The following is a 230,686-nucleotide window of genomic DNA, read 5'->3' on the forward strand; positions in this document are numbered from 1 at the left end:
CAGCGGTGGTTGGCCGACGCCTGGCAGCGGTCCCGGGTGCTGGTGGTGGACGTGGCGAACGGCGGCCGGACCCTGGTCGGGGCCGTCGGCGACAAGCCGGAGCTGATCCTGCTCGGTCCGGACGCGGCCCGGGACAGCGAGCCGGCCGCCCGGCTCTTCCTCGGCGTCGAGCCGGACGGCGTGGCGGTCTTCGCGGTCGACGCGCCACTGCCGGAGATCGCCGGTACCCGGCCGGCGAACCTGCGCGAGGTCGGGCACCTGCTCGGTGACCGGGACGCCGGACTGTTCACCACCGCCGTCGCGCTGGCGAACTGGCACGCCCGGCACCTGTACTCGTCGCTGACCGGTCTGTCCACCGTGGTCGGGGACGCCGGCTGGTCCCGGCGGGACGAGGCCGGCAACCAGCTCTGGCCGCGTACCGATCCGGCGATGATCGTGCTGGTGCACGACGACGTCGCCGGCCCGGACGGGCGGTGCCTGCTGGGCAACAACGCGGCCTGGCGCGGCGAACGAGGCGTGCGCCGGTACTCCTGCCTCGCCGGCTACGTCGAGCCGGGCGAGTCGGCCGAGGACGCGGTGGTCCGGGAGGTCACCGAGGAGGTCGGCCTGGTCCCGCACCACATCGGGTACGTCGCCAGCCAGTCGTGGCCGTTCCCCGGCTCGCTGATGTTGGGCTTCTTCGCCCGCGCCGACCCGGCCCGGCCGGTCAAGCTGGACCCGGCGGAGATCGCGTACGCGGGCTGGTTCAGCCGGCGGCAGATCGCCTCGGTGCTGGCCGGGGCGGCGGTGGAGGTCGAGGACGGGGTACGGCTGGCGTTGCCGCCGCCGTCGTCGATCGCGCTGTTCCTGATCCGCCGGTGGCTGGACGGCGCCGCGTAGGCCGGCTCGGCTGTCAGGCACCGGCCGGCTCGGCCGTCAGGCACCAGCCGGCTCGGCTGTCGGGCACGGGCCGGGCGGCTGTCGGGCGCATCGGCTTGGGCGGCTGGCCTGCCGGATGTTCCGCGACGACACGGGCATGGCCGGGGGCGGCACAAATCTTGGCCCGCGACCGTCGTTGCCGCGACGATCACGGGCCAAGATCATAGGCCGTCGTTTGCCGGGTCTGGCATGGTGCGTGGCGGGGGACGCCACCCCGGCCACCGACGGTCGTCTAACCGAACCTCGACTGTGGGCCGAGGTTCCGGGGGTGCGGGTTGCCGACGGTCGGCGGGCCGAACTCGGCGGGGGCCGGCGCGTGCGGGCTGAGCGGCAGGGCCGGCTCGTGGAGTTCGGGTGACCGGGCCTGGTCGCCGGGCCGGTCCCGCTGCGGATCGTTGCGGAGCCGACGGTCGGGCTCGCCCACCGGCAGCACCTTGACCCGCTGTCGTCCGGATCGGACGGCGCCCACGCTGGACAGCGCCCGGGCGAGCAGTAGTGCGGCGTCCCGGTCGTCGGCCCGGACGGTCTGGCGGCGCTGCTCCGGTGAGGTCTGCTCGTCGCGGAGGCGCTCCCCGTGCGCCCAGGCGGCGGCCAACTCGTCATCGGCGGCAGCACGGATGTCCGTGCGAACGATTAGAAACCGCATGGGTGTCTCCGAAGGCCGGTGACGGACGATGATCCTGTGATTACCTAACGAAGTCATCACGTGGAACTTCCACGTCCCCCTTGGGGATTATGTTCACCCATCCCGGCCCGGCGGGCAAGTGAAACGCGCCGATTGGAGTAGTTGCTCGTCCGATCAGGTGACGCAGGGTCAGCACGCTCCAGCCCGAGCCGAGGATCGGCGTACGACGAAGCCGCCGGCTCCCGGGACGGGAACCGGCGGCTGTGGACGCCTGGTCGGGTACGGTGGCGGACGCCTGCGGGCTGGTGGTCGGCCTCGTCGGCCCCGGTCTACTGTTCGGTCAGTCGGCCGGAACGGCGACTGCGCTGGGACGGCGGCATCCCCGGATCACGGCTGGCCGGCTTGCGGGGCGGGCCCGACGAGCGCTGTCCCGCCATGTCGGTCAGCCAGACGACCGTCTCCTCCGGACTGTAGGCGGCGTCCCGGAGCCAGTCGAAGACCATCGAGTAGGTGTTGATCTCCTTCTGATCCGTCACCATCAGGTTGGTGGCCAGCCCCTCGATCGCCAGGGTCTCCGGATCCTGCGGCTCGGCGAACCGGTAGAGCGAGAACCCGGTGTGCGGCAGGTACCAGTCCGCGATGGTCTGGTCGGCCGGCAGCACCTGGATGGTCACGTTGGGCAGCGCGGCGAGCTTGCGCAACTGGACGAGCTGGGCGCGGAGCGCCTCGCGCGGGCCGGCCCGACCACCGAGCGCCGCCTCCTCGATCACCGCCGAGTAGTGGGGCGGTTCGACCTCTCGGGTCAGCAGCGACTGCCGGGCGATCCGGGCGGCAATCTCGTTCTCGGGGTCGGTGTCGTCCTGGTCGGGATCGTCGACGAGCTGCCGCGAGGAGAGGATGCGCAGCTTGACGTACGCCCTGGTCTGCAACAGGCCGGGGACGATCACCGGGCTGTACTCGCGGATCTCGGCGCAGCCGGCCTCCAGTTCGGCGAAGACGCGCTGCCGCGGCGTCATCGTCGCGTACGAGCGCAGCCAGGCCCGCATGTCGCCGGCCTCGTTGGTGATCGCGGTCAGCTCTTCGCGCAGCGGTCCGGTGACCTTGTAGAGGTCCAGCAGGTCGAGGACGTCCCGCAGGTCGGGCCGGCTGCGGCCGTTCTCCAGTCGGGAGAGTTTGGACGCGGAGGCCCAGCCCACCGCCTCGATGACCTGGTCGCCGGTGAGCTTGGCGGACTCCCGCAGTTTGCGCAGTTCCGTGCCGAGCCTGCGGCGCCGCAGGATCGGGCTGGGTTGAGCAGGAGGCACTGGATCCTCGCTCTCGATCGAGTCGAGCCCGTAACCGGGCAGGTGCGGACCGTCCCAGTTCCGCTCCCGGCGGTCCAGTATGCCGCTCCTTCTTCACGGCGTGCCGTCGAATGGTAACGGCGTGTCTAAATGGAGGGGGCCTTCCGGAGGTGTTCCGGCCGTCGCCGTCGGATAGCCGATCGAGCTCCGACCCCGACCGACGACCGCGACACCATCGATTGCGACAACTTTCCCCCGCAGGTTCCCCCGCACCACGACCGCGCCGTACGCCACCCCCGACCGCCCCCCAACCAGTACGGCGAACAGCCGCCGCGGGCGACCCGGCGCCCGCGATCCCTCCCGTCGGCGGTGATCACGGTGAGTTCCGGGTGCCCAGGTCCCCGCCCGGCTCGCCGCCACCCTCGAAAGGGACCCCTCGCATGCGAACCATCCTGCGTCGCCCCGACTTCCGGCTGCTCTTCGCCGGTCTGCTGTTCAGCATGACGGCAGAGTCGATCATGTTGTTGGCGCTGGCCGTCTGGGTGAAGGACCTGACCGACTCGGACGGCATGGCCGGCGCCACCATCTTCGCGATGGTCGCGCCGATGGCCCTCGCCCCGATCATCGGCTGGGTGGTGGACCGGTTCCCCCGCCGCCCGTTCTTCATCGTCGCCAACCTGGCCACGGCGGTGGTACTCACCCCGCTGTTCCTGGTCCGGGACCGGACCGACGTCTGGGTGATCTACGTGGTGGGTGCCCTGTACGGGCTCTCCTACGTCGCGCTCACCGCGACGCTCAACGGGCTGATCAAGGAGATCGTGCCGGAGGACCTGATGGCCCAGGCGAACGGCGTGCTACAGACCGTCAAGCAGGGGCTCCGGCTGATCGGCCCGCTGGCCGGCGCGGCCCTCTACACCGGGGCCGGCGGCTGGACCCTGCCGACCGTCGGCATGATCGGCTTCAGCGCCGCCGCCTGCGCGGTCTCCGCGCTGCGGATCGCCGAGCGGGTGCCCGGAGCGGCCCGGCCGCGCTGGGCGACCGAGGTCGGGGCGGGACTGCGGCACATGGTCGGCGAGCCCGCCCTGCGCCGGGCAGTCGTCGGCGCCGCGCTGGCCGTACTGGTGATGGGGTTCAGCGAGTCGCTGATCTTCGCGTACGTCGACCAGGGGCTGGGCCGGGAACCCGGCTTCGTCGGAGTACTGGTCACCGTGCAGGGCATCGGCGGGGTGCTCGGCGGCCTCTCCTCACCGGTCGTGGTACGCCGGTTCGGCGAACTGGCCGCCCTGGCCGTCGGGGTGGCGCTCTTCGCGCCCGGGGCGCTGCTGCTGGCGTACCCGACGATCGGGTTGGCCTTCGTCGCCCTGGTGCTGCTCGGCTTCGGCCTGCCGATCGCGTTCGTCGGGCTGAACACGCTGCTCCAGCGGCGTACCCCGGCGCCGTTGCTCGGCCGGGTCACCGCCGCCTCCGAGGCGCTGATCAGCGGGCCGCAGGCGGTCTCCATCGGCACCGGGGCGCTGCTGGTCGGCGTCGTCGACTACCGGCTGCTCTTCGTGGTGATCGCGGTGGTGATGACGGTGGCGGCCGGGTACCTCTGGGCGGGCCGGGCCCTCTCCGCGCCGCCCGCCCCCGTCCCCACGACACCGGTACCCGTCCCGACGACACCCGTACCCGACGCGCCGTCGGCCGTGCCGACGCCCGACGTGATCCTGCCGGAGCTGGTCCCGCCAGCTGACCTGGTGTTGCCGGCCGCGGACGGTGCCTCGGACGAGTCGCGGGCCGCCGCCGAGGCGTCGCGGGCCTCCGGATCCCGTCGCCGGTAGCGGCACCGGAACCGGCCGGGGTGGGCCCGCACCGGGCCCACCCCGCACAGGTCAGTGCTCCGCGAGCGCGGCCAGGTGCTTCTTGACGTCGACGATGGAGGGGTTGGTCAGCGCCGAGCCGTCGTCGAACTTCACCGTCGGCACGGTCTGGTTGCCGCCGTTGACGCTCATCACGAACTCGGCGGCGGCCGGGTCCTGCTCGATGTCGACGACCGTGTAGCCGATGCCCTCCCGGTCCAACTGTGACTTGAGCCGGTGGCAGTAGCCGCACCAGGACGTGGAATACATCGTCAACATCGTCGAGACCTCCGCGGTGCTCAGTCGTTCCCCAGCCAGGGCCCGACCGGCTCTCCCCGGTCGGACGTCGGATCGGACGGGTTGTCGATCACACAGGCTAAAGGTGCAACGTCGGAAGAGGCTGCCATGATTCCTAGCTGTGGCGGTTGACTCAGGCGCGGAACGGATCCTGGCCGGACTCGACCCGGAGCAGCGCACCGCGGTGACCGCTCCGGCGGGGCCGGTCTGCATCCTGGCCGGCGCGGGCACCGGCAAGACCCGGGCGATCACGCACCGGATCGCGTACCGGGTGACGGCCGGCGAGATCGCCGCCCGGCACGTACTCGCGGTCACCTTCACCGCCCGGGCCGCCGCCGAGCTGCGGGCCCGGCTCGGCGCGCTCGGCGTACCGGGGGTGCAGGCCCGGACGTTCCACGGCGCCGCGCTGCGTCAGGTCCGGTACTTCTCGTCCCGGCTGCTCGCCGGCCGGGAGATGCCGGAACTGCTGGACAGCAAGGTCCGGCTGGTCACCCTGGCCGCCGCCCGGGTCGGGCTGCGCACCGACCGGGCCGCCGCCCGGGACCTGGCCGGCGAGATCGAGTGGGCCAAGTCGTCCCTGGTCGAGCCGGGGGAGTACGTCGTCGCGGCGGCCAAGGCGCTGCGCGAGACACCGCACGACCCGGCGAAGGTGGCCGAGGTCTTCGCCGGCTACGAGAAGGTGAAACGCGCCAACGGTGTGATCGACTTCGAGGACATGCTCCGGGCGGCGGTCTGGGGGATCGAGGAGCACCCGGACGTCGGCGAGCAGATCCGGGCACAATACCGGCACCTCGTCGTCGACGAGTACCAGGACGTGAACCCGCTCCAGCAGCGGTTGCTGGACGCTTGGCTGGGCGGCCGGGACGACCTGACCGTGGTCGGCGACGCCAGCCAGACGATCTACTCGTTCACCGGGGCCACCTCGGCGTACCTGATCGACTTTCCCCGGCTGCGCCGGGACGCGGTGGTGGTCCGGCTGGTCCGGGACTACCGCTCCACGCCACAGGTGGTCGGGCTGGCCAACGCCGTGATCCGGCAGGCCCGGGGTGCCGAGGCGCGACTGCGGCTGGAACTGCACGGACAGCGTCCGCCGGGTGCCGAGCCGGACCTGCGGATCTTCGCCGACGAACCGGCTGAGGCCGCCGCCGTGGCGGTGCGCTGCCGTGACCTGATCGCCGCCGGTACGCCGGCCCGGGAGATCGCCGTACTGTTCCGGACGAACGCGCAGTCCGAGGCGTACGAGAAGGCGCTGGCCGAGGCGGAGGTGCCGTACCAGGTCCAGGGCGCCGAGCGCTTCTTCGAGCGGCCCGAGATCCGGCAGGCGCTGGTGGCGCTGCGCGCGGCGACCCGGTCGACTCCGGGAGACATGCCACTGGTCCCGGCCGTGGTCGAGGCGCTGGCCGCAGTCGGCTGGGCACCTGACGCGGCCCCGCCCGGCGGCGCGGCCCGGGAAAGCTGGGAGGCGCTCGCCGCCTTGGTCCAGCTCGCCGAGGAGTACGCGGCGACCCCGGTGCTGCTGCCGATCGGCGAGGCTGCCTCGGTCGAGCGGCCGGTGTCGCTTACCGACTTCTGTGCCGAGTTGGGCCGACGGGCCGCCGCGCAGCACGTACCGACGGTCGAGGGCGTGACGCTGGCCTCGCTGCACTCGGCGAAGGGGCTGGAGTGGGACGCGGTGTTCCTGGTCGGGCTCTCCGACGGCACGCTGCCGACCAGCTACGCGAAGACTCCCGAGCAGGTGGAGGAGGAACGGCGGCTGCTCTACGTCGGGGTGACCCGGGCCCGGGAGTGGCTCTGGCTGTCGTACGCCTCGGCGCGCTCGCCCGGTGGCCGGGCCCGCCGGCCATGCCGCTTCCTGCCCCAGTTCGACCGTTCGAGCGGTGGGCGCACCGTCGAGGCGCCGGGCGGCAGTCGGAAACCCGACCGTCGGCGTACCCAGATCGTCTCCTGCCGGGTCTGCGGGGCGACCCTGCTGGCCGGCGCGGACCGCAAACTCGGCCGCTGCGCCACCTGCCCGTCCGACCTCGACGAGGAGTTGCTGGACCGGCTGCGTGACTGGCGGGCCCGGGTGGCCGGTGCGCAGAAGGTCCCCGCGTACGTGGTCTTCACCGACGCGACCCTGGTCGCGCTGGCCGAACGCCGCCCCGCCCGTCCGACGGAACTGCTGGCCATCGCCGGCATCGGCCCCCGCAAGGTCGCCCTGTACGGCGACGCCGTGCTCGCCCTGATCGAGGGTCTCGGCGTCGACGACGTTCTGCTCACGGCGGAGCCGACCGAGTCGTAGCCGGGCAGGTCGCGGGCCCGCCGAGCAGTGTCGGAAGAAAGTTCCGCAATCTCGCCGTAATTCGTTTGCCTCCCCGCCCGGAGGAGGCATAGCCTCATGGCACACCTCGCGAGCGGCGGCTTTCAGGCTGTTCAAGAGGGGTGAGAGTCCGATGTTGGCGACGAGTGAGAGTCAGGAGGTGGCCCCGATGGGGACGACCTATGTCACCCAGCGACCGTGGGCGCTACCTGCTGCCCTCGCTCCGGTGTCAGAGGTCGGCTGCATGCTGATCACTGATTCCCCACGGCGTTCGCAGGTGCACCAGGTTCTGACCCAGGCCGAGCTGGTTCAGGCCCACGCGTCCGCGGAACTCCGGGGGACCAATGGATTCACGGGCAATGGCATCCCTGTCGGCGTCAAGCGGATGGATGTCAGCGGGGTTCCACCTCGAGGGAGACCGGTCTAACACAGACCAGCCGGCTCACCTCGAGGCCGCGGACCCCGTACACCGGGATCCGCGGCCTTAGTCATTTCCGCACTGCCGCACGTAAGTCGGAACAGCGATCTACGAGATCGAAACGAGAGAGAGGTGACCGGGCGATGAGTCTGGCGTTGGCCCCCCTCGACGCGAACGTCGAGCTGGAGGCGAACCTGCCCTGCCGGAAGTTCGACCCCGACCTGTGGTTCGCCGACTCGCCTGCCGAGCTGGAGCTGGCCAAGTCGCTCTGCGGGGACTGCCCGCTGCGCGTCGAGTGCCTCGCCGGTGCGGTGGAGCGGGAGGAGCCGTGGGGCGTCTGGGGCGGCGAGATCTTCGAGCGTGGCGCGGTGGTTCCGCGCAAGCGGCCCCGTGGCCGTCCGCGCAAGGAGGACGTCGCCCGGGACGCGGCGCTGCGGGTCGAGGCCCAGGCGCGGCTGGCGGCCAGTGGTCTGGCCGAGTCGCGCAGCGCGGTCCGGTTGGCGGCCTGACATGAACCCGATCCGTACGAACGCCGGTCTGGTATCGGCGCCGAACACCGCGATGGCCGCGGTGTGGAAGACCCTCAATGCCATGCCCATCCGAGACGGAGCCACCAAGATGCATCTCATCCACGAAGCGTTGTCACGGGCTCGAATGCGCCTGCCTCAGGCCGGTCGCAGCACCACGAGCACTGAGGCAACCCGATCCGCCCGCACGATCGCGGTGGAGGCCCGTCGTCGGGCCGCCCGCGAACTGGGCAGCATGTGAACCCTTCGGCTGACGCCGTCGGGACGTAACCGAATCTGATCCGGAACAGCCGGGCCGGTCGCGGTGGGGGAGGAACCCCGCCCCGACCGGCCCGGCGTCGTCTCTGGCTGGTCGACCCGGTCAGGCCACCGGGGCGAAACCGGGCAACCAGCGCTCCACGATGCCCCGGTACGGCGCCTTCGCCTCAAGCTGGCAGAGCACACCGATCGAGCCCAGCGTCACCCGGTGGATCAGCAGGTACGACGGCGGCAGGTTGAGCTGCCGGGACAACTGGTACGCCGGGGAGCGCGGGTTGGCGAGCCGGCCCGCCTCGACCCGCAGCCAGGCCCGGGTGAACCGGAACTCCTCCACCGAGAGCGGTTGCAGGATCGGCATCAGGAAGTCGAGTACCGCCTGCGCGTCGATCGGCGAGTCGGCCCGGATGAAGCCCTCCTCGCGCAGCCCGGCGACCACGGCGTCGGCGTCGCCGGCCAGGGCCAGCCGGACCAGTCGACCGATCGGCTCCGGGTGCCCACCAGGAAGTCGGGCCACCGCACCGAAGTCGATGACGCCCAGCCGCCCGTCCGGCAGCAGCCGGAAGTTGCCGGGGTGCGGGTCGGCGTGCAGCAGCCCGGCGCGCATCGGCGCGGAGAAGTGCAGGGTGGCCATCAGCCGGCCGGCCTGGTCGCGCTCGCTCTCCGAGCCGGAGTCGATGATCGCCGACAGCGGGGTGCCCTCGACCCAGTCGGTGACCAGCACCCGGGGCGCCGCCGCGACCACACCGGGTACGAAGATCTCCGGGTCGTCGGCGTACGCGGCGGCGAAGATCCGCTGCGACTCCGCCTCCAGTTCGTAGTCCAGCTCCTCGCTGATCCGTTCGCGCAACTCGCTGAGCAGCGGTTTGATGTCCAGGCCGGGCTGGATCGCCCGGAACATGGTGCCGAGCCGGGAGAGCTGCTTCAGGTCGGAGAGCAGCGCCGGTCCGGCGCCCGGGTACTGCACCTTGACCGCCACCGGGCGGCCGGCCGGAGTCGCCGTACCGGCCTTGGCCACCGCCTTCGTGCCGCGCCGCCGGCCGGACGGGGTGGTCTCGGGCTCGACCTTCCAGATCGCCCGGTGCACCTGTCCGATACTGGCGGCGGCGGCCGGCTTGTCGTCGAACTCCACGAACAGCGACCGCCAGTCCGGCCCGAGCTGCTCGGCGAGCACCTTGTGCACGCTGGCCGCCGGCAGTGGCGGAGCGGCCTCCTGAAGCTTGGTCAACGCCTGCCGGTACGGCGCGGCGATCTCCTCGGGCAGCGCCGCCTCGAACACCGACAGCGCCTGCCCGAACTTCATCGCACCGCCCTTGAGCTGGCCCAGCACGCTGAAGAGCTGCTCGGCGGTGCGCTGCTGGATCTCGTTCGAGATCACCTCGGAGGCGAGGCCGGTCACCCGCTTGCCGACGCCGAGGACGGTCCGGCCAGCGAAGCCGAGCGGCAGAGCGGCGAGCTTGGCGGTCCGGGAGACGGCCCGGCGCGGGATGTCGGTCACCAGATCATTGTTACCGACTCGACGAGATCCGGTCCGCCGTCAGCGGGTGGCTCAGGCCACGTCCCCGGCCCGGCTGACCCGGCCACCCCCGAATCGGCGCGGCGGAAACGACCCGACCGTGCCGCCCCGTACCCCATCGGGCGCCGAATCCACCGGACACCGTTCGCCCTGCCGAGGCCGGTTACCGCACTTTCCGGCCGCACCTGACCGGTTTCTGGGCTGCGGGTGCCCGACTCGGAGCCTGTCGAGCTGCCCCGCATGTGCTCCCGGGCCCGGATGCTGGAAACCTCGGCCCCGGGACCCGCCGGGGAGCCAGATGCGCGCCGGCCGCACGCCACCATCGCCTGGCCAGGACGCGAGTGCCTGGCCGCATGACACGAGAGACGTGACCTGGACACCAGAGGCGTTACCGAGGGGTCGTAACGCCTCTGGTGTCCAGGTCACCGATCCGGGCGCGGGCTGGGCCGGGTGGGGACGGGGCACGTCCGGGAGCGGACGGGATTGCGCCCGGCGGCCGGCGGGTTTCCGCCCGGCGCGGTCGCAAGGCCAGCCGTGACCGGGCTGGCTATGCAGCGGCGGGGGACCAGCTGTGGCCGGGCTGGCTATGCAGCGGCGGGGGACCAGCTGTGGCCGGGCTGGCTACGCGCCGGCCGGGGACCAGCCGCGGCCGGGCCGGCTACGCGCCGGCCGGGGTCAGCTGTGACCGGGCCGGCTACGCACCGGCCGGGGTCAGCCGACGGAGCCGGGGTCGGGGGAGTCGGTGGCGGCTTCCGAGGGATCCGGGGTGCGGCGGGGCGGGGTACCGCGCCGTCGTGAGGTGCAGTCGCAGGCCGGATGCGGCGGCCAGGTGCGGCGGCGCAGCCGACCGGCGCCGGTCACCTCGACGGCACCGCCGACGGTGTCCGGGGTACCGCCGTCGAGGAAGGCGAGCACCTCGCTCACGGCGTAGCCGACCGCCGCCACGAGGGTCGAGGTGAGGCAGGGTTCCTGCCCGCCTCCGGCGGCCAACTGGGCGGCCAGGCCGGGCCAGCCGGGGTCACGGTCCCGCCGGTGCAGGTCGAGACAGTTGAGGCAGGGCGAGCCGGTGGCCCGGACGAACGGGCCGACGACCGGTACGCCGTCGCGCAGGGTGAGCAGCAGATGCGCCTGCCGGTGCTGGGCGTAGCCGGCGGCGAGCAGCCCGGCGGGGCGGTCCGCGCCGACCTGCACCACCAGGTCGGCGCGACCGCGCCGGACGGGCCGGGTGTCGGTGCCGGGAGCGGACCGGGCGATCGCGTCCACGACGGCGGCGGCGCTCTGCCGGCGTACGTCGGTGGCCAGCAGGTTGCCGCCGATGGTGTCCGGCGGTCCGACCCGGCCCCGCAGGTCGGGGTGCACCTGTCCGACGCCGGCCTGGGCCAGGGTCACCGCCACCGGGGCGGCGAGCCGGCCCTGACCGGTCACCACGACCCGGGCGGCGGCCCGGCGCCGGAGGAGTTGGGCGGGGGTGCCCGGTGAGTCCCGGCCGTGCAGGGCGAGCGCGGCGGCCTCGGCGGAGAGTCGCTGCCGGGCCGGCTCGGGCAGGTCGGTGGGGAGCAGGGTGTGCGCGGCCACCACCAGCCCGGCGGCCCGCAGGGTGTCGATCAGGGTACGGGCGTCGTCGCGGGCCACGTCGATGGTGGCCGCATGGTCGAGGACGGCCCGCTCGCTGCGGCTGCCGTCGAGCAGGTCGAGCAGCCGGGCGGCGGCCGGATTGGCCACTTCGAGCAGGACCGCGCGACGCGGATCGAGGCCGAGTTGCAGGGTGTGCCGGTCACGCCAGAGTCGGGCGAGGCCGGGGATCAGGGTGGGGCGGGGCAGCACGGTTCGGGTCATGGGGCAACACGCTGTCACCGCTCGGCTGCGGGTCGACGGTCGTTGTCCACAGCGTCGGGGCGCTGTGCACTGCTCTATCCACAGGATCTGGGGTGTTATCCACAACCCCTGGGTAACTTCTGTCGCCGCGCGGACATCACGCCGGGTGTCCGCAGCGCGACAGTGAAAGCGGGAAGGGGTGGCGCTCGGCCACCCCTTCCCGCAGTTCCGCGTGCCCCTCGATGATCAGACCTTGGCCTTGCCGAGGATCCGGTTGACGGTCGTACCGCAGACCGGGCACTTGCCCTTGGCCATGTTCATGCCCGTCTTGGAAACCTCGACGTTGCCCTCGAAGTCACGCTTTTCCTTGCACTTGACGCAGTACCCGTTGTAGGTCTGGGCCTTCTCGGCCACGGTGCCCTCCTCGTTTCTTCCACCGGACTCTCACGAGCCCGACGTGCGCCCGGCGGCGGGCGGCCAGTTAGGCGCCAGCGCTGGGATTTCTCCGCGGTCACCGCTGTGACCGCCGGTCCGCGGACCCTACCCAGATCTGGGCAGTTCCATGTCAGCGATCTGTCGACACTGTGAGGAAGCCGACGCCCAGAGTGTGCATGCCGGAATAGGTCGGATAAGTCAGTTTCGCAGGGACACGCCGGATGAACCGCGTCAGATCGCTGATCTGGGGGTGCCTGGCGGGCTCGACGGATGATCGTTTACCGTTGCCTGCGGCGCACCCCGCCGTACGCCGGCCGTACACCCGGTGGCTGCCGATCATGCCGGGCGCAAGCCGGATCATGGGTTCGTAGACGATCACCGCAATGAATTTTTTCCGGACGGGTCACCGCTAACTGGTATTTTTCCGGCGGCTATCTGTGGACTGACTCTTGCGGTGACCTGGTCAGTACGCATTAGTTTTCCATCGTGAACGAAACCCGGGGCTGCGCGGGCCGCTAATGGCGGGGTTGCGAAAGCCGGTCGTGGAGGTACGGCGCAGTCAGCGCCGGCGCCGGACGGTGTCCGCCTACCGGGACGGCGAGCGGGTCGTGGTGCTCATCCCCGACCAGTTCTCCCGCGCCGAGGAGAGCGAGTGGGTCGACCGGATGCTCGCCCGGCTCGCGGCCCGGGAGGAGCGGCTCGAACGCTCCGACGAGGAACTGCTGATCCGGTCCCGACGCCTGATCGACCGCTATCTGAGCGAGCACGGCAGGGTGGCCGTGCCGGCCAGCGTCCGGTGGGTGACGAACCAGAACGGCCGTTGGGGCTCCTGCACCCCGGCCGACCGGACCATCCGCATCTCGCACCGAATCCAGGAGATGCCGGAATGGGTGATCGACTACGTGCTGCTGCACGAGTTGACCCATCTCGTCGTGCCCAGTCACAACGCCCGGTTCTGGGCGCTCGTCGGGCGCTACCCGAAGACCGAACGGGCCCGGGGCTACCTGGAGGGCGTCGCGGCGACCGCCGGAATCGTCCTGCCCGACTGAGCCGTCCCGCCGGCCTGAGCCGTTCTGCCGGCCTGAGCCGTTCTGCCGGACTGAGCCGTCCTGCCGGACTGAGCCGTCCCGCCGGACTGAGCGGGTCTGCTGGATTCGGCGGGGGCCGTCGGACTGGGCGGGATCGGCCGGGCTGACGGGAGTCTGCCGCCGGACCGGGCGGGGGCTGCTGGACTGACCGGGGCGGCCTCGCCGCGCGTACCCGGGCGGTCGGTAAGGTCGGCGGGTGACCCGCCGTGTGATCGTGGTGATGCTCGGGCCCGTCGGCTGGGCGCCGCCGGGGACGGACCCGGCCCGCTGGCGGTCCGCACTGGCCGAGGACGTCGTCGACCTGGTCGCCACGCTAGCCGAGGTGGAACCGGCGATCGCCGCGACGGCGGCCGACCGCCCGCTGGCCGAGGCGGTCGCCTGGCCGGGTATGCCGGTGTACGACCTGCCGGCCCGCCGGGTCGGCGCCGCGCTGGACGCCGCGACCAGGGACGGGTACGACCAGGCGGCGGTGCTGGTCGCCGACGCGCCCGACGTACCCGGGCTGATCCTCGGCAAGCTGCTCCGCCCGCTGACCAGCCGGCCCGTCGCGGTCGCCGCCGCGACCAACCCCGGACCCGGGCTGCTCGGGCTGGCCACCCGGCTACCCGCGCCGGACTGGCTGCCGGAACTGGACCTGGACACCGCCGACGTCGACCTGGTACGCGCCGCCGCGCCGCGCCCGGCCGAGGTGGCGGTCGCCCCGGGCTGGCGTCGGCTGCGCGGGCCGGCCGACCTCGCGACCCTCGACCCGGCCGTCGAGGGCTGGGACACCACCCGGGTACTGCTCGGCGGCTGACCGGTCGCCACGGGCCGCGCCCTGTCCTTGCCGGATCCTGCACGGCCTCCAGCCTGGCCGTACCCGGGCCGCTCCCCGGTTCCGGCCGGAGCCTGGACGTTCCTCAGCCTGGTCGGAGCCCGCCGCTCTCCGGATCGCCGAAGCGTGGACGTGCTTCAGCCCCGTCGGAGCCTGGGCGCTGTCCAGCCCGGCCGGAGGCTGTCGGGCGTGATCCTGGTCCGGGGCCGGGCCGCCGCTCGCGGCCCGGTGCGGCCGGTCACTCCGGGTCGCGCCGCTCGGTGCCCGGCTCGGGTCCGTCGGATCCGGAGTCGTCGGATCCGGGCTCCCCGGGGGCGGGCCCGCCGAAGTCGAAGTCGTCCAGGTCGCCGAGGTCGAGCTGGGACCGGGCGAAGGCGTCCGGATCGGCGAAGTCCTCCTCGGCGGGGAGCAGGTCCGGGTGTCCCCACAGCGCGTCCCGGCCGGCGATGCCCCGGTGCTCGGTGAGCGCCGCCCAGAGCGCGGCGGCCTCGCGCAGCCGGCGGGGCCGCAGCTCCAGCCCGACCAGCGCCGCGAAGGTCTGCTCGGCCGGACCCCCGGCGGCCCGACGGCGTCGGAACGCCTCGCCGAGCCGGTTCACGTTCGGCAGCCGTTCGGCGGCGGCGCTGTCCACCACGTGGCACACCCAACCCTCGACCAGGGCCAGCGTGGTCTCCAGCCGGGCCAGCGACGCCTTCTGCGCCGGAGTGTCCTCCGGCGTGAAGATGCCCTCCACGGCCAGCGCCTGCATCGACTCCGGGTTCATCGGGTCGAACCGGCCCAACGCCTCCTCGATCGCCTCCCGGTTCACCGTGATGCCGGTGGCGTACATCTCCACGGTGGTCAGGACGTGACCGCGCAGCCACGGTACGTGCTGGAAGAGTCGCTGGTGGGCGGCCTCGCGCAGGGCGACGTAGAGGCGTACCTCGTCCTCGGGCAGTTCGAGGCCCTCGCCGTACGCCCGGATGTTGGCCGGCAGCAGCGCGGCCGTGCCGGCCGGACCGAGCGGCAGGCCGATGTCGCCGGCCGAGAGCACCTCGGCGGCAAGCGAGCCGAGCGCCTGGCCGAGCTGGCCGCCGAAGAGGGCGCCGCCCAGCGTGGTCAGCATGGACTGCATCGGGCCGAGCTGTGACCGGGCCTCCGGCGGCACCAGGTCGCCCATCGCGGCCACCATCCGGCCGGCCACCGGGTCGCAGAGCTTCTTCCAGACGTCAAGCGTCCGGTAGATCCACTCGTTCCGGTTCCACGCCACCGAGCTGCGGATCCCGGAGGGGTGTGCCGAGGTCGGGTCGAGCCACAGGTCGGCCAGCCGGAGCGCCTCCTCGACGGCGTTGCGCTCGTACGGCGTCACGGCCGGGTCGCCGGCCGAGGAGAGCTGGCTCGCCGCGACCTGGCGGGCCAGGTCCCAGTTGACCGGGCCGCTGCCCGGCGCGGCGAGCAACTGCTGCAGCTGAGCCATGAACTGCTGCATCTGCTGCGGGTCGTTGGGGTCGGGCGGCTGGCCACCCGGCAGGGCGAAGCCGAACGGAATATCAGGCACCCGTCCACGGTACGCGCGCCGGGGGGTCCGTTGCCCGCCCAGGTGTCACGCCGAGGGCGAACCTCCGGGCTCGGCGGCCGGCCCGGAGGGGGCGGCTCGGTACGCTTCCGGACATGAGACGTCGCGGTGTCACGGTTTTGCTCGGCGCGGTGATCACCGCCCTGCTCAGCATCGGTGTGCTCGCCGCACCCATTCCGTACGTCGTGCTCGGTCCCGGGCCGACCGTGGACACCCTCGGCCGGCAGGACGACAAAGAGGTGATCCAGATTTCCGGCCAGGAGACCTCGACGTCGGCCGGGCAACTGCGGCTGACCACGGTCGGGGTGCAGCCCGACGTGAAGCTGCTCTCCGCGATCGCCGGCTGGTTCTCCTCGGACGAGGCCGTGGTGCCGTACGAGCTGATCTATCCGCCGGGGCAGACCCAGCAGCAGGTGGAGGAGCGCAACGCGGAGGATTTCGCCGCCTCGCAGACCAGCGCCGAGACGGCCGCGCTGCGTGAACTCGGCTATCCGGTGGAGGTCGTGGTCAAGAACGTGACCGCGGGCGGCCCGTCGGAGGGAACTCTCAAGGTCGGCGACGTGATCACCTCGGTCGACGACAAGCCGGTGCCGGTCGCGAACACCCTTACCGACCTGATCCGCGCTCGTCCGGCCGGCACCTCGTTGAAGATCGGCTACACCCGGGATCGCACGCCGGCCACCGCGACCATCGTCAGCGCCGCCACCGACAACAACCCGCCTCGGATCGGTGTGGAGATCGAGCAGCGACAGCCGCACCCGTTCGAGTTGAAGATCGACCTCGGCGACATCGGTGGACCGAGTGCCGGGCTGATGTTCGCGCTCGGCATCATCGACAAGGTCCGGAGTGAGGACCTGACCGGCGGGAAGATCATCGCCGGTACCGGCACCATCAACGACCTGGGCGAGGTCGGTCCGATCGGCGGCATCCCGCAGAAACTCGTCGGGGCGAAGAACGCGGGCGCGAAGTATTTCCTGGTACCGGCCGGCAACTGCGAGGAGGCCGTCCGCAACGCCCAGCCGGGGCTGCCGATGGCCCGGGTCGGCACCCTCGACGAGGCGCTGGCCGCGCTGGACACCATCCGGGCCGGAGGCCAGCCGACGAAGTGCTGAACCGCTGCGCAGAGTTGGCGCCGGGTCACTCTCCGGCGTCGACCTGACTGGTTCCGTGGCCATTTTCGTGGCCGATTTCGCGGGAGTGTCGGGCCGATCCGGCCGCCTGTCGGTGACCGCGTGTCCGCTCCGGCTGACCGGCCGTTTCCGGCCGGCCCGAAGGGGGACCGATCGGACTCAGGAATACCCCGTAGTCTAGGTGCTCTGATCAGAGCCGGTCACTTCCGAACGTGCGGAGCCAACAGTGGTCATGCGTAGCAGCCCCCTACCAAGAATGAGTCGACGCGGTCGCGTCACGGTCGGCGTACTCCTCGGGGTGTTCCTGCTCCTCACCCTGCTGGGCTGGGGCGTTCAGGCGTGGACCGACTGGCTCTGGTTCGACGAGGTGAACTACACTCGGGTCTTCAGCGGGGTGCTGGTCACCCGGATCCTGCTCTTCGTGGTGATCGGCCTGGCCATGGCGCTGCTGGTCGGCGGCAACATGTGGCTGGCCTACCGGCTGCGGCCGGTGCTCCGGCCGAACTCGCCGGAGCAGGTGACGCTGGAGCGCTACCGCTCGGTGCTGGCGCCCCGGATCGGCGCCTGGCTGGTCGCGATCGGAGTGATCGTCGGACTCTTCGCCGGGCTCTCCGCGCAGACCCGGTGGAGTCAGTGGATGCTCTTCCGGAACTCGCAGAGCTTCGGCATCGAGGACCCGGAATTCAAGATCGATATCGGGTTCTACGTCTTCCAGTTCCCGTTCCTGCGCTATCTGCTCGGGGTCGGCTTCACCGCGGTGGTGCTGGCCGTGATCGGCTCGCTTGCGATGCACTACGTCTTCGGCGGGGTGCGGCTACAGGGCATCGGCGACCGGATGACCAACGCCGCCCGGGCGCACCTGACCACGCTGGTCGCGGTCTTCGTCCTGCTCAAGGCGCTGGCGTACGTGCTCGACCGGCGGGCGATGCTGCTGGAGTTCAACGAGGGCGTCGACCTGTACGGCGCCGGCTACGCCGACATCAACGCGCTGCTGCCGGCCAAGGAGATCCTGGCCTACATCTCGGTGGTGGTCGCGCTGGCGATCATCCTGTTCTCCAACGCCTTCATCCGGAACCTGGTCTGGCCCGGCATCTCGCTGGCCCTGCTCGGCATCTCGGCGGTGGCGATCGGCGGCATCTACCCGTGGGCGGTGCAGACCTTCGAGGTCAAGCCGAGCGTCAAGGACAAGGAAGCCGCGTACATCGAGCGCAGCATCACCGCCACCCGGGACGCCTTCGGGATCGCCAACACGGTGCAGGCGCCGTACAGTGCGGCGAACCTCAAGCCGCCGGAGTCGCTGGCCACCGACACCTCGGTGGTGCCGAACATCCGGCTGCTGGACCCGCAACTGGTCTCCGAGACCTACACCCAGCTCCAGCAGGTGCGTGGCTTCTACGACTTCGGCCCGAAGCTCGACATCGACCGCTACCAGGTGAACGGCGAGACCCAGGACTACGTCGTCGGGATGCGGGAGATCAACTACCTGGAGCTGACCGACCAGCAGAGCAACTGGATCAACCGGCACACCGTCTTCACCCACGGGTACGGCCTGGTCGGCGCCCCGGCCAACCAGGTGGTCTGCGGCGGGCAGCCGTACTTCGTCTCCGGCTTCCTCGGCGAGCGTGCCGAGGAGGCGTGCTCGTCGGCGACCGAGACGATCCCGGCCACCCAGCCGCGGATCTACTACGGCGAGCAGATGGACGGGAGCGACTACGCGATCGTCGGGCAGACCGAGGGGAAGAACCCGGTCGAGTTCGACCGGCCGACCGGCCGGGAGGGTGGCGAGCAGTACTACACCTACACCGGGTCGGGCGGGGTGGAGATCGGCTCCTTCGGCCGCCGGCTGCTCTACTCGATCAAGGAGCAGGAGCCGAACTTCGTACTCTCCGGCGCGATCAACGACGCCTCCAAGCTGCTCTACGTGCGTAACCCCCGGGACCGGGTGGAGAAGGTGGCGCCGTTCCTCACCCTGGACGGCGACCCGTACCCGGCGGTGGTCGGCGGGCGGATCCAGTGGATCGTCGACGGCTACACCACGGCGGCCACCTACCCGTACGCCGAGCGGGTGAACCTCCAGCAGGAGACCGCCGACGAGCTGACCGGGCTGGGCACCTTCGAACTCGCCCGGGAGGACGTCAACTACATCCGGAACTCGGTCAAGGCGACCGTCGACGCGTACGACGGCACGGTGACGCTCTACCAGTTCGACGACACCGACCCGGTGCTGAAGGCCTGGAACAAGGCGTTCGGCGGCGACCTGGTGAAACCGAAGTCGGAGATCCCGGCCGACCTGGCGGCACACTTCCGCTACCCGGCCGACCTGTTCAAGGTGCAGCGCAACCTGCTGGCGAAGTTCCACGTCACGGACCCGTCCGAGTTCTTCTCCGGGCAGGACTTCTGGGAGGTGCCGAACGTCCCGGACGCGCCGGACACCGGCGAGAAGCAGCCGCCGTACTACCTCTACACCCAGTTCCCGGGTCAGGAGGCGGCGCGGTTCCAGCTCACCTCGGCGGTCACTCCGCTCGGCCGGCAGAACCTCGCCGCGCTGATCAGCGGGTCCTACCTGAACGGCCAGCCCCGGCTGGAGGTGCTGGAACTGCCCGACCAGACGGCGGTCTCCGGGCCGGTTCAGGTACACCAGAAGATGACCAACAACGCCAACATCCGGCAGGAACTCAACCTGCTCACCTCGAACCAGGCCCAGGTGCAGTACGGCAACCTGCTCTCGCTGCCCTTCGGCGACGGCATGCTCTACGTCGAACCGGTGTACGTGAAGAGCAACCAGCAGAACGCCTATCCGCTGCTGCAACGGGTGCTGATCTCGTACGGCGACGGCGGCCAGTACGTGGTGTTGGCGAACAGCCTCGAAGAGGGCATCAAACAGCTCGTCGAACAGGGCAAGAAGGCGGGTGCGGAAACACCGACGACGCCACCGCCGCCGACCGACGGGAGCCCGAATCCGACGCCCACACCGACGGCACCGCCGCCGACCAGCACTCCGCAGTTCACTCCGGAACTGGCCGCCGCGGCGGCCAAGGTGCAGACCGCGATCGGCGAGGTCAAGGCGGCCCAGACGTCCGGCGACTTCGAGCGGTACGGCCGGGCACTGAAGGCGCTCGACGACGCGATGACGGAGTTCCAGAACGCGCAGCGGGCGGCGGGCAACCGGGCGCCGACCGCAGGAGGAACAGCGGCACCGGCCGGCTCCACCGGGCCGAGCGGCGGTACGCCCAGCCCGCCAGCGGCGTCGCCGAGCGGCTGACCCGGATCGGCTCCGAACTCCCGGCGGCGGCGATATGGCCGCCGCCGGGTAGTTCGCCCCCCGTTTTGCGGGGCGTGGGCGGTGTGCGCTAGTGTTAACGAGCCGACGCGGGGTGGAGCAGCTCGGTAGCTCGCTGGGCTCATAACCCAGAGGTCGCAGGTTCAAATCCTGTCCCCGCTACCACAGAACCATTCAGTTAGAACCCGGTTTCCCGATTACGGGGCCGGGTTCTTGCTTTTCCTGTCTCTGGCGCCCTTTCCCGCCCGTGGGCACTCTTTCCCGTGGATCGCGCTTGAACTCGTGGCGCTTGAACTCGTGGCGCTTCGACCGGAGTGCGTGAACTCGTGGCGCATCGACTCATGGTGCTTCGACCCGAGGGCTTGAACTCGGGGCGCTTGGAGGTGTGGCGCCGATCGACAGTATTCAAGTTGGACTTGGGCGCGCGTTGGGCTAGGGTTCATCCAGCGACGCGGGGTGGAGCAGCTCGGTAGCTCGCTGGGCTCATAACCCAGAGGCCGCAGGTTCAAATCCTGTCCCCGCTACCAGCACGAGAACGGCCCCTCGGAAATCCTCCGAGGGGCCGTTCTGCTGCTTACGGATGTGGCCAGAGCAGGTGTGGCGGCCACCCACCCACGGGTACGGAAGGTCAGCCGGTCTGTCCGACCCTGTCCACGACGGCGAGGGCCAGCACCGCCGACGATTCCGAGACGCCGAGGAAGGCGTAGCTCTTCGGGTCGAAGACGAGGACGACCTCACCCGAACGTCCCGTCGACGGCCAGGCGATTCCGATGCCCGAACGGCCCGCGCCGTCCGTGACGTTCTCGACCGCGCGTAGCCCCGGCACCGCTGCCGCCGCCTCGTAGAGCGCGGCCCGGGACTGCGGTCGCAGGTAGCCGCTGGCGAAGTAGTAGACGTCCTTGCCGGCGGAGTTCACCGAATCGACCTTGCCGTTGCGGTGCTCGGTGAGATAGGCCCCCATCGCCGCCGCGTCGGTGGGCATGTCGGCGCGATAGCCGGGTGCCGGGGTGCACGGCTCGGTCCGGCCCGGAAGCACGTTGTTGCCCTTCACCACGGCGGCCCGCCCGTTCCGGCAGCCCGGGATGACGGCCTCCTTACCCCCGCCGCCGCCGGAGGCGGTCCTCACCAGGCCGTTCCTGGTCCCGTCCACGGACAGCCAACTCTCCCGCAGCTCCCGGCCCTGCTGGCTCCGGGTGTAGATGAACTGGTCGGGCCGGGGGGTGGTGTCGGGCAGCCGGAGCGCTGCGGCCGCCGCGTTCCGCAGCACCTGGCTGGCCTCGGCCCTGGCGGCCGGCACGTCACCGCCGACCTGATCGGGGGCGAGTACGAGTACCGAGACGATCGCCGCCGCGACACCCGCCGCCGCCACACCGCCGAACACGAACCGCCAACCCCGGCGAGCGTCGCGTCGGATCGTGGTGGGCGCGGGGGGCGTGGCGGTCAGCACAGCCAGCAACCGGTCACGGGCCGGCGCCAACTGGTCAGGGGTTGCCAGCGGGATCTCCTGACCCACCTGCTGGAGCAGTCGCAGATCATCCATTGCTCAGTGCCTCCTCGATCGTGCCGGTGAATTCGCCGCCCAGCTCCGCGCGGAGCAACCTGCGGACACGGTTGAGTCGTGAACGCACGGTGCCGACCGGTATGTCCAGCGCTGCGGCCACCTCGTCGTAGGTCAACTCCTCCCACGCGACCAGCAGCAGCACGTCCCGGTCGCCGTTGGAGAGCCCGGCCAGGGCACCGAACAACACCTGGCGCAGCGACTGCGCGGTCACCGCCGTGGCGACCCGGTCGGCGTACGGCGCCTCGCTCGTCGCCGGGAGGTGCGCTTGGCGCAGCCGGTACTCGCGTTCCTCCTCGCGCCGGTGCTGCCCGACGACGTTGGTGGCGATCCCGTACAGCCATGGCCGGGCGTCGGGATGGGCGGTGTCGAAACGTTCCCGACGACGGAACGCCGCAAGGAACGTCTCGGCGACCATGTCGTCCGCCACCTCGGCACCGAGCCGACGCCGCAGGTAACGGTGGATGGACGGCGCGTGCCGGTCGAAGATCACCGCAAAGCTCTCGGGATCCCGGACGGACCGCTCGATGACGGCCGCGTCCGTCAGCGTACTGACGTCGACAGCCTTGACCCGTCTTAGACGATTCATGCACGACCTTTCGCGGAGCAGGGCATCATCGCCTGTTATCCGCAGGCCGCAGGAAAACAGTTCACGAAGGACTGCCGACGCGGGGGGTGCTCACCCGGCCACCGTCTGGGACCGGATCGGTCAACTCGGCCACCTCCGGGCAGCGAGCGACGGCGGGGCCACGGTGGGGCCACGGGCGATGACCGCGACATGAAAGAGCCGTGTGTTCTGCTTCCCCGGACGGAGTGACCGGCCGGGGAGGGTCCGATGATGGTGCCGCTGCCGGAGTTACCGGCACGACAGACGGGAGGCAGGCAATTGTTGACCGGGGCCGTACTGGTCGCCGCCGCGATGACCACCGGGCTGGTGGCCGGCGTGTTCCTGCTGTACGCGCACACGATCATGCCCGGCCTGGGGCGCACCGACGACCGTACTTTCGTGGGCGCGTTCCAGGCGATCGACCGGGCGATCATCAATCCGTTTTTCATGGCGTGCTTCTTCGGCGCGCTGGTCCTCACCGGGGTCGCCGCCGCGCTGCACCTGCGGGCGGGGCACCGTGGCGTACTGCCGTGGCTCGTCGTCGCGTTCGGGCTCTACCTGGTGGTGGTCGTGATCACCCTGGCGGTGAACGTACCGGTCAACGACGCCATCAAGGCGGCCGGCGAGCCGGACCGGATAACCGACCTCGCCCGGGTACGCCGGGACTTCGGCGAGGCGAGGTGGCGGGCCTGGAACCTGGTCCGGGTCGTGCTGAGCTCGACGGCGTTCGGCTGTCTGCTCGTCACGCTCGTCCTGCACGGCCGCCGGGGCTGAACCCGGAGCGGGGCGTCGGGTCGGGTACGCGGAGGCGTCGCGTCGGACAAGGCGCATCGGGCACGCGGTGCCGGCGTACCCGATGCGCCTTGGGTCCGGGCCCCGGTCAGCCGGGCGTGCCGGGCCGCTCGGGGCGGTCGGCCCGCGGGGCGATCAGCGAGGCGACCGCCCCGACCACCGCCATCGCGATGGCCAGCCAGAACACGATCGTCAGCCCGTCGTGGAACGGTGCGGAGATCAGGTTCGGGAAGAACGACCGCCCGACCAGGGTCTCCGCGTTGGCGGCCGGCAGCGCGTCGAGGATCTGCGGCCCGAGCAGTTGCTGGATCGGGTTGTAGCCGAGGAACGCGGCGAAGAGCGTGCCGACCGGTGGCAGCTCGGCGATCGAGTGCGCGGCCGATTCGGGTACGCCCTGCGCGGTCAGCCCGGTCTCCAGGGTCTGCGGCAGCGACCTGGCCAGCCCGGCGACCATCAGCGAGAAGAAGACCCCGATCGAGAGCACCATGCCGGCGTTCTGGAAGGTGGCCCGCATCCCGGAGGCCGCGCCGCGCAGCTTCGCCGGCACACTCGACATGATCATCGCGGTGTTCGGGGCTGCGAAGAGGCCGCCGCCGAGCCCGTTGAGGAAGACCAGCGCCGCGAAGACCCAGTAGTCGAAGTCGCTCGGCACGAGCAGCAGCCCGGCGAAGGAGGCGGCCATCACCAGCAGCCCACCGGCGGCGAAGAGCCGCTCGCCGAACCGGTCGGAGAGGGCACCGGCGAGCGGGCCGGCGGCGAGGAACCCGATGGTGAGCGGCAGCAGGTAGATGCCGGCCCAGAGCGGGGTGCGTTCGTAGTCGTAGCCGTGCAGCGGCAGCCAGATTCCCTGCAACCAGATGATCAGCATGAACTGGAGGCCGCCCCGGGCGATCGAGCCGAGCAGGCTGGCCGCGTTGCCGCCGGCGAAGGCGGTGATCCGGAACAGCCGCAGCGGGAACATCGGCTCGGCCACCCTGCTCTCGATCAGGCAGAACGCCGCGAGTACGGCGACACCGCCGAGCAGCCCGGCCAGTACCCACGGGTTGGTCCAGCCCATGGTGTGCCCGCCGTACGGCTGGATCCCGTACGTGATGCCGGCCAGCAGTGCGGTCAGTCCCACCGCGAAGGTGAGGTTCCCCCACCAGTCGATCCGGCCCTCGACCCGGCTCCGGGTCTCCCGCAGCGACCGGTACGCCCAGACGGTGCCGACCAGTCCGATCGGCACGTTCACCCAGAAGATCGATCGCCAGTTCCACTCCGCCAGCAGGCCGCCGAGGACCAGGCCGAGGAACGAGCCGGCGATACCGGCGACGATGTTGATCCCGAGGGCTGTGCCGCGCTGCTTCGCGGGGAACACGTCGGTGATGATGGCTGCCGAGTTCGCCATCAGCATCGACCCGCCGACGGCCTGCAACACCCGCCAGCCGATCAGCCAGAGCGCTCCGCCGCCCCCGTCGAACGGGTCCAGGGAGAGCACGACCGAGGTGACGGTGAAGAGCGCGAAGCCGGCGTTGTAGATGCGTACCCGGCCGTACATGTCGCCGAGCCGGCCGAGGGTGACCACCAGAACCGCGGTGACCAGCATGTACCCCATCAGCATCCAGAGCAGGTAGCTGACGTTGCCGGGTTCGAGCGGGTTCAGGTGTACCCCGTTGAAGATCGCCGGTAGCGAGATCAGCACGATCGACGAGTTGATCGTGGCGAGCAGCATCCCCAGGGTGGTGTTGGAGAGGGCGATCCACTTGTAGCGGGGATGCTCCGCGCCGACGGCCATGCCGCGCCGCGAGGCTCCGGAGCCGGTCGTCGTGGTCGTCATCACGTTCCCCGCCCCGGATCGGCGGCAGGGTCGGTGCCGGGCTCGGTCGTGGTCGGGGTCGGCACCGGTACGGCGGCCGGCGGCGAGGCGGCGGCGAGACGTTCGAGTACCCGCAGCGACAGTTCGATGGCGGCCCGCTCCTCGGCCGAGACGTCGCCGAGCAGTTCGGACAGCTTCGCGGCACGGGCCCGGCGGCGGTGGCGTACCAGCTCACGCCCGGCCGGGGTGATCGCGACCGCGACCACCCGGCGGTCGGCCGGGTCGCTCCGCCGTTCGGCCAGCCCGTCCCGTTCCAGCCGGCTGACGAGCTGGGTCATCCCCGGCTGGGTCACCCCCTCGGCGACCGCCAGGTCGGAGACCCGGTGCGCGCCGAACTCCTCCAGCCGGTAGAGCGTCGATGCCGCGGTGAGGCTCAGCCCGTCCGGGGTACTGAGCCGGCGGAGCAGCCCGAGCAGTCGGTCGAAGCTGGTCACGGTACGGAGCAGAGCCGCCTCGCCCGCCTCCGGCCCGGCCTCGGGAGGTCGTGTCGTCACCGGGACAGTTTTACATCACCTGCTTATAGAAGTGTCTTATGATTCGGCGCACAGCCGGCTCGCGGCATCGACCTCGCTCGCTGCCCGGCCGGCTTTCCGAGGGTTACGGTGCGGTACTCGGCCGCGTTGCCGGCGGGACTTGCCCGCAGACCCGAGGATGTAGCCATGGAGATTTTCCGGAACTGGTGGGTCCGCCTGACCGCAGTGCTTGGTACGGCGGCGTTGACAGTGTTCGTACCGGCCGTGGCCTGGGCCTCGACCGGACCCGGCGAGATGGTGGTGGAGGCGGCCCGCCGCCGCACCCGGGGCAGCTTCGGGCTCTGGGGGCTGATCTGCTGCCTGATCGTGGTCGGCGTGATCGTGGCGGTTCTGGTCCTCGTCATGCGGAACCGCAGGTCGGGCAAGCGCTGAGCGGTTTCGCGCGTTCGGTGGCCCCTGGCCATGGGGACGTCCGCGCCGGACATCGGGAAAGGACCCCTCCGCCGGCCGGTGACGGCGAGGGGTCCCTTCCCGGCGAACTGACTAGCTGGTCAGCGCGGCATTCGCCTGGCTGATGAAGGCGGCTGCCGCCGCCCGGGGGGTGGCCTTGCCGAACTGCACGCTCTCCGCCGCCTGGATCAGCAGTTGCTTGATCGTGGCGTGGCCCTTCGGCGGCGGCACCGGAGCCGCCCCGAACTTCTCCGTCATGGTGGTCTCGAAGGCGACCGACTGCTTCATGCTCTCGTCGGTCAGCGACGCCTCCACGGCCCGCCGGACGTCCAGGTTGGCGCTGAGGCCCCGCTCGGTGCCGAGGATCTCGCCGGCCACGGCGTCGTTGACCAGGAAGTCGATGACGTGCACCGCCGTCTCCGGGTGGCGGGTCCCCCGGAAGGCCGCCCAGTAGAGCGAGGCCCGGGCCCACTGCGCGGCCGGGTTGCCGGGATAGCTGACCACCTCGAGCCTGTCCTTGGTGAGCTTCTGCAACTCCGAAAGCTGGTTCGACCAGACGAACGAGGTCGCCGCCGTACCAGTGCTCACCAGTTGCTTGGTGACGTCACCGCCGTTCGCGGGCTGGGTCACCCGGCCGGGCGGGGCGGCCTCGCGTTCCCGGGCCCCCGCCCACAGCTCGAACCAGCGGGTCAGGTCGCTCTCGGTGAAGCCCATCTGCCGGCCCCGGTAGAGCTCCTTTTCCTGGGACCGCAGCCAGACCCAGAGGGCCTTGTAGTCGGCCGAGGGGTCCATGGTGCCGTAGACCTTGCCGTCGCTGCGTTCGGTGATCCGCGCGGCCCAGTCGAGATAGTCCTCGTAGGACATCCCGATGGTCGGCTCGGGCAGGTCGAGCCGGTCGAGCAGGCTCTTGTTGTAGATCAGGCCGGGCGTGTTCTCCGCCGCCGCTGCGGCGACCGTACGGCCGGTGACCTGACTGGACTGGGCCAGGCCGGCCGGCAACTTCCGCAGGTCGAGTACGTCGGACCGGACGTAGTCGGTCAGGTCCAGCAGGATCTCGCGCTGCGCGTACTCGGTCAGGTAGTTGTCGTCGATCTGGAAGATGTCCGGGGCGTTGCCGGCGGCGGCCTCGGTCGAGAGCTTGTCGAAGTAGCCGGCGTTGCCCTGGTGGGTGAACTTGAAGGTGACGTCCGGATAGCGCTCGGTGTAGACGTCCAGCGCCTTCTTGGTCAGCTCGGCACGCCGGTCACCGCCCCACCAGAAGACGGAGAGTTCGACCTTGCTGTTCTTCGGTGCGGCATCCTCGGCGGTGCAACCGGAGGCGAGCGCGGTGACGACGACGAGCAACGCGGCACCCAGCCGCCGGCCGAGTCGGCCGGCCGGAGGTCTGCCTGCCACCGGGGGTCTGCTTGCCGTGGGGGAGGGGAGGGGAAGAGGCACGACAACTCCTGACGAGCACGTCGGGTCAGCTGTGACGGGCAACCGGATCATTTACACAGCCGACCTCGGCGGGTGTCAACGCCCGTACGGGCAAGATCGTCCCAACCGCTGCCCCGAACGGCCCGGGTGTCCGCCTCGGGCCGTCGATCCGGCCGGCCGTCGGGCCGCACCGGGTCGGGCCCGGCCACCGTGATGTACTTGGGCACGTGGAACTGCTGCATTCGGGCAAGGTCAGGGACGTCTACGCCGACGGCGACGACCTGATCCTGGTCGCCTCCGACCGGGTCTCCGTCTACGACGTGGCGCTGCCGACGCCGATCCCGGACAAGGGCAAACTGCTCACCGCGCTGTCGCTCTGGTGGTTCGAGCAGCTCGCCGACCTGGTGCCGAACCACGTCGTCTCGGCCACCGACGTGCCGGCCGAGTGGGCCGGGCGGGCGATCCGGGTACGGCGGCTGGAGATGATCCCGGTCGAGTGCATCGCGCGCGGCTACCTCACCGGTTCCGGCATCAAGGAGTACGCGAAGACCGGCGCCGTCTGCGGCGTACCGCTGCCGCCCGGCCTGGTGGAGGCGTCGATCCTGCCCGAGCCGATCTTCACGCCGACCACCAAGGCGCCGCAGGGCGAGCACGACGAGGCGATCACCTTCGCCGACGTGGTGGCCAAGGTCGGCTCCGAGACCGCCGAGCGGCTCCGCGACGTCACCCTGGCCGTCTACCGGCGTGGCGCCGAACTCGCCGCCGACCGGGGCATCCTGGTCGCCGACACCAAACTCGAACTCGGCTGGGCACCGGACGGCACGATGGTGCTCGGCGACGAGGTGCTGACCTCGGACTCGTCCCGGTTCTGGCCGGCCGACGCATACCAGCCCGGCCGCGACCAGCTCTCGCTGAGCAAACAGTTCGTCCGGGACTGGGCGGTCGGCACCGGCTGGGACAAGACCGGACCGGCCCCCGAGATGCCGCCGGAGGTCGTCGAAGCCGCCCGAACCCGTTACGTCGAGGTCTACGAACGGCTCACCGGCCGCCGCTGGTAGTCGACGTCTTCGAGTCTGCGGGCGCCTCACCGGCCGCCGCTGGTAGTCGACGCCTTCGGGCCTAGGAACGGCTTACCGGCCGCCGCTGGTGGTCGACACCTCCGACCCGTCGGTTGTCGGGGGCACGTCGTCGCCGGTGAGCCGGAACGCGTCGCCGCCCTGGCTGGCGTGCACGACCGGCAACCCGGCGCCGGACAACGGCAGGTCGTGTGCGGCGAGGAAGCCGGCCACCGCCGCCGACCAGGGAAAGCGCTCGGCCTGCCGGCGGGCCGCCGCCCGGCGTTCCGGAGCCGGCCGGCCGGCCAACTCCAGCACGGCGTCGGCGTACGCCGGTCCGTCGCCGGGCGCGGCCAGCCCGGCCGGACCGACCACCTCCGGCAGCGCGCTCTCCGCGCTCGCCACCACCGGGGTACCGCTGGCCAGCGCCTCCAGGGCGGCCAGGCCGAACGTCTCCACCGGCCCGGGCGCCAGCACCACGTCGGCGGTGCCGAGCAGTCGGGCCAGCAGGTCCCGGTCGGCGACGTACCGCAGGAACCGGACCGGCAGGCCGTCCCGGGCGGCGGTCGCCCGCAGCCGCTCCCGGCGCGGCCCGTCGCCGACCACCACCAACACCGCCGGTACGCCCCGGGCCCGCAACCCGGCCAGCGCGGCGAGGGAACGCTCGGGACGCTTCTCCGGGGAGAGTCGCCCGCAGTGCAGCAGGAGCAGCTCGTCGGGTTCGGCGTAGACGGCACGCAGCAGCGGGTCGTACCGGTCCGGGTGGAAGTGGTCGAGGTCGACCCCGAGCGGCACCTGACGCAGGTTGCCGGCGCCGATCCGTCGGAACTCCGCCGCCGCCCACGAGGTGGTGCAGACGATCTGGTCGTGCAGGGCGACGGTACGCAGGTTGAGCCGGTCGGCCACCCGACGGAGCTGACCACCGGGCAGCAGCCGGAGGAGCCCGTCCAGGCTCTCGTGCGACACCATCATGCTCCGTACGCCGTGCCGGCGGGCCCAGGCGCCGGTCCAGCGCAGCGTCGTCCGGTCGGAGATCTCCAGCCGGTCGGGACGCAGCTCGCGCAGCAGCCGGGCGAGCCGGACCCGGTCGACGATCACCCGGTAGCCGCCCATCCAGGGCACGGCCGGGCTGGCCAGGGTGATCACCCGACCCTGCTCGGTCAGCTCGTCGGTGTCGCGTCGGCCGGGCATCACCAGCACCGGCTCGTGCCCGGCGGCGGCGTACCCGGTGCCGAGCTGGCGCAGCGCGGTACGCAGCCCGCCCGAACTCTCGGTGATGAAGTTGGCCAGCCGCACGATCCTCATGCCGCCTCCTCGTTCCGTTCGTCGGCGGCATGAGTTTCCGCACTGGGTTGATCGATCCTCGGGTGGTTCCTGCTCGGATGGTCGGTACTGGGTTGATCGATGCTCGGGTGGTTCCTGCTCGGATGGTCGGTGTCGAGGTGGTCGAGGTGGTCGAGCCCGTGGTGTCGCCCGGTCACGCGGCCGCCTGCCGGAGCCGGAACAGCCGGCCCGGCCGGGAACCGCCGACCGCCGGAGCCTCCGCGAGCACCGCCGTGTAGTGCCCGATCAGCTCGTCACCGATCGCCGCCCAGGTACGCCCGCGAACCGCCGCCCGCCCCGCCCCGCCGTACGCCGCCCGGCGCTCCAGGTCGGCGACGAGTCGGGCGATCGCGGCGGTGAACCCGTCGGCGTCGTCCGGCGGAACCAGGTAACCGGTCCGGCCGTCCTGCACCAGGTCGAGCGGTCCACCGGCGGCCGGTGCCACCACGGGCAGGCCGCTGGCCATCGCCTCCTGCACCGTCTGGCCGAACGTCTCGTACGGCCCGGTGTGCGCGAACACGTCGAGGCTGGCGTAGATCCGGGCCAACTGCCGGCCGTGCCGGGGGCCGACGAAGAGCGCGTGCGGCAGTGCTCGGCGCAGTGCGGGCGCGGCCGGCCCGTCACCGACCACCACCACCCGTACCCCGGGCAGCGTGCTCGCCCCGGCCAGCAGGTCCACCCGCTTCTCCACCGCCAGCCGGCCCACGTAGCCGACCAGTACCTCGCCGCCGGGGGCGAGGGCGCGGCGCAACGCGTTGCTCCGGTTGTCCGGCCGGAACCGCTCGCTGTCCACCCCGCGCTGCCACAGCCAGATCCGCTCGATGCCGTGCTCGTCCAGGGCGGTGGCGGTGGCGGTGGACGGGGCGAGGGTACGGTTCGCCGCGTTGTGCACCCGGCGCAGCCAGCGCCAGGCCACCTCCTCGGTCAGCCGGACCCGGTACGCCCGCGCGTACGCCGCGACGTCGGTCTGGTAGACGGCCACCGACGGCAGCCCCATCGCCCTGGCGACCGCGACACCCCGGGCGCCGAGCACGAACGGGCTGGCCAGGTGCACCACTTCGGTGTCGTGCCCGCGCAGCGCCGCCGCCAACTCCCGCCCCGGCAGGCCGAGCCGGAACTGCGGGTAGCCGGGTGTCGGCACCGACGGCAGGCGTACCACCGGATAGGGCAGCGCGTGGGCGGCGTCCCGTACGCCGGGCGCCGGTTGTGGTGCGATCACCAGCGGTCGGTGACCACGCCGGACCAGATGCTCGGCGACCCGGACGACCGAATGGGCCACCCCGTTGACGTCCGGCGGAAAGGATTCCGTGACGATCGCGATCCGCATGGGCTCACCGTCGTGCAGGTCGTCGCCGTCCAGGTCACGGCATCATGACCTGCCGGCGAACTGTCAGCGACGAAGCGAGGAGCGCGGTGACGTGTCGATGGCTCTGCCCGGTTCGCTGCCGATCGGCCCCTGGTCACGGAGTCCAGGACCACCGTTCCGGCCCAGTGGCTGATCCTCGGGGTCGGGCGGTGAGCGGGACTGTTCCTCGGTGCCGGCTCATCGTCGGGCGGTGAGTGGAACTGGTCCTCCGCGTTGGCTCAGGGTTGGGCGGTGAGTGGATCTGGTCCTCCGCGTTGGCTCAGGGTTGGGCGGTGAGTGGATCTGGTCCTCGGCGTTGGCTCAGGGCTGGGCGGTGACTGGTACGACGCCGGGGAGCGGCTGTCCGGCGGGCGTCGGTGGTTGGCCCGCATGCGGAACGGTCAGCGGCGCGATCAGCCCGCCGGCCGTCAGGGCCAGCAACGCCGCGCCGGGCAGCACCGCCAGGCCGTCCGCCGGATAACTCGTGCCGGCCAGCGCGAAGAGCGACGGCGCGGCGAATATCGAGACGAACAGGGAGAGGAAGAGCACCAGCACACCGACCGGCAGGCTGGCGACGGCGACTGCGGTCCAGAGCGCCAGGTCGCGGCCCCGACGCCCGGGCGGGCGGCGACGGAGCAGAGCCAGCACGGCGACCAGCAGGGGCCCGGCGAGCAGCACGCCGAACGAGGTGCTCTCCTGTGCCATCCCGGCGCCGGTGCCGGTGCCCAAGGCGGCGAGCAGCAACGCCGGTAGCGCGGCACCGGCCAGCAGGACGCGCGGGCGCGGCGTCCGCCCTCGGGCCGCGCCGACGGCGAAGGCGGCCAGTACGACGAAGAGCACCGGCAGTACGGCGGTGACCCCGGGCAGCCCGACCGGCAGGAAGGGGTGGTTTACCACCGGGGTCCCCTGGAGCAGCGGCAGCGGGGCGCAGCAGGCGGCGGCGACCGCGACGATCGCGAGCCGGCGCCCGACGACGTGCGACGGGATCTCGACGCTCGGCGGCCGGGCGAGCCAGCCGGCCGCCGCCAGCACGACGGCGGCGACGCCAAGGGTGAACGCCAGGCCGGTGCTTCCGCCGACACCGTTCCGCTCCACGATCCCGTCCACCCCGAGCAGCAACGCGGTGGTGGCCGTCGCCAGGACCAGCCCGGTCGGGCGGTGCGCGAGCACGGTCAGCAGGCCGAGCCCGGCCAGTAGGATGGCCGCCCAGCGCAGTTCGGCGACCCAGAGGAAGATCTCGCCGTCGCCGCCGGGCATCGGCGCGGTCCGCGCCACCACCGGCATCCGGGGCGTGAGCACCGCCACGGTGTACGCCCAGCAGCAGAGCGCGCCGGCCAGCCCGACCAGCCCGGCGACCCGGGTCGCGACCATCGACGCCGTGATCCCCAGGGTCTCCGGGGTCTCCGGGGTCTCCGGGGTCTCCGGGGTCTCCGGGGTCTCCGGGGTCTCCGGGGCGGACGGTGCCGGAGCGGGCGCGGCGGCTGGCTGCTCGGAGGTCATGGCGACAGCGTAGTTGTGGTCGACCGCCGCTGCGGTCCGTCGATCCGCCGTCCGCTCCGCCAAGGTCTACAGTGGCTCGTCCCCGGTCGCTCAGCTCTGGTCGCTCATCCCCGGTCATTCAGCTCTCGTTGCTCGGCCCCGGTCGATCGTCCCTGGTTGGTCGGCTCTGGCCGCTCGCCCCCGGTCGCTCGTCTCCAGTCGGTCGGCTCCAGTCCGTCAGCTCCGGTCGGTCAGCTCCGGTCGGGACGGTTGCCGTCGAGCAGGAAGGTACGCCGCTCCTCCGGGCTGAACGGTCTGGTGGCTCGGCTGTCGACGGTGTGCAGGAGTTGTTGGAGGGAGCCGCAGACGTCACAGCTCCAGATCCGTACCGAGCCGTCGGAGTGCACGGTGGCGAGCCGTTCGCCGTCCGGGGCGAACGCGAAGCCGAGCGGCCCGGGGCCGAGCGTACGCAGGGTCACCGGTTCGGTGGCTCCCGAGGCGGACCAGAGCTGGACCCCGACGAGTTCCTCGCCGCCGCCGAGGATGGCGAGGTGCCGCCCGTCCGGCGTGTACGCCAGCCGGGTGGTGGCGGCACCCTGACCGGCGGCGGAGAGCACCACCCGGGCCCCGCCACCGCTCGCCGGCCAGATCCGGATGGTGCTGTCCCGGCTCAGCGCCGCCACCGAACCGCCGTCGGGGCTGAACGACACCGAGCTGACCGGTTCGGCGCCGCCGTCCAGGGTGGCGACCGGCTTCCCGGCGACGGTCCAGACGCGTACGCCGCCGTCCCCGGTACCGGTCGCCACCCGGGCACCGTCCGGGCTGAACGCCGCCGCCGCTGAGCCGGTCGGCGCCAGGTCGACGGCGATCGGGCGGTCGTCGAGCCGGTCCCAGAGCCGGATGCCGCCGCTGCCGCTGGTCAGCAGCCGTCGGCCGTCCGGCCCGAAGACGACCCGGGTCGCCCGCACGGCGTCGAAGGCAGCCAGTTGCCGCTTGGCCGCCCAGTCCCAGAGTCGGACCGTCCCGGTCGCGTCGAGGCTGGCCAGCCGCCGTCCGTCCGGGGCGAAGGCGACGTCCATGGTCATGCCGGCGTGCCCGGACAGTACGACCGGGGCGGCGGTGCTGACCGCGATCGTCGTACCGGCCGTCGATGGGGTTGGTCGGGCAGGTGACGAAGTGCGGGCGGGCGGTACGGGCCAGACCCGGACCGTACCGTCGAAGATGCCGGCGCTGGCCAGGTGGGTGCCGTCCGGGCTGAACCGGGCGGCGTGCACCAGACCGGCGTGCGGCTGTGCGATCGTCGGGTCGAACGGGCCGCCGATGTCCCAGCGCCGGACGGTGCCGTCCTGACCGACGCTGACCAGCCGGCCGTCCGAGGTCAGCGCGACCGCGCAGACCGTGCCGGCGTGTCCGCGCAGTGGCAGCGGGTCGAACGCACCGGTCGGGTCCCAGATCGTGATCACGCCGTACGCGTTCTTGGTGACCAGCCGGCGCCCGTCCGGGCTGAACACGGCGGGAAAGGCGCTGCGCAGCCGGCCGAGTACCGTCGGCGGGCCGCCGTCGGTCGGCCAGCTCCGCAGCACGCCGCCGTCCTCGGTGGTGGCGTTGTCGGCGGCGACGATCCGGGTGCCGTCCGGGCTGAACAGCAGGCCGTCGGCGGTGGCGGTGGAGTCGGGCAGCGACGTCGGCGCCCGGTCCAGCACCGGCGACCCGACCTGCCAGATCCGGGTCGGGTCGCCGGTGCTGGCCACGGCGAGCCGCCGCCCGTCCGGCGACCAGGCCAGCGAGAAGACGCTGCCCCGCGCGGCCGGTAGCGGGCGGGCCCGGGGCGTGCCGGTCAGTTCCCAGATCCGGACCACGCCGGCCGAGTCCCCGGTGGCCAGCCGGCGGCCGTCCGGACTGAACGCGACGTCCCGGACCGGACCACGGTGACCGGGCAGCGACACCGGGGGCCGGCCGGGGTCGGCGGTGTCCCAGAGCCGCACCGAGGGGGACTCGCCCGCGCTGGCGACCCGCCGGCCGTCCGGGCTGATCGCCAGCGCGGTCAGCAGTTCCGGGCCCGGCTCGGCCAGCGTGACCGGTGGCAGGTCGGGTGCGGCCGGCTGCCAGACCTGTACGGACTTGTGCTCCCCGGCGGCCACGGCGTACCGGCCGTCCGGGGTCAGCTCGGCCTGCTTGATCGGCGCGGCGAAGACCTGCCGCCCCTCGATCCCGCGCCAGCTCAGCGTCGCCTGCCGCAACACCGCTTCGGCCTCGGCGTCCGGCCGCAGCTCGAAGGCCCGCCGGGCCAGCAGGAAGGCGAGCTGTGGATCGCGGGACATCTGGGCCCGCGCCCCGGCGACCAACTGCCGGTGTACGGCGAGATCCCGCTGCCCCCGCGCCTGCCGGGCCTGCACCACCGCCACCGAGGCCAGCACGGTCACCACCGAGACGACGACCGCCAGCGCGGCACCGAGCAGGCGTCGCCGCCGCCGCCGACGGGCGGTCGAGCGGTCCTCGGCCCGCCGGCTGACGTCCAGGTACTCCCGTTCCGTGCTGGTCAGGCTCTCCGGGTGCGCGTCCGCCCACGCCCGGGCCCGGGACAGTGCCAGCCCCCGGTAGAGCCCGCCCGGGTCGTGGTCGAGCGACCGCCACACCGCCGCCGCCTGGGTGAGCTGCCGGTGCACGCGTACGCCGTCGAGGTCCTCCTCCAGCCAGCGGCGCAGCCGGGGCCAGGCGTCGAGCAGCGCCTCGTGGGCCAGCCGTACCGAACGGTCGTCCAGGGTGACCAGTCGGGCGGCGGCGAGTCGTTCCAGTACGCCCGAGGTCAGCGCGTCCGTCTCGGCCAGTTCGGCCCGGTCCACCCGGCGGGCGGTCGGCACCCCGGCCCGGTCCAGCGGCGCCGTCGGCTCGTCCCCGGTGCCGATCTCCACCATCCGCAGCAGTACGTGCCGGGCCGCCCGCCGCTGGCCGGGGTCGAACTCCTGCCAGATCCGTTCGGCGGTCTGCGCCACCGCGCCGTCGATCCCGCCGGCCGCCTGGTAGCCGGTGAGGGTCACCGCGCTGCCCCGGCGCCGCCGCCACGCCTCCAGCAGCACGTGCGAGGCGACCGGCAGCGCCCCGGCCCGGCCCGCCACCTGGGCCACGATGGTGGAGACCAGGGCGCCCTCGACCATCGCCCCGGCGCGCTCGGCGGGACGTACCACGGCGTCCCGGACCTGGGCGGCGGTCATCGGCCCGACCAGCACCTGGGCGTCGGACAGCGCCGCCACCAGGTCAGGCAGCTCGGCACAGTGCCCGTAGAAGTCGGCCCGTACCCCGAGCACCACCCGCAGCCGGCTGTCCGGCGCGGCGACGGCGGCGAGCAGCGCGGCCACGAACCCGGTCCGGGCGTCGGCGTCCCGGCAGAGCGTGAAGACCTCCTCGAACTGGTCGACCACCAGCCACAGCTCCGCCTCGGCGGGAGCGTCGGCGAGCAGTTGCCGGACGGTCAGGTGCAACCGGGCCGGGTCGACGGCCAGGTCCGCGCGGAGCGCACCGGCCGGGATCCGGAGCAGCCGGGCGAGCTGTACCGCCAGTTCGCCGAGCGGATCCGGCCCGGGGGTCAGCACCAGCACCGGCGGCCGTTCCGGTCGGCTCGTGACGGCAGGCACCAGCCCGGCCCGGAGTACCGACGACTTGCCGCTGCCGGAGGCGCCGAACAGGGCCACGAACCGGCGGCCGGTCAGCCGCTGCCGCAGGTCGTCGACGACGTCCTCCCGGCCGAAGAACCACTCGGCCCGCTCCGGCCCGTACGCCAGCAGGCCCTGGTAGGGGCTGTCGTCGGGGAGCGGACCGGCCGGAGCGGGGACCTCGTCGCGGGCGAGTTGGCGCCAGCGGGCCTCCCACTCGGCCGGGTCGCCGCCGCACGCGGTCACGTACGCCAGGGTGACGGCCAGGGTCGGCAGCCGCCGCCCGCCGGCCGCCTCGGACAGGGTGGTGGCGGAGAAGTGTGCCCGTCGGGCCAGTTCCCGGTAGCCGGGGGAGCCGGCCTTCTCCCGCAGCAGGCGGAGTCCGGCGGCGAACTCCCGCACCTCCGGAGTTCCCGGCCCCAGCGCGCCCTCTGGTCGCGGCACTGTTCTACCCCGCTCGCTCGCCTGTCGCTCGTCGTCGTCCGGCTCGCCGAGGCTCGCGCGGCGTCTTCCCTGCTCGCTCGCGTGTCGCTCGGCGTGGTCGTCCGTCGACTGTCCGGAGTTGATTGTCCGGGTCGGCGGCCCGAAGCCGGACAACGAGTCGGCGACTAGACATCGATACAGCCGGGGTGCGCCAGGCGCCCCACCAGTCAGATCACGAGGTACCAGTAATGCGATCCACTCTCCTCCGCAGCCCGCTCCGCCAGCTCTTCGTGCGGTCCCCGGGTGCGACAGTTCCTCGGGCGTCCGGTCGGTCCGGCCGGCGGCTCGGAGCGACGGCGGCGATCCTGCTCGGCCTGACCGTGGCCCTGCTCGCCGGAACCGCGTCACCGGCCAGTGCCGCGATCATCACCGTGCAGGACGGTTTCGAGGGCAACCAGGCGGCGAACTGGAGCTTCACCCACGTCGGTGACGGCACCGGCGGGATCAGTTCGTTGCAGACCCACAACGGGGTCAAGGACGGCTTCCTCTCGATGCGCAGCGCCGGCTTCTCCTCGGTCGGCCGGCGGGTCGCCCTGCCGACGACCACGAACTGCACGGCCGGCATCTGGGTGAATCCGGTCGGGGCCACGCAGCAGATCAACTTCGAGATCATCGAGCCGGTCAGTTTCACGTACGTGGCGCTGCAGACGGTGGTGTTGAGCGGGGACGCCCCGTACACCTTCGTCTCCACCTCGTGGAACCACGGCCCGACGGACATCCTGGTCCGGGTCTCGCTGATCGGCGCCAACGGCGTGCAGCTCGGCACCTGGGTCGACGACCTGGGCATCCTCTGCATCACCTGAGTCGGCGACGTTCGACGAAACGCGGGTGCCGTCCCCTCCGGGGGGCGGCACCCCTCGCGCGGTTCGGGACCAGGATCTCCCGGCGGTACGAGTCAGACCACAGGCAGCGGCGCCGTCACTCGTCCTCGACCCAGTCCAGGGTGCGGGCCACCGCCTTGCGCCAGTTGCGCAGCTCGCGGTCCCGGTGCGCTGGGTCCATCGCCGGCTCCCAGTCGGCGTCCTGGCGCCACTGCCCGCGCAGCGTCTCCAGGTCCGGCCAGAAACCGACCGCGAGCCCGGCCGCGTACGCGGCACCGAGGCAGGTCGTCTCGCTCACCCTCGGTCGGACCACCGGTACGTCGAGCACGTCGGCGAGGAACTGCATCAGCAGGTTGTTCGCGGTCATCCCGCCGTCCACCCGGAGCCGGCGCAGCGCCACGTCCGAGTCGGCGTTCATCGCGTCGACCACCTCGCGGGTCTGCCAGGCGCTCGCCTCCAGCACGGCCCGGGCCAGATGACCCCTGGTGACGTACCCGGTCAGCCCGGCGATCACCCCACGGGCGTCGCTGCGCCAGTGCGGGGCGAAGAGCCCGGAGAAGGCCGGTACGACGTAGCAGCCGCCGTTGTCCTCGACGGTCCGGGCCAACTCCTCGATCTCCGGTGCGCTGGAGATCAGCCCGAGGTTGTCCCGCAGCCACTGCACCAGCGACCCGGTGACCGCGATCGCCCCCTCCAGGGCGTACGTCGCCGGCTCGTCGCCGATCCGGTAGCCGACCGTGGTCAGCAGCCCGTGCCGGGACGCCACCGGACTCCGGCCGGTGTTGAGCAGCAGGAAGCTCCCGGTCCCGTAGGTGCACTTGGCCTCGCCGGGCTGGAAGCAGGTCTGCCCGAACAGCGCCGCCTGCTGGTCGCCGAGGGCGCTGGCCACCGGTACCCCGGCCAGCGGGCCGGCGCCCTCGCCCCCGGACAGGCCCTCCGCGGTGCCGTAGACCTCGGCCGAGGAGCGGATCTCCGGCAGCATCCCGGCCGGGATGTCCAGTACGTCGAGGATCTCCGGGTCCCAGTCGAGGGTCCGCAGGTCCATCAGCAGCGTACGGCTGGCGTTGGTCACGTCGGTGACGTGCCGCCCGGTCAGTTTCCAGATCAGCCAACTGTCCATGGTGCCAAACAGCACCTCGCCCCGGACGGCACGCTCGCGCAGCCCGCCGACGTTGTCGAGGAGCCAGCGCAGCTTCGGCCCGGCGAAGTAGGTCGCCAGCGGCAGCCCGGTGCGCTCCCGGAACCGCGCTTCGCCGTACTCGGCGTCGAGGCGGCGCAGCAGTGCGGCGGTGCGGGTGTCCTGCCAGACGATGGCGTGGTGCACCGGCCGGCCGGTGGCCCGGTCCCACACCACCGTGGTCTCGCGCTGGTTGGTGATGCCGATCGCGGCGAGCCGGCCGGCGCCGATCCCGGCCCCGGCGAGCGCCTCCGGCACCACCTGGGCGACCGCCGTCCAGATCTCCTCGGCGTCGTGCTCGACCCAGCCCGGTCGCGGGAAGATCTGCCGGTGCTCGCGCTGGGCCATCGACACGATGCTGCCGGCGGCGTCGAAGACGATGCACCGGGACGAGGTGGTGCCCTGATCGATCGCGGCGACGAACTGATCGGTCATTCGCAGCACCGTACCCGGCCCGGAGGTCCGCGTCACCCGGCTGCCCGGAGGCCCGCGTCATCCGCCTCGGCGGCCCGCGTCATTCGGCCCGCAGTCCCGCGTCATTCGGCTCGGCGGCCCGCGTCATCCGGCGCAAGGCCGGCCGTGACCCGCTCGGCGGTGTCGACTTCACCCGCTCGGCGGTGTCGGTTCCGGTCCACCACCCAGGCCGGCGCTGATCCGTACGGTGGTGCCCTCGGGACCGCTCTCCACCAGCATCTCGTCGCTGAGTTGCCGGGCCAGCCACAGCCCCCAGCCACCGGCGATCTCCGGCGCGGGGCGCCGCCGTTCGTCGAGCCGGGCGGTACCGATCCCGCCGCCGGTGTCGGAGACGAGGCAGTAGAGGGTCTGACCCGTACGCCAGAGCCGCAGCCAACCCCGCCCGCCGCCGTGCCGTACCGCGTTGGTGATCAACTCGTTGATGGCCAGTACGAAGTCGTCCAGCCTGGTGCCGTCGAGGCCGGCCGCCTCGGCGCACGCGGTGACGGTGTGCCGGATCTCGGTCACCCGGTCGGCGTCGAAGGTCTGGGCGAGCAGGGGCGGGGTCCCGTCGGGCGCGACAGCGGTGGGTGCGAGGGGATCTATGTCGCTCATGGCCCGTCCCGCCGCTGGTCGTCGATTCCTTTCGTGGCTTTCCCACCCTACGTCAGGGTATGTAGCTGCGCATCCGGGCCGACGGGCGGGTTGACCCGGGTGTACGGGGTCGTCCCCTTCGCCGCGCTGTGCGATGGTCGGTCCGTGCCGGACTCGTCGAGCGACGCGCCGGGCGGGCGCCGCCGCGACCCGCCGGGCAGTTCCCAGGCCCCGCTGTGGCGGTCCATCGCCGTCTACCGGTTCGCCGCCCTGGCGTACGTCGCCGTGCTGGCGGTACGGAACCTGAACGACTACGCCCATCCGGTGGCCGGTGCGGTGCTGCTGCTGGCGATGACCGGCTGGACGGTGTGCAGCGCGTACGCGTACGCCGATCCGACCTGGCGGCGCTGGCCGCTGCTGCTGGCCGACCTGGCCGTGGTGCTGGCGGTGGTGCTGGCCGCCCCCCGGGTGGTCGGCCGGGACGTCCTCAACGACGGCGTGCCACCGCCCAGCGTCGCCTGGCTGGCCGGGCCGGTGCTCGCCTGGGCGGTCTCCGGCGGACGGCGGCGCGGCGTGGTGGCCGCGCTGGTGATCGGCGGTACCGACCTGGTCGCCCGGGAGCGGTTCGTGCAGGGCTCGCTGACCGGCGCCGCCCTGATGCTGCTCGCCGGGATCGCCGTCGGGCACGTCGTCCGGCTCGCGGTGGTCGCCGAGGAGCGGTTGCAGCAGGCGGTCGAGTTGGAGGCGGCGACCCGGGAGCGGGAACGGCTGGCCCGAGGCATCCACGACTCCGTCCTCCAGGTGCTGGCCCTGGTCCAGCGTCGGGGCGCCCACCTGGACGGCGAGGCCGGTGAGCTGGCCCGGCTCGCTGGTGAGCAGGAGGCGGCGCTCCGGTCGCTGATCGCCAGCCGGGCGCCGACCGGGCTGGACCGGCAGGAGGTCGACCTGCGCTCACTGCTCGGCCGGTACGCCTCGGCCACCGTCTCGATCGCCGCCCCGGCGACGGCGGTGCCGCTGCCCGCCGGGGTCGCCGGTGAACTGGCGGCGGCGGTCGGCGCGGCGCTGGACAACGTGGCCCGGCACGGCGGCGGGCGGGGCTGGGTGCTGGTCGAGGACGATCCGGCGGCGGTCACCGTCTCGGTGCGCGACGACGGGCCGGGCTTCCCGCCGGGGCGGCTCGCCGAGGCGGCCGGCCAGGGGCGGCTCGGTGTGGCCCAGTCGATCGAGGGACGGATCGCCGACCTGGGCGGCACGGTCCGGATCAGCTCGGCGCCGGGCGAGGGTACCGAGGTCGAGCTGCGGGTGCCGCGCGGCCGTACCGTTCCGGAGCAGCGCGCGGACCGGTGACGCGTAGTCTGGTCGGCTCGCGGCGGACCGTCCACATCCCGACACCGGTTGCCGGGTACCACGACCGTCCACACGGGGATGCCGGCGACGCGCAGGTGGGCGCCGGTCGGCGGACGTACCGGAAGGGCCGGCTCGTCTAGGCTCGCCGGTGTGACCGACGAGGGTGTGCCGGCAGTCCGGGTGATGGTGGTCGACGACCATCCGATGTGGAGGGAAGGGGTGGCCCGGGACCTCACCGAGGCGGGCTACCACGTCGTCGCCACCACCGGCGAGGGGCGGCAGGCGGTCCGGGTCGCCCCGGCCACCCGGCCCGACGTCGTCGTACTCGACCTGCAACTGCCGGACGTCTCCGGAGTCGAGGTGCTCCGCGCGCTGCTGGCCGAGCTGCCCGGGGTGCGGGTGCTGATGCTCTCGGCCAGCGGCGAACAGCAGGACGTGCTCGACGCGGTGAAGGCCGGGGCGACCGGCTACCTGCTCAAGTCGGCCGGGCCGGCGGAGTTCCTGGACGCGGTAGGGCGTACCGCCGCCGGTGACGCGGTCTTCACGCCGGGACTGGCCGGGCTGGTGCTAGGGGAGTACCGGCGGATCGCCGCCGCGCCGGCACCGGCCGGCGACGACCTGCCCCGGCTCACCGAGCGGGAGACGGAGGTACTCCGGCTGGTCGCCAAGGGGATGTCCTACAAGCAGATCGCCGGCCGGCTCGGCCTGTCGCACCGTACGGTGCAGAACCACGTGCAGAACACGCTCGGCAAGCTGCAACTGCACAACCGGGTCGAACTGACCCGCTACGCCATCGAGCAGGGGCTGGACGACTGATCAGGCTCCACGACTGATCAGGCTCGACGGGGCGGGGGCCGGGTCACGGGGGCGGCTGGGTCTCGTTGATCGCCAGTTCCTCGGCGCTCGCGCCGCCGCCGGCCGCGCCCCGGTCGAAGGCGACGGAGTCGGTCTCGTCGTCGTCCCGGGCACCCTCGTCCGGCTCCACCAGCCGGCCGACCGGGCCACCGCCCGGCGCGTCGCCCAGGTTGCCGTGATCGTAGATCGACACCGGCGAGTTCGGGTCGGAGGTCGGCCCCGGATCCATCACGTCCGCGTCGAGCTGCGCCTCGGCGGCGGCCTCGTCGCTGTCCGCCTCGCCGGAGATCGCCTGGTCCACCGGGCCGGCCAGCGGGTCGTCGACCAGCAGCTCGGGGCGTTCCTGGCCGAGTTTGTAGTCCAGCGGCTCCCCGTCGGCCTGCTCCTCGGCGGTGTTGCCGTACCGGTCCACCGCCAGCGGCCGGTCGGCGGGCAGTGCGGCCGGATCCCAACCGTCCGCCTCCCGACCGGTGGCGACGTCGTCACCGGCCGACGAGTCGTCGTCGGCGGTGCCGGGCAGGCCCTCCGCCTCCGGGTCGGACACGGGCGTCGGAAACTCGTTACTGCGCATGACAGGTCACTACCCGCTGCCCGGCTAGCCGTAACCGGGCAAAGCCCGACCGCCCGGACCGCCCGGCGCGGATTAGCCGGCGGCGGAGCGGGAAGGACGGCGGTGGTGAGGTCGGTGACCGGCTCCCGCGACGCCGGCCGTCGGCGACGGAGGCCCGGCCGGTGGGGTCCGCGCACCGGTTTGCCAGGTTTCCGCTCGGCCCGTCGTGGTTAATGGGAGCCTCTGATCGAACGGCCCTGGCCCGTAGCCGTCGCTGGAGGTGACCCATGCGCGTTGGCCTCGTCTGTGCACACGCCGGCCCGCCGCAGTCCAGTCGCGGCCAGTTCGCCGGTACGCACCAGCACGTGGCCCGGGTGGCCGCCGAGCTGACCGGGCGAGGCCACGACGTACGGGTGTACGAGCGGCTCGACGATCCGGACGCGCCGCCGACCAGCGACATCGGCGGGTACCGGGTGGAGCGGGTGCCGGTCGGCCCGACCCGGCGTACCGCCACCGGCGAGCTGGTGCCGCACGTGCCCGAACTCGGCCGCTGGCTGACCGACCGCTGGGCGGCGGACTGGGCGCCCGAGGTGGTGCACGGGCACTTCTGGATCGGCGGACTGGCGGCGGCCAGCGCCGTCCGGGACACCGTCATTCCGGTCGTACAGACCTTCCACTCGCTCGGTGTCGAGCAACTCCGGCACCTCGGCGAGGCGTACCGGGGGCCGGGGCAACGGATCCCGCTGGAACTGGCGCTGACCCGGGCGGTCGACATGGCGGTGGCGCAGTGCACCGACGAGGTCGACGAACTGACCCGGATGGGGTTGCAGCGGGCCTCCGTCGTGGTGGTGCCGGCGGGGGTGGACACCGAGCTGTTCGCCCCGGAGGGCGAGGCGGTGTCCCGGGACCGGCGGCCCCGCATCCTGGCTGCCGGCGGACTTGACCCGGGACACGGGCAGGAGGACCTGATCCGGGCGTTGCGGCTGGTCGGGGACGTCGAGCTGGTTATCGCCGGTGGCCCGGCCGCCGACGGACTGAACGGCCACGCCGAGGCCCGCCGGCTGCGGGAGGTCGCCGAGCAGAGCGGCGTCGCCGACCAGATCCATCTGGTCGGCGCGGTGCCGCACGACCAGATGCCCGCGCTGTACCGCTCGGCCGACGTGGTCGCCTGCACACCCCGGTACGCCTCCGCCGGCCGGATCCCACTGGAGGCGATGGCCTGCGGGGTGCCGGTGGTCGGCTACTCGATGGGCGGCATCGTGGACACCGTGGTCGACGAGGTGACCGGCCGGCTCGTCCCACCCGGCGACGTACGCGGCCTCGGCGTCACACTGCGCCGGCTGCTCGCCGCCGACGCGGAGCGGTTCGCGTACGGGCACGCGGCGGTGGACCGGGTCCGGTGCAGCTACACCTGGGACCGTACGGCCGGTGCGCTGGAGCGCCTCTACGAGCGGGTGGTACTCCGCCGCCAGCCCGCGACGAGCTGACCGGCCGCCGCCAGCCCGGCGACGGGTCGACCGCTCGGCACGGTGGAACCCGACCGGACGGAACGGGCGAGGCTCAGCGGCGGGGGATCGGGGCGATCGAGGTCGACCGGCGGCGGTTCGGGGCGGGACGCCTCGGCACCCGCTCGGCGGGTCGGGCCGGCAGTGCCGCCCTGGACCGTGCGGGCAGTTCCCGGCCACGTTGGTCGGGCAACAGGGTGTGCGTGTGCTGCGGTTCGGCGTACCGGGTCAGGCCGAGCACCGCGACCAGGGTGACCAGGAAGCCGACCCCGGCCAGCCACTCCCGGCCGGGCCAGATCCGGTCGCCGAGCAGCAGCAGCCCGACGATCGCCGCCGGCACCGCCCCGGCGGCGTCCATCGCGGCCACCGCCGCCGTGGTCGAGCCGCGCTGCATCGCGAGGCCGAGCAGCAACTGGCCGACGACCGAGTGGGTGATCAGCAGATAGAGCAGGGGGTCACGGAGGAAGGCGTCGAACGAGTGCACCGAGGCCAGCGGCCGGGCGGCCACCGCAGCGGCCGAGAACGCCAGCCCGGCCAGCGAGCCGAGCGCCACCGAGCCCGGTGCGCCGTGCAGGCGTACCGCGAAGAAACCGAGCCCGCCGATCACGCCGAGCGCGACCACCAGCCCGGCCACCCCGGCGGTCCCGAGCTGCCTCGACGGCGCCGGTTTCGCGGCCAGCACCAGGGCGGTGATCCCGACCAGCAGCAGTACCAGCAGGAACACCTCGGCGGCCGGCAGCCGCCACTTGAGCACCAGCACCCCGAGCAGCGCGGTCACGCCCAGCCCGGCCGCCACGCTCGCCTGCACCAGGAAGAGCGGCAGGTCGCGCCGGGCCAGGAAGGCGAGCACGAAGCCGAGCATCTGGCAGGTCAGCCCGACCAGGTAGCTGCGGTGCCCGGCCAGCCGCAGCAGCAGCCCGGGGTCGAAGGTGTGGTGCAGGGTCGTTCGCGTCGCGGCCACCGACTGGAGCAGGTTGGCCACGCCATAGGCGGCGATCATGGCCGCGAGGAAGCACCAACCGGTGGACACCACCTGGCGAGGATAGAGGCTGATGCGCCGGTTCGCTCGGCCGGCTAGCCGAGCCGGTCGAGCAGATCCTGGTGCAGTTTGCCGTTGCTGGCGATCGCGCTGCCGCCACCCGGGCCGGGGCGTCCGGCCAGGTCGGTGAAGGTGCCGCCGGCCTCGGTCACGATCGGGATCAGCGCCGCCAGGTCCCACAGCGACAGCTCCGGCTCGACCATCGCGTCGACCGCGCCCTCGGCGACCAGCATGTAGCCGTAGAAGTCGCCGTACGCCCGGCTGCGCCACACGGCGCGGATGATGTCGAGCATCGGGTCGAGCCGGCCGGTCTCCTCCCAGCCGTGCAGCGAGGAGTAGCAGAAGCTGGCGTCGGCGAGCCGGCCGACCCCGGAGACCCGGATCGGGGTGGCCGCCGCCTGGTGCTTGCCCGCGTACGCGCCGAGGCCGGTCGCGGCCCACCAGCGGCGGCCCAGCGCGGGCGCGGAGACCAGCCCGACGACCGGCGTGTCGCCGTCCATCAGCGAGATCAGGGTGGCCCAGATCGGCACCCCCCGGACGAAGTTCTTGGTGCCGTCGATCGGGTCGATCACCCACTGCCGGGTGCCGGCTCCGGCGGGTGCGGCGGAGGCGCCGTACTCCTCGCCCAGCACGCCGTCCCGGGGACGGGTGCGGGCCAACGTGGCCCGGACGGCCTTCTCCACGGCGGTGTCCGCGTCGGTGACCGGTGTCAGGTCCGGCTTCGACTCCACGTGCAGGTCCAGGGCCCGGAACCGGGCCATCGAGATCGAGTCTGCGGTGTCGGCGAGCATGTGCGCCAGGGACAGGTCGTCCGCGTACCGGGCCATGGCGGGAAACCTACTCGATCCCGTCCAGTCGAGTGCGTTAGCATCCCGCGCCGTGGCCACCGAACCGATTTCCGACCTGTCCCCCGAACTCCTGATCGGTCTGCTCGCCGAACCCGACCGGCTGGCCACCTTCGCCGCCATGGTGCTCGGCGCGGGCGATCCGGCCGAGGTGGCGGAGCGGACCGGGCTGCCCGCCCGGACCGTGGTCGCCGCGCTGCGCCGGCTGGAGACCGGCGGCCTGGTCGAGACGGTGGACGGCCGGACGGTCGCCCTGGTCGGGGCGTTCAAGGAGGCGGTACGCGCACATCCGCCCGCCGCCGCCGAGCCGGACGTGGAGCTGGACCCGGACCGGGCCACCGCGACGGTACTCCGGGCCTTCGTCCGGGACGGCCGGATCAGTCAGATGCCGGCCGCCCAGGGCAAGCGTCGGCTGCTGCTGGAACACGTCGTGACCACCTTCGAGCCGGGGGTGCGGTACTCCGAGCGTGAGGTGAACGCCCTGCTCCGGGCCTGGTACGACGACTACGCCGCGCTGCGCCGCTACCTGGTCGACGAGGTGCTGCTGACCCGCCGGGACGGCGTCTACTGGCGCAGCGGCGGCCCGGTCGACCTCGACCCGGGTCCGGCCGCCACCGACCCCGACGGCATCGACCGTTAGCCCCCCGCCACTCGGCGTCCGGTAACTCCGCTACTCGTCGGTGCCGGCCCGGCACGTCAGCAGCCCCGACGGCGTCGACCGCTAGCCCCCGCTACTCGGCGTCTGATAACTCCGCTACTCGACGGCGCCGGCCCGGGACGCCAGCAGTCGGCGGAACGACGCCAGCCGGCGCGGGTCGGCGTTGCCGGCCGCCACCCAGGCGTCCAGGGCGCAGTCGGCCTCGTCCGGGGTGTGCTCGCAGTTGGGCGGGCACTCGACGGTCCCCTCGACCAGATCGGGGAAACCGTGCAGCAGGCTGTCGGCCGAGACGTGCGCCAGGCCGAAGCTGCGTACCCCGGGGGTGTCGACGATCCAGCCGGGATGGGTCCGCCGGTTGCCGGGCAGCGACGGCAGGCGCAGCGCCACCGCGCTGGTGGAGGTGTGCCGGCCCCGGCCGATCGCGCTGACCGTGCCGACCGCCCGGTCCGCCGCCGGGACAAGCCGGTTGACCAGCGTCGACTTGCCCACCCCGGAGTGCCCGACCATGACCGAGACGCGCTCGGCGAGCAGCCCGCGCAGCTCGTCGAGGTCCGAGCCGGGGCCGACGAGTACGTGCGGCAGGTCGAGTTCCGCGTAGTAGCCGAGCACCCCGTCCGGCGGCGCCAGATCCGACTTGGTCAGGCAGAGCAGCGGTTCGATGTCGGCGTCGTACGCCGCCACCAGGCAGCGGTCGATGAACCCGGTCCGGGGCGGTGGGTCGGCCAGCGAACTGACGATCACGAGCTGGTCGGCGTTGGCCACCACGACCCGTTCCAGCCGCCCCTCGGCGGTGGTCTCGTCGTCGTCGGCGGTACGCCGCAGCACCGAGGTCCGCTCGGCGATCCGGACGATCCGGGCCAGCGCCCCGGCCGCACCGGAGGTGTCGCCGACCAACGCGACCCGGTCGCCGACCACCACCGACTTGCGGCCCAGCTCGCGGGCGCGCATCGCGGTGACGGTCCCGTCGGCACCGCCCCGTTCGACCTGCCCGCCGGCCGGGTCGTCGCCGACCACGCAGGTGTAGCGGCCGCGGTCGACGGCGATCACGAACCCGTCGACGGCGTCGGAGTGCCGGGGCCTGGTCCGGGTACGCGGGCGCGACGAACGACCGGGTCGGACCCGTACGTCGTCCTCGTCGTACTCCCGCCGCTTGCCCGCCAGCTCCGCTCCCCGTTTTCTCGCGTTCGTCTCCGGGCGGCGGCGATCAGCGAGGGGACGGACCGGTCCCGGCTATCGGCGCCCGTCGCCGCCGGTCACCATCGTCGACCATAGTGCCGGGAACTCGGGCATGGTCTTGGAGGTACACGCCACGTCGTCCAATTCGATGCCGGGAACGGAGAGCCCGATCACCGCCGCCGCGTGTGCCATCCGGTGGTCGGCGTAGGTCCGGAAGGCGCCGCCGTGCAGTGGCCGGGGCCGGATCTCCAACCCGTCGGCGGTGTCGGTGACCTCGGCGCCGAGCCCGTTCAGCTCGCGGGCCAGCGCGGCCAGCCGGTCGGTCTCGTGGCCCCGGATGTGTGCCACGCCACGGAGCCGGGACGGCGAGTCGGCCAGTACGGCGAGCGCGGCCAGCACCGGGGTGAACTCGCTGACGTCGGAGAGGTCGGCGTCGAGCCCGTGGATCACTCCGGTGCCGCGTACGGTCAGGCCGTCGGTGCCCAGGGTCACCTCGCCGCCCATCCGGGACAGCAGCTCACGGAGCGTGTCGACCGGTTGCAGGCTGCTGCGCGGCCAGCCGAGCAGGGTCACCCCGCCCCCGGTGACCAGTGCGGCGGCGAAGAACGGCACGGCGCCGGAGAGGTCCGGCTCGATGTCCCAGCCGCGCCCGGAGAGCCGCCCCGGCTCCACCACCCAGACGTCCGGGGTGCTGTCGTCGACGGCGGCACCGGCGGCCCGGAGCATCTGCACGGTCATCCGCAGGTGTGGCGCGGACGGTACCGGTGGGCCGACGTGCCGGACCACGATCCCGCGGTCGAACCGGGCCCCGCCGAGCAGCAGCCCGGAGACGAACTGGCTGGACGCCGAGGCGTCGATCACCACCTCGCCGCCGAGCACCCGGCCGGAGCCCTGCACGGTCAGCGGCAGGCTGGCGCCCTCGGTGGTGTCGATGCGTACGCCGATGGAGCGGAGCGCCTCGACCAGCGGGCCGAGCGGGCGTTGCCGGGCGTGCGGGTCGCCGTCGAAGGTGACCGGCCCCTCGGCCAGCCCGGCGACTGGCGGGACGAACCGCATCACGGTGCCGGAGAGGCCGACGTCGACGTGCGCCGGGCCGTGCAGCGGGTTGGGCCGGACCAGCCACCGTTCGTCGTCCACAGTGGAGACGTGCGCGCCCATCCCGCGCAGGCCGCCGGCCATCAGCTCGGTGTCCCGGGCGCGGAGCGGGTGACGCAGCGTGGAAGGGCCGTCGGCGACCGCGCTGAGCACCAGCGCCCGGGCGGTCAGCGACTTGGAGCCGGGCAGCCGCAGCGTCGAGGCGACCGGGTCGGTCGCGGTCGGCGCGGTCCAGGGTTCGAGCGGGCGGACCGCCGTCAGGTTCGGCACCGGTACATTCTGCCTCGCCGGCCCGGGCCGGGCATCGGAGCCTCGGTCCCTCCCGCCTGACGGGACGGCCGGCCGGCGCCGTCCGGGCCCGCGCGGCACGGCCGACCGGCGTCTTCCGTGTCCGCGCGGGACGGCCGACCGGCGTCTTCCGGGCCCGCGCGGGACGGCAGGCCCGCGCCTCTTCGGGCCCGCGCGGGACGGCCGGCGGGCGCAGGAGGCGCTAGCGTGGATCACCATGTGCGGCAGGTACGCGACCACCCGTAGCGCGGCCGATCTGAGCGCCCTGTTCGAGGCGTTCGACGAGACCGGCGGTCGGTTGGCGGCCGACTACAACGTCGCGCCGACCGATCCGGTACCGATCGTGCGCGTCTCCGACCAGACGGGCGGTTCGGCGCTCTCCGTCGCCCGCTGGGGGCTGCTGCCGCACTGGGCGAAGGACACCCGGGGTGCCGCCCGCATGATCAACGCGCGGGCCGAGACCGTCGCCACCACCCGGGCGTACGCGCACCCGTTCGCCAAGCGCCGCTGCCTCGTCCCGGCCGACGGCTGGTACGAGTGGGTCCGGCGGGACGGCGGCAAGCAGGCGTACTTCATGACTCCCCGCAACGGTGAGGTGCTCGCCTTCGCCGGTCTCTGGTCGGTCTGGCACGGAGCCGGTGAACCGCTGCTGACCACCAGCGTCGTCACCACGGCCGCCCTCGGTGAGCTGGCCCTGGTGCACGACCGGATGCCGCTGCTGCTGCCCCGGCGGCGCTGGGCCGAGTGGCTCGACGGTGACGACGATCCGGCCGTGCTGCTCGCGCCGCCGGACGAGGAATCGCTGGCCGGGATCGAGATCCGGCCGGTCGGCAGGGGTGTCGGCGACGTCCGGAACGACGGGCCGGAACTGGTCGCCCGGGTACCCGCCGCGCCGCTGCGGGCGTTACCAGAAGAGCCGATCGCATCGACGCTGTTCTGACTTAAGAACCGCGTATTTGCCTGCACCGATTTGCCACCGTTCGGGGTGGATCGTCGCACAGAGTTTTCCCCACCTTTGCTGAGAGCCCTTGTCACGCATAGTGGTGGTGCGATAGAACACAGCGCCGGCAGTGGGTGTCGGCTCGCACAGGGCGAGCGGCACTCATCGATCTTCGTCGGTCCCACGGGGGAGGTGGGTGAATGACACGGGCGCGGATGCCACGCCCGCACGAGGTTGCCGCTGCGCGACGAGACCCGAGGTTGCTTCGGGCACTCAGCGAGCGGCGTCTGGACGATGCCTGGCGTACCCGGGGGGTGTGCCAGAGCGTGGACCCGGAAACATTCTTTCCGGCGCCCAGCGAGCCGGCCGATTCGGCCGTCGCGCTGTGCAGGACATGTGACGTGCAGGGACCCTGCCTCGCCTGGGCGCTTGAGGTGGGTGACTGCCACGGCGTGTGGGGGGCGACCACACCGCGTGAACGCCGGGCGATGCTGGTCGCCTGGCGGGACCAGGTCGAACATGACCCGGACGCGGTCGCCGATGCCGGGCCGCCGGTCCGGGATCGGCTGCTGACCCTCATCCCGCTGAGTACGAGTCGCCGCTGACCCGTCCGCCGCGCCGCTGACCGGGTCGTACCGGTCGTCGGCCGGTCAGGTCGTGTCCGTACCTTGGCCGGCACCGTCGGCCGGGTGCCGGTGGCAACACCGGATCACCTGGTCGGCGGTGCGACAACGCCTGCCGGTGGTGCGAAAGCACCTGACCGGCGTACGACAACGCCTGGTCGGCGGTGCCTTACGGTGCGGTGCCATACAGTGGCGCCGTGCGACGTACCGGCGAGATCGACACTCCACGGGGCCCGGCCCGGGTGGATGTCGACGTGCCGCGTACCGACCCGGCGACCCTGCTGGTGCTCGGACACGGCGCGGGCGGCAGCGTGGACGCGCCGGACCTGGTCGCGCTCCGGGACGCGGCGGTCGGGGCCGGCCTCGCGGTGGCCCGGGTCACCCAGCCGTACCGGGTCGCCGGTCGGCGGGCACCCGCGCCGGCCGGCCAGCTCGACGAGGCATGGGTGGCGGTCGTGACGGAGCTGCTGGCCGGCTTCCGCCCGACCCCCACCCTGGTCGTCGGCGGCCGGTCCAGCGGCGCCCGGGTCGCCTGCCGGACCGCCGGCACGCTGGGCGCGGCCGGGATCGTGGCGCTCGCGTTTCCGCTGCACCCGCCCGGCCGGCCCGAGCGGTCCCGGGCGGCGGAGCTGCGTACGGGGCTGCCGACCCTGGTGCTGAACGGCGATCGCGACCCGTTCGGGGTACCCGCCGGCGAGCCGGGCGTCCGGGTCGAGGTCCGACCGGGTGAACGGCACGACCTGCGGGTCGATCCGGCGGGTACGGCCGAACTGGTGCTCGACTGGCTGCGCGAACAGGGCTGGGCGGGCTGAGCCGACTGTCTCGTACGGCCGGGTGGCGGTGCCGCCTCCTACGGCCGGGTGGCGGTGCCGGCGGGGCTGGACGGGATCCGGCCGTTTCTGTCGTACCCGCGTGGTCGTTGCTCCTTCTGATGCCGGACACCGAGGCTGATTCTCCGAATCGGCCGCGGCGCCCGGTTTCATCCTCCCAGGCCCTTCCTGGTCCCAGTCGTGGGTAGTCGACCACGGCCGGGGCCAGGGATGGGCGGTGGACGGAATGCGCCGCCGGGTACGGCGGTTACAACTCCCGGAAGCCAGTGGAGCCACAAGGGGGTTTACCCGGTGTCTACCGAGACACGGAGCCTGGAGCACGACCGCGAGGTGCGGTTGCCCGACCGGCGGCGGAACGGCCCGCCCTCCCGGTCCTCGGGTGACCGGCCCGGGGTGGGTGCCGGCACCGCCCGAACCGAGTCGCCGGGCCGCGCTTTCCGCGTATCCTCGGCGGGACAGCCGAATAACGCTGCGGCGGTGGGGAAGAAGACTGCCGCGCCGGTTCGGTACCGAGGCGAGGGAGACGGCCGGTTGACAGCGGAGAAGACGGACGAGCGCAGAGCCCGGTTCGAACGTGACGCGCTGCCCTTCGTCGACCAGTTGTACGCCGCCGGCCTGCGCATGACCCGCAACCCGGCCGACGCGGAGGACCTGGTCCAGGAGACCTTCCTGAAGGCGTTCGCCGCGTTCCACCAGTTCGAAGAGGGCACGAACCTCAAGGCGTGGCTCTACCGGATCCTGACCAACACCTACATCAACTCCTACCGCCGTCGGCAGCGGCAGCCCGTGCAGGCGCCCACCGAGGAGATCACCGACTGGCAGCTAGCCGAGGCCGAGTCGCACACCTCCAGCGGGCTGCGCTCGGCCGAGACCGAGGCGCTGGACCGGCTGCCGGACAGTGACGTGAAGGAGGCGTTGCAGCAGCTCCCCGAGGAGTTCCGGCTCGCCGTCTACCTCACCGACGTCGAGGGGTTTTCCTACAAGGAGGTCGCCGACATCATGGGTACGCCGATCGGCACCGTGATGTCCCGGTTGCACCGTGGTCGGCGGAACCTACGGAAGCTGCTTGAGCGCTACGCTGCCGATCGGGGCTTCTCGTCCGCCCCGTCGACCAGGTCCGCCGCGGCTGGCCGGGAGGTGTGAGCGAATGAGTTGCGGTGAACCGCACGAGACGGACTGCCGTGAGGTCCTCACCGAGGTATACCTCTACCTCGACCTGGAGTGCGCGGACGAGCGGCGCAACCTGATCCGGGACCATCTCGACGAGTGCTCGCCGTGCCTGCGCGAGTACGGCATCGAGCAGGAGGTCAAGGCGCTGGTCGCCCGTTGCTGCGGCAACGAGACCGCGCCCGCCGAACTCCGCGAGCGGCTCCGGGTCCGCCTCGCCGAACTGGTCTTCGAGACCGACTCCCGGGAGTACCTGCCCGACTGACCCGCTGTCGACGGCGCCCGGTCGACCCGTCGACGGGCCGCTACTGACCGGTGTCGACCGGGCGCTTCTGACCCGTGGCGACCGAGCCGAACTGGCCCGGCGCTGACTGAGCCGCTACTGACCCGTGTCGACCGAGCCGAAACTGGCCCGGTGTCGGCCGGGGCGCTAATGACCGGCCGGGCCCCGTCCGACGGATCGCCGGGCGGGCCGGGGTGCCGCGAACGCGTGTACCGCGATCGCCGACGGATCCCGTGCCCCGCCCGGCCGCCCGGGCTCGGCCTGCGCCGGGCTCAGGAGTTGGGGCGCTTGCCGTGGTTGGCGGCGCTCTTCTTACGTGCCTTCTTCTTCCGCGACTTCTTCGCCATGCTGACCTCCGTCTGCCTATCGGTGGGCGGTGCCGGCCGTCATCGCCGGCCGCCCGTCTGTTGCTCGCGTGGTGCTCGCGCCCGGCAATCCTCCCATGCGCGGCTCGGCCGGCCCGCCGAGGCGGTGCGCCCGGCCCGCGCGACCGGCGGTTGGTCGCCGCGCCCGGCACGCCACCGGCGGTTGGTCGCCGCCGTGCCTACGCCGGCCACCGTCGCATGATTGGATACCGTTCGCAGGCAACAGCGACGACGAGGGGGAACCGATGGCCGAGGAAATCCGCGCCGAGATGGTGGCGAACGTCTGGAAGGTCGTGGCCGCGGCCGGCGACTCGGTGTCCGAGGGCGACACGCTGGTGATCCTCGAATCCATGAAGATGGAGATCCCGGTGGTCGCCGAGTCGGACGGGGTGCTCCGGGAGCTCGCCGTCAACGAGGGCGACGTCGTGCAGGACGGCGACCTGATCGCCGTCATCGAATGACCGGCGTGCTGGTTCGGGTCGCCGAGCCGGCCGACTTCGACGCGATAGCCCGGCTCACCGTGGCGGCGTACCGGGCGGACGGGCAGCTCGACAGCGAGCACGGGTACGAGCAGGCGCTCGCCGACGTACCGGCCCGGGCGGGTGCCGGCGAGCTGCTGGTGGCCGTCGACGAGGTGACCGGGGAACTGCTCGGGGCCGTGCTGTTCGTGCTGCCCGGCTCGGCGTACGCCGAGATGTGTGTCGCCGACGAGGCCGAGTTCCGGATGCTGGCGGTGGATCCCGGGGCGCAGGGCCGGGGCGCCGGGAAGGCGCTGGTCCGGGCCTGCGTGGACCGGGCGAGGTCGCTCGGCCGTACCCGGGTGGTCATCTGCGCCCGCAGCTTCTCCGCGCCCGCGCTGCGGCTCTACGCGGGATTCGGTTTCGTCCGTACGCCGGACCGGGACTGGTCGCCGGCAGCCGGCGTGGAACTGCACGCCCTGCGCCTCGATCTGGTCGACGGGTCGACCGCCGAGCCGGAGTCGCACCGGGCCGGCTGCGGCACCCGCTAGACCGGCCGGCCCGACTCCGCCCCGGAGTCGACGACCGGTCCGGCGGGGGTCTCGCCGATCCGGTCGAGCAGCTCGTTGGCGATCTCCAGCGCCAGTTCCTGCCGTTCCCTGGTGCTGATCTCCCCGCGCAGCGCGAACAGGCTGCCGTGTACGGCGAAGAGCGCCAGCGTCGCCCTGAGTTGTCCGGCCGGCGACGGGTCGGCCCGGGAGAGCAGTTCGGCGATCGAGAGCATCCGGTCCCGCATCATCTGCCCGGAGGACAGTTGGTGGACCACCGTCCGGTTCTGCTCGAAGAACTGCACCACGTTCCGACCGTCGTCGCCGAAGATCTCGTCGCAGTAGCGGCGCAGCGTGGCCCGGCGGCCGTCGGCGTCGCCGGGCTGTTCCCGGGCCCATTCGAGCAGCTTGTCCAGCCGGTCGATCCGGTCGGACACGATGCTGTCGACGATGTCGTCCTTGCTCTTGAAGTGGTAGTAGAGCGCGGCCTTGGTGACACCCAGTCGCTCGGCGATCTCCCGCAGCGAGGTCTTCTCGTAGCCCTGCTCGGTGAAGAGCTCCAGGGCCACGGTCTGGATCCGGGACCGCGTGTCGCCTGTGCTGCCGGTCACCCGGACCACCTTCCGTAATCGCTTGACGGGTACCCGGCGCCCAACTTACCGTACGGCAAGTAGAATCACTAGCCGGTCGGCAAGTAAGCACGTTGTAACTCAGGGGGAGAGCCTACCGATGACCACGATGGCGGAGGCGCCGGCAAGACCAGTCAACATCAGGGTCGTGCTCGGCGGCCTGATGATCGCGATGATGCTCGCGATGCTCGACAACATGATCGTCAGCACGGCGCTGCCGAGGATCGTGAGTGAGTTCGGCGGGCTCAACCACTTCACCTGGGTGGTCACCGCGTACGTGCTCGCCACGACCGTCTCCACCCCGATCTGGGGCAAGTTCGGCGACCTGTACGGCCGCAAGACCGTCTTCCTCAGCTCGATCGTGCTGTTCCTGTTCGGCTCGGCGCTCTGCGGGATGGCCGGCTCGGAGATGCTCGGCGGCCCCGGCGACGGGATGATGGAACTGATCGCGTTCCGCGCGGTGCAGGGCCTCGGCGCGGGCGGCCTGATGGTCGGCGTGATGGCGATCATCGGCGACCTGGTACCGCCCCGGGAGCGGGGACGCTACCAGGGCATGATCGCCGGCATCATGGCCATCGCCATGGTGGCCGGTCCGCTGGTCGGCGGCTTCATCACCGACCACCTCTCCTGGCGCTGGGCGTTCTACGTCAACCTGCCGCTCGGCGGCGTGGCGCTGATCCTGCTGGCCACCCGGATGCACCTGCCGAAGTACCGCACCGAGCACCGGATCGACTGGCTGGGCGCCGCCCTGCTCTCGATCGGCATCACCGCGATCGTGCTGGTCACCACCTGGGGCGGCAACGAGTACGACTGGACGTCCGGCCAGATCCTCGGGCTGGCCGCGCTCGCCGTACTCTCGCTGGCCGCCTTCGCGCTCGTCGAGCGGCGGGTGCCGGAGCCGATCCTGCCGCTGAGTCTCTTCGCCAACCGCAACTTCGCGGTGATCTCGGTGATCGGCTTCCTGCTCGGCTTCGCGATGTTCGGCGCGATGAACTTCCTGCCGCTGTTCCAGCAGACCGTGCAGGGCGCCTCAGCGACGAACAGCGGCCTGCTGCTGCTGCCGCTGATGTTCGGCATGCTGGTGGTGTCGATCGTGGTCGGCCGGGCGATCACCAAGACCGGCCGGTACCGGGCCTTCCCGATCGTCGGCGGGATCGTGATGACCGCCGGGATGGCGCTGCTGGCCATGCTCGACGTCGACACCGGCAAGCTGGAGTCCTCGCTCTACATGATCGTGCTCGGCGTCGGGATGGGCTTCCTGATGCAGACCTCGATGCTGATCGCGCAGAACAGCGTCGAGCAGAAGGACCTCGGCGCGGCGAGCGGCGCCGCCACCTTCTTCCGGTCGATCGGCGGCTCGTTCGGCATCTCGCTCTTCGGCGCGGTCTTCGCGAACCGGCTGGCCGACTCGCCCGCCGGCGCGATGATGGCCGGCGGCGGCGAGGGCGCCGGAGTGGACCCGGCCGCACTGCGCACACTGCCGCCGGAACAGCAGCACGCGGTGCTCGGCGGTCTCGCCGACGCGATCGGGGTGGTCTTCGTCTGGGCGGTGCCCTTCGCGCTGGTCGTCGCGGTACTGGCCTGGTTCGTCAAGGAGATCCCGCTGCGCGGCGGCCCCACCGACGCGGCCGACACCCCGGAGGAGCAGGCCGAGATCGCCCTGGCCAGCCCACCCGTACGCTGACCGCCGGCACCAGCCCGGCTCCCGACCTGACCTGTACACCAGAGGCGTAACACAGGCTCGATAGCGCCTCTGGTGTACAGGTCAGGAGGAAAGCCATCCGTCCGGTGCTGGTCAGGCGTGCCGGGTGAGGCGCCGCCACAGTCGGTCCAGCAGTCGGGTGAACCGGCGCTGCCGGGGTGCCACCGGACCGGCGCCGTCCCTGGCGAGCAGCAGCTTCGCGGTGTCCACCGCGGCCGGCTCGGCGGACGGGGTGGCCAGCACCAGGTGGGCCAGCGAGCGCAGTACGCCGACCGGCCGCCGCTGGGCCACCTCGACCGCGTCGCCCAGCCGCTCGGCGGCGACCCGGGCCACCTCGTCCCGCACCGACGGGTCCACCCAGGCGGCGGTGACCAGGGCGAACAGCGCCGCCTCGGTGACCCAGTCCTCGACGCCCCAGAGCAGGTCGAGCAGTACCCGGCGTCGGGTCGAGTCCGGCCACGGCTCGTCGGTGCGGTGGTGCAGCAGCCCGAGGCAGACCCAGACCTGGACGCAGCGCACCCACAGGGTCGGGTCGTGCCGGCTCAGGGTGCGGCCCAACTCGGTCGGCGGTGGGGCCGGCGGATGCGCCAGCAGGCCGAGCAGGTCGTCGAGTTCGAGCGTGGCGAGCCCGACCGCCGCGTCGTAGGCGGCCGGTGGGTGCGGCCAGGCGGGGTGCGCCAACTGCTGGATCCGGCGTACCGCCGGTTCGGCGGGGGCGGGCACGACCGGCAGGACGATGTCACCGGTGTACTCCCACAGCCGGTGCCCGACCGGCCGGCGGGGCTCGCGGGGATCCGGCTCGGGGATGGCGTCGACCGTGACGAACAGGTCGGGGGCGGCGTCGTGCAGGGCACGCTGTGCGCTGGGCGGCTCCGGCCCGCGCAGCGTCAGCCGGCTGCCGTCGGCCGGTTCGCCGGTGGCCAGCCGCTGCCGCAGCGTCACCGCCACCGTCTCGGTGGCCGGCGGTATCCGGCCCAGCCACGGCTGGCCCTGGCAGCACTCCGCGAGGTCGCTGTGCTCGTGCGAGTCGTCCGGATGGTCCCGCTGGAAGTCGGCCAGCGCCACCAGGTGGCCGAGGTCGCCGTCGCGGCGGTAGCGCAGCCGGTGACCGGTGTGCACCGCGCAGTCGAAGGCCGGGTCCCGGGCCAGCGCCCGGTCGATCCAGCCCAGCGCCTCGTCGAGCCGGCCGTGGTCGGCGAGGGTGCCGGCGATGTCGGCGTACACCGAGAGGTCGTCGGGGTCGTGGTCGACGGCCCGGCGCAGCGCGGCGAGTGCCTCGCCGGTCCGCCCGGCGCTGCGGTAGGCGTAGCCGAGCCAGACCTCGGAGAGTTTCGACGGCAGTTCCCGGGCACCCTGGCCGGCCCACTCGACGGCCTGGCCGACCGCGCCGACCCGGCGGGCCAGTGCGGAGGCCGCGCCGAGCAGCAGGCCGTGCCGGGGATGCGCCGCCACGGCGTGCCGGGCCAGCCGCAGATAGGGCCAGAGCGGTTCGCGGGCGGTCTCCGGCACCGGGTCGGAGATGCCGGCGCAGACCTGCATCAGCACCCGGGCGATCCGGTCCGGGTCGAGGTTGCCGGGCAGTTCGGGCGCGCTGACCCAGGGCACGCCGGCCCAGTCGGCCGACGGGACGTGGCCGGTGGCGGCGGCCAGCAGTTCCAGCCCGTCGCCGGGGCGGCCGGCGGCGGCGAGCAGGTGCGCGCGGGCCACCACGGTACCGATGAACGGGTGCTGGTCGAGCGGGAAGAGGTCCACCCCGCCGCCGGACCGGGCGGCGAGCTGGGCCAGCGCCTCGTGCACCTCGGGCATGGTCGGGGCGTACGCGATGGCTCCGGCCAGGTGGCCGGCGGCGTGCCGGAGATCGCCCTCGTCCAGCGCCAGCCGGGCCAGCGCGAGTTCCCCCTCGGCCGAGAGCCGGGGGTCGTCCGTTCCCTCGGGCACCGACTCGACCCTTCGCGTACGTGGAAATTCCCCTGGGTTGGGGAGCCTAGGGCATGGCGACGGCGGGTGGTGATCTACTGCGCAAAGCTGATCGTTAGATTGCTCAAACGCGTGCAATCGTGCAAAGCTGAGCATGGAACGCGCGGGAATCGCGCATGAGGAGGTCACCGTGGCACAACCGGGAGCCGGCATGGCGGCGGACATCGCCGAGCAGCCGGAAGGCTTCGCGCGACTGCTCGAACCGGCCTCGACGGCCGCGATCGCGCAGGTCGCGGCCGTGATCGCCGAACGCCGGCCGAAGCACGTGGTGTTCACCGCACGGGGCACCTCGGACCACGCCGCGCTGTACGCCGCGTACCTGACGGAGATCCGGCTCGGGCTGCCCGCCGGGCTCGCCTCGCCGAGCACCGTCACCGTGTTCGGCGCCCGCCCCGACCTCTCCCAGGCACTGGTCGTCGGAGTGAGCCAGAGCGGCGGGTCGCCGGACCTGACCGAGGTGCTCCGGGTCGCCCGGGAATCCGGCGCGTTGACCCTGGCGGTGACCAACGCGCCCGACTCCCCGCTGACCGCCGCCGCCGAACTCTCCGTCGACGTGGCGGCCGGGCACGAGCGGGCGGTCGCCGCGACCAAGACGTACACCGCCGAACTGCTCGCGCTGCTGCTGCTGGTCGAGGGGATCCGGGCCGGGGACGGGGTGCTCCCGGCCGAGGAGCGGGCCGGGCTGGCGGCACTGCCCGAGCTGGCCGCGCAGACCCTCGCCGACCCGACCCCGGGGCAACTCGCTCCCCGCTACCGCTTCGCGGACCGGATGGTCACCACCGGGCGCGGGTACGCGTACCCGACGGCCCGGGAGGCGGCGCTGAAGCTGATGGAGACCAGCTACCTGCCGGCGCTCGCCTTCTCCGGCGCCGACCTGCTGCACGGCCCGCTGGCGATGACAGACCCGGACGTACCGGTGCTGGCCGTCGTCGGCAATGGGCCGGGTGGAGCCGCGATGCGGGACGTGGTCGGCAAACTCGGCGAACGCGGCGCCGACCTGGTCGTCGTCGGCCCGGGTGGGGCTGCCGGAGCCGCCGCCCAGCTACCGGTGCCCGAGGTCGACGAGCGGTACGCGCCGCTGCTGGACATCCTGCCGGTGCAGCGGCTCGCCATGGCCCTCGCGCTGACCCGGGGCGAGGACCCCGACGCGCCACGGGGACTGAACAAGGTCACCGCCACGCTCTGAGACCACCGCCACGCTCTGATCCGGCCCTCGCCCGGTGCTGTGTGATACCCGTACCGGGCGTGGTCGTGGCAGGCTTGCCCCGTGTCCACGCTGCGCGATCTCGCCGAGGAGCACACCGGGCTGCGTCCGGTCGACGTCGACCACCTGCACCGGGTGGCCGGCGACTGGCAACTCCTCTCCGATCTCTCCTTCGCGGATCTGCTGCTCTGGGTGCCGGTCAGCGACACCGACGGCTTCGTCTGCGTCGCCCAGGTACGCCCGACGACCGCGCCGACGGCGTACCAGGACGACCAGGTGGGGCGGATCGTCGGCGGTCCCGAGGTGGCGCACCTGGCGATCGCGTACAGCCAGGGCCGGATCTGGCGGGAGGGCGACCCGGTCTGGTACGGCGACACCCCGGCCCGGCACGAGGCGATCCCGGTCCGGCTGCGTTCCGGCGACGGGGAGTCCGGTGAGGTGATCGCCGTGGTGGGCCGGGACACCAACCTCTCCACCGCGCGCACCCCGAGCCAGCTCGAACTGAACTACCTCACCACCGCCGACGACCTCGCCCAGATGCTCTCCGACGGCACGTTCCCACCGGTACGCCACCCGGGGGAGACCACCACCGCGCCCCGGGTCGGCGACGGGCTGGTCCGGCTGGACGCCAACGGCAAGGTCACCTACGCCAGCCCGAACGCGCAGTCGGCGTACCGGCGGCTGGGGTTCGCCTCGCACCTGGTCGGCGAGGACCTGGCGGCGCTGAACGGCCGGCTGGCCGCCGACCCGCTGGAGGGGACCGAGGCGGCCAACCGGGTACTGGCCGCGTTGCGCGGCGAGGCGCCGCCGCGCCGGGAGATCGAGGCGCGCGGCGCGACCGTGCTCACCCGGGCCCTGCCGCTGATGCCCGCCGGGGTGCCGATCGGCGCGCTGGTGCTGGTCCGGGACATGACCGAGGTACGTCGCCGGGACCGTGCCCTGATCACCAAGGACGCCACCATCCGGGAGATCCACCACCGGGTGAAGAACAACCTCCAGACCGTCGCCGCGCTGCTCCGCCTCCAGGCCCGCCGGGTCGGCATCCCCGCCGCCCGGGCCGCGCTGGAGGAGTCGGTACGCCGGGTCGCCTCGATCGCCCTGGTGCACGAGACCCTCTCGATGTCGAGCGACGAGGCGGTCGAGTTCGACGGCATCGTGGACCGGGTGGCGGCGGCTGCCGCCGAGGTGGCCGCGACCGAGGTCCCGGTGCGGGTACGCCGGCAGGGCAGCTTCGGGGTGCTGCCGGCGGAGATCGCCACCTCGCTGGTGATCGTGCTGAACGAGTTGCTGCTCAACGCCGTCGAACACGCCTTCCCGGAAGCGGGAGAGAACGCGGTCGAGCAGGCCCTCTCGGAGTCGGTGGAGAGCGACGTGATACCGCTGGCCACCGCCGTGGACGCGTCCGCCGCGACCGGTGTCCAGGACGGAGCCGCCGCGACCGAGCCGCAGCCGACGGCCGGCCCGGCGCAGGCGGAGCCGGCCGAGGTGGTCGTCTCGGCACACCGGTTCCGTAAGCAACTGCACGTCACGGTCGCGGACAACGGCCGGGGGCTGCCGGAGGACTTCGACGCCGACCAGGGCAGCCGACTCGGCCTCCAGATCGTCCGGGCGCTGGCCACCGGGGAGTTGCGCGGCACCATCGAACTCCGCAACCGCGCCGGCGCCGGCACCGAAGCGCTGCTGGTGGTCCCACTGGCCCGCTAGCCCATCCGGCTTCCCGACCGAAAGTCCCACGTCAAGATCGCGCTGTTCCCGGGAAGATGCGGCCTCAGCGGCAGACGGAGGGGACTCTTACCGGGAAAGAGCGGCCGGCCCCTGCTGGCGGCCCGGTTGCCCGGTTGTCAGCGGGCGGCCGGAGGGTGGGTGAGCAGGGCCACCGTGAGACCTGGCACCGTCCAGGTGGTGTCGAGGCGGTACCGGGTGCGTAGCGGGTCTGCTCGGGTTTCGGGCAGGTGGGCCAGCGGATCGGCGTGTGCTCCCCAGCGCAGCAGCCAGAGTCGATCAGCCGTGGCCAGGCAGCGCTCGGGTTCGGAGCACTCGGTGGCCCAGAAGTCGGCGCGACCTACCTGGTCCTGGACGAGGAGCACGTCCCGGGGGCGGTCGGTCCGTAGGTAGTACGCGGTGGCCAGGTCGAGGAAGGCCCAGCCGTTCCGGGGCACGTAGACGATGCCGTCGCCCGGGCGCTGGTGGGCGGCGATGATGCGTACCGCTGCCGGATAGTCGACCGGGGCGGTGCGCGGCCACTCGTGGGTGCGCCGTACCGCGGCCTGTTCGGGTACGCCGAGCAGGGCGGTGAGCAGCACGATCGCCAGGGCGGCGGCAAGCCGGAGCGGGGCGAGGGTGGCGGCGGCGAGCAGGCAGCCGAACGGGACGACGAAGAGCAGGTAGCGGGGTACGAAGAGCGGCGTGAACTGGCCGGCGGCGAAGAGCAGCAGTGCCGGCAGCAGCACGGTCAGGCCGACCAGCACACCCCGGCGTCCCCGGGTGGCGACCGCGACGGCGGCGAGCCCGACCAGCAGTCCGCCGACCACGCCGGCCTGCACCACGCTGCCGGGCAACCCGAGCAGGTCGCCGACCCCGGGCCGGCCCACCCAGTCGAGTTGCCGGCCCTGCTGGCTCCGGCCGAGCACCGCCAGTGGCGCCAGCACCAGTCCGGCCACGGCCACGGCGACCAGCCACGGCAGCCGTACCCGATCGCGGCGCGCGAGCAGGACGGCGAGTGCGTGCCCCACGACCAGGCTGACCGCGAACAGGTTGGCCAGGCCCAGCCCGGCGACCGCCGCCGCGTAGCCGGCCCAGCGCGGCGACGCCGGCCGGTCCACGGCCCGGCACAGCAGCAGCGTGGCCAGCACCGCGAGCAGGGTGACCAACGCGTACGGGCGGGCCTCCTGGCCGTACCGGGAGGTGCTCGGCAGCACCGCGAAGAGCAGCCCGGCGAGCAGCCCGGCCCGGCGGCCGAAGAGCCGCGCGCCGAGCAGGGTGGTAAGCGCGGCGGCTCCGGCCATGGCGAGTGCGGACGGCAGCCGCAGCGCGACGACGGAGTCCCCGGCGACCGCGATCCAGCCGTGCATCAGCAGGTAGTACGGTCCGCTGACCGCGTCGATGGTGCCGACCAGCCGGAACAGGTCGCCGAGCGGGCGGGAGGCGGCGCTCCAGGTCGCCAGCTCGTCGCGCCAGAGCGGGGCGTGGTCGAGTCGCACGGCGGTGACGAGGAGGGTGGCCAGGGCCGGCCAGAGCCAGCTCGCCCGGCGGAACCGATCCGGCAGGACGATCCGGCGGGCAGGTCGGGAGGAACCGTGTTCTATGCCGGATGAGGTGCTATCTGTCGCATTAGTTCCAATATCCGGAATCGTAGCGTGAAGCTGGCCACAGTGGGTCCGGCAGGCGGGATCGGATCGCGCGACTGTGGTTCGCCGGTTAACGGTGTGGCAACATGACGGGTATGACCGCCGCCGTGCGCCGCTTCGCGAGGCCGGGATTCACCTCCCGCCGCCACGTGGACTACGGCCGCGTACGCAGCGCGATCTGTCCGGCCCACTGACGCCACCCGGACCGTTCCGTCCCGGGCGTGCAGCGCGCCGGCCCCCTCCGACACCGTCTCGCCGACACCGTCGTGTCCGGCCCGCGAGGGCCGAGTGCCGTCGCCTGCGCGTCCACCGAGCCACACCGATCAACGGAGGACGCCGCCATGGCGGTCAGCGACACCCCCGCCCGACCCGACGCCACCAGCGCACCGGCGGGCACCGGCGCACGCGCGGCCCGACCGGCCCGTCGTCCGCGCGGCGAGGGGCAGTGGGCGCTCGGGCACCGGGAGCCGCTCAACCCCAACGAGCGGACCAAGAAGGACGACAACCCGCTGAACGTACGGGCCCGGATCGAGAACATCTACGCGCACCGGGGCTTCGCCTCGATCGACCCCGCCGACCTGCGCGGGCGGTTCCGCTGGTGGGGGCTCTACACCCAGCGCAAGGCCGGGATCGACGGCGGGCGTACCGCCGTGCTGGAGCCGGAGGAGCTGGAAGACGAGTACTTCATGCTCCGGGTCCGGATCGACGGCGGCCAGCTCAGCCTGGAGCAGCTCCGGACGATCGCCGACATCTCACAGCGGTACGCCCGGGACACCGCCGACATCACCGACCGGCAGAACATCCAACTGCACTGGATCCGGGTCGAGGACATGCCGGAGATCTGGCGCCGGCTGGAGGCGGTCGGCCTACAGACCACCGAGGCGTGCGGCGACTGCCCCCGGATCGTGCTCGGCAGCCCGGTCGCCGGAGTGGCCGAGGACGAGAGGCTCGACCCGACCCCGGCGATCGACGAGATCGTCCGCCGCTACGTCGGCGACCCGCAGTACTCCAACCTGCCGCGCAAGTTCAAGTCCTCGATCTCCTGGCTGGCCGACACGCCGTACGAGGTCAACGACATCTCCTTCCTCGGCGTCGAACACCCCGAGCACGGCCTCGGCTTCGACCTCTGGGTCGGCGGCGGCCTGAGCACCAACCCGATGCTGGCGCAGCGGCTCGGCGTCTGGGTGCCGCTGGACGAGGTACCGGACGTCTGGGCCGGCGTCGTCGGGATCTTCCGCGACTACGGCTACCGCCGGCTGCGGCACCGGGCCCGGCTCAAGTTCCTGGTCGCGGACTGGGGTGTGGCGAAGTTCCGCGAGGTGCTGGAGAAGGAATACCTGGGCCGGGGCCTGCTGGACGGGCCGGCGCCGGAGCTGCCGGCGAAGCCGATCGACCACATCGGAGTGCACCGGCAGCGGGACGGGCGCAACTACGTTGGCGCCGCCCCGGTGGTCGGCCGGGTCTCCGGCACCCAGCTCGCCGAACTGGCCGACGCCGCCGCCGAGCACGGCAGCGGCCGGGTGAGCCTCACGCCGTACCAGAAACTGCTGGTCCTGGACGTGCCGCCGGAGCGGACCGACTCGCTGGTTTCGGCACTGCGCCGGATCGGCCTGGAGGCGTTCCCGTCGGTCTGGCGGCGCGACACCATGGCCTGCACCGGCCTCGAATACTGCAAGCTCGCCATCGTCGAGACCAAGGCCCGGGGCCAGGAGCTGGTGGCCCGGCTGGAGGAGCGGCTCGCCGGAGCCGACCTCGGCGAGGGGCTCAGCATCCACATCAACGGCTGCCCGAACGCCTGCGCCCGGACCCAGACCGCCGACATCGGCCTCAAGGGCCAGCTCGTGGTCGGGCCGGACGGGCGCCAGGTCGAGGGCTTCCAGGTGCACCTCGGCGGCGGCCTGGGCATGGCCCAGGGCCAGTCCGCCGGCTTCGGCCGCAAGCTGCGCGGCCTCAAGACCACCGCCGCGGAGCTGCCCGAGTACGTCGAGCGGCTCACCCGCCGCTACCTGGACGGCCGCACCGAGGGCGAGAGTTTCGCGAACTGGGTGGTGCGGGTCGACGAGGAGCAGCTGCGATGAGCGGCGAGACCCGGGCCGCACCGCTCTACTGCCCGTACTGCGGCGAGGAGGACCTGCGACCCAACGAGGCGTCGCACGGTGCCTGGGAGTGCCGGGCCTGCGCCCGGGTCTTCACGGTGAAGTTCACCGGCCTGCTCGCCACCGCACTCCCGACCGAAGGAGAGCACTCATGAGCCCCGTCGTCGCAGCCAATCTCGGGTTGGTCAAGCTCGGTCCGCAGGTGCCGGCCGGCCCGTCCCGGCGGGACCCGGACGAGCTGCGGGCGCTGGCCGAGGAGGCGAACCGCGAGCTGGACGGCGCACCGGCCCAGGAGATCGTCCGCTGGGCGGCCGGCGAGTTCGGCGACCGGTTCTGCGTCACCAGCTCGATGGCGGACGCCGTACTCGCGCACGTGGTGTCCCGGGTCGTGCCCGGGGTGGACGTGGTCTTCCTCGACACCGGCCTGCACTTCCCGGAGACCCTCCGGGTACGCGACGCGGTCGCCCGTACCCTGCCGGTCAACGTACGGTCCATCCGTCCTCGGCAGACGGTCGGCCAGCAGGACGGCGAGTACGGCCCCCGGCTCTTCAACCGGGCGCCGGACGAGTGCTGCGCGCTGCGCAAGGTGGAGCCGCTGGAGCGGGCGCTGGCCGACTACGACGCCTGGGCGGCCGGACTGCGCCGGGACGAGTCGCCGACCCGGGCCAACACTCCGGTGGTCGGCTTCGACCCGCGACGGGGCAAGGTCAAGGTGAACCCGATCGCCGCCTGGACCCAGGCCGAGGTCGACGCGTACATCTCCCGCTGGAACGTGCCGGTCAACGAGCTGTTCCGGCAGGGCTACACCTCGATCGGCTGCTGGCCGTGCACCCGGCGCACCAAGGCCGGCGAGGACCCCCGGGCCGGCCGGTGGGCCATGTTCGAGAAGACCGAGTGCGGCCTGCACGTGTGACCGGGAAGGGCGCCGGGCGGCAGCCGCTGCTGGTGGCCGGGCCAACGGGCAACGTCGAGCCGGGCGCCGCAGCGTCGGCGGCCGGGCTGGTCCCGGCCCCGGTGGTGCTGGTGGCACACGGCAGCGGTGATCCACGGGCCGCCCGCACGACCGAGGCGCTGACCCGGGCCGTCGCGGCGGCCCGGCCGGGGCTGCTGGTCCGGGCCAGCTATCTCGACCACGGCCCGCCCCGCCCGGGCGCGGTACTGGCCGAGCTCGCGGCGGCGGGGCACCGGCAGGTCGTACTGGTGCCGCTGCTGCTCACCGCCGCGTACCACGGCCGGGTGGACATCCCCGGTGCCGTCGAGGCGGCCCGGGCGGCCGGGCTGCGCATTCCGGTACGGACCGCCGAGGTGCTCGGCCCGACGGCGGGAGGAGTCGACCCCCTGCTGCTGGCCGGGCTGCGGCGCCGGCTGGCCGAAGCGGTCGGTGCGGCGGCCCTGGACGGGGGAAGCGTGCCGGCTCCAGCCGTCGGTGGCGGCAGCGTGCCGGGTCCGGCGGTCGACGGCGGCGGACGTGTGCCGGGGTTGGCCGGCGGGATCGACGGGGTGGTGCTGGCCGCCGCCGGCACCCGGGACGCCGCCGCCCGGGAGACGGTCGTTCGGGCGGCTGAGGCGCTCGGTGCGGCCACGGGCCTGCCGACCCGGGTCGGGTACGCCTCTGCGGCCCCACCGACGGCCGGTACGGCAGTCCGCGCGCTCCGGGAGGCGGGTGCCCGACGGGTGGCGGTCGCCACGTACTTCCTGGCGCCGGGCCGGCTCTGCGAGTCGGCGCTGGCGTCGGCCCGGGAAGCCGGTGCGGTGGCTCTGGCGGCTCCGTTGGGCGATGCGCCGGAACTGGCCCGACTGGTGCTGGCCCGGGTGGACGCCGTACTCGCCGGTGACACGCCGTAGTCCTGACGGTGACACATGTCGATGACGCATGATGACCGAGCGTAGTTGCCGACTGCGGAGCGTCATCGTACGGCGATGAACTCCTTCGGCCTCGGTTTCGGCCGGTGTCCGATGCGTCTCCCCGAGTCGGGTAATCGAGGGTGGAATCGCGGTCGGTGGGTGCGAAATCACTTCGGGTTCGGTGTCGGGGAATTGATCAGCGGAATGTCGTCGATCCACTATCCATCGTCACCACAACAGCAGAACGCGTTCCCGGAACAACGGAACGTGTTAGCCCGGAACGGCAGAACGCCCCGGGGGTACGAGCCCCGGGGCGTCCGATGTGTCGTGTGGTCGGTCAGGCAGAGTGAGCGCGCAGGACCCGAAGGCCACCACGGCGCTTGACGGCGCGCCGTTCTTCTTCGCTCATTCCGCCCCAGACTCCGGCGTCCTGACCGGATTCGAGTGCCCACTGCAGGCACTCGTCGGTCACGGAGCAACGCCGGCAGACGGCCTTGGCCTGCTCGACCTGCAGGACTGCCGGCCCGGACGTTCCGATCGGAAAGAACAGCTCCGGGTCCTCGTCGCGGCAGGCAGCATGGTGGCGCCAGTCCATGGCGGCAACACTCCTCAATCTGGGTGGGCGGCAGTGCTTCGTGCGTTCGTGGATCTTTTCTATATGCGTCCGCGGTGCCGATCGCGACGGTGTGCAGCCCCGTCCGTTCGACAGCGCGAGAGCAGGCTTTGTGTTGTGGGACCCACGTGGCGTCGATCGTTGTCGAACGCGCTCACGCAATGTCCCGGTAACTCAAGTTCGCTTGTGAATACTTTCACGAACTCCCGCGATGTCAAGGGTAGCGCCCGGAAAAACTCTGGGCAGGTGAGACAGGTCACGGCCCATATGTCCGGATTTCCACTCTCGTCGACACCCGGTGCGCCACAGCCGAGAATCAATATAGTACAGTCCGGCCGACATTGCTGGCATTTCCGGCACCGCCCTCACGAGATGCTGTAGAGGTTCGCTACCGCTCGCTGTACCCCAGGCTCAGCAGATTACTCGCAGTGCGGCCGGGACGGACGTGAATCGGACTTTGTTCCGCTCACCCAGGTAGTCGCCGTCCAGTTGGAACGCCTGCGGCTGCTCGGCGACCAGGGTGAACTCGTCGAGGTCGTGTAACCGCAGGATCTGCCGGCCGCGGGGGTCCGGCCGCCGGGACAGACTCTGGCTGACCATCCTGGTGGTGCTCTGCACCCGTAGCCGGCGTAGCGCGAGTACGTCCAGACCCAGGTCGAACGAGGCGTCCGGGTTCGGGTTGACCTCGCGGTCCCCGACGTACGTCCACGGCGCGGTGTTCTGGATGACCACCGTGGCCAGCTCACCGTCGGTGGTCTCGCCCGGCCGCTCCAGACGGATCGCCGGATGCCGCCGCTCGGCGCCCACGAGGTACTGGCTGACGATCGACCGCAGGTACAGGCTCGGCGTGGAGACCCGGCCCCGGCGGCGGGCCCGCTCCACCCGATGGATCACCGCCGCGTCCATGCCCAGCCCGGCGCAGAAGGTGAAGTACCGGTCGTCGGCGAGCCCGAGGCCGATGGTGCGGGCCCGCCCCACCCGGAGCGCCTCGAGGATCATGCTGGTCGCCTCCGGCCACTCCCGGGGCAGACCCAGCGCCCGGGCGAACACGTTTGTCGACCCGCCCGGCACGGCCGCGAGCGCGGGCAGCCGTTCGGCCGGCGGTCGATCCCCGACGCCGCCCGACGGACCGGCGGTCATCAGCCCGTTGACCACCTCGTTGACGGTGCCGTCGCCGCCGAGGGTGACCACCAGGTCGACGCCCTGCCGGGCGGCCGTCCGAGCCAGCGCGACCGCGTGTCCCCGGCGCCGGGTGTACTCCACGGTGAGATCCACCTCGCTGCGGAGCGCGCGGAGGAGTACGTCCCGGCCCCGGCCCGTCGTGGTGGTGGCCTTGGGATTGACCACCAGGATGGCCCGCATGGGCGGCACTGTACCGCGAGCCACCGGGGTATCGTGGCGGCCGTGACAACGGACCCCGAACCGGCACCCGGCCCACTGCGCTGGGCGGTGTGGCTGCTCCGCGCCGAGGGGATCGGGCTGGCCCTGCTGACGCTCTTCCTGGTCTACGAACTGTTCACCGCGACCGCGACCGATCTGCTCTCCGCACTCCTGGTCACCGTCTTCGCGGCGGGCGGCGCGGTGCTGCTCTGGGCGATCGGCACCGCACTCGGCCGACGCCGCTCGGCGGCCCGTGCCCCGGCCATCGTGTTGCAGCTCATGCTGCTGCCGGTCGGCTACTACATGATCGTCGGCGGGCTGGCCTGGCTGGGCGGGCCGCTGATCGCACTCGGTCTGCTGGTCGTCGGCCTGCTGATCAGTACGGCGACCAACCGGGCGCTCGGCTTCGACACCGAACGGGCGGCCTGACGGCTGCCGGTGCGCGAGGCTGACCGGACGGCTGTAGCGCGCAAGCGGAATGGTGAGTGACGCGGCCGCCGGCCCGGAGGGTGCGCGTGGATGACCTGACGGCTGTAGCGGCCCACCGATCCGCGGGCTTCGACTGGTTCTGACGCGGGCCGGCGAGCGACAAGGCGACTCGACGGCGCCGGAGGCCACGGTCGGCTCGACGGCTGTCGGTTGGCTCGACGGCTGTCGCCGGAGGGTTCAGACCTCAGCGGCGCACCGGCGGCTCAGACCTCGGCGGCGCGCCGGGTGAGCAGGACGATGGTGGCCCGGTCGCCGGTGGCGGTCGCCGTGGCCGAGGTGGTCAGCGCGGTCAGCACCTTCCAGGCGAACGACGACTCGGCCGGCAGTCGTGCGCCCCGGGTGGTGGTGACGGAGACCTCGACGGTCAGCGCGTCGTCGGTAACCGCGAACCGGCAGTCCAGTTCGGCGTCCCGGGTCGCGATGGCCAGCAGCATGGCGCAGGCCTCGTCGACGGCGATCCGCAGATCCTCGATCTCGTCGAGGGCGAAGTGCAGGCGTGCGGCGAGGCCGGCGGTCGCCGTCCGCAGCACACCGAGGTAACCACCGTCGGCGGGCACGGTGAGCAGGACGACGTCGTCGCCGGTCGTCGGCGGTGTGGTCAGCGAAGTCACCAGTCCTGTCCCCCCGTCCCGGACTCTACCGGCCCGTCGCACCGACGTGCCGACCGGATCCGTGATCCGGCCGGCACGTCGGCGACAGCGTCCCTGCCGGACCGGGGCCGGCGGGGACGGGCAGGACTCATGCCTGCTTGGTCTCCCAGAAGATCTTCGCGATCTCGTCGATCTTCTGCAGCAGCTCGTCGGCCTTGGACCCGTCGGTGGTGGCCTTGGTGCCGCCACCGCCACCGGCGAGCTTGGTGGCCTCGTTGAAGAGCTGGTGGAGCTGCGGGTACTTCTCGAAGTGCGGGGGCTTGAAATAGTCGGTCCAGAGCACCCACAGGTGGTGCTTGACCAGCTCGGAACGCTGCTCCTTGATGATCAGCGCCCGGGTACGGAACTCGGGGTCGGTGTTCGCCGCGTACTTCTCGTCGATCGCCTTGATCGACTCAGCCTCGATGCGGGCCTGCGCGGGGTCGTAGACACCGCAGGGCAGGTCGCAGTGGGCGTACGCGAGGGTGCGTGGTGTAAGGATGCGTGGAAGTCGCATGGGATCCTCCAAGGCACGTCTGTGATGATCCAGGATGACAGTACTCCTGCGATATGTCCCCGAAGGGGCGGAGGTGAAACTCGGTGTCCAACGCCCCATCCGGCAGGGGTGGCCGACCCGGTGGACCCGTCTTCGCCGTACTCGTGGTCGGTCCGTCGATGGTGCCCACCCTGCGGCACGGCGACGCGTTGCTGGTCCGGCGCGGCGGTCGCGCCATCCGCGCCGGTGACCTGGTGGTCGGTCTCTTCCGGACCCGGCCGGACCTGCTCGTGGTCAAGCGCGCGGTACGCCCCGTCGACGGCGGCTGGGAACTGCACGGCGACAACGCGCTGGTGACCGACGACTCCCGGATGTACGGCGTGGCCGACGTCCTCGGTCGGGTCGTGGCCCGCTACTGGCCCCGCCCGAAGTGGTTCGACTACCGTTCGGTATGACCCTGCGGGGCAGTAACGATCCCCGTCGCCACTATGCTCTGTAGTCCATACCCGGGTGACCCCCGCACCGCTGCCGGCGATCGCCGATCTCGCGTCCAGCGCCGGCCGCTCTCGAATGGAATGCAACGTCGCGTATCCCTTGGAGTCACCATGTCATCCGCTGCCGTCGTGGACCCGTCCGATCCCGCCTTCGAGTTGCACCGGGGCGGCAAGCTGACGGTCGCCTCGACCGTGCCGCTGGCCACGCGGGAGGACCTGTCCCTCGCGTACACCCCGGGGGTGGCCCGGGTCTGCGAGGCGATCGCCGCCGACCCGGCCCTGGTCGACGACTACACCTGGGTCTCGCGCACCGTGGCGGTGGTCACCGACGGCTCGGCCGTGCTCGGGCTGGGCAACATTGGCCCGCGTGCGGCGATGCCGGTGATGGAGGGCAAGGCGGTGCTCTTCAAGCAGTTCGGTGGGGTGGACGCCGTACCGGTCTGTCTGGACACCCAGGACGTCGACGAGATCGTCGCGGTGGTGACCGCGCTGGCCCCGTCGTTCGGCGGCATCAACCTGGAGGACATCAGCGCGCCCCGGTGCTTCGAGATCGAGCGCCGGCTGGACGAGGCGCTGCCGATCCCGGTCTTCCACGACGACCAGCACGGCACCGCCGTCGTGGTGCTCGCCGCGCTGCGTAACGCCGCCACGCTGCTCAACCGCAAGCTCGGTGACCTCCGGGTGGTGGTCAGCGGTGCCGGTGCGGCCGGCGTCGCGGTGACCAAGATGCTGGCGGCGGGGGGCGTCAACCCGGCGGAGGTGGTGGTCTGCGACTCCCGGGGCATCCTGCACCGCGACCGGCCGGACCTGACCGCCTCCAAGACCGAGCTGGTCGAGCTGACCAACGCCGCCGGCCGGGTCGGCGGGATCACCGAGGCGCTGCGCGACGCCGACGTGCTGATCGGCGTCTCGGGTGGACAGATCCCGGAGGACGCGGTCGCCGGGATGGCGCCCGGCGGTGCCGTCTTCGCGCTGGCCAACCCCACCCCGGAGGTACACCCCGAGGTGGCCGCCCGGTACGCGGCGGTGGTGGCGACCGGCCGCAGCGACTACCCCAACCAGATCAACAACGTGCTCGCCTTCCCCGGCATCTTCCGGGGCGCGCTGTCGGCCCGGGCGACCCGGATCACCGAGGGCATGAAGGTGGCCGCCGCGGACGCGATCGCGGCGGTCGCCGTGGAGGCGGCCTGGTCGGACGGCGCGCAGCCGGCCGGTGCCGGGGGCGGGCAGCTCCGGGTCGACGCGATCGTGCCGTCGCCGCTCGACCCCCGGGTCGCGCCGGCGGTCGCCGAGGCGGTGGCCGAGGCGGCCCGTCGGGACGGTGTCGCCCGCGCCTGACCGGGCACTCCGACCCGACGCCGACGACATCCGGGCTGGCCCGGCTCACCCGGCCCAGCGTCGGGCGGTGACGGCGGACGGCTGCTGAGTCGCCGACGACGGGCGGGCTGGTGGCGGCCGGGCCGCCGACGGCGGGCGACCGGTTACGGCCCGGTGTAACGTGTCGATCATGCGTGCCGCCTACGCCTCGATGTTCGATGCCGACGATCCGCTGGCCGCGCTGGTCGTCGGGGATCGACCCGAGCCGGCCCATCCGGAGCCGGACTGGGTAACGGTGCAGGTCCGGGCGAGTTCGCTCAACCATCACGACGTCTGGTCGTTGCGCGGGGTCGGGCTGGCCGCCGACCGGCTGCCGATGATCCTCGGCTGCGACGCCGCGGGCGTGGACCCGGACGGCAACGAGGTCGTGGTCTATCCGGTGGTTCCGGACCCGGCCGATCCCCGGGGGCTGTCGCTGCTCTCCGAACGGCATCCCGGCACGCTCGCCGAGCGGGTGGCGGTGCCGCGCGCCAACCTGGTGCCGAAGCCGCCCGGGCTCACCTTCGCCGAGGTCGCCTGCCTGCCGACCGCCTGGCTGACCGCGTACCGGATGCTGACCACCCGGGGCAGGGTGGAGGCGGGAGAGTCGGTGCTGGTGCAGGGGGCCGGTGGCGGCGTGGCGACCGCCGCCGTGGTGCTCGCGGTGGCGCTGGGCAAGCGGGTGTACGCGACCAGCCGCGACCCGGGCAAGCGGGACCGGATCACCGGGCTGGGCGCGACGGCGGTGGAGCCGGGAGCCCGGCTGCCGGAGCGGGTCGACGTGGTGATCGAGACCGTCGGTGCCGCGACCTTCGACCACTCGCTGAAGTCGGCCGCACCGGGCGCCCGGATCGTCGTCTCCGGCGCGACCGCCGGGTACGAGCCGCCGGTGAACCTCCGTCGGGTCTTCGCCATGCAACTGGAGATCCTGGGCTCGACCATGGGTACCCCGGCGGAACTGGCCGAGCTGCTCGGACTCTGCGTGCAGCGGGGGATCCGGCCGGTGATCGACAGCAGCTACCCGTTCTCGGAGGTCCGGCCGGCGTTCGCCCGACTGCTCTCCGGAGAGGTCTTCGGCAAGGTGGTGCTGGACCACACCGCGTAGCGCCGGACCGCACCGCGTCCGCCTACCCGGTGTCCGCCGGTTCGGTGTCTACCGGTCCGGCGTCCGGCGATCCGGTGTCCCGCCGGTCCGGTCCCGGGCGTGAACTGCGGTGTTCACGGCTCGAACACGCGCGGTGACAGGATTTGAAAATCCGGACATCCTGCCCGGGTTCAAAACGGGCAGCGGGGCAGGATAAGTCACCGACAATGCGTGGGAAAGTCGGGGTAAAGCCTGACTTTAGGAAAAATAAAGGTTACGTTTCCGCCCTTTCCTTCACGTCTCCGTCCGGTTGGGACCGGCGGGTACAGTCGTCCCGTTCCGCCCCGCTGATCGCGGACGATCTGTACGACGAAGGAGTCGGATCTTGATGAGTTTCTCTGTGGCGGGTCAGCATAATCGACAAAGGCCACCATCCCGTCGTGCCCGTGGGCGCGGCTGGCGTACGCCACGATCCCTGGTGGTGGGTTCGGCGACGCTGGGGATCATTCTCGCCGGAATCGGTGTGGCGGTCGCCAGCAGTGGCGACGGGTCGATGACCATAACCCGGAACGGGGCCGTACTCGACGGTCGCAAGATCGACGGGTACGTGCACATCAAGGCGGACAACGTAACGATCAGGAATAGCACGATCAAGTACGGCGGAGCGCACACCGTACGGATTTTCGATGGTTTTTCCGGCGCGTTGATCGAGAACACCAGGATTTCCTGCACCCGACCCGGGACGAATGGTGTGGTGTTCGGCAACTACACCGCCCGCAAGGTACGCGTCGTGGGCTGCAAGAACGGATTCCTACACTCTCCGGAGGCCCCGGCGACGATCATCATGTCGACCTGGAACGGCAAGCCGGTTGCCGCCGGCGACCTGCCGCCGGCCGCCGAGCCGAAGCCGACCCCCGAGCCCACCAGGTCGACGCCCGGTAGCCGGCCGACGCCGGCCCGGCCGACCCCGGCGGCCGGCGCGACCTCGACGAAGGCGCCGACCACCCGGGCACCGTCCTCCTTCCCCGGCCCGGACGACACCGGCGTACCGGCCGGCACCACGTTGCGGGCCTCGGGCTCGATCAAGGCGACCCAGGACGGTCAGGTGTTCAGCGGCCTGAACATCAACGGCTGCGTGACCGTCCTCGCCAAGAACGTCGTAATCCGGAAGTCCCGGATCACCTGCGGCGGTATCTACTCGATCCGCACGATCAACGCGGTGAACCTGCTGGTCGAGGATGTCGAGATCAACGGCTTGGGAAAGAACTCGGCGGCGGTCTGCTGCGGCGAATACACGTTGCGCCGGGTCGACATCAGCAACGTGATCGACGGACCACGGCTCGGCAGCGACGTGGTGGTCGAGGATTCGTGGATCCACCACCTGACCCGGGGACCGGGCTCGCACAACGACACCCTCCAGACCACCGGCGCGTCGAATATCGTGGTCCGGGGCAACACGCTGGAGGCGTACAACCCGGTCACCAGGGATCCGTTCAACGCCTGCCTCATGATCGGCTCCACCACCGGGCCGATCGTCTCGAATCTGCTCTTCGAGGGCAATTACTGCAACGGCGGAAACTATTCCATCGGAATCCGTACCGACCTGAACGCCAACAACATCCGGCTGAGTGGCAACGTCTTCGGGCGTAATTACAGATACGGCGTGATCGCCCGGCCGGACCAGCGCGGTATCACCTGGGACAGGTCGAGCAACCTCTTCGCGGACAACCGCAAGCCGGTGGTGGGGTAACCCCACCCCTCGGGGGCGCGGCCGGTCGGGCCAGGACCGGCCGCGCTCGGCTGTCCTGATCCGGTCCGGCTCGAAACCGCCGTCCAGATCCGGCTGCCGCCGGTCGCGCGCGGTCCCGCAACGGCCCTGCGACCCCGTGCCGACGAGCGACGTCACCCCGAGCCGGTCGGCAGGGCCGCCGTTCAGAGCCGGTCGTCGAGGGTGGCCAGGCCGCCCCGGGTCGCCTGGTTCGGCAGCCGCCGCAGGGCCCGGTCGTCGCCGTACAGGCTCCAGCGGAGGAACTCGACGGTGGTGTCGGCCACGACGTCGAGGGCCCCCTCGTCGTTGCCGAGCAGGGCGCCGACGTGGTCGCCCTTCGGCAGCGTCAGCATCGCCTTGGGCCACGGGACCCGGTCGTACGCCGCCTTGCCGGCCCGGTACGACACCACGTCGTCGAGCTGCCCGTGCACGAAGAGCTGGGGCGCGGCCGGCCCACTGAACGCGGTACCCACCCCGAGGGCCGTACCGGCGAGCACGATCCCGGCGTCGAGCCGGGGGTCCCGGCCGGCCGTGAACAGCCCGATGGTGGTGACACCGCCGGCCGAGTGCCCGGCCGCCGCGACCCGGTCGACGGCCAGGTGGCCCCGGAACGGGTCGCCGGCCCGGCCGTCCAGGGCCAGCACCCGGGTCAGCACGTACGACGCGTCGGCCGGCTGGTTGACCACGTCGAGCACCTGGAACTCGGCGGCGCCCCGGCTGGTGTGCGGATAGCTCGGCGCCACCACCACGAAGCCCGCCGCTGACCAGCGCACCAGCAGTCCCCGGTAGTCCGACGGGCGGCCGGTCAGGCCGTGACTGAACAGCACCACCGGGAACCGGCCGGCGGCGACCGGGGCATTCCGGTCCGGCGAGCCGCCCGGAGACCCCTGCGCCGGGTACCAGACGGTCACCGGCAGCCGGCGGTCCCCGCCCCGGTTGTAGGTCACCTCCCGCACCCCGACCGCGAACCGGCGGCTCGGCGCGCTGCCGGCCGGGATCGGGCCGGCCCCGGCGGAGCTGCCGGTGGTCGGGGTGGGACTTCCCGTCGGAGCGGGCCGTTCGGCGACCGGGCGGTCGGGCTCGGCGGAGCAGCCGACCAGGGCGCCGGCCAGGGCCGCCGCGACGGTCGCACCGGCCAGTGCGGCACGGAGGGGATGTCGGCGCATGAGATCGATTGTGCCTCGCCGGCGAACGTACCGGTCCTGGTCCGGCCGCCTGTGCCGAGACCCTCGGTGGCCGCGAACAGACCGGAGTGGGTCAGCCGAGCCGGTCGGTGAGGGCGGTGATTCCCGGGGCGGCGGCGCCGGCCGGCAGGGCACGCCGGGCCCGGGCGTCGCCGTAGAGCGTCCAGCGCAGGAAGTCCGTCGTCGCGGCCAGCGTCTGCGGGAAGCCGCGCCGGCCCGGGATGAGGTACTCGCCGTGCCCCTGGCCGCGTACCGTCAGGAAGGCCTTGGGCCAGGGCACCCGCCGGTAGGCGTCCCGCCCCCGGGCCACCGACACGACCCGGTCGGCGTCGCCGTGTACGAAGAGCAGCGGCGCCGGTGGCCCGCCGAAACTGGACCCGGGCATCCCGGCACCGCCGAGCACGATTCCGCCGCGCAGCCACTCCGAGTGCCCCGGCGCGAACAGCCCCGCCGTGGTGTAACCACCGGCGGAATGCCCGACGGCGGCGATCCGGGTCACCGCCAGATGGCCGGCGAACCGGTCGCCGGAGACCTCGTCCAGCTCGGTGAGGTGCCGGATCACCCGCCACGCGTCACCCGGCTGGCGGCGGATGTCGCCCCGGTCGAACCGCCGCGCCGCGCGCTTGGTGTGCGGATAGGCCGGTGCGGCGACCACGAAGCCGGCGGACGCCCACCGGGTGGTCAACGGGGCGTGCAGCTCGGGCAGGCTGTGCAGGCCGTGGCTGAACAGCACGATCGGAAACCGGCCGGCCGCGACCGGTGCGTCCCGCAGCGGTGTGCCCGGACCACCGGCGGCGGTGCCGGTCGGTTCTCCCCGGGCCGGATACCAGACGGTGACCGGAAGCGGGCGGGTGGTGCCGCGACCGAGATCGAGCGTACGCACGCCGACCGCGTACGTCCGATCCGGGGCTGAACCGGGCGGTGCCGCGGGAGCCGGAGCGGCGACCACCCACCCGCTGGCGGTGAGCGCGATCGGCAGCAACAGGACGAACAGCCCCGACACCTTGGGGTTCACGCGCACAACATCGACGCTAGACGGTGGAACGCCGTACGAGGCCAGCTTTCCGGTCCTCGTACGGCGGCCACCCGGACGGTTTGTCCCGCCGTCCGCCCCCGATTCGGGTTGCCCGGCAACCCGTCCCCCGGGTACGTCGTCTCAGTACGTCGGCCCGGTCCCGACCGGCTCACCCCGGTACGGCGCGCCGGCCGGCAGCCCGCCATCCGTCAGCTCGCCGGCCGGCGGCTCGCCGTGGGAGAGCCGGGGCAGCCAGCCCAGCCACCGGGGCAGGTACCAGTTCCGGTGTCCGAGCAGCACCATCACCGAGGGCAGCAGCACCGCCCGGACGATGGTCGCGTCGATCAGCACCGCGACCGCGAGACCGAAGCCGAGTTCCTTCATCGACACCACCGTGCCGGTGGTGAAGAGCGCGAAGACCGCGACCATCACCACGGCGGCGCTGGTGATCACGCCGGCCGTACCCCGGATGCCCCGGGAGACCGCCAGCTTGTTCGGCCAGCCCCGGTCGTGGCCCTCGCGGATCCGGCTGAGGATGAAGACGTGGTAGTCCATCGACAACCCGAACAGGATCACGAAGAGGAACAACGGTACCCAGTTGGTGACCGAGCCGACCGACTCGAAGTCGAGCAGCGTCTCGCCCCAGCCGTGCTGGAAGACCAGCACCAGCAGCCCGTACGCGGCGGCCACCGAGAGCAGGTTGAGCACGATCGCGGTCACCGCCACCACCAGGGACCGGAACGACACCAGCATCAGCAGGAACGCCAGCCCCAGCACGAACCCGAAGACCAGCGGCACGCTGCGGCCCAGCGCCGCGTTGAAGTCGACCGAGTCGGCGGCCAGGCCGGTCACCCGTACCTCGGCACCGTCCACGCCCTGCACGGTGCGCGGGACGATTTGTTCGCGCAGCGTGCGTACCGCCTGCTCGGAGGTGGCGTCGACGCCGGAGCCGGAGAGTCCCACCCGGACCACCGCGACCGTCCTGTCCGGGTTGACCTCGACCGTGACCGGCTCGTGCAGTTGCCCGGTGGCCACCGCCCTGGTCCGCAGTTCGTCGATCGCGGCGGTCAGCGCCGGGGTGGTGACGTCGTCGGCCCTGATCGCCACCACGGCCGGCTCGGCGCCGCCCGGGAACGCCTGCTGCACCCGGACGAAGGCGCTCAGCGCCGGTGCCGGGTTCTTCAGCGCCGTGATGTCCTCCTCGGCGGTTCGCATGCCGAGCAGCGGCAGGGCCAGGACCAGCAGGAGCGCGCCGGCCAGCACGGCGGAGAACCGGGGCCGGCGCAGCACCGCGTTCATGATCGTCCGCCAGAACCGGCCGCTCGACTGCCGCCGGTACAGCCCCGGCACCCTACCCAGGTCGATCCGGTCACCGAGCTTGCTCAGCACCGCCGGCAGCACGGTGAGCGACCCGACGGCGGCGGTGGCGACCACCAGGATCGTGCCGGTGGCCAGGCTGATGAAGGTGGCGTCCTGGGTCAGGAACATCCCCGACATCGCGATGATCACGGTCAGCGCCGAGATCAGCACCGACCGGCCGGAGGTGGCCGCCGCGATCGCCAGCGCCCGCTCCGGATCGGCGCCCCGGTCCCGTTCCTCCCGCTCCCGCCGCAGGTAGAACAGGCAGTAGTCCACCCCGACCGCGAGGCCCATCAGCAGCATCAGGTGCATGGTGGTGTCGACCGCCGGGGCGAACCGGCTGGCCACGGCGAGCAGCCCGAGCGAGCCGAGGAACGCGGTCAGCGCCAGCCCCATCGGCAGTACGGCGGCGAGCAGCGCCCCGAACGCCACGATCAGGATGCCCAGGGTCACCGGAATGGAGAGCATCGACAGCCGGTGCATGTCGGCGTCGAGCGTCTTGCCGATGGCCTCGCCGATGCTGGCGCCGCCGGTCTGCGCCACGTACAACCCGGGGTGGTCCCGTTGTACGGCGGCGACCGCGTCGCGTACCGGGCCGACCCGCTCGTCGGCGTCCTCGGCCGGCCCGGCCAGGTCGAAGGTGACGAGTTGCGCGTGCCGGTCCGCCGAGACCGCGCCGGAGCGGACGTTCTCCACCCGACCGGTGCGCTCGACGGCGGTGGTGGTGGCGGTGACCGCGGCCCGGAAGGCGGAATCGTCCGCGACCAGGCTGTCGCTCTCGATCAGCACCATCTCGGTGGCCCGGTCGGGGAAACCGGCAGCGGCGATGATCTCGTCCGCCCGGCGCGAGTCGCCGTGCCCGTACTCGCTGTTCTTCGCCTCGACGGTGCCGATCGCCGAACCGAGTACGGTCGCGGCGACCACGAACAGCAGCCAGCCGAGTACGGCGGCGCGTCGGTGCCGGGCGCTCCAACCCGCGATTCTCGCGGCCAGATTGCTCTTCGGGGAGGTCGCCGGACCGGCGTCGGGGCCGGTCACCGGCGGCGGCAGAGTGGTCGACGTGGTCATGCCCCGACGCTATGAGCCGCACCGGCCGGGATCGATCCGGCGGGCACCCAGGTCCGGGGTAGGGCCGACCACGCGGTCAGGGTAGGGGAGGCCTGACCTTGGTCAGGTTCGCTGCGGTCAGGGTAGGGGAGGCCCGACCTTGGTCAGGTTCGCTAAGGTGCTCGGCATGGCTGACCAGCACCCTGACCCCAGCGGCAACACCGAGGCGTTCCGGGCCTTCGCCCACACGCCCGAACAGGCCACCGCCGAAGGGCCGTCCAAGCTACCCCTGATCATCGCGCTCGCGGTCGCGGCCGTCGTCGTGCTCGTGTTGGTCGGCTGGTTCGCACTCGGCTGACGCCGCCGCTTCGGTCCCGGCTCCACAGCCCCGACTCTGGCTCAGCGTCGGGGCTGTGGCCCGCCTGACGCTAGAGGTCGTCCTCGTCGTCCAGCCGGGCGAGCCAGGTCGCGAACCGTTCGACCGGCGTCTCGAAGTCGGGGTTCAGGTCCACGAAGTCGCGCAGTCGCGCGCCCAACCACTCCAGGGTGACCGTCTCGGTGCCCCGGCGCTCGACCAGTTCCTCGATGCCTCGGTCGGTGAAGTACACGACGTCCTCTCTCGGCGGTGCTGAGCGGAAGGGCCCCGCCGTGGTGTGCGGGACCCTTCCTCATCTACTTCAGGGGCGGGGCAGCGCCGCCTCGATCAGCGCGGACTGCTCGACGTCGTGCATCTTCGCCGAGCCGACCGCCGGAGCGGCCGCCGCCGGCCGGGAGATCCGGCGCAGCCGTACGCCCTCCAGGTGCTCCAGCAGGTTGAGCGCCACGAACGACCAGGCGCCCTGGTTCGCCGGCTCCTCCTGGACCCAGGCGAAGTCCTCGGCGTTCGGGTACTGCGCCAGCGCCGCCCGGACCTCCTCGACCGGCAGCGGGTAGAGCTGCTCCATCCGGACGATCGCGGTGTCGGTGATGCCGCGCTCGCTGCGGGCCTGGAGCAGGTCGTAGTAGACCTTGCCGGAGCAGAGCAGCACCCGCTTGACCGCCTCCGGCGCCACCCCGGAGTTGTCGGTCAGCACCGGCTGGAAGGTACCGGTGGTGAAGTCCTCGACGTTCGACACGCAGAGCTTGTGCCGGAGCAGGGACTTCGGGGTGAAGACCACCAGCGGCTTGCGCTTCGGCGAGAGCCCCTGCCGGCGGAGCAGGTGGAAGTAGTTCGCCGGGGTGCTCGGGATGGCGATCCGCATGTTGTCCTCGGCGCAGAGCTGGAGGAACCGCTCCGGCCGGCCCGAGGTGTGGTCCGGGCCCTGGCCCTCGTGGCCGTGCGGCAGCAGCAGCGTCACCGACGACTGCTGGGCCCACTTCACCTCGCCGGACGAGATGAACTCGTCGACCACGGTCTGCGCGCCGTTGGCGAAGTCGCCGAACTGTGCCTCCCAGAGCACCAGCGCCTCGGTGTTCTCCACCGAGTAGCCGTACTCGAAGCCCATCGCGGCGTACTCGCTGAGCAGCGAGTCGTGCACGAAGAACCGGGCCCGGTCGCCGGCCAGCGTGCCGAGCGGGGTGTGCTCGGCACCGGTACGCGAGTCCACGATGACGGCGTGCCGCTGCACGAAGGTGCCGCGCCGGGAGTCCTGACCGGCCAGCCGGACGGTCACCCCGTCCTGGAGCAGGGCACCGAACGCGATGATCTCGCCGAGGCCCCAGTCGATGTTGCCGGACTCGGTCATCTTGGCCCGCCGGTCCAGCAACTGCTGGATCCGCTTGTGCGGGGTGAAGCCGTCCGGCAGGGCGGTGTGCGCCGTACCGACCGCGCGCAGCGCCTCCGCGCTCATCGCGGTCTCCACCTGCGGCTCGGGCTCGGCCTGCCGGCGGGGCCGGGTGGCCGGCCGGGCCGACGAGGCGGCGTCCCGGGTGGCCTTGAAGACCCGCTCCAACTGGGCCTGGAAGTCGCGCAGCAGCTCCTCCGCGTCCTCCACGGTGATGTCGCCGCGCCCGATCAGCTCCTCGGTGTAGAGCTTCCGGACCGACCGCTTGGAGTCGATGATCTTGTACATCAACGGGTTGGACATGGCCGGGTCGTCGCCCTCGTTGTGCCCGCGCCGCCGGTAGCAGACCATGTCGATCACGACGTCCTTGTTGAACGCCTGGCGGTATTCGAAGGCCAGCCGGGCCACCCGGACCACGGCCTCCGGGTCGTCGCCGTTCACGTGGAAGATCGGCGCCTGGATCATCCGGGCCACGTCGGTGCTGTAGAGGCTGGAGCGCGAGTATTCCGGGGCGGTGGTGAAGCCGACCTGGTTGTTGACCACGACGTGCACGGTGCCGCCGGTGCGGTAGCCGCGCAGTTGCGACAGGTTCAGCGTCTCGGCGACCACGCCCTGGCCGGCGAACGCGGCGTCGCCGTGCACCGCCACCGGCAGCACGGTGTAGCCCTCCAGCTTGAGGTCGATCCGGTCCTGCTTGGCCCGGACGATCCCCTCCAGCACCGGGTCGACCGCCTCCAGGTGCGACGGGTTGGCGGTCACCGACACCTTGATCGAGTGCTCGCCGTCCGGCGTGGTGAACTTGCCGGCCTGGCCGAGGTGGTATTTCACGTCGCCGGAGCCCTGCGTCGAGCGCGGGTCGAGGTGCCCCTCGAACTCCGAGAAGATCTTCTCGTACGGCTTGCCGACGATGTTGGCCAGCACGTTCAGCCGACCCCGGTGGGCCATCCCGATCACGACCTCGTCGAGATCGTTCTCGGCGGCCGACTCCAGTACCTCGCCGAGCAGCGGGATCAGCGACTCGCCGCCCTCCAGCGAGAACCGTTTCTGGCCGACGTACTTGGTCTGGAGGAAGGTCTCGAACGCCTCGGCGGCGTTGAGCCGGTTGAGTACGTGCTTCTGCTCGTCCGGCTCCGGCTTGGTGTACTTCCGCTCGATCCGCTCCTGGATCCAGCGCCGCTCCTCCGGGTCCTGGATGTGCATGTACTCCACGCCGACCCGGCGGCAGTAGGAGTCCCGGAGCACCCCGAGGACCTCGCGCAGCTTCATCTTCTGCTTGCCGGCGAAGCCGCCGACCGGGAAGGTGCGGTCCAGGTCCCACAGCGTCAGACCGTGCTGGAGTACGTCGAGGTCCGGGTGCTTACGGATCTTGAACTCCAGCGGATCGGTGTCCGCCATCAGGTGTCCACGGACCCGGTAGGCGTGGATGATCTCGATCACCCGGGCGGTCTTGTCGATCTGCCCCTCGGAGCTGACCGCCACGTCCCGCATCCAGCGCACCGGCTCGTACGGGATGCGCAGCGAGGTGAAGATCTCGTCGTAGAAGCCGTGCTCGCCGAGGACCAGCTCGTGGATGGTCTTGAGGAACTCGCCGGACTGCGCGCCCTGGATGATCCGGTGGTCGTACGTGCTGGTCAGCGTGATGATCTTGCTGACCGCCAGCTCGGCCAGGGTCTCCTCGGACATCCCCTGGTACGGCGCGGGGTATTCCATCGCACCGACTCCGATGATGGTGCCCTGGCCGACCATCAGCCTCGGCTGGGAGTGCACCGTGCCGATCCCGCCCGGGTTGGTCAGCGAGATCGTGGTGCCGCCGTAGTCCTCCATGGTCAGCTCGTTGCGCCGGGCCCGCCGGACGATGTCCTCGTACGCCTGCCAGAACTGGCGGAAGTCCATCTGCTCGCCGGCCTTGATCGACGGCACCACCAGGGTGCGCGAGCCGTCCGGCTTGGCCAGGTCGATCGCGATGCCGAGGTTGACGTGCTCGGGCCTGACCAGCGCCGGCTTGCCGTCGACCTCGGCGAACGAGTTGTTCATCTCCGGGTGCTCGGCCAGCGCCTTGATCAGGGCCCAGCCGATCAGGTGGGTGAAGCTGACCTTCCCGCCCCGGCCCCGGGCGAGGTGGTTGTTGATGACGATCCGGTTGTCCACCAGCAACTTCGCCGGTACGGCGCGCACGCTGGTCGCGGTCGGCACCGACAGCGAGGCGTCCATGTTCTGCACGATCCGCGCGGCCACGCCGCGCAGCGGGGTGCGCTGGGCGCCGGCGGCGGGCTGGGTCGCGCCGCCCTTGGCGGGAGCCGGGGCGGCGGCCTTCGGCGCGTTCGCGGCCGGCTTCGCCGGGGCGGCGGCCTTGTCGGCCGGCGCCGTGGCGGGCTTGGCCGCCGGCGGGGCACCGGCCGGTGCGGTCGGCTTCGCCTCGGTCTTCGCGGCGGCCTTCGGCTCGGTCTTCGACGCCGGAGGCGGGGTCGCCGCCGGCTGCTCGGTGGTCGTTCCGGCGCCACCGGTCACCGTGGCGCCACCGGTCTTGCCGCCGTCCGGGCCGGACTGCCCGGCAGTCGGCCGGTAGTCGGCGAAGAAGTCGTGCCAGGCTGGATCGACGCTGGCGGGGTCGGCGAGGAAACGCTGGTACATCTCCTCGACGATCCACTCATTGGGGCCGAACCCCGCCAGTGGATTTTCCTGCGAAGTCTGCTGGGTCGACACGGCCGGTAATCGCCTCTTTCACGCGGGTTGTGTGTCACGCGGTCTCCTGCCCACCCGGTCCGGGGGGCTGCGTCGAAAGACGGGTCCAAGGCTACGCCGTGCGGTAACCGTCAGCATTGTCGCATCGGGGCCGTGTCGTGTTTCACAGGTTTTGCGAGTTGATGGCCGTTCCGGTAACGGGAGAAGACGGCCAGGGTACCCACCCCGACCGTCTTCCCGCGTGCGACGACTCCTACCCGGAGGTCAGGAGACGTCCCGCTTGCGCATGATCAACGTGCCGATGGTCCCGGTCACCACGGCGTACGCGACCATCACCACCGCGCCCGCCCAGCGCGGCGGGCTGCCCGGCAGGTCGGTGCCGGTGGCCATCAACTGGGAGGCCAGCGAGGGCACGATCAACTGAAGGTTGTTGATCCAGTCGCCGAACCGGTCGGCCAGGATCGCCAGCACGATGATCGCCCCGATGTAACCGGCGAGGTAGATCAGCAGCGCCGTCACGGTGGCACCGATCTGGCTGCGGATCAGCACCCCGAAGCCGATGCCGAAGACGGCCCAGAGCAGGTACGCCAGCCCGTTCAGCCCGATCGCCTGCCAGACCGCCCCCTGGTCGAGCTGGCTCGCCACGTCCAGGCTGCTCAGGATGAGCGGGGCCAGCACCAGGTTGAGGCCGGTGGTCACCACCCAGAAGAGCAGCCCGAGGATGCCCGCGGCGACCAGCTTCGCCAGCACCACGGCGGTGCGGTGCGGCGTGGTGAGGAAGGTCGTCGTCGCCGTCTGGTGCTGGAACTCGTTGGTGACCACCAGTACGCCCAGCAGCATCACGATCAGCACGCCGAAGAACTGGCCGTTGGTGTAGAGGTTCGCCGCCACGTTGACGTGCTCCCCGGCGGCCTGGAACTGGGCGTTCTGCTCCGACTCCGGCACACCGACAGCGGCCGGGTCGAGCAGGGCCTGGGACTGGAAGTAGTTGATCAGCAGGGTCAGGCCCCACAGCGGCAGCGTGATCAGGGCGAAGATCCACCAGGTGTTGGTGGTACGGATCTTCAGCAGCTCGGACCGGACCAGGTTCATCGGATCCCCGCCTTTCCGGCCGTCAGCTCCAGGAAGACCCCTTCGAGGTCCGGCCGTTCGGTGGTGAGCTCGTGCAGCTCGACCTTTGCCGCCAGCGCGGCCCGGCCCACCGACGGGGCGTCGGAGCCCTCCACCAGCAGCACGCCGTCCTCGCCCGGGGTCACCTGGGCACCGTTGCCGGTCAGTGCGGCGGTCAGCTCGTCGACCTGCGGGGTACGCACCCGGACCCGGCCGGTCTGCGCCATCGAGCCGACCACGTCGTCCACCCGGCCCTGCCGGACCAGCTTGCCGGCCGCGATGATCACCACGTCGTCGGCGAGCAGTTGCATCTCCGAGAGCAGGTGGCTGGAGACCAGCACCGTACGCCCCTCGGCGGCGAGCGCCTTGAGGAAGCCACGCATCCACCGGATGCCCTCCGGGTCGAGCCCGTTCGCCGGCTCGTCCAGGATCAGCACCCGAGGGTCGCCGAGCATGGCGGCGGCGATGCCGAGCCGCTGCTTCATGCCGAGCGAGTACCCCTTGAACTTCCGCTTGGCGGCCGGCGAGAGCCCCACCAGCGCCAGCGCCTCGTCGGCCCGCTCCTTCGGCAGCCCGGCCGCGGCGCAGGTCACCCGCAGGTGGTTGATCCCGGTACGACCCTTGTGCGCGCTCGACGCCTCCAGCACCGCCCCGACGTGCCGGATCGGCTGCGACAGGTCCGCGTACCGGGCGCCGCCGATCGTCGCGCTGCCCGCCGTCGGCGTGACGAGGTTGAGCAGCATCCGCAGCGTGGTCGTCTTGCCGGCACCGTTCGGCCCCAGGAAACCGGTCACCCGGCCCGGCTCGACGGTGAACGACAGATCGTCGACCGCCCGGACATTGCGATAGACCTTCGTTAGACCGGAGACCACTATCTGGCCACTTCCGGCCGTTGGGCTCAACCGCCCGTCGGACATCTCTCTCCCTCCGTGAAGCGCCGCCGTACCGGCCACGCCGTCACCCAGCGTCGACATTGTGGGGCGCGCGGTCAATCGTGATGATTGCCTAACCGGTCGTCATACCTGGGCAGGAGCCCGTCCTCCTACAGCACGAGCCGCGCGCCGCCTCGGGAGGAGGGGCGAAATTTACCAGCTCGGACGCGTACGCGGGGGACGTCGCGGCCGACCGGCCGGAGCGGGCCGGGCCGTACCACATCCCGTTCACCGGATCGACACGCCACCGGCCGTCCGCCGACACGTCCAGGGCAGCCCGGGGGCCTACACAGAGACCATGGCCGTTCTGCTCACCGCCCCGGCACAAACCGGGACCAGCGGATACACCCTGCTGATCGCCGACAGCGCGGCGCAGGTAGCCGCCGCACAGCGCCTCCGGCACACCGTGTACGTCGAAGAGTTCGGCGCGAACCTCCACACGCCGGTCACCGGACTCGACATCGACGAATTCGACCCGTACTGCGAACACCTCATCGTCCGGGAGGACCGGTCCGGGGCGGTGGTCGGCACGTACCGGATGCTGCTGCCGGACCAGGCCGCCCGAGCCGGCCGGCGGTACGCCGAGGGCGAGTTCGACCTCGGCCCCCTCGCGCCGCTCCGCGACGACGTGGTCGAGATCGGCCGGTCCTGCGTCGACCCGGCGCACCGGTCCGGTGCCGTGATCAACCTGATGTGGGCGGGCATCGCCCGCTACCTGCACCTGCGCGGCCTGCGCTGGCTCGCCGGCTGCACCTCCGTGCCGCTGCACGACGCGGGGGAGACCGCGGTCGGGGTCTGGGCGGAGGTGCGGCGCCGGCACCTCTCGCCGCCGCCGATGCGGGTCCGGCCACACCGTCCCTGGCTGGCCGAACCGACCGGCGCGGCGGCGCTGGCGGCGGCCGAGGCGGACGTGATGGCGGGAGCGTCGGCCGCCCGGCGCGGCCGGGTCGCGATGCCGCCGCTGCTCCGGGGCTACCTGCGGCTGGGTGCCTGGGTCTGCGGGGAACCGGCGTACGACCCCGAGTTCGACGTCGCCGACTTCTACGTCCTGCTCTCGATGGACCGGATGCCCGACCGGTACCGCCGGCACTTCCTCGGTCCGGACCGGTGAACACCCGGACCCCGACGGTCGACGGACCGTCGGCCGGCCCCATCGTCACCCCGACGGCCGACCGACCGTCCAGCCCGGCAGCCGCCCCTGTCGTCACCCCGTCGGCCGGCCCTGTCGTCACCTCGACCGTCGACAGACCGTCCGGACCGGCGGCCGGCCCTGTCGTCACCTCAACGGCCGACCGGCCGTCCGGACCGACGGCCGGACCCGTCGTCACGCCGACGCTCGGTGGCCGGTCCGGGCCGGCCACCGAGCCCGTCGACGCGGACCGGGACGGACCGGTTTCGTCGGCCTGGTCGCTGTGGCGTCCGCACTCGAACTGCGGGCCCGGCTGCCTGCCCGGGGCGGACGAGACGCCGAGGGCGTCCGCGTCCCGGCAACTGGGCCGGTTGGTGGCGCTGGTCGGCGCCCTGCTCTACGGCGTACTGCTGCTGCCGGTGCTTCCGCTGCTGTCCCGGACCGCCCGGCAGGTCGCCGGTCGGGCCTGGGCGCGGGCGGTGCTGCGGGCCGGCGGGATCCGCCTCGACGTTCGGGGCCGGCCGCCGGAGCGCGGGGCGCTGTTGGTGGCCAACCACGTCTCCTGGCTGGACGTGGTCACGATCCTCGCCGTGACGCCGGCCCGGATGCTGGCCAAGCACGAGGTGCGGGACTGGCCGCTGATCGGACCGCTGGCGGCGCTCGGCGGGACGATCTTCATCGACCGGACCAGGCCGCGCACGCTGCCGGAGACCGTGGCCGAGGTGGCGGAGGTGCTCCGCGCCGACGGGGTGGTCGCGGTGTTCCCGGAGGGTACGACCTGGTGCGGCGTACCCGGGGACTGTGACTCGGTGGTGCGGTTCCGGCCGGCGATGTTCCAGGCTGCCGTCGACGCGGCGGCCCCGGTGGTGCCGGTACGGCTGGGGTACCGCATCGAGCCGACCGGAGCTCGACGACCCGTCCCCGCGCCCCGGCGGCCCGTACCCGGAACAGCCGGCACCGGAGATCCCGTGGTGGGCTCGCCGACGCCCGGTGGTGCGGCTCCGGCCGGGAACACCACGGCACCGGCCTTCCTGGCCGAGGAGAGCCTCTACACCTCGGTACGCCGGGTGCTGGCCCTGCGCGGCCTGGTGGTGACCCTGACCGCCGTGGAGGGGCCGTGGTTCGACGGCCCGGTGGACCGGCGTCGGCTCGCCTCGGCGGCCGAGTCGGCGGTACGCGCGGTCGATGCACCGGCCACGCCAGCTCGCCCGGCCAGCGAGGTACGACTGGAGTTGGCGGCCTGACCACCGCAGAGTTGACGGCTGAGCGCGCCGACGAGGTACCGCTGGAGTTGGCGGCCCTGACCACCGGAGTTGACGGCTGAGCGCCCTGGCCGGGCGGGCCGGGCGGGCCGTTCCGGAAACGCGATGTATCGCGTTATCGTGAACGGACGCACGTCCGCCGTTTCGGCCCGCGCCTTCGCCTGCCGGAGCGGCCAGCACCAGGGGAGTCGCCATGCCGAGCTGGACGGTGGACGAGCCTCGCCGGCTGACCCTCACCGAACCGGTCGACCAACTCGTCGTCCGGCTCAACTCCGGCCGGGTCAACGTGGTCGGCACGGACGGACCGGCCCGGATAGAGATCACCCGGACCGACCGGCGGCCCCTCGTCGTCGAACAGCGGGACGGCAGGTTGACCGTCCGGCACCGGACGTTCCGGAGCTGGACCCTCCTGCTGCGCTGGATCGGGCTGCGTGCCGGACCCGAGATTTCGATCGGGGTACCGGCCCGGGTCCGGGTTGACCTGCGCCTGCACGAGGGCTCGGTGGTCGCGTCCGGGCTGACCGAGGCGACCGAGGTGGACGTCACGGCCGGTCACGTCACCCTGATGGGGCTGGCCGGCCGGACCAGGGCCCGGCTGGTCTCCGGGCCGGTGGAGGCGCTCGGGGTCGCCGGCGACCTGACCATGGAGACGGTCTCCGGTGAGTTGATCCTGGCCGACGGGACCGCCGAACGGGTCCGGGCCAGCACGGTCTCCGGGGCGATCACCTGTGACCTCGGCAGCCCGGGGAGCAGCGACATCCAGCTCGGCGCGACCTCGGGCAGCGTGACCGTCCGGGTACCCGGGGAGAGCGACCTCGACATACACCTGCACACCACCTCGGGGCGGATCACCACCGATTTCCCCCAGTTGGCGGCCGGCAGTACGCCAAGCTGGTCGAGCGACCGCCGCGGAACGCTCGGCGCCGGTGGCGGTAGTCTCCGCGCGACCACGATGTCCGGAAGCATCGTGCTGCTGGCCCGGCCCGTGGTGGAGTGAGGACGACATGACGACGGTGTTCGGCCACGGCCGGCTCCGGCTCTATCTGCTCAAGCTGCTCGACGACGGGCCGAGACACGGCTACGAGCTGATCCGGCTGCTGGAGGAGCGCTTCCTCGGCCTGTACGCGCCGAGTGCCGGCACCATCTATCCGCGCCTCGCCCGGCTGGAGGCCGAGGGGCTGGTCACGCACGACGCCGTCGGCGGCCGGAAGGTCTACCGGATCACCGAGGCGGGCCGGGCCGAGCTGCGGCAACGGGCGGACGAGGTGGCCAGCCTGGAGTCGGAGATCCGGGACTCGGTCTCGGACCTGGCGAAGCTGGCCGGTGAGATCCGGTCCGAGGTACGCGGTTCCGTGCGCGACCTGAAGCAGGAGCTGCGGGCCGCGGTCCGGCAGACCCGTCGGGGTGACCGGTCCTCCGGTCCGGCCGGAGCCCGTCCGGGGTCGGCGACGGGTGCCGGGGCGGCCGGCGATGGCTGGTCGGCGGGGGTGCGTTTCGGTGAGCAGCCGGCCGACGGCTGGTCGACGGCGGAGGGGGACGATCCGGCCGACGAGTTCGACCGGCAGTTGCTGCTCTTCGTCACCGAGGTACGCGCGCTGGCCCGCAGCGGCCGGTTCACCGAGGCCCAGCTCCGTACGGCGGCCCGGCTGCTGAACGGGGCACTGGACGGCCTGCGCCGACTGCTCCGCTGACGGGCTGCCCCGCTGACGGAGTGCCCCGCTGACGGGCTGCTTCGCAGACGGACTGCCCCGCTGACGGACTGTGCCGGCCGCTGCACCGGCGGGGGCGACGCGGCCGGGGAGACTCCCGGGGCGCGGCTGGCAGGATCGTCGGAAAGCGGCTGGGGAGACCCCTGGGACGCGGCTGAGAAGGCTCTCAGAAAGTTTTCAGGGGATGCTCAGCCGAGCCGCAGCGGGGGCGCGGATGATGGCCGGATGGCAGCGACAACGCAGAGCGAGGCACGGCTCCTGGTCGTGGAGGACGATCCGAACATTCTCGAGCTGCTCTCCGCCAGTCTGCGGTTCGCCGGTTTCGACGTGGCCACCGCCACCAGTGGGAGCGCGGCGGTGAGCGCGGCAAAGGAGCGGCGGCCCGACCTGGTCGTGCTCGACGTCATGCTGCCCGACCTCGACGGCTTCGAGGTGATCCGGCTGCTCCGCGAGGGCGGCACGCGTACGCCGGTGGTCTTCCTCACTGCCCGGGACGCGACCGACGACAAGATCCGGGGGCTGACCCTGGGCGGCGACGACTACGTCACCAAACCGTTCAGCCTGGAGGAGTTGACCGCCCGGATCCGGGCGGTGCTGCGGCGTACGGCCACCGGGGAGCACGCGCCCTCCCGGCTCACCTTCGCCGACCTCGAACTGGACGAGGAGACCCACGAGGTGCACCGGGCCGGTAAGCGGGTGCAGCTCTCGCCGACCGAGTTCAAGCTGCTGCGCTACCTGATGCTCAACGCCAACCGGGTGCTGTCCAAGGCGCAGATCCTGGACCACGTCTGGAACTACGACTTCCGGGGCGACGACAACATCGTGGAGTCCTACATCTCCTACCTGCGGCGCAAGATCGACACCACCCAGCCCCGGCTGATCCACACGCTGCGCGGGGTCGGGTACGTCCTCCGCAAGCCGGCGGCGTGAATGTCGCCCTGCCGCTGAAAGGGCGGCTGCGCGGTACGCCGCTGCGAATCAAGCTGGTCGCCGCCGTACTCGTCCTGGTCGCCGCCGCCCTGGTGGTGATCAGCGTGATGACCGCGTTCTTCCTGCGCAGCTACCTGATCGGCCGGATCGACGGCGAACTGGCGACCTTCGCCCGCGACGCGAACGAGCAGCAGGTCCAACGGCTCTACGACGAACTGCTGGCCGGCCGCAGCGCGTTGCCGACCGACTACCTGATCGTGCGGGCCGACCGGGAGGCCGGCGTCTTCATCCCGCTCTACGACCGGACGGCGCTGAACCAGAACAACCTGCCCGCCGCGCTCGACGATCCGGAATGGTACGAGCGGCACGCCGGCGGCGACTTCTTCACGGTCTCGTCGGCCGACCACCGGTTCCGCTGGCGGATGATGGTCGTGCAGTGGCGCAGCGGCGTCTTCCTGGCCGTCGGGCAACACCTCACCGACGTCGACCTCGCGGTCAAGGAACTGGTCTGGATCGACGTGCTCGTGGGCGGCTCGGTGTTGATCACACTCGCGGCGGCGGGTGCGGCGATCGTGCGTACCAGTCTGAAACCGCTGGTGGAGATCGAGCGGACCACGGCGGCCATCGCCGGCGGTGACCTGTCCAGACGAATACCCGATCCGGAGCCGGGCGAGATCGAGGCGAAGACCGAACTCGGCCGGCTGTCCCGGGCGCTGAACACGATGCTCAGCCAGATCGAGGTGGCGTTCACCGCCAGGGCGGCCTCGGAGTCGGCGGCCCGGGCGGCGGAGGCGAACGCCCGCAGCGCGGCGACGGCGGCCCGTAACGCCGCGCTGGCCGCCCAGGCGTCGGAGTCCCGGGCGCGGCGCTCCGAGGAGCGAATGCGGCAGTTCATCGCCGACGCCTCGCACGAACTGCGTACCCCGCTGACCACCATCCGGGGCTTCGCCGAGCTGTACCGGCAGGGTGCTGTCGGTGCACCCGAGGACACCGCCCGGCTGATCCGGCGGATCGAGGACGAGTCGGCCCGGATGGGCCTGCTCGTCGAGGACCTGCTGCTGCTGGCCCGGCTCGACCGGGAACGGCCGCTCACCCTGGCACCGGTCGAGTTGCCGGTACTCGCCAGCGACGCGGTGCAGGCCGCCAAGGTGGTCGCGCCGGAGCGGCCGATCAGCCTGGAGATCGAGCCGGGTGCCGGTTCGCTCGTGGTCTTCGGCGACGACGCCCGGCTGCGGCAGGTGCTCGGTAACCTGATGACCAACGCCCTCACCCACACTCCGCCGGACGCGGCGGTGACGTTGCGGCTGCGGGTCGAACAGAGCGATGCGGTGATCGAGGTCGCGGACACCGGTCCGGGGCTCTCCCCGGAGCAGGCCGAGCGGGTCTTCGAACGGTTCTACCGGGCGGACGCCGCCCGGACCCGCCAGGCGGGCGGCGGGGTGAGCACCGGACTCGGGCTGGCTATCGTGGCCGCCCTGGTGGCGGGGCATAACGGCAGCGTCGAGGTGGTTGACACCCCGGGCGGTGGTGCCACCTTCCGGGTACGGCTGCCGCGCGCTCCGGAGATCTCCGACGACCCGGAGACGGCCGAATCAATCGACGTAGAGTAATTCTCAGCCAATATCCAGGCGAGCCCAAGGTACGTCGCAGAGCGAGGGGGCAAGGTAAGGGCATGAGCGACTTCGAGACCGACCCGCAGCGGCGGCCGGTGACCGCCGACCGCGAGCTCTCGCACTCCACCGCCGAGCTGCCGCGCGACGACCGCGGGCAGTCCGATCCCGGCGCCTACACCGCCGACGCGGCCACCCCGGCCGCCGGTTCCACCGACACGACGGCCGGCTACGCCGCCACCGACACGACGGCCAGTTTCGCCGCCACCGGCAGCACGCCGGAGCACGCCGCGTCGGGCGAGCGGTCCGAGGCGTCGACCGCCGCACAGCCCGCCTCCGGCCAGCCGTACGGCGCCGGGGCGTACGCGGGTACGACGGCGACGGCCGAGCAGCCGTACAGCGGGGTGCCGGCCTCCGGCCAGCCGTACGCGGGGGCACCCGCGGCGGGTCAGCCGTACGGCGCCACGCCGGCCCTCGGACAGCCGCACGGCGGAAACCCGTACGCCGCCCCCGCCGCCGGCCAGCCCCACCACGCCGGCCCGTACGCCCCCGCACCCGCCTCCGGCCAGCCGTACAGCCTGCCGCCGACCGGCCGGACCGGTGGTCTTCCGACGCCGCCCGGCACCAGCCCGTGGCAGGCGCCGACCGGCGGCCAGCAGGCCCAGCCGTCCTGGGCACCGGGCCACCCCGGCGCCGGAGGGCCGCCCCAGCCGCCACACCTCGGCGGCCCGGTACCGCCGTGGGCCGCGCCCGGCGGCTCGCCCGCACCGGCCTCCGGCCCCGGCCGGGTCGGCAAGGTCCTGGCGATCGGCGTCGCCGCGCTGGCCCTGATGGTCGGCTCCGGCCTCGCCGGTGGGGCCATCGCGACCGCTCTGGACGACGACTCGCCGACGGTGACCAACCGGACCTACTCGGCGGCGCCGGTGATCAACTCGGCCGACCTGCCGAAGATCGCCGCCCAGGCGCAGGACAGCGTGGTGTCGATCAGCACCGGCAGCGCCGAGGGGTCGGGCGTGGTGATGAGCGCCGACGGCTTCGTGCTGACCAACAACCACGTGGTGGCCGGCGCGAACGGCGGCAACGTCAAGGTGTTCTTCGCCGACGGCAAGAACGCCGACGCGAAGGTCATCGGCACCGACCCGAAGACCGACCTGGCGGTGGTGAAGGCCGAGGGACTCTCCGGGCTGACCGCCGCGAAGTTCGGCGACAGCGACGCGATGCAGGTCGGCGACCAGGTCCTGGCGCTGGGCAGCCCGCTCGGCCTCCAGGGTTCGGTGACCGCCGGCATCATCAGCGCCCGGGACCGGACCATCCGGGCCGGCGGCGGCGAGGGCGAGCAGCAGAACCCGTTCGAGCAGCCGCAGCAGCAGGGCGGGGCCACCTCGATCTCCGGCCTGTTGCAGACCGACGCGCCGATCAACCCGGGCAACTCCGGTGGCGCGCTGGTCAACACCAAGGCGGAGGTGATCGGCATCAACACCGCCATCGCCACCTCCGGCCAGGGCAGCGGCAACATCGGCGTCGGCTTCGCCATCCCGAGCAACAAGGCCAGGGCGGTCGCCGAGGCGCTCCAGCGCGGCGAGAAGGTCAGCCACCCGTCGCTCGGCGTCCAGGTCACCCCGGCGGAGAACGGCGGCGCGCTGGTCGGCGGGGTCGTGCCGGACAGCCCGGCCGCCAAGGCCGGCCTCCAGCAGGGCGACATCGTCACCCAGTTCGGCGACAAGAAGATCGGCGACGCCGACGACCTGGTCGGCGCGGTGCAGGCCGGCAAGGTCGGCGACCAGGTGCAGTTGACGTACTCCCGAAACGGAGTCGAAAAGACGGCAACCGTGACGCTCGCCGAAACGTCGTAAGGAAAGAACGCAAGTACGCTTGCGGATGGAACTTCCGCACGGCGGAAGAAAAAAGCCTCCCTCCCCAGAGCGGCGGGCGACGTGACCAAGGGGGTTGGTCAGGTCGCCCGCCGCTCCTCCGTCCGGCCCCGCCGGCTCCTCCCTCCGGCCCCGGCCGTGGCGCGGCGGATCGGAGCGAACCGGAGGTCCCGCTTCACCTGGTCCGGGTGAGCCCGGTTCACCCGGACCGGCGCGAGTATCGGGGTTGGTCTGGCAGGGCCGGATCCGGTGTCGGCCGGAGGTCGACCACGGCGGGGACCCGGGGGAGGAGCGGCGATGAGTACCGCGACCATGGCGCGCAGCGACGCCGACATCCAGCGCGACGTGCTGGCCGAACTGGCCTGGGACGCCCGGGTACGTGCCAGCGAGGTGGGCGTGTCGGTGAAGAGCGGCATCGTGACCTTGACCGGCTGGGTGGACTGCTACGCCAAGAAGTGGGCCGCGGAACGCATCGCACACCGGATCCGGGGCAACCGGGCGGTCGCCAACGACATCGAGGTACGCCTCGCGGGCACCGCCGAACGCACCGACACCGACATCGCCACGGCGGCGGGCCGGGCGCTGGAGTGGGACTCCTTCGTCCCGGTGGAGCGGATCCAGGTGACCGCCGCGAACGGCTGGCTGACGCTGCGCGGCGAGGTCGACCGGGGCTACCAGAAGCGGGCCGCCGAGCGGGCGGTCCGCCGGCTCACCGGGGTACGCGGGGTGACCAACCTGGTCGCCGTACGGCCGACTGGTGACCTGAGCGAGCAGGACATCGAGCGGGACATCCGGGCCGCGCTGGCCCGGCGGGTCGACGTCGAGGCCGACCTGATCGAGATCGACGTCGACGGCGGGACGGTGGTGCTCACCGGCGAGGTGCGGTCCTGGCTGGAGCGGGAGGAGGCGGAACGGGTGGCCTGGGCGGCACCCGGCGTCGGCGACGTCGAGATCCGGCTCGTCCTCGCGACCTGACCGTGCGCGACCTGACCCGTACCCGCCCCGGACGAGTCGCGGGACGCCCGCCGACCGAGGTGCCCGGCCGAGGAGCGTCCACGTCGATCCGCAGCGCCCGTCCGGCGGACCCGGTGCCCATGTCGCCCTGCACGGCGAACGAGCCCGCGACCGCCACGACGCCGACCATCCGACCGTACGGCCCCGACGGGAGGACCCCTTCGTGACTGGTAACCCGTCCGAACGGGCGCAGCCGGACCGTCGGCTGCGTATCGCGATGGTGGTTCCTCCGTGGTACGAACTGCCGCCGCCCGGCTACGGCGGGCTGGAACAGGTCTGTTCGGCCCTGGTCGACGGGCTCGCGGCAAAGGGTCACCAGGTGACCCTCTTCGGCGCGGGTACCGGGACGGGCACCGCCGCGCGGTTCGTCGGTACGGTGCCGGAGTTGCAGCATCACCGGCTCGGCCAGACCCTGCCGGAGTTGGCCCATCTGACCCGGGTCAACCGCATGATCACCCCTGATTCGTTCGACATCGTGCACGACCACACCACCGTCGGGCCGTACGCCGCGGGCCGCTCGGTGCCGACGGTCAGCACCGTGCACGGCAAGCCGACCGGCGAACTGCGCGAGGTGCTCGGCGACGTCGACCCGCAGGTCGGTCTGGTGGCCATCTCGCACACCCAGCGCCGGCTGGCTCCCGAACTGCCCTGGGTCGCCACCGTGCACAACGGAATCTCGACCGCGAACCTGCTGACCAAGTCGGCGCCAGGGTTGGGGCCGGTGCTCTGGCTCGCCCGGTTCAGCGCGGACAAGGGCCCGGACCTGGCCATCGAGGCGTGCCGGGCGGCCGGCCTGCCACTGGTGCTGGCCGGCAAGTGCGACGAACGGTCCGAACGCCGCTATCTGGAGCAGGTGATCGAGCCGATGCTCGGCCCCGACGTCACCGTGCTGCGCAATCCCGACCGGGACGCCACGGTACGGCTGATGCTCGCCGCCCGCTGCCTGATCATGCCGATCCGCTGGGAGGAGCCGTTCGGCATGGTGATGGTGGAGGCGATGGCCACCGGTACCCCGGTGGTGGCGCTGAACCGGGGTGCGGTGCCGGAACTGGTCCGGTCCGGGGAGACCGGGCTGATCTGCGACGACCCGTCCGAGCTGGGACCGGCCCTGCGCGAGGTGGCCCAACTGGACCCGGCCGCCTGCGTGGCGCACGTCCGGCGGGCGTTCTCGGCCGAGCGGATGGCCGACGACTACGAGCGGGTCTACCGGGCGTTCACCGAGCCGGGCCTGGCGCCGCCGGTCCGGCCGGAGTCGGCACCCACCGTCGCCTGGTGACGAGGGCCGCGCGGCCGCCGGCTTGATTTCGGGTACGGCGTCAGCCACGCTCGCTGTCGGGTAGTGGACGCGAGCGCGCCAGGGTGGGATTGACGACTTACTCTGCATGCCGCAGCGGGACGCGGAGGGCAGGGGTCGGTGGCCGTCGTCGAGAGCCGGGTGAGCGTCTGGGAGGCGCTGGCCGGCCGTGCCCCGGGCCGGCCGCTGGGACCCGCCGACGCGGGGCTGTGGACCGCGGTCGTCGAACGGCTGAACCCGGCCCGGGCCCGCCCGGTGCTGCGCCCCGGCATCGAACGCGCCGAACTGGTCTCGGTACGCGGCGTGCCGTACGTGATGCTCCGCTCGCCGGACTCCCGGGGCGACGCCTGCTATCTGCGGCTGTCCCCGGAGGAGTGGCGGCTGGCCGAGCTGATGGACGGTACCCGCACCGTCGCCAGGCTGGTCGCCGAGTTCGCCCGGATCGCCGGCCGGCTGGCCCCGGACCAGGTCACCCGGGTCGTCGCCGACCTGGCCGGCAACCGGATGCTGGCCGAGTTGCCGGTGGACGCGTTCCGTCCGCTGGACCGGGTGCACCGCCGGCCCTGGCCGCTGCGGCTGGGCCGAGGGCTGGTCGCCGCCGCCAAGGGGCAGCGGACGGTGGTGGCCGACATCGACCCGCTGGTCGGCCTCGCCTACCGGGCCGGCGGGAAGCTGCTCTTCACCCGGGTCGCCGCCGGGCTGCTCGGCGTGGTGGCGGTCGCCGGGCTGCTGCTGTTCGGCTGGACCTGGTGGGCCGGTGACCAGTCGCTGTTCCTGACCGACGGCTCGTACGCGGCCGGCGCGGCGGTGCTGGTCGGGTTGAACGTACTCGCGCTGGCCTGCCACGAACTCGGGCACGCGCTCGCCACCAAACACGCCGGACGGCGGGTACCGGCCGCCGGCTTCCTGGTCTACTTCGGCATCCCGTCGGTCTTCGTCGACACCACGGACGTCTGGATGGCCGGCCGCCGGGCCCGGATGCTCACCACGGCCGCCGGTCCGGCCAGCGGACTGATCCTGGCCGGTCTCGCCCAACTCGTCGGGGTGCTCGTGCCGGAGGCGGCGCCGTGGACCTTCAAGCTCGCCTTCGCCTGGTACCTCAACGCGCTGTTCAACCTCAACCCGTTCCTCGCCCTCGACGGCTACTACCTGCTGATGGACTGGTTGGAGATCCCCAACCTGCGTGCCCGTGGCCTGTCGTACGTGCTGGGCCGGCTGCGCCGCCGGCCGCCCCGCTGGGCGCAACTCGACCGCGAGGGCCGGATCGTCGCCCTGTACGGCACCCTGGCGCTGCTCTGGGTGGTCATCGCGGTGAACGTCGGCTGGCGGATCTGGACCGACCGGGTCGCCGGACTGGTACTCGGACTGTGGCGGTCCGGCTGGCCGGCCCGGCTGCTGCTGGTGGCCGTCGTCGCCGGGCTGGCCGCCCCGCTGGTCTACCTCGCCGCCGGCTGGCTGGCCCGGCGGATCCGTCGGATACGCGCCCGCTTGGCGGAGCGGCGACAACGACTTGACCTGCCCCGTCGACTGGACGCGCTGCGCAACTCGCCGCTCGGCCGGCTGCCCGGGGCGACCCTGACCGAGCTGGCCCACCGAGCCCGCTGGGTACGGCCGCGTACCGGTACCCAGTTGGTCTTCGCCGGTGCCGCGCAGTCGACCGTCTTCCTCGTGGTGGACGGCGCGATGGAGGGCCGGCAGCCGGGCGACCCGGGTGGCCTGGTCCGGCAGCGGCTCGGCCCGGGCGGGGTGATCGGGCTGGCCAACGTGCTGACCGGGACACCGGCCACACTGGACTGGCACACCGCCGGGACCGAGCTGCTGGGACTGCCGGCCCCGGTGGTGGTCGCCGGGGTGGGGCCGCTGCCCGGCCCGCCGCCGAGCGAGCGGGCCGAGGCCGAGGCGTTGTTCGCCGAGGCGCCGGCACTGCGCGGGCTCAGCGCCGAGGACCGGATGGGCCTGGTCTCCGGTGCCCTGGTGTCGGCCGTCGCCGCCGGGGACCCGATCGTGCTCGCCGGGCCGAACGACGCGGTGGTGGTGGCGTCCGGCGTGATCGAGCTGCCGGACGGCACGCAACTCCGCCGGGGCACGCTGATCGGCCCGGCCGGCGAGGGCGAGCCGGGCACGGTGGCCACCGCCCGTACCCCGGTCCGGGTCTGGGCCCTGCCGGCCGTCACCGGCCTGCCGCTGCTGTTCGGCACCCCGGGCGCGCCGCCCCCACCGGCCGAGCACGGTACGCCGGGCAGCGCGCCCCGGGCCGGCGTACACCCCGTCGTCGGCTACCCGCCGCTGGCCGCGCCGCCGGGCCCGCCACCACCGAACGCGGACCCGGACGTCGACCGCCGGTTCGAGCGGAAGCTGTGGTGGCTGGTTCTGCTCTTCCTGCTGTTGGCCCTGCTCAGCACGGCGACCAACCTGATCCCCGGCCCGGCCTGGGCGGAGATGCCCAGTGACCGGGCGCTGCTGCACGCCGACTCCGGCCAGGTCGACGCGACCGTGGACGGCCGGAGCGTACGGCTGGCCGAGGGGGAGCGGATCTACGTCTCCGAGGGCGACCAGCTCCGGGTACCGGTGCGGTCCCGCGCCGTGCTGACCTTCCGGGGCGGCGGGACGGCGACGTTCTGTGCCGGTTCCCGGGCCGTGCTCGGTCCACTCTGGAGCGACGGGACTAGGACGGTCACCCCGCACAGCCGGCTGACCCTCGACAGCGGCCGGATGATCGCCGACACCGAGAGCCCGAGTACCGCCTTCGCACCGCTGTCGCTGCTGGTCGACCGGACCGGCGGCGGGATCAGCAACCGGGGCGCGGCACACTACGCGGCCTGGCCCCGGGGCGCCGAGGTCGCCACCGGCGAGGTACGCGTCGCCGGGGTACGCCAGCCGGAACACCGCCGCCCGTTGGCCTGCGGCGGCGGTACGGCACCCGACGGCGGAGCCTCCCCGACCGGTACCCCGGGCGACCCGGAGTCGACCACTCCCGGACTGCCGTCGCCGACGCCCTCGCCGACGCCGTCCCCGACCGCGTCGCCCACCCCCGGGCCGACCCCGACCCTCACTCCCGGCAGCACCCCGACCCGGACCCCGAGTACGCCCCCGGGCACCGTCCCGACCACCGGCCCGCCACCCACTCCGCCGCGCACCACACCCCCACCCACCACGGCCCCGCCGACGACGCCCGCCAACCGCCCACCCGTGATCAGTTGGCAGCGGGACCCGGGCGGGACGCTGAGCCAACAGACCGCTAGCGGCGCGTGCACCGAACACCCGACCACGACCACGGTCGGAGTGAACGTCTCGGACGACCAGGACACCGGCCGAACTCTGGTGGTCACCGTGCACTGGAGCGGCTTCGCCAGCGGGTCGGCCCGGATGTCCCCGGACGGTGCCTACTACGGCACGGTCGGCCCGGTGCCGTTCCCCGGGCAGAACAACGGTGGCGGCACGCTCAAGGTCTGGGTCACCGCGACGGACAGCGAGAAGGCGACGTCCAGCCTCGACGGCAGCCCGATCACGGTGGCCGGCTGTTCGATCGTGACCATCAGGTGAGGAGTTCTTAGTGCTCTGTTGGTTCTGTCCGAAGGCGGCGCGGGGCGGGTGCCGGTTCTGTGGGCGTGGCGTTTGCGAGGACCACGCCCGGTTCGGCCCGTACCTGTTGCAGGTGCACCGGTCGGAGGCGCGGGGCCGGGCCGAGGCGCTCGTCGTCGAGGACGCGCTCCAGTGCGGCACCTGCCGGCCGCGCCCACAGCCGGTACCCATGCCCGAGCTGGACTGACCTCCCGCACCGCGGGACGACCTCGCCACCGGGGGACGGCTGGGCGACGGAGAGTGTTCGGGATGGCGGTCCACGGTTAGCCTGAGAACGGCCGGCGTGCTGAGGAGGCGATCGTGAGCGACTTCGACGACGTACTGGAGCGCCTGGTCACCGATCCGGCGTTCGGGGCCGCGCTCGCGGCGGATCCGGTGAACGCCCTCGCCGGCTACCGCCTCGACGCCGACGAACTGGCCCTGCTCCAGCTCCAGATCGGCGGCGACACCGCCGGCCAGCACGGCGTCGAGACCCGGGCCAACCAGTCGAGCCTGTTCGGCATGTTCGCCCCGCTCGCCGGGCTGGCCGGCGCGCTGCCCGGAGTGGGTGAGGTCACCACCCCCGGGCTCGGCCCGGCTCCGGCCGGTGGCCTGGGTGCCGCCGCGCCCGGCGCGGTGCAGGGGTTCGGTGCGGCGGCCGGTCCCGGCGGGGAGGTGCCGCCGCTGGCCGAGGTACCGGGCTGTGCCGCGCCGGTCGGGCCGGGAGCGTCGGTCGCGCCGGTGGGCGGGCTGACCGGGCTCGGTGACGAGATTGGCCGGGAGATCGGGTCGGCCACCGACAGCGCACTGGCGCAACCGACCGGCGGGCTGGCCGGCGCGCTGGCCGATCCGGACGCCGGGCTCGCCGCCGCGCTGGCGAACGCCGAGACCGGATTCGGGTCGGCGCCCGGGACCGCACCGGCGGCCGAGGTGGGCTTCGGACCGGCTCCCGAGGTGGGCTTCGGACCGGCCGAACCGCCACCCGGTGACGCCGAGCCGGCCGTACCCGATGGGTATCGGACCAGGGTCGACGCCGACGGTGACGGCGACTGGGACCGGCACACGCTCCAGGGCCGGGCCGACGGTGGCGTGGACATCCTGGTCGACCACGACCGGGACGGCCGTACCGACTTCGTCGGGCACGACCTGGACGCCGACGGGCTGGTCGACATCAGCGAGTACGACAAGAACCGCGACGGCTTCTTCGAGAAGCGGATGTACGACGACGACGGCGACGGCTGGATGGACCGGACGGTACGGGCCGAACCACCGCCGGCCGACACCACGTACTGACCCGCGCCGGCTGCGGCGATCGGCAGCGGCGGGTTGGCCCGGTCCGATCCGGTGTCCGAGGTGGAATCCGGTCCGGCGTTCGGGGTGGAATCCGATCCGGTGTCCGAGGTGGGATCCGGTCCGGTGTGCGAGGTGGAATCCGGACCGGGGTGCTCGCCAGAGTCGGGACAGCACGCCGCGCGGCGCCGTGGCATTATGCCGTCCGACGCACCGTGCTCCGCCGTCCGGCGCATCGGGTCCGGCCGTCCGGCGCACCGCGCGTGGCCGTCCGGCGCACCAGGACTGGCGCGCGTCCCGCTGACCCCTGACGATGGCGACAGGAGGTGGTCGCCGTGGTCAGCATCGCCACCGACCGGCTGACGAAGGTGTTTCCCGACGGCACCGTCGCGGTGGACGACGTGAGCATCGAGGTCAGTTCGGGGGAGTTCGTCACCCTGCTCGGTCCGACCGGCTGCGGCAAGTCGACGATCCTGCGGCTGGTGGCCGGGCTGGAGGAGCCGACCAGCGGGGAAGTGCTGATCGACGGCGAACCCGTCACCGGCGGGGCCGGCCCCACCCGGCAACTGTCGATGGTGTTCCAGGACTACGCGCTCTATCCACATCTGACGGTCGCCGAGAACATCCGCTTCCCACTGAGTCTCGGCCCGGACTCGCCGACCGAGATGTCCGCCCGGGTCGGCGAGATCGCCGACCAGCTCGGCATCACCGGGCTGCTCGACCGCAAGCCCGGCCAGCTCTCCGGCGGCCAGCGGCAGCGGGTGGCGATGGCGCGGGCCATGGCGGGGGAGTCCCGGGCGTTCCTGCTCGACGAACCACTGTCCAACGTGGACGCCGGGCTCCGCGCCGAGCTGCGTACCGAGGTGGCCGCCCTTGCCCGCAGGCTGGCGATGACCACCCTCTACGTGACGCACGACCAGGTCGAGGCGATGACCATGGCCGATCGGGTCGCGGTGCTGCGCCGGGGGCGGCTCCAGCAGATCGGGCCGCCAGGCGAGGTGTACCGGGACCCGCACACCCTCTTCGTCGCGGCCTTCCTGGGTACGCCCCGGGCGAACCTGCTCCAGGCGGCCATCTACGCACCCGACGACCGGGTACTGCTCGACGTCGGTTCGCAACTGATCGAGCTGCCGTCGGACGACCCCCGGGTACGCCCACTGCGCGAACGGCACACCGAGCGGGTCACGCTGGCACTGCGGGCCGACGCGCTGAGCCCGGTGCCGGACCCGCCACCCGGCCCGGTGCCGGTACTGCGCGGCGCGGTGCGTCTGGTCGAGAACCTCGGCCACGAGGCGTTGGTGCACGTGACGACGGGTACCCTGCCGACCTCGTCGGAGCAGGCGAACCTGGAGTACCCGGCCGACGGCCCGCACCTGTCCGAGTTGCTCGCCGACGACCTGCCGAGCGGTCATCCGGTACGGGACCGGCTGTCCCGGATGATCCCGCATCCCCGACCGGAGCAGCCACCGGCGACGGCCCGCACCGAGTACGGCTTCTATCCCGTGTACGACCCGGATCTGCGCAGCGAGCCGCCCACCGCCGGTGAGGTGGTGGTCCGGGTACCCATCTCGGCGCTGCCCCGGGTCGGTGAGTCGATCACGCTCGCGGTCGACCTGGACCAACTGATGCTCTTCGACAACGCGGGTAACCGGATTCGACTCGGCTGACCCGCCCCGCCCCAAACGACCCGGCCCGCGCCGGTCCGGAGGGCATGGCCCCGCATCGGCCAGGACGCGACCCGGCCGGCGCCGTCAGGGCGTGGCCGGGTCGCTCAGGGGGCGCTCAGGAGGGCGTGGCCGGGTCGCTCGGGGGGGCGCTCAGGAGGGCGTGGCCGGGGCGGTTGCCGCCGCGAGCCGGAGCCGGGCCTGCATCAGCGCGAACCCGAGCAGGTTGAGCCCGCGCCAGCGATCCGGGTCGCCGGCCCGGGGATCGTCGGCGGCCAGCCCGATCCCCCAGATCCGGTCGATCGGGCTGGCCTCGACGAGGATCCGGTCGCCGGTGCCGAGCAGGTAGTCCCGGAGGTCGGGGTACCGGCCGAACTTCGCCGCGTTGCCGGCGACGACCAGGTCGAACCGTCGCTCGTCCCACCGGTCCTGGTCGAAGCCGCGTACCCGCTGACCCAGTGCCTTGGCCGCGCCGGGGGTCGGTGCCGCGAGGATCTGGGCCGCCATCGCGGTGTCGCCGAACAACCGGGCCTTTCCGGCCATCATGAAGTGCTCGGCGGTGGCGTACCGGACGTCGTCGACGACGAACGGGGCGGGCCACCACTGGCTGAGGCAACCGGATCCGGGGGCCCCGACCCGCCCCGGCTGGTGCCCCCAGAAGAACAGGTACTTCGGCCGTACGTCGCCGGAGAGCAGCGTACGCAGTTCGTCGACGTTCCTCGGCGGTGTCGTGCTGGTGACCATGGCTGGCAGGGTGTCAGAGGACAGGGTCGGCGTACCACCGGTTTCGGCGGTCGGACGGCGCCCCCGGACCCGATCGACACTACCTCGGTCGGGTCCGGCCGGGGTTCACACCGCGCGGGCCAGCCGGAGCAGGGCGGCGTCGAGCAGTTCCGCGTACTCCGCAGAGATCGAGCCCTCGTCCCGGCGGACCGTGACCTTGTCACGGAGCAGCGACACCTGACCTGCCAGGTCGGACGTCGCGGCGCCCGAGTCGGCCCGGAGATTGCGGAGGTGGTTGCGCAGGTCCACCCCGGCGTGGTCGCGGATGGCGTTCGCCGCCACCCCGTCGTCGACGATCCGGTAAAGCTGGGCCATCACCTCGCTGACCGGCGGCGGGGGAATGTTGGGATTGTCCGCCACGTCCGGCGGCCCGCTCGGCACCACCGTGGCCGGTGGCCCGGCCGTCGCCGCTCCGGTCGCCGGAGTACCGGTCGCGCCCGGTGTCGGCCCGTCCGGTCCGGTGGTACTCGCCCCGGTCGTCGGCCGCGACTCCGGTCCGTCGCCGAGCGCGGAGATGAGCACGACGGCGATGGTGAGCACGACCAGCGCGGCGGTGGCGAACACCAGGACCCGGCCGGGCCGGGGCGGTTCGGTCGCCGGACCGGCGCCCTCGGCCGACGGCGCCGCGCCCCCGGCCGGCACCGCCGGGTTCGTCGGTGGTCGGGTCGCCGTCGCCACCGATACCCGGTCCTCCGCCACCACCCGCGCTCCGGCCGGCACCGCCGGGTCGGCTGTCACCGCCTGGTCGGCTGGCACCATCGGGGTGGTCGGCACCATCGGGTCGGTTGGCAGCGCCGAGTCGGTTGGCAGCGCCGGGTCAGTTGGCAGCGCCGGGTTGTGCGGCACCGTCGGTCCGGTCGGCACCGCCAGGTCCGGCGGCGTCGGCTCGACCGGTGGGTGTGGCTCTGGGCCGCCCACCCGACCGGCGTCCCGGGCCGCCGGCCCGCTCTGCGAAAGCACCAGGTCGGGCTGCGAGACGATCGGACCGCTGTGCGACGGCACCAGGTCGGGGTGCGACGCGGTCGGAACGCTGTGCGGGGGCGTCGGATCGACGTGCGGGGGCGTCGGAGCGGCGTGTGGGGCGGTCGGGGCGGTGTGTGGGGCGGTCGGGGCGGCGAGCAGTGGCGCCGGAGCGGTGTGGCCCAGCACGGCACGTCGCGGATCGGCTGCCAGCAGTTGGTGGCGCAGCAACTCGCCGACCTGCGCGGCGGTCGGCCGCTCGACCGGGTCGCGGGCCAGGCAGCGCAGGCAGACGTCCGCCACCGCCGGCGGCAGCTCGGGTACCCCGTCCAGCGTCGGCTCCGTCCCGGCCTCCAGCGCCCGGGTCAGCTCGTCCCAGGTGTCGGCCGGGAACGGCACCCGCCCGGTCAACGTCTCGTAGAGCAGCACGCCCAGTGAGTACGTGTCGGTGGCCGGCTGTGCCGGAAGCCCGTCCAGCCGTTCCGGCGCCACGTACGCCGGGGTGCCGAACGTCTCGCCGTCCTCGTCCTCGTCCGGGGCGCCGACCTGGGTGGCGATGCCGAAGTCCAGCAACTTTGCGCCGGTCGCGGTCATCATGATGTTGGCCGGCGTGATGTCCCGGTGCACGATGCCCAACCGATGGGCGGCGGCCAGCGCCTCGGCCACCTGGGCGCAGATCTCCACCGCCGTCTGCCACGGCAACGGCCCGGCGGTGAGTTCCGCCTTCAGTTCCTCGCCGGTCAGCAGCTCCATCACCACGAAGGCGGTGATCCCACCGTCCGGTCCGAGCGTCTCGCCGTAGTCGTGCACGGCGGTGACGTGTGGGTGCACGAGTTGCGCGGCGGCCCTGGCCTCCTCCCGGACCATCTCCCGGAACTTGGCGTCGGCGGCGAGGGCCGCGGCGAGCACCTTCACCGCCACCACCCGGTCGAGCACCTCGTCCCGGGCACGCCAGATCACCGACATGCCGCCGGCGCCGATCCGGTCGATAAGCCGATACCTGCGGGCGAGCAGGCCGCCCGCCTGCAACGCTGCCATTGTCGGTCGCACCTGCCCGGGAAGTCGGGGGTCACATCAGGCTGTGTGGGGGTCGTACCAGGCTGCGCGACCGGCCAACTCCTGTCAACGACGGTCCAGCAGCCGGACACACCCGGGTTTTTCACGAAATCCCCGTCGAGAAACACCGCCGGATGACCTCGACCACCGACGGCGGAGATGTCACCTTTCGTCGGGCGGCGTGATCGATGCGCCGAACGGTCACCGCCTCGGGGCCGGCCGAGCGTCGGCGTCGCCTTCGAGCGGGACGCCAACCTCCCGGACTCGGCCCCGGGCACCTCGTGGTTCCGGTCCCGAGCCTGCCGAGCACCGGCCCGGCGGGTCGGAGTGGGCGGCCCGTGCCAGGATGAACAGCATGGTCAGCGGTCCGGTGGCGTTCGTGCTCGGCGGCGGTGGCGTGCTCGGCGCCGTCGAGGTCGGGATGCTTCGGGCGCTGTTCCGGGCCGGCATCCATCCGGACCTGGTACTCGGCACCTCGATCGGGGCGGTGAACGGCGCACTGGTCGCCGCCGACCCGTCCGAGGCGGTCACCGACCGGCTGGTCCGGCTCTGGGCCTCGCCCGAGGCCAGCGAGGTGTACGGCGACTCGATCGCCCGGCAACTGCGTCGCTTCGCCGCCCGGACCCATCTGCACTCGCCGCGCCCGCTGCGCCGGCTGCTGGAGGCGGAACTCGGCGAGAGCACCACCTTCGCCGACCTCAAGGTGCCGTTCCGGTGCTGCGCGGCGAGCATCGAGCGGGCCGCCGAGCACTGGTTCGGCACCGGTCCGCTGGTGCCGGCGGTGCTCGCCTCGGCGTCCGTACCCGGGCTGCTGCCGCCGGCCCGGATCGACGGCGAGCACTACGTCGACGGCGGGATCGTCAACTCGATCCCGATCGGCGAGGCGGTGCAGTCCGGCGCCAAACAGATCTTCGTCCTCCAGGTCGGCCGGATCGAGCGGCCGCTGAGCCCGCCCCGCCGGCCGTGGGAGATCGCCCAGGTGGCCTTCGAGATCGCCCGGCGGCACCGGTTCGCCCGGGAGATGGCGGCGCTGCCGGACGACGTGGACGTACACGTGCTGCCGACCGGAGGGCTGGGGCCCCGCGACGACACGCCGTGGGCGTACCGGGACATGGCGGCGGTGGGCCGGCGGATCAGCCGGGCGTACACGGCGTCCCGGCGCTACCTGACCGAACACCTGGGGCCCGGCTGATGCCGCTGCCACCGAGATGGGTCCGGCGGGTGGTGCTCGCCCCGGGGACGGTGCTGCTCGCCGTACTGGTGGTGACCACGCTTCCGGTGTGGCTGATCCTCGCCGCGGCGGCCTCGCCGCTGGTGCCCGGCTACCTGCGCCCGCTCCGGGTGCTCTGGGTCGGCATCGTCTACCTGGTCTGGGACGCCGCCGCGCTGGTCGCGATGTTCGGGCTCTGGGTCGGCTCCGGCTTCGGCTGGCACAAGCGGTCCCCGGGGTTCCAGCGCGCCCACTACGTACTCGCCGGGTGGTTCCTGACCGTGCTGTTCTGGCAGGCCCGGTGGACTCTCCGGCTGCGGATCGACATCGTCGGCACCGACCCGGACACGGCGCTGCCGGGGCGGCCCGAGCTGGTGCTGTGCCGGCACGCCGGGCCGGGTGACTCGTTCATCCTGATCCACGCGCTGGTCAACTGGTTCAAGCGGGAACCGCGGATCGTGCTCAAGGACACCCTGCAGTGGGACCCGGCCGTCGACGTACTCCTGAACCGGTTGCCCACCCGGTTCATCGCGGCCCGCGACCGCCGGCAGGCCCGCGTCGGTCCGACCGATCGGGCCGGCCCGCCCCGGCAGTCCCTGGCCGAGCAGATCGGCCACCTCGCCGTCAACCTGGACGAGAACGACGCCTTCGTGATCTTCCCCGAGGGCGGAAACTTCACCCCACGGCGGCGGCGCCGCGCCATCGACCTGCTCCGGGCCCGTGGCCTGGAGGACATGGCGGAACGGGCCGAGGCGATGCGACACGTGCTCGCGCCGCAGCCCGGCGGGGTACTCGCCGCGTTGGACGCCGCGCCCGACGCCGGGGTCATCTTCGTCGCGCACACCGGGCTGGACCGGATGCTCACCGTGGCCGACGTGTGGCGAGAGCTGCCGATGGACAAGCGGATCGTGATGCGGTTCTGGTCGGTGCCGCCGGAGGAGGTGCCGAAGGACCGCCAGGAGCGGATCGACTGGCTCTTCGACTGGTGGGCGCGAATAGACGAATGGGTCGATGCGCATCGCGGCGACGACGATCCGGCGTAGGGTGCGCGGCGTGGACCAGATCTGCATCGTGACGACGGTGGTGGACGCGAGGGCCGTCGCCGACGTACTCGCCGCCGCCGCGGTCGCCGGCCGGCTGGCGGCGTGCGCGCAGGTGAGCGGGCCGGTGGACAGCACCTACTGGTGGGAGTCGCGGATGGAGACCACCCGGGAGTGGACGGTCGTGTTCAAGACCGCGCCGGACCGGGTGGAGGCCCTCATCGACCAGGTACGCGCGGCGCACCCGTACGAGGTGCCGGAGGTGCTGGTGACCTGGGTGGAGGGCGGCAACCCGGACTACACGGCCTGGCTGCACGAGCAGACCCGCCCCTGAACCGGGCGGCCCGCCTCCTCCGCTGCTGCCGGCCCCGGCTGCTGCCGTCCTCGGTCGGGGTACCCGCTCCGGGGTAGGTACGCGCACTCTGTGAACCGGGCGGGCGGCGCCGCAACATGACAGCGTGACCGCTTCCGCGAACGCGTACCCCTGCCCGGTGTGCGGGGCCGGTGCCGACCTGGCGACCGGCTGTCCGGGCTGTGGCCGGGCCCCCGACCCGAAGGCCGCCGAGGTGATCCGGCTCGGCGTGGAGATCGCCGAGCTGGGCGGCCGGGTGGCGCAGGCCCGCCAGGCGTACCTCAGTCTCGACGCCGCGCTGTGGCAACTCCGGCAGCGCCGCGACACGCTGGCCGGGCAGGTGCGGTCGGCGGCGTCCGCCGCGACCCGCCCGGCTGCCGTCCCGACCCCGGCCGTGGTAGCGCCCGGCCCGAACCCGGCCGCCGGCATCCGGGCGGTGCCGGCGGATTCCCCGGTACGCCCGGAGGCGTCCACCCGGACCGTGCAGAACGTGCTCTTCGTCCTCGGCGGACTGCTGCTCGGCACGGCGGCGATCGTCTTCGCGGTGGTCGCCTGGGCAACGGTCGGCGTCGCCGGCCGGGCGCTGATCCTCGGCACGCTGACCGGGCTGGCCCTGGCCGCGCCACTGCTCGCCCAGCGGCGGGGGCTGACCGCCACCGCCGAGACCTTCGCGGCGGTCGGTCTGCTGCTGGTGGTGCTCGACGGGTACGCCGGTTGGAGCGTGGACCTGTTCGGCGTGGCCGGCTGGCCCGCAGCCCGGTACGCGGCACTCGTGCTCGGGGTCGGCGCGGTGGTGGCGGGGGGTTACCACCGACTGACCCGACTCGACGCGCCGTGGTTCGCCGGCCTGTTGCTGGCCCAGCCGGTGGTGCCGTTGCTGGCCTACGACGCCGGGTTCGGTGCCGGCGGCTGGGCGTTGGCGCTCGCCGGCCTGGCGGTGCTGGACCTGGTCCTTACCCGGGGGCGGGGTGGCGACGGATCGGCGGACCCGGTCGACGGTGTCCGTCGGTCCGTCGCCTGGGTCGGCTACGCGGTCGCCGGGCTGGCCTCGGCACTCTGCGGCATCCTGGCGCTGGTCACCACCGACGGTCCACTGGCGGTACTCGCCGGTGCGCCGCTGCTGGTGGCCGCCCTGCTACCCGTCGCCGGAGCCCTCCGGCTGCGCAGTACCGCCGCCGGAGCCATCGCGTCCGCCGTCCTCGTCGTGGCGCTCGCGGTGGCGCTGGTCCGGGCGGTCGCCGAGACGCCCTGGCCACTACTCGGCTCGTCCGCCGCAGTCGTCGTACTCCTCGCCGGCCTGGTCACGGTCGCCGCGCGGCGGCTGCCGGCCGGCCTCCGGGTCGGCCCCCGGATCGGCGGCCTGGTCGTGGCCGGGGCGCTGGCGGTACTCACCGGGTCGATGGCGCTGCTGGTCGCGGTCGACGTGACGCTCCGCTCCCAGCCGTCCTGGCGGGCCGACCTCACCCCGCAGGACGGGCCGTTCGACTGGCAGCTTCCGGTGGCGCTGGTGCTGGCCGCCGTGGCGCTCGTACTGCTCACCCGGCGGCGTGACCGCTCGCCGATCCTGCTGGCCGGCGCCGTGCTCACCGTGCTGGCGGTGCCGACCGCGCTGCCGCTGCCCTGGTGGCTGGTTGCCGCCCTGGACCTGGGGCTGGCCGGCGCCCTCGCTCTGGCCGCCTCGTGGCCGGGCCGGCCGTTGCGCTGGGCACTGCCGGCGAGCCTCGCCGCCGTACTGCTGGCCGGGCACGCGCTACTGGTCGGCCTGGCCCGACCGGCCGGTGCCGCCGCCGTCCTCGGCACCCTCGTACTGCTCGGCACGCTTGTCGCCCTGACCACACTCCGCCCCGCCGGACAGTCGCCCTCCCCAGAGCCGTCGCCCCTGCCTCCGTCCGCCGCCCCGGGGCCGGGGCAGGGCATGACGGACGCCTCCGGGCCGGGGCACGGACTTCGGCAGGGCTCGGCGGAGAGGTTCCGGCGAGGGCTCGGCGGTGTCGGGCTCGCCGTCGCCGTACTGGCCACTCCGGGCACCGTCCTACTCGGACTGTTCGCCGCCGACGTACCGCCGTGGTGGCAGGCGCGGGCTGTGCTGGTCACCGCCGTGCTGCTCGCCGTCGGGCTGGTGCCGGTCCGTCGGGCGGTGCCGCACTACCTGCCGTACGCCAACGCGGCGCTGTCGACCGTCGCGCTGGCGGTCGGCCTGGCGCCTGCCCTGCCCGGCGTCGACGAACCAGCCGGCCCGTACGCCGCCGGAGCGCTGCTGCTCAGCCTCGGGGTGTGGCTGACGTCCCGGCGTCGGGTACTGCCGTGGACCGGAGCGGACGATCGTCGGACGGAGTCCGGGGCGGGTGCGGTCGGCGTACCGGCACTGGTCTCCGGGGCGATCCTGCTGCTCCGGGCCGGCGTGGTGGCGGTGCCGGCGGTGCTGGCCGTGCTCCTCACCCCGTACGACTGGATCGGCCGGATCTGGTCGGGCCCGCCCTCCGGAGTCGGGTTGTACCCGTCCGGGCTCGGCATCGATCCGGACGACTGGCGGCTGGACGGCTTCGACACGCTCACCCTGCTGCTGCTCACCATGGCGGCGGCGGTCGCCGGCTGGGCCTGGCGGCGGACCGTCCGTACGGCCGCACTGGTCGCGTCGCCGTTCGCGGTCGGTACGGCGCTGGTCGGGTTGGTGGCCGCCGGAGCCCGCTGGCCGGTCGTGCCGGCGCTGAGCCTGGTCGCCGGGCTGGCCGGCCCACTCGCCGTGGCGTTGCGCCGGAGCGCCGGCCGGCGGGTCTGGCTGGTACCCGTGGGGGTCGCCTTCGCGGCGCCGGGCCTGGCCGGGCTGCTGCCGACCAGGGCCAGCACGCTCGCCGGGTTGGCGGTGGTCGCCGCCGCCGGGCTGACCGTCGGTGCGCTCGGGCGCACCCCGGCGGCCCGGGTCGCGGGCTGGCTGACCGGTGTCGCCGGTGCTGCGGCGCTGGCCGGTACGGCCTCGGTCGCCGCCGACCTGCCGCTGCGGATCACCGCGCTGGTGGTGCTGGGCGTCGCTGCCCTGTCCCTGGCCGGCGGAGCACTCCTGGCCCGTGCAACGGTCCGGGTCGCGGGGACGGCCCCGGTCGGGGAGACGGTTCCGGGTGCGGCTGCGGGTGCGGCTGCGAAGACGGTTTCGGTCGAGGAGACGGTCCGGGCCGGTGGGCGGCCGGCGGGGGCGTCCGGCGTGCGCTGGTCCCGCCGGGCCGAGGCGGTCGCCGTCGAGGTGGCCAGCCACCTGACCGCCGGGATCGCCCTGCTGTTGACGGCCGGCGAGATCCGGTACGCGGCGGCGGTCTGCACGCTCTGGGGCGTGGCACTCGGCCTGCGCGCCCTGCGTCCGGCCGAGCCGGCGGCGCACCGCTGGATCCGGGCCGCCGCAGCCGGTGCCGCCGAACTGGTCGCCGTCTGGCTGCTGCTCGGCTCGGCCCAGGTGGCACTGGTCGAGGCGTACACCCTGCCGGCGGCGGTGCTCGGGCTGCTGGCCGGCTGGCTGGCGCTGCGGGCCTGGCCGGCGCTGAGCAGTTGGCTGGCGTACGGGCCGGGGCTGGGGGCGGCGCTGCTGCCGAGCCTGGTCTCGGTACTGGTGGCCGGCGACCAGCCGTGGCGACGGCTGCTCCTCGGGGCCGCCGCGCTGGTGGCGGTACTCGTCGGCGCCCGGTGGCGACGCCAGGCGCCGGTACTGCTCGGCGGAGCCGTGCTCGCCGTACTGGCGCTGCGGGAAATGGTCGACGTCTGGGACCGGCTGCCCCGGTGGATCTTCCTGGCCGTTGGCGGATTCGCCCTGATCGGCCTCGCCATGACGTACGAGCGTCGGCGGCGCGACCTGCGCCGGCTCCGCTCCGCCGTCGACCGAATGAGCTGACGGCGCCGGAGGGTGAGTTGACGGGTGCCGAGAGATGAGCTGACGGCGGCCGACGGATGAGCTGGCGGGTGTCGGGAGACGAGCTGACGGGCGCCGAGGGATGAGCTGACGGGCGCCGAGGGATGAGCTGACGGGCGCCGGCGAGCGGCCGGATCGGGTGTCTTGGTGGTGCTACCACTACCCCGGATACGGGGGTTTTCGGGTTTACTGAGCGCGAGCATCCTCCGGACACTTGGATCAACGCGTCGCCGACCGGTGTTGCGGCAAAGTAACGTTGGGAGCTTCAACATGGCGGTCCTCGCTGGGGTGGCCGAGCCGGAGGTTCGTCGAGGTAGCGACTACTCAGGGTTATCTCGACAGATCAGCGCGGCCGGCCTGCTGGAACGCCGCACCGGCTGGTACGTGGCCCGGATCGCGCTGACCCTCGGACTCTTCGTCGCCGGCTGGGTCGCCTTCGCCGCGGTCGGCGACTCGTGGTGGCAGGTCGTGGTGGCGGTCTTCCTGGCCGGCGCCACCACCCAGGTCGCCTTCCTCGGCCACGACGCCGGGCACCGGCAGATGTTCCGCAACCGGCGGGCCAGCGACGTGGCCGGGCTGCTCGCCGGCAACCTGGCGATCGGGCTCAGCTACGGCTGGTGGATCGACAAGCACAACCGGCACCACGCCAACCCGAACCACGAGGACGACGACCCGGACGTCGGGGCGGGCGCCCTGGTCTGGACCGACGAGCAGGCGCGGGGTACCCGGGGATTCAGCCGCTGGCTGGCCTGCCGGCAGGCGTACCTGTTCTTCCCGATGCTGCTGCTGGAAGGGCTGGCGCTGCACGTCTCCAGCGTCCGGGCGCTGACCGACGGTACGCCGATCCGGCACCGCCGGGCCGAGGCGATCCTGCTGGTCCTGCACGCGGTCGGCTACCTCGGCGCGCTGTTCACCGTACTCTCGCCGGGGCGGGCGCTGGTCTTCCTTGCCGTCCACCAGGGACTGTGGGGCCTCTACATGGGCTGCTCGTTCGCGCCGAACCACAAGGGCATGCCGGTGGTGACCGCCGAGGACGAACTCGACTTCCTGCGCAAGCAGGTGTTGACCTCCCGCAACGTCCGGGGCGGGGTGGTGGTCGACTTCGCGCTGGGCGGGCTCAACTACCAGATCGAGCACCACCTGTTCCCCAGCATGCCCCGGGTGAACCTCCGTCGGGCCCAGCCGATCGTGGCGCGGTACTGCGAGGAACAGGGCATTCCGTACGAGGAGACCGGGCTGTTCGACTCGTACCGGCAGGCGCTGCGGCACCTGCACTCGGTCGGCGCACCGCTGCGGGCCGAGCGGGCGGCGGGGGGCCGGAGCCGCGCGGCGTAGACCGGAGTTGGTGGGGGGAACCGTGGGGCGGCCTCGGCTGGAGGCCGCCCCACGCGTGCTGTTGCACGCCAATCAGGCGGCTGGCCCGTACCCGGTCAGACGCCTGTTGCGTACCCGGTCAGGCGTCCATCAGGCCGAGCAGTTCGGCCGGCATCTCGACGACCTCCGAGGACTTCGGCGCAGTGATCTCGACCGGCTTGCCGAAGTTGTCGTAGCTGACCTTCATGTCTCCGATCAGCGGCGAGACGGTCTTGGTGTCGGCCGCGATCTCGACCAGCCGGCCCTGGTCGTCGACGGTGGCGGTGAACGGCACCGCGTTCACCTTGTCGCCGAACATCTTCAGCGACTCCGGGTCGGCCGTCGGCGACTTGGTCAGGTCGAGGGTGCCCTTGAAGCCGCGCTCGCCGTCCCGCTCGACGTTGACGATGCCCTTCATCAGGTTGTTCACGCCCATCGGATCGTCCTCGGGCATGATGTCCAGGGTGCTGCCGTCCTTGATCTTCGAGGCGTCGACCCGCATCCACTCCTCGGGCAGCCCCGGCAGGCCGGTGTACTTCACGAACAGGTCGTCGCCGAGCAGGATGATCTTGAAGTCCAGCGACTGCCCCGGGGCGTCCATCTTCATGGCCAGGTTGGCCTTCTTGCCCTTCGGATCCATCGCGCCCTGCGCCGACATCACCGACATCTTGAGGCTGACCGTGAACGTGTCCTCGTTCAGCTTGCGTACCGACGCGGCCAGCGCGTCGGCGGGACTCACCTGCGCTGCCGGCGCGGCGCCGTTCCCACCGCCGGGCTCGGTGCCGGGCCGGGCACAGCCCGTGACGCCGACGCTCAGCGCGGTGACCAGAGCCAGGCCGGTGACCGCCAGCCGTCGAGTCTTCATCTGGTGCTTCCTCCCCGTGACAAAGGCCACGCGCAGTCACCTGCCGTGGCCGGACGCCGGACAGCGTAGCGACCGCCCGCCAGCGGAGCGCACTGATTTCCATCGGCTCCGGCGGCGGCCGGACGACCCCGAGGCCGGCGTCGACTTTCCGTCGGCTCCGGCACCGAGGTTCGGCCCGGTCACACCTCGAAGCGGTCCACCAGCGATTTCGGCAGCTCGGTGACCTCGGAGGGAGCTGGCCGCTCGGCGTCCACCCCGTCCGATCTGCTGTAGCTGTACTTGATCTCGCCGGAGGTCGGCAACACGCTCTGCACGTCGATGGCGATCTCGAACAGGTCACCGCCGCGGCTCGTACGGGCGCTGAACGGAACGGCGCCGGCCCGTTGACCGAGTTCGGCGAGCACGCTCCGGCTGACGATGCGCGACCGGGTGAGATCCAGCATGCCGACGTAGTCGTGTCCGCCCTTCCGTTCCGCGCTGACGACACAGTTGGCGAGGTCGGCGGCGCCGGTGTGGTCGCCGCCACGCAGCAGGTGGAGCGGGCTGCCGGCCGGAAGGTCCGCGACGTCGCCGCGCATCCATTTCTTCGACGGGCCGGGCAGGTCGGGCATCCGCACGTACAGGTCGGTGTCGAGCTGGATCAGCTCGGCCCGGAAGCTGTCGTCCTCGCCGTCCCCGACCACGATGTTCATCGTCGCCTTTTTACCGGCCGGATCCACCCTGGTGTCGGTGGTGATCCCGGGTGCCCGCATGACGACGGTGATGATTCCCTCGTTGGTCTTCGCCGCCGCGTCCGCCAGCTTCTGGACCGGGCTGAGCTGTGCCGGCGTGGATGTCTCCGCGCCGCCCGACGGCGCCAGGTCCGAGCCTGCACCGGTGATGCCGCAGCCCGCGACCGGCAGGCCCAGTGCGGCGGCGAGGACGAGCACCCGAGCCGCTGACCGCAGAGTACGCCCCCGCATCGTTTCCTCCCCGTCGACGAATCACGCGGACCTTACTTCGCAGGACCCGATCGGAACCACGAGATAACGCGCCACGGCCATCGTGCCCGGCGGTGGCAACTCGACCGGTCGAGACACTTCTCGCGACCGCGTCGACGCCGACCGCGTGGCGTGGGTGAGCCCAGCGATCGGGCGGCGACGAACCGGCTGTCGTCCGACCGGCGGTGATGGTCACCGCCGTGCCGAATCGGGTTGGACACCACGGGAGGGAATCTCGGCGGTAAGGTCTGGCCATGGCAGAGGTGCTGGACGCGGAGGCGGTGCGGACCGAGCTGGCCGGGCTGGACGGTTGGGCCGGCGACCCGGCCGGCATCGGCCGGACCGTCGAGCTGCTCACCTTCCGGGACGCGATCGGTGTGGTGGACCGGGTCGCGGTGGTCGCCGAGGAACTCGACCACCATCCCGACATCGACATCCGGTGGCGCACGGTGGTCTTCCGCTGCGCGACCCATTCGGTCGGTGGAGTCACCCGACGCGACGTTGAGCTGGCAAAGCGGATCGACGAGATAGTCCGGGGAGCGGCGTGAGATTCGAGATAAGCAAGGTCCTCGACGCGATCGAGGACCGGGTCAGCACCGACCCGTCGCTGGTGCGGGCGGTGCTGGACCTGGCCGAGGTGGTCCGCTACCAGGACCTCGACGGGGGCCGGCCGGCCAGCACCATGCGGCTGGGCATGGTCATCGACGCGCTCGGGCGGCACCTCGAAGAGGACAACGTCCCGGTGTACGCGGTGGTGCACCGCGCGCTGCTCAGCGACGCCGACCTCACCTCCAACGAGCGGATGGTGCTCCGGCGCTGGGCCGACAACGGCCTGGTCGAGGTACTCGGCAACCCCGGCGACCGGATGCTGGAGGTGGCCGACCTGCTCGGCCTGCCGGTGCTGAGCCGGGCCAGGCTGGACGGCATGGCCGGGCGCTTCCCCTGGGTGACCGCCGCACCGGGCCGGCTGCTCGCCCCGTTGCCGGGAGCCGGTGGCCCGGTCCTGGCGCAGCGGGTCAAGGGCTCGGTGGCGGCCACCGGTCCCTCGCCGACCGGCCGGAAACTGCTGGCCCGCACCTGGCGGTGCAAGGAGCCCGGCTGCGTGCTCTTCGGCGGTGGCGGCGGTGGCGGTGCCTTCGCCGACCTCGCCGAGATCGACCGCAAGCCGAGCGGCCAGCCGCCGCCGACGCTGCGCACCGGGATGCCGAGCTGTCCCCGGCACGACCAGCGGCTCAGCGACGCCGGGCCGAGGCCGAAGGAGGAGGTGCTGTCGATCCGGATCGGCGGCATGGTCCGGCGCCGGTTCGTGGTCACCGCCGAACGCCCGGTGGTGGTCGGCCGGGCCCCGGACGACTCCGGCGGCATCCGGCTCGGCCAGTGGCTCAACGACGAGGCGCGGCGCTGGATCAGCCGCAGCCACGTACGGTTCGAGCTGCGTGGCACCGACCTGGTCGCCCAGGACGTCAGCACCAACGGCTCCGGCGTACGACCGGGTGGGTCGATGGACGAGGCCGAGCGGGTCTCGCTGGCCCGTCAGCAGTCCCGGGTGATGCGCGGCGGCGACATCGTGGAGCTGTATCCCGGCGTGCAGGTGGGACGGGCGAACACCTGGAACTCCGGCGGCATGACGAACCCGACCTCGGTGATGGCCGAGGCGCCGACCATGGCGATCCGGCTGCCCGACCGGGGCTGACGACGCGCGGGCCGGCCAGTCCTGACGACGCGCGGACCGGCCCGTCCCGATGAATCCCGGTCGGCCCGGCACTGACGAATCCGGGTCGGCCCGTACTGTGACGAATCCGGGTCGGCCCGTCCCCGGGTGGAGACGGGCCGAACCCGGTCGGATCAGCGCAGTACGGCGGCGAGCTGCTGTACCGCGTGGTCGATCTCGTGTGCCTCGACCACCAGCGGCGGCGCCAGCCGGAGCGTCGAGCCGTGCGTGTCCTTGGCCAGTACGCCGCGCTCGGCCAGCCGCTCGCACGCCTGCCGTCCGGTCATCAGCGCCGGGTCGATGTCGATGCCGGCCCACAGCCCTCGGCCGCGTACCGCGACCAGCCCCTCGCCGACCAGCCCGCGCAGCCCGGCGTGCAGCCGTTCGCCGAGTTCCGCCGAGCGGCGCTGGAACTCACCGGTGGCCAGCAGCCGCACCACCTCGACCGCGACCGCGCAGGCCAGCGGGTTGCCGCCGAACGTCGAGCCGTGCTCGCCCGGCCGCAGTACGCCGAGCACGTCCGCGTCGGCCGCGACCGCCGAGACCGGCACGATCCCGCCGCCGAGCGCCTTGCCGAGCACGTACATGTCGGGCTTGACGTCCTCGTGGTCGCAGGCGAAGGTCTCGCCGGTCCGGCCCAGCCCGGACTGGATCTCGTCGGCGACGAAGAGCACGTTCCGCTCGGTGCAGAGTCGGCGTACCCCGGGCAGGTAGCCGGCCGGCGGCACCACCACACCCTGCTCGCCCTGGATCGGCTCCAGCAGTACGGCCACGGTGGTCTCGTCGACCGCCTCGGCCAGCGCGGCCAGGTCGCCGTACGGGACGATCCGGAACCCCGGGGTGTACGGCCCGAAGTCGTCCCGGGCCTCCCGGTCGGTGGAGAAGCTGACGATCGTGGTCGTACGCCCGTGGAAGTTGCCGTCCGCGACCACGATGGTGGCCTGCCCGTCCGGTACCCCCTTGACCCGGTAGCCCCACTTCCGGGACACCTTGATCGCGGTCTCCACCGCCTCGGCCCCGGTGTTCATCGGCAGCACCAGGTCCTTGCCGCAGAGCTGCGCCAGCTCGCGGCAGAAGTCGGCGAACTGGTCGTGCACGAACGCCCGGCTGGTCAGGGTGAGCCGGTCGAGCTGGGCGTGCGCGGCGGCGATCAGCGTCGGGTGCCGGTGCCCGAAGTTCAGCGCCGAGTAGCCGGCCAGGCAGTCGAGGTAGCGCCGGCCGTCGACGTCGGTGACCCAGGCGCCCTCGGCCGACGAGATCACCACCGGCAGCGGGTGGTAGTTGTGCGCGGTCCACCGCTCGGCCTCGCGTACCGCCTCTGGGGTGCGCAGCGCGTCGTCGGACTGGGGGGCACGCGGCGGGTCGGCCGCCTCCGGGGTGCGCAGCGCGTCGTCCACGATCACTTGGTCGCCTCTCGTTCCCGCAGCACCAGGGTGCAGCACTTCGGTCCGCCGCCGGCTTTGCGCAGCTCGGACAAATCAACACCAATTGTGTCGTACCCGCGCTCGCGCAGTGCGGCCGACAGCCCGGTGGCCTGGGCCGGGAGTACGACGTGCCGGCCGTCGCTGACCGCGTTCAGGCCGAGCACCTCGGCGTCGGCCATCGTCGCGAGCACCGCGTCCGGGAAGAGCCGGCGCAGCACCGCCCGGCTGCCGGGCGAGAACGCCACCGGCAGGTACGCCACGGTCGTGTCGTCGAGCACGCAGAGCGCGGTGTCCAGGTGGTAGAAGCGCGGGTCGACAAGTTGCAGCGTGATCACCGGCCGCCCGAAGACCTCCTGGAGGTGGGCGTGCGCGGCGTGCGAGGTGCGGAATCCGGTACCGGCCAGCAGCAGCCCGCCGACCGGCAGGATGTCCCCCTCGCCCTCGTTGACGTGCTTCGCCTCGTGCACCTCGAAACCGGCCCGGTCCAGCCAGCCGGCGTACGCGGGTGCCTCGTCGGCGCGCTCCGGGTCACGGAACTGCACCGCCAACGCCCGGCCGTCGAGCACGGTCGCGCCGTTCGCCGCGAACACCATGTCGGGCAGCCCCGGCAGCGGCTCGATCTCGTCGACCGTGTGCCCGAGGTCCAGGTACGTCTGCCGAAGCGTCTCCCACTGCCGCAGCGCGAGCGCGGTGTCGATCGGGGCGGCCGGATCCATCCAGGGATTGATCGCGTACTCGACGGTGAAGTACGTCGGCCGGCACATCAGGTAGTGCCGGTTCCGTGGCGGGCCGGCCGGGGTACGCCCGCTGGTGGCGATGGCGTCCAACGTCATGGTCCTGCTCCCGGGGTCGGGCGCGCCCGGCCTCGGTACGGCTCACGGGCTGGCGCCGCACCCAACGCTATGCGGGCCCGGCGCACGGGAACCACCGCTGGAACTTGCTTGTGGCGGCTGATCGTTGCGTCTCCACGGGAGTACACCGACGATCCGTTGCACACAACCCGTCACCAGGCCCACGAGGATCACGCTGCTCCAGGAAGCGAAGATCGCGCTGATTCAGGGAAGTAGTGGCCTGCCGCGACGACGGAAGGCGCTATTTCAGCAAAGTTGCGCCGCGACACCCGGTTGTGCGGCCCTGTGGCAGACGCACTTCGGGGGCGGCGTCGTCGCCGCCCCCGAATATTGTGCGCTCGGGTGGTGAACCACCACCGGCTGGCGGGGCCAGAGCGGTGCACCACCGCTCCGCGGAGATCAGTACCCGGTCAGAACCGGTCGACAAACTGTGAGTCGAGCCACTCGCGGAACCGGACGACGGTGTCGCCGTCGGTGGTGGGCCAGTCGAACTGGCCGGTCATCGCCAGCACCGCCACGACGACGGCGCCGACCCCGAGGACGATCCCGATCAGCGCGTCGGACTTGCCCGCGACGTGCCGGCGGGCGGTCGCGCTGACACCGCTGACCCCGAGCAGCAGGGCGACGGTGCCGAGCACGATGCCGTACCCGGCGAGGGCGCCGGTCAGCACGAAGCCGGCGGCGGCCACCCCGAAGACGAGACTGAGCGTGGCGAGCATGCTGGCCCGGGGGCGGGGGCCACGGTCCACCACGACCGGGTCGGTCTCCGGCGTACGCTCGCCGAGCCCGCGCTCGGGATCGTCCGTCGTACGGTCGGTCGTCGGCCGGGTGTCGGTGGTCTTCACGGCCGGCGGGGTCGGGGCGACCGGCGGAGCCTTCCGGGTCACCGTCTCCGGCTCGGCGACCGTGCCGCCCGGCCGGCGCTTCGCGGTGTCGCCGGCACGGTCGGAGTCGGTCCGTACGGCTTCGGTGCGGTCCTCGGTCCTGGTGGCGGTGCCGGTACGTGTCGGCGCCGGTTCGGTCACCGTGGCGGTACCGGTCGGCCGCTCGTCGCGGGCGTCGACGCGTCCGTCGCGGTTCTCGTCCCGCGTCGGCGCCGGCTCCGATTGGCGCAGCGATGGAATCCTGACCACAACACACCTCCTGATCCATGCGTGGAGCCTCGTCGATGGCCTCTACGCAGCGTTGGGATCGGTGTACCCCGATGCGCGCCCCGCCACACCTGGTGACGACCGTCCTCGATCGACGGCGTCACCGGGTGCGGCGTCCTCACGACTGGCGTCCCCGCATGCCGCATCCCCACGCGCGGCGTCATCAGGCGAAGCGTCCTCACGTGCGGCGCCGCCCAGCGCGGCATCCTCACGTGCGGCATCCTCACGTGCGGCATCCTCACGTGCGGCATCCCCACGTGCGGCGTCACCAGGCGTGGCGTCAGCAGGTGTGACGGCGGGACCGGTTCAGTCGTCGTCGAGCTGGGTGAAGGTGACCGTGTCGGAGAGGTAGCCGGGCACGGAGAGGGTGAAGACGGCGACGTCGTCGACCGCGTCGGCATCCTGCGGGCTGTAGACCGACAACGACTTCGGGGTGCTCCAGTCGGACGGGTTGAAGCTGATCGCGATCGGCGGCATCGCCCAGATGCCGGTGCCACTGGTCGTGATCCGGAGGCCGACCGGCCCGGCCGGCGGGTGGCTCAGCCGTACGGTGAACGGGGCGCTGGTGCCCTCGGGCACCGACCGCGACTCCGGCTCGGCGATCACGGCCGGCGGCTGGCCGGCCCCCGAGCAGGGAACCCCGTTGACCCGCCAGTTGCTCGGCGGGACGTGCGTGCCGGTGTACTGCCCGACGAAGCCGAACTCGGTCGTCCCTCCGGGCGGCACCGGAGCCACCGCAGCCGTGCTCTGGGCCCGGACGTTCTGCCCGAGAACCTGCACGTTGTAGTTCCAGATCGCGCCGAGCCGGTCGTTGGGGCCGAGGGTGAACTCGATCAGGATGCTGTTCCAGGGGAGGTCACCGGTGTTGCGGATCCGGGCGTTGCCGACGTAACCGCCGGACCAGCCCGTCTCGGTGTAGACGACCTGGCAGGCGACCGCCGCCCGGGCGGGGGCCGGTGGGGCGGCCAGTCCCGCGCTGACCGCCAGCGCCAGCGCGGTGAGCACGGTGCACCACCGGCGTACGGAGATGAGGTTCATCGGATTCCCTCTCGGGGTCGGAGCTGGGCAGGTGGACGGTGCCGCCGTAGCCCGTCGGCGGCGTGACGCGTGCCCTCTCCGCGAAAACCATCGACAGACTCCCATGGGACAGGGGTGCTCGGAAAGCCGCTGCCGGTTCGGTCGAACCGGACTACCCGGCCGCTTCCGTACGGTTTCCAGGGCGGTAGCCTTCGCCACGGCAGAACGGCTGGACGCTGACGCAGGGGTGGGAATAGGCATGGCGCCGGAGCGGGGTAATTCCTTGGTGGGGCAGGCGGGTCAGCTTGTCGGCGCCGCCGTCGGCCGGGTCGCGGCGGCGCCCGCTCCCGGCGCCTTCTCCGATGTGGACACCGGTGGGCCGGCGACCGGCCGGAACGGTGGCCCGGAGCAGGCCACCGGATCGGGTACGGCCACCGGGGCGGGACCGGTCGCGCCCGACGGTGTCGGTGCGGCGGCTCCGGACGGTACCTCCGGGTCCGGTGCGGCGCCGGCCAGCTTCGGTGCGGTGTTCACCGCGTTCGTCCTGATCGGAGCCGCCGGATTCGGCTCGTGGACGATCTGGTCCAGTGGTGCCAATGCGGAGACCATGCAACCGCCGGACACCGTCGCCGTCTTCGGCGTACTGATCGTCTTCGCCGCGGCGGTCGAGCGGATCCTGGAGCCGTTCTCCCGGTGGCTGCCGGGGCGCCGGGTCGAGGCGGCGGCGCTGCGGGCCGAGACCGAGCTGGCGAACCTGTCCCGGGAGGCGACCCCGGCCGAGCGGGCGGCGGTGGCCGCGCTCCGCGAGCAGGCGGACCGGGGCCGGGGCAACCGCACCATCGTCGCCTGGGGCATCGCGGTGGCGGTCGCCACGCTCGCCTCCACGGCCGGCGGCTTCTACCTGCTGCACGCGATTGCCGGGCCGGAGTGGGAGGGTCTGCCGGTCTGGGTCGACGGCATCGTCACCGGCATCATGGTCGGCAGCGGCACCAAGCCGATGCACGACCTGATCACCCGGATCCAGCCGGGCGGCGGCGCCCGTCCCTGACCCCGGTCGCCCCCTCCCACAGTTGCCGACCGGGATCCTGCGCGGGCGCCGCCGCCGGCCACCGGCGCCGCTCGCGCGGTACCGGGCCGCCGTCGTGATACGGAAGTGGCGATTGCCGACGGACCGATCACCAGAAAACGGCGTAGAGATGCGTAGCTGGTATGGGGAAGTCGAGTAGAAGACGCGTGGAAGGTGCGTAGCCGGCGTCGAACCGCGGTTATTCGGGGGGATTGCCGCCGACGAGCCCGGGAAACTCAGGCGTCGGAAACTCGGCCGCCGGACCGCTTCATTCCGACTTCATCGTGAGCCGACCGGCGTACCCGTCGGAACCCTGGCCGGGGGCCGACCGGTTTCCGAGGGCCTATGCCGGGGCGGTGGCGCGAGCCCGGGCTTCGGCTTCTGCGGATGACGGCGGATGGGGCGTAGGCCGGCGAACTGGACGTAGATCTCACGTCGCACGACGGCCTCCCCGTATTCGTCGAGGGTGTAGCCGGTGAGCCAGCACCAGCCGTGATAGGTGGGCCTTTCGCTCACCCGGGTCACCCGGAACAGCAGCGCCCGCCGACCGGCGAACTGTACGCTCGCCGCCGCCCCGACCTGCACCACCATTCCGGGGCGGGGTGGCTCGTGCATCAGGGGACCGGGATGAGAAAGCCCGGTCCGTTCGGGTCGAGTCGTACCCAGCAGTTGCCGGGATCGCCGCAGACGGGACACGTCCCGAACCGATCGGGGCTGTGCGAGTCGGCCAGCAGATAGCTGTTGACCAGGATGTCCGCCGACGTGTACGGCGGCGGATCCGCGGCCCGGTCGGTCCAGGCGATGAAACGATTGTGTAACCAGCCGGCGGGTACGTGTCGCAGATCCTCGGCGGCGTTGACGAGATGATGGGCCAGGTAGTACCTCAGTGAGACGACGCTGCCGGCGAACTCCGCCCGTAGCTGTCGTCTTCGGACCACACAGGGCCAGTCGTCACCGCATCCCGTGCAGGTCCACAGCGGAGCGGCCGGATCGTGGTCCCACATTTCCGTTCCTCCCGCTTCGATCGTCAGGGGTTCGGCTGCCATGCGATCGATGCTTTACTAGAGCGCCGGACAATGCAATATTACGTCTTGGTTGAACGTTTTCCCTCTAACGATCTGTAATTACCTGAATCACAGAGAGTATTCGTCGGGCATTACATATTGAATGAAAGGTTCGCTCGAAAGGTAATACCGCAGAAGGGGGAGTGTTGTGCAGGCAGGGGTGGACTCCACCGTTCCACGAAGAGAGCTGGGACGGCACCTACGGCAGCTCCGCGAGGAGGCCCGGCTCACCATCAGGGTGGTGTCCGAGGCGCTGGAGTGGTCGATGCCGAAGATCTGGCGGATCGAAACAGGGGCGACCAGCATGCGTTCGCTGGACGTCGAGGCGATGTGCCGGATATACGGTGCGTCACCACAAATGACTGAGGCGCTGACCGGGCTGGCCAAGGAAACCAGGGCACGGGGCTGGTGGCACTGCTACGACGACGCCATCCCCGGATGGTTCGAGCCGTACTTCGGGCTGGAGGCGGCGGCCAGCCACCTCCGGATGTACGAACCGCAGTTCGTTCCCGGGCTGCTGCAAACCCCGGCGTACGCCACGGAGGTCGTCCGGATCGCCAACCCCGAACTCGGGCCGGTCGAACGCGAGCGGGTGGTCCGGGGCGAGCTGGGCCGGCAGGGGATCCTCGACGGGCGGCGCGGACCGGCTCCGCAACTCGACGTCGTACTCGACGAGGCGGTTCTGCGCCGCGCCGCCGGTACCGGCCAGATGATGGGCGAGCAGTTGCGGCACCTGGTGGCCGTCGGCCAGCAACCGAACATCTCGGTACGGGTGCTGCCGTTCTCGGCCGGGCTCTACCGGGCCGAGCGCGCCAACGGCGGCTTCGCCATCCTGGAGTTCCCGAAGGACGGCCTCGGGCGCCGGACCGAGCCGCCGATCGTCTACAGCGGAGGGTTGACCGGCGCGCTCTATCTGGAGAAGCCGCACGAGGTGGACCGGCACGCGGCCGTCTGGCGCGACTTCGAGGCGGTCAGCCTGACCGAGGAACTGTCCCGGAAGCTGATCACCACGGTGGCCGAGGAGTACGGCGGCTGACCGTGGCCGGCCGTGGCCCGACCGCGACCGGAGCCGCCGGTGTGCACGGGAAGGAAAGCAACGATCGGCAGCCTGCCGTACGTCGCCGGTGTGGGGAGACAGCGGCGACGGGCAGGTCGGACGTCGAGGGACCGGAACGGACCGAGCCGAGCCGTCCGGACGAGACGCAGTAGGCACCAGCCCCGCCGTTGCCCGGGACCGGGTCGGCGGAGGTGGGGCGGACAGGCCCGCCTCCACCTCCGCGAGCACAGCGGACAGGAGCGGCCAGGCCGTCAGGCTGCCCAGGCCCGGTCGAGAGCCAGCGCCAGCCGCCTGGTCCACTGCTCCGCCGTGCCGGTGATCCCGGGGTACTCGTCGACGAAGTTCCTCCAGTCGACGTCCCAGCCGAGCACCGTCTCGGCGTCGAACGTGTCAGCTTCGGCGGCCAGCTCGGGACGCATCAGCGTGCGTACCAGGGCCAGGTCGACGGTGGTGTGTTCGGCGAGCAGTACGGCGTCGTAGAGGTCCTTGCCCTGCGGGTACATGTCGGTGGCCAGCCACAGCAGCTTCCACGCCAGCGAGAGCGGGGCGGAGGCGGCCAGCACCGGCTCGTCGACGCCGGGCAGCACCAGCACCTCCGGGGCGAGGGGAAGCTGCTCGCCGAACACGATGTCGAGCTGCACGTGCCCGTCCGGCGCCTCCGGCGTGCTGAACGGCACAGCGAGCCGTCGGCCGTCGGCCCGCTCGTACGTCCAGATCTCCGACTCGACGATCCCGTCCGCCCTCAGGCCAGCGGTGGCCGGGATGCTCCGGACGGCGGCCTTGACGTCATCGAGCACAGTCCGCGCGTCGGGGCTGCCGCTCTTGACCGTGTGCGGGGTGACGACGAAGTCGAGGTCACCCGGCTCGCGCGCGGCGTCGCCGACCCAGGCCGCCATCGTCAGACTGCCGCGCAGCACCAGGTGCTCCGCACCCCATTGGGTGCCGGCGATCGCGGTCAGGATGCCGTTCATCGCGGTGTGCCGGGCGCTCCGCCAGCGCTGTCCGGTGGCGGCAACCAGGAACTCGGGCTCGCCGGCCCGGTACGCGTTCTGGTAGTGCTTCGTCGCCGGGTCGAACGCCGCCCGCTGCCGGACGGTCGGGTCCGTGGGCAGCGGCTGGTAGGTCGGCGGATAGTCCGGCGCCCCGGCCGGTGCGGTCCGCATCCTGTTCTCGTGCTGCCGCTCCCAGTCGTGCACGTTCCAGACCGAGTCGTTCGTCAGCCAGCCCCGGTCGTGCGACACATCGCTGTCGAAGACGACGTACTCCTGCTCGACCGCCACGATCTCGTGGCCGGCCGAGCGGAGAGCCTCGACGAGCGTGTCGAGCCGCTGCTTGGCCGTGTCGAGCCCGACGTCGTGGCAGCGCTGCGTGACAAACCTTTCCTGTGTACCGTCGGCGCGCTCGCGACGGGCGTTCCGGGACAGCCGGGCGCCGTGCGGCGTGATCAGCTCGGTCACGGCGGTCAGGTCCGTCACCGTCGCGGTGGGCAGCAACAGTTTGACGTGGTGCTCGAAGTACCGCCCCGCCGGCTCGACCGCCGCGTCCGCGTCGGACTGCGGTACGCCGACACACCACGGCGCTGCCTCGATCTTGGAGCGGCACGGGTAGATCTGCGCCTTGCGTAGCTCGCGCTGCCACCGGTCCACCACGGCAAACTGTTCCCGCAGGCTGCCCCGCCCGGTCAGCGTGAGCATCGGCTGGGAGGCGAACACGCCACGGTCGAGCACGATGTGCAGGAACTTGACGCCGCGTTCCGCCGCGAGCGTCGCCAGCTTGTCGGCGTGCTGGCCGTAAGTCGTAATGTGGATCTCGAAGTCCCCCGACACCTCAGGCATCGGCGTAGCGTACGGGCCGGCCACGATGCCCGGAAACGCGATTTCGACGGTGTCCGCCCCCCTTCGGGTCAGCGCCTCGGGGGTACGGGCCGAAGGCCGGCGAGCTGGACGAAGATCTCACGGCGCTGTACGGCGTCGCCGTGCTCGTCCAGGCTGTAGCCGGTGAGCCAGCACCAGCCGTGGTAGGTGGGCAGTTGGCAGACCCGGGTGACCCGGAACAGCATCGCGCGCCCGCCACCGAACTGCACGCTCGCCGCCGCACCGACGTAGAGCACCATTCCGGGCCGGGGCGGCTCGCGCATCAACGGGTCGCCGCGTGGGTGGCCTGCACGCCTGGCGCCGCGCGGCTCCGCCGGCCGAGTTCCGATGTCATGGAATTGATGCTTTACCAATGCCGGAAGTAATGCAATATTACCTCTTGGTCGAACGATCCTCTATTGATCATTTGTAATTGGAAGTAATTGATCGAGAGCATTCGAGTGGCATTACAGATCGACTGAAAGGTTTGGTCGGGAAGTGGTGCCGGAAAGGAGATGGTAGTGCGGGCAGAGGTCGACTCCACCGTTCCGCGACGGCAGCTCGGGCGGCACCTGCGCCAGCTCCGCGAAGAGGCCCGACTCACCATCAAGGTCGTTTCCGCGACGCTCCGCTGGTCGAGTCCCAAGATCTGGCGCATCGAGAGCGGGGCGACCAGCATGAGGTCACCGGACGTCGAGGCGATGTGCCGGATCTACGGGGCGACCCCGGAGATGACCGAGGCGCTGACCGGGCTGGCCAAGGAGACCAAGGCGCGCGGCTGGTGGCACTGCTACGGCGACGCCATCCCCGAGTGGTTCGAGCTGTACGTCGGCCTCGAAGCCGCCGCCTCCCACCTGCGAATGTACGAGCCGCACTTCGTGCCGGGACTGATGCAAACCGAGGCATACGCCAGCGAGGTCTTCCGGATCGGCAGCCCGGAACTCGGGCCGGCCGAACGCGAACGCGCGGTGCGGGTCCGGCTCGGGCGACAGGCGATTCTGAGTCGGCGGCATCCTCCGGCTCCGCAGCTCAGCGTGATCCTGGACGAGGCCGTGCTGCGTCGGGCGCCGGGCGCCAGCTCGATAATGCGCGAGCAGTTGCGGCAGTTGGCTGCCGTCGGGCAGCGGTCGAACGTGTCCGTGCGGATACTTCCGTTCTCGGTCGGCCTGTATCGGGCGGAGCGTGCTAACGGTGGTTTCGCCATCCTGGATTTCCCGAAGGACGGCATCGGGCGGCGGACCGAACCGCCGATCGTCTACAGCGAGGGGCTGACCGGTGCGCTGTATCTGGAGAAGCCGCACGAGGTGGAAGCTCATGTCGCCGTCTGGCGAGATATTGAGGAAGACAGCTTGACCGAGGCACAATCGCGGGACCTGATCGAGTCGATCGCGGAGGAGTGTCCAGCATGATGATCGATCTGTACCGGGCCGACTGGCGCAAGAGCAGTCGGAGTGGCGGCGGCAACTGCGTCGAGGTGGCGGGCAACCTGGCCGGGGTGGTCGGGGTGCGGGACAGCAAGGACGTGGCCGGGCCGGTGCTGGCGTTCGGGCCTGGCGCCTGGGCGTCGTTCGTGGCTGGCGTACGGGTGGGACGCCCGTCGCGCTGATGCCTCTGAGCTGGGCGTTGACCACGGCGGTAGTCTTTGGTCTCGCCCGCCGGAGGGAGGCCCGATGAACGACCTGACGGTTGTGCTGATCACCGCTGTGGTGATTCTGAGCGTGGTCGTCTGGTTCGACCGGCGTCTCCTGGCGGACCTCGCCCAGACCAGTGACCGCGAGCTGCGGCATTTCGACCGCAACACCTGGGCTTTGATCATCGTCCTGGCCTTCCCGGTCGGCCCGATGCTCTACCTCGGCTACGGCAAGGGCGGCCCCGGCCGGTTCCGGTAGGCCAGCGTTCCGGCCCCGGCGGCTGTCGCGCTCGGCCTCGCGACGTCGCCCGCCTCGGCGCAGGCGACCGGCCCGACCTTCGACAGCGGGGAACGTCGACCTGGACATCAGATGCGTTACCGGGAACGGTTGACGCCTCTGGCGTCCAGGTGAGTGGCGGTCAGCCGGGGAGGGCGATCCAGGTGGCGCGGGCGCGGGCCAGTTCGGTGCCGTCCGGGGCGTACAGGGTGGTGTGCACGAGGGCTTTGCGGCCGGTCGAGGCGGCGAGGGCGCCGCGTACCACGCATTCGTCGCCGGGGGCGGGCAGCCGGTCCAGGCGTACGGCGATCCGGCCCAGCACGTACGGGCGGCCGGTGCCGATCACCGACCAGCCGCCGGGACAGTCCAACGCGGCCCAGATCGTCGCGGGCGCGACGTCGTCCGGGACGGTCCACGGGGCGGCGGTGCTGCCGTCGGCGATCCGCCCCGGGAAGATGCCCAACCCGTCGGTGCGGTCCGGGCCGCAGACGTAGCAGGTCGGGAACGGGTGGTCGGCGAACCCGGCGTACCCCTTGGCGGCCTCGACCGCGTCCGCGTACCCGATCGGCGGGACCACGGTGTCGACCTCGGCCTCCGCCGCGACCTCGGCCACGACGGCGCCGTCGGCGGTGCGGACCTGGCAGTCGAGCAGCGACAGCGGGGTGTCCAGCGGCGGCGGCATCCGGAGGGTGACCTCGCCGTTCTCGCCGTGCGCGAAGAGGCCGGCCGAGTAGCCGCCGTTGCCGGAGCCCGGCGGCCCGTTGAACCGGGCGGGGATGAGCATCGGTCCGCCTTCCGCAAACTCGGTGGCTGCGCGGGATCGTGCTTCCCGCGAGGTCGTGCTTCCGCAGGTCGTGGCCCGGGGCGCGGGCCGGTGCGGGAAGCGACCACCACGGTACGCGGAAACGCCGTGCCGACGCCGGGCGGGCGCCCGGGGATCGTGGCCGCTACCCCGGACGCCCACCCGACCTGCTACCAGGTGCTGGGCGGCGGTGGCGGGACGACCGGCGGGCGGTCGTCGCAGGTGATGGTGTTCGGCAGCAGCCACGGCGCCAGCCACGGGCCGGTGGTGCCCCCGCCGTCGTTGCCGCCGAGGTCGGTGAGCCGGAACTCGGAGCCGGTCGGCGGGAAGTGGAACGAGCCGCAGTTGTTCACCCCTACCGCGCCGACGTTGCGGGCGTCGACGTTGGCGAACGACGCGCCGCCGGAGACCCGGGCGCTGACCACCGACGTGCCGGTGCCGTCGACCCGGATGTCGGAGAACTTCACCCCGTCGATCGAGTACAGGTCCTTCACCGACCACTCGCTGACCAGCATGATCGCGTTGTAGGTGCTGTCCAGGTAGTGGTCGCCGGTCACCTGGATGTCCGCGTCGATGTCCCGCTCCAGCGCGTAGATCCAGATGGCGCCGAGCCCGATGTTCCAGTTCAGCTCGTACGTTCCGGCCCGCACCACCGTGTTGTTCGTGATTCGGGTGGTGCCGGCGAACGGCTCCGCGCCGAACCGGGAGCCGAGCTGGATGCCGCTGCCCTCCCGGATCGGGTCCGCGACCAGGTTGTTCGAGACCGTGTTGTCGGTACCGCCGTAGATGGCGATCCCGTTCGCCAGCGTCGGCGTCTGGATGGTGTTCCGGTCGAAGGTGTTGCGGGCGTCCGCGACCTTGTCCGACCACATGGCGAGGGCGTCGTCGCCGGTGTTCCGGATGAAGTTGTTCCGGACCACCGAGTCGGTGACCCCGGTGTGGAAGTTCAGCGCGTCGGCGATCTGGTCCACGATGATGTTGTTGGTGACCTTCACGTTCCGCATCGGGCCGTCGAACCAGACGCCGACCTTGGTGTGCCGGATGTGCAGCCCGTCGATGGTCGAGTCGCTCATCGCGCCGCCGATGCCGTTCACCTGATCGGTGTCGATCCGCTCCCGTACGTCGCCCTCGATGGCGAAGCCGGACAGGTGCACGTTACGGCTGCCGCCGTCGGCCGCGTCCCTGCCGTAGAAGCCGACGCCGGTGTGCACCGAGCCGTCCGGGGCCGGCGGGTCGAGCGCCACCTCCCGTCCCTTGATCACCGTGTACCAGTTGCCGGCGCCCTCGATCGTCACGTCGTCGACGATGATGTGCCGATTGACCTGGTACGTGCCCGGCGGAATGTAGACGGTCAACCGGGCGCGCTTGGCGAAGGCGATGGCCCGGTCTATGGCGTCGGCGGAGTCCCGTCGGCCGGTCGGGTCGGCGCCGAAGGCGAGCACGTTCGCGGCGAGCAGTCGCACCTTCGGCGGGGCGACAAGTTCCGAGTCGAGTAGGTCGATCACGGTCCAGGCGGCGTTGCTGCCGGCCGGCGCGGTCAGTCGGATCTTGTCACCGGCCCGGTAGGTGCGGTCGAGCCGGAGCCGCTGCTCGTCGTAGAAGTGCATCGGCCGGAACGGCTTGGCGATCGTCGGGAACGGCGTGGTCGCCGCCGGTACGCAGGAGCACTCGGTGATCCACCAGTCCGGGTGCAGCAGGTCGGCGTCGGGGTCGTTGCTGAACGGGTACTGGTTGTAGAGCCAGGCGTACTCCGAGGTGAGCGTCATCGTCTGCCGGGCTTTGCCGTTCACCGTGACGTGCAGCGGTGCGGTGATCCCGCCGCCGTCCGGCGCGTCCGGGATGCTGTAGCGGACCGTGATCGCGTTGGCCGCCTTCGGCAGAGTGAACTCGACGTGCTGCCCGGGAGTGAGGCGTACCGCCGACCGGCCGGACGCCTCCGCCGGCAACGTGTACGCCGTCCGGTCCGGGCCGATCACGGTGCCGTTGGTCCGGGCGTGCTCGGCCTCCTGTTCGAGGAAGGCGACGCTGGCACCCCGGCCGGCGACGAGCGCGGGGTCGAGGCCGGCCCGGGTGACGACCGGTGCGGGACCGCTGCGCCCGGTCGCCTCGCCGGCCGCTGACGCCGGGGCTCCGGGAATGACGGCCGAGACACCGATTCCTATCAGGGTTGCCGCCGCGAGCCAGCGGGCTGGTCGCTCGGATCGTTGCGCCGGAGGTCCGATGATGCTGCTGCGTGACATCGGGGAACTCGTTTCTCTGGGAGGTGGTGATCCTTCTGGTGGGGCGGTGGGCGGTGACGCCCGCCGACGCCCGAGGCGGAGGATCCCTCCCCAGTGGCCGTATGGCCGCCACACTTCGTACAGAGGCAGGAAATCGAGCTAGCTCGCGTCATGTTATTGCAGAAAACTGTCCACATTCAAGCGTCAGTCTGTCGCGTATCGTGCGGCACTTGGGGGGATCAGGATGGTCTTGCCCCGGGTTCGGCCGGCCTCGGCAGCCCGGTGCACCGAGGCCAACTCGGCCAGCGGGCGGGCGTCGGCGACCTCCACCCGGACGATGCCGGCGTCCACCAGTCCGACCAGCTCGGTGAGCTGCCCCGGATCGTTGCGGACCACGAACCGCGTCGTCCGGACCGGTGAACCTGCCGGCGCCTCGACCGGTCCGGTCGCGGAGACCAGGATCCCGCCCGGCCGGACCAGCGCCAGCAGCGCCGCCCCCTGCGCCGGGTCGACCGGTACCAGGTTGAGCAGCGCGTCGACGGGCTCGTCCAGCGCCTCGGCCAGCGGGGTCACCGTGTAGTCGACGATCACGTCGGCGCCGAGTCGGCGTACCGGATCGGCGCTGCGCGGGCTCGCGGTCGCGATCACGTACGCCCCGGCGTGCTTCGCGAGCTGCACGGCGATGCCGCCGATGCCGCCGCCCGCGCCGTTGACGAACACCCGCTGGCCGGGGGTGAGGCGGGCGTGCTCGTACACCGCCTGCCAGGCCGTGAGCCCGGCGACCGGCAGGACGGCGGCGTGCGCCAGCGGCAGCGTGTCGGGTGCCGGCACCACCGTGCCGGCCGCCGCGACCACGAAGTCCGCCGCCGCGCCGCCGGTGTCGACCCGACCCACCACCCGGTCCCCGACGGCCGGCGTCCGCACGCCGCCGCCGACCTCGACGACCGTGCCGGCCACATCCCAACCCAACGTGTACGGCAACTCCAGCGCGAAGATCGAGTGCAGCAGTCCCATCCGCAGACCGATGTCGGACGGGTTGAACGAGGTGGCGGCCACCTCGACCAACACCTCGCCGTCGCCGGGGACCGGCTGGGGGACCTCGTCGTGGCGGATCACGGACGCGTCGCCGTATTCGTGGATTCGTGCGGCTCTCATGCAACCGAACCTATGGCGCCGACCCGAGACGACCCATGCTCGCCGATCCCTGATTCATACTCGACCGTCTCGCCCCGGATACCGTTGCCGGCGTGGACGTGCTCAGTGACGTGGTGGCGGTGATGCGTACCGGCCGGCCCAGGTCGGCCCGGCTGGCCTGGCACGCCCCGTGGGCGCAGGAGTTCGGGCCGGTACCCGGATCCGCCGGCTTCCAGGTGATTCTCGGCGGCCCCTGCTGGCTGGTCCGGCCGGAGACCGAACCGGTGCCGCTGGCCGCCGGAGACGTGCTCTTCCTGCCGCACGGGCGCGGGCACATCCTGGCCGACAGCCCGTCGACCCGGCCGACCGCACCCGCCTGCGACCCCGCCGACGCCCGGCCCCTCGCCCGGTACGCCGTCGACACGGTCGATCCTCCCGACACCCTCGAAGGGGCGCCCGGGGTCACGGTGACGCTCTGCGGGGCGTACGAACTCGACCCGGCCCGTACCCATCCGCTGCTGGACGACCTGCCCGAGCTGATCCACCTGCCCGCGCACCTCGGCCGGTACCCCGGGCTGCGGTCCACCGTGGACCTGCTCGCCGCCGAACTCGCCGTACCCCGGCTCGGCACCGACGCCATCGTGCCGGCGCTGCTCGACACGCTGCTGCTGTTTATCCTGCGCGCCTGGTTCGAGGGGGCGCCGGCCACCGGCACCGGTACCGGCTGGGCGGCGGCGCTGCGCGACCCGGTCACCAATACGGCGCTGCGGGCCATCCACCGGGAGCCCGCTCGACAGTGGACGGTCGCGACGCTGGCCGCCGAGGCCGGACTCTCCCGGGCGCCGTTCGCCCGCCGGTTCGCCGCCCTGCTCGGCCAGCCGCCGTTGGCGTACCTCACCTGGTGGCGGATGACCACCGCCGCCCGGCTGCTCCGGGAGTCCGACGCGTCACTGGCCGCCGTCGCCCGGCAGGTCGGCTACGCCTCCGAGTTCGCCTTCGGTGCCGCGTTCAAACGCCGGTACGGCGTCGCCCCCGGCCGGTACCGACGGGGCGTCGACCAGGGAGTGTCGTGAGAGCGGTACCAGTCGTTATGTTGCCCGGCATGGAGATCCGCCCGTACCGGTCCGGTGACCGGGCCGCCGTGCACGACATCTGCATCCGTACCGCCGACGCGGGGCAGGACGCCTCCGGCTCGTACGCCGACCCGGGCATCCTGCCGCAGATCTTCGCCCACCCGTACGCCGAACTGGAGCCGGAGTTGGCGTTCGTCGTCGACGACGGCGGGCAGGCCGTCGGCTACGTGCTCGGTACCGCCGACACCGAGGTCTTCGTCCGGCGGTTCCGGGCCGAGTGGCTGCCCCGGGTCGCCGACCGCTATCCGGCTCCGGCCGGCGAGCCGGGCAACCCGGACGAGTTCATGGCCCACCTGCTGCACACCCCGGAGCGGATGATCCTGCCGGACCTCAAGGACCATCCGGCACACCTGCACATCGACCTGCTCCCCGGCCATCAGCGCGCCGGGTACGGCCGGGCTCTGGTCGACACCTTCGTCGCGGCGCTGCGCCGGGCCGGCGTGTCCGGCCTGCACGTCGGGATGGTCACCGCCAACCGTCCGGCCCGGGCCTTCTACGACCGGCTCGGCTTCCACGTCATAGACGTCGCCGACCCTGGCCCGCTCACCTATCTCGGCCTCCGCTTCTGACAGGTTCGGGCGGCGGGGGAACAGTCCAGTCCCGCTCTCCGCCGGGCGAGCGGGAGAGCCAATTCGGGCGGCGGGGGAGCAGTCCCGCTCTCCGCCGGACGAGCGGGAGAGCCAAGCAACGCCCCGCCCTGCCGGACCGGCGCGGCGGGGGCGAGCCGAGCCCCGGCGAGCGGCACGGCCCGGCCGGAACCGGTGCCGGGATCGAGCGGTTCCCATAAACTGCGCGGATGCTCCCGAACCTCAGCGGTGCGGCGGCCGACCGCGCCGAGCAACGTCTACGGGACCAGACCGTGCTGTGGCTGACCACGGTCAGCCCGTCGGGCCAGCCGCAGACCTCACCGGTGGGGTACGCCTGGAACGGGCAGACCTTCCTGATCCTCAGCAAGCCCGGCATCGCGAAGGTACGCAACCTGCGCCGCAACCCCAGGGTCGCGATGCACCTGGATCTCGACACCGAGGCGGAGGAATACACAGTCCTCACCATCGAGGGGATCGCCGAACTCGACGCGGCACCGCCGGGCGTGCCCGCGCCACTGACCCGGGACGAGGTCACCGGCTATCTGGACAAGCACCTGGAGTCGATGCGTTGGGCCCAGGTGACCCCGGAACAGACCTTCGCGGACTACTCCACAGTGATCCGGGTGACGCCGACCCGGGCCCGCTGTTACTGAGCCCACCGCCTAAATGGGTGGGTACGTTCCGGTCCCGTCGGTAGCCTGGGTCCGTGCCCCCGCAGCTCCCGCACCCCGATCCGGGAGTGCCGGACACCCGGGGACCACTGCGCTACATCTGGTGGCTGGTGCGCAGCCAACCCCTGCGCGTGCTGCGGGGCAGCCTGGTCGGCACGGCCTGGATGGTCGGACTGGCGCTGCGGCCGTACCTCGTCTCCCGGGCGATCGACGACGGGCTGCGAGCCGGCGACAGAGCCGCCCTGCTCGGCTGGGTCGCCGCGATCGTCGTCGCCGGGTTCGGGCTGGCCCAACTCGGGATCATGCGACACCGCACGATGACGTTCATCCGGGAGGACGCGAGCGCCCGCTCCGCCGCCGTACTGCTGCGGCAGCTCTCCCGGATCGGCGCGGTACTGCCGCGTAAGCTCGCCGCCGGTGAGGTGGCCACGGTCGGCGGCTCCGACGTCACCACCATCTCGCACGTGTTGACGGTGACCGGTCCGGGCGTCGGCGCTATCGTCGCGTACGCGGTCGTCGCGGTGGTCCTCTGGTCGGTCTCCCCGCTCCTCGCGCTCTGCGTACTGCTCGGTGTGCCGGCCGTCGCCCTCCTGGTCGGGCCGCTGCTGCGCCGGCTGGACCGGGCCGAGTCCGTCTACCGGCAGCGGCAGGGCATCCTCACCACCCGGGCCGGGGACATCGTCGCCGGGCTGCGGGTACTCGCCGGGGTCGGCGGCCGGGACCTGTTCGCCAGCCGGTACGCGGCCCGGTCCCAGGAGCTGCGGGCCGAGGGCTACCGGGTGGGCGCGGTCGGTAGCTGGATCGAGGCGCTGACCGCCGCGATCCCGGCCAGCTTCCTCGCCGCGGTGGTCTGGCTGGCGGCCAGGATGGCGGTCGAGGGCGACATCACCATCGGGCAACTCGTCGCCGTCTACGGGTACGTCGCGGTCCTGGTCGTCCCGGTGTGGTTCCTGCTGGAGGCGAGCTACCAGATGATCCGGGGCCGGGTCGCGGCCCGCCGGGTCGTCGCCCTGCTCAGGCTGACCCCGGACGACGTAGGCGCGTCGGGGGACGGGCCCGCGCCGACCGGCCTCGCCGACCTGCACGACCCGGCCACCGGCCTGACCGTTCCCGGCGGCCGGCTGGTCGGGGTCGCCGCCGCCGACCCGGCCGAGGCGACCGCCCTGGCCGACCGGCTGGGTAGGTACGTGCCCAGCGCCGCGACCTGGGGCGGAATGCCACTCGGCGGGATCGCGCTGCCCGAGGTGCGGGACCGGATCCTGGTCGCCGACCACGACTCCTACCTCTTCGCCGGGACACTGCGGGAAATCCTGCACGGTGGACGGCGGCACGAGGACGCCGAACTGCGGGCCGCCCTGCGGGTCGCCTCCGCCGAGGACGTGGTGGACGCCCTGCCCGAGGACCTCGACACGGCGATCGACACCCGGGCCCGTCGGCTCTCCGGCGGCCAGCGGCAGCGCGTACGGCTGGCCCGGGCGCTGCTCGCCGAACCGGAGGTGCTGATCCTGATCGACCCGACGTCGGCGGTGGACGCGCACACCGAGGCGCGGATCGCGCAGCGGCTCCGGGCAGCCCGGGCCGGCCGGACCACCGTGCTGCTGGCCACCTCGCCGTTGCTGCTCGGGCACGTCGACGAGGTGGCGTACCTGCGCGACGGCCGGGTCGTCGACACCGGCAGCCACGCCGAACTGCTGGACCGCAACCCCGGCTACCGGGCGCTGGTCTCCCGCGACGGCGAGCCGGTGCCGGCCGGCGGGTCCGCCGACGGCGAGGGGGTGCTGCGGTGACCGGGCTGCCGGTGGCGGACCCGGCCACGGTACGCCGGGCCGCGCGGGACCTGATCGCCCAGGACCGCCGGGCCGTCGCCGTCGTCGTGGTGCTGCACGTCGCGGCCACCGTCACCGGGTTGGCCGCACCGTGGCTGGTCGGCGTCATCGTCGACCGGGTGGTGGCCGGCACCGAGATCGGCACGGTGGACCGGCTGGCGATGGCGATCGCCGGCTGCCTGCTCGGCCAGGCGGTGCTGTCCCGCTACGCCCAGTACGCCGGGCACCGGTTCGGTGAGCGGGCGGTGGCCCGGCTGCGCGAGGAGTTCATCCGGCGGACGCTCGCCCTGCCGGTCTCCGTCGTCGAGCGGGCCGGTACCGGCGACCTGGCCACCCGCAGCTCGGTCGACGTCGGCACGGTCGGGGTCACGGTCCGCGAGGTGGTGCCGACCGTGGTGATCGCCTCGGCGCAACTGACCCTGCTGTTCGGGGCGATCTTCCTGTTGCACCCGTTGCTCGGGGTGGCGGCGCTGGCCGGGCTGCCGTCGATCGTCGCGGTGACCCGCTGGTACCTGCGCCGGGCGTCCACGGCGTACCTCGCCGAGGGTGCGGCCTCGGCGGAACTGACCGAGACGTTGACCACCACCGCCGAGGGGGCCCGGACGGTCGAGGCGCTCCGGCTCACCGACGAACGTGTCGCGCACGGCCGGGCCCGGATCGGCCGGGTCTGGGCCACCCGGCGGCGTACCCTCCGGCTGCGGTCGGTCTTCTATCCGGTGGTGGAGTCGAGCTATCCGCTGCCGATCGCGGCGGTGCTGCTCGTCGGCGGGCTCTGTCTCGACGGTGGACTGGTCAGTCTCGGCGAGGTGGTCGCCGCCGCGCTCTACCTCCAGCAGGCGATCGGCCCGCTGGACCAGATCCTGCAATGGACGGAACAGGCGCAGCGCGGCCTCGCCTCGTTCGCCCGGGTGCTCGGCGTCGGTCAGGTGCCGCCGGAGCCGCGCGGCCGGACGTCCGCACCGACCGGGCGGCAGCTCGTGGTCCGGGCCGCCCGGTTCGGCTACGCCGACGGCCCCGACGTGCTGCACGGCATCGACCTGGCGGTCCGGCCCGGCGAACGGCTGGCCGTCGTCGGGCCGTCCGGGGCCGGGAAGTCGACGCTGGCCCGGCTGCTGGCCGGGATCGACCGCCCCCGACACGGCGAGGTGAGCATCGGCGGCTGCCCGGTCACCGACCTCGACCCGGCGGAACGGCGCCGCCGGATCGCCCTGGTCACCCAGGAGCACCACGTCTTCATCGGGTCGCTGCGGGACAACCTCGCCTTCGCCGCCCCGGACGCCACCGACGCACAGATGCGGTCGGCGCTGGTCGCGGTCGGTGCCGACTGGTACGCCGAGCTGCCCGACGGGCTCGACACCGAACTCGGGGACGGGGCCCGGGAGCTGAGTCCCGCCGACGCGCAGCAGCTCGCCCTGGCCCGACTCGTGCTAGCCGACCCGCACACGCTGATCCTCGACGAGGCGACCGCCGCGCTGGACCCGAGTACGGCCCGGCGTACCGAGCGGGCGTTGGGTGCGGTGCTGGCCGGGCGTACGGTGATCGCGATCGCACACCGGCTGAACACCGCACACGACGCGGACCGGGTGGCGGTGATGGAGGACGGCCGGATCAGCGAGCTGGGCAGCCACGACGAGCTGATCCGGGCCGACGGCGCGTACGCCGCCCTCTGGCGCTCCTGGCACGGCTGACCGTTCCGACGAAGGGCGGTCTACCGCAGCGCCCGGAAGAAGGCGCGTACGTCGGCGGTGAAGAGGTCGGGTTCCTCCATCGCGGCGAAGTGGCCGCCCCGGTCGTACTCGGTCCAGTGCACGATGTTGTTGTCCCGGGCGGCGAGCCGGCGTACCGGTGCGGCGACGTCTCCGCCGAAGACCGCGACCCCGGTCGGCACGGTGAGCCGGCGCGGACCCTGGTCGCCGGCCGGATGGGCGGCCTCGTAGTAGTAGTTCGCCGACGAGCCGGCCGTGTCGGTGAGCCAGTAGAGCATCACGTTCGTCAGCAGCAGATCCCGGTCGACCGCGTCCTCCGGGACGTCGGCGGCGTCGGTCCACTCCTTGAACTTCTCCACTATCCAGGCGAGTTGCCCGACCGGCGAGTCGGTCAGCGCGTAGCTCAGCGTCTGCGGGCGGGTGCCCTGGATCCTGGCGTACCCGGACATCTCGGGTTCGGCCCGGAGCAGCCGGTCCAGCCGGGCCCGGTCGGCGTCGGTCAGCGCCGCCGCCTCGGCCGGGTCGCCGGAGGGGAGCGTGAGCAGGGTGTTCAGGTGCACTCCGAGGACGTGTCCGGCGTCGAGGATGCCGAGTTCCCGGCTGATCGCGTGACCCCAGTCGCCGCCCTGCGCGCCGTACCGGGCGTAGCCGAGCCGGCGCATCAGCTCGGCCCAGGCCCGGGCGACCCGGCCGACGTCCCAGCCCGGCTCGGCCAGTGGACCGGAGAGCCCGAACCCGGGAATGGAGGGTACGACCAGGTGGAACGCGTCGGTCGGCTCGGCACCGTACCGGCGCGGGTCGGTGAGCGGGCCGAGCACGTCGAGGAACTCCACGATCGACCCGGGCCAGCCGTGCGTCACCACCAGCGGCAGCGCGTCGGGCTCCGGCGAGCGTACGTGCAGGAAGTGCACCCGGGCGCCGTCGATCGTGGTGGTGAACTGCGGTATCCCGTTGAGTCGGGACTCCTGCCGGCGCCAGTCGTAGCCGGTCCGCCAGTACTCGACGAGTTCCCGCAGGTAGCGCAGTGGCACCCCGCGCCGCCAGGGGGTGTCCGGGATCTCGGTCGGCCAGCGTGTCCCGGCCAGCCGTCGGCGCAGCTCGGCCAGTTCGGCATCGGCCACCTCCAGCCGGTACGGCCGGATGCCCGCCTCGGCGCGGACCGTCGTGGCGCCGCCGGTCACGACCGCTCCCCGTCGGCGTGCTGCGGCTCGGCCGTGCTGGCGTGCTGGGGCTCGTTGCCGTCGGCGTGCTGGGGCTCGGCGGTGGCGGCGTGCTGGGGCTCGTTGCCGTCGGTGTGCTGCGGCTCGGCGGTGGCGGCCTCCCGCTCACCGAGCCAGCGGGTGTGGGTCTCCCAGGCCGACTGTTTGCTGGTGGCGAGGGCGGCGCCGATCTGCGTCCAGGAGGCACCGGTCGCGCGGGCGGTGCGGACCGTCAACTGCCGGCCGTAGGCCGCCTTCCGCACGAGCACCTCGCCCAGGGCGAGCAGCTCCAACGCCTCCTCCCGGCTCAGTGGCCGGGCGTCGGGGTCGTCCGTCTCGGTCTCGTCGTCGGGGTCGCCGGTGGCCGGGGCGAGGGCGTCCCGGAGCCGGAGCTGGTCGTATCGGGCGGCGGCCGTCAGCAGGGTGAACCGCTGTTCCAACTCGTCGGGAGTGCTCATGCACCCCACTCTGCCGTCAAGTCACCCTAACGTCAAGCTAACCTGACGTCAGGGTGACTTGACGAGGAGCTACGAGTGCGTGAGCGTGGTCTGATGAGAAGTTGCGAGGTGCGTCAGCGTGGCTAGGAGGTGGAGCCGGCCGGCGTAGCCTTCTCGACCAGCGACGGCTGCTCGACGCCGGCACCGGAAAGGTCCGAGGCAGCGGCGAGCTCGGCCCGGCGCCAGAGCTCCCACATCAGCTCCACCGGAAGCTGACGGTGCCGGGCCGCCGTCTCCCGGACGGTCGGATGCCCCGGGTGCGGGTCGTGGCCCGGCAGCGGACTCGGGTCGGCGAGCCGGGCCTCGAACTCCGCCCGCGACGGCGTGGCCGGTGGGTCGAGCCGGGCGGCCAGCGCCGGATCGGGATCGTCCGCCAGCAGCGCCAACTGCGCCTCGGTCAGCCGATCCGAGAGGTACGCGAGCCAGCGGTGGGAGCTGTCGTCCGAACGCACGAGCTGGTCGACGACCTCGGCCGGGAACCGGGGATTACGGACCATCGCGACCGCACTGCGGCCACTCCAGGTCCGGACCATCTCCACCAGCAGCTCCACCGGTACCCGCTCGGGATTGTGCTCGGCCAGCAGCAGCCGGACCGCGAAGTCCTCGTCGGTCGCGAGCCGTCGTACCGTCTCCGGCGCCAGCCCGGGAATGCCGGCCACCGTCCGGCGGTAGCGGACGTGCCGGGCCCGCGAGTACCTGTCGAGCAGCTCCACGTCGTCGCGGTGCTCCCACAGCCACTCGACCGGGTACGTCCGCAACTGCCGGTCCCGGGTGTCGTCGATCCCGTTCACGAACTCGATCGGCAGATGGCTGCGGTTCAGCAGCGCCGCCGTGACCCCCGGGTCCGAATCGCGGGCGAGCCGCCCGACCAGGTCGTGGGGGAGATCGGGGTTGCCTGCCACCGCACGCCGAACCTGGGGGTCGGGATCGGTGACCAGGGTGTGCGCGAGTTCCGGAGTCAGCGGGACGACGGGCACGGCCGCCAGCCGGACGTCCGGGTCGGCGAGGAGCTGCGGAACGAGGTCCGACGGCGGCCGGAAACGCTCGGTCCGCAACGCCTGGCGGCGTACGTCGGCGTCCGGGTGCGCCAACAGCCGGTGGTACGTCCCGGTCGCCTCGTCATCCGCGCCGAACCGGAGGATCGCCCGGTCCCGCAGTTGCGGGTGGGCCCGCCGGGCAACCGCCCGCTTGAGCTGTTCCGGTGCCTCCGGACTGGTCAGCAGCTCGCCCTGGACCATCGGGTCGTCGTCCCGGGCCAGGACGGCGTACGCCGCCTCCGGGACGTAGTACGGCAGTCGGTTGAGCACCTCCTGCGGCCGGACCACGATCCACAACCGGACCTGTGGATCCGGGTCGCCGGCCAACCGCACCAGCAGTTCGTCGGAAATGAGGCAGCAGGCCAGTTCCTGGCGTACCCGGGCATGGGCACTGTCGGCGAGCACGGTCGCCACCGGGAGCGACATCGGCGTGTACCGGCGAGCGGCGATCAGGTCGAGTTGGAGTTGCCTGTCGTTCGTCGCGGCCATCGCGATCAGCAGGTCGTCGGGGACGGACGGGTTGGCGGCCAGGGCGGGGGCGATCCAGCGGTCGTCAGTCACGAGCGTCGAGTTTAGGAACGCAAAACCGCTGGTCAACAGGGCTGTTTGCCCGAGTGGCCGGGGTTGGGTCCTGCGGTACGCTATCGGTGGCGTTAACTCCGGTCGCGGTACGCACCCGAGCCCGAGTCCCCGGTGTGTCGTTAGTCCACGACGACGGCCTTCACCGCGACCAAGGAGCATTCGGTGCCGACTCGACTCAATCCCTATCTCAGCTTCAACGGCAATGCCCGCGAGGCGATGGAGTTCTACCAGCGCGTCTTCGGCGGCATGTTGACGGTCAACACGTTCGGCGAGTTCGGCACCGAGGGCGCGCAGGCCGACCAGGTCATGCACGCGATGCTGGAGACGGACAGCGGGTTCACCCTGATGGGCTCGGACGTGCCGCCCGAGATGGACTACACCCCGGGCAACACCATCACGGTGAGCCTGAGCGGCGACGACGGCGACGAGTTGCGCGGCTACTGGACCGCGCTCTCCGACGGCGGCATCGTCGCGGTTCCGCTCGAACCGCAGATGTGGGGCGACGAGTTCGGCGCCTGCGTCGACCGGTTCGGCATCTCCTGGATGGTCAACATCTCCTCGCCGCGTACCTGAGCGAGCCCTGGCGGCTCGCTCCGTCAACGATCCAGGACGTAGCCGTGCTCGGTCAGCACTTCGCGGAGGGCGGCGAAGAGCGCGTCCAGTTCCGGGTCGCTCCTACCGGCCGGGTCGGGACCGAACAGGATCATCGCCATGGGTGGGTCGCCCTGCTCCTCCAGCCAGATGGCCGACCTGTTCCTGCCGGGCAGGTACTCGATGTAGCGACCATGTCGCCCGTCCTCCCGCGACCAGGTCGGCGCCTCGGCTCCCTCGCCAGGCGTACGCACCCGGTGGACCGTCGCCCCGGGCTCGTTCACCGGTACGGGATAACGTGCGGTCGGCCTGTTGTTGTACGGCAGCACCCCGGGCGGGTACTGGAGGTACGTTACCTCCGTCGCGGGCTCGTTCTGCAACGGTTGGCACACCAGCCGCAGCAGGGCAGGACGGTCCGGCGAATCCGCCTTGAGCACGGTCTGCATCGTCCAGGTCGGGCACTCCGCGTCCGACCAGTAACTCCGATGAGCCAGCAGTGGCAGGCCCACCGGGACCTCCGGGGTCGGCGTCCCCGGGTTGTCGGTCGGCGCGACCGGGGACGGCTCGCCGCCGGTCGTCGGCTCACCGCCGGTCGACGGTGCGGCGGCCGGCCGGGAGGCGGCCGGTTCCGTCCCGGCCGTCAGGAACAGGGTCAGCAGCGTCGCCAGCAGCGCACCGCCGAGCGCGCACCAGGTGTCCCGCTGCCGCCGGGGCCTGGAGTCGGCGGTCCAGGCCGCCACCGCCCGCCGCGTGCTCCACCAGGTCCAGAGCCAGTCCGAGGTGCTCTCAGCGGCAGTGCTTCCGGCGGCGGTGCTTCCTCCAGCGGTGCTTCCTCCAGCGGTGCTTCCGGTGGCGGTGCTTCTTCCGGCAGTGCTTCCTCCGTCGTCCGGCGAGAGTCGCGCCGATCCCGATCCCGGCGTCGGTGCGGATGCCGGGCCGGAGCGCGGTTCGGGACCGGGATTTGATCCCGTTCCCGGGTGGGACGATCCGCTTCCCGGCTGCGAAGGTCTCGTTCCCGGCTGGGACGATTCCGTTCCCGGCTGGGACGCGGCCGAGATGGCGAAGGCGGCGCGGGTGGCCGCCCACCACGGCCAAGTGCCGATCAACGTCAGCCACTCGGGACGGGTCTGGAGCAGACGGTGCGCAAGCTCGGGATCGTCCGGGTGGATCGCGGCCAGCAGGGTTATGCCGTGCCAGGGTGACAGTTGCCGCAGTATCGCGTCGCGCGACTCGGGCTGCCACTGGGCGCGTCGCAGCAGGTCACCGGCGACGGCCGGCCGCAACTGCTCGACGCAACGGGCCGCTCGCGCCGGGTCCGTGGCGGCCAGGGCGTGCAGCACCTCGACCGCCGTCCCACCGGAGATCTCACCCAGCCAGGTCCAGTTGCCGGTCGCGGTCATCAGCAACGCGACGCGTTCGGCAGCCATGCCCGCGAGCAGCGTCGCCCGGTGCGACCGGCTCGTCCGGGCGAGCAGCCGGGCCAGGTGTCCGGGAGGCATCGCGTCGAGCCACTGCCGAACCGACGGCGCGAGTGTCTCCTGGCCGAGAAGGCGGCGTACGACACTCATCCGGATCTTCGCCATGTTCCAGAGGTGCCGGGCGGCCCGCTCCGGCTCCATCGGGGCGAGCACCGAACCGACGTCGGGGAGTTCGCAGAGTACCGACGCTGTTGCCGGGCCGAAGCGCAGCTCGTCGAGTACCCCCGGGTTGTCCCGGGGCAGGATCCGGGCGGCATCGGCGGGACCGGCCAGGGTGCCGTCGGCCGGGGTCGCTGCGGCGACGCGTTCGACGACGCCTGCGGCCTCCCGCGCACCGCCGTCCGATCTGGCAAGGGCGGCGAGCAGCCGTGCGGCGTTGCCGGCGTCCATCCTGGCCAGGACGGATGCGCGCAGCGGCCCGTCGAGGGACCGCAGCAGCGGGAGGGCGTGCGCGGTACCCATCGGCTTGAGATGGTTGGCGCATTCACCCGGGCCGTCCGACTCCGCCATCGCCACGAGGAAGGATGTCGCCAGTTCCGGTGCGATGCTGCGCAGGAGCAGGCGACGGATGTCGCCGTCGGACTCCTTGCGGAACACCGTGTAGGCGTGCCCCGGGTCGTCCGTCTCCAGAAGCCTGCGGTGGTCGTCGACGGAAAGCCTCGACTGGCTGTTCAGGTCGATCTTGTTGATGCTGGCTGCGGTTATTCCGTCGCCGATGCCGATGATCGTGGAATGCTCGACCCGATGCTGGGGCGTCGGGTCAGGATCCGTCGGCTCGGTCACGATCGGCCCGGCGGTGTGCTGTCGGAGGATCGTTGCCCGGCCGGCGGCCCCGGGTTCTGGTTGACCTCGCCGATGATCGCGGCCGTGATGCCCGAGCCCGTGCCGATGATCGTCGAATTCTTCACCGTCTGGTTTCGGACGGGCTGGCTGCCCGGTCCGGTCGCCGGGCTACCGGCCGCCTGTTTCACCAGCGACGCGCCGATGGTGCCGGCCAGGCCGAACACGGCCACGGCGATGGAGGTGGCGATGGTCCACTTGAAATGGTTGCCGGAGGCGAGTCGCAGGACCGTCACCATCGTGATCGCGGCGGCCAGGCCACCCACCAGGACGACCCCGGCCCACCTCGCCGTCTTCTTCACCCTGCACCTCCAGAAACGGGAATTCCGGCCGGCGACCCGATCGGCGACCGCGACTGTTCGATGGAATGTGCTTCGGCGATGTGCCGAGCAGAGGGTTCGCGAATGATCAATTCAGTGTGGTCCAGGAACTGCCGGTTCCCCGTATCCGCTTGCCGATCATGCGAGGGTGCCGATGCGGCACGCTTTTGGCGTACGTCAATTGTCCTGAGCCTGTCAACGGCTGAGATCCGGCGTTCGGACGCGGTTCGGGACCTGCCGGCCGAGCGCCGACTCGTTCCATCGCCGGAGGCGGCACGACAGCCGTCCGGGTCACCGCCCGCCGCTGTCTATGCTTGGCAACCATGCCCGAGGGTCACACCGTCCACCGCCTGGCAGCCCGACACCAGGAGCTGTTCGGCGGGGAGAAGGTGCTGGCCAGCAGCCCGCAGGGACGGTTCGCCGAGGGAGCCGCGCTGCTCTCCGGCGCCGTACTCGACAGCACGGAGGCGTACGGGAAGCACCTGCTGCACCACTACGACGGCGGGCAGGCGCTGCACGTACACCTGGGGCTCTACGGGAAGTTCGCCGACGGGGACGGTGAGCCGCCGGCTCCGGTCGGCCAGGTCCGGTTGCGGCTGCACACCGATCTGCACTGGCTGGACCTGCGCGGCCCGACCGCCTGCGAGCTGCTGTCGCCGCCCGAGGTCGACGTGCTGCGGGCCCGGCTGGGCGCCGACCCGCTACGGGCGGACGCCGACCCGGCGGTGCCGTACGCCCGGATCCGGCGCAGCCCCACCCCGCTCTTCGCGCTGCTGCTCGACCAGTCGGTGGTGGCCGGCACCGGGTTGATCTTCGTGACCGAGGCGCTGTTCCGGGCCGGCCTGCCGCCCACCACGCCCGGCCGGGAGCTGACCGAACAGGGCTGGTTCGGCATCTGGGCAGACCTGGTGGAGTTGATGGGTACGGCCGTCGAGACCGGCCGGATCGACACCGTGCACGCCCGGCACCTGCCCGAGGCGATGGGCCGGCCGCCCAGGGTCGACCGGCACGGCGGCGAGGTGTACGTCTACCGCCGTGCCGGACTGCCCTGCCACGTCTGCGGTACCGCAGTCCTCCGGGCCGACCAGGCCGGCCGGAACTCGTACTGGTGCCCGCGCTGCCAGCGACCGCCGCGCCGGTCCCGCGCCAAGCACTGACCGGGGCCCACGGGCGACCGCTGGCCGACGCACCGCCGGTCCGGCGCCAAGCACTGAACGGGCCACGGACCGCAGGGGGTGGCAGGGCAGCCGGCACCGGTCAGGGTGTGACGCGGCGGATGGTCAGGTAGCCGGCTCCGGCCAGTAGCGCGGCCAGCAGCACCGGCCAGCCGACGAACCAGGCCGCCATCGGCTGGTCGGTCAGCCAGCGGCCGATTCCGTCCCAGAGGTCCAGCCAGGTGATCAGCACGGCGAGCCCGGCCAGCACCAGCAGGGTGCCGGTGGAGAGCAGCCACATCCCGGTCAGCCCGAACCGCTTGTAGAAGACCGCGACGAAGATCCCCAGGAAGCCGAGCAGGATGAACGGCATCGTGTAGATCGCGATCTGGAGCAACGGGTTCTGCTGGTCGATGAAGTTCAGGCCGAAGAAGCGCAGTCTGATCCCCCAGCCGTCGGTGGCGTCCTCCAGCAGTTGGCAGAGGAAGAGCAGGATGCCGAAAACGACGGACTGGACGACCAGGAAGAGCGCGGTGGCCAGGTAGAAGGTCCGACGGATCACGCTCAGCGCCATACTAAACGGCAGCAACTGCGTGATCCAGTTGATGCTGGTGACGAAGACGACGATGTAGATCGATATCAGGGCGCCCGTCGTCGGGTTGTCCTCGATGTCGCCGATCGCCAGGAAGACGGCGTAGTTCACCGCGAAGATCATTATCAGCAGCAACCAGGGCCAGCCCACGGTGTTCTGCCAGCCGACCAGTTGCACCCGGGTCACCGTCAGCACGCGGTTCATCGGAGGGTCTCCTTCTTCCGGGTACCGGTGGTGGTGGCGTCGCCGGAGCGGGCGTGCGCGGTGGTGAGTCGAACGACGATGTCCTGGAGCGAGACCGCTTCCAGGTCCAGCCCGAGCGCCTTCGCCCTGGCGCGCTCGGCGGTGCCGAAGGTGCCGCGCAGGGTCGCCCGGGCGTACCGGCCGAGGATCTCCCGGTGCAGTTCCTCGTACTCGGCGGCGAGTTCGTCGACGGCGCTGCCCGGCCCGGCGACGGTGACCACCTGGCCACGCAGGTCCTCGGCGGTGGTGTCCAGCAGCACCCGGCCCTGGTCCAGCAGGAGTACGTGTTCGAGCAGCTCGCCGACCTCGTCGATGAGGTGGGTGGAGAGCACCACGGTCCGGGGGTGCTCGGCGTAGTCGGTGAGCAGGTGGTCGTAGAAGAGGTGCCGGGCGACGGCGTCGAGACCGAGGTACGGCTCGTCGAAGAGGGTCAGCGGGGCCCGGGAGGCGAGCCCGATGATGATCCCGAGCATCGAGTGCATGCCCCGGGACAGCTTCCGGACCTGCCGGTTCAGCGGCAGCCGGAAGTCCGCCAGCAGTGCCTGCGCGAAGTCCTCGTCCCAGCCGGGGAAGAGCAGCCGGGCGGACTCCAGCGCGTGCCGCACCTTGAAGTACTGCGGGTAGGTCTGGCTCTCCTTGATGAAGCAGACCCGGGACATCACGGTCTCGTTCTCGTACGGCGACCGGCCGTCGATGGTCAGCCTGCCCGAGCTGGCGAGAAGCTGGCCGGTCATGATCTGCATCAGCGTGGTCTTGCCGGCCCCGTTCCGGCCGAGCAGGCCGTGGATGCGGTTCTCCTCCAGGGTGAAACTGACGTCGTCCAGGGCGGTCACGTCGCGGAACCGCTTGCTGACCTGCTGGGCGGAGACCACTGTGCTCATCGCCCCTGCTCCCATCGGTCGATCATGCGCTTGAGTTCGTCGGCGTCGATGCCGAGCTTGTTCGCCTCGGCGAGCAGCGGGTGCAGGAACTGCTGGGCGAAATCCTCGCGGCGGCGGTCCCGCAGTTTCGCGCGGGCGCCGGTGGCGACGAACATGCCGATACCTCGCTTCTTGTAGAGAGTTCCCTCGTCCACCAGTTGGTTGACGCCCTTGCCGGCGGTCGCCGGGTTGATCCGGTGGAATGCCGCCAGCTCGTTCGTGGAGGGCACCTGGGCCTCCTCGGCGAGCGTGCCGTCGATGATCGAGTTTTCGATCAGTTCGGCGATCTGAAGAAAAATCGGTCGCCCGTCCTCCATCAGCCGGATCCGCCCGCCGACCACCGGAGCCCGGGAGCCGGCCGCGCCGCTCCCGGCTTCGTTGGTTCATTACTCATGTAACTAACCATGCAACCGCTGGGTCCTCCTGTCAAGGTCGGTGAACCGACTCCGGCGTTGCCCTGGCCACACCGCCGGTTCCAGCGGAGGCGGTGGCCGGACCGTCGCCATAAGCTGCCGATTCGTGCCGACTCTCACCGCCGCGATGCTGCTGGCGGCGGTACTCGGATTCGCCGTGCTGCGCCCGCGCCGGCTGCCGGAGGCCGTCGCCGCGCTGCCGGCGGCGATCCTGGTGATCGCCGCCGGCCTGGTGCCGTGGTCGGCCGCCCGGGCGGAGGTGGCGACACTCGCACCGACGGTCGGGTTCCTGGCCGCGATCCTGGTGCTGGCGTACCTGGCGGACGCCTGGGGCGTCTTCGGCTACCTGGGTACCGTCGCCGCGCGGGTGGCCCAGGGCGGCAGCGGTCGGCGTCCGGCCACCCGGCTGCTCGGGGTGGTCTTCGGCATCGCCGCGACGGTGACCGCGGTGCTCAGCCTCGACGCCACCGTCGTGCTGCTCACCCCGGTCGTGCTGGCCACCGCCACCGCCACCGGGGTACGCGCCCGACCGCACGTCTACGCCTGCGCCCACCTGGCCAACTCGGCATCCCTGCTACTGCCGGTGTCGAACCTGACCAACCTGCTCGCGTTCGCCGCCAGCGGGCTGACCTTCGCCGGCTTCGCCGCCACGATGGCGCTGCCCTGGCTGGCGGTGATCGCCGTCGAGTACCTGGTGTTCCGGCGGTTCTTCGGCGCCGACCTGGCCGCCCCGGCCCGGCCCGGAACGTCTACGCCGGTGCCGCCACCCCGGTACGCGCTCGGCGTACTCGGTGCCACGCTGGCCGGGTTCGTGGCGGCCGAGCCGGTGCACCTGCACCCGGGCTGGGTCGCCGGGCTCGGGGCGCTGCTGCTGGCGGTGCCGCTGGTGGTGCGTACCCCGAAAGCCGAGCGGCTGCGGGCCACCGGTCGGATCATGGCCGAGGCGCAGCCGCTGTTCTGCCTCTTCGTTCTCGCGCTCGCGGTGGTGGTCCTGGCGGTACGCCGGCACGGCCTCGACGACCTGGTCGGCCGGCTCGCCCCGCACCGGGCCGACCTGCTCGGGCTGCTCGCGGTCGCGGCGCTCGCCGCGCTGCTGGCCAACCTGGTCAACAACCTGCCGGCCACCCTGGTCCTGGTCCCGGCGGTGGCCCACTCGCCCGGTCTGGTGCTGGCCGTCCTGATCGGGGTCAACGTCGGCCCGAACCTCTACTACGTCGGGTCGCTCGCCACCCTGCTCTGGCGGCGCATCCTGCACCTGCGGGACCAGCCGCCGGCCAGTGGCACCTTCCTGCGGCTCGGCGTACTCACCGCGCCGGCCGGGCTGGTCGCCGGGGTGGTCGCGCTCTGGGCGGCACTGCACCTGACCGCAGCGACCTGAGTCGCCACGGTGATCTCCACATCGGGGTGGAGACGGGGCCGACCGGGGTCAGAACCAGCGGCGCTTCGGCGGCCGAACGGTCACCGAGCCGAAGACGACCTTGGTGTGCACCTCCAGTACCGGGCCACCGGGCGGGGCGACGCCGCGCAGCTTCGACTCCTTGCTGCCGAAGACCGCCGTACCGGTCAGCCGGACCTCCACCCCTTCCGGAACGAAGATCGTCACCGAGCCGAAGATCGCGGTCGCCTCGATCGTGACCACCTGGTGCGGGATCGTGGTGTCCTGCAACTCGATGTGGCAGTCACCGAAGATCGACCGCGCCTCCAGCCGGGCCGGCACGGGCCAGCGCCCCTTGCGGGACTCGTTACCGAAGATCGCGACCAGGCGTTCCGGAGCCGGCTCGGCGACGCCGGACTCCGACCGGCGGGCCGGTACCGCAGCGGCCGGCGGGTCGGTCGGCAGGTCGTCGGTGAGCCGGGCCAGTTCACCCCGGGTCTTCGCGGCATGCGCGGCGGTGGCGCGGTCGGCGTACTCGTCCAGGGTCAGCCGGCCCTCGGCGGTCGCCGTACCGAGCAACTCGACGACCTGCTCCCGTTCGCGGTCGGAGACCCGCATCCGGTCGGCGTCGTCCTGCGGTTCCCGCTCCATGGCGGCACAGCCTATCGGCCCCGGCCGCTCGGGTAGCACCTGTGCTGACAGCGTCAGCGACCCGGCCAGTTCCGGCTTGGCCGGACCGACCGGGTCGCTGAGTTTGCTGTCGGACAATGGAGTGGCCTCGACAATTGCGCGACGTCCGCCGGGCTATCGGTCGAGCGAACCTGTTGCGACGAATTGGTGACTATACGTAGTCTATCCAGGCGGCCGAGCCCATCAGAATGCAAAGCGTGACGGTCGCGTGGACGAGGAGAGTCGTGAATTTCACGGCCGGAAATCTACCATGATCGCCTCGAACGGTCGATCTGCGGGGGGTTGGTCGCCATTATGTTGTTTGCGGGGCTTCCCGGATGTCCGCCAGCTTCCGTGACCGCCATTCCATAATGGTGGCGGCGTCTTGTTGTCCGTGCATTTCTTCGGAATCCGCATTCGTTGCGGTGTCCAGGGTAGAGTGACGGGTGCAGGCGGTGGAGCATCACGATCCACTGTCGGGGTTCGACCTCTCCGGATGGCGGGAGAAGCCGATGCAGGATCAACTCGTGCTGGCGGTCGTCACCGCATTGGCGGCCAAGGGCGGAGAAGCGATCATCACCGGGGGAGGCAGCGCGTTCGCCCGACTCTACCGGTTTCTGTGTGATCGTTTCCGGGCGAATGGCAGTGGTACGGCCAGTTTGGAGGCTGTGGTGACCGGACCGGGCGACACCGAACGGGCCGAACTCGCCGACGCGATCGCCCAGCTGTTGACCGTCGACCCGGAACTCCGTCCCCGCCTGGAAGCGCTCTGGTCCGGCGCCCGCGCGGAGTCGGCGGCGTCCTCCGGAGGTGTGATCAACCAGTTCAGCGGTACTGCCGACCGGGTGGTGCAGGCCCGGGACATCCAGGGCGACGTCTCGTTCTGAGCCCTCGTACGTCCAGTCATCGGAGGTGCTCGTGCGACAGTTTCCTGCTGACGACATTCGACCGGACGAGGTGCCGGAATGTGACCCGGGGACGTCCAACGAGATGTCGGGCACCGTGTACGGTCCGAGCTTGCAGGCAGGTGTCATTCACGGTGGCGTACATATCCACAAGGTCGCTCGGGATATGGTGCCGATTCCACGTCAACTGCCGGCTCCGACCGCCAACTTCGTCGGCCGGACAGCGGAACTGGCCGACCTGGAAACACTCTTCGAGGAGGGCAGCCGGGTAATAGTGGTGGTGAGCGGTTCCGGTGGAGTAGGGAAAACCGCCCTGGTCACCAAATGGGCCGACGGGACGCGTTCCCGTTTTCCCGACGGGGAGCTCTACGTGGATCTGGGCGCGTTCGGCGGCGACGAGCCGGTCCACCCGGGCGAGGCGCTGGGCCGGATCCTCCGGGCGCTCGGCACGCCCCCGGAGCACGTTCCGGTCACGCTCCCGGAGCAGGTGGCGCTGTACCGGTCCGTCACCGCCGAGCGGACCATGTTGATCCTGCTGGACGACGCGTACTCGGTCGCCCAGGTGCGGACGCTTCTTCCGGCCGGCCGGTCCGGCGTACTGGTGACCAGCCGGACCAGGCTGGTCGGGCTGGTCGCCGACGGGGCCCGGCTGGTCGACCTCGCACCGCTGCGCGAGGCGGAGTCCGTCCTACTGCTCGCCAAGGTGACCGGGCCGGATCGGATCGAGCGAGAGCCGGTCGAGGCCGCCAGGCTGGCCGGTCTCTGTGCCGGCCTGCCGATCGCGCTCTGTGTCGCCGCAGCCCGGATGGCGGCTAGGCCGCGGCTGTCCTTCGAGCGGATGACCCTGGACCTGGTCTCCGAGACGCATCGGCTCGGTCGGCTGTCCCGGGCGGACGGGCTCTCGGTGCAGGCGGCCTTCGACATGTCGTACCGGTCGCTGACGCCGGCCGTGGCGGCGCTCTACCGACGACTGGCGCTGCATCCCGGTCCCGAGTTCGGTGTCGGGGTGGCGGGCGCGGCGCTGGCACCGGACTTCGCCGCCGATCCTGGCGGGACCGGACCGCCGGTGACGGAAGTGGTCGAGGCACTGATCGAGGCGAGCCTGCTCACGGAGGTGGCCGAGGAGCAGTTCAGATCCCACGATCTGGTTCGGCTGCACGCCCGGCAGACGCTGGCGGCGGACGAGCCCGAGGCAACACAGCAGGCCGTGCTGCGCGGAATGCTGGAGTGGTACTTCGCCGCCGCGGCGCAGGCAGATTTTCTGGTGACGCCCTACCGCCGTCGGCTGCCGTACGACTTCGCAAGCCGGCCGGTCGACCTGCCGGAGTTCGCCGATCGGGCCGAGGCGTTGGCCTGGCTGGAGCGGGAACGAATCAACCTGCTGGGTGCGGGCCGGAGCGCGCTGCGGCATGGCCACTTCGCGCTCGCCTGGCAGCTCTCGGACGTGCTCTGGCCGTTACTGCTTAACCGCAAGCACTATCGGGACCGGGTGGAGATCGACGAGCGTGGGGTCGAGGCGGCCCGCGCCTGGGGCGACAAGTGGGCGGAAGCGGTGATGCTGAAGCGGCTCGGCCGGATCCGCACCAAGCTTGGCGAACACGAGGCCGCCGAACGACACACCCGGGCGGCCATCGCGTGCTATCGGAAGGCCGGCGATGTGCGGGGCAGCCTCGATGCCGAGCATGGACTGGCGGATTTGTTCCGCGACTCGGGTCGGGAGGCGGCGGCTGGCGAGATCCTCACCCGGCTGGTCGCGGTGAACCGGGAGCGGGGCGACGTCCGCAGCACCGGCCTCACCCTGATCGACCTCGGGATGCTGCTGACCACCCTCGGCCGCCCGGCCGAGGCGGCCGGCCTGCTCAGGGAGGCGGAGGGCATCTTCGCCGAGATGACCGCGATCGATCCGTACAACGGCGCGCGCGTCCTCATCGGACTGGCCGGTGCACTGCTGGGCACGGGCGACCTGGCCGAGGCCGAGCGGGCCGCGACCGAGGCTGCGGTGCGGATGCGCGACCTCGGCTCCGACCACGAACATGCCGAGGCGGTCGGCCAGCTCGGCGATATCGCGCGGCGGCGGGGGAACGCCGCCACCGCGCGGGAACACTACCGACAGGCGTCGCAGATCTTCACCCGGCTGGGCTCGTCACGTGCGGCCGACCTCGATCGTCGACTCGGTGAACTCCATCGCGGCCGGCGGCCCGTCGGGCTCGGAGACTGGACCGGACCAGCGACCGGCCCGGACGACGAGCCTGATGCCGACGGCTGACGCCGAGCCGGAAGCGGCCGGCCCTGCCAGGTCGGTTCCCGCCGACCAGCGGACGTAGAGCCACCTCGCGACCTCCTCGACAGCCGCCGGTGTGAGCGGCCGGGCGAGGTGGAGAGCGAGCAGCAGACCGTCGCGCAGCCCTGCCGTGAGTCGGGTTCCGGCGTCGAGCGCCGTGTCGGCCGACCTGCCGAACGCCGGCGGTGCGGCGGCGGGCACCAGCAGCACGAGGGTCAGTCCCGGGTACCGTCCGAACAACTCGGCGCAGCGGTCGGCGGGAGACCGGCGATCCACCACGACGACGAATACGTCCGACAGGGCCGACCGGGCCGGCTCGGCCCCGGACGCTCCGATCCGCTCGACAACCGGTTCTCGCCGCTCGACAACCGGTTCCCGACCCTCGGTCAGCACGACGGCTCCGGTCGGAGCCGAGGCACCGGGACCGGCGACGACCGGCGGTGCCGGCCCGGCTCGGGAAGTCGTAACAGCCGGTACATGGCCTCCCGGAGCAGCGGGCCGGCCTGGCCCGGTCGGGAGGTGAGGCGGCTCGCCACGACCGCCGGGTCGAGCGGGTACGCCGAGCGGAGCTGGTCGAGGATCGGGCCGTCAGGGTTCAGCCGCCGTGCACCGCCGATCACCGCCTCTTGCGCCGAACCCGGCGTGACCGCCGTCAAACCGGGGGCGAGGTGCAGGATGTTCCGGCCGAGCGCCGCCGCGTAGCTGGTGACCGAGCCGTGGTCGCCGATCACGTGGTCCGCCGCGACGAGCAGACTCCGCCAGTCGTCCTCCGGGTCCAGCAGGAGGAGACCGGCCTCCCGGCAGTTGCGCAGCCAGGCCCGTACCTGTCGGTGGCCGTGGGCGCACCAGACGGCCGGGTGCAGCAGGGCCGCGACGCGGAATCGCTGGCCGGAAAGCTGTTCCATGAGCAGCGGCAGCAGTTCGGGCCACTTCCCGAAGAGGCCCGTGCGGCCCCAGGTCGAACTCACCACGACCAGTTCCTGGTCCTCGTCGACGCCCAGCACCTGTCGGTACCGTCCGCGCTCGGGCATGCTCGCGGCGAGTACGTCGAAGCACGGATCTCCGGTGACCACGGCGACCGGCAGCGCCTCCGGACACTGCCGTCGCAGGATGTCGAGTTCGTTCTCGTGCGAGAGTGCGATCGCCGACGCCAGCACCTCGCCGTTGCGCGTCAACCGCTGCGCGTCGAGTCCGTAGACCGGTGGCGAAGTGAGCACCGGGCCGGCGCGTCCGCCAGGACGCGTCGCCTTGCCCCGTCCCGCCCCGTGGGCCATCACCATCAGTGGTCCGTGCAGGTCGGTCAGGCCGCCGTACGAGGCGGCGAGGACGAGGTCGAACCGCTCCCGGACCGCCTGTGGCCACGGCAGTACGAGCGCGCCGAGCCGCCGGAGGTGCCCCGCCACCCCTCGGTTGAACGTGTCCGGCGCGACGGTGAAGACCGTCTGAATCCGCTGGTCCTCCTCCAGCAGTTCGGCGACGTCGAGCAGCCGGTGACAGTTCACAATCGTGTGCGCGACGATCAGAACTGTGCGGCAGCCAATTCGGGTAACCCAACGGGACGCTTCGATGCCAATGGGTACCCGTGACCATTCATGGGCGTTCATTTCATCTCCTCCCCTGCGTCCGAACGGGACGGAGGAAGAGTGAGAGACAATGTTGCGGGTCCACTTGCAGTGCGGCTTGCAGTCCACTTGCAGCGCCCACATAGTGGTATGTCGGAAGTTTGACGATGGGAACCGGGGCTTGGTGCCGGGAGAACCCGAGAACAGACTGGGAAAGGGTAGGTCGGACCGACGGAGGGACGACGCCGGTGGAGTTTGTCATCCTCGGCCCCACGGCGCTCGTCGTCGACGGGCAACCGGTCCCGCTGGGGGCGGCCAAACAACGCGGACTGCTCGGCGTACTCCTTTACCATGCGGGGCGGCCGGTACGGGTCGACGACGTCGTCGACCACCTGTGGGGCAACCGCTCCCGTGCCGCCTGTCGGGCGAACCTGCACGCGCTGATCAGCCGCAACCGGGCGGCGTTGAAGACGGCCGGCCTGCCCGACGCGCTCGTCCGGATGCAGAGCGTCGAGGCGTACCGACTCGACGTCGACCCCGCGCTGATCGATTACCACCGCTTTCGGCGGTTAGTCGACGGCGCCCGCACGGCCGCCGAGGAAGAGGGCCACGAGCGGTCGGCCGCGTTGCTGTACAAGGCGATGGAGCTGTGGCGCGACGAACCACTCGCCGATCTTCGCGGAGCCCGCTCCGAACACATCCGCCGAGCCATGAAAGAGGGGCTGCTCGCCGCGCACAAGCTTCTCTCCGAGAGTGAGATCCGAATTGGGCGGCACGAGGCGGTGATCGAGCGGATCGAGCCACTGCTGTTGACCAACGATGTTGATCAGACGCTTGCCAGACATTGGATCACCGCCCTCTACGCGAGTGGACGCGAGGACGACGCCCGGCGCTTCTCGATCGAATTCCGGAACCGGTACCGGCGCAGAATGCGTGCCGAACCCACGATCGACCTACCGCCGTTGCGGCGACGGTCGACGGCGGTCGGTGCCTGGGCGCATCCGTTCTCCGACCCGGCCGGCGACGGACGTGCGTCGTTCCGAATTCCGCAACAGTTGCCCCCCGACATAGCCGATTTCACCGGACAACACGGTGTCCTGGCGGAACTGGACGCGACGGTGGCGTCAGGCGGGCGGGTCGTCGTCATCGACGGCATGCCTGGGATAGGCAAGACCACCCTGGCGATGCACTGGGCGCACCGGCAGCGTGACCGCTTCCCGGACGGCCAGCTCTACCTCAACGCCGACGGCTACGGGCCGATGCCACCCGTGCACCCGGAAGACGCACTGGCGAGATTCCTGCTCGCCCTGGGCGTTCCCACCGACCGGATCCCGGCAAGGGGCGAGCAGCGCCGGGAGCGCTTCAACCAGATACTCGACGGCCGGCGGATCCTGATCGTGCTGGACAACGCGCTCAACTCCGACCAGGTACGCCCACTGCTGCCCACCGCAGAGAACTGCGTGACCCTGATAACCAGCCGCAACCGGCTGAAGAGCCTCACGATCCGGCAGGGAATCCGCAGTGTCACCATTCCGCCGCTGCCGGACGACGAGCGGCGTTCGCTGCTCGGCCAGGTGATCGGGAGGGTGCGTATGGCGCACGAGCCCGGGCCGGTGGAGACCCTGGCGCAACTCTCCGACGGACTGCCGCTGGCGCTGCGCATCATGGGTGAACACATCACGGTGCGCTCCCGGGTGAGCATCGCGGAACTCGTGGACGAGTTGCGGGGCCGGCTGCTGGAGTCCGTCGACGACGACGAGGAAGGCACCACGCTCAGTACCGTCTTCGCCTGGTCCTACCGGGAACTCGACCCGGAAGCCGGACGCCTGTTCCGGCTGCTCGGTCTGTACCCGGGGCGGAACGTCAGCGCCCCGGGCGCGGCGGCGCTGCTCGGCGCGGATGCCCGGCAGGCGGAACGCCTGCTCGACGCGCTCGCCAAGCGGCACCTGATCAACCACGACACCGCACGCCGGTACCGGCTGCACGACCTGCTCCGGATGTACGCGACGAAGCGCGCCGAGCACGAGGAACCGGCCGAAGCCCGCCGGGTCGCGCTGCGGCGGCTGCTCGACTGGTATCTGCTGTCGGCGGTCAACGCCGCCCGCCGGCTCGCTCCACAGCGCCCACCGGTCCCGGACCTTCCGCCGCCCGGGGCGGTTGAGCCACTCCGGTTCGGCGACGACGAGGAGGCCCTGCGCTGGTGCGAGGCGGAGCGGTCGAACCTGGCCGCCGTGGTCCGAGCCGCCGCCGACAACGCGTTCCACCGGCACGCGTGGCAGCTTCCCGGCGCGCTGCACGAGGTCTTCGGACGGTACGGGCGCCAGGACGACGTGTTGGCGGTGCACCGGATCGCGCTTCCCGCCGCGGAGGCCGACGGTCACCAGATCGGGCAGATCGGCACGTTGAACAATCTCGGTGCGACCTACTTCGCGCTGCACGACTACCACCGGGCGGCTAGTGGGTTCGAGGCCGCGCTGCGGCTGGCCGAGCGGACCGGCAAGGTCGAGGCGGCGGCCGTCTGCTCGCACAACCTGGCGAACGTGTATCTCAAGGCCGGCGAGGCCCGCAAGGCGACCCGGATCTTCGCCCGGGCGCTGGAGACGTGCCGGGCGAGCGGAAGCCTGGAGGGCCAGGCCGCGAACCTGCACCGGCTGGGCGACGCCCATCAACAGCTACGCCGGTACGCGCGGGCCGCCGACTGCTACCAGGAGGCGCTGACGATCCGGGAGCGGATCGGGTCGCTGCGCGGCCAGGGGGCGGTACACGGGAGGCTCGGGGCGCTGCGCCTGGCGACCGGAGATCCGAAGTGCGCCCTCCGACACAGCCGGCGGGCCCTGGAGATCCAGGTCCGGGCCAAGGACGACGCCGCCCGCTGTGACACCCTGGTCACCTACGCCGACGCCGAGCGGCTGCTCGGCCGGTACGACGAGGCGACGACGCACGCCCTGGAGGCGATCTCGCTCAGCGACGGGCTCGCCGATTCGCTGCGCCGGGCGGCTGGGCTCGCGGTACTGGCCGACGTGCTCGCCGCCGAGGGCGACCTGGCGGCGGCGTACGACCACTGTCTGGAGGCGCTCGGGATCCTCGGCGACCTCACCGGTCCCGACGTGGATCCGGTACTCGACCGGTTGCTGGCGATCGAGAACCTGGTCGCGCCCCGGCAGTCGGGTCAGCGGATCGCGTCGATCGCCTTGCGGGCCGCGACCAGCACCGGATCCCAGACCGGGGCGTACGGCGGCGCGTAGCCGAGGTCGAGGCCGGCCATCTCGTCCACCGTCATCCGGTTCCACAGCGCCACGGCCAGCACGTCGATCCGCTTCGCCGCCTCGGACCGGCCGACGATCTGGGCACCGAGCAGCCGCCCGCTGCGCCGCTCGACGATCAACTTGACCGTCATCGGCTTCGCCCCCGGGTAGTAGCCTGCCCGGTTCGTCGACTCGACGCGTACGGCCACGAACTCGAAGCCGGCCGCCGCCGCCTCGTCCTCGCGCAGGCCGGTACGGCCCACCTCCAGGTCGCAGACCTTGGTCACGGCGGTGCCGACCACCCCGGCGAAGGTGGCGTACCCGCCGCCGATGTTGATCCCGGCGACCCGGCCCTGCTTGTTGGCGTGCGTGCCGAGCGGTACGAAGACGGGCTGGCCGGAGACCCGGTGCACCGACTCGACGCAGTCGCCGGCCGCCCAGACCCCGGGGGTGTCCACCACCCGCATCCGCAGGTCGACCCGGATCGCGCCGGAGGGGCCGATCGGCAACCCCGCCTCGGCGGCGAGCGCGGTGTTGGGGCGTACCCCGAGACCCAGCACCACGATGTCGGCCGGCAGGGTGCCGTCCTCGGTGACCACGGCGCTGACCCGGCCGTCCCGGGTCTCCAGCCCGGTGACGGTGACCCCGCTGCGCACGTCCAGACCGAGGCCGCAGAGCGCCTCGCGGACCAGGGCGCCCATGTCCGGGTCGACGGTCGACATCGGTTCCGGGCTCCGCTCGACCAGGGTGACCGAGAGGCCGCGCTGGATCATCGCCTCGGCCATCTCGACGCCGATGTAGCCGCCGCCGACCACCACCGCGTTGCGGGGCGCCGGATCGCCGTCCAGCCAGTCGATCAGCGCGGCACCGTCGTCGAGGGTCTGCACCCCGAACACCCCGGCCGCGTCGGTGCGGGCCCACTCCGGGGTGACCGGTACGGCGCCGGCGGCGTACACGAGCTGGTCGAAGCTCTCCCGGACCTCGCGCCCGCCGTTGTCCAGGTCCCGGGCCAGCACCTCGCGCCGGTCCAGGTCGATCCCGACCACCTCGTGCCGGAGTCGTACGTCGACGTCGAACTTCTCCCGGAACGTGGCCGGATCCCGGCTGACGAGCTGGTCCACGTCGTCGACCAGGCCGCCGACCCAGTACGGGATGCCGCACGCCGAGTACGACGTGAAGTGGCCCCGCTCGAAGGCGACGATCTCCAGGTCGGCGGCGTCCCGGCGGCGCCGGGCCTGCGACGCGGCCGACATCCCGGCCGCGTCGCCGCCCACCACCACCAACTTCTCAACCATGACCGCCATTGTCCCGGGTACGCCGGACCAGGTCGTCGAGTACGTCGGAGATCTCGTGCCGCCGGGCGTACGCGGCCCGCTGCCGGGCGGCGCCGGTGCCGTGCGCCTGCAACCGGCTCAGCAGCGAGGTGACCAGCGGCAGGTCGCCGTGCCGTTCGAGGGCCGGCCGGAGCCGGTTGAAGAGCCGCCGCATCAGGTGCCAGGCGGGCCGCAGGCCACCGTCGACCGGGTCGACCGCCATCCCTTCGAGACCGTCGTGCGCCGCCCGCCAGTGCGCCGCCATCAGCATGTGGTGCGGCACCCGGGGCGCCGGCAGCCCGGCCGCGATGTCGGTCAACGCGGTGTCGACCAGGGCCCGGACCAGCGCCGCGACCAGGATGGTGTCGTCCACGCCGGGGCAGACGTCGCCGATCCGGATCTCCACGGTCGGATACTTCGACGACAGCCGGGCGTACCAGTAGAGCATGCCCTCGTCGAGCATCATCCCGGTGCCGATCAGGTCGTCGACCAGGCTCTCGTAGTGCGCGTGCGACTCCAGCCAGGGGGTCGGGGCGACCGACGGCCAGCGCTCCCAGAGCACCGACCGCCAACTCGCGTACCCGGTGTCCCGGCCGGCGTAGAACGGCGAGTTGGTGGTGGCGGCGTGCAGGATCGGCAGGACCGGGCGGAGGTGGTTGAGCACCTGCACCGCGATCTCCGGATCGGGTACCCCGACGTGCACGTGCATGCCGTTGACGCCCGGTGACGGGACCACCAGCCCGAACCGTTCGATCATCCGGTGGAACCGGGGGTTCTCCACCAGCGGTGGCATCGGACCGTCGACCAGGCCGGTACCGACCGCGACCAGGCGTACGCCGGCCGCCTCGGCCGCGCCGGCCAGTCCGGTACGCAGCAGCCCGAGCGAGTGCCGCAGGGCGCTCAGTTCCAGGCCGGGCGGGGTACCGATCTCGATCTGGCTGGTCTGGAACTCGTGCTGCACCTGTCCGCGCAGCTCGTCCGGTACCTCGGCCAGCACCGCCTCGACCGCGGGCGCCGCCGCCCCGGTCACCGGGTCGACGAGCAGGAACTCCTCCTCGACTCCGACCGTCAGCAGGTCCAGCCCGGTCTCCGGCACCGGTCTCGCCGGTGCGGCCAGTCCGCCGACCATAACCATCACCACCACCCGCCCGTCGTTCGATCGGAACATCGTCGCTGGTGCGACCGGTAGCTCATTACCCTCAGTGGCGATGTCGGGAAACTCCCCCGGGACACCAATCGCGGCATCAGCCCTTCGAGTGGAACCGGTTCGAGGGAGAGCAGGTCGAGCGGGACCGAGTGGGATCGGTTCGAGGGGGACCGGTTCGAGGGAAGCCAGAGGTCGGGTGGGATCCGGTTCGCGGGGGAGCGGGGGAGCGGGGGACGGGAGGTCCGGGCGGTCGGCCGCGCCGGCCACGGCGACGGCTTCCGTCGGCGACGCATCGACAGGTGTTGACATGCGGGGGTCCGGGACGTACAACGACTGAGAGAGCGCTCTCTCGGCTCCCCGTCCCCTGTAGAGAGGCCCGCACATGAACACCACCGGGATCGCCCGGCCGGATCTCGCCGGCCGGACCACCAGACGCCGCCTCGCCCTGCTGGTGGCCGTGACCACCCTGTTCGCCACGGTCTTCGCCACGCTGACCGTGACCGCCCGCGCCGCCATCCCACCGCCGGCCTCCGGCTGGAGCCTGGTCTGGGGCGACGACTTCACCGGCGCGGCCAACACGTTGCCGTCGTCGGCCAACTGGATCATCGACACCGGCACCAGCTACCCCGGCGGCCCGCCGAACTGGGGCACCGGCGAGATCCAGACCTACACCAACAGCACCGCCAACGTCAGCCACGACGGCGGCGGCAACCTGCGGATCACCCCGATCCGCAACGCCTCCGGCCAGTGGACGTCGTCCCGGATCGAGACGGTCCGGACCAACTTCAAGCCGCCCTCTGGCGGAGTGCTGGCGATCGAGGGCCGGATCCAGATGCCGAACGTCACCGGTGCGGCGGCGGCCGGCTACTGGCCGGCGTTCTGGGCGCTCGGCGCGCCGTACCGGGGGAACTACCAGAACTGGCCCGGGATCGGCGAGTTCGACGTGATGGAGAACGTCAACGGGATCAACTCGGTCTGGGGCGTACTGCACTGCGGCGTCGCGCCGGGCGGGCCGTGCAACGAGTTCAACGGCCTCGGCGCCCAGCGCGCCTGCCCCGGTTCGACCTGCCAGTCGGCATTCCACACCTACCGGTTCGAGTGGGACGCCTCGATCAGCCCCCAGCAACTGCGCTGGTACGTCGACGGCCAGCACTACCACACCGTCACCCAGACCCAGGTCGGCTCGTACTGGTCGCAGATGACCAGCCACGCCGGCTACTTCCTGCTGCTCAACGTCGCGATGGGCGGCTCGTTCCCGAACGGCGTGGCCGGCGGCACCACCCCGACCGCGTCGACCGTCTCCGGCCGGCCGATGCTGGTCGACTACGTCGCGGTGTACAGCCGGGGCGGTGGCACCAACCCGACCAACCCGCCGACGACCCCGCCGCCGACCACCCCACCGCCGGGCGGCACGGTGAGCGCGTACTCGACGATCCAGGGCGAGGCGTTCAACGGGCAGCAGGGTGTCGGGGTCGAGGCGTGCAGCGAGGGCGGCCAGAACATCGGCTGGCTGGCCAACGGCGACTGGGCCCGGTACGACCGGGTCGACTTCGGCTCGACGCCGCCCCGGGACTTCGTCGCCCGGGTCGCCTCGGGTGCGGGCGGCGGGGTGAGCGGCCTGGTGCAGGTCCGGGTGGACAGTCCGACCGGCCCGGTGCTGGGCAGCTTCGCCCTCGGCAACACCGGCGGCTGGCAGAGCTGGCAGTCGATCCCCGGCAACGTCTCGGCGGTGACCGGGGTACGCACGGTCTATTTGACCTTCAGTAGCGGGCAGCCGGCGGACTTCGCCAACCTGAACTGGTTCACCTTCCGCCGCTGAACTGACCCCTGACCCCCGCCTCGGCGGTCGGGACCGGTCCGGCCGGCGTCTCCGGCTCCTCGGCCCACCGGAGACGCCGGCCCCGCAGGGTGTGCGTGGGTGCCTGGTCCGCAGTGGACAGGCATCCACGCACACCTCTTGCGTAAAACAGTTAACCTTCCTAATAATTGGCGGACAGTCGATGGCTGTGGATGCCCGACCGCTCGGTGGAGGACCACATGAGACGCCGCAGAAGCCTTGTCCTGTCCGTAGTCGCCGGCCTGGTGGCGACCGTCGGCGTCGCCTGGGGAGCGCTGCCGGCGTACGCCGCCGGGCCGACCGCGACCTTCGTGAAGACCGCCGACTGGGGCTCCGGCTGGGAGGGGAAGTACACCATCACCAACGGCGGGACCAGCACCATCAACGGCTGGTCGGTTGCCTTCGACCTGCCCGCCGGCACCACGATGGGCAGCTACTGGGACGCCCTGCTGGCCTCCTCCGGCCAGCGGCACACCTTCACCAACCGGTCCTGGAACGGCACCGTCGCCCCCGGCGCCTCGGTGTCGTTCGGCTTCCTCGCCACCGGCTCCGGCAGCCCCGCCAACTGCACGCTCAACGGCGCGGCCTGCGGCGGCGGCAGCACCCCGACCAACCCGCCGACCACCCGCCCGCCGACCACGCCACCCACCACCCAGCCGCCGACCACGCCGCCGCCGACCAACCCGCCCACCTCCGGGCTGCCGAAGCACTTCCTCACCGGGTACTGGCACAACTTCGACAACGCCGCCGTCGAGTTGCGGCTCCGGGACGTGCCCGCCGAGTACGACCTGATCGCGGTCGCCTTCGCCGAGGCCACCAGTACGCCCGGCGCGGTCACCTTCGGCATCGACCCCGGACTGTCGGCCTCGGTCGGCGGCTACACCAACGCCGACTTCACCGCCGACGTGCGTACCGTCAAGGCGCGGGGCAAGAAGGTCATCCTCTCGGTCGGCGGCGAGACCGGCCGGGTCGCCGTGAACGACGCCGCCTCCGCCACCAACTTCAGCAACAGCGTCTACAACCTGATCCAGCAGTACGGCTTCGACGGCGTCGACATCGACCTGGAGAACGGGCTCAACCCGACGTACATGGGGCAGGCGCTGCGGTCACTGCGCAACCGGGTGGGCTCGAATCTGATCATCACGATGGCGCCGCAGACCATCGACATGCAGTCGACCTCGGTGTCGTACTTCAAGCTGGCGTTGGACATCCGGGACATCCTCACCGTCGTGCACACCCAGTTCTACAACTCCGGCTCGATGCTCGGCTGCGACCAGGCGTTCGCGTACTCCCAGGGCACCGTCAACTTCATGACGGCGCTGGCCTGCCTGCAACTGGAAGCCGGCCTCCGGCCCGACCAGGTGGCGCTCGGGCTGCCCGCCGGCCCCGGGGCGGCCGGTGGCGGCATCGTCGCGCCGAGCCTGGTCAACCAGGCGCTGGACTGCCTCGCCAAGGGGACGAGCTGCGGCAGCTTCCGGCCGCCGCGCACCTACCCGGGCATCCGGGGCGCGATGACCTGGTCGATCAACTGGGACGTCAGCAACGGCAACAACTTCGCCCGGACGGTACGCCCGCACCTGAACACGTTGCCCTGACTCGGCGGGCACCGGCGACGTCGGGCCGTCAGCGCGTGCTGGCGGCCCGGCGCCGGCCCGACCGCCGCCGCAGCTTCTTCACCACCCAGAGTCCGATCATCGCAACGAAGACCGCCAGCAGCCCGTAGTCGAAGTAGCCGGCGTACCTGTCGATCTGCTGCCACCGCGACCCGAGCCCGTAGCCGAGACCGACGAAGATCGCGTTCCAGACGCCGCTGCCCAGCGTGGTCAGGGCCAGGAACCTGCCCACCGGCATCCGGTCGGCACCGGCCGGAACGGAGACCAGGCTGCGGACCACCGGAATCATCCGGCCGAAGAGCACCGCCCAGGAGCCGTACCGCTCGAACCAGCGGTCGGCCCGATCCAGGTCTTGGGTGTCCACCAGTGGAATCCGGTCCAGCCAGCGCTTCAACCGGTCCTCGCCGAGCGCGGCGCCGAGCCAGTAAAGCAGTACCGCGCCGAGCACCGAGCCGGCGGTGGCGGAGACCGTCACCAGTACCACGTTCATCCGGCCCTCGCCGGCCAGGTAGCCGGCCATCGCCAGTACCAGTTCGCTCGGCACCGGCGGGATGATGTTCTCCAGGGCGACGAGCAACCCCACTCCGGGTACGCCCATCGCGTCGATGACGCCCGCTATCCAGCCGGTCAGCCCGCCGAGTTGCGTCGGGTCCACGTCCTGGGCGAGGGCCACGGCGCACCCACTCCTTCGTCGGCTCGTTCGTCGGCTCAGGGAAAGCCCGGGTGAAGAGGTCTCCGTACCCCGTGATCAGCCCGGTTACACCCGGCCGTGCCGGTGGCCCGGCACTTGGCACGTCGCCCCGGTCTGCCGTGCCGGCCGATCTGAGCCGCCCCGGTTTGCCATGGCGGCCGATCGGAAAAGAGCTTCGGGCATGACGGACCGGTGGTACGCGGAGGCGGTCGTCTACTGCCTCGACATCGACACGTACGCCGACTCGGACGGTGACGGGGTCGGCGACATCAAGGGACTGATCGGCCGCCTCGACTACCTGGCCCGGCTCGGCGTGACCTGCCTCTGGCTGCACCCGATCCATCCGTCGCCGAACCGCGACGACGGCTACGACGCCACCGACTTCTACGGCATCGACCCGAGGTTCGGCACCCTCGGCGACTTCGCCGAGCTGCTGCACCAGGCCGCCAACCGGGGAATCCGGGTGATCATCGATTTGGTGGTGAACCACACCTCGGACCAGCACCCGTGGTTCCAGTCCGCCCGGTCGTCGCCGGACTCGCCGTACCGCGACTGGTACGTCTGGGCCGACGAGGCGCCGCCGGACCGGCGCCAGGGCATGGTCTTCCCGGGCGAGCAGGACGAGACCTGGAGCTACGACCGGACCGCCAAGGCGTGGTTCTACCACCGGTTCTACCGGTTCCAGCCGGACCTCAACTTCGGCAACCCGGCGGTACGCGCCGAGATCAAGAAGATCATGTCGTTCTGGCTCCAGCTCGGGGTGGCCGGGTTCCGGATCGACGCCGCGCCGTTCATCATCGAGCTGACCGAGCCCGGCAACCCGGACTCGCCCAAGGACTTCGAGTTCCTCACCGAGCTGCGCCAGCACGTCCAGTGGCGGCGGGCCGACGCGCTGCTGCTGGCCGAGGCGAACGTGCAGCCGGCCCAGCTCGTCGACTACTTCGGCGACAGCGGCGGCTCCGCCAACCGGCTGCACATGCTCTTCGACTTCATGCTGAACGGCCGGCTGATGCTGGCACTGGCCCGGCAGGACCCGGAACCGATCATCGACGCGCTCCGGGACACCCCGGCACTGCCGGCCGGCGCCCAGTGGGCCACCTTCCTGCGGAACCACGACGAGATCGACCTGTCCCGGCTCACCGCCGAGCAGCGTGCCCAGGTGTACGCGCAGTTCGGCCCGGACGAGAACATGCGGATCTACGATCGGGGCATCCGGCGCCGACTCGCCCCGATGCTCGGCAACGACCGGCGCCGGATCGAGCTGGCGTACGCGCTCCAGTTCTCGTTGCGCGGCACGCCGGTGCTCCGCTACGGCGAGGAGATCGGGATGGGCGAGGACCTGTCGCTGCCGGGGCGGGAGTCGATCCGTACCCCGATGCAGTGGTCCGGGAAGCCGAATGCCGGCTTCTCCACCGCGCCGGCCGACAAGCTGATCCGGCCGGTGATCGACGGTGGCGAGCACGGCTACGAGCAGGTCAACGTGACGGCGCAACGGCACGACTCGAAGTCGCTGCTGGCCTGGTTCGAGCGGATGATCCGTACCCTGCGGGAGGCGCCCGAGGTCGGCTCCGGCTCGTGCACGCACGTCGACCAGGAGATGCCGCCGGGAGTGCTGGCGCACCGCGCCGACGGCCCGACCGGCTGCATGGTCTTCCTGCACAACCTCGGTACCCGGCCGGCCAAGGTCAACCTCGGCGCGCTCTTCCCGGAGGCGGACATGCCGAACGACGCACTCGCCGACCGCGAGTATCCGCCGGTCGGCAAGCTCGACGCGCTCGACATCGCCGGGTACGGCTACCGCTGGATCCGGCTGCACCGCTCCGACGCGGTCGAGTGAGTTCCTGCCGTCAGGCGTCGGGGCGGGTGCGGCGCAGCCAGAGCAGGCCGAGCACCGGCAGTACCAGCGGGATGTAGCCGTAGCCGCCGCCGAAGTCCGACCAGACGGTGTCGTCGGGGAAGAGCGCCGGGTCGAGCAGGCTCAACGTCCCGACGCCGAGCACCCCGACCAGTTCCACGGTGCAGCAGACCAGCGCCGTACGTCGTCCGGCCCGGTCGCCCCGGGCCAGCCCGACCGTCGCCACGATGTAGATCACGGCGGCGAGCGCGGAGAGCAGGTACGCCACCGGCGCCTCGTCGAACTTGGTGATGATCTGTACGCCGGCCCGGCAGGTCGCCGCAATGGCGAACAGGATGTAGACCGCCACGAGCGCCCGCCCCGGACCGCTGTTCACCCGTCGGGGCGCCGGCCCGGGACCTGTCGACCTCGCCGGGTCGGGGCCGGCCGGGGGCGCCGGGTCGGAGGTCGTCGGCTCAGCCACCGGGAAGCTGCCAGGTCTGTTGCAGGCGTAGCACGACCACCGGGATCACCAGGCAGACGACGGTGACGATCACCGAGCCCCAGCGGGTCGGCTCCATCCGGGCCAGCACGCCGGCCAGCGGCGGCAGGCAGACCAGGGTGACCAGGTAACCGGCGAAGGTGCCGACCTCGGCCGGCTGCTCGCCGCCGATCCACGCGGCGACGGCCGTGGCGGCGAGCGCGAGCAGGACCAGATCCAACACGGCCAGGCCGGCGAGGTGGGAGACGTCCGGCGGCCGGTTCCGCATCGTCGTCACCAGGCTCCAGACGGCGAGTACGAGCGACAGCACGATCGAGGACGCGACCAGGAAGTCGTTCATCGGCCGGCCCCGGGGCGGATGCCGGCGCAGCGTGGCAGCACGGCGGCGCGGAACCGGTCTCGACTCACCGCCGCAGTCTACTAACCGCCGTAGTAGCGCGACGTGGAGGGTTCCCCAGTGGCGGCCCTACGTCTCGCTGGTGGCTTCTCGTCGGCGGACGTATGTGCCCTTGCCGGTGACCGTGTAGGCCAGTCCGTCACGGACCAGCACCTGCACTGCCTTCACCGCCGTTCCGCGAGCGATGCCGTAAGTCCCGACGAGTTGAGCCACCGACGGAATCGGCCGGTCCGGCGCCAACTCGCCGCGCTCGATCTGGCCGCGCAGGATGTCGACCAGTTGCCGGTAGACCGGCACGGGGCTGTCATGGTCGATCATGGGCAGACCGTAGAAGACGTTGAAACACCGCGTGAGAGCAGGGCAGACCATGGACTGCCATGGCACACCGTAGTACGGTCTGACTTAGAGCCGTGTCGCTCGTGGCACTGGGTGCGGGGGTGGCACGTTGACCCCTGGCCTGCCCGTGCGGCCGGATCGCCCGTCCTCCCTGGCGAGCGGTCGCCGGACAGGCCCGGACGCGACAGGTGTGGAGTGCGATGTTGCACGACGGCGATCCGCCTCAGCCCGTACCGAAGAATCCTGGTCCGATTCCGATACCCGCCGACGTGGAGCGCGCCGAGATGCGGTCGGTGTTGCTGCGGCACGTTGTCAACGGCGGCAACTGCCGAGCATGCGGCCGGCCGCCGGACCACACCGGCTATTGCTGGGCGGCCAGGGTCGCCTACGAACGGCTGCGCAGCGATTGGCGGCGATCGGACCTGTGACCAGGCGTCAGAGCGGGCCGGTCACAACTTGAGGAGGTCCACGTCGTACAGCGCGATCGACGCGTCCCGGGAGGCTAGCGTCAGACCTTCGACGCTTGCTTGTGCCACAAGCATCCGGTCGAACGGGTCGCGGTGATGTGATGGCAGACGACCGGCGGCGATTGCATGGGTGTGCGTGACAGCCAGTTCACGGAATCCCATGTCCCGTACTCGTTCGGCAAGATCGGCTGGTCCGGCGAGCTTGCCGGCGGCCTGTTTGATGGTGATCTCCCACAGGCTGACCGGGGACAGGAAGATGTCCGGGTCGTGGCGCAGCCGGTCGAGGAACTCCTCGCCGAGGGTCGTGTCGCCGGTGATGGCCCAGAGTGCGACATGGGTGTCCAGCAGCAGGGTCATTCGCCCAGACCGAAATCAGCCGCGATCTGGGCGTTGGTCTGGGGCGAGTCCCAGTCACCCGACAGGTCCACCTGCCCGGCGAGGGAGCCGATCGCGGTGCGGTTGGCTCGACGCACCAGCGGCACGACCTTGGCCACAGGCGTTCCGGCGCGGTCGATGATGATCTCTTCTCCGCGCTCCACCCGCTCGATGATGCGCGAGAGGTGGGTCTTGGCATCGTGCATGTTGTAGTGCGCGGCCTCTGCCGACATCGCTTCACCTCCCCGGTTAGCTAACACCCTAGTCCGACCGACCAGACCTTGCCACAGGTCCGCGACCATGCGCTGCCGCCACTCTGTACGGCGGCGGAGTCAGATCTTGACGACTTCTGGCGCCTACAACGACAAGAGGTCGTCAAGATCTGGATGTCGGCCGAGGGGTGGGCGATCATGGCGGGAATATCAGCACCTTCTATGATTGGCGGCACCCCCGACCGCCACCCTCACCGGGAGCCCCGCCGCGTGGACCTGTCCGGCATCGACGCGCTCTCCGCGCTGCTGATCGCCGGTGGGGTGGTGCTGTTCTCCCTCCTCGTACTCGCGGTGGTGGCGGACCGGCCGAGGACTCCACGCCCCAACCTGGAGCGGCTGCGCGCCGCCGCCGAGGAGCTTGAGGCGTACGCGGTGGCGACCCAGACCGACGCCGGTCGGGCCGCCGCGATCGCCGGTGCGGCCCGGGTGGCGGTGGCCGAGGCGGAGCGGCACCGGGACGAGGCGTGGGCGGACCAGGAGGCGGCCGAGCGGGAGTACGAGCGGGCCTGGCAGGTGGTGCTCGCCGGCCGGCAGGCGGCGGCCAGCACACCGGTACCCGAGCCCGACCCGGATCCGGAGCGGGAGCGGGCGGTGTCCCGGGCGGCGCTGGCGGCGTACCGGCGCGGAGATCTGTCGCTGCCGCAACTGCGTGAGGTGTTCCGGCGCGGCGGGGCCTGGGATCCGGCGCAGGAGCAGCGGGAGCAGGCGCTCGACCTCGCCCGGATGTGCCTGGCGGAGGCGCGCCGGGCGTACGACCGGGCCGCCCTGCTGACCCGGCGTGCGGAGCAGGAGGCCCGGGCCGCCGAGGTCGCCGCCTGGGAACTGCTCTCCGAGGCGAACCGGTCGGTGGCCGAGGCGCGGGAGGCGTACCACACGGTCCAGCGGTTCAGTCAGCGGCGCGGTCGTACCAGGCGACGCCGGAAGCGGGCCGGTTAGGAGCGGGACGTCAGGTCGGCCGGGTTCGTCCGGGATGGATGTGTTAGGAAGAATTCCCTGCTCAAGCGGTACGAAGGGGGATTCGGGTGCTCACGTTCGGGCTGTTCGGCACCGGTGTATGGGCGGCGGAGGTGCACGCCGCCGCGCTCGCCGGGCATCCCCGGGCGCGGCTCGCCGGAGTCTGGGGCCGGGATCCAGCCAAGGCCGAGGCGCTGGCCGACCGGTACGGCGTGCCGGCCTACGCCGACGCCGACGCGCTGATCGAGGCCGTGGACACGGTCTCCGTGGCGCTGCCGCCGGACGTGCAGGCGGACCTGGCGGTACGGGCCGCCAACGCCGGTCGGCACCTGCTGCTGGACAAGCCGCTGGCGCTGAGCCTGCCGGACGCCGACCGGGTGGTGTCGGCCGCCGCACAGAGCGGGATCGCCTCCGTCGTCTTCTTCACCAACCGATTCGAGCCGACTGTCGCCACCTTCCTGGCCAGCACGGCGGCCACCGGTGGCTGGCACGGCGCCCGGGGCGTCATGTACTCGTCGATCTTCCAACCCGGCAACCCGTACGGCGGATCGGCCTGGCGGCGCGAGCACGGCGCGCTCTGGGACGTCGGCCCGCACGCGCTCTCGCTGCTCCTGCCGGTGCTCGGCCAGGTGACCCAGGTCGCCGCGATGGCCGGACCCCGGAACAGCGTGCACCTGACGCTGGCGCACGGCGACACCGCGACCAGCACCCTGTCGCTCGCCCTGGACGCCCCGCCGGCCTCGACCACCTTCGAGTTCGCCTTCCACGGCGAGGACGGCATCGCCGAGGTGCCGGCGCGGGACGGTACCCCGGTCGACGCGTTCCGGCTGGCCGTCGAGCAGCTCTGGACCGAGGTCGACAGCGGCACCCGCGACCAGCAGAGCGACGTGCGGTTCGGCCGGGACGTGGTGGCCGTGCTCGCCGCCGCACAGACCGCCCGCGAGCAGGGGCGCACTGTCAGTCTGCCGTCCTGATCCACGGGAACCGGCCGCCGGGCACGGCTCGGCTACGACCCGGGCGGCTGCCGGTTGCCGGCGAGGCAAGAAACTCAGAACGAGTGACGCAGACTCAGAACGGGTGGACGCCAGACTCAGGACGAGCAGACGCAGACTCAGAACGGGTGGACGCGCCGGGTCGGGCCGCCCCGTGACGGCCCGACCCGGCGGTCGGTCTGAGGGGAGAGGCTCAGGCCGTGCCGACCCGGGCCAGCAGTTCCGGGCCGCGTGCCGCCAGCCGGCGGTGGGCGAGCCAGCCCAACGCCCAGGCCAGCAGCAGGCCGCTGAGCACCCCGGCCGGGGTGGCGGACCAGAGCATCACCTCGTCGCCGGCCCGGGTGCCCTGGTAGAGCAGCCAGGCGGTCGGCGCGGCGACCACCGCGAGCAGGCCGAGCATCAGCCAGACCAGTCCGCCGACCGGGCCGCCGTCCTCGCCCGGGTTGCCGCCCCGGCGGTGCGGGTCCGCCATCCGGACCGGCACCAGCACCGAGACCAGGACCACCAGGCCGGAGCCGCCGCCGAGGACCACCGGCAGCAGTCCGGTCACCCACGGCAGGGTCCACCAGTGCACGGCGCCGACCAGGCCGGCGAGGGTGAGTACCAGCGCCAGCGGGGCGACGACGAGCAGCCAGGCGACCTGCCGGGCGCGTACGTCGGCGCGTTCCACCCCGGGCGTCATCAGCGTCATCCACAGCGCGGTCCCGTCCGAGCTGTAGAGATGTGCCGAGCAGGAGACCAGCATGATCGCCACCACCAGCCCGGCCAGCGGCAGCAGGTCGCTGATCCGGATCACCAGCGGCAGCAGCACGAAGACCAGCCCGTACACCACGGCGAAGCTGAGGTAGTGGATCCGGACCAGGTCCCGCGACCAGGTACGCAGCTCCTTGCCGAGTACCGCCCCGAACGGCGTACGGGCCGGACGGCGGGACGCCGTGGTGCGGGCGACCCGGGAGACCGGGGCAGCGGAGGGACGGTCCAGCAGCCGGGCCCAGGCGAGCAGGGCCAGCGCGGTCAGCCCGGCGAGTCCCACCAGCGCGGCGGCGACCAGCGCCCAGTCGCCCCGGTGCGCCGACTCGACCACGACGACCGGCCAGCCGGACGGCAGGATCCGCAGCACCCGGGCGGCGACGGCCGGCAGCCCGTCGGCGAACGGCCGGGCGCTGCCGCCCAGCGCCACGAAGACCACCCAGCACTGCGCCATCCCGGCGGTGATCACCGCCCAGGGCAGCGCGCCCAGTGCGGCACTGATCCGGCTGCCGAGTACCGCGCCGAGGGTCGCCACCACCAGTCGGGCGAGCGCCACCAGCAGCAGTACCAGCAGGATCGCGGCCGGCACCCCGACCAGCGCGGACAGCACGCCGAGCCGGGCACCGTACCCGACAAGAGCCGTTGTGGAGACCAGGGTGACCGCCGGGCCTACCCCGGTCAGCGCGGCGCCGTAGAGGCCGAGCACCAGGTCGCGGCGGCCTACCGGCAGCAGCGTCAGGTGGTCCCGGCGGATGCCCAGGTCTCCGCCGCCGCCGAGCGCCGGCCCGACCAGCCAGCCGACCAGCGTGCCGGCCAGGGCGAGGGCGAGCAGGTCCCCGGCCCGGGCCGGGGTTCCCCGAGTGGCGAGCCAGATCATGCCGACCGCGCCGGCCAGCCCGCAGAGCGCGCCGAACCCGACGTTGTAACCCTGGGTTCCGGTGAACGAGCGGCGCAGCAGGGTGAGCCGCAGGTCGATCAGGACGCCAACCACGACAGCTCCTCCCCGCTCGGCGCGGGTGCGCCGACCAGCTCGACGAAGGCCTCCTCCAGGCTCCGGTCGCCCCGGACCTCGGCCAGCGGGCCGGCCGCCACCACCCGGCCACGGTCCATCACCCCGACCGAGTCGCAGACCTGCTCGACCAGCGCCATCACGTGACTGGAGAGCACCACCGAGCCGCCACCGGCGACGAACCGGCGCAGGATCGCCCGGATCGTCGCCGCCGACACCGGGTCGACCGCCTCGAACGGCTCGTCCAGGACCAGCAGTCGGGGCGCGTGCAGCAGCGCGGTGGCCAGGCCGATCTTCTTGCGCATCCCGGCCGAGTAGCCGAGCACCAGGGTCCGCTCGGCGCGTTCGAGGTCGAGTACCCGGAGCAGTTCGTCGATCCGCCCGGTCAGCACCTCGGCCGGCATCCCCCGCAGCCGCCCGAAGTAGCCGAGCAGTTCCCGGCCGGTGAGCCGCTCCGGAAAGGCCAGCCCGTCCGGAAGTACCCCGACCTGGCGCTTCGCCTCGACCGGGTCCCGCCAGACGTCGACGCCGAAGATCTCGGCGCGGCCCGCGTCCGGGCGGAGCAGCCCGACCGCCATCGACAGGCTGGTGGTCTTGCCGGCACCGTTCGGGCCGACCAGGCCGAAGAACGAGCCGGCCGGCACGGTCAGCTCGACGGAGTCGGCGGCGGTGGTGTCGCCGAACCGCTTGGTCAGCCCGGTGAGCCGCAGTGCGGCCGGCCCGGCGACCTGCCCGGATGGCTGGGCGGGCCGCTCGGATGGCTTAGCTGCCCGCTCGGATGGCTCGGCGGCCCGGTCCGACGGCTGGGCTGCCCGGTCGGCCGGGAGTGGGGCGTCGATGTGCATGGCACAAACGCTAGAAATTGCCGGCGGTGGCCGGAATGGGGCCGGATGCCGGGTGGGGGTGTAGCTAACCCCACCCCTGCCCGGCGCCTTCCGGTACTGCCGCCGCCGGCCGGTACCGGCCAGACTGGGCGGCATGACGACCAGAGCGGTACGCCGCGCCGGCCTCGCCCTCCTGCACGGGATGGCGCTGGCCGGGCTGGGCGTGCCCGGGGCGGCAGCGCTGCTGGTGGTCCACCTGGCGTTCTTCGTACCGGGGTTCGGGCTCGGCCTACTTCCCCTGGTGCCGCTGCCGATCCTGGCCGGGCGGCCGCTGACCGACCTGGTACGGCGGCTGGCCGCAGCCGGCTCCGGAACGCCGCTCGGGTCGCCGTACCGGCCCCGGCCGGCGCCGCTCGAACCGGAGGCGGACGGCCGCTATCCGCACCACAACCGGCTCTACCGCCACTCCTGGATGCCCCGGTTCCTCCGGCTGCTGGACTGGCTGCTCGGTGATCCGGCCACCTTCCGCGACCTGGGCTGGATGACCCTCACCCCGGCGGTCGGGCTGCTGCTCGGCGGGCTGCCCGTCGCACTCGTCGGCGCCGGCGGCTGGTACGCGGTCAGCGCCGTCGACCGGCACTGGTGGGCGGTACCGGCCGGGCTCGCCGTCGCCGTCGCCGGACTGGCCGTGGCACCGTGGCTGCGTACCCGGCACGTGCGGTGGACCCGCTGGTGGCTGGGCCCGACCCAGCGGCAGCCCGGCCGGCTCCGGGTCTGGTACGGCTTCCAGCTCCTGCTGCTGCTCCGGCTGCTCTGTCTGCTCGGCCTGAGCCTGCTCGCCCTGCCACTGGCGGCGATCTCCGCCGTCGCGCTGGTGCTGGCGTACGGGCTGGGCATCGTGGTGGTGTTGCCACCGTTGATCCAGAACCTGCGCTGGCTGCCGGAACTGCGCCGGGAACTGGCCGGGCGGTGGAGCGGGGTCGGAGTCGAGTCGCCGTACCTGCCCCGGCCCGGGTTGCCGGACCGCCGGCCGGACGGCCGCTACCAGGTCGGCAACAACCTCTACCAGACGGAACGCTGGGCGGCGTACAACGTGCGGCTGCGCTGGCTGGTCCGGGATCCGGCGAGCTGGCGGGACTTCGGCTGGCTGCTGCTCGACCCGGTCGTCGGCGGGCTGTCCCTGGCCGCCCCGCTGGCCGCGATCGGGTACGGCATCTTCGGCCTGGCGATGCCGAGGCTGTGGATGCTGGTCGGGGCGAAGCCGGCCGGCGGCACCGACTGGTACGCCTCGGTCGCCGGTGTCGACGCGGCGGCGATCCCGGTCGGGCTGGCCCTGGCCGCGCTCGGCCTGCTGGCCGCCCCGGCGGTGCTGCGCGGCAACGGCGGCTGGACCGCCCTGCTGCTCGCGCCGACCGCCAAGGCGAAGCTGGCGCTGCGGGTGCGGCGGCTCACCGAGACCCGGGCCGACGCCACCGAGAACCAGGCCGCCGAACTGCGCCGGATCGAACGGGACCTGCACGACGGTGCCCAGGCCCGGCTGGTCGCGATGGGGATCAACCTCGGCAACGTCGAGTACCTGATGGACAAGGACCCGGAGGCCGCCCGGGCGCTGCTGGCCGAGGCGCGGCAGGCGTCGGCCAAGGCGCTGACCGAACTGCGCGACCTGGTCCGGGGCATCCACCCGCCGGTACTCGCCGAACGCGGTCTGGTCGACGCCGTCCGGGCCCTCGCCCTGGACACGCCGGTCCGGACCGAGGTCACCGCCGAACTGCCCGGCCGGGCGGAACAGCCGATCGAGTCGGCGGTCTACTTCGCGGTGAGCGAACTGCTGACCAACGCGGTGAAGCACGCCCGCGCCGCCCGGATCACCGTCGATCTCGGGTACGCCGACGGCCGGCTGCGGATCGTCGTCGCCGACGACGGGCGGGGCGGCGCCGACGGGTCCCGGGGCAGCGGACTGCGCGGCATCGCCCGGCGGCTCGGTACATTCGACGGCGTCGTCGACCTGAGCAGCCCGCCGGGCGGCCCGACGACAGTGATCCTGGAGGTACCGTGCGCGTTGTCCTCGCCGAGGACCTCTATCTCCTGAGGGACGGCCTGTCCCGGATGCTGACCGCGCACGGCTTCGACGTGGTGGCAGCGGTGGAGACCGGTCCGGAGCTGCTGGCGGCGTTACTGGAGCTACGCCCCGACGTGGCGGTGGTGGACGTACGCCTGCCGCCGACCCAGACCGACGAGGGTCTCCAGGCCGCGCTGGCCGCCCGTCGGGAGGTACCGGGCCTGCCGGTGCTGGTGCTCTCCCAGCACGTCGAGCAGCTCTACGCCCGGGAACTGCTCGCCGACGGCACCGGTGGGGTCGGCTACCTGCTCAAGGACCGGGTCTTCAACGCGGAACAGTTCGTCGACGCGGTACGCCGGGTGGCCGGCGGCGGGATGGCGATGGACCCGGACGTGATCGCCAAGCTGCTCGCCCGGAGCGGCCGGGACGCGCCGATCGCCCGGCTGACGCCCCGGGAGCGGGAGGTGCTGGAGCTGATGGCCGAGGGGCGGTCCAACAGTGCGATCGGGCAGCGGCTCTACCTCAGCGAGAGCGCGGTCGGCAAGCACACCGCCAGCATCTTCGGCAAACTCGACCTGGCACCGTCGGACGACGACAACCGCCGGGTGCTGGCCGTGCTGGCATACCTGAACGGCGCGGCCGGCGGTTGACGCCGGACTCTCCTGCCTGGCAGACGTCGGGCTCCTGCTTGGCATACCTGGGCGGCGCTGCCGGCGGTTGACGCCGGACTCGTGTGCCGGTCGCCTGGCCGGCGGCTCCGAAGCTGGCCGGCGGCTCCGGCGAGTGTGCCGTGCGCCCGGCTGGCGGCTCAGGAGAGTTCGATGATGGCGTCGCCGATCTCGGCGGGGGTCTGGAACCGCTCGACCGGCAGCGACTGGAGCAGTTTGAGGGTCTGGGTGTCGACGCCGGTCTCCTGGGCCCAGCGGACCAGGTCCTCCTTTGACACCGGGTAGTCCAGTCCGGCCAGCGACTCCTGGAACTGGATCGCGTTCACTCCCATACCCGGTCGATTACCCAGTCCTGCCCCAACCACACCACGGGTTTACCCGGGTGGTGTCCGGGGTAGCCGCCGCTCATGCAGGTTCACCGGCTCGGGGCCCCGGACGACTTCGACCCGCTGCTGGAACGGATCGGCTCGGCCCGGATCGTGATGCTGGGCGAGGCGAGCCACGGCACGTACGACTACTACCGGCTGCGTGAGCAGGTGACCCGACGACTGATCGCCGAGTGCGGGTTCTCCTTCGTGGCGGTGGAGGGCGACTGGCCGGACTGCGACCTGGTGCACCGCTCGGTGGTCGCCGCCCCGGACGCCGACGACGACCCGCAGCGCGCGCTGGAGCGGTTCGAGCGGTGGCCGACCTGGATGTGGTCGAACGCCGAGGTGGCCCGGTTCTGCCGGTGGCTACGGGCGTGCAACGCCGACCGGCCGGCGGAACGGCGGGTCGGCTTCCACGGGCTCGACGTCTACAGCCTGTGGGACTCGATGCAGGCGATCCTGGACTACCTGGGCGAGGAGGACCCGGCGTCGCTGGAGGCCGCCCAGGAGGCGTACCGGTGCTTCGAGCCGTACGGCACCCGGATCGAGGAGTACGGGCTGGCCAGCCGGTTCGTCTCGGCCCGCTGCGAGGCCGAGGTGGTACGGCTGCTGGCACGTACCCGGGAACGGGCCGCCGCCGACGGCGCGGACGCCTTCTCGGCCTGGCAGAACGCGGCGGTGGTGGCCGGCGCGGAGAAGTACTACCGGGCGATGGTGGGCGGCGGACCGCAGTCCTGGAACGTCCGGGACACCCACATGGTCGAGACCCTGGATCGACTGCTGGACCGGTACGGCCCCCGGTCGCGGGCGATCGTCTGGGCGCACAACACGCACGTCGGGGACGCCCGGGCCACCGACATGACCAGGGACGGGATGGTCAACGTCGGCCAGCTCGCCCGTGAGCGGTACGGCGCCGACGACGTGGTGCTGGTCGGCTTCGGCAGTTACCAGGGCAGCGTGGTCGCCGCCAACCGCTGGGGCGCGCCGGCCGAGGTGATGACCGTGCCGGTGGCCCGGGCCGGGTCGCTGGAGGAGCGGCTGCACCGCATGCTGCCCGAACGCGCCCTGCTGGTGGTGCCGCCGCCCGGCGACCGGCCGGACTGGCTGGACGAGGAGGCCGACCACCGGGCGATCGGGGTGGTCTACGACCCGTCGTTCGAGGCGTGGGGCAACTACGTGCCGACCCGGCTCGGCGACCGGTACGACGCCTTCATCTGGTGCGACCACACCACGGCGCTGCACCCGCTGCCGGCGGTGGCCGCACCCGGCGAACTGGAGACGTACCCGTCCGGGGTCTGACGGCGCACAACGATCACCCGACCTCATCGACGGCGCCGGTGCCGGAACCGGCGATCACCCGACCTCCTCGACCGCGCTGGTGCCGGAACCTTCGCGGGACTCCCAGGACCAGGTCTCGTCGAGCCGCAGCCGACCGTCCGGCAGCACGGAGATCCGGCTGACGCAGTGCCCGCCGGAGGTCTGGCCGGAGCGGTTGAGCTGCACGTAGCGGAAGTCGAGGGTGTCGCCGTCCCGGGTGCCGAGCAGGTGCCCGGTGCGGATCTCGCCCCCGGTGTACGTCGCGGAGATCTGTCCGCCGCGCTCCCGGTAGTCGAAGACGGTGGCGGCGCCGACCTCGCCGCCGTCGACCTCGCCGACCGCCCGGAACCGCCGACCGTCGAGCGAGGGCAGCGATTTCCCGGGTACGTCCCCGGCGACGTCCCGCGCGAAGCAGACCTGGTTGTAGGGGCTGTCGCCGTACGGGGGGATCTCCTGGTAGCCGGCGGAGCGGTAGAGCGACGCCGCCTCGGCGAGTACCCGGTGGGTGCCGAGCCGCACGGTGTGCAGCCCTCGGTCCACCGCCTGCCGTTCCAGCTCGCCGAGCAGCCGGCGGCCCAGCCCCGACCCGCGCGCGTCGGCGTGCACCCACAGGTGGCACAGCTCGGCGACGCCGGGACCGAGGGTCCGGATCCCGCCGCAGCCGATCGGCCGCCCCTGCTCGTACGCGACCAGGAAAGCGCCGCCGGCACCGCTGACCTCGGCCGGATCCACCAGCGCCCGGCGGTCGTAGCCCTCGGGGAACCGGGTCGACAGCTCGGTGGCGTACTCGGTCAGGGCCTGCCGGGCGGCGGTCCCGTCGGCGTCGACGACCTCGACGGTGACGGCGGCCAGCCGCAGCAGTCGGCGGGTCCGCTGCTGCGCGGCGATCAGCTCGGCCCGCTGGGCGGGGGTGAGCGGCGCCAGCAGTTCCCCGGCGGCGGCGGTGGAGCGCCGGTCGAGTTCGGCGAGTTCGGCGGCGCCGGCCCCGGTCAGCTCGGCGACCCGGACCCGGCCGTCCGTCTCGTGCGGCCGAAGCTGGACCAGCCCCTGCGCCTCCAGCGAACGCAGGGACCGGCTCAGATAGCCGGAGTCCCAACCGAGCCGGGTACGCAGGTCCCGGACCGACACTCCGCCGCTACGGCCACCAGCCGACGCCGCGCCGCTGCCGATCTCGTAGAGCAGCCGGGCCTCGCCGAGCGGGCGGTCCTGTCCGAGATAACGGTCGGTGAGCAGGCCGATCCGCTGCGAGTAGTAGCGGTTGAAGTCACGGACCGACCGGGCCTGCCCGGTGATCTCCGTCGTGTCGCTGGCAGCCGTCATTTCTCTGACTATAGTCAGAGATTCCTCGGTCGGTGTTCCGGCACCCCGGTCCGGAACTCCGGCGGGTCGTGCATCAGGAAGTCCCGGTGGCTGATGTTCCAGGCGTACGCGCCGGCCAGCTCGAACACGATCGTGTCGCCGGCCGCGATCCGGCCCGGCGGCGGCAACCCGGCCGCGTCCGGCACCCGGGCCAGCACGTCCTTCGGAGTGCAGAGCTGCCCGACCACTGTCACCGGCCCCGCCCCGGTCACCGGCCGGGCGAACGGGTACGGCCACCGCTCGCGGGGCAGCACGGTGAACGGCTGGGAGTGGCCCTTCGCGGCCGGGGTGCGGAACTGGTGCGTCCCGCCGGCCACCACCACGAACCACTCGCCACCGGAGCGCTTCACGTCCAGCACCTCGGCCCGGTACCGCCCACAGTAGACGGTCAGCGCCCGGCCCGGCTCGACCCGCAACGTCCGGCCGGGATACCTGGCGAGCAGCTCGCCCAACGCGGCGCCGTACGCCGGCCAGTCGAAGCGGGCCGTCGGATCGGCGTAGTCGACAGCCATCCCGCCGCCGACGTTCACCTCCCCGGCGTCGAGTTCGGCCACCGCCCACTCGACCACCGTCCGGGCCACCGAGGCGGCGCCGGGCGCGGCCAGCCCGCTGCCCAGATGGGCGTGCACGCCCCGGATCCGGATCCCGGGCAGGTCGAGCCGGGCACAGTCCCGGGCGTCCTGCGGGTCCATCCCGAACGGGCTGGGCCGGCCACCCATCACCAGCACCGCCTCGCCGACCGGCAACGGCAGGTTGACCCGGAGCAACACCTCGGCGACCGTACCCCGGGCGGCGGCCAGCCGGTCGAGCCGGAGCAGCTCGGTCGGGGACTCGACGTGGAACCGGCGTACCCCGGCGGCCAGTCCGGCGGCCAACTCGGCGTCGGTCTTGCCCGGCCCGCCGAACGCCGCCGCCGGAGTCTCCGGGAACACCTCGGCGAGGTGCCGCAGCTCGCCGCCGCTGGCCACCTCGAAGCCGTCGACGTGCGGCGCGAGGGTACGCAGGATGCCCGGATCCGGGTTCGCCTTCATCGCGTACAGCAGCTCGACGCCGGAAGGCAGAGCGGCCCGGATCGCCTCCGTCGAATCGGCCAGCCCGGCGAGGTCGTACCAGTAACTCGGCCGGTCCGGCGAAGAGGGATTCACCAGCGACCTCCGATCGGGTTGGGGAACGGCAGGTAGCCGGCCTGTCGGTCGGCCGCCCGCTCCCAGCGCACCAGCAGGTTCGCCTTCACCGGCAGCGGTACCCCGGCCAGCAGCGCAGCCAGCCGGGGCGGGTCGCCGAGCCGGCCGGAGGTCTCCCGCACCACCTCGCGCAGGGTTGCCCAGAGCCGCGCCTCGACCCCGGGATGTGCGTCGGCCAGCGCGCCGGCCAGCTCCACCAGATGGTTGACGAAGAGGCAGTAGCTGACCCGGTTGAACGCCTGCTCGGGGTCGTACCCGATCGCCGCCGGCAGGCGTGCGAGCCAGTCGGCCCGGCGCTCGCGGTCGAGCTTGACCCCCTCCAGGTCGCGCAGCAGCATCCGGACCGGCCGCCGGTCGGCGTCCAGCACCACCACCACGTTCTGGAGGTGGGCCTCGTGTACGACGCCGTGTCGCCACCACAGTTCCAGCACGGCCGGGACCAGCAGCCGGACGTACGCGTCCCACCAGCCGACCGGGTCGGGCACCGCCAGCGGCGCGGCGGCCAGGGCGGCGGCGATCAGCGGCGTCTCGCCCTCGGCCAGGTGCGGACGCAGTCCACCCCGGAGGATCACCCCGTAGGTCTCGTCCAGCCCCGGCAACTCCACCGTCCGGTACGCCGGCTCCGGCAACAGCGCCACCCCGGCCGGCAGCGGCAGCCCGGCGAGCAGCCGGGTCAGCGCCACCGCGCCGGTCAACTCGTACCGGGCGTTCTTGCGGACGCAGTTGGTGATCCGGATGTGCAGGCTGGTCTTGACGAACAGGTCGGCCCGGGGCGCGTAGAGGGTGCGCACACTGGCCGTCGGGCGCAGCACCGCGCCGCCGGTGCCGAGGTCGCGCAGCCGGGGGTCGAGCGGCCGGGCGAGCGCGAACTGCCAGGGATGCACCGGCAGCACGGCGTGCCCGGCCGGCGCGGGTGGCGGATCGAGTACGCCGATCAGCTCGTCGAACGGCCCGTCCGAGCCGAGCAGCGCCTCCGGTACGCCGATCCAGCGCAGCCGCAGGCTGGTCCGCAGCTCGGGGGCGTACGCGTTCCACGACTCGACGTCACCGCTGCGCCACTTCGGGGCCGGATGCCGGGGATGACCGTGCACAAGGGACTGCTCGGAGTCCACATAGGAGTCGACGACCGGGTCGCCGGTCGGGTCCGGATCGCTGGGCGGGCGCAGCCGCAGTACCCGGTCCAGCGCGTCTCGGCTCGCCACCACCTGCCCGGCGAACTCGTCGTTGCGTACCCCCGTGCGCAGGGTCAGCTCGTCGGCGACCAGCGCGGCGAGCCCGGCCGCGTCGACCGGGGACCAGGCCCCGGCGGAGAACCGCTGCACCGGCCCCTCGTAGCGGTGCGCGCCCACCTCCGAGACCCGGGCCACCGCACAGCGCAGCAGTACGGCGCTGCGCGGCAGGCGTACCACGGCGTGTCCGTCGGCCAGGGTGATCTGCCGTTCCGGGCCGGCGACCTCCCGCGCGACGCAGCCGAGCAGGGTGTGCGTACTGGCGACGTCGGCGGTGGGCCGGGACACAGCGGCGGTCATCGACTGCTCCTTTGCCGCGAGCGGCCGTGCCGGTTCGCCGTCACCGGTCGGACCGAAGATAGTTGGGGCCGGTACGCAGGTAGTACTTGTTGATGTCGGTGCATCCGGTGCGTTGCTTGGGCAGCAGCGTGCCGGCGGTCAGCATCGCCTTGACCGGCAGATGTTCGGCGGTCAGGACGCGTTCGGTGAGCAGCCGTGCGGCGGCGTACCCGTCCCAGCCGGGCAGCCCGGGGGAGTCCGGGGTCGGGGCGGCGGCCCAGCGGTCGCGGGCGGCGAGCAGCCGGGGGCGCAGCGCGGCGCCCGGGGACGGCACCGGCACGCCCCGGTCGGCCAGGGCCCGCAGCGGTGCCGCCGCGGCGAGGTGCAGGGTGATCGTGGTGAACACGTCGGCCAGCTCGCCGGGGTCCGTGATCCACATCCGGGCGTCCCGCAGCGCCGGCCCGGGCCGCCGGACCAGTCGGGCACCGTCGTTGTCCTTGTAGAGCAGCCGGATCCGTGCGCCGCCGCCCGGCCCGGCGCCGTTGTCGACCACGGACGGGTCGAGGACGAGGTGGATGTTCTGCTGGTGCGCCTCCAGCGCGATGCCGTGCCGCAGCCAGAGGAAACAGTGCCAGTCGACCAACAGGTCCAGATAGGACTCCAGCAGCGGGCGCGGGTCCGGCCCGGCCACCCGCTGCGCAACGGTACCGCCGGCCGGGTCGTCGGCGGCCAGCGCGGCGACCGGGACCACGGTGCGGCCGGCCAGCTCGGCCGGGAAGCGGCGGACCAGGAACGACCGGAGGTCGTCGCCGGCATCGCCGTGGCAGCTCTCGTCGGCGTGCAGGATCCGGCCGGCGAACGCCGGCTCGGCGGCGGCGATCCGGGCCAGCAGCCGGTGCAGTTCGGCGCCGTCGACCAGGGTGCCGGGCGCGATGGTACGGACGTTCCGGGCTCCGAGCGTCGCCGTGGCCAGCGGCAGCTTCAGATGCGTGTACGGGTCGGCGACCAGCGCCACGGTCCGGGTCGACAGGGTCGGCCGGACGAGCACCTCGGGCAGGTCGACGCGGACCGGCAGCCCGCGCCGGTCGGCGGTGACCGGGTGCACCGGCAGCAGCACGGTCTCCGGCTCGCCGGACGGCGGCCACCACTCCGGCAGGGCGCCGCGCAGGGTCAGCCCGGCCCGGGGTACCGGCAGCCAGCACAGGACGAAGGTGGGGGCGTGTTCCGGGGCGTACCGGAGCAGGTCGGCACCGGCCAGACCGATCCGGGCCCGGCTGGTCGGATAGACGGGATGGTCACACCTGGCGGCCAGTACGTCGTCGAGCAGCGCCCCGGCCATGCCGGTCGTCGCGCCCCCGGTCGATGTGCCGGCGCGGGCGGCGAGCACCTCGGCGTACACCCGGGAACGGGTCTGCGCGGCGAGCCGACGGGCCGCGAGATCGTCCCGGCACTCGGCGCGGAACGCGTCCCAGCCCGCCTCGGCCTCCGGATCGCCCCCCGGAGCCAGTACGTCGAGCAGCCCGTCGAGGGTCCGCACCACCCGGCCCGGCTTCCCGGAACCCGTCGCGCCGTCGGGCAGCACCATCAACTCCGGACGCGCGGTACGCAGCTCGTGCTGGAACCCGTCCGGCCGGACCGGCAACCGCAGTCGGGCGCCGGGGATCCGGGTCAGCCACCCGTCGGAGCCGTCCCGAGATCCGTTGCCGGCCAACCCGAGGTGGTCCTCGCGGAGCAGCGCGTCCAGCACCCGCCGGAAGAGCTGCCGCTCGGCCCCGTCGACCTCGACCTCGGTTCCGTCGACCTCGACCTCGTCGACCTCGGCCCCAGCCCCGTCGATCTCGGCCCCAGCGCCGTCGACCTCGACCTCGGCCCCGGTCACCGCACCTCCCCGTACCGACTGATCATTCGTCGATTGTCCAGCGGTGTGCGGCCCGGAAGTCGCGGAGTGCCTCGCGTACGGTCGCCGGATCGGGGCCGATCGCGTGCAGCGCGGCCAGATAGTCGCGGTTGGTACCGGTCAACGGGGCGGCCACCCCGACCGTCCGCAGTGGACGCGAGCCGAGCCGTACGCCGGCCGGCCCGGTCGCGTCCACCGGACCCGGCGCGGCGACCAGCGTGCCGGAGCGGTCGGCGCAGACCCACTCGACCCGGGCGTGCCGGGGTACGCGTACCGGGTCGGGCAGGGCCGGCAGCGGGTCGCCGGCGTGGATCCGGAGGACGTGGGCGAAGAGGGGCAGGTCGAGCAGTTCGGCCATCACCAGGTCGACCCGGTCGCCGATCAGCCGGTAGTTGACCTCGATCAGCCGGGCCCGGCCGTCGGACACCACGAACTCGGTGTGGCAGGCGCCGAAGCCGACGCCGAGTGCGTCGAGCTGGGCGAGCACCTGGGCGAGTACCGGTGCCGGCAGCTCCGGCGCCCAGTCGAGGGCCTCCTCGGTGAAGGTCGGCGGTGGGCCGAGGCCGGTCCGCCAGCCGCCGACCACGGCGATCCGCTCGCCGTCGCCGAGGGTCTCCAGGGTGTGCAGATCGCCGGCCAGGTACTCCTCGACCAGCAGTGCCTGGCCGGGGCGCCGGCCCCGGATCTCGGTGACCCGGCGGAGCAGCTCGGAAGGACCGTCGACCAGGTAGACGTCCTCGCTGGCCACGCCCTCCCGGGGTTTCACCACCGCCGGGAACGGCACGGTCGCCGCGCGGCCGGGGTCGTCGTCCGGGCCGAGCACCACCGCCGCCACCCGGTCCAGTCCGGCGTCGGCGACGGTACGCCGGGTCAGGTGCTTGTCCTTGCCGCGCAACGTCGCCCGCCAGTCCTTGCCGGGCAGTCCGAGATAGTTTGCGGCGAGCGCGGTGGGGGTCTGTAGGTGGTCGCTGTTGGACAGCAGCGCGAGCGGCGGATCGCCCCGGTATACGGCGTCCAGCACGGCGCGGACGTCCCGGACGTCCGCACCGGACACCTCCGCACCGGAGAGTCGCGTCGGGTCGGTCGGCCAGGCGGCGGGCTGGTCGGTCAGAACCGTCACCGGCAGCCCGAGCCGGTCGGCGGCCGGCAACAGACCGTCGAGTACCGAGTCGGTGGGGTTGAGCGCGGTCAGGTAGAGCCGCACGGACGAGCCTTCCCCGGCGGTGCCGTCCGGGTGCCGGTGGAGGCGGCCCGGGCCCGGCGACGACCGGCGCGTGCACGATAGGACACCGGACCCCACACGTTCTTTCGTACTAAGGTAAGCCTCTCCTACTTCGTAGTGAGGGTAGCCTTGCCCAGTACCGAAAGGAAAGTCTGAACCCGATCACGGTGTGTCGTGTCGCCCCTGGTCACCCACTTCGGCTCGACGGGCTGCCGGACATTGTGGCCGGCCCCGGCCCCGGTAGGCGGCTCGGCGGGATGTCGGTAGGCACAGCGAACCCGGGCGGTGGGTGCTCAGGTCGCGGCACCCACCGCCCGGGTTCTCGGGTGGAACTCAGGGCCGGAACGCGTCCCGGGTGTCCCGGGCGGCGTCGCCCACGTGGTCACCGGCCTGCTTGACGTTGGCCTCGGTCTGCTCGGTGGCGCCCTCGGCCCGTAGCCGCTCGTTGCCGGTCGCCTCGCCGACCTTCTCCTTGGCTGCTCCGGCCACTTCCTCGATCTTGTGCCGGACCTTGTCTCCTATGCCCATGATGTCCTCCAGTCCGAGCCGAAGTGCTGTGCACACCTCGCTGACCTGTTAGTGCCCCTACGCACCCGACCCGAAACGGACCATCCCGCCGGACGGCCCGATCAAGCCAACCGGAGGACCTGCCGTGCCCGAGTTGACGAATCCCTGGCCGAAACGGACTGCGGTCCGATCCGGAGGCCGGCCGAAACGGACTGCGGTCCGATCCGGAGGCCGGCCGAAACGGACTGCGGCCCGAACCCGCACCCGGCCGGCATAACCGCCGATCCCGGGGGTAGCCAGCGCCGTCGGCAGTTCGCCAGGCCGAGAGAGCTGAGGGGTCAGAAATGACGCGAGGAGCGAACGCGGAGTCGTCGGGTGACGGTCACCGGTCCACGACCCAGGTCGCCCGGCAGGGCGCGACCGAAACCGGGCAGCGGGCGTCGCAGATGGGCGGCGGCCTGGCGCACTCGGCGGCCGACCGGGGACGGGACGTCGCCGGGGAGGCGGGCCGGCAGGCGCAGCAGTTGATGGGCCAGGCGTCGACGGAACTGAAGCAGCAGGCCGGCGCACAGCAGCACCGGGCCGCCTCCGGCCTGCGGGCACTGGGCGAGGAACTGCGCGCGATGTCCGAGCGCACCGACCGGCCGGGCATGGCCACCGATCTGGTACGGCACGCCGCCGACCGCGCGCAGCAGGCGGCGCAGTGGCTCGACCAGCGGGAACCCGGGATGGTGGTGGCCGACGTGCGGGACTACGCCCGACGCAACCCCGGACTGTTCCTGGCCGGTGCCGCCATCGCCGGCGTGCTCGCCGGGCGGCTGACCAGGAGCCGGGACGTCCTGCGCGGCGACGACCAGCAGTCGTCGATGGGACATCCGGACGGCATGCGAGGCCGCCCGGGCAGCGCGCCGTCCGGCCCGTCCGGGTCGACGACGGATGGCCAGGCATACGGAGTACCCCGATGAGCGTCCGAACCGGCGGGCTCGGCGCGGGCGCCGACGGACTCGGCGCGGGTCGGGAAGCGGGGCGGGAGCGGGATCCCGCGCAGGCGTCGATCGGCGAACTGCTCACCGCGGTCACCCGGGACACCTCGACCCTGGTCCGGCAGGAGATCCAACTGGCCAAGGTGGAACTGCGGCAGGAGATGCGTACCGCCGGCCGGGTCGCCGGGATGTTCGGCGGTGCGGCCCTGGGCGCGCTGATGGTGCTGCTGTTCCTGTCGTACGCGCTGTGGTGGGGACTGTCGAACGTGATGGACCAGGGCTGGGCCGCGCTGGTCGTGGCCGGGGTCTGGGCACTGATCGCCGTGGTGCTGGTCTCGGTGGCCCGGCGCCAGGCCCGCAGCCTGAAGCCACTGCCGCAGACGACGGATTCGGTACGCCGGCTTCCGGCCGCCGTCCGGGGCCGGACACATCAACCGGGGGGACAGTGATGACGAGCGACCCGAGCCAGATCCGAGCCGACATCAACCGCACCCAGGACACGCTGGGCGCCAACATGAACGCCCTGGGCGACCGGATGAACCCGCGCAACGCCGCGAACCGGCAGGCCGGCAAGGTCCGTGGCGGTTGGCAGCGGATCCGGGAGAACGTGATGGGCAGCACCGCGCACGCCCGGGACAACGTCATGGGTGCCCGGGACAACGTCATGGGTACGGCCCAGCACGCCCGGGAGACCTCCCAGGCCCGGCTGGCGGGCGCCGGGAACCGGTTGCAGAGCATGGGGCAGCAGGCCCGACAGCAGCCGGAGGGCCACCCGCTCGCCGCCGGCCTCATCGCCTTCGGGCTGGGCGTGATCGCGTCCGCCCTGCTGCCCGCCAGTGACCCGGAGCGGCGGATGGCCGGCCGGCTCCGCGACGAGTTCTCGGAGCACTCCGGCCAGTTGAAGCAGCAGGCCACCGGCGCCGCCCAGCAGGCCCGGGAGCACCTCCGCGAGCCCGTCCAGCAGGCCACCGAGTCGGTCAGGTCCAAGGCCGGCCAGCAGGCCGGCGGGATGCGGGAGCAGGCGCGCTCGTCGGCGCAGGAGTTGCGTGGGCAGGCCCAGGAGAAGGCCGGCGAGGCACGCCGCCGCTGACCCGCCGCCGCGTACCCGATGCCCGCCCCGGCCCCGCGCCGGAGGCGGGCATCCGGCTGATCCGGCCGCCCTGGAAGTGGAAGGTCGCGGTCATCTCCGCGTCGCTGTCGTGACCGGTCACGTTTCTGACGGCGGCCCGGCGGCCCGGCGGCCCGGCGGCGCGGCCCGGCGGCCGGCGTGGCTATGCCGACGCGGCTATGCCTGACAGGGGCGGTCGTTGATGGTGCAGGCGGTCGGCTCACCGTCGATCAGCGCGCCGTCGACCCGGAAGCGCACCTGCACCGAACCGCGTGCCGGTACCTGACTCGTCGCCGGGGCGGGGACGAAGGTCCAGGTGGCGCCGTCGCGGCTGGCCTCGGCGCCGTCCACCGCGCCGACCGACTGGGTCGTCCGGGGCAGGGTGATGGTCAGCCGCCAGCCGGTGGCGGGCCCCGGACCGGGGTTGCTGATGATCACCGAGGCGGTGTAGTTGAGCAGCGTCACGTCCTCGGTCGCGTACCGGGCGGCCAGGGGCGGCGGAAGCGCCGGCGGCGGGGTCGGCCGCTCCGGTCTGCTCCGGGGTGCGGCCCGGGACGGTGTCGGCGACGGAGGCAACGGCGAGGCGGCGGGCGGGGTCGCGCTGCCGGTGGCGTCGTCCACCCCGTCACCGTCGTCCACCTCGACCTCGACCGTGGGCGGCGGCGCCACGCCCAGCGGCGCGAACCCGTCCGGAGTCCGCAGCAGCGTGACGACGACGATCGCGGTGCCGACCATCGCGACCATCGCCGCGACGATCGCCCCCATCATCAGCCGGTCGCTGCGGCGTCGCAGCGGTCGGGCGACCCGGCGGGCCAGCCGCCGTACCGCCGCCGCCCCGGCGAGCAGCGCGTCGAGGATGGCGACCGGCAGGGTACGTGCCGGTCGTTGTCGAACTTTGCGCACGTGACTTCCCTTTCACAGCACGGGGACGACGCGGCGTCGGCCCCGCCCAGGTCGGACCCGGGCCCGCGGTTCTACAGCGCCCGCAGCCCGGCGAGCACGGCCTCCAGCAGGTCCTCCGAGGGTGCGTCCAGTACCGGTGGCTCGTGGGTGTCGATCAGTCCCGCGTCGAGGAGGTCGCCGAGCAGCACCCGTACGGTGCCGACCGGCAGGTCCAGCGCGGCGGCGATCTCGGCCACCGAGAGCGGGCGGCGGCAACTGGCCAGGATGTCGGACTGCTCCGGCGTCAGCTCGGCGCGCGGCGGTACCGGCCAACGGGTCACCACCAGCGAGATCAGGTCGAACTGTCCCCGGATCGGTTGTGTCCTGCCCCGCGTCATCGCGTACGGCCGGACCACCGGCCCGGCGTCCTGGTCGTACCAGGCGTCGTCGTGCCGACCGCCTGCACCGGTACGCACCGCGTGTCACCCCCCGGTCAGGTCATCGGCCGGTACCGGGAAGGTGGGCAGGTGCGAGTCCGCCCGGCCAGCGGCCAGCGCCACCTCGTACGCCATCTCGTCGACGTCGGCGTCCCCGGTGAACCGGACGGCCAGGACCGCCCCGCCCCTGGTCGCGGCCACGAACAGAAACGCCTTGTGCATCTGCACGATGACCTGCCGTACCCCGCCGGGGCCGGAATGCCGGGCGGCGGCCTGAGCCAGCGCCTGCAACCCGGCGACCACGCTGGAGAGCTGGTCGGCGAGTTCGCCTCCGACCCCCTGGGAGACGCCGAGCAGCAGCCCGTCGGGGGAGAGTGCCACGGCGTGTTCGGCCGCCGAGACCCGGTCCACGAATTCGTCGAGTATCCGGACCAGGTTATCCGTCGTGACCACTGCGTGAGTCACCTGTCGTCCTCTCGCTGCTCTCGGGTTGGTCGGCGCCGGGTGCCGGGAGCGCTACCGGCAGCTCGATCGTCGCCGACCAGTCGGTTGCGGCACGCCGGACGGGCGCGCCGTTCGGAGCGGAGCCGGCGGTCCGGCTCGGGATGTCGACCGGGTTGCCCTGGCCCGGACGGCGGACCCGTACCGGCAGTGCCGGTGTGGTGGTTCCCGGTCGGGGTGCACCACCCGGCTGTCCGACAGCGATGTCGGCCGGCCGGCCCGGTGCGGTGGTGGCGCCCGGGGCAGGAGCCGGTTCGGGCTCGGATGTCTCGACCAGCAGAGTAGCCGGCACCAGCACGATCGCGGCTGTCCCGCCCCGAGGACCGGCCGTCAATTCGACGGTGATGCCGTGCCGGCGGGCCAGCCGGCCGACCACGTACATGCCCAGCGCCCCACTGAGCGGCCCGGTGTGCGGAGTGTCCCTGATCAATTCGTTGACGGCTGCCAACTCCGCCGGCCCCCGGCCCGCACCGTCGTCGCTGACGATGACGGCCCGGCCGCCGTCGCGTACCTCGCCGGCGATCCGCACCGTGGTGGTCGGAGCTGATCCGGAGAGCGCCGCCTCGACGATCTCCGCCAGCAGGTGGATCAGGTCGGGCAGGGCCCGCCCGGCCACCGCCCCCGACCAGTTCGGGGCGACGAGTACCCGGGGATAGTCCGACACCTCCGCCACCGCGCCCCGCACGACGTCGACCAGCGGTACCGGCCGACGCCAGCGCCGCCCCGGCGTGCCGCCGGAGAGGCTGATCAGTTGTTCCACGTTGCGCCGGATCCGGGTGGCCAGATGGTCGAGCCGGAACAGTTCGGCCAGCTCCTCGGTGTCGGTCTCCCGCCGCTCCATCGCGTCGAGCAGGCCGATCTGCCGGTGCAGCAGGCTCTGGTTCTGCCGGGTCAACCAGATGTTGACCTCCCGGGCCCGCTGGTGTGCGGCGAGCCGGCCCGCGATCTGCGCGGCCCGTTCGGTGACCCGTTCGGCCTCCGCCTGCCGCTGCCCGGTCTGTGCCACGAGCTGCTCCCGCTGGCTGGTGAGCCGCTTGCGCTGGGCGGACAGTTCGGCGGCCCGGTCGGTCAGCTTGGCGGTACGGTCCCGCTGGGCGGACAGCTCCGCCGCCAGTTCGTCCCGCTCGGTGCGCAGTGCGGTGTGCCCGGTATCCAGTTCGTCGAGCCGGGCGACGATCCGCCGGGTACCGCGCAGGGTCAGTACCGCCGCAGCCGCCAGCACCACCAAGCCGAGCCCGCCGACCAGGCCGGCCCGGGCGGCCACCCCGGCCGCGCCTGCGGCGGCCCGGTCGACGCTGTCCCTGACCCCGATGGTGACCAGGGCGCGCAGCTCGGTCAGAGCCGGCTCGGTCGTCGCCTGCCAGCGGGCCGGCGAGACCGGCGGACTCGCGTCGTCCCAGTCGGCCGCCAGCAGTTCCGTCTCGGCGGCGTGCAGGGTCGCGAAGACCGGACCGCTAACCAGCTTGTCGTAGCCGGCCCGTTCCGCGTCGGGCAGCCCGGCCGCCGCCTCGGTCCGGACGAACCGGGCCACCGCGACGAGGTCGACGAGCCGGGTGTGTTCGGCCCCGGTCACCCGGGGTGCGGCGAGCGCCCCGGCCACCAGGGCGTCCTCCCGGGAGAGCAGTTCGGCGGCCCGGGACAGGGCGAGGAGGGTACGCGTCTCCTCGATCAGGTCGGTCCGCCGGCTGGCCCACTGCGAGCCGTACACGGCGAAGCCGGCGTCGACGATCTCGCCGTACGACGCGGCGGCGGTGGCCCGGTCGACCCGGCCGCCGTCGACGTCGTCGCGGAGCGGCCGGAGGTCGTCCAGCCGCCGGACCAGTTCGGCAGCCCGTTCCCGGACCGCGCCGACGGTGGCCAGCCGGAGATCGGTCCGGCCGGTGAACCGCCGCAACGCCTCGATCGCGGCATCGGTGCGGACGCGCTGGTCGTGCAGGGCGGCCCGGTGCCGGCCCGGTGCGGCCAGTTCGACCATGCTGAGCCGGCGTTCCGCCTGTAGGCCGAGGATCAGGGCGTCGGTCGGCTGGCCGAGTTGGCTGGCGAGGGTGCGGACCGCGAGCAGGTCCATCGCGTCCCTGGCGGTCAGGAACGTGGCGTAACCCCAGAGCACGGCCAGCACGGCCAACAGGGCGGCCACCTTGGCCACGAGCCGGGTCGGCGCCGCATCCACCACCGACTCCGACGATCCCGGCTCGCTCCGCTCCGGCCCGGACCCGCCACCGTCGCGCCCCGCCGGCCCCGGACCGGGGTCCGGCCTGCCCTCGGGTACCTGCTGCGCACCCGGCCGTGTCCGATCGTCCGGCTGGGCGACGGCCCGCGTCCGTTCGGCCGCCTGGGCGACGGGCCGCACCTGATCGGCGGGCTGGGCGACGGCCCGCGTCCGCTCGGCCGGCTGGGCAACGTTTCGCGCCCGATCGTTCGGCCGGGCAACGTTCCGCATCTGATCGGCCGGCTGGCTAACGGGCCGCGTCCGCTCGTCCGGCTGGGCAACGGGCCGCGTTCCCTCGGCCGGCTGGGCAACGGGCCGCTGTGGCGGCCGTGCCCGCTCGTCTCCCGGCCTTGTGCGGTCGGTCGGTGGTGTCACCGGAGGCTCTCCCGGCCGCGTCCGCTCGTCCGGCGGACCTGTCCGGCCGGTCGGCGGTGTCACCAGCGGCTGCCCCGGCCGCATCTGCTGTTCTGGCCGCACGTGCTGTTCCGGCCGCGCTCGCTGTTCCGGGACTCGCTGTTCCGGCCGCGCTCGCTGTTCCGGCACTCGCGGTCGGCTGCCCGGCTGCTCCGGCGGACGCGCCCGTTCGGCGCGTTGGCCGGCCGGCATCGTCCGGCCCGTGGGTTGGTCCACCGGTCGCGCCCGGTCAACCGGCTGCTCTGCGGGCCGCGCCGGCTCAACCCGGTGGCCCGCCGGCCGTGGGTGGCTGGCCGGCTGCGCCGCAGGTCGGTCCGGTCCGGTCCGCTGTTCCGGTGGTCGTACCCGGTTGGCCGGCTGGTCCGCCGGACGCGCCCGTCCGGACTGCTGTTCCGGTGGTCGTGCCCGGTTGGCGGGCCCTTCTCCGGGTCGCGCGCGTTGGGTCCGCTGTTCCGGTCGTGCCCGCCCGGCCGGCGGTTCTCCGGGCCGTGCATCTCCGGGCCGTGCATCTCCGGGCCGTGCATCTCCGGGCCGTGCGTCCCCGGGCCGTGCGTCCCCGATCCGCTGCTCCGGCGCGCGCGTGCGTACGGTGCGCTGCTCCGGTGGTCGGGCGCGTTCGGTCCGCTGTTCCACTGGCCCCGCCCGTCCGGTCCGCTGTTCCGGTGGTCGGGCGGGTTCGGTGCGCTGCTCTACGGGTCCCGCCCGTCCGGTGCGCTGTTCCGGCGGTCGGGCGGGCTCGGTGTGCTGTTCCGGTGGTCGGACAGGTGACTTCTGCCGCTCCGGCAGTGGCGGTCGCTCGACGGGCTGTTCTGCGGAGTGCGCCGAACCCGTCGGCTGGTCCGGTGACGCGGGCTGGTCCACGGGGCCGTCGACCGGCGCGGCGTCGGCCGGGGTACGGGTCGTGCCCGCCCGCCGCAGCCCAGCACCCAACGCCGCGACCCGGCGTGCCGCCCCCTTCACCGTGCCGTCCGCTCTGGCCAGGGCGTGCCGGCCGCCCGGCCGCCGGACCGCTCCTCGACGATGGTCCGCAGTCGGGCCAGCAACTCGCTGCGGTTCGCGCAGTCGAGACGCTGGCGCATCCGGGCCACGTGGTGCTCGACGGTCTTGGCGGAGATGAACAGCCGGTCACCGATCTGCTTGTACGTCAGCCCGCTGAGCACCAGCTCGGCGACCTCGCGCTCCCGCTCGCTGAGCCGGTTCTCCGCCGGTACGGCGATCGCGTCCGCCACCTCGGCCGCTCCCGCCCCGGCCGGTCGGTTGCCGCTCTTCGCCCCGGCGGGCCGGCCCTGGAGCATCCGGGCACAGTCCAGCAGTGTGGTCATCGCCTTCCGGTCGGAGGTGCGGATCGCCGCCTGGCCGGCGAGCCGGGCGCCGTCCCAGCAGAGCCCGATGCCGTGCAGGCCCCGGGCGGCGGCCTCCACCCGGACCGGGTCGACCGTGCCGCGGAGTACCTCGACCCAGCTCTGCCCGGCGGCGGCGACCACGGAGGCGTACGGGGTGTGGCCGGTGACGGCGGCCAGCGCGGCGACGTGCTCGTCCGCCACCGCCGGCCGGTCGGCCAGGATCGCGGCGTGCAGGCAGCTCCAGTGCAGCGGTGTCGTCCACAGTGGTGGGTCGCCGAGCCGGGCCAGCAGGTTACGGGCCTCGCCGAGGTAGGGGGCGAGCCGGTCCAACTCGCCGAGCCGGGCGGCGGCGATGGCGAACTCGCCGAGCGGAAGGAGGGTGAACAGGTCGACGGGGTGGCGTACGACGGCCTCCCGGGCACGTTCCCAGCCGCGTTGCAGGGCCGGCAGGTCGCTGTTGCGGCGAGCGGTACCCAGCTCCAGCGCGGCGGCGAAGATCAGGTCTCGGGACTCCAGCGGCACCGGGCCGGCGGCGACCGCCGCCAACTGCTGCGCCGCCTCGGTGGCCCGTCCCCGGAGCATCAGCAGCCAGCCCTGGAGCAGCCGGTGCCGGCGCGAGGTCAGGGCACCACCGAGACCGGCCGTGACGGCCCGGTCCAGGGTCCGCTCGCCGATGTCCAGCTCACCGCAGTGCAGTGCCACCAGGGCGGCCAGCGCCGCCGGGGTCTCCGGCAGCAGTACGGAGCGACCGGCCGGTTCGAGCAGCGCGGACGCCTGCACCAGAGTGGACAGTGCGGCGGTCGGCGGGCCGGAGAGGGTCTCCCGCAGCCCTCGGGCCATCAGCAGTGCGGCGCTGGCCAGCAGCGTCGGCGGGCCGTCGGTGGGCGGGTCCGCGAGGATCCGGTCGAGTTGCTCGACCCGGCCGGTGCCGGCCGCGCCGATCGCCGCGAACGCCAGCGACGACGGGGTGCCCGACCAGCGGTACAGCTCGACCGCGCGGTCGGTGTGGCCACGGTGTACCAGCGCGGTCGCGGCGACCGTGGCGCCGTCCGCCCGGTCCGGTGAGTCCGGGGTGGCGATCAGCCGGTCGGCCAGCCGCAACGCGGAGTCGAGGTCGGCGGAGAGCGCCGCCGCCATCGCCCGGCGGGCCGCCACCGGACGACCGGCCGCGCCCGCGACCGCGAAGAGCCGGGCCGCCAGGGCCGGGTCGTCGCCCAGTGCCTCGTCGCCGGCAGCCTCGGCGACGCCGGCCGGGCAGCTACCGCCGAACCCGCCGTCCAGCATCGAGCGGACCAGTGGCAGCACCCGCCCGCCGCGCTGTAGTTGCAGCTCCGCCAGGCGTTGCCAGACCGCCGCCCGCTGGCTGGCCGGGCTCAGCGCGGCGATGGCCCGTCGGACGATCGGGGCGAGCCGGTCGTCCGGCCCGAGCAGGCCGGCGGCCCGGGCCGCCGCCAGCAACTCGTCCAGCTCGTCCTGCTGCCGGGACAGCAGCGTGCCGAGCAGGTCGGTGGGCAGGGCCGGGCCGGCCGCCATCGCCAGCAGCAGCCGGCGTACCTCGATGTGCAGGCTTTCCAGTTCGGGCGCGAACTGGAGCAGCACCGAACGGGGTATCTCCAGGGTCGGGCGCTCGGCACCGGCCGGCGGACGCTCCGCGCGGCCCGGACGGCGGTCGGCCGGGCGCAGCGCCCGGGACAGCCACTCCACGAACCGGGGTACGCCGCCCGTCTGCTCCTGCACCAGCCGGGCGACCTCGGCCGGCACCGTCGAACCGTACGCGGTGCCGAGGTAGGTGGCGGTGCGTGCCTCGGTGAACGGGCCGGGCAGCACCGGTGGCCCGCTCCGGTGCAGTACCTCGACCAACTCGGCCAGCCCGGCCGGGCGGGGCCAGGGCCGGAACGCGACGGCCAGTCGGGCGCGACCGGTCTCGGCCAGCCTGCGCAGCTCGGCGAGGGCGGCGGCGTCGAGCAGGTGCGCGTCGTCGACGAGTACGGCGCAGTCCGGGTCGGCGGGCTCGGTCAGCTCCCGCCAGGAGTCCAGCACCGGTACGCCGGCCTGCTGGTAGCCCCGCCGCAACCGGGCCAGTACGGCCGTCTTGCCGTGCCCGCCCGGGGCCTGTACGGCCGTGCAGAGCGGTGCGTGCGGGTCGGCGTCGACCCGGGCCAGGAAGGCGGTGGTCTGCTCGTCGAGTACGAGCGGGGCTTCGGTGTCGGTACGCAGCGTCAAGGCAGCCCTCACCGACCCGCCCCGCCCAGGGCGGCGGCGACGGTCAGCGGGTCCGCCCCGACGGCCGCGTGCAGCAGCACGCCGAGCGCGACCACCAGCACCGCCAGGCCGATCACCGTGCTGTCGCGGCCGGACGCGAGCCGGGACAGCGCGCGCATCGGCAACTCCAGCGGGGTGATCCGGACCGGTGGCCGGGGCGGCAGTTGGGACCGGTCCTCGTCGTACCGGCCGGGTTCCTGGCCGGGACCGCCGCCGGACCGGCCCCGCTGCCGGCGTGGTGGTTCGCCGCGCCGGGCTCCGGGTCGGGGTGGCCGCATCACCGGCGGTCGCGGTGGTGGCCGGTTGCCCCGCTGCCGGTCGAGCAGTTGGCCGCCGGCCACGGCGGCGCCGGCCGCGACGGTGAGCTGCGGGTCGGCCTCGACCTCGACCGGTACCGGGAACCGGGCCGCGATCAGCTCCCGGACCAGCGGGATCCGGGCCGATCCGCCGGCCAGCAGTACGCCGTCGAGCTGGTGCGGCGCCAGGCCGCAGGACCGGACCGTACGGGTCAGCTCGTCCACGGTCAGCGTGACGGCGGGCCGGATCAGGTCCTCGAACTCGGCGCGGCCGACCGGGATCCGGGTCTGCCGGGTGGGCAGCCGGACGAGCACGTCGGCGGTTTCGGCGACTGTCAGTTCCGCCTTGGCGCGGCGGCAGTCCCGGCGCAGCCCGAGCAGGGCCTGCCGGACCAGCGGGTCGGCCGGGTCGGCGAGTTCCTTGGCCAGGCTGGTGCGGACGTGCTCGACCAGCGCCTCGTCGAAGTCGGCTCCGGCGGGCGGGTCGGCGTCGACGAGTACGCCGCGCAGGTCGAAGCCGAGCGGCTGGGCCCGGTCCACGACGGCGGCGGAGAAGCTCTGCCCGCCGAGGACGTGTACGGCGAGGGTCCGGCCGGAGAAGCCGTGCGCGGCGTGGCTGGCGGCGGCGAGTACGGGCGCCGGCAACAGGGCCACGTCGGCCAGTCCGACGTCCCAGAGCGCCTCGCCGAGCAGGTGCCGCCGGTAGTCGCCCCAGCCCGCCGGATGGCTGAGCACGATCCACTCAGGACGCTCGCGCTCCTGCTCCATCACCCGCTCGACGACCCACATCGCGAGCATGGCGGTGAGTGCCTGGGCCGAGCACGCCTCGCCGCCGACCAGCAGCGGTACGTCGTCGCCGATCCGGTTGACGAAGCCTCGGGCGACCCAGCCGCCGTCGACCGGGTCGTCGTACTCGTCGGGGTCGGCGACGGTGATCGACCGGTTCGTCGACATCAGCAGGACGGACGGGACCGGAGCACCGGCCGGCCCGAGCCGGACGGGTTCGGGAGGATCCCAGTTGCTGCCCCGGAGGCGGGCGACAGCGGCAGCCGTGGCGGTGCTGCCGATATCGATTCCGAGGACGTAGGGCATCCGACCATTCCTTCACCGCGAGTCATGACCCCGGGACGGCGCGTACCATTTCCTGGCCCTGCCCGGGAACGGACCTCGGGCGGATGGCATCGCCCGGTGGGCCGTTAGGGAGTCATCTTTTCGTACCAGAGATCTATCCGCCATCAGGACCCTAACTCGGGCGGAACGTATCCCCTAAGCCCCTAACGCAGATCTAAGGCGCGGCCCTAGCGGGGGCGGTCGGAAACCCCGGCGCCGTCCCCGATGTCCGGCGTGGACGATTCCGGCTAGCGTCAGCTACGACTTCCGGCGGCGGCGCAACGCAGCGCGCCGCCGCCGGATCAGCGCCACCCCGCACCACCTGCGCAGTTCCCGCACCAGCCGCCTAGCGGAGGCTCCACCGCAGCAGAAGACGGGTCCGCCCCTACCGGCGTGGATTCGTCGCACCACCGCCAGTTCGTCGCACCGGGCCGTCCCGGGCGAGGATTGCACCGAGGAGACCGGCACATGGGCTCGCCCCAGACACTGCACGACTTCGTGCTCAACCTGCTGACCAACCCGGACGCCCGGTCGGCTTTCGAGATCGACCCCGAGGGGACGCTGCGGGAGGCCGGGTTGGCCGACATCAGCGTCGCGGACGTCCAGGACGTGGTGCCGCTGGTGGTGGACTACGCGCCGGTCCAGGGGCTCGCCTCGCTGGCGCCGGTCGGTGACGATTTGGGTCTCGGTCAGTTCCAGCTCGACCCGAGCGGCGTCATCGGTCAGTTGCAGACCGTCGCCGCCCAGCTCGGTGTCGGTACCCACTCGCCGGCCAACGACGTCAACGCGGCGACGCTCGGTGCGATAAGCGTTCCGGGCGCCCTCGGTGGAGTCGGTGCGGTCCTGCCGGGGCTCGGCGGCGACCAGCTCTCCGATCCGCTGGGGCTGGTCGACCCGCTGGTGCCGACCGGTGTGGACGTCGCCGACACCCTCGACTCCGAGGTGGTGGAGCCGGTGCTCACCGATCCCACCACCGACGTGGTCGGCACCGCCGACGGCCTGGTCGCCGACCCGACGGGCGGCCAGCTCGGCCTGGTCGACTTCGCCGGTGACACGGTGCAGGGCACGCTGGACGGCGTCACCGGGCTGGTCGACTCGCTCGGCGTGGGCGGCACGGTCGGTGGCACGGTCGGCGGTGTGACGGACACGGTCGGTGGCGTCGGTGACGCGCTCGACCTCGAACCACTCGGCTCCACCGGCACGCCGGTACTCGACGGCACCACCTCCACGGTGACCGATCTCACCGACAACGTCGGCAACACTCTCAGTGACACCACCTCGGGTGTCATCGGTGGCAGCGGCCACGCCGGAGAAGTAGACGCCTCCACCTCCGGCGGCCTCCTGGGAATCGCGGACGACCTTCTCTGAGCGCGGGAAGTCCGTGAGGCCCGCCGAAGGCCGGACCGTGGTCCCACGGTCCGGCCTTCGGTCCTCTTGATAATTCCGGCGTAACCGGCACACTTGGTGCGGTGATGGCGCCCATCTGGCTTGACGTACTCGACGAGATCGTGCGGGTTTCCCACGCGCACGGTCGGGGCGACCTGATCTCGTGGCTCCAGCGCAGGCGGGCCCAACTACTGGATCCGAGGCTGCGGGTGCTGGTCGTCGGCGAGCCCAAACAGGGCAAGAGTCAGCTCGTCAACGCCCTGCTCAACGCCTCGGTCTGCCCGGTCGGCGACGGGATCAGCACCACCATCCCGACCGTGGTCGGGCATGCCGCCGCACCGACCGCCGCCCTGGTCTGGAGTCCGCCGCAGGCGCCCGACCAGCCGGCGCGGCGACGGGCTGGCGACGAGCAGGAGTCGGAGCGACCGCCGACGCAACGGCGTACCCCACCGGCAGAGCGGACCGGGCCGGACGCCGCCGGCGCCGCACCCTCGTCCGGGGTACGCCCCGGCACGGCGGTACCCGGCCCGGCGCAGCGGATCGCGGTGCCGATCGAGCAGATCGCGGCCCGGATCAGTGGCCGCAGCGGCGGGATCGGCGAGGTTCCGGCCGGCTCGACCAGCAGTGGACCTGCCGGTGGCGGGCGTACGGTCGGGCTCGGCGGGACCGCCGGGCGGCGGCCGGGCAGCGGGCTGGAACACGCCGAGATCGGGATTCCCCGGGCGTTGCTCGCCTCCGGGTTGGTCCTGGTCGACACCCCGGGCGTGGACGGCACCAACCCGGGCCGGGCGATCAGTCCGGCCGCCACGCCGAACCAGGCCGACCTGGTGCTGCTGGTCTCGGACGTGACCCGGGAGCTGTCGGTCGCCGAGCTGAACCTGCTGCTGCACATCGCCCGGTCGCACGCCAATCTGGCCGTGGTGCAGAGCAAGATCGACATGGTGCCGCACTGGCGTACCGTGGTCGAGCGTAACCGGCAGCACCTGGCCGACGCGGGCGTGTCGGCGGCGCTGATCCCGGTCTCGGCGACGCTGCGGTTGCAGGCGGCCCGGAGCAACGACAAGGAACTCAACGCCGAATCGCACTTCCCGGAGCTGATCAACCGGCTCAAGCGCGACCAGGCCGGCAAGGCCGACACGTTGGGTCGGGCGGCGGTGGCGTTGAGTGCGCGTACCGTCCTCGAACAGCTCGCCGCGCCGCTGCGTGCCGAACTCGCCGTGGCCAAGGAGACCGACGTCGAGCAGTCCGGCCCGATCACGAAGCTGCACGCGGCACAGCGCGAGGTGGACGAGTTGCGCCGCTGCTCGGTGCGCTGGCAGAACACCCTGAACGACGAGATGGCCGACCTGATCTCCGACGTCGAATACGACCTGCGGGACCGCACCCGGCAGATCCTGCGCAAGGTGGACGAGGCGTTCGACAAGGCCGACCCGCTGACCGGCTGGGACACCTTCCAGGAGTGGCTGACGGAGAACCTCACCGACGCCGCCGAGGCGAACTACGCCTGGCTGGCCGAGCGGTGCGGGTGGATCGCCAACCGGGTCGCCAGCCAGTTCGACAGGTACGGCTTCGACGCGCTGCCGAGCTGGTCGGTCCGGGTGCCGGAGAATCTCAGCGACCGGATCCAGATCATGGAGCAGCCGACGGTGGAGAAGTTCACCCGGACCCAGAAGCTCGTCACCGGCCTGCGCGGCTCGTACGGCGGTGTGTTGATGTTCGGTCTGGCCACCACGCTGGCCGGAATGCCGCTGATCAACCCGATCTCGCTCGGCGCGGGTGCGCTGTTCGGCGGCAAGAGCGTTCGCGACGAGGGGAAAACGCTGCTCAAACGCCGGCAGGCGGTGGTCAAGACGGCGACCCAGCGGCACGTCGACGACTTCTTCCTCCGGCTCAGCAAGGACTGCAAGGACACCGCCCGGCAGGTGCAGCGGATGCTGCGGGACCACTTCACTGGGCTGACCGAGGAGTTGCAGGAGGGCATCGTGCGGTCGTTCCGGACCGCCAAGCAGGCGGCCGAGGCCGACGCGGCACAGCGCGACCAGCGGCAGCGCCGGATCGCGCTGGAGATGAAGCGGCTCGCCGACCTCTACGAGAAGGCCCAGGCACTCGCCGGCACCCAGTCCCTCGGCACCGGCGCTGGCACCAACACTGGCATCGGTGCCGGTCGCACCGGACTGGAGCCCGGACCGTGAGCGCCGGAAATGCGTCCCCGGACGGGGCGGGGACCCGATGAGTCGGGTGGGCCGGTTGGACGAGGCGACCTGGGGTTTGGTGCACGAGGCGCTGGAGGTCTACGGCAACGATCCCCGGGCGGTGGAACAGTTGCACAGGCAGTTCGCCCGGTTCGAGGAGCCGTTGCGGATCGCCGTCGCCGGCCCGTGGCGGTCCGGCAAGTCGACGCTGGTCAACGCCGTGATGGGCGAGGCGGTCGCACCGGTCGAGGTGGCCGACGGACGCCAGGTCTTCACCTGGTACGAGGACGGCCCGGAGCCTCGGGTCACCGCCTACCCGACCGGCGGTGCGCCCCGGGACCTCGCGGTGACGCGTACCGCCAGTGGGATGCGGGTGGACCTCGGTGGCGGCCGGTGGGACCAGGTCGACGACATCGTGGTGCAGTGGCCGACCCGGGCGCTGCGGCACGCCGTACTCATCGACACTCCGGCGGTGAGCTCCCGGGTCGACGATCCCCGGACGGCCGGCGAGGACGGCCGGGCCGGTAACGGGCGGTTGGCGCTCGGGGCGGGGCCGACCGTCGGCGGGGACGCCGAACTGGTCGGCGGCTCCGGTGGCGGCGCGACGACGGTGGAGCGGATCGTCCGCGAGGCGGACGCCGTGCTCTATCTGAGCCGGGACGGCAGCGGCGACGACCTACGCCCGTTCCAGGCCGCCCAGTCGGGCACGGTGGCCCGGGCCGCGCCGGTCAACGTACTCCTGGTGCTGTCCAGAGTGGACGAACTGGCCGGCGGTCGGGTCGACGCCCTGCTCACCGCGCGGCAGCTCGCCCGCCGGCTCCGCCGCGACCCACGGGTCAACGCGCACTGCCTGAGCGTGGTCGGGCTCGGCGGGCTGGTCGCGCTCGCCGGCCGGATGCTCAGCGAGACCGAATACTCCGCGCTCGCCGCGCTGGCCGGGTTGCCCCGGGCCGAGACCGACCGGCTGCTGCTCTCCACCGACCGGTTCACCGCCGCCGACTTCCCGGTCCCGCTCGACGTCGAGACCCGGCGCCGGCTGCTCGACCGGCTCGGCATCTTCGGGGTACGCCTGTCGACCACGCTGGTCCGGACCGGCTGCGACAGTCGAGCCCGACTCGCCGCCGAACTGGTCCGGCGCAGCGGCCTGACCGAGCTGCGCGAGTCGATGACCAGGTATTTCGTGGACCGCGCTCCGGTGCTCAAGTCGCGGGCGGTGCTGATGGCGCTGGAGTCGCTGCTCCGTTCCGAGCCCCGGCCCGGCGCGACCGAGCTGCTGGCCCGACTGGAGCAGGTACTCGCCGGCGCGCACGAGTTCCGCGAGCTGCGACTCTCCGCCGCGCTGCTCGGCGGCCAGGTGCGCTTCGACCCTGAGTTGTCCGCCGAGGCCAACCGCTTGATCGGCGGCGACGGTGCCAGCCTGGCCGCTCGGCTCGGCGTCGAGCACGACGCCACCGGGGACGAGCTGTGGGCACGCGGCTCGACCGCGATCCGCCGCTGGCAGGACCTGGCCGAGGACCCGCTACGCGGCGTCGACCAACGCCGCGCCGCCCGCACTGTCGTACGAAGCTGCGAGGGAATGCTCGCCGAGATCACCTGATCCGCCGCCTGACGCGCCGCGCCGCGCCGCGCAAGATCGTGCACATACCCAGAAGGAGTGCCTACGACCGCCCGACGAAGGCACTCTTTCCCTGAAGCAGCACGATCTTCCCCTGCGGGAGCGGGCGCAGGTCGCGTACTCGGCTGCGGTGCTACGGCCGGCGAGTGGCCTCGCCGACGAAGGCTTGCCATGCGGCTGGTGTGAAGGCGAGTACGGGGCCGGTCGTGTCTTTGCTGTCGCGTACGGCCACGATGCTGGGGAGGTTGCGGGCGACTTCGACACAGTCTCCGCCGTTAGTGCTGCTACGCGTGCTCTTGCGCCACTGGGCACCGGTCAGGTTCATAGCCGTCCCATCCTTGGGCTACGGGCGTCGGGTGACCTCGCCGACGAAGGCTTGCCATGCGGCTGGGGTGAAGGCGAGTACGGGGCCGGTCGTGTCTTTGCTGTCGCGTACGGCCACGATGCTGGGGAGGTTGCGAGCGACCTCGACGCAGTTCCCGCCGTTAGTGCTGCTGCGCGTGCTCGTGCGCCAATCGGCTCCGGTCACGTTCATTGCTGTTCCATCCTTGGCTACGGGCGATAGTTAACGCCGCCGATGAAGGCTCGCCACGCGGCTGGTGCGAAGGCGAGCGTAGGGCCGGTCACGTTCTTGCTGTCCCGTACGGCGACGATGTCGGGGAGGTTGCGGGCGACCTCGACGCAGTCTCCGCCGTTCGGGCTGCTGCGTGTGCTCTTGCGCCAATCGGCGCCGGTTAGGTTCATAGCTGTTCCATCGCTTCCGTGATCAACTTAGTTGACTGCGGAACTGGCAGCGCACTGCCCCGAATGGCCTCCCACGACCGACGCAACTGCAACACGTCGGCGGCCTGCTCGACCACATCTCCCTGCAACTGGTTGTCGATGTAGCCCACGTCTGCGTTGGTCGGCAGGGTCGCCAACACGAACGGCCCGCCGAGTCCAGGGTACGACCCGGCGTCCGCAGGTACTACCTGTATCTGCACCAGGGACGTGGTGCCGAGCTTGAGTAGGTGGGCCAACTGGTCCCGCATCACGTCACGCCCGCCGATGACCCGACGGAGAACGCACTCGTCGACAACCGCGATGACCAGGGGTGGCTCGTCACGGGTGAGGATGGATTGCCTGTCCAGCCGCTCAGCGACCTTCTGCTGCACCTGTTCGACCGTGAATAGCGCGCCGCTGAGCAGGGCCTGTGCGTACGCTTCGGTCTGGAACAGGCCGGGTAGCACGGCGTTCTCGAACGATCGTAGGGTGACTGCCTCGCGTTCGTGGTCGATCCACTCGCGGAGCCAGGTGGGGACGCCGAGTGTGATCACGAGGCGTTCGTGCACGCCGCCTGTCTTCAGGGCGCGGTCGGCGCCGGCGATGAAGTCCATGGTCAGGGCGCGGGTCCGTTTCTCGACGGCACTCACGTGGGACGCCGAGAAGTTTGCCAACCGCCCGAACGTCTCCTGTGTCATCTTGGCCGCCTGCCTGCCCTGACGGATCTCGGCAACTATGAACGCGGCCAGTGGTTCCGGTACTTCGGTCATCAGAATTCCCCAGGATGTAGATCAATTATTCAGGACTCTGCAATGGCACTCACGCCTCCTGTGGATCTGCCAGCACCGCCCATAGGTGCGTGACGTGTTCCCAGCGTAGGGCCTACGTGTCCAAGGTGGAACCAGGAATTTTCGCTCGGTCACCGCACTTTCGGCGAGGCGCGGAAATGTCGACGGATGCGGCGGCGGCAGGAGCAACAGGAACGAGCAAGCGGAACGCCGTCCCGAGCAATTTCCACCGATGGGAGGCAGCATGAAAATCGGTCGCGGGACGAAGCCGTATCACCGCCGGAACTGGCGTCGGCTGTGGCGGTACTGCCGGTGTGGTCTGCGTTGGCGGTGCCCGGACTCGGTCGACCTGGTGCCGATGCCGTACGCGCCGGTGGTGCCGCCCGCCCCGGGCCGGCTCAGGGCCTACAACCGCCGTTCCGGGTGGGATGCGTCGACCCGCCCGTACCTCGAAAACAGCCGGGTCGGCGCACTGAGGCCGGCACGGGCGGCGCGTATTCGGGACGGGGAGCGGGTGTGAGGACGGGTGATCGGGCCGCAGGAACGTTGGTATCGGGCCGCGCGGCGGATGGGACGCCGGTACCCGACCGGTCGGCACCTGCCGGCGGAGGCGTACCGATGTCAGACCTGCACCGACCCCTGGCCGTGCGCGCCGGCTCGGCTGGCGCTGCTGATCGGCTTTCGGGGTGACCGGGTTGGCCTGCTGATGTATCTCGCCGGACACCTCGTCCGCGCTCTGGAGGCGCTGCCCGACACGCATCCGGCGCTGGTCACCGGCCAGATCCTCTACTGGGTACCCCGCCGGCGCTGACCGCCCCCGGGGGGATGAACAAGAGGCACCGCCCCGCCACCTGCGTACGGTGGAGAGGCGGTGCCGGGTGGATCAGGTTTCGTCGCTGGCGTCGTACTCGGCGGGGACCTTGTAGGGGGCGGCCCGGCGGGTGCCGGCGGTGGCCGTCGGGTCCGGTGGCCGGCGCAGGTGGTGTTCGGTCACCGCCTGGTACGCGGCGACCACCGCCAACAGTCGCTCCTCGCCGAACGGCGGCGCCCCGAGCGTGGTGCCCCGGGGCACGGTCAGCCCGGTCGTGGTGTCGACGCCGGTGCCGTAGGGGAAGGCGATCAGCGGCAGCCCGATCCCGTCGAAGACGGTGCCGGTCAGGAAGACGTCGCACTTGTCGAAGACGTCGGTCAGCACCAGGTGCAGGAACTGGTAGCGGGCCTGAAGCATCTTCATGTAGCTGTCTGAGCTGCGGAACATCCCGTTGAGGAAGCCCGGCAGCCGGTCGGCGAAGAGGCTGACGTCCCGGCGGAGCTGCGGCAGGAACATGTTCGTCGCCTCGCCGGCCGTGCTGGACAGCCCGGAGAGCAGGTCCCAGTCGGCCGGGTACGCCACCTCGACCACCCGGCAGCCGACCGAGGTGAGGGTGGTCAGGAGTTGTTGGCGCAGCGCTGTCGTCTCCGCGTTCGAGCCGGTGAGGAAGTCCGGCGGGTAGCCGACGGTGGTCGCCCAGCGGACCTTCGGCCGGCCCCGGTGCCGGTACACGGTGGCCGCCTTGACCAGGTTCGGCACCGGCGGCATGCCGAGGGTACGCGGGTCGTTGCGGTCCGGGCCGGCGATCGCCTGCAACATGATCGCCGCGTCCATCGCGTCCCGGGCCAGCGGACCGGGATGATCCCGGGTGAAGGTGAGCGGGATGATGCCGTACAGCGAGGCCCGGCCGAAGGTGGGCTTCAGGCCGGTCAGGTTCTGTGCGGTCGACGGGCTGGTGATCGAGCCGCCGGTCTGGGTGCCGGTGCCGGAGGTGGCGAGTCGGCCGGCGACCGCCGTGGCGGTGCCGCCGCTGGAGCCGCTCGGGCTGTACCGGATGTCGTCCGGGGTCCAGGCGTTGACGGTGGTCGCGGTACCGTCGGCCAGCCGGGCCCGGCCGGAGGCGAGCGGACCCATCGCCGCCTTGCCCATCATGATCGCCCCGGCCGCCTTCAGTCGGGCGTGCACGGTCGAGTCGTACTCGGGGACGAAGCCGCCGTAGACCGGGGACATCGCGGTGGTCGGGATGCCCTTGGTGTAGAAGTTGTCCTTCTCGGCGGTGATGATCCCGGCCAGCGGCGTCGACTTCGAGGTGATCCGCACCCGGCGGGCCGCCGCGAGCAGCTCGGCGTTGCTCGGCCGCCACAGGTACGCCTGGTAGACGCCGTCGAAGCGGTCCAACCGGTCCAGATAGGACTCCATCAGTTCGACCGGGTCGAGCAGTCGGCGCCGGAACGCGGCGGCAGCCTCGCTGACGGTCAGCTCGGTGGGGTCGGCCAGTGCCGCCCGGCGGATCGTCGGCGCGTACGCGGTCTCCCAGACGTTGCCGGCCGGCCCGCTGCCGCTGCCGGTTGCCAGCGCGGGCGCGGTGAGGCTCGTGGCGCCGAAGAGGCCACCGGCACCGGCCGCCGCCCACACCCCGGCCATCCGGGAGAGGAACCAGCGCCGGTCGACGGCCAGATCCTGGGGTACCGCCCCGGTCTCGTCGCCGCCCGTCGAAGTCGATGTGGTGGGCGTCGTCGTCACGGCTGGTACGCCCCCGTCCAGATCGACATCGGTGCGGGGTAGAGCACGGCGGCGTGCGCCTGCTGGTCCGGTACGTAGTCGGCGTAGCTGACCTCCTGCCGGATGGTGCTCCGGGCGTTGGCCAGTACCCGCGCCTGGTCCATCGGGGCGCCCGGGTCGTTCTCGGGCAGGGTGGACAGGTCGATGCCGATCAGCGCGTACCGGGTCCGGATGTAGGTGTCGAGTTCCGCGTCGGTGGGGGGTGGGGGGATCGCCATGCCATTCCTTCCTCGGACAGGAACAGTGCGAGGAGTCAAGGCGGCGATTGTTTCGGCGGCGGGCGTGCGGGGTTGCGCGGCGGTGACCAACTGTTTCGGGTCCAGCAGCATGAGCCGGCGCCGGCCGGTCCAGCGTCGGGGGCGGGATCGGCCGGCACCGGGGCTCACATTCGGTCCGGGGCGGTGATGCCGAGCAGGTGCAGGCCCTGCCGGAGTACCCGGGCGGTGAGGTCGCAGAGGACCAGCCGGCTGTCCCGGACGGCTGGCTCGGCCCGGAGCACCGGACAGTGCTCGAAGAAGCTGCTGAACGCGACCGCGTACAGGTGGCCGGCGAGGCGGTGGAACTCCAGGGTCCGTTCGACGGTGCCGACGACCGCGCCGAAGTCGAGCAGTTCGAGCGCGAGCGTCCGTTCCTCCGGCGCGCCGATCGACACCGGCACGCCGGTCGGGACCGGCCCACCCGCCTTGCGGAAGATGGAGCGGATCCGGGCGTGCGCGTATTGCAGGTAGGGCGCGGTGTTGCCGTGCAGCGCGAGCATCCGGTCCCAGTCGAAGACGTAGTCCCGGGTCCGGTCGGCGGAGAGGTCGGCGTACTTGACCGCCCCGATCCCGATCGCCTTCGCCACCTCGGCCACCGCCGCCGGATCCAGTCGCGGGTTCTTCTGCCGGGCCAGCGCGGCGGCCCGGTCCACCGCCTCGTCGAGCAGTTCGACCAGCTTCACCGAGTCGCCGGCCCGGCTGGCCAGTTTCCGGCCGTCCGGGCCGAGGACCAGACCGAAGCCGACGTGTTCGGCACGGGCCGGCGGGGACAGCCAGCCCGCCTGCCGGGCGACCACGTACACCATCTCGAAGTGTTGCCGCTGCGGCAGGCCGACGACGTAGAGCAGCCGGGTGGCGCCGAGTTCCCTGGTCCGGTGGCGGAGCGCGGCGAGATCGGTCGCGGGGTAGCCGTACCCGCCGTCCCGCTTGCGCACGATCAGCGGTACCGGTTCGCCGTCCCGGCCGGGAAAGCCGGGTGGAAAGACGCAGGCGGCGTCGCCACTGTCGACGAGCAGGCCGAGCCGGTCCAGCTCGTCGGTCACCGGGCCGAGCATCCCGTTGTAGTGGCTCTCGCCGACGAAGTCCGGCCGGGTCAGCAGCACGTCGAGCCGGTCGTAGACGGCCAGGAAGTACGACTCCGACTCGGCGACCAGCCGCCGCCACAGCCGTACCGTCGACTCGTCGCCGCCCTGTAGCGCCACCACCCGCTGCCGGGACCGCTGCCGGAACGCCTCGTCGGCGTCGAACTTGGCCCGGGCCCCCTTGTAGAACGAGTCCAGGTCACCGATCGACAGTTCGGATCCAGCACCGATGGGCAGTTCGGATCCAGCGGCGACGGACAGTTCGGATCCAGCACCGATGGGCAACTTGGACCCGGTGCCGATGGACAGATTGGACGCGGCGGTGGACTCGCCGAGGTCGATCAGGTGCTCGATCAGCATCCCGAACGGTGTACCCCAGTCGCCCAGGTGGTTGGCCCGGACGACCCGGTGCCCGAGCCAGTCCAGCAGCCGGGCGGTGGCGTCGCCGATGATGGTGGACCGGAGGTGGCCGACGTGCATCTCCTTGGCCACGTTCGGTGCCGAGTAGTCGACCACCACCGTCTCCGGGGTGGGCGTGACCGGCACGCCGAGCCGGGGGTCGGCGGCCAGCTCCGACACCAGCCTGCCGAGCAGTTCGTCCGCGACGGTGAGGTTGACGAACCCGGGTCCGGAGACCGCCACCGACGAACACAGGTCGGCCAGCGCGGCCCGCTCGACCACCTCGACGGCGATCTCCCGGGGCGGCCGGCCGAGCCGACGGGCCAGCGACAGGGCGGCCTCGGCCTGGAAGTCCGCCCGCCGGGAACGCCGGACCACCGGGTCCACCGGACCGCCGCCGGCCACGGCCGCGAACGACGATGCCAGCCGGTCGGCCAGCAGACTTTCGAGATTCATCCCGGGTACGCCTCTCGCTCCGGTCCGTCACCGGACCAACCTTCTTCGGGTGGGGGAGCGGATCGATCGGCGTACGGGCGTTACCGGCGGATCGATCCGCCGGATGCGCGTGGAACAGTCAGCTCAGGCGCCCTCGGCGGGCTCGGAGACGAGCCACCGGACGCCGTCGGCACAGCACCGTGACCGACCCGGGCGAGGACACCTCGGGGTACGCCGGAACGGCAGGACTGGCCACGGCGGCAGCCTACCGGGGTGGCCTCCGCCGGCACACCACATATCCGGGCCGCCCGGGACGGTCGGTCCGGTGCCGACCGCTGTCCCGGGACGTCGCGCCGCCCGGCAGAGCACCGGAACCAGCACCCGGCCTACGGTGGGGCGATGACGAACCGGCTGCGCGTCCTGATCTCCGCCGACCTGGAGGGCATCTCTGGAGTCGTACATCCCACCGAGACCAACCCGGGGAGCTACGACTACGAACGCGGACGGGCCCTCATGACGGCCGAGGTGAACGCCGCCGTCGCCGGAGTGCTGGACGCCGAACCCGACGCCGAGATCTCGGTCGCGGACTCGCACGGGCCGTTCCGCAACCTGCTGCCCGAGGAACTCGACCGCCGGGTACGGCTGATCCGGGGCAAGCCCCGCCCGCTGGGCATGGTGGCCGGGTTGGAGGCGGGGGTCGACGCGCTGCTCTTCGTCGGCTACCACGCCCGGTCCGGAGCCGGTCCGGCCGTACTCGCGCACACGATCAGCGACGCCGTGCTCGACGTACGCCTCGACGGGCGGTCCGTCGGCGAGATCGGCCTCAACGCGGCCGTCGCCGGGCACTACGGGGTACCCGTGCTGCTGCTCAGCGGCGACGACGCCGCCTGTGCCGAGCTCCGCGAGTTGGTGCCGGCGGCGGTGACCGTCGAGGTCAAACAGGCGCTCGGTCAGGCCGCCGCGCGCACGTTGCACCCGCAGGAGGCCCGGGACCGGATCCGCCAGGGAGCCGCCGAGGCGATCCGAACACGTCGCCAGGTCAGCCCGCTACCGACCCCCACCCCGGTACGGGTGGAACTCGACCTGTACGGCCCGTACAGCGTCGACCTGGCCACCCTGGTACCCGGCGTCACCCGGGCGGCCGGCGCCCGCACGCTCGTCTTCACCGGCGAGGACATGGCCGAGGCGTACCGGGTGGTCCAGCTCCTGGTGCAGCTCGCCCAGATCAAGCCCGGCTGACCGCCTGGTCCGGACCTCGGCGGGCCGGGTGGCGTGAGCCTTGCCCGAGGAGTCCGTGGGGGCGGCCGGGCGGGTCGGTGAACCGGGGACGGCGAAAATCCGTAATCCGCTGGCAGTGGCCCGGTCTCCTGATCGGGGCGACCGAACCACGTATCGCGCTCGACGAGCGACCGGCGTCCCGGTTGCCCGCCGTGGGCACGTCGACCGATGGAGGGTGCCCGCCGTGCGGAACGTCGACCGATGGGAGGAAGGCAGCATGTCCGGAGCCGGCCGGGGTGGACCCGACACCGGAACCGTCGTCGCGGCCCGCGCGGGTGACCCGCGGGCCCTCGACGCGCTGGTGGCCAACTCGCTGCCGCTGGTCTACAACATCGTCGGCCGGGCGCTGCACGGGCACGCCGACACCGACGACGTGGTCCAGGAGACCCTGCTCCGGATGGTCCGGCACCTGGCCGGGCTGCGGGAGCCGGCGGCCTTCCGGTCCTGGCTGGTGGCGATCGCGGTACGCCAGGTCCGGGACTGGCAGCAGCACACGGCCACGCTCCGGGCCCCGGATGCCGGCCCGGACGAGGTAGCCGATCCGGCGGCGGACTTCGCCGAGCTGACCGTCGTCCGGTTGGGGTTGACCGACCAGCGCCGGGAGGTTGCCGAGGCGACCCGCTGGCTCGACCCGGACGACCGGGAGCTGCTCGCCCTCTGGTGGCTGGAGGAGACCGGCGAACTGGACCGCGCCGACCTCGCGGGGGCGCTCGGCCTGCCCGGTGGACATGCCGCCGTCCGGGTACACCGGATGAAGGAGCAGCTCGACGTCGCCCGTACCGTCGTCCGGGCGCTCCGGGCCCGACCCGGCTGCCCCGACCTGCACGCCGTCGCCCAGGGCTGGACGGGTCAGCCCAGCCCGCTGTGGCGCAAGCGGCTCGCCCGGCACGTCCGGGACTGTGCCCGGTGCGCGCCGCAGTACGGCGACCTGCTGCCGGTCGACCGGCTGCTCGCCGGACTTCCGCTGCTGCCCGTACCGCCCGGACTCGGCGAGTACGTCGGTGCGGCCGGCGGCACCCTCGCCGGTTCCGCCACACCGGCCGCCGCGCCGTTCGCCCCACCCGTCACCTCGCCGTTCACCTCGCCTGGTGCCGTCGCTGCGTCGGGCCCGAGCGGTGCAGTCGGGCCGACGGACCCGAGCGGTGCTGTCGGCACCGGCCCGACGGCTCCGGCCCGTGCCGGGGCGACGCCTGTCCGGGCCGGTGCGCCGGGGCGGGGAGCGGGGCGGCGACCGGCGGTCGGGGTACGCCGAGTCGTCGGGCCGGTCTCGGTCGCGGCGGCGGTCGCCGGGCTCGTGGTGGCGGTCCTGGTGGCGGTGCAGGTGACCAAACCGTCCACTCCGGACGTCGCCGCTGCCGACTTCGCCGGGGCGCCGACCGCCGGGGCCGGCAGCACGGCCGCCACTCCCACGCCGACCGTCACCGGGATCACCCCCACCCCACGCCGGGCCACCCCGACACCGAAGCCCCGGACGTCGACCCGGCCGGCCGCAGCGGCGGGACCGGCCCGGACCTCCGACAAGAAGGGCGTGGCGGTCTGGAACTTCTCCGGGGTCAGCCAGGCGCTGGCGAACTCCAAGGCGAGCTGGTACTACACCTGGGCCACCCACCACGACGGGATCAGCACGCCGCGCGGTGCCGAGTTCGTGCCGATGATCTGGGGTCGGGACAACGTCGACAGCGCCAGCCTGGCCAAGGCGAAGGCGGCCGGACCCTACCTGCTCGGGTTCAACGAGCCGGATCTGGCCGGGCAGGCGGAGATGAGCGTGGACGAGGCGCTCACGCTCTGGCCGAAATTGCAGTCCACCGGCGCCACCCTGGGCAGCCCGGCGGTCGCCTTCGGCGGGGCCACGCCCGGCGGCTGGCTCGACCGGTTCATGTCCGGCGCGAAGTCGCGCGGCTACCGGGTCGACTTCATCGCCCTGCACTGGTACGGCGGAGACTTCGTCACCGCCAACGCGGTGAACCAGCTCAAGCAGTACCTCCAGGCGGTGTACCAGCGTTACAAGCTGCCGATCTGGCTCACCGAGTTCGCCCTGATCGACTTCTCCAACGGCACCCGGTTCCCGAGCGAACAGCAGCAGGCCGCCTTCCTCACCGCCGCCACCAAGATGCTCGGCGGGCTCTCCTTCCTGCACCGGTACGCCTGGTTCGGGCTGCCCGCCACCGACAAGGACCGGACCGGGCTGTTCCGCAGCGGCAGCCAGCCGACAGCGGTGGGCCGGGCGTTCCAGGCGGCGGGCTGATCGACAGCGTCCTCCGGTAGCCGCCGACGCGCCCTCCGGCCTTCCAGCGTTCTGCCGGATCGCCTTGAGGGTTTGGCCAGGAAGACGGCCTATTCTGTGCGGATGCGTGTGGCAACCCTCAACCCTGGCCGTCCCGTATCCAGGCGGGCGGTGCGGTGAGCGGGGCGGGACGACGGCTGCGCCCGGTCGACCTCGCCCGGTTGGTCGGCATCTCTACCCAGCAGATCCGCAACTACCTGGACGCCGGCGTCCTGCCCCCGGCGCCCCGGTCCGCGTCAGGCTATAGGCAGTTCGACGACCGGCATCGCCGGGCGCTGCTGACGTACCGGGCGCTGGCGAAGGGCTACGGCTGGGACGTCGCCCGGTCGATCATGCACGCGGTGCACGCCGGGGACCTGCCGTCGGCGCTCGCACTGGTCGACGCCAGCCACGCCGGGCTGCACGAGGAACGCCGCTCGCTGGCCGAGACCGCTGCCGCGCTGGAGGCGGTCGCCGGGCAGGAGACCGACCCGGTGGGCGTACCCCGGCTGACGCTGCGGATCGGCGAGCTGGCGGCGCGGCTCGGTGTGCGTACCTCGGCGCTGCGGGTCTGGGAGGCGGCCGGGTTGCTGGTGCCGGAGCGGGAACCGGGCACCGGGTACCGCCGGTTCGGTCCGGCCGAGATCCGCGACGCCCAGATGATCAACATGCTCCGGCGCGGGCGCTATCTCCTGCCACAGATCCAGCCGATCCTCGACGGTCTCCGCCGGACCGGCAGTACCGCCGCACTCCGGGCTGCCGTGGCCCGGCGCCAACTGGAGTTGACCGCGCGGGCCACCGCGATGCTCGAAGGGTCGGCCCGACTGCACGACTACCTGGACACCGTGCCGGGTGAGAGCAAGAGCGGGGGCGTCGACGGCGGGGACTTCATCGGAAGCGAAGACGTGGGCGCGGGCGGGGTGCGGGGTTTCGGGGACGGCGAGCGGTGACCCGGCGGCCGGTACCGGAGGGTTAGGCTGCCGGGCGTGGAGTCCGTGCCGTTCCTCCTCGCCGGCCGGCCGGCCCGGGGTGCCGATCCGCTTCCGGTCCGGCACCCCTACGACGCTCGTGAGGTCGGCCGGACCAGCCACGCCGACCCGGAGCAGGTCGAGGCGGCGGTCGCCGCCGCAGCAGCGGTGGCGGACCGGGCCGCCGCCCTGCCGGCACACGTCCGGGCCGCTGCCCTGGACCACGTCTCGCGCCGGCTCGCCGAGCGGGCCGACGAGGTAGCCCGGCTGGTCACCGCCGAGAGCGGCAAACCGATCAGGTGGGCCCGGGGCGAGGTGGCCCGTGCGGTCGCCACCTTCCGGTGGGGTGCCGAGGAGGCCCGGCGCTGGTCCGGCGAGGTGCAGCGGCTGGACACCGAACCGACGGGCGACGGCCGGATCGCGCTGGTCCGCCGGCTGCCCCGGGGACCGGTGCTCGGCATCACGCCGTTCAACTTTCCGCTGAACCTGGTCGCACACAAGGTCGCCCCGGCGCTCGCGGTCGGGGCACCGATCGTGGTCAAGCCGGCGCCGGCGACCCCGCTGACCGCACTGCTGCTCGGCGAGCTGCTGGCCGAGGTGACCGAGCCGGACGGTCCGGGGACCGGACTGCCGGCCGGGATGGTCTCGGTGCTGCCGCTGCCGAACGACCGGGCGGCCGAACTGGTCCGCGACCCCCGGCTGCCGGTGGTCTCGTTCACCGGGTCCGGGCCGGTCGGTGCCGCGATCCGGCGGGCGGTGCCGGAGAAGCACGTCACGCTGGAACTCGGCGGCAACGCCGCCGCCGTCGTCTGCGCGGACTGGGCCAGCGCCGACGACTTCGACCACGCCGCGCACCGGATCGCCACCTTCGGCAACTACCAGGCCGGGCAGAGCTGCATCGCGGTGCAGCGGGTCTTCGTGCACGAGTGGCTGCTCGACGGGTTCCTGCCCCGGCTGGTCGCCGCGGTCGCCGCGCTGCGTACCGGGGATCCGGCCGACGAGGCGACCGACGTCGGGCCGCTGATCGACGACGCCGCCGCCCGGCGCGTCGAGGAGTGGGTCGACGAGGCCGTGGCCGCCGGGGCCACCTTGGCGCTGGGCGGTCGGCGCGAGGGCACCAGCTACGCGCCGACCGTACTGACCGGGGTGCCGGCGGGCTGCCGGGTCAACACCGAGGAGGTCTTCGGGCCGGTCCTGGTGGTGGCGCCGGTGCCGGACGATTCGGCCGCGTTCGCCGCCGTCAACGATTCGGCGTACGGGTTGCAGGCTGGGATCTTCACGCACGACCTGCGGACGGCGTTCACGGCGTACCGGACGTTGCGGGTCGGTGGCGTGGTCGTCGGAGACGTGCCGTCGTACCGGGCCGACCAGATGCCGTACGGCGGGGTGAAGGGCAGCGGCGTCGGCCGGGAAGGGGTACGCAGCGCGATGGAGGACTACACCGAGTCCCGGGTGATGGTGCTGAGCGGGATCGAGTGGTGAGCCGACCGCCGAAGTTGTCGACCGTTCCCGCCATGGTGGAGATCCCAAGCACGGTTGCCGAGGCGGAGGCGGTACAGGACCGGCTGCGTCCACTGGCCGACCTGGTGGGGCCGGGGCCGACCGCGCCCCGCACGGTGGCCGGGCTCGACGTGGCGTACGCCGAGGACGGCGACCGGCTCGCCGCCGCGGTGACCGTGCTCGACGCGGACACGCTGGTGGTACTCGACACGGCGGTGGCGACCGGCCGGGCCGCCTTCGACTACGTACCCGGGCTGTTCGCCTTCCGGGAACTGCCCGCCCTGCTCACCGCGCTCGCCCGGCTGACCGTCGAGCCGGAGTTGCTGGTCTGTGACGGGCACGGCCTCGCCCACCCGCGCCGGTTCGGGCTGGCCTGCCACCTGGGCGTGCTCACCGACCGGCCGGCGATCGGGGTCGGCAAGACGCCGCTGGTCGGGACGTGGACCGGGCCGGAGCAGCGGCGTGGCTCCTGGGCGCCGCTGCTCGACGGTGCGGAGCAGGTCGGCCGGGTGCTGCGTACCCAGGACGGCGTCAAGCCGGTCTTCGTCTCGGTCGGGCACCGGATGGACCTGGACAACGCTTGCGCCCAGGTACTCCGGCTGGCGCCGCGCTACCGGTTGCCGGAGACCACCCGGCAGGCCGACCGGCTCTGCCGCGACGAACTCCGCAGATTCGCCGGAGTCTAGGATCGCCCGAACCTGCCGGGGCGGAGAACCGGGCGTGCCGGCGCGGAGAACCAAAGCTGGCGGCGTGTCGGAAACGAGCGTGCCGGGGTGCAGACACGAACCTGCCGGCGTGCGGAAATGACGCGCCGGGGCGCAGAACCGCGCGAACGGAGCGCGGCGGGCCGGCGGAAGTCGTTCGGTCGCGTCCGGTGGCAGAAGCGTCACTTCCGGCCATCGTCGGAGGATTCGACGCGGGGCCGGCCGGGCATGACAGAGGAGGGTTACCGGTACACCGGTAGCCTGTGCCCGGATCTTGCAACGCGGGAGCGAGGTAATCATGTCGGTACGGCGTGGCGCGACCTGGCTGGGAACTGTCTGCCTGTTGGTGGGCGCGACGCTGGCACTGGCCGCCGCTCCGGCCGTGGCCGAGGGCGAGTCGGTACGGGTCCGGGCGCCAAGTTCGATCAACGCGGGCGGCTCGCCGGGCTCGGTGACGGTGAACGTCTCGATGCGCGGCGGCGACTGCGTGAACGTCCGCACGGTGCTCGGCGTACACCTGCCGGGGCTGACCGCCGACCGGGTCGAGGTGCGGGTCGCGGCCGACGGCGCCTGGCGCCCGGTGCCGCTCTCGAACGGCGCGAACGGGCTGGTCGTGACGGAACGTACCGCGCCGGAGCGGGCCGAACTCTGCGCCCGGAAGAGCGTCTCCAGCCGGTACCGGGTGAGTCTGCTGGCCGGTGCCCCCGGCGGCCGGGTGACCGTGCTCGCCGAGGCGTACGCGGCGGGCGGCCGGCTGCTCGGCCGTGACAGCGACTCGGCCAAGGTGGGCGGCCGGACCGGGGACACCCCGGATGCGCCGGAGCGTACCCCCGAGCTGGTGATCCCGTCGGAGACGCCGCAGGCGACCGAGGAGCCGGTGGCGGAGGCCACCCAGGACGTGGCCGCCGCGCTGCCGACGGTGCCCGCTGCCGACGAGTCCGGCAGCTCGCTCGGGCTGGGCGGCATGGTGATGGTGGTCGGGGTGGTGATGGTCGGGATCGGGATCGCCCTGATGGTGCTGCTGATCCGGCGGAGCCGGGGCGACCGGCGCCGGCCCTCCGCCGAGGCGGACCCGACCGCCCGGATCGTGCTGCTCGGCGCGGAGCCGACGGCCCGGATCGTGCCGGCCAACCCGACGGCCCGGATCGTGCCTGCCAACGCCGACCGGACCGCCCGGGTCGCGTCGGCCGACGCGGACCCGACGACCCGGATCGCCCCGACGGGTCCGGTGTTCCGCAGCGGCGGCCCGGTGCCCGGCGCCGGCCAGGCGAACCCGGCCGGACCGGTGGCCGGTGGGTCCTCGCCGAACGCGGCGCCGGCCTTCGGGGACCAGACGCTGATCCTGCCGACCGCCGGAGCCGTACTGCCGCGATCGGCCAGGACGACGCCGTCCCGGCAGCCCGGGACGGTCGTACCCCGGCAGGCCGGACCGGTGCCGGCAGGACTGGCGGGGAGCGCCGCACCCGGCGCCGCGCCAGCCCAGCCGAGCGGTACGCCGACCCAGCCGAGCGGTACGCCGGCACGGCCGGCCGCACCGGTGCCTCCGGAGCCGCCCTCGGCCGGTTCGCCCGACGCGACCCTGATCCTGCCGCCGGCCCGTCGGCCCGAGCAGTAGTCGGGTCACCGACGGTAGCCGGCGTGCCCGTTCCGGTCGGGCGCGTCGGCCGAGGTGGGCGCGGTGACCCGGCCGGATGGTGGCTGTTCGCCGCCGGCAGATCGCCTTGGGGCGGGGCGCGGGGTCCGGCTCCGATACGCTCAGGCCGTTGACCGAGTGTCCGGCTGAGGGGCGAGATCTTGTCTGATTTGTCCGCTATCGTCAAGGCGTACGACGTCCGTGGCACCGTTCCCGAGCAGTGGGACGAGCGGGCCGCCGAGGCGTTGGGCGCGGCATTCGCGCAGCTTCTCCTCAGCTCGGGAGAGCCGGCCGGGACCGTCGCCGTCGCCCACGACATGCGGGAGTCGTCGCCGGGCCTGGCCGCCGCCTTCGCCGACGGGGTCCGGGCCGAGGGGCTCGGTGTGCTGCACCTCGGGCTGGGCAGCACCGACCTGCTCTACTACGCCTCCGGCAGCCTCGGCCTGCCCGGCGCGATGTTCACCGCCAGTCACAATCCGGCGGCCTACAACGGGATCAAGATGTGCCGGGCCGGCGCGAGGCCGATCGGCCAGGACACCGGGCTGGTCGAGCTGCGGGACCGCGCCCAGGCGCTGCTGGACAAGGGCGAGATGCTGGACGAGGGTGAGTCGGAGCCGGCGGGGGAGCCGCTGCCGCCGCTGGAGCACCGGGACCTGCTGCCCGCGTACGCCGCCCACCTGCGCACCCTGGTCGACCTGACCGGGATCCGCCCGCTCAAGGTGGTGATCGACGCGGGCAACGGCATGGGCGGGCACACCGTGCCAGCCGTGCTCGGCGACGCCGTCCTGCCGGCACTGCCGCTGGAGATCGTGCCGCTCTACTTCGAACTCGACGGCTCGTTCCCCAACCACGAGGCGAACCCGCTCGACCCGGCGAACCTGGTCGACCTCCAGGCGGCGGTACGCGAGCACGGCGCCGACCTCGGGCTGGCCTTCGACGGGGACGCCGACCGCTGCTTCGTCGTCGACGAGCGGGGCGAGCCGGTCTCCCCGTCGGCGATCACCGCCCTGGTGGCCGTACGCGAGCTGGCCAAGCACCCGGGCGCGACGATCATCCACAACCTGATCACGTCGAGCGCGGTACCCGAGATCGTCCGCGAGCACGGCGGCGAGCCGGTCCGGAGCCGGGTCGGGCACTCGTTCATCAAGGCCGACATGGCCCGGACCAACGCGGCCTTCGGCGGCGAGCACTCGGCGCACTACTACTTCCGGGACTTCTGGTTCGCCGACACCGGGATGCTCGCCGCGATGCACCTGCTGGCGGCGCTCGGCGAGCAGGACGCCCCGCTGTCGGAACTGGGCCGGGCCTACGAGCGGTACTCCGCCTCGGGTGAGATCAACTCGACGGTGCCGGACCAGCGGGGCAAGCTCGCCGAGGTCCGGGCGGCCTACCCGGACGCCGAGACCGACGAGCTGGACGGGCTGACCCTGCGCTTTCCCGACGGCGCCTGGGTCAACCTGCGCCCGTCCAACACCGAGCCGCTGCTCCGGCTGAACGTCGAGGCGCCCACCCCGGAACGCATGGTGGCGCTCCGCGACGAGGTGCTCGGACTGGTTCGCCGATAAGATCCATCGCGCTGGTCGGGCACCGCCGTATCCCGACCTGGTCGCACGAGGAGTGGAAGGAGCCGCACGGTGGCCCTCGACCCGCAGTTGCTGGAGATCCTGGCCTGTCCGGACACCCATCACGCACCACTGAACTACGACCCGGAGGCGCAGACCCTGACCTGCACCGAGTGCGCGCGGATCTTCGAGGTGCGTGACGACGTACCGGTGCTGCTGCTTGACGAGGCGCGCGGCGGCCCGTCGGCCGGCTCGGACGCCACCCCCGGCGGCACCACGGACCAGCGATGATGGACGGTACGGCCGGACTGCGCGGTCGCCCGGTCGCCGACGAGGCGCTGCTCGACGACGTCGCCGCGATGAGCGAGAACGACCCGGGCGGGATGCTCCGGCACACCGCAGCGGCCGGCGCACAGGTCCGGGAGACCGCCGCGCTGGCCGCCGAGGCCAACCTCGGGGTACTGGCCGACGAGGGCCGGCCCCGGGCGGTCGTGATCGCCGGAATCGGCACCGCCGCCCGTACCGGTGAGGTGCTGGCCACGGTCGCCGGCCCGCGCTGCCCCGTACCCGTGATCCAGCACCGCAGTGCCGGGGTGCCCGGCTGGGTCGGTGCGGCCGACGTGGTGATCGCGGTCAGCGCCTCCGGGCGCAGTCCCGAGGCGCTCGGCGCGGCCGAGGCCGCCGCCCGGCGCGGTGCCCGGCTGGTCGCGGTCGGCGCGCCGGACTCGCAGCTCCAGTCGGTGGCCGAGGGGGCCAGGGCGCCGTTCGTCCCGGTACCCCGCCGGGCGCCGGCCCGGGCCAGCCTCTGGGCGCTGACCGTGCCGGTACTGCTGGCCGCCCGCGCGCTCGGCCTGGTCAAGGTGAACGAGGCGGACCTGGCCGAGACGGCGGCCCGGCTGGACGCGGACGCCGACCGGTGCCGCCCGTCCGCCGAGTCCTTCGTCAACCCGGCCAAGTCGCTGGCGCTCGGGCTGGCCGGTTCGGTGCCGATCGTCTGGGGCTCGTCGCCGCTGGCCACGGTCGCGGCGCGGCGGTTCGGCGACACCCTCTCGGCGAACGCCCGCTACCCGGTGGTGGCCGGCGCGCTCGGCGAGGCGGGTCGGGGCCGGGTCGGCCTGCTCGACGGCGTCTTCGGCGGCCTCGGCGAATCCAGCCGGGACATCTTCGCCGACCCGGACGACGAGGTGGGCGGCACCCGGCTGCGGCTGGTGCTGCTCCGCGACGGCGGGCTGAACGCCGACGACGACACCGACGAGCCGCTGGTGGTCGAGGAGCGCCGGGCCGACGCCGTGCAGACCCTCGCCGAGCGGCGCGGCGTCCGCTGCGACGTGGTGACCGCCGAGGGCGGCTCCACGCTCGAACGGCTCGCCTCGCTGACCTCGGTACCCGACTTCGCCTCGATCTACCTGGCGTTGGCGCACGGCCTCGACCCGATGGCCGTACCCGCCATCACCGAGATGAAGGAGCTGTCGAACCCGTGACCGAGCAGACCACAAGGCCCGTGGCCGGCGCCGCCGGGTCGGCCGGGAGCCGGCCGTGAGCGCGAGCGGCGGTACGAAGGCGATCGTCGCCGCCCTGCTGGCCAACCTCGGCATCGCGGTCACGAAGTTCGTCGCGTTCGGGCTGAGCGGCTCGTCGTCGATGCTGGCCGAGTCGATCCACTCGGTGGCCGACTCCGGCAACCAGGCGCTGCTGCTGCTCGGCGGGCGCCGGGCCACCCGCAAGGCCACCCCGGAACACCCCTTCGGGTACGGTCGCGAGCGCTACATCTACGCGTTCATCGTCTCGATCGTGCTGTTCAGCGTCGGTGGCCTGTTCGCCCTCTACGAGGCGTACCACAAGTGGCACGAGCAGCGGGACCACCCGGGCGGCATCGAGTCCTGGCAGTGGTTGCCGGTGGTGGTGCTGGTGATCGCGATCATCCTGGAGTCGTTCTCGTTCCGGACCGCGATCGTCGAGTCGAACGCGATCCGGGGCAAGGCGTCCTGGAAGGAGTTCGTCCGCCGGGCCAAGGCGCCGGAGCTGCCGGTGGTGCTGCTGGAGGACCTCGGCGCCCTGCTCGGCCTGGTCTTCGCCCTGGTCGGCGTCTCGATGACGCTGGTCACCGACAACGGCTACTGGGACGCGGCCGGTACGGCGGCGATCGGCTTCCTGCTGGTCACCATCGCGGTCATCCTGGCCCTGGAGACCAAGAGCCTGCTGCTCGGCGAGGGCGCCACCCCGGAGCAGGTACGCCAGATCGAGCAGGCGATCACCAACGGTTCCGAGGTCGAGCGGATCATCCACATGAAGACCCTGCACCTGGGGCCGGAGGAGCTGCTGGTCGCGGCGAAGGTCGCGGTACGGCCGTACGCCACGGCGGCCGAGCTGGCCGAGGGGATCAATTCGGTCGAGGCGCGGATCCGCAACTCCGTACCGATCGCCCGGGTGATCTACCTGGAGCCGGACATCTACCGCAACGCGGAGCAGCCCGCGGACGGCGTCCCGGAACTCAAGGAGGCGTGAGCAGGTGGAGCCGCTGCACGGCCGGATCCGCGACTACGCGTGGGGGTCGCGGACCGTCCTCGCCGAGTTGCAGGGTCGCCCGGTGCCGAGCGAGGGCCCGGAGGCGGAGCTGTGGCTGGGCGCCCACCCCGGTGACCCGAGCACGCTGCACCGGGGCGGGGCGCCGCTGAGCCTGGTCGACGCGTTCGCCGAGGACCCGGTGCGCTGGCTCGGCGCCGACGTGGTCGACCGGTTCGGCCAGCGGCTGCCGTTCCTGCTCAAGGTGCTGGCCCCGGAGGCGCCGCTGTCGTTGCAGGCGCATCCGGACGCCGAGCAGGCCCGGGCCGGGTACGCCGCCGAGACGACCGACCCGGAGCTGACGCACCGCAACTACGTCGACCCGTACCACAAGCCGGAGATGCTGGTGGCGGTCTCGCCGTTCCATGCGCTCTGCGGGTTCCGCGATCCGAAGAACTCGGCGGACCTGCTCGACGCGTTCGGCGTACCGGCGCTGGATCCGGTGGTCGCGGCGCTGCGGGCCGGCACGGACGGGTTGCCGGACGCGGTGCGTACCCTGCTCACCTGGCCGTCGTCGGAGCGGGCCGAGTTGGTCGCGGCGGTGGCGGCGGCGGAGGTCGGCGCGCAGTTCGCGGCCCCGGCGGAACTCGCCCGCGACCTGGCCCGGCGCTATCCGGCGGATCCCGGGGTACTGGTCGCGCTGCTGCTCAACCACGTCAGCCTGGCGCCCGGCGAGGCGATCTGGATGCCGGCCGGCAACCTGCACGCCTACCTGTACGGCGCCGGGGTGGAGATCCTGGCGGCCAGCGACAACGTGCTCCGGGGCGGGCTGACCCCGAAGCACGTGGACGTGCGGGAACTGCTCCGGGTGCTCCGCTTCGAGGTGCTCGGCGATCCGGTGGTCGCACCGGTGCCGGTGGCGCCCGGCGTGGTCACCTGGCCGGTGCCGGTCGACGACTTCGCCCTGCACGGCGTACGCCTCGACGACCGGGTCGGGTCGGCCCGGCTCGACCTGCGGGGGCCCAGGATCGCGCTCTGCCTGGCCGGCGAGGTCACCGTGGCGGACGGTGCGGGTTCGGCGCTGCTCGGTCCCGGTGCGGCGGCGATCGGCCGGGCCGACGGCGGTCCGTTGACCGTCAGCGGCGACGGCGAGCTGTACGTCGCCTCGGTCGGCCTGGCCTGATCCGTCCGGCCGTTCCGCCCACGGCTCCTCGAATCCGAATCCCCGCGAAACGGGAATTTGCGGATCAGCTTGACACCACTCTTGCTCAGTGTGACGCTGTGTGTACGCAGCGTTATCGCGACGCAGGTCCGAGACACGCGCGGGGAACCAAACCGGGGGGATGCGCGGGGCGGCCGGAGACTGGGTGGAACGTCCGCCCGGGACCGACCGCCCCGCGCGCTGTCCGCCCCGGGCCCGGCACGTCCCGCCCGGTTCGGGTGGCCACCGCCTCGACCCGTACTGTCCGGATTGCGACCCGACCGGGGTCCGTCGCGGTACGGCCGGGGCGTAACGTGGAGGGTCGCGCCGCAGACCGTACGACAGGAGCCTTCATGACCAGCACTCTCCCGGCCCCCACAGGTGGTCCGTCCGCCGCGCCCCGGCCCGGCACTGTCGCCGAGGGCGACTACAAGGTGGCGGACCTTTCCCTCGCCGAGTTCGGGCGTAAGGAGATCCGTCTCGCCGAGCACGAGATGCCCGGCCTGATGTCGATCCGTCGCGAGTACGCGGCCGAGCAGCCGCTGCGCGGCGCCCGGGTCACCGGATCGCTGCACATGACGATCCAGACCGCGGTGCTCATCGAGACCCTGGTGGCGCTCGGCGCCCAGGTCCGTTGGGCCTCGTGCAACATCTTCTCCACCCAGGACCACGCCGCCGCCGCCATCGTGGTCGGCCCGGACGGCACCGTCGACGCCCCCTCCGGCGTACCGGTCTACGCCTGGAAGGGCGAGACGCTCGAAGAGTACTGGTGGTGCACCGAGCAGGTGCTGCTCTGGCCGGACGGCCAGGGGCCGAACATGATCCTCGACGACGGCGGCGACGCCACCCTGCTGGTGCACCGGGGTGCCCAGTTCGAGGGCGCCGGCGAGGTGCCCCCGGTGGAGAGCGCCGACTCCGAGGAGTACGCGGTCATCCTCAACCTGCTGCACCGCTCGCTGCGCGAGGACGACCGGCGCTGGACCCGGGTCGCCGCCGGCATCAAGGGCGTCACCGAGGAGACCACCACCGGCGTGCACCGGCTCTACGAGATGCAGCAGAACGGCACGCTGCTTTTCCCGGCCATCAACGTCAACGACTCGGTGACGAAGAGCAAGTTCGACAACAAGTACGGCTGCCGCCACTCGCTGATCGACGGCATCAACCGGGCCACCGACGTGCTGATCGGCGGCAAGACCGCGGTCGTGCTCGGCTACGGCGACGTCGGCAAGGGCTGCGCGGAGTCGCTGCGCGGCCAGGGTGCCCGGGTCATCGTCACCGAGGTCGACCCGATCTGCGCGCTCCAGGCCGCGATGGACGGCTACCAGGTGGCCACCCTGGACGACGTGGTGGAGACCGCCGACATCTTCATCACCGCGACCGGCTGCTTCGACGTCATCCGCAACGACCACATGGCCCGGATGAAGCACCAGGCGATCGTCGGCAACATCGGCCACTTCGACAACGAGATCGACATGGCCGGCCTGGCCAAGCGCTCCGACGTACAGCGGATCAACATCAAGCCGCAGGTGGACGTCTGGCAGTTCGACGACGGCCACTCGATCATCGTGCTCTCCGAGGGTCGGCTGCTCAACCTGGGCAACGCCACCGGGCACCCGAGCTTCGTCATGTCGAACTCGTTCGCCAACCAGACGATCGCGCAGATCGAACTCTTCGTGAAGACCGAGGAGTACCCGATCGGCGTCTACACGCTGCCGAAGCACCTGGACGAGAAGGTGGCCCGGCTGCACCTGGACGCGCTCGGCGCCAAGCTGACCGAGCTGACCAAGGAGCAGGCCGGCTACCTCGGCATCCCGGTCGAGGGCCCGTACAAGCCGGAGCACTACCGCTACTGAGCAACATCGCTACAGAGCTACTGAACAGCTACTGAGCTACTGAACAGCAACACCGCTACCGAGCATCGATAGACGAGCCCGGACCGGCGATCCTGCCGGTCCGGGCTCGCGTCGTCGGTGCGGGGCGGAACTGTTCAGTCGCGGCTTCGGAGCCGGACCCAGGTCCAGATGCAGTAGCCGAGCCAGCAGATCGCGACCGCCGTGGCGAGGGGGCGCAGCCGCAGCGCGTTCAGCGCGATCACCACCGCCAGGACCAGCAGCCAGGGCAGGAACGCCTTCATCGGGTCGATCCGTTCGACGTGCCGGAACCGGCCACCGCCGGCTGCGCCGCGACCAGCGCCGGGGCCGCCGGCCGGACCGCCGCCGGCCCGGGCGCCTCCGCCGGCGCCGCGCCGAGTTCCGGCCAGAGCGCAGAGGTCACCGACCGGGTACGCGCCAGCCGGCGTCGGGCCCGGGCGTGCCGCTCGGCGAGTACGGCCGCCAGGTAGGCCCACTCGGGCAGGCCGGGCGGCGGCGGTGGTGACGTCACCGCCGCCACCTCCGCCCAGAGTGACCGGGTCAACTGCCGTCGGGCGTCCCGGGTCAGCGTCCCGGTCCGACTGAGCAGTTGGCGTACGGCCAGCGCCAGGCCGTCGTCGAGCCGGGTCAGGTCCAGGGTGGCCGCCCAGCCGGCCAGTGGCGGGACCATAGTCGGCAGGTAGCCGGTGCCGGCGGGACTCCGGTCGTGGATGACCAGCGTGCCGGCGGCCAGGTCACCGAGGCGTCGACCCCGGGGATCGGTGAGCATCACGGTCACGCCCACCGCCCAGGTCAGCAGGGGCAGCACCAGACCCGGCCACTCCACCGCGACGCCGACCAGGCTGCGGGTCAACGCCTGCCGGAAGCCGACCCGGCCACCGTCGGCGCGTACCACCCGGAGGCCGACGGCGAGCTTGCCGACCGTACGGCCGGAGTTGAGGGTCTCGAACAGCACCGGGTAGCCGACCAGGACCAGTACCACGCCGACGGTCTGCAACCCGCGCAGCACCGCCCCGTCCAGGGCGCCCGGGCCGACGAGCGAGGTGAGCAGGATCCCCGCGCAGGTCACCAGGATCACCGCCAGTGCGAACTGGGTCAGGATGTCGACGAGCAGGGCCAGCACCCGGGAACCGAGCCGGGCGGCCCGGATGTCCAGCTCGACCGCTTCTCCGCTGACCAGCCCGGCGTCCGCGCCGTACCCGACCATGGCCGGCCGGCGGCCCGGAGCCGACCTCGGTGGTTGCGCTGTCACGTGGACAGTGAACACTATGGTCGCGAACCCTGGGGAGTGGAGTTGGATCTCGACGCGTACACCGCGGAGCACGACCGGGAGTGGCGGCGACTGGCCGTGCTGACCCGGAAGTACCGGCTCGGCGCCGACGAGGCCGACGAGTTGATCGCCCTCTACCAGCGGGTGGCCACCCACCTGTCGGTGGTACGCAGCCGCTCACCCGATCCCGTGCTGGTCGCCCGGCTCTCCCAGTTGGTGCTGGCCGCGCGATCCCGGCTGGCGGGTCGGTCCGGCTTCTCCTGGGCGGCCGTCGGCCGGTTCTTCTCGACCGGCTTTCCGCTGGCCGTCTACCGGGCCTGGCCGTGGTGGACCGCCGTCGGAGCCGGGTTCGTGCTGGTCGCGGGCTTCCTGATGTACTGGACCGCCGAGCATCCGGAGACCGCCGCCGCGTTGATCGGGGAGGACGCCGCCGCCGAGGCGTTCGAGGCCCGGTTCGTCGGCTACTACAGCGAGTACGCCGCGCCGAGCTTCGCCTTCCAGTTGTGGACCCACAACGCCTGGATCGCCGCCCGGTGCCTCGCCTCCGGCATCCTGGTCGTGCCGGTGGTCTACCTGCTCTGGCAGAACGCCCTGAACATCGGGGTGACCGGCGGGGTGCTCGCCGCCTACGACCGTACCGACGTCTTCTTCAGCATGATCACGCCGCACGGCCTGCTGGAACTGACCGGGATCTTCGTGGCCGCCGGGGTCGGCCTGCGGATCGGCTGGGCCTGGATCGCGCCGCCGCGTGACCTGACCCGGGGCCAGGCGGTGGCCCGGGCCGGCCGGTCCGGCGTCCTTGTCGCGGTCGGTCTGGTCGGGCTCTTCGCGGTCGCCGGCCTCATCGAGGCGTTCGTCACCCCGGCGGCGGTGTCCACCGCGATCCGGGTCGGCGTCGGGGTACTGGCCTGGCTCGGCTTCCTCGGCTACGTGCTCTACTTCGGCCGCCGCGCGGCGACCACCCACCCGCCGCAGGGAAGCTGACCGGGCCGGTCCAGAGCCGACCGGAATCGGTGCAGCGTCGACCGGAGTCGGTGGAGAGTTGACCGGGGTCGGTGGAGAGCTGACCGGGGTCGGTGGAGAGCTGACCGGGGTCGGGTCAGAGTTGGCCGAGGGCCTTCAGCCGCAGGTAGGTGTCGGTGACCATCGGGGCCAGCCGGTCCGTCGGGGCGTCGACCACGGTCACCCCGTGTCGGGCCAGCGCCGTCCGGACCCGGTCCCGGTCGCCCAGCGCCCGCCAGGCCGCCGCGGCGGCGTAGGCGTCCTGGACGCGTCCCGGTGGCCGGGAGGTGAGGTCGGTCAGCACCGGGTCGTGCACGGCCGCCACGATCACCCGGTGCCGGGCCGCCAGCCGGGGCAGGATCGGCAGCAGCCCCTCGCCGAGCGCGCCCGGCTCCAGGGCGGTGAAGAGCACCACCAGGGAGCGCCGACGCTCCCGCCGCAGGATCTCCCCGGCGATCAGCTCGAAGTCGGTCTCCACCAGCGCCGGCTGGAGCGGTGCCAGCGCGTCGACCAGCCGGGGCAGCAGCGTGGACTGGCTGCTCCCGGTCATCGCCACCCGCACCGCGTTGTCCACGGCCAACAGGTCGACCCGGTCACCGGCCCGGGCCGCCAGCGCCGCCAGCAGCAGGGCGGCGTCGATGGCGCCGTCCAGCCGGGGCTCGTCGCCGACCCGCACCGCCGAGGTACGGCCGGTGTCGAGTACGCAGACCACCCGCCGGTCGCGCTCCGGCCGCCAGGTCCGGACGAGTACGTCCGCCCGGCGCGCACTGGCCCGCCAGTCGACCGAGCGCACGTCGTCGCCGACGACGTACTCGCGGAGGGTGTCGAACTCGGTGCCCTGGCCACGTCCCCGGGTCACCTCGGTACCGTCGATCACCCTTAGCCGGGCCAACTTCTCCGGCAGGTGTCGGCGGGACTCGAAGCGGGGCAGCACCCGCAGGGTCCACGGTGGGGTCGGCGGCTGCTCGGCCCGCTGCCGGAACGCCAACCCCAGCGGCCCGTACGAGCGCAGCGTCAGTCGCAGTGCCGGCCGGTCGCCGCGCCGGGTCGGGGTCAGCCGGCTGGGCAGCTCCACCCGGGCACCGGGGTCCACCCACAGCGTCGGGGCGCCGGGAAAGTCGGGTACCGCCCCGGCGGACGGCACCCAGGCGTCCCGGACCAGTGCCCGCAGCGGCCGGGACGAAGTGTTGTGCAGGTGTACCGCGACGGTGGCGGTGTCGCCGAGCCGGACCACCCGGTCACCGTCCCGGGTCGCCCGTACCGCGCCCGGCGGGACGGCCAGCCGCCAGTCGAGTACGGTCAGCGCCAGCACCACCCCAGACATGACCAGTACGCCGAGCCACGGCGCGGGCCAGAGTGGCAGGGTCAGCGCGCCCGCACCGAGCAGGGCCGCCGCCCGTCCCGTCATCGTGGCGTCGGCACGGTGCCGAGCACCGCGTCCAGCACCGACCGGGTGGTGACGCCCTCCAGTTCGGCCTCCGGGCGCAGCCGCAGCCGGTGCCGCAGCGTCGGCCGGGCGATCGCCTTCACGTCGTCCGGGGTGACGTGGTCCCGGCCGGCCAGCCAGGCCCACGCCTTCGCGGTGACCAGCAGCGCGATCGCGCCCCGGGGCGAGGCGCCCAGTTCCAGCGCGGGCGCCGCCCGGGTGGCCCGGCACAGGTCCACGATGTAGCCGAGGACGCTCTCGGCGACGGCGGTCCGGCTGACCGCAGCCCGGGCCAGCGCCAGGTCGGCGGGGGTGGCCACCGGGCGTACCCCGGCAGCGGTCAGCTCGCGCGGGTCGAAGCCGGCGTGGTGCGCCCGGAGTACGCCCAGCTCCTCGTCCCGGTTCGGCAGCGGCATCGTCAGGTGCAGCAGGAACCGGTCGAGCTGCGCCTCGGGCAGCGGATAGGTGCCCTCGTACTCCACCGGGTTCTGGGTGGCGGCCACGATGAACGGGTCGGGCAGCGGGCGGCGGCTGCCCTCCACCGACACCTGCCGCTCCTCCATCACCTCCAGCAGCGCGGCCTGGGTCTTCGGCGGCGTCCGGTTGATCTCGTCGGCCAGCAGCAGGTTGGTGAAGACCGGACCCTCGCGGAAGGTGAAGGCGGCGGTGCGCGGATCGAAGATCAGCGAACCGGTGACGTCGCCGGGCATCAGGTCCGGGGTGAACTGGAGCCGCTTCGAGTCCAGGTCGAGTGCTGCCGCGATGGTCCGCACCAGCAGGGTCTTGGCCACCCCCGGTACGCCTTCGAGCAGTACGTGCCCCCGGCAGAGCAGGGCGATCACCATCCCGGTGACGACGGCGTCCTGCCCGACGACCGCCTTGGCGACCTCGGCGCGCAGCCGGTGCAGGGCGGCGCGGGCCTCGTCGGCCGCCACCGGATCGCCCTGCGCCGGACCGGCGGCCTGGGGCGGACCGGCCTGCGCCGGCACCGGGTACGGCGTGGCGGCGTAGCGCGGGTCTGTGGTTCCGGCGGATCGGGTCACCGGGCTTCTCCTTCGATGGGGCGGTCGTGCCGGGGCGGGTCGGCGGGGGAACTGCCGGCCGGGCCGGCCAGTACGTCGAGGGCCTGCGCCAGGTCGAGCAACTCCTGGTCGGTCTCCGGAGCCGGCCCGTACAGCAGGTCGTGCACCTGCGCCGGAGCCCGACCGGTACGGGTGGCGACGGCACCGGCCACCTCGTCCGGCTCGGCGTCTGGCGGCAGGCCACGCGACTGCGTCAGCCGGTGCAGCGCGGCGGCCCGCAACGTCTCCGCCGCCGGCCCGTACGCCCGGGCGCGCTGGTAGAGCCGGCCCCGGCCGAGCACCGTCTCGGCGGACGGGACGGTCACCGGCAGCGGCTCGGCGACCGGTGGCCCGAGCCGGCGAGCCCGCCAGAGCACCACCAGCAGCAGAGCCAGGGCGAGCTGCGCCAGCAGGGCCCAGAACCAGGGCGGGAAGGCGTCCCAGAGCGGGTTGCGCTGCTCCTGCGGTTCCGCCTGCGGGTCGCCCTGCCCAGGCGCCGGCTGCCTCCCGTCGTACCCCGGGGTGCCGTCGCCCTCCTCGGACTCGCCGTCGCCGTCCGAGCCGGAGTCGTCGGGGGCAGACGTCCACGGGTCCAGTTCGCCGTCGCGATGGTACGGCGGCGGTGGCTCCGGACCGGCCAGGTCGAGCCAGACGACCCGGTCGTGGATGCCGAGCAGTCCAC

General features: G+C 72.5%; 199 protein-coding genes, 2 tRNA genes and 2 pseudogenes (2 of these 203 cut by a window edge). 104 read left to right on the top strand and 99 right to left on the bottom strand.

Annotated features, from left to right (window positions below):
• A protein-coding gene (gene nudC / locus Pen02_RS03960; RefSeq protein WP_239140029.1) for an NAD(+) diphosphatase crosses the window boundary here: on the top strand, nt 1–879 show its 3' portion. 93 nt of this gene lie to the left of the window's left edge; only the last 879 of its 972 coding nucleotides appear in the window; its start codon lies beyond the left edge, outside the window; it ends in the stop codon at nt 877–879.
• A gap of 451 nt (nt 880–1,330) precedes the next feature.
• Here the strand turns inward: nudC and Pen02_RS03965 are convergent.
• Nucleotides 1,331–1,564: pseudogene (locus Pen02_RS03965) on the bottom strand (hypothetical protein); the annotation flags it as partial.
• Nucleotides 1,565–1,872: 308 nt separating this feature from the next.
• Complete coding sequence (locus tag Pen02_RS03970) at nt 1,873–2,847, bottom strand: helix-turn-helix domain-containing protein (protein ID WP_203864521.1); 975 nt, start codon at nt 2,845–2,847, stop codon at nt 1,873–1,875.
• 110 nt (nt 2,848–2,957) lie between these two features.
• Here Pen02_RS03970 and Pen02_RS03975 point away from each other — a divergent pair.
• Nucleotides 2,958–4,472, top strand: a pseudogene (locus Pen02_RS03975) (MFS transporter); the annotation flags it as partial.
• A 225-nt stretch (nt 4,473–4,697) separates the two neighbouring features.
• Here Pen02_RS03975 and Pen02_RS03980 read toward each other — a convergent pair.
• A complete protein-coding gene (locus Pen02_RS03980) occupies nt 4,698–4,943 on the bottom strand; it encodes a mycoredoxin (protein ID WP_203864523.1) in 246 nt (81 codons plus the stop codon).
• Between the two features lie 139 nt (nt 4,944–5,082).
• Here Pen02_RS03980 and Pen02_RS03985 point away from each other — a divergent pair, with 139 nt between their 5' ends.
• The 3 genes from Pen02_RS03985 (at nt 5,083) to Pen02_RS03995 (ending at nt 8,446) form a co-directional block, all read left to right on the top strand.
• The gene (locus tag Pen02_RS03985; protein ID WP_203864524.1) at nt 5,083–7,242 is read left to right on the top strand and encodes an ATP-dependent DNA helicase UvrD2; all 2,160 of its coding nucleotides are present in this window, start codon (nt 5,083–5,085) and stop codon (nt 7,240–7,242) included.
• Between the two features lie 579 nt (nt 7,243–7,821).
• The gene (locus Pen02_RS03990; RefSeq protein WP_101369728.1) at nt 7,822–8,187 is read left to right on the top strand and encodes a WhiB family transcriptional regulator; all 366 of its coding nucleotides are present in this window, start codon (nt 7,822–7,824) and stop codon (nt 8,185–8,187) included.
• A gap of 1 nt (nt 8,188) precedes the next feature.
• Entirely contained in the window at nt 8,189–8,446 is a 258-nt protein-coding gene (locus Pen02_RS03995; RefSeq protein WP_239140031.1) for a hypothetical protein, read from the top strand.
• A 120-nt stretch (nt 8,447–8,566) separates the two neighbouring features.
• Here Pen02_RS03995 and Pen02_RS04000 read toward each other — a convergent pair whose 3' ends face one another.
• From Pen02_RS04000 to Pen02_RS04015, 4 genes are all read right to left on the bottom strand, one after another.
• Nucleotides 8,567–9,958, bottom strand: a complete 1,392-nt coding sequence (locus Pen02_RS04000; protein ID WP_203864525.1) for an ABC1 kinase family protein — start codon at nt 9,956–9,958, stop codon at nt 8,567–8,569.
• A gap of 729 nt (nt 9,959–10,687) precedes the next feature.
• Nucleotides 10,688–11,812, bottom strand: a complete 1,125-nt coding sequence (locus Pen02_RS04005; RefSeq protein WP_239140032.1) for a hypothetical protein — start codon at nt 11,810–11,812, stop codon at nt 10,688–10,690.
• Nucleotides 11,813–12,037: 225 nt separating this feature from the next.
• The gene (locus Pen02_RS04010; RefSeq protein WP_165436864.1) at nt 12,038–12,205 is read right to left on the bottom strand and encodes a DUF5679 domain-containing protein; all 168 of its coding nucleotides are present in this window, start codon (nt 12,203–12,205) and stop codon (nt 12,038–12,040) included.
• Nucleotides 12,206–12,356: 151 nt separating this feature from the next.
• Complete coding sequence (locus Pen02_RS04015; protein WP_203864526.1) at nt 12,357–12,605, bottom strand: hypothetical protein; 249 nt, start codon at nt 12,603–12,605, stop codon at nt 12,357–12,359.
• A 139-nt stretch (nt 12,606–12,744) separates the two neighbouring features.
• Here Pen02_RS04015 and Pen02_RS04020 point away from each other — a divergent pair, with 139 nt between their 5' ends.
• Together Pen02_RS04020 and Pen02_RS04025 are read left to right on the top strand one after the other, a co-directional pair.
• Nucleotides 12,745–13,275, top strand: coding sequence for a M48 metallopeptidase family protein (locus Pen02_RS04020; protein WP_203864527.1), 531 nt, complete (start codon nt 12,745–12,747; stop codon nt 13,273–13,275).
• Between the two features lie 259 nt (nt 13,276–13,534).
• Nucleotides 13,535–14,110, top strand: a complete 576-nt coding sequence (locus Pen02_RS04025; RefSeq protein WP_443678472.1) for a hypothetical protein — start codon at nt 13,535–13,537, stop codon at nt 14,108–14,110.
• Between the two features lie 256 nt (nt 14,111–14,366).
• Here Pen02_RS04025 and Pen02_RS04030 read toward each other — a convergent pair whose 3' ends face one another.
• A complete protein-coding gene (locus Pen02_RS04030; protein ID WP_203864738.1) occupies nt 14,367–15,596 on the bottom strand; it encodes a zinc-dependent metalloprotease in 1,230 nt (409 codons plus the stop codon).
• Nucleotides 15,597–15,778: 182 nt separating this feature from the next.
• On the opposite strand from Pen02_RS04030, the gene Pen02_RS04035 reads away from it, so the two are divergent.
• The 4 genes from Pen02_RS04035 (at nt 15,779) to Pen02_RS04050 (ending at nt 20,620) form a co-directional block, all read left to right on the top strand.
• Complete coding sequence (locus Pen02_RS04035; RefSeq protein ID WP_203864529.1) at nt 15,779–16,795, top strand: YlbL family protein; 1,017 nt, start codon at nt 15,779–15,781, stop codon at nt 16,793–16,795.
• 250 nt (nt 16,796–17,045) lie between these two features.
• The gene (locus tag Pen02_RS04040) at nt 17,046–20,075 is read left to right on the top strand and encodes a UPF0182 family membrane protein (RefSeq protein ID WP_203864530.1); all 3,030 of its coding nucleotides are present in this window, start codon (nt 17,046–17,048) and stop codon (nt 20,073–20,075) included.
• A 106-nt stretch (nt 20,076–20,181) separates the two neighbouring features.
• Nucleotides 20,182–20,258: transfer RNA gene (locus Pen02_RS04045), tRNA-Met, on the top strand.
• A gap of 285 nt (nt 20,259–20,543) precedes the next feature.
• Nucleotides 20,544–20,620, top strand: a tRNA-Met gene (locus Pen02_RS04050).
• A 101-nt stretch (nt 20,621–20,721) separates the two neighbouring features.
• On the opposite strand, the gene Pen02_RS04055 is transcribed toward Pen02_RS04050, so the two are convergent.
• Together Pen02_RS04055 and Pen02_RS04060 are read right to left on the bottom strand one after the other, a co-directional pair.
• On the bottom strand, nt 20,722–21,633 hold the full coding sequence (locus Pen02_RS04055) for a CU044_5270 family protein (protein ID WP_203864531.1): 912 nt from the start codon (nt 21,631–21,633) through the stop codon (nt 20,722–20,724).
• Nucleotides 21,626–22,240, bottom strand: a complete 615-nt coding sequence (locus Pen02_RS04060; protein ID WP_203864532.1) for an RNA polymerase sigma factor — start codon at nt 22,238–22,240, stop codon at nt 21,626–21,628. Before Pen02_RS04060 ends, Pen02_RS04055 begins: the two co-directional genes overlap by 8 nt.
• Before the next feature lie 300 nt (nt 22,241–22,540).
• Between Pen02_RS04060 and Pen02_RS04065 the strand changes: the two genes are divergently transcribed.
• Nucleotides 22,541–23,032 carry an anthrone oxygenase family protein gene (locus Pen02_RS04065; RefSeq protein ID WP_239140033.1) on the top strand — a complete coding sequence of 164 codons (492 nt, stop codon included), beginning with the start codon at nt 22,541–22,543 and terminating at the stop codon, nt 23,030–23,032.
• 106 nt (nt 23,033–23,138) lie between these two features.
• Here Pen02_RS04065 and Pen02_RS04070 read toward each other — a convergent pair whose 3' ends face one another.
• Nucleotides 23,139–24,866, bottom strand: coding sequence for an MFS transporter (locus tag Pen02_RS04070; protein WP_239140034.1), 1,728 nt, complete (start codon nt 24,864–24,866; stop codon nt 23,139–23,141).
• Complete coding sequence (locus tag Pen02_RS04075; protein WP_203864533.1) at nt 24,866–25,399, bottom strand: MarR family winged helix-turn-helix transcriptional regulator; 534 nt, start codon at nt 25,397–25,399, stop codon at nt 24,866–24,868. The genes Pen02_RS04070 and Pen02_RS04075 overlap by 1 nt, the downstream gene beginning before the upstream one ends.
• Nucleotides 25,400–25,564: 165 nt before the next feature.
• Between Pen02_RS04075 and Pen02_RS04080 the strand changes: the two genes are divergently transcribed.
• Nucleotides 25,565–25,810 carry a hypothetical protein gene (locus Pen02_RS04080; protein WP_203864534.1) on the top strand — a complete coding sequence of 82 codons (246 nt, stop codon included), beginning with the start codon at nt 25,565–25,567 and terminating at the stop codon, nt 25,808–25,810.
• A 111-nt stretch (nt 25,811–25,921) separates the two neighbouring features.
• Here Pen02_RS04080 and Pen02_RS04085 read toward each other — a convergent pair whose 3' ends face one another.
• A complete protein-coding gene (locus Pen02_RS04085; RefSeq protein ID WP_239140035.1) occupies nt 25,922–27,223 on the bottom strand; it encodes an ABC transporter substrate-binding protein in 1,302 nt (433 codons plus the stop codon).
• Between the two features lie 248 nt (nt 27,224–27,471).
• Here Pen02_RS04085 and Pen02_RS04090 point away from each other — a divergent pair, with 248 nt between their 5' ends.
• Nucleotides 27,472–28,302, top strand: coding sequence for a phosphoribosylaminoimidazolesuccinocarboxamide synthase (locus Pen02_RS04090; protein WP_203864536.1), 831 nt, complete (start codon nt 27,472–27,474; stop codon nt 28,300–28,302).
• Nucleotides 28,303–28,374: 72 nt separating this feature from the next.
• On the opposite strand, the gene Pen02_RS04095 is transcribed toward Pen02_RS04090, so the two are convergent.
• The 4 genes from Pen02_RS04095 to Pen02_RS04110 form a co-directional block, all read right to left on the bottom strand.
• Complete coding sequence (locus tag Pen02_RS04095; RefSeq protein ID WP_203864537.1) at nt 28,375–29,604, bottom strand: glycosyltransferase; 1,230 nt, start codon at nt 29,602–29,604, stop codon at nt 28,375–28,377.
• A 172-nt stretch (nt 29,605–29,776) separates the two neighbouring features.
• Entirely contained in the window at nt 29,777–30,949 is a 1,173-nt protein-coding gene (locus tag Pen02_RS04100; protein ID WP_203864538.1) for a glycosyltransferase family 4 protein, read from the bottom strand.
• A gap of 339 nt (nt 30,950–31,288) precedes the next feature.
• Nucleotides 31,289–32,467, bottom strand: coding sequence for a hypothetical protein (locus Pen02_RS04105; RefSeq protein WP_203864539.1), 1,179 nt, complete (start codon nt 32,465–32,467; stop codon nt 31,289–31,291).
• Between the two features lie 230 nt (nt 32,468–32,697).
• Nucleotides 32,698–36,540 carry an nSTAND1 domain-containing NTPase gene (locus tag Pen02_RS04110; protein WP_203864540.1) on the bottom strand — a complete coding sequence of 1,281 codons (3,843 nt, stop codon included), beginning with the start codon at nt 36,538–36,540 and terminating at the stop codon, nt 32,698–32,700.
• A gap of 227 nt (nt 36,541–36,767) precedes the next feature.
• On the opposite strand from Pen02_RS04110, the gene Pen02_RS04115 reads away from it, so the two are divergent.
• A complete protein-coding gene (locus tag Pen02_RS04115) occupies nt 36,768–37,382 on the top strand; it encodes a hypothetical protein (protein ID WP_203864541.1) in 615 nt (204 codons plus the stop codon).
• A gap of 115 nt (nt 37,383–37,497) precedes the next feature.
• Here the strand turns inward: Pen02_RS04115 and glpK are convergent, their stop codons facing one another.
• Together glpK and Pen02_RS04125 are read right to left on the bottom strand one after the other, a co-directional pair.
• Nucleotides 37,498–39,012, bottom strand: a complete 1,515-nt coding sequence (glpK, locus tag Pen02_RS04120) for a glycerol kinase GlpK (protein WP_203864542.1) — start codon at nt 39,010–39,012, stop codon at nt 37,498–37,500.
• 168 nt (nt 39,013–39,180) lie between these two features.
• Nucleotides 39,181–39,645, bottom strand: a complete 465-nt coding sequence (locus tag Pen02_RS04125) for an ATP-binding protein (RefSeq protein WP_203864543.1) — start codon at nt 39,643–39,645, stop codon at nt 39,181–39,183.
• A gap of 144 nt (nt 39,646–39,789) precedes the next feature.
• Between Pen02_RS04125 and macS the strand changes: the two genes are divergently transcribed.
• Entirely contained in the window at nt 39,790–40,971 is a 1,182-nt protein-coding gene (gene macS, locus Pen02_RS04130; protein WP_239140041.1) for a MacS family sensor histidine kinase, read from the top strand.
• A gap of 183 nt (nt 40,972–41,154) precedes the next feature.
• The gene (locus Pen02_RS04135) at nt 41,155–41,787 is read left to right on the top strand and encodes a response regulator (RefSeq protein ID WP_203864742.1); all 633 of its coding nucleotides are present in this window, start codon (nt 41,155–41,157) and stop codon (nt 41,785–41,787) included.
• A 43-nt stretch (nt 41,788–41,830) separates the two neighbouring features.
• Here Pen02_RS04135 and Pen02_RS04140 read toward each other — a convergent pair whose 3' ends face one another.
• Entirely contained in the window at nt 41,831–42,397 is a 567-nt protein-coding gene (locus Pen02_RS04140; RefSeq protein WP_203864544.1) for a DUF5709 domain-containing protein, read from the bottom strand.
• A 266-nt stretch (nt 42,398–42,663) separates the two neighbouring features.
• Here Pen02_RS04140 and Pen02_RS04145 point away from each other — a divergent pair, with 266 nt between their 5' ends.
• On the top strand, nt 42,664–43,863 hold the full coding sequence (locus tag Pen02_RS04145) for a glycosyltransferase (RefSeq protein WP_203864545.1): 1,200 nt from the start codon (nt 42,664–42,666) through the stop codon (nt 43,861–43,863).
• Between the two features lie 73 nt (nt 43,864–43,936).
• On the opposite strand, the gene Pen02_RS04150 is transcribed toward Pen02_RS04145, so the two are convergent.
• The gene (locus Pen02_RS04150) at nt 43,937–44,881 is read right to left on the bottom strand and encodes a hypothetical protein (protein WP_307837699.1); all 945 of its coding nucleotides are present in this window, start codon (nt 44,879–44,881) and stop codon (nt 43,937–43,939) included.
• Nucleotides 44,882–44,955: 74 nt separating this feature from the next.
• The gene (hisN, locus tag Pen02_RS04155; protein WP_203864546.1) at nt 44,956–45,747 is read right to left on the bottom strand and encodes a histidinol-phosphatase; all 792 of its coding nucleotides are present in this window, start codon (nt 45,745–45,747) and stop codon (nt 44,956–44,958) included.
• A 52-nt stretch (nt 45,748–45,799) separates the two neighbouring features.
• Here hisN and Pen02_RS04160 point away from each other — a divergent pair, with 52 nt between their 5' ends.
• The gene (locus tag Pen02_RS04160) at nt 45,800–46,405 is read left to right on the top strand and encodes a DUF2087 domain-containing protein (protein ID WP_239140042.1); all 606 of its coding nucleotides are present in this window, start codon (nt 45,800–45,802) and stop codon (nt 46,403–46,405) included.
• A 114-nt stretch (nt 46,406–46,519) separates the two neighbouring features.
• Here Pen02_RS04160 and rsgA read toward each other — a convergent pair whose 3' ends face one another.
• Entirely contained in the window at nt 46,520–47,470 is a 951-nt protein-coding gene (gene rsgA / locus Pen02_RS04165) for a ribosome small subunit-dependent GTPase A (RefSeq protein WP_239140044.1), read from the bottom strand.
• 183 nt (nt 47,471–47,653) lie between these two features.
• Nucleotides 47,654–48,964: a 3-phosphoshikimate 1-carboxyvinyltransferase gene (aroA, locus tag Pen02_RS04170; protein ID WP_203864547.1), complete on the bottom strand. Its 1,311-nt coding sequence runs from the start codon at nt 48,962–48,964 to the stop codon at nt 47,654–47,656.
• Between the two features lie 235 nt (nt 48,965–49,199).
• On the opposite strand from aroA, the gene Pen02_RS04175 reads away from it, so the two are divergent.
• The 5 genes from Pen02_RS04175 to rsrA all read left to right on the top strand — a co-directional run bounded on the left by Pen02_RS04175 (nt 49,200) and on the right by rsrA (nt 52,807).
• Nucleotides 49,200–49,922 (top strand): SOS response-associated peptidase, encoded by a 723-nt coding sequence (locus tag Pen02_RS04175; RefSeq protein ID WP_203864548.1) that lies wholly within the window; start codon nt 49,200–49,202, stop codon nt 49,920–49,922.
• A 200-nt stretch (nt 49,923–50,122) separates the two neighbouring features.
• On the top strand, nt 50,123–50,527 hold the full coding sequence (locus tag Pen02_RS04180; protein ID WP_203864549.1) for a WhiB family transcriptional regulator: 405 nt from the start codon (nt 50,123–50,125) through the stop codon (nt 50,525–50,527).
• Nucleotides 50,528–50,742: 215 nt separating this feature from the next.
• Entirely contained in the window at nt 50,743–51,357 is a 615-nt protein-coding gene (locus Pen02_RS04185; protein WP_203864550.1) for an alpha/beta hydrolase family protein, read from the top strand.
• 309 nt (nt 51,358–51,666) lie between these two features.
• Nucleotides 51,667–52,518: a sigma-70 family RNA polymerase sigma factor gene (locus Pen02_RS04190; RefSeq protein ID WP_275413549.1), complete on the top strand. Its 852-nt coding sequence runs from the start codon at nt 51,667–51,669 to the stop codon at nt 52,516–52,518.
• A gap of 4 nt (nt 52,519–52,522) precedes the next feature.
• Nucleotides 52,523–52,807, top strand: coding sequence for a mycothiol system anti-sigma-R factor (rsrA, locus tag Pen02_RS04195; protein ID WP_203864552.1), 285 nt, complete (start codon nt 52,523–52,525; stop codon nt 52,805–52,807).
• Between the two features lie 290 nt (nt 52,808–53,097).
• Here rsrA and Pen02_RS42935 read toward each other — a convergent pair whose 3' ends face one another.
• Nucleotides 53,098–53,172, bottom strand: a complete 75-nt coding sequence (locus Pen02_RS42935) for a 50S ribosomal protein bL37 (protein WP_369814844.1) — start codon at nt 53,170–53,172, stop codon at nt 53,098–53,100.
• 263 nt (nt 53,173–53,435) lie between these two features.
• On the opposite strand from Pen02_RS42935, the gene Pen02_RS04200 reads away from it, so the two are divergent.
• Together Pen02_RS04200 and Pen02_RS04205 are read left to right on the top strand one after the other, a co-directional pair.
• The gene (locus Pen02_RS04200) at nt 53,436–53,651 is read left to right on the top strand and encodes a biotin/lipoyl-binding carrier protein (RefSeq protein ID WP_203864553.1); all 216 of its coding nucleotides are present in this window, start codon (nt 53,436–53,438) and stop codon (nt 53,649–53,651) included.
• On the top strand, nt 53,648–54,199 hold the full coding sequence (locus tag Pen02_RS04205) for a GNAT family N-acetyltransferase (protein ID WP_203864554.1): 552 nt from the start codon (nt 53,648–53,650) through the stop codon (nt 54,197–54,199). The genes Pen02_RS04200 and Pen02_RS04205 overlap by 4 nt, the downstream gene beginning before the upstream one ends.
• Here the strand turns inward: Pen02_RS04205 and Pen02_RS04210 are convergent.
• Nucleotides 54,196–54,807 (bottom strand): TetR/AcrR family transcriptional regulator, encoded by a 612-nt coding sequence (locus Pen02_RS04210; protein WP_203864555.1) that lies wholly within the window; start codon nt 54,805–54,807, stop codon nt 54,196–54,198. The two genes, Pen02_RS04205 and Pen02_RS04210, sit on opposite strands and share 4 nt — an antisense overlap.
• Before the next feature lie 118 nt (nt 54,808–54,925).
• On the opposite strand from Pen02_RS04210, the gene Pen02_RS04215 reads away from it, so the two are divergent.
• Nucleotides 54,926–56,509 (top strand): MDR family MFS transporter, encoded by a 1,584-nt coding sequence (locus Pen02_RS04215; protein WP_203864556.1) that lies wholly within the window; start codon nt 54,926–54,928, stop codon nt 56,507–56,509.
• A 111-nt stretch (nt 56,510–56,620) separates the two neighbouring features.
• Here the strand turns inward: Pen02_RS04215 and Pen02_RS04220 are convergent, their stop codons facing one another.
• Nucleotides 56,621–58,465 carry a tetratricopeptide repeat protein gene (locus Pen02_RS04220; RefSeq protein ID WP_239140046.1) on the bottom strand — a complete coding sequence of 615 codons (1,845 nt, stop codon included), beginning with the start codon at nt 58,463–58,465 and terminating at the stop codon, nt 56,621–56,623.
• Nucleotides 58,466–58,655: 190 nt separating this feature from the next.
• On the opposite strand from Pen02_RS04220, the gene Pen02_RS04225 reads away from it, so the two are divergent.
• Complete coding sequence (locus Pen02_RS04225; RefSeq protein ID WP_203864745.1) at nt 58,656–59,690, top strand: SIS domain-containing protein; 1,035 nt, start codon at nt 58,656–58,658, stop codon at nt 59,688–59,690.
• 81 nt (nt 59,691–59,771) lie between these two features.
• Nucleotides 59,772–61,412 carry a PAS domain-containing sensor histidine kinase gene (locus Pen02_RS04230; protein ID WP_203864558.1) on the top strand — a complete coding sequence of 547 codons (1,641 nt, stop codon included), beginning with the start codon at nt 59,772–59,774 and terminating at the stop codon, nt 61,410–61,412.
• Between the two features lie 137 nt (nt 61,413–61,549).
• On the opposite strand, the gene Pen02_RS04235 is transcribed toward Pen02_RS04230, so the two are convergent.
• A complete protein-coding gene (locus Pen02_RS04235) occupies nt 61,550–62,980 on the bottom strand; it encodes a glycosyltransferase family 39 protein (protein WP_203864746.1) in 1,431 nt (476 codons plus the stop codon).
• A gap of 416 nt (nt 62,981–63,396) precedes the next feature.
• On the opposite strand from Pen02_RS04235, the gene Pen02_RS04240 reads away from it, so the two are divergent.
• Genes Pen02_RS04240 through Pen02_RS04255 form a run of 4 tightly spaced genes read left to right on the top strand, consistent with a single transcriptional unit; the run spans nt 63,397 to nt 66,996 of the window.
• The gene (locus Pen02_RS04240) at nt 63,397–65,133 is read left to right on the top strand and encodes a nitrite/sulfite reductase (RefSeq protein ID WP_203864559.1); all 1,737 of its coding nucleotides are present in this window, start codon (nt 63,397–63,399) and stop codon (nt 65,131–65,133) included.
• Nucleotides 65,130–65,306 (top strand): hypothetical protein, encoded by a 177-nt coding sequence (locus Pen02_RS04245; RefSeq protein ID WP_203864560.1) that lies wholly within the window; start codon nt 65,130–65,132, stop codon nt 65,304–65,306. The genes Pen02_RS04240 and Pen02_RS04245 overlap by 4 nt, the downstream gene beginning before the upstream one ends.
• On the top strand, nt 65,303–66,064 hold the full coding sequence (locus Pen02_RS04250) for a phosphoadenylyl-sulfate reductase (RefSeq protein WP_203864561.1): 762 nt from the start codon (nt 65,303–65,305) through the stop codon (nt 66,062–66,064). Before Pen02_RS04245 ends, Pen02_RS04250 begins: the two co-directional genes overlap by 4 nt.
• On the top strand, nt 66,046–66,996 hold the full coding sequence (locus Pen02_RS04255) for a sirohydrochlorin chelatase (RefSeq protein WP_372445568.1): 951 nt from the start codon (nt 66,046–66,048) through the stop codon (nt 66,994–66,996). Before Pen02_RS04250 ends, Pen02_RS04255 begins: the two co-directional genes overlap by 19 nt.
• Before the next feature lie 337 nt (nt 66,997–67,333).
• Here Pen02_RS04255 and Pen02_RS04260 read toward each other — a convergent pair whose 3' ends face one another.
• Both Pen02_RS04260 and Pen02_RS04265 read right to left on the bottom strand, forming a co-directional pair.
• On the bottom strand, nt 67,334–67,591 hold the full coding sequence (locus Pen02_RS04260) for a WhiB family transcriptional regulator (RefSeq protein WP_130464821.1): 258 nt from the start codon (nt 67,589–67,591) through the stop codon (nt 67,334–67,336).
• Nucleotides 67,592–68,020: 429 nt separating this feature from the next.
• Nucleotides 68,021–68,971, bottom strand: coding sequence for a diacylglycerol/lipid kinase family protein (locus Pen02_RS04265; RefSeq protein WP_203864562.1), 951 nt, complete (start codon nt 68,969–68,971; stop codon nt 68,021–68,023).
• Nucleotides 68,972–69,013: 42 nt separating this feature from the next.
• On the opposite strand from Pen02_RS04265, the gene Pen02_RS04270 reads away from it, so the two are divergent.
• Nucleotides 69,014–69,418: a hypothetical protein gene (locus Pen02_RS04270; protein WP_203864563.1), complete on the top strand. Its 405-nt coding sequence runs from the start codon at nt 69,014–69,016 to the stop codon at nt 69,416–69,418.
• Nucleotides 69,419–69,681: 263 nt separating this feature from the next.
• On the opposite strand, the gene Pen02_RS04275 is transcribed toward Pen02_RS04270, so the two are convergent.
• Both Pen02_RS04275 and sodN read right to left on the bottom strand, forming a co-directional pair.
• Nucleotides 69,682–70,089 (bottom strand): ATP-binding protein, encoded by a 408-nt coding sequence (locus tag Pen02_RS04275; protein ID WP_203864564.1) that lies wholly within the window; start codon nt 70,087–70,089, stop codon nt 69,682–69,684.
• A gap of 127 nt (nt 70,090–70,216) precedes the next feature.
• Nucleotides 70,217–70,624 (bottom strand): superoxide dismutase, Ni, encoded by a 408-nt coding sequence (gene sodN / locus Pen02_RS04280; protein ID WP_203864565.1) that lies wholly within the window; start codon nt 70,622–70,624, stop codon nt 70,217–70,219.
• A gap of 83 nt (nt 70,625–70,707) precedes the next feature.
• Between sodN and Pen02_RS04285 the strand changes: the two genes are divergently transcribed.
• From Pen02_RS04285 to Pen02_RS04300, 4 genes are all read left to right on the top strand, one after another.
• Complete coding sequence (locus tag Pen02_RS04285; protein WP_275413550.1) at nt 70,708–71,058, top strand: S24/S26 family peptidase; 351 nt, start codon at nt 70,708–70,710, stop codon at nt 71,056–71,058.
• Nucleotides 71,059–71,208: 150 nt separating this feature from the next.
• Nucleotides 71,209–72,435, top strand: coding sequence for an NAD(P)-dependent malic enzyme (locus Pen02_RS04290; protein ID WP_203864566.1), 1,227 nt, complete (start codon nt 71,209–71,211; stop codon nt 72,433–72,435).
• 160 nt (nt 72,436–72,595) lie between these two features.
• Complete coding sequence (locus tag Pen02_RS04295) at nt 72,596–73,558, top strand: zinc-binding dehydrogenase (RefSeq protein WP_203864567.1); 963 nt, start codon at nt 72,596–72,598, stop codon at nt 73,556–73,558.
• A gap of 460 nt (nt 73,559–74,018) precedes the next feature.
• On the top strand, nt 74,019–75,287 hold the full coding sequence (locus Pen02_RS04300) for an RAD23 family protein (RefSeq protein WP_203864568.1): 1,269 nt from the start codon (nt 74,019–74,021) through the stop codon (nt 75,285–75,287).
• Between the two features lie 182 nt (nt 75,288–75,469).
• Here the strand turns inward: Pen02_RS04300 and Pen02_RS04305 are convergent, their stop codons facing one another.
• The 3 genes from Pen02_RS04305 to Pen02_RS04315 all read right to left on the bottom strand — a co-directional run bounded on the left by Pen02_RS04305 (nt 75,470) and on the right by Pen02_RS04315 (nt 79,931).
• The gene (locus Pen02_RS04305; RefSeq protein ID WP_203864569.1) at nt 75,470–76,471 is read right to left on the bottom strand and encodes an alpha/beta hydrolase family protein; all 1,002 of its coding nucleotides are present in this window, start codon (nt 76,469–76,471) and stop codon (nt 75,470–75,472) included.
• Between the two features lie 91 nt (nt 76,472–76,562).
• Nucleotides 76,563–77,510 (bottom strand): alpha/beta hydrolase family protein, encoded by a 948-nt coding sequence (locus Pen02_RS04310; RefSeq protein ID WP_239140047.1) that lies wholly within the window; start codon nt 77,508–77,510, stop codon nt 76,563–76,565.
• 135 nt (nt 77,511–77,645) lie between these two features.
• A complete protein-coding gene (locus Pen02_RS04315; RefSeq protein WP_203864570.1) occupies nt 77,646–79,931 on the bottom strand; it encodes an MMPL family transporter in 2,286 nt (761 codons plus the stop codon).
• A 166-nt stretch (nt 79,932–80,097) separates the two neighbouring features.
• Here Pen02_RS04315 and Pen02_RS04320 point away from each other — a divergent pair, with 166 nt between their 5' ends.
• Entirely contained in the window at nt 80,098–80,268 is a 171-nt protein-coding gene (locus Pen02_RS04320) for a hypothetical protein (RefSeq protein ID WP_203864571.1), read from the top strand.
• A gap of 70 nt (nt 80,269–80,338) precedes the next feature.
• Here Pen02_RS04320 and Pen02_RS04325 read toward each other — a convergent pair whose 3' ends face one another.
• The 4 genes from Pen02_RS04325 to Pen02_RS04340 form a co-directional block, all read right to left on the bottom strand.
• On the bottom strand, nt 80,339–80,518 hold the full coding sequence (locus Pen02_RS04325; RefSeq protein ID WP_203859024.1) for a DUF6104 family protein: 180 nt from the start codon (nt 80,516–80,518) through the stop codon (nt 80,339–80,341).
• Nucleotides 80,519–80,587: 69 nt separating this feature from the next.
• Complete coding sequence (locus Pen02_RS04330; protein ID WP_203864572.1) at nt 80,588–84,376, bottom strand: multifunctional oxoglutarate decarboxylase/oxoglutarate dehydrogenase thiamine pyrophosphate-binding subunit/dihydrolipoyllysine-residue succinyltransferase subunit; 3,789 nt, start codon at nt 84,374–84,376, stop codon at nt 80,588–80,590.
• 243 nt (nt 84,377–84,619) lie between these two features.
• Nucleotides 84,620–85,447 (bottom strand): ABC transporter permease, encoded by an 828-nt coding sequence (locus tag Pen02_RS04335; RefSeq protein WP_203864573.1) that lies wholly within the window; start codon nt 85,445–85,447, stop codon nt 84,620–84,622.
• Nucleotides 85,444–86,382 carry an ABC transporter ATP-binding protein gene (locus Pen02_RS04340; RefSeq protein ID WP_203864574.1) on the bottom strand — a complete coding sequence of 313 codons (939 nt, stop codon included), beginning with the start codon at nt 86,380–86,382 and terminating at the stop codon, nt 85,444–85,446. Before Pen02_RS04340 ends, Pen02_RS04335 begins: the two co-directional genes overlap by 4 nt.
• A gap of 313 nt (nt 86,383–86,695) precedes the next feature.
• Here Pen02_RS04340 and Pen02_RS04345 point away from each other — a divergent pair, with 313 nt between their 5' ends.
• The 13 genes from Pen02_RS04345 (at nt 86,696) to Pen02_RS04405 (ending at nt 103,734) form a co-directional block, all read left to right on the top strand.
• Entirely contained in the window at nt 86,696–87,508 is an 813-nt protein-coding gene (locus Pen02_RS04345) for a GNAT family N-acetyltransferase (protein WP_203864575.1), read from the top strand.
• The gene (locus Pen02_RS04350; RefSeq protein ID WP_239140049.1) at nt 87,505–88,770 is read left to right on the top strand and encodes a lysophospholipid acyltransferase family protein; all 1,266 of its coding nucleotides are present in this window, start codon (nt 87,505–87,507) and stop codon (nt 88,768–88,770) included. The genes Pen02_RS04345 and Pen02_RS04350 overlap by 4 nt, the downstream gene beginning before the upstream one ends.
• Before the next feature lie 211 nt (nt 88,771–88,981).
• A complete protein-coding gene (locus Pen02_RS04355) occupies nt 88,982–89,785 on the top strand; it encodes a DUF4097 family beta strand repeat-containing protein (RefSeq protein ID WP_203864576.1) in 804 nt (267 codons plus the stop codon).
• Between the two features lie 7 nt (nt 89,786–89,792).
• The gene (locus Pen02_RS04360) at nt 89,793–90,479 is read left to right on the top strand and encodes a PadR family transcriptional regulator (protein ID WP_203864577.1); all 687 of its coding nucleotides are present in this window, start codon (nt 89,793–89,795) and stop codon (nt 90,477–90,479) included.
• Between the two features lie 243 nt (nt 90,480–90,722).
• The gene (locus Pen02_RS04365; RefSeq protein WP_101369786.1) at nt 90,723–91,427 is read left to right on the top strand and encodes a response regulator transcription factor; all 705 of its coding nucleotides are present in this window, start codon (nt 90,723–90,725) and stop codon (nt 91,425–91,427) included.
• Nucleotides 91,424–93,037 carry a sensor histidine kinase gene (locus Pen02_RS04370; protein WP_239140051.1) on the top strand — a complete coding sequence of 538 codons (1,614 nt, stop codon included), beginning with the start codon at nt 91,424–91,426 and terminating at the stop codon, nt 93,035–93,037. The genes Pen02_RS04365 and Pen02_RS04370 overlap by 4 nt, the downstream gene beginning before the upstream one ends.
• Before the next feature lie 62 nt (nt 93,038–93,099).
• Nucleotides 93,100–94,890, top strand: coding sequence for a trypsin-like peptidase domain-containing protein (locus Pen02_RS04375; protein WP_203864578.1), 1,791 nt, complete (start codon nt 93,100–93,102; stop codon nt 94,888–94,890).
• 315 nt (nt 94,891–95,205) lie between these two features.
• Entirely contained in the window at nt 95,206–95,883 is a 678-nt protein-coding gene (locus tag Pen02_RS04380; protein ID WP_203864579.1) for a BON domain-containing protein, read from the top strand.
• Between the two features lie 256 nt (nt 95,884–96,139).
• Nucleotides 96,140–97,198: a glycosyltransferase family 4 protein gene (locus tag Pen02_RS04385; RefSeq protein WP_203864752.1), complete on the top strand. Its 1,059-nt coding sequence runs from the start codon at nt 96,140–96,142 to the stop codon at nt 97,196–97,198.
• Nucleotides 97,199–97,336: 138 nt separating this feature from the next.
• Complete coding sequence (locus Pen02_RS04390) at nt 97,337–100,759, top strand: cyclic nucleotide-binding protein (protein WP_203864580.1); 3,423 nt, start codon at nt 97,337–97,339, stop codon at nt 100,757–100,759.
• A gap of 10 nt (nt 100,760–100,769) precedes the next feature.
• Nucleotides 100,770–100,985, top strand: a complete 216-nt coding sequence (locus Pen02_RS04395) for a hypothetical protein (RefSeq protein WP_107257963.1) — start codon at nt 100,770–100,772, stop codon at nt 100,983–100,985.
• Between the two features lie 113 nt (nt 100,986–101,098).
• A complete protein-coding gene (locus Pen02_RS04400; protein WP_203864581.1) occupies nt 101,099–102,070 on the top strand; it encodes a hypothetical protein in 972 nt (323 codons plus the stop codon).
• Between the two features lie 332 nt (nt 102,071–102,402).
• Nucleotides 102,403–103,734 carry an ABC transporter ATP-binding protein gene (locus tag Pen02_RS04405; RefSeq protein ID WP_203864582.1) on the top strand — a complete coding sequence of 444 codons (1,332 nt, stop codon included), beginning with the start codon at nt 102,403–102,405 and terminating at the stop codon, nt 103,732–103,734.
• Nucleotides 103,735–103,884: 150 nt separating this feature from the next.
• Here Pen02_RS04405 and ybiA read toward each other — a convergent pair whose 3' ends face one another.
• Together ybiA and Pen02_RS42440 are read right to left on the bottom strand one after the other, a co-directional pair.
• Entirely contained in the window at nt 103,885–104,475 is a 591-nt protein-coding gene (gene ybiA, locus Pen02_RS04410) for a riboflavin biosynthesis intermediates N-glycosidase (protein ID WP_203864583.1), read from the bottom strand.
• Between the two features lie 105 nt (nt 104,476–104,580).
• The gene (locus Pen02_RS42440; protein ID WP_275413551.1) at nt 104,581–106,512 is read right to left on the bottom strand and encodes a serine/threonine-protein kinase; all 1,932 of its coding nucleotides are present in this window, start codon (nt 106,510–106,512) and stop codon (nt 104,581–104,583) included.
• 373 nt (nt 106,513–106,885) lie between these two features.
• On the opposite strand from Pen02_RS42440, the gene Pen02_RS04420 reads away from it, so the two are divergent.
• The 5 genes from Pen02_RS04420 (at nt 106,886) to Pen02_RS04440 (ending at nt 114,362) form a co-directional block, all read left to right on the top strand.
• Complete coding sequence (locus tag Pen02_RS04420) at nt 106,886–107,722, top strand: patatin-like phospholipase family protein (RefSeq protein ID WP_203864584.1); 837 nt, start codon at nt 106,886–106,888, stop codon at nt 107,720–107,722.
• Entirely contained in the window at nt 107,722–108,783 is a 1,062-nt protein-coding gene (locus Pen02_RS04425; RefSeq protein ID WP_203864585.1) for a 1-acyl-sn-glycerol-3-phosphate acyltransferase, read from the top strand. The genes Pen02_RS04420 and Pen02_RS04425 overlap by 1 nt, the downstream gene beginning before the upstream one ends.
• Before the next feature lie 10 nt (nt 108,784–108,793).
• Complete coding sequence (cutA, locus tag Pen02_RS04430) at nt 108,794–109,114, top strand: divalent-cation tolerance protein CutA (RefSeq protein WP_203864586.1); 321 nt, start codon at nt 108,794–108,796, stop codon at nt 109,112–109,114.
• A 124-nt stretch (nt 109,115–109,238) separates the two neighbouring features.
• Nucleotides 109,239–113,009, top strand: a complete 3,771-nt coding sequence (locus Pen02_RS04435; RefSeq protein WP_203864587.1) for an SCO7613 C-terminal domain-containing membrane protein — start codon at nt 109,239–109,241, stop codon at nt 113,007–113,009.
• 288 nt (nt 113,010–113,297) lie between these two features.
• Complete coding sequence (locus tag Pen02_RS04440) at nt 113,298–114,362, top strand: fatty acid desaturase family protein (RefSeq protein WP_203864588.1); 1,065 nt, start codon at nt 113,298–113,300, stop codon at nt 114,360–114,362.
• A gap of 118 nt (nt 114,363–114,480) precedes the next feature.
• Here Pen02_RS04440 and Pen02_RS04445 read toward each other — a convergent pair whose 3' ends face one another.
• Together Pen02_RS04445 and Pen02_RS04450 are read right to left on the bottom strand one after the other, a co-directional pair.
• Nucleotides 114,481–115,245 (bottom strand): LppX_LprAFG lipoprotein, encoded by a 765-nt coding sequence (locus Pen02_RS04445; RefSeq protein WP_203864589.1) that lies wholly within the window; start codon nt 115,243–115,245, stop codon nt 114,481–114,483.
• 179 nt (nt 115,246–115,424) lie between these two features.
• On the bottom strand, nt 115,425–116,207 hold the full coding sequence (locus Pen02_RS04450; protein ID WP_203864590.1) for a hypothetical protein: 783 nt from the start codon (nt 116,205–116,207) through the stop codon (nt 115,425–115,427).
• Between the two features lie 272 nt (nt 116,208–116,479).
• Between Pen02_RS04450 and Pen02_RS04455 the strand changes: the two genes are divergently transcribed.
• Nucleotides 116,480–116,773: a 4a-hydroxytetrahydrobiopterin dehydratase gene (locus Pen02_RS04455; RefSeq protein ID WP_203864591.1), complete on the top strand. Its 294-nt coding sequence runs from the start codon at nt 116,480–116,482 to the stop codon at nt 116,771–116,773.
• The gene (locus tag Pen02_RS04460; RefSeq protein ID WP_203864592.1) at nt 116,770–117,918 is read left to right on the top strand and encodes an FHA domain-containing protein; all 1,149 of its coding nucleotides are present in this window, start codon (nt 116,770–116,772) and stop codon (nt 117,916–117,918) included. Before Pen02_RS04455 ends, Pen02_RS04460 begins: the two co-directional genes overlap by 4 nt.
• A gap of 152 nt (nt 117,919–118,070) precedes the next feature.
• Here the strand turns inward: Pen02_RS04460 and rocD are convergent, their stop codons facing one another.
• The 4 genes from rocD to Pen02_RS04480 form a co-directional block, all read right to left on the bottom strand.
• Complete coding sequence (rocD, locus tag Pen02_RS04465) at nt 118,071–119,321, bottom strand: ornithine--oxo-acid transaminase (RefSeq protein ID WP_372445575.1); 1,251 nt, start codon at nt 119,319–119,321, stop codon at nt 118,071–118,073.
• Nucleotides 119,322–119,335: 14 nt separating this feature from the next.
• On the bottom strand, nt 119,336–120,193 hold the full coding sequence (gene ddaH / locus Pen02_RS04470; RefSeq protein ID WP_203864593.1) for a dimethylargininase: 858 nt from the start codon (nt 120,191–120,193) through the stop codon (nt 119,336–119,338).
• A gap of 428 nt (nt 120,194–120,621) precedes the next feature.
• Nucleotides 120,622–121,344: a DUF4190 domain-containing protein gene (locus tag Pen02_RS04475; RefSeq protein ID WP_203864594.1), complete on the bottom strand. Its 723-nt coding sequence runs from the start codon at nt 121,342–121,344 to the stop codon at nt 120,622–120,624.
• Between the two features lie 324 nt (nt 121,345–121,668).
• Nucleotides 121,669–122,400: a cellulose binding domain-containing protein gene (locus Pen02_RS04480; RefSeq protein WP_203864595.1), complete on the bottom strand. Its 732-nt coding sequence runs from the start codon at nt 122,398–122,400 to the stop codon at nt 121,669–121,671.
• Between the two features lie 265 nt (nt 122,401–122,665).
• On the opposite strand from Pen02_RS04480, the gene Pen02_RS04485 reads away from it, so the two are divergent.
• Complete coding sequence (locus tag Pen02_RS04485) at nt 122,666–123,427, top strand: hypothetical protein (RefSeq protein ID WP_203864596.1); 762 nt, start codon at nt 122,666–122,668, stop codon at nt 123,425–123,427.
• A 297-nt stretch (nt 123,428–123,724) separates the two neighbouring features.
• Here the strand turns inward: Pen02_RS04485 and Pen02_RS41545 are convergent, their stop codons facing one another.
• Together Pen02_RS41545 and Pen02_RS42940 are read right to left on the bottom strand one after the other, a co-directional pair.
• Entirely contained in the window at nt 123,725–124,060 is a 336-nt protein-coding gene (locus Pen02_RS41545) for a hypothetical protein (RefSeq protein ID WP_239140053.1), read from the bottom strand.
• A complete protein-coding gene (locus tag Pen02_RS42940; protein ID WP_372445569.1) occupies nt 124,060–124,491 on the bottom strand; it encodes a hypothetical protein in 432 nt (143 codons plus the stop codon). Before Pen02_RS42940 ends, Pen02_RS41545 begins: the two co-directional genes overlap by 1 nt.
• 166 nt (nt 124,492–124,657) lie before the next feature.
• Between Pen02_RS42940 and Pen02_RS04500 the strand changes: the two genes are divergently transcribed.
• Nucleotides 124,658–125,545, top strand: a complete 888-nt coding sequence (locus tag Pen02_RS04500; RefSeq protein ID WP_203864597.1) for a helix-turn-helix domain-containing protein — start codon at nt 124,658–124,660, stop codon at nt 125,543–125,545.
• A gap of 272 nt (nt 125,546–125,817) precedes the next feature.
• Here the strand turns inward: Pen02_RS04500 and Pen02_RS04505 are convergent, their stop codons facing one another.
• Complete coding sequence (locus Pen02_RS04505; protein WP_203864598.1) at nt 125,818–127,401, bottom strand: nucleotidyl transferase AbiEii/AbiGii toxin family protein; 1,584 nt, start codon at nt 127,399–127,401, stop codon at nt 125,818–125,820.
• A gap of 68 nt (nt 127,402–127,469) precedes the next feature.
• Nucleotides 127,470–127,703: a hypothetical protein gene (locus tag Pen02_RS04510; protein ID WP_203864599.1), complete on the bottom strand. Its 234-nt coding sequence runs from the start codon at nt 127,701–127,703 to the stop codon at nt 127,470–127,472.
• A 237-nt stretch (nt 127,704–127,940) separates the two neighbouring features.
• On the opposite strand from Pen02_RS04510, the gene Pen02_RS04515 reads away from it, so the two are divergent.
• From Pen02_RS04515 to Pen02_RS04525, 3 genes are all read left to right on the top strand, one after another.
• Nucleotides 127,941–128,828 carry a helix-turn-helix domain-containing protein gene (locus Pen02_RS04515; RefSeq protein WP_239140056.1) on the top strand — a complete coding sequence of 296 codons (888 nt, stop codon included), beginning with the start codon at nt 127,941–127,943 and terminating at the stop codon, nt 128,826–128,828.
• 2 nt (nt 128,829–128,830) lie between these two features.
• On the top strand, nt 128,831–129,025 hold the full coding sequence (locus Pen02_RS04520) for a DUF397 domain-containing protein (RefSeq protein WP_203864754.1): 195 nt from the start codon (nt 128,831–128,833) through the stop codon (nt 129,023–129,025).
• A 64-nt stretch (nt 129,026–129,089) separates the two neighbouring features.
• Nucleotides 129,090–129,308 (top strand): hypothetical protein, encoded by a 219-nt coding sequence (locus tag Pen02_RS04525; RefSeq protein ID WP_203864601.1) that lies wholly within the window; start codon nt 129,090–129,092, stop codon nt 129,306–129,308.
• 160 nt (nt 129,309–129,468) lie between these two features.
• Here Pen02_RS04525 and Pen02_RS04530 read toward each other — a convergent pair whose 3' ends face one another.
• From Pen02_RS04530 to Pen02_RS04540, 3 genes are all read right to left on the bottom strand, one after another.
• Nucleotides 129,469–130,110, bottom strand: a complete 642-nt coding sequence (locus tag Pen02_RS04530) for a hotdog fold domain-containing protein (RefSeq protein WP_203864602.1) — start codon at nt 130,108–130,110, stop codon at nt 129,469–129,471.
• A gap of 188 nt (nt 130,111–130,298) precedes the next feature.
• Nucleotides 130,299–132,368, bottom strand: coding sequence for a glycosyl hydrolase family 28-related protein (locus tag Pen02_RS04535; RefSeq protein ID WP_203864603.1), 2,070 nt, complete (start codon nt 132,366–132,368; stop codon nt 130,299–130,301).
• Nucleotides 132,369–132,551: 183 nt separating this feature from the next.
• Complete coding sequence (locus Pen02_RS04540; protein ID WP_203864604.1) at nt 132,552–133,502, bottom strand: NADP-dependent oxidoreductase; 951 nt, start codon at nt 133,500–133,502, stop codon at nt 132,552–132,554.
• Nucleotides 133,503–133,594: 92 nt separating this feature from the next.
• On the opposite strand from Pen02_RS04540, the gene Pen02_RS04545 reads away from it, so the two are divergent.
• The 5 genes from Pen02_RS04545 (at nt 133,595) to Pen02_RS04565 (ending at nt 139,386) form a co-directional block, all read left to right on the top strand.
• Nucleotides 133,595–134,554, top strand: a complete 960-nt coding sequence (locus tag Pen02_RS04545; protein ID WP_203864605.1) for an AraC family transcriptional regulator — start codon at nt 133,595–133,597, stop codon at nt 134,552–134,554.
• A 29-nt stretch (nt 134,555–134,583) separates the two neighbouring features.
• Entirely contained in the window at nt 134,584–135,183 is a 600-nt protein-coding gene (locus Pen02_RS04550; protein ID WP_239140058.1) for a GNAT family N-acetyltransferase, read from the top strand.
• A 227-nt stretch (nt 135,184–135,410) separates the two neighbouring features.
• The gene (locus Pen02_RS04555) at nt 135,411–135,854 is read left to right on the top strand and encodes a pyridoxamine 5'-phosphate oxidase family protein (protein ID WP_203864606.1); all 444 of its coding nucleotides are present in this window, start codon (nt 135,411–135,413) and stop codon (nt 135,852–135,854) included.
• 149 nt (nt 135,855–136,003) lie between these two features.
• Nucleotides 136,004–137,659 (top strand): ABC transporter transmembrane domain-containing protein, encoded by a 1,656-nt coding sequence (locus tag Pen02_RS04560; RefSeq protein WP_203864756.1) that lies wholly within the window; start codon nt 136,004–136,006, stop codon nt 137,657–137,659.
• On the top strand, nt 137,656–139,386 hold the full coding sequence (locus tag Pen02_RS04565; RefSeq protein WP_203864607.1) for an ABC transporter ATP-binding protein: 1,731 nt from the start codon (nt 137,656–137,658) through the stop codon (nt 139,384–139,386). The genes Pen02_RS04560 and Pen02_RS04565 overlap by 4 nt, the downstream gene beginning before the upstream one ends.
• A 20-nt stretch (nt 139,387–139,406) precedes the next feature.
• On the opposite strand, the gene Pen02_RS04570 is transcribed toward Pen02_RS04565, so the two are convergent.
• From Pen02_RS04570 to Pen02_RS04580, 3 genes are all read right to left on the bottom strand, one after another.
• On the bottom strand, nt 139,407–140,546 hold the full coding sequence (locus Pen02_RS04570; RefSeq protein WP_203864757.1) for an epoxide hydrolase family protein: 1,140 nt from the start codon (nt 140,544–140,546) through the stop codon (nt 139,407–139,409).
• A gap of 35 nt (nt 140,547–140,581) precedes the next feature.
• Nucleotides 140,582–141,061: a hypothetical protein gene (locus Pen02_RS04575; RefSeq protein ID WP_203864608.1), complete on the bottom strand. Its 480-nt coding sequence runs from the start codon at nt 141,059–141,061 to the stop codon at nt 140,582–140,584.
• Nucleotides 141,062–141,183: 122 nt separating this feature from the next.
• Entirely contained in the window at nt 141,184–142,698 is a 1,515-nt protein-coding gene (locus tag Pen02_RS04580; protein ID WP_203864609.1) for a hypothetical protein, read from the bottom strand.
• Nucleotides 142,699–142,881: 183 nt separating this feature from the next.
• Here Pen02_RS04580 and Pen02_RS04585 point away from each other — a divergent pair, with 183 nt between their 5' ends.
• Nucleotides 142,882–143,292 carry a VOC family protein gene (locus Pen02_RS04585; RefSeq protein WP_203864610.1) on the top strand — a complete coding sequence of 137 codons (411 nt, stop codon included), beginning with the start codon at nt 142,882–142,884 and terminating at the stop codon, nt 143,290–143,292.
• A 23-nt stretch (nt 143,293–143,315) separates the two neighbouring features.
• Here Pen02_RS04585 and Pen02_RS04590 read toward each other — a convergent pair whose 3' ends face one another.
• Nucleotides 143,316–145,571, bottom strand: coding sequence for a hypothetical protein (locus tag Pen02_RS04590; protein ID WP_203864611.1), 2,256 nt, complete (start codon nt 145,569–145,571; stop codon nt 143,316–143,318).
• Nucleotides 145,568–145,930, bottom strand: a complete 363-nt coding sequence (locus Pen02_RS04595; protein WP_203864612.1) for a hypothetical protein — start codon at nt 145,928–145,930, stop codon at nt 145,568–145,570. Before Pen02_RS04595 ends, Pen02_RS04590 begins: the two co-directional genes overlap by 4 nt.
• A gap of 341 nt (nt 145,931–146,271) precedes the next feature.
• On the opposite strand from Pen02_RS04595, the gene Pen02_RS04600 reads away from it, so the two are divergent.
• A complete protein-coding gene (locus Pen02_RS04600; RefSeq protein ID WP_203864613.1) occupies nt 146,272–147,105 on the top strand; it encodes an Fpg/Nei family DNA glycosylase in 834 nt (277 codons plus the stop codon).
• A 100-nt stretch (nt 147,106–147,205) separates the two neighbouring features.
• On the opposite strand, the gene Pen02_RS04605 is transcribed toward Pen02_RS04600, so the two are convergent.
• The 3 genes from Pen02_RS04605 to Pen02_RS04615 are packed head-to-tail and all read right to left on the bottom strand — an operon-like array spanning nt 147,206 to nt 149,174.
• Nucleotides 147,206–147,898 (bottom strand): ABC transporter permease, encoded by a 693-nt coding sequence (locus Pen02_RS04605; protein ID WP_203864614.1) that lies wholly within the window; start codon nt 147,896–147,898, stop codon nt 147,206–147,208.
• A complete protein-coding gene (locus Pen02_RS04610) occupies nt 147,895–148,818 on the bottom strand; it encodes an ABC transporter ATP-binding protein (protein ID WP_203864615.1) in 924 nt (307 codons plus the stop codon). The genes Pen02_RS04605 and Pen02_RS04610 overlap by 4 nt, the downstream gene beginning before the upstream one ends.
• Nucleotides 148,815–149,174 carry a GntR family transcriptional regulator gene (locus Pen02_RS04615; RefSeq protein WP_203864616.1) on the bottom strand — a complete coding sequence of 120 codons (360 nt, stop codon included), beginning with the start codon at nt 149,172–149,174 and terminating at the stop codon, nt 148,815–148,817. The genes Pen02_RS04610 and Pen02_RS04615 overlap by 4 nt, the downstream gene beginning before the upstream one ends.
• Nucleotides 149,175–149,376: 202 nt before the next feature.
• On the opposite strand from Pen02_RS04615, the gene Pen02_RS04620 reads away from it, so the two are divergent.
• Nucleotides 149,377–150,648, top strand: a complete 1,272-nt coding sequence (locus Pen02_RS04620; RefSeq protein WP_203864617.1) for an ArsB/NhaD family transporter — start codon at nt 149,377–149,379, stop codon at nt 150,646–150,648.
• A 48-nt stretch (nt 150,649–150,696) separates the two neighbouring features.
• Here Pen02_RS04620 and Pen02_RS04625 read toward each other — a convergent pair whose 3' ends face one another.
• A complete protein-coding gene (locus Pen02_RS04625) occupies nt 150,697–151,296 on the bottom strand; it encodes a DUF1707 SHOCT-like domain-containing protein (protein WP_203864618.1) in 600 nt (199 codons plus the stop codon).
• Nucleotides 151,297–151,769: 473 nt separating this feature from the next.
• Here Pen02_RS04625 and Pen02_RS04630 point away from each other — a divergent pair, with 473 nt between their 5' ends.
• Nucleotides 151,770–152,201, top strand: coding sequence for a hypothetical protein (locus Pen02_RS04630; protein WP_203864619.1), 432 nt, complete (start codon nt 151,770–151,772; stop codon nt 152,199–152,201).
• A 184-nt stretch (nt 152,202–152,385) separates the two neighbouring features.
• Nucleotides 152,386–154,485, top strand: a complete 2,100-nt coding sequence (locus Pen02_RS04635; protein WP_203864620.1) for a tetratricopeptide repeat protein — start codon at nt 152,386–152,388, stop codon at nt 154,483–154,485.
• Nucleotides 154,486–154,886: 401 nt separating this feature from the next.
• Here Pen02_RS04635 and Pen02_RS04640 read toward each other — a convergent pair whose 3' ends face one another.
• Nucleotides 154,887–156,002 (bottom strand): hypothetical protein, encoded by a 1,116-nt coding sequence (locus Pen02_RS04640; protein ID WP_203864621.1) that lies wholly within the window; start codon nt 156,000–156,002, stop codon nt 154,887–154,889.
• 308 nt (nt 156,003–156,310) lie between these two features.
• Here Pen02_RS04640 and Pen02_RS04645 point away from each other — a divergent pair, with 308 nt between their 5' ends.
• A complete protein-coding gene (locus tag Pen02_RS04645) occupies nt 156,311–159,307 on the top strand; it encodes an AfsR/SARP family transcriptional regulator (RefSeq protein WP_203864622.1) in 2,997 nt (998 codons plus the stop codon).
• Here the strand turns inward: Pen02_RS04645 and Pen02_RS04650 are convergent.
• The gene (locus Pen02_RS04650; protein WP_203864623.1) at nt 159,232–160,602 is read right to left on the bottom strand and encodes an FAD-dependent oxidoreductase; all 1,371 of its coding nucleotides are present in this window, start codon (nt 160,600–160,602) and stop codon (nt 159,232–159,234) included. The two genes, Pen02_RS04645 and Pen02_RS04650, sit on opposite strands and share 76 nt — an antisense overlap.
• The gene (locus tag Pen02_RS04655; RefSeq protein ID WP_372445576.1) at nt 160,595–161,755 is read right to left on the bottom strand and encodes a carboxylate-amine ligase; all 1,161 of its coding nucleotides are present in this window, start codon (nt 161,753–161,755) and stop codon (nt 160,595–160,597) included. Before Pen02_RS04655 ends, Pen02_RS04650 begins: the two co-directional genes overlap by 8 nt.
• A gap of 394 nt (nt 161,756–162,149) precedes the next feature.
• Here Pen02_RS04655 and Pen02_RS04660 point away from each other — a divergent pair, with 394 nt between their 5' ends.
• Nucleotides 162,150–163,586: a carbohydrate-binding protein gene (locus Pen02_RS04660; RefSeq protein WP_203864624.1), complete on the top strand. Its 1,437-nt coding sequence runs from the start codon at nt 162,150–162,152 to the stop codon at nt 163,584–163,586.
• Between the two features lie 218 nt (nt 163,587–163,804).
• Nucleotides 163,805–165,199 (top strand): chitinase, encoded by a 1,395-nt coding sequence (locus tag Pen02_RS04665; protein ID WP_203864625.1) that lies wholly within the window; start codon nt 163,805–163,807, stop codon nt 165,197–165,199.
• Between the two features lie 28 nt (nt 165,200–165,227).
• Here Pen02_RS04665 and Pen02_RS04670 read toward each other — a convergent pair whose 3' ends face one another.
• Nucleotides 165,228–165,890, bottom strand: coding sequence for a DedA family protein (locus tag Pen02_RS04670; RefSeq protein WP_203864626.1), 663 nt, complete (start codon nt 165,888–165,890; stop codon nt 165,228–165,230).
• A 199-nt stretch (nt 165,891–166,089) separates the two neighbouring features.
• On the opposite strand from Pen02_RS04670, the gene Pen02_RS04675 reads away from it, so the two are divergent.
• Nucleotides 166,090–167,745, top strand: coding sequence for an alpha-amylase family protein (locus Pen02_RS04675; RefSeq protein ID WP_203864627.1), 1,656 nt, complete (start codon nt 166,090–166,092; stop codon nt 167,743–167,745).
• Nucleotides 167,746–167,755: 10 nt separating this feature from the next.
• Here the strand turns inward: Pen02_RS04675 and Pen02_RS04680 are convergent, their stop codons facing one another.
• The 5 genes from Pen02_RS04680 to Pen02_RS04700 form a co-directional block, all read right to left on the bottom strand.
• The gene (locus Pen02_RS04680; RefSeq protein WP_203864759.1) at nt 167,756–168,139 is read right to left on the bottom strand and encodes a hypothetical protein; all 384 of its coding nucleotides are present in this window, start codon (nt 168,137–168,139) and stop codon (nt 167,756–167,758) included.
• A 79-nt stretch (nt 168,140–168,218) separates the two neighbouring features.
• Nucleotides 168,219–168,584, bottom strand: coding sequence for a hypothetical protein (locus tag Pen02_RS04685; protein WP_203864628.1), 366 nt, complete (start codon nt 168,582–168,584; stop codon nt 168,219–168,221).
• Between the two features lie 126 nt (nt 168,585–168,710).
• Nucleotides 168,711–168,959 (bottom strand): GntR family transcriptional regulator, encoded by a 249-nt coding sequence (locus Pen02_RS04690; protein WP_203864629.1) that lies wholly within the window; start codon nt 168,957–168,959, stop codon nt 168,711–168,713.
• A gap of 467 nt (nt 168,960–169,426) precedes the next feature.
• The gene (locus Pen02_RS04695; protein WP_203864630.1) at nt 169,427–169,801 is read right to left on the bottom strand and encodes a type II toxin-antitoxin system VapC family toxin; all 375 of its coding nucleotides are present in this window, start codon (nt 169,799–169,801) and stop codon (nt 169,427–169,429) included.
• Entirely contained in the window at nt 169,798–170,052 is a 255-nt protein-coding gene (locus tag Pen02_RS04700; protein ID WP_203864631.1) for a type II toxin-antitoxin system Phd/YefM family antitoxin, read from the bottom strand. The genes Pen02_RS04695 and Pen02_RS04700 overlap by 4 nt, the downstream gene beginning before the upstream one ends.
• Before the next feature lie 249 nt (nt 170,053–170,301).
• Here Pen02_RS04700 and Pen02_RS42445 point away from each other — a divergent pair, with 249 nt between their 5' ends.
• Nucleotides 170,302–171,027, top strand: a complete 726-nt coding sequence (locus Pen02_RS42445; protein WP_203864632.1) for a hypothetical protein — start codon at nt 170,302–170,304, stop codon at nt 171,025–171,027.
• Between the two features lie 86 nt (nt 171,028–171,113).
• Nucleotides 171,114–172,019 carry a Gfo/Idh/MocA family protein gene (locus Pen02_RS04710; RefSeq protein WP_203864633.1) on the top strand — a complete coding sequence of 302 codons (906 nt, stop codon included), beginning with the start codon at nt 171,114–171,116 and terminating at the stop codon, nt 172,017–172,019.
• A gap of 211 nt (nt 172,020–172,230) precedes the next feature.
• Here the strand turns inward: Pen02_RS04710 and Pen02_RS04715 are convergent, their stop codons facing one another.
• Together Pen02_RS04715 and Pen02_RS04720 are read right to left on the bottom strand one after the other, a co-directional pair.
• Entirely contained in the window at nt 172,231–173,778 is a 1,548-nt protein-coding gene (locus Pen02_RS04715; RefSeq protein ID WP_203864634.1) for a hypothetical protein, read from the bottom strand.
• Complete coding sequence (locus Pen02_RS04720) at nt 173,763–174,641, bottom strand: ABC transporter ATP-binding protein (protein WP_203864635.1); 879 nt, start codon at nt 174,639–174,641, stop codon at nt 173,763–173,765. The genes Pen02_RS04715 and Pen02_RS04720 overlap by 16 nt, the downstream gene beginning before the upstream one ends.
• Before the next feature lie 133 nt (nt 174,642–174,774).
• Between Pen02_RS04720 and Pen02_RS04725 the strand changes: the two genes are divergently transcribed.
• Together Pen02_RS04725 and Pen02_RS04730 are read left to right on the top strand one after the other, a co-directional pair.
• Nucleotides 174,775–176,709 (top strand): sensor histidine kinase, encoded by a 1,935-nt coding sequence (locus tag Pen02_RS04725; protein WP_239140060.1) that lies wholly within the window; start codon nt 174,775–174,777, stop codon nt 176,707–176,709.
• A complete protein-coding gene (locus tag Pen02_RS04730; RefSeq protein ID WP_203864636.1) occupies nt 176,673–177,329 on the top strand; it encodes a response regulator in 657 nt (218 codons plus the stop codon). The genes Pen02_RS04725 and Pen02_RS04730 overlap by 37 nt, the downstream gene beginning before the upstream one ends.
• 158 nt (nt 177,330–177,487) lie before the next feature.
• On the opposite strand, the gene Pen02_RS04735 is transcribed toward Pen02_RS04730, so the two are convergent.
• Nucleotides 177,488–177,679, bottom strand: coding sequence for a DUF2795 domain-containing protein (locus Pen02_RS04735; protein WP_203864637.1), 192 nt, complete (start codon nt 177,677–177,679; stop codon nt 177,488–177,490).
• A gap of 75 nt (nt 177,680–177,754) precedes the next feature.
• Between Pen02_RS04735 and Pen02_RS04740 the strand changes: the two genes are divergently transcribed.
• Entirely contained in the window at nt 177,755–179,014 is a 1,260-nt protein-coding gene (locus Pen02_RS04740) for an erythromycin esterase family protein (protein WP_203864638.1), read from the top strand.
• A gap of 54 nt (nt 179,015–179,068) precedes the next feature.
• Here Pen02_RS04740 and Pen02_RS04750 read toward each other — a convergent pair whose 3' ends face one another.
• From Pen02_RS04750 to Pen02_RS04775, 6 genes are all read right to left on the bottom strand, one after another.
• Entirely contained in the window at nt 179,069–180,352 is a 1,284-nt protein-coding gene (locus Pen02_RS04750) for a bifunctional helix-turn-helix transcriptional regulator/GNAT family N-acetyltransferase (protein ID WP_239140062.1), read from the bottom strand.
• A gap of 14 nt (nt 180,353–180,366) precedes the next feature.
• Entirely contained in the window at nt 180,367–181,536 is a 1,170-nt protein-coding gene (locus tag Pen02_RS04755) for a type III PLP-dependent enzyme (RefSeq protein WP_203864639.1), read from the bottom strand.
• Complete coding sequence (locus Pen02_RS04760; protein ID WP_203864640.1) at nt 181,533–183,104, bottom strand: IucA/IucC family protein; 1,572 nt, start codon at nt 183,102–183,104, stop codon at nt 181,533–181,535. Before Pen02_RS04760 ends, Pen02_RS04755 begins: the two co-directional genes overlap by 4 nt.
• Before the next feature lie 40 nt (nt 183,105–183,144).
• Nucleotides 183,145–184,962 (bottom strand): IucA/IucC family protein, encoded by a 1,818-nt coding sequence (locus Pen02_RS04765; protein WP_239140063.1) that lies wholly within the window; start codon nt 184,960–184,962, stop codon nt 183,145–183,147.
• Nucleotides 184,963–184,984: 22 nt separating this feature from the next.
• Nucleotides 184,985–186,184: an ATP-grasp domain-containing protein gene (locus Pen02_RS04770; RefSeq protein WP_203864641.1), complete on the bottom strand. Its 1,200-nt coding sequence runs from the start codon at nt 186,182–186,184 to the stop codon at nt 184,985–184,987.
• Nucleotides 186,185–186,535: 351 nt separating this feature from the next.
• Nucleotides 186,536–186,730, bottom strand: a complete 195-nt coding sequence (locus tag Pen02_RS04775; protein WP_203864642.1) for a CsbD family protein — start codon at nt 186,728–186,730, stop codon at nt 186,536–186,538.
• Nucleotides 186,731–187,053: 323 nt separating this feature from the next.
• Here Pen02_RS04775 and Pen02_RS04780 point away from each other — a divergent pair, with 323 nt between their 5' ends.
• The 3 genes from Pen02_RS04780 to Pen02_RS04790 are packed head-to-tail and all read left to right on the top strand — an operon-like array spanning nt 187,054 to nt 188,782.
• Nucleotides 187,054–187,674, top strand: coding sequence for a hypothetical protein (locus tag Pen02_RS04780; RefSeq protein WP_203864643.1), 621 nt, complete (start codon nt 187,054–187,056; stop codon nt 187,672–187,674).
• Nucleotides 187,671–188,141 carry a phage holin family protein gene (locus Pen02_RS04785; RefSeq protein ID WP_203864644.1) on the top strand — a complete coding sequence of 157 codons (471 nt, stop codon included), beginning with the start codon at nt 187,671–187,673 and terminating at the stop codon, nt 188,139–188,141. The genes Pen02_RS04780 and Pen02_RS04785 overlap by 4 nt, the downstream gene beginning before the upstream one ends.
• Complete coding sequence (locus Pen02_RS04790) at nt 188,141–188,782, top strand: DUF3618 domain-containing protein (protein WP_203864645.1); 642 nt, start codon at nt 188,141–188,143, stop codon at nt 188,780–188,782. Before Pen02_RS04785 ends, Pen02_RS04790 begins: the two co-directional genes overlap by 1 nt.
• Before the next feature lie 195 nt (nt 188,783–188,977).
• Here Pen02_RS04790 and Pen02_RS04795 read toward each other — a convergent pair whose 3' ends face one another.
• From Pen02_RS04795 to Pen02_RS04810, 4 genes are all read right to left on the bottom strand, one after another.
• Nucleotides 188,978–189,703, bottom strand: a complete 726-nt coding sequence (locus Pen02_RS04795; protein WP_203864646.1) for a cellulose binding domain-containing protein — start codon at nt 189,701–189,703, stop codon at nt 188,978–188,980.
• Nucleotides 189,704–189,774: 71 nt separating this feature from the next.
• Complete coding sequence (locus Pen02_RS04800; protein WP_275413552.1) at nt 189,775–190,158, bottom strand: DUF742 domain-containing protein; 384 nt, start codon at nt 190,156–190,158, stop codon at nt 189,775–189,777.
• A gap of 6 nt (nt 190,159–190,164) precedes the next feature.
• Entirely contained in the window at nt 190,165–190,572 is a 408-nt protein-coding gene (locus Pen02_RS04805) for a roadblock/LC7 domain-containing protein (protein ID WP_203864647.1), read from the bottom strand.
• Nucleotides 190,556–192,793 carry a sensor histidine kinase gene (locus tag Pen02_RS04810; RefSeq protein ID WP_203864648.1) on the bottom strand — a complete coding sequence of 746 codons (2,238 nt, stop codon included), beginning with the start codon at nt 192,791–192,793 and terminating at the stop codon, nt 190,556–190,558. The genes Pen02_RS04805 and Pen02_RS04810 overlap by 17 nt, the downstream gene beginning before the upstream one ends.
• A gap of 513 nt (nt 192,794–193,306) precedes the next feature.
• On the opposite strand from Pen02_RS04810, the gene Pen02_RS04815 reads away from it, so the two are divergent.
• The gene (locus Pen02_RS04815) at nt 193,307–194,011 is read left to right on the top strand and encodes a hypothetical protein (protein ID WP_203864649.1); all 705 of its coding nucleotides are present in this window, start codon (nt 193,307–193,309) and stop codon (nt 194,009–194,011) included.
• Nucleotides 194,012–194,199: 188 nt separating this feature from the next.
• On the opposite strand, the gene Pen02_RS04820 is transcribed toward Pen02_RS04815, so the two are convergent.
• The gene (locus tag Pen02_RS04820; RefSeq protein WP_203864650.1) at nt 194,200–196,821 is read right to left on the bottom strand and encodes a helix-turn-helix transcriptional regulator; all 2,622 of its coding nucleotides are present in this window, start codon (nt 196,819–196,821) and stop codon (nt 194,200–194,202) included.
• Entirely contained in the window at nt 196,818–198,236 is a 1,419-nt protein-coding gene (locus Pen02_RS04825) for an Hsp70 family protein (protein WP_203864651.1), read from the bottom strand. Before Pen02_RS04825 ends, Pen02_RS04820 begins: the two co-directional genes overlap by 4 nt.
• Nucleotides 198,237–198,722: 486 nt before the next feature.
• Here Pen02_RS04825 and Pen02_RS04830 point away from each other — a divergent pair, with 486 nt between their 5' ends.
• From Pen02_RS04830 to Pen02_RS04840, 3 genes are all read left to right on the top strand, one after another.
• Nucleotides 198,723–199,622 (top strand): IniB N-terminal domain-containing protein, encoded by a 900-nt coding sequence (locus Pen02_RS04830; protein ID WP_203864652.1) that lies wholly within the window; start codon nt 198,723–198,725, stop codon nt 199,620–199,622.
• A 104-nt stretch (nt 199,623–199,726) separates the two neighbouring features.
• Nucleotides 199,727–201,832, top strand: a complete 2,106-nt coding sequence (locus Pen02_RS04835; protein ID WP_203864653.1) for a dynamin family protein — start codon at nt 199,727–199,729, stop codon at nt 201,830–201,832.
• 37 nt (nt 201,833–201,869) lie between these two features.
• The gene (locus Pen02_RS04840) at nt 201,870–203,429 is read left to right on the top strand and encodes a hypothetical protein (RefSeq protein WP_203864654.1); all 1,560 of its coding nucleotides are present in this window, start codon (nt 201,870–201,872) and stop codon (nt 203,427–203,429) included.
• Nucleotides 203,430–203,580: 151 nt separating this feature from the next.
• Here the strand turns inward: Pen02_RS04840 and Pen02_RS04845 are convergent, their stop codons facing one another.
• From Pen02_RS04845 to Pen02_RS04860, 4 genes are read right to left on the bottom strand one after another with little or no spacing between them, the layout of a single operon-like run.
• Nucleotides 203,581–203,772, bottom strand: coding sequence for a DUF397 domain-containing protein (locus tag Pen02_RS04845; protein WP_203864655.1), 192 nt, complete (start codon nt 203,770–203,772; stop codon nt 203,581–203,583).
• An 18-nt stretch (nt 203,773–203,790) separates the two neighbouring features.
• Nucleotides 203,791–203,982, bottom strand: a complete 192-nt coding sequence (locus tag Pen02_RS04850) for a DUF397 domain-containing protein (protein WP_203864656.1) — start codon at nt 203,980–203,982, stop codon at nt 203,791–203,793.
• A 17-nt stretch (nt 203,983–203,999) separates the two neighbouring features.
• Nucleotides 204,000–204,191 carry a DUF397 domain-containing protein gene (locus Pen02_RS04855; RefSeq protein WP_203864657.1) on the bottom strand — a complete coding sequence of 64 codons (192 nt, stop codon included), beginning with the start codon at nt 204,189–204,191 and terminating at the stop codon, nt 204,000–204,002.
• Nucleotides 204,188–204,979, bottom strand: a complete 792-nt coding sequence (locus tag Pen02_RS04860) for a helix-turn-helix domain-containing protein (RefSeq protein WP_203864658.1) — start codon at nt 204,977–204,979, stop codon at nt 204,188–204,190. The genes Pen02_RS04855 and Pen02_RS04860 overlap by 4 nt, the downstream gene beginning before the upstream one ends.
• Nucleotides 204,980–205,523: 544 nt before the next feature.
• Here Pen02_RS04860 and Pen02_RS04865 point away from each other — a divergent pair.
• Nucleotides 205,524–205,808, top strand: coding sequence for a hypothetical protein (locus Pen02_RS04865; protein WP_203864659.1), 285 nt, complete (start codon nt 205,524–205,526; stop codon nt 205,806–205,808).
• Between the two features lie 72 nt (nt 205,809–205,880).
• Here Pen02_RS04865 and Pen02_RS04870 read toward each other — a convergent pair whose 3' ends face one another.
• The 3 genes from Pen02_RS04870 to argS form a co-directional block, all read right to left on the bottom strand.
• Nucleotides 205,881–207,551, bottom strand: coding sequence for an amidase (locus Pen02_RS04870; protein WP_239140065.1), 1,671 nt, complete (start codon nt 207,549–207,551; stop codon nt 205,881–205,883).
• On the bottom strand, nt 207,548–207,808 hold the full coding sequence (locus Pen02_RS04875; RefSeq protein WP_203864660.1) for a hypothetical protein: 261 nt from the start codon (nt 207,806–207,808) through the stop codon (nt 207,548–207,550). Before Pen02_RS04875 ends, Pen02_RS04870 begins: the two co-directional genes overlap by 4 nt.
• 164 nt (nt 207,809–207,972) lie before the next feature.
• On the bottom strand, nt 207,973–209,784 hold the full coding sequence (gene argS / locus Pen02_RS04880) for an arginine--tRNA ligase (RefSeq protein WP_203864661.1): 1,812 nt from the start codon (nt 209,782–209,784) through the stop codon (nt 207,973–207,975).
• Nucleotides 209,785–210,162: 378 nt separating this feature from the next.
• Here argS and Pen02_RS04885 point away from each other — a divergent pair, with 378 nt between their 5' ends.
• The 12 genes from Pen02_RS04885 to ahcY all read left to right on the top strand — a co-directional run bounded on the left by Pen02_RS04885 (nt 210,163) and on the right by ahcY (nt 225,227).
• Nucleotides 210,163–211,002 carry a M55 family metallopeptidase gene (locus Pen02_RS04885; RefSeq protein ID WP_203864662.1) on the top strand — a complete coding sequence of 280 codons (840 nt, stop codon included), beginning with the start codon at nt 210,163–210,165 and terminating at the stop codon, nt 211,000–211,002.
• A gap of 256 nt (nt 211,003–211,258) precedes the next feature.
• Entirely contained in the window at nt 211,259–213,286 is a 2,028-nt protein-coding gene (locus Pen02_RS04890) for a sigma-70 family RNA polymerase sigma factor (protein WP_203864663.1), read from the top strand.
• A 155-nt stretch (nt 213,287–213,441) separates the two neighbouring features.
• Nucleotides 213,442–214,254, top strand: coding sequence for a MerR family transcriptional regulator (locus Pen02_RS04895; RefSeq protein ID WP_203864664.1), 813 nt, complete (start codon nt 213,442–213,444; stop codon nt 214,252–214,254).
• 36 nt (nt 214,255–214,290) lie between these two features.
• Nucleotides 214,291–215,754, top strand: coding sequence for an aldehyde dehydrogenase family protein (locus Pen02_RS04900; RefSeq protein ID WP_203864665.1), 1,464 nt, complete (start codon nt 214,291–214,293; stop codon nt 215,752–215,754).
• A 32-nt stretch (nt 215,755–215,786) separates the two neighbouring features.
• Nucleotides 215,787–216,458: a deoxyribonuclease V gene (nfi, locus tag Pen02_RS04905; RefSeq protein WP_203864666.1), complete on the top strand. Its 672-nt coding sequence runs from the start codon at nt 215,787–215,789 to the stop codon at nt 216,456–216,458.
• A 316-nt stretch (nt 216,459–216,774) separates the two neighbouring features.
• A complete protein-coding gene (locus tag Pen02_RS04910) occupies nt 216,775–218,091 on the top strand; it encodes a hypothetical protein (protein ID WP_203864667.1) in 1,317 nt (438 codons plus the stop codon).
• 179 nt (nt 218,092–218,270) lie between these two features.
• On the top strand, nt 218,271–219,674 hold the full coding sequence (locus Pen02_RS04915) for a phosphomannomutase/phosphoglucomutase (RefSeq protein WP_203864668.1): 1,404 nt from the start codon (nt 218,271–218,273) through the stop codon (nt 219,672–219,674).
• Nucleotides 219,675–219,743: 69 nt separating this feature from the next.
• A complete protein-coding gene (locus tag Pen02_RS04920) occupies nt 219,744–219,962 on the top strand; it encodes a Trm112 family protein (RefSeq protein ID WP_203864669.1) in 219 nt (72 codons plus the stop codon).
• Nucleotides 219,959–221,152 (top strand): SIS domain-containing protein, encoded by a 1,194-nt coding sequence (locus Pen02_RS04925; protein ID WP_203864670.1) that lies wholly within the window; start codon nt 219,959–219,961, stop codon nt 221,150–221,152. Before Pen02_RS04920 ends, Pen02_RS04925 begins: the two co-directional genes overlap by 4 nt.
• Before the next feature lie 55 nt (nt 221,153–221,207).
• Nucleotides 221,208–222,176, top strand: a complete 969-nt coding sequence (locus Pen02_RS04930) for a cation diffusion facilitator family transporter (protein ID WP_203864671.1) — start codon at nt 221,208–221,210, stop codon at nt 222,174–222,176.
• Between the two features lie 4 nt (nt 222,177–222,180).
• Nucleotides 222,181–223,356: a mannose-6-phosphate isomerase, class I gene (gene manA / locus Pen02_RS04935; RefSeq protein WP_203864672.1), complete on the top strand. Its 1,176-nt coding sequence runs from the start codon at nt 222,181–222,183 to the stop codon at nt 223,354–223,356.
• A gap of 371 nt (nt 223,357–223,727) precedes the next feature.
• The gene (gene ahcY / locus Pen02_RS04940) at nt 223,728–225,227 is read left to right on the top strand and encodes an adenosylhomocysteinase (protein WP_203864673.1); all 1,500 of its coding nucleotides are present in this window, start codon (nt 223,728–223,730) and stop codon (nt 225,225–225,227) included.
• A 134-nt stretch (nt 225,228–225,361) separates the two neighbouring features.
• Here the strand turns inward: ahcY and Pen02_RS04945 are convergent, their stop codons facing one another.
• Both Pen02_RS04945 and Pen02_RS04950 read right to left on the bottom strand, forming a co-directional pair.
• On the bottom strand, nt 225,362–225,508 hold the full coding sequence (locus Pen02_RS04945; RefSeq protein WP_203864674.1) for a hypothetical protein: 147 nt from the start codon (nt 225,506–225,508) through the stop codon (nt 225,362–225,364).
• Complete coding sequence (locus tag Pen02_RS04950; RefSeq protein WP_239140067.1) at nt 225,505–226,497, bottom strand: RDD family protein; 993 nt, start codon at nt 226,495–226,497, stop codon at nt 225,505–225,507. Before Pen02_RS04950 ends, Pen02_RS04945 begins: the two co-directional genes overlap by 4 nt.
• Before the next feature lie 42 nt (nt 226,498–226,539).
• Here Pen02_RS04950 and Pen02_RS04955 point away from each other — a divergent pair, with 42 nt between their 5' ends.
• Nucleotides 226,540–227,499: a stage II sporulation protein M gene (locus tag Pen02_RS04955; RefSeq protein WP_203864675.1), complete on the top strand. Its 960-nt coding sequence runs from the start codon at nt 226,540–226,542 to the stop codon at nt 227,497–227,499.
• 115 nt (nt 227,500–227,614) lie between these two features.
• Here the strand turns inward: Pen02_RS04955 and Pen02_RS04960 are convergent, their stop codons facing one another.
• The 3 genes from Pen02_RS04960 to Pen02_RS04970 form a co-directional block, all read right to left on the bottom strand.
• Nucleotides 227,615–228,925 carry a DUF58 domain-containing protein gene (locus Pen02_RS04960; protein ID WP_203864676.1) on the bottom strand — a complete coding sequence of 437 codons (1,311 nt, stop codon included), beginning with the start codon at nt 228,923–228,925 and terminating at the stop codon, nt 227,615–227,617.
• Complete coding sequence (locus Pen02_RS04965) at nt 228,922–229,878, bottom strand: AAA family ATPase (RefSeq protein ID WP_239140086.1); 957 nt, start codon at nt 229,876–229,878, stop codon at nt 228,922–228,924. Before Pen02_RS04965 ends, Pen02_RS04960 begins: the two co-directional genes overlap by 4 nt.
• A 104-nt stretch (nt 229,879–229,982) precedes the next feature.
• Nucleotides 229,983–230,686: the 3' portion of a DUF4350 domain-containing protein gene (locus Pen02_RS04970; RefSeq protein WP_203864677.1), read on the bottom strand. It continues 655 nt past the right edge of the window; only the last 704 of its 1,359 coding nucleotides appear in the window; its start codon lies beyond the right edge, outside the window; its stop codon occupies nt 229,983–229,985.

The organism is Plantactinospora endophytica (assembly GCF_016862915.1).
Taxonomy (GTDB): Bacteria; Actinomycetota; Actinomycetes; order Mycobacteriales; family Micromonosporaceae; genus Plantactinospora; species Plantactinospora endophytica.

Excerpts from the sequence above, each read along its gene's own strand:
- Pen02_RS04505 (WP_203864598.1), bottom strand. The coding sequence starts at position 127,401 with ATGCCTGAGGTGTCGGGGGACTTCGAGATCCACATTACGACTTACGGC.
- Pen02_RS04700 (WP_203864631.1), bottom strand. The coding sequence starts at position 170,052 with ATGTCGGCAGAGGCCGCGCACTACAACATGCACGATGCCAAGACCCAC.
- Pen02_RS04885 (WP_203864662.1), top strand. The coding sequence starts at position 210,163 with ATGACGAACCGGCTGCGCGTCCTGATCTCCGCCGACCTGGAGGGCATC.
- Pen02_RS04115 (WP_203864541.1), top strand. The coding sequence starts at position 36,768 with ATGCGATCCACTCTCCTCCGCAGCCCGCTCCGCCAGCTCTTCGTGCGG.
- Pen02_RS04040 (WP_203864530.1), top strand. The coding sequence starts at position 17,046 with ATGCGTAGCAGCCCCCTACCAAGAATGAGTCGACGCGGTCGCGTCACG.
- Pen02_RS04030 (WP_203864738.1), bottom strand. The coding sequence starts at position 15,596 with ATGCAGCAGTTCATGGCTCAGCTGCAGCAGTTGCTCGCCGCGCCGGGC.
- Pen02_RS04650 (WP_203864623.1), bottom strand. The coding sequence starts at position 160,602 with ATGGTTGAGAAGTTGGTGGTGGTGGGCGGCGACGCGGCCGGGATGTCG.
- Pen02_RS04615 (WP_203864616.1), bottom strand. The coding sequence starts at position 149,174 with ATGGAGGACGGGCGACCGATTTTTCTTCAGATCGCCGAACTGATCGAA.
- Pen02_RS04665 (WP_203864625.1), top strand. The coding sequence starts at position 163,805 with ATGAGACGCCGCAGAAGCCTTGTCCTGTCCGTAGTCGCCGGCCTGGTG.
- Pen02_RS04890 (WP_203864663.1), top strand. The coding sequence starts at position 211,259 with ATGTCCGGAGCCGGCCGGGGTGGACCCGACACCGGAACCGTCGTCGCG.
- ahcY (WP_203864673.1), top strand. The coding sequence starts at position 223,728 with ATGACCAGCACTCTCCCGGCCCCCACAGGTGGTCCGTCCGCCGCGCCC.
- Pen02_RS04380 (WP_203864579.1), top strand. The coding sequence starts at position 95,206 with ATGAGTACCGCGACCATGGCGCGCAGCGACGCCGACATCCAGCGCGAC.
- Pen02_RS04440 (WP_203864588.1), top strand. The coding sequence starts at position 113,298 with ATGGCGGTCCTCGCTGGGGTGGCCGAGCCGGAGGTTCGTCGAGGTAGC.
- Pen02_RS04790 (WP_203864645.1), top strand. The coding sequence starts at position 188,141 with ATGACGAGCGACCCGAGCCAGATCCGAGCCGACATCAACCGCACCCAG.
- Pen02_RS04025 (WP_443678472.1), top strand. The coding sequence starts at position 13,535 with ATGCTCGGGCCCGTCGGCTGGGCGCCGCCGGGGACGGACCCGGCCCGC.
- Pen02_RS04760 (WP_203864640.1), bottom strand. The coding sequence starts at position 183,104 with ATGACCGCCGCTGTGTCCCGGCCCACCGCCGACGTCGCCAGTACGCAC.
- Pen02_RS04425 (WP_203864585.1), top strand. The coding sequence starts at position 107,722 with ATGCCGCTGCCACCGAGATGGGTCCGGCGGGTGGTGCTCGCCCCGGGG.
- Pen02_RS04240 (WP_203864559.1), top strand. The coding sequence starts at position 63,397 with ATGGCGGTCAGCGACACCCCCGCCCGACCCGACGCCACCAGCGCACCG.
- Pen02_RS04305 (WP_203864569.1), bottom strand. The coding sequence starts at position 76,471 with ATGCGCCGACATCCCCTCCGTGCCGCACTGGCCGGTGCGACCGTCGCG.
- Pen02_RS04690 (WP_203864629.1), bottom strand. The coding sequence starts at position 168,959 with ATGATCGACCATGACAGCCCCGTGCCGGTCTACCGGCAACTGGTCGAC.
- Pen02_RS04215 (WP_203864556.1), top strand. The coding sequence starts at position 54,926 with ATGACCACGATGGCGGAGGCGCCGGCAAGACCAGTCAACATCAGGGTC.
- sodN (WP_203864565.1), bottom strand. The coding sequence starts at position 70,624 with ATGCGACTTCCACGCATCCTTACACCACGCACCCTCGCGTACGCCCAC.
- Pen02_RS04290 (WP_203864566.1), top strand. The coding sequence starts at position 71,209 with ATGTCATCCGCTGCCGTCGTGGACCCGTCCGATCCCGCCTTCGAGTTG.
- Pen02_RS04055 (WP_203864531.1), bottom strand. The coding sequence starts at position 21,633 with ATGGATGATCTGCGACTGCTCCAGCAGGTGGGTCAGGAGATCCCGCTG.
- Pen02_RS04200 (WP_203864553.1), top strand. The coding sequence starts at position 53,436 with ATGGCCGAGGAAATCCGCGCCGAGATGGTGGCGAACGTCTGGAAGGTC.
- Pen02_RS04695 (WP_203864630.1), bottom strand. The coding sequence starts at position 169,801 with ATGACCCTGCTGCTGGACACCCATGTCGCACTCTGGGCCATCACCGGC.
- Pen02_RS04575 (WP_203864608.1), bottom strand. The coding sequence starts at position 141,061 with ATGAGCACTCCCGACGAGTTGGAACAGCGGTTCACCCTGCTGACGGCC.
- Pen02_RS04750 (WP_239140062.1), bottom strand. The coding sequence starts at position 180,352 with ATGACGGCTGCCAGCGACACGACGGAGATCACCGGGCAGGCCCGGTCG.
- nfi (WP_203864666.1), top strand. The coding sequence starts at position 215,787 with ATGGTGGAGATCCCAAGCACGGTTGCCGAGGCGGAGGCGGTACAGGAC.
- Pen02_RS04020 (WP_203864527.1), top strand. The coding sequence starts at position 12,745 with ATGGCGGGGTTGCGAAAGCCGGTCGTGGAGGTACGGCGCAGTCAGCGC.
- Pen02_RS04080 (WP_203864534.1), top strand. The coding sequence starts at position 25,565 with ATGGAGATTTTCCGGAACTGGTGGGTCCGCCTGACCGCAGTGCTTGGT.
- Pen02_RS04095 (WP_203864537.1), bottom strand. The coding sequence starts at position 29,604 with ATGAGGATCGTGCGGCTGGCCAACTTCATCACCGAGAGTTCGGGCGGG.
- Pen02_RS04830 (WP_203864652.1), top strand. The coding sequence starts at position 198,723 with ATGGGCTCGCCCCAGACACTGCACGACTTCGTGCTCAACCTGCTGACC.
- Pen02_RS41545 (WP_239140053.1), bottom strand. The coding sequence starts at position 124,060 with ATGCACGAGCCACCCCGCCCCGGAATGGTGGTGCAGGTCGGGGCGGCG.
- Pen02_RS04070 (WP_239140034.1), bottom strand. The coding sequence starts at position 24,866 with ATGACGACCACGACGACCGGCTCCGGAGCCTCGCGGCGCGGCATGGCC.
- Pen02_RS04910 (WP_203864667.1), top strand. The coding sequence starts at position 216,775 with ATGTCGGTACGGCGTGGCGCGACCTGGCTGGGAACTGTCTGCCTGTTG.
- Pen02_RS04265 (WP_203864562.1), bottom strand. The coding sequence starts at position 68,971 with ATGCGGGCCATCCTGGTGGTCAATCCCAAGGCCACCACCACGACGGGC.
- Pen02_RS04340 (WP_203864574.1), bottom strand. The coding sequence starts at position 86,382 with ATGTCCGACGGGCGGTTGAGCCCAACGGCCGGAAGTGGCCAGATAGTG.
- Pen02_RS04860 (WP_203864658.1), bottom strand. The coding sequence starts at position 204,979 with ATGACCGAAGTACCGGAACCACTGGCCGCGTTCATAGTTGCCGAGATC.
- Pen02_RS04720 (WP_203864635.1), bottom strand. The coding sequence starts at position 174,641 with ATGCACATCGACGCCCCACTCCCGGCCGACCGGGCAGCCCAGCCGTCG.
- Pen02_RS04105 (WP_203864539.1), bottom strand. The coding sequence starts at position 32,467 with ATGACCTCCGAGCAGCCAGCCGCCGCGCCCGCTCCGGCACCGTCCGCC.
- Pen02_RS04145 (WP_203864545.1), top strand. The coding sequence starts at position 42,664 with ATGCGCGTTGGCCTCGTCTGTGCACACGCCGGCCCGCCGCAGTCCAGT.
- Pen02_RS04385 (WP_203864752.1), top strand. The coding sequence starts at position 96,140 with ATGGTGGTTCCTCCGTGGTACGAACTGCCGCCGCCCGGCTACGGCGGG.
- Pen02_RS04005 (WP_239140032.1), bottom strand. The coding sequence starts at position 11,812 with ATGACCCGAACCGTGCTGCCCCGCCCCACCCTGATCCCCGGCCTCGCC.
- Pen02_RS42440 (WP_275413551.1), bottom strand. The coding sequence starts at position 106,512 with ATGGCAGCGTTGCAGGCGGGCGGCCTGCTCGCCCGCAGGTATCGGCTT.
- Pen02_RS04555 (WP_203864606.1), top strand. The coding sequence starts at position 135,411 with ATGCTCCCGAACCTCAGCGGTGCGGCGGCCGACCGCGCCGAGCAACGT.
- Pen02_RS04525 (WP_203864601.1), top strand. The coding sequence starts at position 129,090 with ATGAACGACCTGACGGTTGTGCTGATCACCGCTGTGGTGATTCTGAGC.
- Pen02_RS04655 (WP_372445576.1), bottom strand. The coding sequence starts at position 161,755 with ATGGTTATGGTCGGCGGACTGGCCGCACCGGCGAGACCGGTGCCGGAG.
- hisN (WP_203864546.1), bottom strand. The coding sequence starts at position 45,747 with ATGGCCCGGTACGCGGACGACCTGTCCCTGGCGCACATGCTCGCCGAC.
- Pen02_RS04135 (WP_203864742.1), top strand. The coding sequence starts at position 41,155 with ATGGTGGTCGACGACCATCCGATGTGGAGGGAAGGGGTGGCCCGGGAC.
- Pen02_RS04735 (WP_203864637.1), bottom strand. The coding sequence starts at position 177,679 with ATGGGAGTGAACGCGATCCAGTTCCAGGAGTCGCTGGCCGGACTGGAC.
- argS (WP_203864661.1), bottom strand. The coding sequence starts at position 209,784 with ATGAATCTCGAAAGTCTGCTGGCCGACCGGCTGGCATCGTCGTTCGCG.
- Pen02_RS03990 (WP_101369728.1), top strand. The coding sequence starts at position 7,822 with ATGAGTCTGGCGTTGGCCCCCCTCGACGCGAACGTCGAGCTGGAGGCG.
- Pen02_RS04035 (WP_203864529.1), top strand. The coding sequence starts at position 15,779 with ATGAGACGTCGCGGTGTCACGGTTTTGCTCGGCGCGGTGATCACCGCC.
- Pen02_RS04550 (WP_239140058.1), top strand. The coding sequence starts at position 134,584 with ATGGAGATCCGCCCGTACCGGTCCGGTGACCGGGCCGCCGTGCACGAC.
- Pen02_RS04360 (WP_203864577.1), top strand. The coding sequence starts at position 89,793 with ATGACGACGGTGTTCGGCCACGGCCGGCTCCGGCTCTATCTGCTCAAG.
- Pen02_RS04600 (WP_203864613.1), top strand. The coding sequence starts at position 146,272 with ATGCCCGAGGGTCACACCGTCCACCGCCTGGCAGCCCGACACCAGGAG.
- Pen02_RS04875 (WP_203864660.1), bottom strand. The coding sequence starts at position 207,808 with ATGGCGATCCCCCCACCCCCCACCGACGCGGAACTCGACACCTACATC.
- Pen02_RS04675 (WP_203864627.1), top strand. The coding sequence starts at position 166,090 with ATGACGGACCGGTGGTACGCGGAGGCGGTCGTCTACTGCCTCGACATC.
- Pen02_RS04945 (WP_203864674.1), bottom strand. The coding sequence starts at position 225,508 with ATGAAGGCGTTCCTGCCCTGGCTGCTGGTCCTGGCGGTGGTGATCGCG.
- Pen02_RS04480 (WP_203864595.1), bottom strand. The coding sequence starts at position 122,400 with ATGAACCTCATCTCCGTACGCCGGTGGTGCACCGTGCTCACCGCGCTG.
- Pen02_RS04455 (WP_203864591.1), top strand. The coding sequence starts at position 116,480 with ATGGCAGAGGTGCTGGACGCGGAGGCGGTGCGGACCGAGCTGGCCGGG.
- Pen02_RS04780 (WP_203864643.1), top strand. The coding sequence starts at position 187,054 with ATGACGCGAGGAGCGAACGCGGAGTCGTCGGGTGACGGTCACCGGTCC.
- Pen02_RS04540 (WP_203864604.1), bottom strand. The coding sequence starts at position 133,502 with ATGAGAGCCGCACGAATCCACGAATACGGCGACGCGTCCGTGATCCGC.
- Pen02_RS04825 (WP_203864651.1), bottom strand. The coding sequence starts at position 198,236 with ATGCCCTACGTCCTCGGAATCGATATCGGCAGCACCGCCACGGCTGCC.
- Pen02_RS04420 (WP_203864584.1), top strand. The coding sequence starts at position 106,886 with ATGGTCAGCGGTCCGGTGGCGTTCGTGCTCGGCGGCGGTGGCGTGCTC.
- Pen02_RS04245 (WP_203864560.1), top strand. The coding sequence starts at position 65,130 with ATGAGCGGCGAGACCCGGGCCGCACCGCTCTACTGCCCGTACTGCGGC.
- Pen02_RS04365 (WP_101369786.1), top strand. The coding sequence starts at position 90,723 with ATGGCAGCGACAACGCAGAGCGAGGCACGGCTCCTGGTCGTGGAGGAC.
- Pen02_RS04320 (WP_203864571.1), top strand. The coding sequence starts at position 80,098 with ATGGCTGACCAGCACCCTGACCCCAGCGGCAACACCGAGGCGTTCCGG.
- Pen02_RS04100 (WP_203864538.1), bottom strand. The coding sequence starts at position 30,949 with ATGCGGATCGCGATCGTCACGGAATCCTTTCCGCCGGACGTCAACGGG.
- Pen02_RS04510 (WP_203864599.1), bottom strand. The coding sequence starts at position 127,703 with ATGCGCGAGCCGCCCCGGCCCGGAATGGTGCTCTACGTCGGTGCGGCG.
- Pen02_RS04175 (WP_203864548.1), top strand. The coding sequence starts at position 49,200 with ATGTGCGGCAGGTACGCGACCACCCGTAGCGCGGCCGATCTGAGCGCC.
- Pen02_RS04610 (WP_203864615.1), bottom strand. The coding sequence starts at position 148,818 with ATGAGCACAGTGGTCTCCGCCCAGCAGGTCAGCAAGCGGTTCCGCGAC.
- Pen02_RS04625 (WP_203864618.1), bottom strand. The coding sequence starts at position 151,296 with ATGGAGCGGGAACCGCAGGACGACGCCGACCGGATGCGGGTCTCCGAC.
- Pen02_RS03995 (WP_239140031.1), top strand. The coding sequence starts at position 8,189 with ATGAACCCGATCCGTACGAACGCCGGTCTGGTATCGGCGCCGAACACC.
- Pen02_RS04775 (WP_203864642.1), bottom strand. The coding sequence starts at position 186,730 with ATGGGCATAGGAGACAAGGTCCGGCACAAGATCGAGGAAGTGGCCGGA.
- ddaH (WP_203864593.1), bottom strand. The coding sequence starts at position 120,193 with ATGACGTTGGACGCCATCGCCACCAGCGGGCGTACCCCGGCCGGCCCG.
- Pen02_RS04205 (WP_203864554.1), top strand. The coding sequence starts at position 53,648 with ATGACCGGCGTGCTGGTTCGGGTCGCCGAGCCGGCCGACTTCGACGCG.
- Pen02_RS04785 (WP_203864644.1), top strand. The coding sequence starts at position 187,671 with ATGAGCGTCCGAACCGGCGGGCTCGGCGCGGGCGCCGACGGACTCGGC.
- Pen02_RS04450 (WP_203864590.1), bottom strand. The coding sequence starts at position 116,207 with ATGCGGGGGCGTACTCTGCGGTCAGCGGCTCGGGTGCTCGTCCTCGCC.
- Pen02_RS04140 (WP_203864544.1), bottom strand. The coding sequence starts at position 42,397 with ATGCGCAGTAACGAGTTTCCGACGCCCGTGTCCGACCCGGAGGCGGAG.
- ybiA (WP_203864583.1), bottom strand. The coding sequence starts at position 104,475 with ATGGTCACCAGCACGACACCGCCGAGGAACGTCGACGAACTGCGTACG.
- Pen02_RS04850 (WP_203864656.1), bottom strand. The coding sequence starts at position 203,982 with ATGAACGTGACCGGAGCCGATTGGCGCACGAGCACGCGCAGCAGCACT.
- Pen02_RS03980 (WP_203864523.1), bottom strand. The coding sequence starts at position 4,943 with ATGTTGACGATGTATTCCACGTCCTGGTGCGGCTACTGCCACCGGCTC.
- Pen02_RS04445 (WP_203864589.1), bottom strand. The coding sequence starts at position 115,245 with ATGAAGACTCGACGGCTGGCGGTCACCGGCCTGGCTCTGGTCACCGCG.
- Pen02_RS42940 (WP_372445569.1), bottom strand. The coding sequence starts at position 124,491 with ATGGCAGCCGAACCCCTGACGATCGAAGCGGGAGGAACGGAAATGTGG.
- Pen02_RS04250 (WP_203864561.1), top strand. The coding sequence starts at position 65,303 with ATGAGCCCCGTCGTCGCAGCCAATCTCGGGTTGGTCAAGCTCGGTCCG.
- Pen02_RS04225 (WP_203864745.1), top strand. The coding sequence starts at position 58,656 with ATGGCGGCGGACATCGCCGAGCAGCCGGAAGGCTTCGCGCGACTGCTC.
- Pen02_RS04060 (WP_203864532.1), bottom strand. The coding sequence starts at position 22,240 with ATGAATCGTCTAAGACGGGTCAAGGCTGTCGACGTCAGTACGCTGACG.
- Pen02_RS04740 (WP_203864638.1), top strand. The coding sequence starts at position 177,755 with ATGCAGGTTCACCGGCTCGGGGCCCCGGACGACTTCGACCCGCTGCTG.
- Pen02_RS04925 (WP_203864670.1), top strand. The coding sequence starts at position 219,959 with ATGATGGACGGTACGGCCGGACTGCGCGGTCGCCCGGTCGCCGACGAG.
- Pen02_RS04960 (WP_203864676.1), bottom strand. The coding sequence starts at position 228,925 with ATGACGGGACGGGCGGCGGCCCTGCTCGGTGCGGGCGCGCTGACCCTG.
- Pen02_RS04635 (WP_203864620.1), top strand. The coding sequence starts at position 152,386 with ATGGTGCCGATTCCACGTCAACTGCCGGCTCCGACCGCCAACTTCGTC.
- Pen02_RS04835 (WP_203864653.1), top strand. The coding sequence starts at position 199,727 with ATGGCGCCCATCTGGCTTGACGTACTCGACGAGATCGTGCGGGTTTCC.
- Pen02_RS04845 (WP_203864655.1), bottom strand. The coding sequence starts at position 203,772 with ATGAACCTGACCGGTGCCCAGTGGCGCAAGAGCACGCGTAGCAGCACT.
- Pen02_RS04260 (WP_130464821.1), bottom strand. The coding sequence starts at position 67,591 with ATGGACTGGCGCCACCATGCTGCCTGCCGCGACGAGGACCCGGAGCTG.
- Pen02_RS04375 (WP_203864578.1), top strand. The coding sequence starts at position 93,100 with ATGAGCGACTTCGAGACCGACCCGCAGCGGCGGCCGGTGACCGCCGAC.
- Pen02_RS04335 (WP_203864573.1), bottom strand. The coding sequence starts at position 85,447 with ATGAACCTGGTCCGGTCCGAGCTGCTGAAGATCCGTACCACCAACACC.
- Pen02_RS04150 (WP_307837699.1), bottom strand. The coding sequence starts at position 44,881 with ATGATCGCCGCCTATGGCGTGGCCAACCTGCTCCAGTCGGTGGCCGCG.
- Pen02_RS04355 (WP_203864576.1), top strand. The coding sequence starts at position 88,982 with ATGCCGAGCTGGACGGTGGACGAGCCTCGCCGGCTGACCCTCACCGAA.
- rsrA (WP_203864552.1), top strand. The coding sequence starts at position 52,523 with ATGAGTTGCGGTGAACCGCACGAGACGGACTGCCGTGAGGTCCTCACC.
- glpK (WP_203864542.1), bottom strand. The coding sequence starts at position 39,012 with ATGACCGATCAGTTCGTCGCCGCGATCGATCAGGGCACCACCTCGTCC.
- Pen02_RS04685 (WP_203864628.1), bottom strand. The coding sequence starts at position 168,584 with ATGAACGACTTCCTGGTCGCGTCCTCGATCGTGCTGTCGCTCGTACTC.
- Pen02_RS04180 (WP_203864549.1), top strand. The coding sequence starts at position 50,123 with ATGACACGGGCGCGGATGCCACGCCCGCACGAGGTTGCCGCTGCGCGA.
- Pen02_RS04535 (WP_203864603.1), bottom strand. The coding sequence starts at position 132,368 with ATGTCACGCAGCAGCATCATCGGACCTCCGGCGCAACGATCCGAGCGA.
- Pen02_RS04605 (WP_203864614.1), bottom strand. The coding sequence starts at position 147,898 with ATGAACCGCGTGCTGACGGTGACCCGGGTGCAACTGGTCGGCTGGCAG.
- Pen02_RS04345 (WP_203864575.1), top strand. The coding sequence starts at position 86,696 with ATGGCCGTTCTGCTCACCGCCCCGGCACAAACCGGGACCAGCGGATAC.
- Pen02_RS04315 (WP_203864570.1), bottom strand. The coding sequence starts at position 79,931 with ATGACCACGTCGACCACTCTGCCGCCGCCGGTGACCGGCCCCGACGCC.
- Pen02_RS04530 (WP_203864602.1), bottom strand. The coding sequence starts at position 130,110 with ATGCTCATCCCCGCCCGGTTCAACGGGCCGCCGGGCTCCGGCAACGGC.
- Pen02_RS04660 (WP_203864624.1), top strand. The coding sequence starts at position 162,150 with ATGAACACCACCGGGATCGCCCGGCCGGATCTCGCCGGCCGGACCACC.
- Pen02_RS04840 (WP_203864654.1), top strand. The coding sequence starts at position 201,870 with ATGAGTCGGGTGGGCCGGTTGGACGAGGCGACCTGGGGTTTGGTGCAC.
- Pen02_RS04855 (WP_203864657.1), bottom strand. The coding sequence starts at position 204,191 with ATGAACCTAACCGGCGCCGATTGGCGCAAGAGCACACGCAGCAGCCCG.
- Pen02_RS04725 (WP_239140060.1), top strand. The coding sequence starts at position 174,775 with ATGACGACCAGAGCGGTACGCCGCGCCGGCCTCGCCCTCCTGCACGGG.
- Pen02_RS04125 (WP_203864543.1), bottom strand. The coding sequence starts at position 39,645 with ATGAGCGACATAGATCCCCTCGCACCCACCGCTGTCGCGCCCGACGGG.